This window comes from Microbispora sp. H10830, from assembly GCF_014161375.1.
GTDB classification, from domain to species: Bacteria; Actinomycetota; Actinomycetes; order Streptosporangiales; family Streptosporangiaceae; genus Microbispora; species Microbispora catharanthi.
The window spans coordinates 1-230,686 of record NZ_JABBWX010000006.1 but is presented as its reverse complement, the minus strand read 5'-3'; the positions used below and the strand labels follow the sequence as shown (position 1 = coordinate 230,686).

Sequence of the window (230,686 nt, the reverse complement as noted above, 5' to 3'; positions counted from 1 at the left end):
CCGTCAGCCCGAACAGCAGGTCCACGTCCTTCTGGTCGACCCGGAGCGCGGGCCGCCAGGACCCCGGGCCGAGGCACTCGTCCCCGCCGATCCGGCTCACCGGCACCCGCGCGACGAGCTGCCCGGCCACCCGGCCGGGTATCCCCGGCTCGACCAGCGCGGGCACGACCATGCTGCGACCGCGCCCGTCCTGCTCACGCAGCACCAGCTCGGCCGGCGGCCCGCCGCTCGGCGGCACGTACGGCACGGGCACGACGACGAAGACGTGTCCCTCCTGCCTGGCCACGGTGGCCCGGGACGAGACCAGCGCGATCGACTCGGGGAACGACTTCGGCTCCACGCAGACGCCCAGCTCGCCACGCTCGGACCAGCACGGCACGACGAGCCGCCTGGGCTCGCCGGCGAGCGCGCCCGCGCAGCTCATCGGCAGGGCGGGGCGGGCCACCCGGGTGCGGCCCGCATGGATGCCTCGCATACGCACGTGGACCTCCCACAGCCCGGCGGGCAGCGGCCGTCCGATGGCGGCCGCGCCGGCGTCGAGGCGGGCCTGGCCGCTCACCCACACGCGCACCTGGCCGCCGCGTGCCTGGTCCCCGAGGCCCGCGCGGCCCACCGAGCAGGTGACCGGCAGGGAGTGGACCACGCCGGTCTCCACGTGGCGGACGCAGACCTCCACACGGGCCCTGCGCACCGCGTCGGTCACGTCGGCGCCCTCGTCGTCGAGCAGGCCGTCGAGCAGGCCCTCGACCCCGGGGGGCGGAGTCCACAGCAGCCGGTCGCCCCGCTGCCGCAGCCACAGCGGAGCGCCCCCGGCCCGCAGGATCTCCACGCTCAGGTCGAGCAGCAGCACGCCCTGGTCCCAGCGCAGCTCCCGCAGCTCCGCGCTGAGCCTGGTGCCCCGGGACGCCTCGGCGAGCGCGACCAGCGCGTCGAGGCGGTCCAGGCGCAGCAGCGCCGTACGGGCGCGCAGGTGCGCGGGAAGGTGGACGTCGAGCGAGGCGGGAAAGCGGTCGAGGGTGAAGCGGCGCAGGAAGGAGAACAGGACCATCCGCTCGTCCGGCTCGGCGGCGAGGAACCGCGCGCCCGCGAGACGGCGCAGCCCGAGCGTCCGATACCAGTGGGCCTGGATGCGCTCCCGCTGCGAGCCCGGCTCGGTGTAGGCGTCCACCACATCGAAGATCGCGTTGAGGCCGTCGAAGAGCGCCTCGGCGTCCGGCGCCTCCTCCTCCGCCGTCCCGGAGGAAGCCGGGCCCAGGTGGCAGCAGATCTCGTCGGCCAGCACGGCGATCACCTTCGCGGCGAGGTACGCCCTGGTCACGAACGCCTGCTCGGACAGCGGCCGGTCGGCGAAGCGGAGCTGGCAGGTCTCCAGGAAGTCGCGGCTGAACAGCTTGTGCGCCGTCGGCAGCGCGAGGAGGTGGTCGCGCAGCACGTCGGCCCGGTCCCGGTCGCGGGCGAATGTGGCCGGCGGCGGCCCCTGGTCGGCGAGCCTGCCGATCAGCACGTCGGCGTCGGTCTCCACGGCCCTGTCGTACATCCGCTCCAGTGCGTGCGGCTCAAGCCTGTCGTACTGGCCGAGCAGGTAGACGTACTCGCCGCGGGCCACCGACAGGCCGACGTTGCGCCCGCGCGCGGGCGAGCCGCTGTGGTCGAGGTGCAGGACCCGCACGTTGTCGCGCTGCTCGGCGATCGCGTCGAGCCGCCTGCGGGTCCCGTCCGTCGACCCGTCGTCCGCGAAGACGACCTCGTACTCGTCCGGCGGCAGCGACTGCTCCAGCACCGAGCGCACACACGCGCCGAAGGCGTCGTTCGACAGCCCGGGGTTGGACACGGGCATAACCACGCTGACCTTCACACCCATGAGGCCAAGGGTGCAGTGCGACCCCCGCCCTACGCGCGGGCTTGCCGAAAGGTCGAGAAACCCTGACCAGAGTTTCGCGGACCAGGGAGACCTGGGACTGGGAGAGACCTCAGTACCAGCCGGTGGACTGGGAGTGCCCCCAGGCGCCGCAGGGCGTCTTGTAGCGGCCGGCGATGTAGCCGAGACCCCACTTGATCTGGGTGGCTGGGTTGGTCTGCCAGTCGGAGCCCGCGCTCGCCATCTTGCTGCCGGGCAGCGCCTGGGGGATTCCGTAGGCGCCGCTGTAGCGGTTCATGGCCCGCTCGTTCCAGTGGCTCTCCCTGTCCCACAGCTTCTCCAGGCAGCCCCACTCGCCGCCCCAGCCGCGCGCCTCGGCCATCTGCTTGCCGAGCGCCTTGTTGCTGCCGGGGTCCGGGGTGGAGCCGGGCGGGAAGTCGGCCGGGGTGAAGCCGCCGCCGCCGGGGGCCTTCTGGGCGATCTCGACCGGGTCGAGACCCTTCTTCCGGTCGTCGCGGGTGCTCTGCAGCCTGTCCTTGCGCAGCGCCTGGACCGCCTGCTCCTTGAGGATGTCGGTCTCGGGGTCGGGCGCGTTCGGGTCGAGGGCGAGGAAGCTGTCCGGGCCCAGCACCTGCTTGGGCGCGTTGCCGTGCTCGATCGAGGTGCGGACCACGAAGGCCGTCCCGCCCGCGAGCACGGCCACACTGACGCCGAGGATCGCGATCCGCTTGGGAGTCAGCCGGCCCGACCCGGAGCGGCCGTCGGCTCCCCGCCGGGGCCGGGAGGCGCGGGGGCGATCCTTCAACTGCTGACCAGAGCTCACGGCTTATGAGCTTGCCCTGTGGTGGGGGGTGCTCCGCAACCGAATCGTGGTACCTGTTTGGTGACGTCTTGACCCGACCGCCGATCACATGGACTTTCCCCCATAATGTGATTTTGGTCACACTTTGCGCCACAGGGAGAGGCATGGGTGCCCGGCACCAGCCTGCTCCCGCTTCTTGATGATGGCGTGCGGGCGAGGTCACAGGACTGTGACAAATAGGGGAATTGGTGAGGTCCGCACCATAATGACCGGGTGGCAGGCATCCTCCTGGTCGAAGACGACCCCTCGGTCCGTGCCGGACTCGAGCTCGCGCTCACCCGGCAGGGCCACTCGGTGACCGCGTACGCCACCGGCGAGGAGGCCCTCGACCACGTGCGCTCCCGCCGTCCCGAGATCGCCATCCTCGATGTCATGCTGCCCGGCATCGACGGGGTCGAGGTGTGCCGCCGCATCCGCAGGCTCGATCCGCTGCCGATCATCCTGCTCACGGCCAGGGGCGACGACCTCGACGTGGTGGTGGGGCTGGAGGCGGGCGCCGACGACTACGTCGTCAAGCCGGTCGAGCCTCGGGTCCTGGACGCCCGCATCCGTGCCATTCTGCGCCGCCTCGAGTCGGCCTCGCCCGACCGCCTCACCTTCGGCGACCTCGTGATCGACCGCGGAGCCCTCAAGGTGAGCCTCGCGGGCAAGGAGATCCACCTCACCCCGACCGAGCTGCGCCTGCTGCTCGAACTGGTCCGCCATCCCGGTCAGGTGCTCAACCGCCGCTACCTCCTGCGCGCCGTCTGGGACCACACGCACGTGGCGGACTCGCGGCTGGTCGACGCGTGCGTGCAGCGCATCAGGGCCAAGATCGAGCCGGTGCCCGCCGACCCCGTCTACATCCACACCGTGCGCGGCTTCGGGTACCGCTTCAGCCCGCCATGACCCCGCCATGACCTGGGTGCCCACCGGGCTGCGGGCCCGGCTGGTGATCACCTTCCTGCTGGTGGCGGTCACCGCGTCCGCCATGGTGGCGGGCCTGGGATACCAGATCGTCCGCCGGGGGCTCCTGGAGCGCGCGGAGCGGGGTGCCGTCGCCGACGTGCGCGAGACGCTGTCCAGGATCACGCTGCCGATCGGCGCGAGCGACGTGGTCTGGCCGAGCGACACCACCGTCACCGACGAGGACCTCGGCGGGGTGGTGCAGGCACTCGAGGCCCCGGACCGGACCGTCATCGTGACCTACGGCGACCACCGGCGCTCCAACACCGGCGCCAGGTTCACGATGACCGACGTGCCCGACCAGCTCCGCTGGCAGGCGGCCCGGCGGCTGGTCTACCAGAGGGTGCTGTTCGGGGACCATCCGTGGCTGATCGTCGCCACGCAGATCCAGCGGGCCACCCGCGACGGCGTGCTGCGCCCGACGGGCCTGACGGCCTACGTCTTCGTGCCGCTGTCGGAGGAGGAGGCCGTGCTGTCCCGCCTCAGGGCCGCCCTCGCGCAGGCCGGAGGCATCACGCTCGTCCTGGCGCTGACCCTGGCCCTGCTGTCGGCCCGGCGGGTGCTGCTGCCCGTACGGCGGCTGGGCGCGGCCGCCCGCGCCCTCGGCGCCGGTGAGCTGCAGGTCCGCCTCCCCGTACGGGGCAGGGACGAGCTGGCGGAGCTGACCGCGACGTTCAACGAGACGGCGGCGGCGCTGGAGGACACCGTCTCAGAGCTGCGGACGCTGGAGTCGATGTCGCGGCGGTTCGTCGCGGACGTCTCGCACGAGCTGCGCACGCCGCTGACCGCGATGACCGCGGTGACGGACATGCTGTCGGAGGACGCCGAGGACCTGCCGGACGACGCCGGGGAGGCCGTGCGGATCGTCGTCCGCGAGATCGACAGGCTGCGGGTGCTGGTCGAGCACCTCATCGAGATCAGCCGGTTCGACGCGGGCGCCGCCACGCTCCGCCGGGAGACCGTCGACGTGGGCGACACGCTGGCCGACTGCCTGGAGGTGCGGGGCTGGGCCGACCGGGTGAAGCTCACCGTGCCCGTCGGGCTCACGTTCTCCCTGGACGCCCGGAGGTTCGACGTGATCGTGGCCAACCTCGTCGGCAACGCGCTCAACCACGGTGCGCCCCCTGTGGTGGTGAGCGCGCGGGTGGCGGTCGGCGGCGAGAATCACGGAGCGCTCGAGGTGACCGTGCGCGACCACGGGAGCGGCATCCCCGAGCAGGTCCTCCCCCACGTCTTCGACCGCTTCTACAAGGCGGGCACCGACCGGGCCAGAAGCGTGGGCAGCGGTCTCGGCCTGGCCATCGCCAAGGCCAACGCCGAGCTGCACGGCGGCTCGATCACGGCCGAGCGCTGCGACCCCGGCACCCTCTTCCGCGTCTGGATCCCGAAACCATGAGCAGGAGACGGATCAGACGCGCGGCCGCGGCCCTGCTCGCGGGGCTGCTCATGGCGCCGGCGGCCTGCGGGGTCGCGCCGACCGGGGTGGTCGACGCCGGTCCGGCGCCGGTCATCAGCGGCACCCCCACCCTCGTCACGATCTACCTGCTGCGGGACGGCCGGCTGTGGCCCACCCGGGTCGCGGCGCGCTCGCCGCACGTCAACGACGTGCTGGACGCGCTGTTCGCGGCCAGCGGGCGGACGTCGAACCGGCTGTCCACCGCGCTGACCGGGCTCACGCTGGCCCAGGTGCAGCTCGTTAGGTACGCCCCGGACGCGGGCAGCCGCAACGACCCCGACAACACCCTCAGCCTGCGCGTACGGCTGTTCGTGAGCGGCTGGAAGATCACCAGGACCGCCATGGCCCAGATCACCTGTACGGCGCGGCTGCGCCCGGAGATCTGGGCCGTGGAGATCGCTCACGCGACTCCCGACAGGAACGGCCCCCTGAAGGTCCACACCTGCCGGGAGTTCTGGGATCTGGCCCCCAAGGACGGCCATCTCCCCCCGTGACGTGATCTGATCAGAGCGTGATGTTCTCCAGCATCTCGGTCACCAGGGCGGCGATCGGCGACCGCTCGGACCTGGTCAGCGTGATGTGGGCGAACAGCGGGTGGCCCTTGAGCTTCTCCACCACGGCGACGACGCCGTCGTGCCGGCCCACCCGCAGGTTGTCACGCTGGGCGATGTCGTGGGTGAGCACGACCCGCGAGTTGGCCCCGATGCGGGACAGCACGGTCAGCAGCACGCCGCGCTCCAGCGACTGCGCCTCGTCCACGATCACGAAGGCGTCGTGGAGGGAACGGCCGCGGATGTGGGTCAGCGGCAGGACCTCCAGCATGCCCCGGTCGATGACCTCCTCGATCACCTCGGGGGACGTCACCGCGCCCAGCGTGTCGTAGACCGCCTGGGCCCACGGGCCCATCTTGTCGTTCTCCGAGCCGGGCAGGTAGCCGAGCTCCTGGCCGCCCACGGCGTACAGCGGGCGGAAGACAATGATCTTGCGGTGCTGGCGGCGCTCCAGCACCGCCTCCAGGCCCGCGCACAGCGCCAGCGCGGACTTGCCGGTGCCGGCACGGCCGCCCATCGAGACGATGCCGACGTCGGGGTCCATCAGCAGGTCGAGCGCGATCCGCTGCTCCGCCGACCGGCCGTGCAGCCCGAAGACCTCACGGTCGCCCCTCACCAGACGTACCGACTTGTCCGGCAGGACGCGGCCGAGCGCGGAGCCGCGGCTCGACAGCAGCCGCAGGCCCGTGTGGCACGGCAGCTCGCGCGCCTCGTCGATGTCGGCCGTGCCGACCTCGAAGAGGGCGTCCATCTCCTCCGTGGTGACCTGGAGCTCCGCCATGCCGGTCCAGCCGGACTCGACCACCATGCCGGCGCGGTACTCCTCCGCGCTGAGGCCGATGGACGCCGCCTTGACCCGCATCGGAAGGTCCTTCGACACCAGCACCACGTCCTTGCCCTCCGCCGCGAGGTTCTGTGCGACGGTGAGGATGCGGGTGTCGTTGTCGCCCAGGCGGAAGCCCGCCGGGAGGCAGGACGGATCACTATGGTTCAGCTCGACCCGGATGTTCCCGTCGCCGATCGGCATGGGCTCATCCAGCCGTCCGTACCGCACTCTGAGGTCATCGAGGAAGCGCAGCGCCTCCCGGGCGAAGTAGCCGAGCTCGGGGTGGTGGCGCTTGGCCTCCAGTTCCGTGATGACGACGATCGGGACGACGACCTCGTGCTCGGCGAAGCGGCTCATCGCCGCCGGGTCGGCGAGCAGGACGGACGTGTCCAGAACGTAGGTGCGGGATGTGGACGGGTTGCTCGAGGACACTGCCACGCGTTCTCCCCCGGGCGCCTGAGGTGGGCGCCCTGCCTTGACTGGTGGTGAACGGACCGGGCCCGTGACCTGCGAAGGCAGGCCGGGGCTCCGGCCCTCCTCGCATGGTGGTCGCGCAAGGACGGGCCCTCTCCCGAGGTGGTGGCCGCCGATCCCCTCGACGGCCGCTCAGCTACCACGTTACGTAACGAATCTCCCCAGCCCAATAGGTTTACGCAGGCTAAAAGATGCTGGTCACGTACCGTCTCAGGAGCCGTACCGACGGTGCCGTGCGGCGTACGAGCGGAGCGCCCGCAGGAAGTCGACTCTGCGGAAGTCGGGCCAGTAGGCCTCGCAGAAGTAGAACTCGGAGTGGGCGCTCTGCCAGAGCAGGAATCCAGAGAGTCGCTGCTCTCCCGAGGTCCGGATGACGAGATCCGGATCGGGCAGGCCGCGCGTGTAGAGATGCTCCGCGATGTGCTCGACGTCGAGGACCTCGACGAGGTCCTCGATACTCGCGCCCTTGCTGGCATGCTCCTGGAGGAGGGAGCGCACCGCATCAGCGATCTCACGCCTTCCTCCATACCCAACGGCAACGTTCACAATCAGGCCGGGACGATGCGATGTGGTTTCTTTTGCGTGTTTGAGGACACGAGCCGTGTGATCGGGCAGAAGGTCGAGCGAGCCCATGGGGTTGAGGTGCCATCCCTGGTCCACGAGATCCTGCACGAGGTTCTCGATCACCTGGAGCAGCGGCTCGAGCTCGGCCTTGTCCCTGGCGAGGTTGTCGGTGGAGAGCAGCCACAGCGTCACGTACTCGACCCCGGCCTCGCGGCACCACACCAGCAGCTCGGAGATCTTGTCGGCGCCCTTCTGGTGGCCCCGGCTGACGTCCCGCAGGCCCATGGCCCGCGCCCACCTGCGGTTGCCGTCCACGATGACGCCGACGTGGCGGGGAATCTGGTCGGAGGACAGCGTCCGTTCGAGCCTGCGCTCGTACAGCTTGTACACGAGATCGCGCATGCGACCCTCTTCCTCGCGACGGTGGGGCTCGATCACCAATTATCGCGGGCGAACCGGCATGCCCTGCCCTCCTCAGGCTTTCCTGGGCACGGCCGGAGTAACCCGCTTCGCGGTCAGAGACGCCGGCGTGCCCGCAGCCAGGAGGCGAAGTCGCGTGCGTCCGCCCTCGACCCGCCCTCGGGCTTCACGTGTTCCGCGGCGTACGCGGCGAACAGACCGGCGAACTCGGCCCCGAGAGCCTCGGCCAGGTCCGGGGCGGCGCGGGCGACCGAGCCGCGCCGCTTGGCCAGCAGCCCGTGGGCCTGGACGGCCAGCCGGCGGGGGTCGAAGCCGTCCGGCACGCGGCCGCCCGCCACCAGGGCCGCCAGCAGCTCCGCCTGGGCGGCCGCCAGCGCGGCCCGCGCCTCTGCCGGGGCCTCAGGCGACGCCGGAGACGCAGCCGACGCCGGGGACGCAGGCCACGCCGCCGGCTCAGGCACGGGACACCGCCTCCCGGATGCGGCCCAGCTCGCCCGCCAGGGCGCTGTCGCCGGGATAGGCGTCGTCCCACTCCAGCAGCACCCCGGGCGGCGTCACCCGGCCGCACAGCTCGGTCAGCAGGTCGAGCACCTCGGCGGGAGGCGACGCGGTGTGCGTGTCGTGCCAGAGCCCGTCGTGGGCGTGCCCGCCCGCCACGTGCACGTACGCGACGGCCTCCAGCGGCAGCTCGTCGAGCGCCCGCCGCGCGTCCAGGCCGAGGTTGACCTGGTTCGTGTAAAGGTTCGCCACGTCGACCAGCAGTTTCACGCCTGTCCGCTCGACCAGCTCGCCGAGGAACTGCGCCTCGGTCAGCTCGTCGTCCGGCCAGCCGAACAGGGCCGCCACGTTTTCGAGCGCGAGCGGCACCGGGAGCGCGTCCTGCGCCTCCCGCACGTTCTCCACGACCACCGACAGTGCCTCCCGGGTGCGCGGGACCGGCAGCAGGTGACCGGCTTCCACGCTCCCGGCCCGCACGAAGGCCACGTGCTCGCTCACCAGAGGGGCGTCCAACGCCTCGGCGCACGCCGCGAGGCGCGCCAGCCGGGCCGGATCGGGTCGGTGCGCCCCGCCGACGCCCAGGCCCACGCCGTGGGGCACGACGGGCATCCCGGCGGCGCGGAGCACGGCCAGGGACTCGGGCAGCCGGGCCGGATCGACGTTCTCGACGATCACTTCGACGAACCCGACGCCGGGCAGCCGCTCCACCGTGAGATCGATCTCCGGCCGCCAGCCGATCCCGACACCGAGACCGGCCCCCTGGCCGCCGCCCTGGCCGGCACCGGCGGCGTCCCCCTTGTGCTTCCCGGCACGCCTGCCGGACGGCAGCCACCTGCCGAACCGGCGCTCAGCCACCGCCGCACCCGCCGCCCCCGCAGCCACCCCCGCAACCACTGCTTCCGCAGCCGCTCGAGCCGCCGGAGCCGCACCCGCTCGAACCGCAGCTCGCGTGACCCGCGCCGCCGTCGCTCGGGGCGTAGTCTCCGCCCGAGGACCCGCCGCCCCCGTCGAAGGATCGGCGGGCGAGGGCGTCCTCTGCCGCGATCTGGCCCGCGAGGTGCGGGTCGCCGAGCTCGCCCAGGCCCCATAGAGCGATGGTTGTGACCGCGGCGACACCCGCCGCACCGCCCACACCGAGCGCCCCGGCGGTTCCGTGCGCGAGAACTCCCCTCGGGTGCCTTTCGCGCGCCTGCCGCAGCGCCTCCTCGCCCGCATGGCTCAGCGGGTCCCGCAAGGACGCGGCGTACGTGACGGATGCGATCAGGGCGTATCCGTCGGAGATCGCGGCGATCGCGAACGCGGCCCAGCTCGCCGTGTCGGAGGCGACGGTCCCGGTGAAGACGATCAGCACGAACGTGACGGCCGCGGCGGCGAAGGCGAGCACCGCGAGACCGCGCAGGCGCGCGTTGAGGCGGCGCGCTCCCTCCAGAGAGCCGTCGGGAAGCAGGTAGCCCTGCGCGATCAGGCGTCCCTTCAGCGCCGCCATCGCGGAGCCGTCGCCCGCGCGGCGTCTGATCTCGGCCGCGCTCGCCCCGCCGGGCCGCGTGGCCAGGTCGAGCACGGCCTGCTCGACGGGATCGGCGGAGGTGGCGGGAGCATCCGCCACGGCGGTGACCCTGCCGCCGCGGGCGACGCGCACATACTCGCGGACCGCCAGCGAGGCGAGCGCCGTGTTGACCGCCCGGGCCGGCCCGCCCGCCAGGAAGGCCAGCTCGTAGGCGTCCAGGTCGAGCCCGGACGCCGCGGGCACCGATGTGGCTCTTCGCCGCTCCCTGCCGACGGCGAGAGCGGTCGTGACGACGAGTGCCGCGATTATCGCCGCGGCGACGACGAGCACCAGTTCCACGTACGCCCTCCTCTGGGGAGAAGGAGGGGCCCCCGAACCGGGCCGGACGGCCCGCGCCCCGTCTATCCCGTAGACGAAGCCTTCACGGGGAAAGTTCCGTCCGAAGGGAGCGGGTGCGCGGGCCGTACGCGTGGATCAGCGAGCCGCTGGACTCAGCCGAGCCGCTGGAGCAGGGCGCGGTACTCGTCCCACAGCTCCTTCGGCATGTGATCGCCGAAGGTCTCGAAGTAGGGCGGGATCAGCGCGGCCTCCTCGCGCCACACCTCGGGGTCGACGCCGAGCAGGAGCTCCATGTCCTCGGGCGCGATATCGAGGCCGTCGGTGTCGAGCGAGGCCGGCAGGTTGCCGATCGGCGTGGGCACGGCGTCGGCCACGCCGTTCAGCCGGTCGACGATCCACTTGAGCACCCGGCTGTTCTCGCCGAAGCCCGGCCACAGGAAGCGGCCGTTCGCGTCCTTGCGGAACCAGTTCACGTAGTAGATCCTGGGCAGCTTCTCCGGGTCGGTCATCCTGCCGATCTCGAGCCAGTGCCCGAAGTAGTCGCCCATGTTGTAGCCGCAGAACGGCAGCATCGCGAACGGGTCGCGGCGCAGCTCGCCGACCTTGCCCTCGGCCGCCGCGGTCTTCTCCGAGGCCACGTTGGCACCCAGGAAGACGCCGTGCCGCCAGCTCAGCGACTCGGTCACCAGCGGCACCGCGGTCGCCCTGCGGCCGCCGAACAGGATGGCCGAGATCGGCACCCCGGCCGGGTCCTGCCACTCGCGGGCGATCGTCGGGCACTGCTCGGCCGGAGTGGTGAACCGGGCGTTCGGGTGGGCGGCGGGCTCGCCGGACTCCGGCGTCCAGTCACGGCCCTTCCAGTCGGTGAGGTGCGCGGGCGGTTCGTCCGTGAGGCCCTCCCACCAGACGTCCCCGTCGTCGGTCAGCGCGACGTTCGTGAAGATGCTGTTGCCCCACAGCGTCTTGATCGCGTTGGCGTTCGTCGACTGGCCGGTCCCGGGCGCGACGCCGAAGAAGCCGGCCTCCGGGTTGATGGCGTACAGCCGGCCGTCGGGGCCGAAGCGCATCCAGGCGATGTCGTCGCCGATCGTCTCGACCTTCCAGCCCGGGATCGTGGGCTGGAGCATGGCGAGGTTCGTCTTGCCGCACGCCGACGGGAAGGCCGCGGCGACGTACCGCGCCTCGCCCTGCGGCGGCGTGAGCTTGAGGATCAGCATGTGCTCGGCCAGCCAGCCCTCGTCGCGGGCCATCGTGCTGGCGATCCGCAGCGCGTAGCACTTCTTGCCCAGCAGCGCGTTGCCGCCGTAGCCCGAGCCGTACGACCAGATCTCGCGGGTCTCCGGGAAGTGGCTGATGTACTTGGTCTGGCTGCACGGCCACGGCACGTCGGCCTGGCCGGGCTCCAGCGGCGCGCCCACCGAGTGAACGGCCTTGACGAAGTCGCTGTGCTCTTGGTCGCGCTTGCCGCGGCCCTCGTCGGCTCGTGCCTCGCTCTCTCGGGCCTTTCGCGCCGCTCCGCGCTCCTCGATGAGGCGCAGCGCCTCGTCTCCCATCCTGGTCATGATCCGCATCGACACCACGACATACGGCGAGTCGGTGATCTCGACGCCGAGCTGCGAGATGGTCCCGCCCAGGGGGCCCATGCAGAACGGCACGACGTACATCGTCCGGCCCCGCATGCAGCCCTTGAACAGGGTGGCGAACGTGCGGCGCATCTCGTCGGGCGCGATCCAGTTGTTGGTCGGCCCGGCGTCCTCCTCACGCTCGGAGCAGATGAACGTGCGGTCCTCCACACGGGCGACGTCGCTCGGGTCCGAGGCCGCGTAGAAGCTGTTGGGACGCTTGACCAGCCGCTTGAGGGTGCCCTGCTCGACCAGAAGGTTGGTCAGGCGCGTCCATTCGGCCTCGGAGCCGTCGCACCATTCGATCCGGTCCGGCTGGGTCAGCTCCGCGATCCGCGTCACCCAGGCCGCCAGATCGCTGTGAGTGGTGGGCGTCGGTACCTCTACTGAAATGGACACGGGGGCGGCTCCTTAATCTCTCAGGGCCAGAGCATCATCAGCGAAAATGGCTTCCGAATCCAATTGGAGTAGACCATCGTGTTTCCACTCCGTTAAATCGGCGCCATTCTCCACTTCGCGACCTCGGACAGCATCGGCGCAGGCAGCAGCCGTGATGTTGTGGGACCTTACCCACTCTGGCCCTGTTGAAAAAACGTCCTTCTCCCCCTTACCCGCCTGGCCGGGCTTACACATTGGTATAGGCCAATTCGAATGGTCCAGACCTCTTCGGGAATTGGTTCAGTCCAATCCGCCGGGGCCTTCCGCCCTGATCCGGTCCACATGCTGGAGGGCATCGCGCAGGTCAGCGAGCCACGTGTCGGTGTGTCTGCCGACGAGCCTGACGCACCAGGCCAGCGCGTCGCTGCGGCTGCGCGCGACACCCGCGGCGACCAGGGTGTCGAGGACCTGCCGTTCCGGCTGGCGCAGCCGGGTCATGACGGGGACGGAAAGAGTGGTGAACATCACTGTCTCGTCACCGACGACGACGCCCCAGGAGACCTTGCGGCGGAAGCGGTGCTCGGCCTCCCTGGCGATGTCGATCCTGCGCTCGCGCGTCTCCTCACGGAACCGCTCGACGTACCCCTCCATCGCCGCCGCACGCTCCACGTCGGGGAGCCCTTCGGCCACCGACAGCGGCGGAAGCGTGCCCAGGACGCTGATCTCCTCGCGGTCCACCACGACCTTGGGGGACTCGGCGAACCAGTCTTCCGGCAACCGGCCGGCGAACCAGGCGCTCAACTGCTCTTCTGAATTCATGTAATCAACATTACATCGCTGCGCATCGATGGCCGAGATTGACAGTAGCCACTTTTTGAGAGTTACTTTCAAAATATGGCTACTCTCACTTCTCGGTGGTGGGCGCTCGGCGCCCTCGTGCTGAGCGCCCTGGTCATCGGCATGGACGCGACGGTGCTCAACGTGGCGCTGCCGACGCTCGCGGCCGATCTGCACGCCACGACCGGCGACCTGCAGTGGATCGTGGACGCGTACATGGTTCCGTTCGCCGCGCTGATGCTTCCGTCGGGCGCGATCGGAGACCGCTTCGGGCGCAGGCGCCTGCTGCTGGCCGGCCTGGCGGCCTTCGGGATCGCGTCGGTGTTCGCGACGTTCGCCACGAGCACGGGCACCCTGGTCACGGCCCGTGCGCTCATGGGCGCGGGCGGCGCGGTGATCATGCCGCTGGCGACCTCGATCCTGCCGGTGATCTTCCCTCCGGCCGAGCGCGGGCGCGCGATCGCCGTCTTCACCGCCGCCATGGCGCTCGGCCTGCCCCTCGGCCCCATCGTGGGCGGCTACCTGCTCGACCACTTCCGGTGGGGCTCGATCTTCCTCGTCAACATCCCCGTGATCGTCGTCGCGGTGGCGGCGGCGGCCGTGTTCATCCCCGAGTCACGTGATCCCGCCGCGCCCCGGATCGACGTCCCCGGCGCGCTGCTGTCGGTGACGGGCCTGGCGGCGCTGGTATACGGCGTCATCGAGGTCCCGGCGCGCGGCTGGGGCGACCCCCGCGTGCTGGCCGGTCTCGGCGCAGGGGTGGCGCTGCTGGCGGTGTTCGTCCGCGTCGAGGCCCGCGTCCGGCAGCCGATGACGGATCTCGGCCTGTTCCGCAACCGCGTCTTCGTGTGGGGCGCGGCCGGCGCGACGTTCGTGAGCCTCGGCATGTCGGGTGTGTTGTTCGTCGTCCCGCAGCACCTGCAGGCCGTGCTGGGACACGACGCCTTCGGCACCGGCGTACGGGTGATCCCGATGGTGGCCGGGCTCATGCTCGGCGGCCTGACCGGAGAGCGGCTCACGGCGCGCCTCGGCCTGCGCGTGGTGATGCCGGCGGGCCTGGTCGTGCTCGCCGCCGGTTTCGGTCTGGGCGCGACGACCTCGATGTCCTCCGGATACGGGTTCGTCGCGGCGTGGCTGGCCATCCTCGGCGCGGGCGTGGGCCTGGCCATGGTCCCCGCCATGGACGGCGTGCTCGCCACGCTGCCGGAGGAGCGGTCGGGCTCGGGATCGGCGACCCTGCAGACCGTACGTCAGGTCGGCGGCGCGCTGGGCGTGGCCGGCCTCGGCAGCGTGCTCTCGGCGGCGTACGCCTCCGGACTGCCGGAGGGCGTCCCGGAGGCGGCGGGCGACTCGATCACGGCGGCGGTGGCCCTGGCCGCGCGCACGGGGAACGCCGCGCTCCTGGACGCCGCCAGGGAGGCGTTCCTGAGCGGCATGGACTTGGTCCTGCTGGTGTGCGGCGCCGCGTCGGCGCTGGCCGCCGTCCTGGTGGCGGTCTTCCTACCGGGCAGTACGGCCGAGGACGGAAAGACGGCAGAATCGGGGCATGAGCTCACCACAGCGCGCTGACCGGACCCCGCACCCCTCCGATCGCGTTGTCACGAGCCTGCGCGAGCGCAAGAAGGCCAAGACCCGCAGGACCATCCAGGAGGAGGCCCTGCGGCTGTTCGCCGAGCAGGGGTACGAGGCCACGACGGTCGAGCAGATCGCGGAGGCGGCGGAGGTCTCCCCGAGCACGTTCTTCCGCTACTTCCCCACAAAGGAGGACGTGGTCACCCAGGACGACTACGACCCGATCCTCATGGAGGCGATCAAGGCCCAGCCGGCGGACCTGCCCCCGCTGGCCGCGCTGCGCGCCGCGTTCCGCACCGCCTTCGAGTCGATCGGTGCCGAGGAGCTCGATCAGGTCCTCGCCCGGACCAAGCTGTCCACCTCCGTGCCCGCGCTGCGGGCGCGGACCGTGGAGGGACTGTTCGCCACGATCGACGTGCTTGCGGGCGCGATGGCCGAGCGGGCGGGCCGCGACCCCCGCAGCCCCGCCGTACGGACGCTCGTCGGCGCGGTCATGGGGGTCATGCTCCCGGCACTGTTCACGTGGGTGGAGCAGGACGGCAGGACGCCGCTGCCCGTGCTGCTCGACGAGGCCCTCGGCTACCTGGAGGCCGGGCTGCCGATCTGATCGGGCGCCACCCGCAGGACGATCTTTCCCTGGATGTGCCCGCGCTCCGCCCGCTCGTGGGCCTTCGCGGCCTCCGCGAGCGGGAAGACCGAGTCGATGCCGACGCGCAGGCGGCCCTCTTCGAACAGGCGTCCCAGCTCGGCCATCTGCTCTCCGTCCGAGTGGACCTGGCCGGATCGGAACGTGATGCCCAGCTCGGCCGCGCGCTCCCGGTGGTAATCGCCGTGGAAGACCGGGCTGATCACGCCGCCGGGCCGCAGCACCGGCAGAAAACGGTGGGCGTCCGGGCCGCCCACGCAGTCGATGAGCACGTCCACGTCCCGCACCTCGTCCTCCACACGGGTGGTCGTGTAGTCGAGGAACTCGTCGACGCCCAGCTCGCGCAGGAACGTCTCGTGCCGCCCCGAGGCGACCCCGATGACGTACGCGCCCTGCGACTTGGCGAGCTGCACCGCGAAGTGCCCGACTCCGCCGGCCGCGCCGTTGACCAGCACCCTGCGGCCCTCGTCGAGCTTGATGTGATCGAAGACGTACTGGTAGGCGGTGAGCCCCGCCATCGGCACGGCGGCCGCCTCCACGTGGCTGAGACCGGCCGGCTTGCGGGCCAGCTGCGACGCGGGCGAGGTGGTGTACTCGGCGTATCCCCTTCCCCCGTTCTCCATCTCCAGGGAAGGGAAGCGTACGAGGCCGAACACCTCGTCGCCCTCCTGCCACGGGGTGACGCCGTGGCCGACGGCGGCGACCACGCCGGAGATGTCCGTACCCGGCGTGTACGGCAGAGGGAGCGTGGGCCGCAGGGCCTCCGGGATGTTCGAGAAGCCCTTGCGGGCATACCAGTCGGGCGGATTCAGCCCGGCCGCGTGCACGCGGACGAGCACGTCTCCCGTTCCCGGCTCGGGGCGGGGAACCTCCTCCACCGCCAGAACGCCGGGCTCGCCGGTCCTGTGCATGCGGACGGCCTTCATCGCGGGCATCGAACCTCCTGTTGATTCGGAGCAGTGCTCCAGATAATAATCGGAGCACCGCTCCGGATGTCAATGCCCCGGATGCCGAGGTGCGAGGATCGACGCATGACAGGCCGGCAGCAGCGCGCGGACGCGCAGCGCAACTACGAGCGCATCCTGGAGGTCGCCAGAACCGTGGTGGAGGAGCAGGGGACACAGGCGTCCCTGCGCGACATCGCGCGCCGCGCCGAGGTGGGCATGGGCACGCTCTATCGGCATTTCCCCACCAGAGAGGCGCTGCTGGAGGCGTTGCTCCGGCAGCGGTTCGACCGGCTGGCGGCCCGCGCCGGGGAACTGGAGGGCGCGGGCGACTCCCACGAGGCGCTACGGCAGTGGCTGCGGGAGTTCCTCGGGGGCGCGAGCACCTACCGCGGCCTGACCGCCTCGATGATGACGACGATCAGCGACGAGGGCTCTCCCCTCCACGCGTCGTGCTCCGCGATGCGGGAGGCCGCGGGACGCCTGGTCGAACGGGCCCAGGACGACGGCCGCATCCGGCCCGACGTCGACGGGATGGATGTGTTCGCGCTCGTCAGCGCCGTCGGCTGGATCGCCGAGCAGGGCCCGGTCGTCGCCGAGCGCAGCGAGCACCTGTTCTCGCTGGTGCTGGACGGACTGGCCGCCGGCGCGGTCAGCGGACGCGCGCGGAGATCTGCGGACTGACCCGGACGACCCCGGCGAGGTTCTTGGTGTAGACGTTCGCGATCTTCACGACGTCGCCGGTGTGTGGAGCGTGCAGCATCTTCCCGTTGCCCCAGTAGATGGCGACGTGCGAGATGTAGCCGGGGTTGGTCGGATCGTTGCGCCAGAACAGCAGGTCGCCCGGCTGCGCCTGCGACAGCGGCACCTGCGGGCCGGTGACCCACTGCTGGTACGTCACCCGCGGCATGCGCACGCCCGCCTGCGCGTACGCCCACTGCACGAGCCCGGAGCAGTCGAAGCTGTCGGGCCCCTCGGCGCCCCACACGTACGGCCGGCCGAGCTTGCCGACGGCCGCCGTGAGCGCGACCTTGAGCTGCTCCGCGGACATGAACGCGGTCTGCGGCCACACCGTGCGTCCCTTGGGCGTCACCACCACCGGGTTGATCGTGGCGACCTGACTGCCCTTGGGCAGGATCTTCAGCAGCCTGAGGCGGAGCTTGCGGGAGTCGACCTTCGGCGCGCTCACGACCAGGGCGTTGCCGTCCGGGATGCCGAGCGCCGCCGCCGTCCCCTTCGAGACGATCGCCGCGATCGAGCCCATGCCCACCGTGGCGTACGCGCCGATGCGCAGGCGCCTGGCGCCGCTGTGGACCTGCGAGCCCAGCTGCACGCCGCCGTCGTTGCCGAGTTCGAAGGAGACCGCCATGTCGCCGGCGGCGATGTTGCGCCACAGCTCGTCGGAGGAGGCCGTCACCTTCGGCGTGTACGACCGGAAGGTGGACGGGTCGACGCCCATCGTCGGCACCCGCTTGCCGTCCACGGCCACGTCGGCCGCGCCGGTCACCTCGGCGGCCGTCACGCCCTTCGCCTTGCGCACCTTCTCCACCACCTCGGGGGGAAGGGGCCGGTTGGCCACCACGAACAGGTGCGGGCGGATCAGCCGCTCCAGCGGAGCCACCGGCTGCTGCGTCACCGTCTGGGCGGCCGGGGCCTGGCGTTCCGGGGGCAGAGCCGACACGTCGCGGGCCTGCCGGGCCGCCGCCACGTAGCCGTGGCCCGTGCGCCGCTCGGACAGGGCCGTGACCACGCCCGAGTTCGTGGATTCCGACCCGAGCTCGCCGAGCACGAGCACGTCGACCGTGAGCACGGTGACGAGCGCCACGGCGATGAGGGGAACCGTCTTGCGCAGGCGCCCCGGGCGGGGCAGGCGGGGGCGATAGGCCAGATCCTGACGAGCCTCGGACACGGCTCTCGCGAACTTCCTGCCTAAACGGGCGGACGGACGCGCTCGGCGGTCGAGCACGCTCTCACCCCTCCCGCGGCGAATGGTCCGGTCCACGACGAGACTGCCGCACGGCCGGGAATACCGCAAACCATTCCGGAATTCCCGGCCGGGGCGAAAAGGGTGGAGCCTAGTTGCCGATGTACGGAACGGCCTCGAGGATCTCGACGGTGTTCTGCCTGCCGTTGGGCAGCGTGTACGTCGCCTTCTCCCCGATCTTCTTGCCGTTGATCGCGGACCCGAGGGGGGAGTTCGGCGAGTAGACGTCGATGGGCGCGCCGCTCTCCTCACGGGAGGCCAGCAGGAAGGTGACCTCCTCGTCGTCGCCGTCGAAGCGGACCGTCACGGTCATGCCGGGACCCACGATGCCCTCGGCGCGAGGGGCCTCACCGACCCTGGCGCTGTCCAGGATCTGCCGGAGGTGGAAGATGCGGGCCTCCATCTTGCCCTGCTCGTCCTTGGCGGCGTGGTAGCCACCGTTCTCCCTGAGGTCACCCTCTTCCCGGGCGGCTTCGATCTTCTTGGCGATGTCCGTGCGACCCGGGCCCGAAAGGTACTCGTACTCCTCCTTGAGGCGGTCGTACGCCTCTTGCGTCAGCCAGGTGACGTTGTCGTTCTGGGAGACGGCCACGGGCTCTCCTTGTTTCCGTAAGTGACTCGAAAGGCTGTCAAGTTAACGCCTTCGAACGCTTCCCCAAAGATTCCACTATACGAGATCGCAGTAGTCGACATGTACCGCTGTGGCCTGGGAACTCGTCCTCAACCGTTCGGTGAACTCGAGGTCCGACCGGCCCTCGGGAATGTCGATCTCACGGCTGCCGACCTCCAGGTGCTGGGTGTCGAGTGCCTGGATCCGGCACATCGCCGCCCGGTCGGCGGGCTTGTGCACGGTGAAGGTGATGACGGCGGAGTCCGCTGCGCTCGCGTCGAAGGTGATCACGTCGGCGCTCACCGAGGGGTTCCCGTTCGCGCGGAGCATGACATAGCCCCAGCCGCCCGCCATCACCGCCACGATCAGCGCGATCACGATGTACGGCACCAGCCTGGCGGGCCGCGCCGGGCGGGGCGCGAAGTCGTCCGGCGTGCCGAGCACCGGGCGTGTCCCCCGGCCGCCGGCCTCATCGGTGGGCATCGCGGAATCTCCCTGAGGATTGTCGGTGTTGTGCGAGACGATCGTCCGCACAAGTCGACCGTGTCGGCGACGCGGGCCATACCGGGTCCGGAACGCACGGTCCCTTAGAAGCTAACCTCTTTTCGTAGCCATAGAACACCTGAGGAGAGACGTGAGTGCACCGTTGAGGCTGATGGCCGTGCACGCGCACCCAGACGACGAGTCGAGCAAGGGCGCCGCCACGATGGCCCGCTACGTCGCGGAGGGCGCGGAGGTGCTCGTCGTCACATGTACGGGTGGTGAACGCGGCTCGATCCTCAACCCGAAGATGGACCGGCCGGACATTCTGGAGAACATGGGCGAGGTGCGCCGCCAGGAGATGGAGAAGGCGCGCGAGATCCTCGGCGTCCAGCAGCGTTTCCTCGGCTTCGTCGACTCCGGGCTGCCGGAGGACGAGAACGAGCCGCTGCCCGAGGGGTGCTTCGCGCTGCAGCCGCTCGAGGTGGCGTCGGCGCCGCTCGTGGCCGCCGTCCGGGAGTTCCGGCCGCACGTGATCCTCACGTACGACGACAACGGCGGCTACCCGCACCCGGACCACATCATGACCAACCGGGTGTCGGTCGAGGCGTTCGAGGCGGCCGGCGACCCCGACCGCTACCCCGGCACGGGTGAGCCGTGGCAGCCGCTGAAGCTCTACTACCACATGGGCTTCACCCGGGAGCGGTTCGAGGCGCTGCACAACGTCATGACCGAGCGCGGCATGGGCTCGCCGTACGCCGACTGGATCGCGCGGTGGGAGGACCGGCCGCAGAAGTGGGAGGTCACCACGAAGGTCCCGTGCGGGGAGTACTTCGAGATCCGCGATCTCGCCCTGCTCGCGCACGCCACGCAGGTGGACCCGGACGGGTTCTGGTTCGTCTGCCCGCGTGAGCTGCAGGAGGAGATCTGGCCGACCGAGGACTACCACCTCGCGCGGTCGCTCGTGGACACCACGTTGCCGGAGGACGACCTGTTCGCGGGGATCGCCGCCGAGGTCACCCCTGCCTGCTCGTAAGCTGAAGGCGTGGATGCAACCAGCTACGGGCCGGGTCTCCTGGGCTTCATCGTCGTCGCCGCGATCGGTCTGGCCCTGTTCTTCCTGTTGAAGAACATGAACAAGCAGATGAGGAAGATCCAGGTGCCGCACGACCACCACGAGGACGAACGGCGCGGGAACGGGCCCGAGGCGTGAGCGCGGGCGCCCGGGTCGTCGACAACCCCGCCGCGTCGCGTTACGAGATCATCGTCGACGGCGTGGTCGCCGGGTTCGCGCAGTACCGGTTGCGGGACGGCTCGATGGTCCTCCCGCACACCGAGGTGCGCGACGAGTTCGAGGGCCGCGGGCTGGGCGGCAGGCTGGTGGGCGGGGCTCTCGACGGAGCGCGGGCGGCCGGCCTGCGGGTCGTGCCGTTGTGCTCGTTCGTGGCCTACTACATCCAGCGGCATCCGGAATACCGCGATCTGGTGGACGACGACTACCGGGACCTGGTCGACACGCCCGGCTGATCCCTCAGCCGGGCGGTGTGGCCTTCAGCCCGGAGCTCAGTCGGGCAGCGCGGGGCCCGAGGACCAGGCGCGCTCCAGCGCCTTGGGCAGGCCCCACCAGCCCAGCGGGGTCAGCACCTCGGCCCGGTCCACGATGCCGAGGTGCGCCCACAGCGGCGTCACCGCCGTGAACAGCATCTCCGTCGCCTCCAGGTCCTCCGGCTCGTCGGGGTCCATGTCGACGTCCTCGGAGTCGGCGATGAACCGGGCGATCCGCTCGGGCGAGGCGAGCACCCCCGGGCCGTACCGGACCAGGGTGATCACCGACGCGAGCCAGTCGGCGTGGTGGATGGCGCACAACGAGGCCAGTATCGAGTCCTCGTGGCTGAGCTCGCCCTCCATGTCGAAGAACCGGGCGGCGTCCTCCTCGTCCGGAAGGTCGGAGATCGGCGCGGCGATCCCGGCGGCGACGGTGAGCCACAGGTCCTCGTCCCGTTCGGGCAGCTCGCCGTCCTCCAATCCGGCGCAGGCGCGCAGCACGTTGCCCGGATAGCCGGGCCGGGTCAACGTCACCCGCAGCCGCCGCGCGGCCGAGCGGAGATCGTCCGCCGGAAAGGGCGGCTCCGGAAGGTCGTCGAGCACCCGCCGCAGCTCGCTCAGCGCGAACGCCTCCTCCTCGTCCCAGGCGGCGTACAGCTCCTGGTCCTGCTCGTCGTTGACCACGACGTTGGGCACCCGGCCGTCCGGCAGCGCAGTGCCGAGCCAGCGCTCCTGGAGCTCCTCGTAGGCGTGCCTGGCGCCGGGATCCCCCGCGGCCAGCGCGTCCGCGTCGATCTCCCCGGCCGCCAGCCGCTCCTCCAGGAACTCGACCAGCCGCTCGTACATCTCGGTGGCCACCGGACCGCGCTCGCTCTCCTCGGGCCACAGGAAGTAGCTGCGGGTGAGCATGATCGGCTCGGTTCCGCTGGACTCCAGCCAGCGCTGCACGTCGCCGACCGTCGCCACACCGGACTCGATGCTCATCAGCACGGCTTTGGCCGACTCCCAGAACCGGGGCGACAGCGGGTTGCCCGCCGCGAGCAACTGGCGCCGCAGGTCGGGAAGGGCGACCAGGGCCTGTCCGGACGGCACGGCCAGCAGCACCCGCGCGACGTCGCGCCGCGTCATGGCGGCCGCGGGACGTCCCGAGTGCCTGATAGCGAAGTCCAGATCCAAGCCCACGTCCTGTGAGCCTACGCCGGGACGGGCCGGAACACATCCCCGCGGTCCCCCACGAGTTCCCCCGGACGTGGCGGCTCGCCCGGGCCGGGGCGTGTCCGCGAGCGAAAGTTGCGGCGGTAGGTGTCCGGAGGCACGCCGACCGTGCGGTTGAAGTGCCGGCGCAGCGTCGTGGCGGTGCCCATGCCGGTGGCCTCCGCGATGGCGTCGATGCCGTCGTCGGTGGTCTCCAGCAACTCCTGGGCGTGGCGGATCCGCTGGGTCAGCAGCCATTGCAGCGGGGTGGTGCCGGTGACCGACCTGAAGTGGCGGCTCAGATTGCGCGAGCTCATCCGCGCCTGTCGGGCCAGGTCCTCCACGGTCAGCGGATGGTCCAGCCGTTCGATCACCCAGGGGAACAGTTCGGCGAGCGGATGGTTGTCGGGCGCGGGCACCGGGGTGGTGACGAACTGGGCCTGGCCGCCGTCCCGGTGCGGCGGCACGACCAGGCGGCGGGCCACCGTGTTGGCGACCGAGGAGCCGTGGTCGAGGCGGACGAGGTGCAGGCACAGGTCCATGGCCGCGGCCTTGCCGGCGGAGGTGAGCACGCTGCCGTTGTCCACGTACAGGACGTCCGGGTCCACGTGCACGTGGGGGTAGCGGGCGGCCAGATCCCGGGTGTGCGCCCAGTGCGTGGTCGCGCGCTTCCCGTCCAGCAGGCCGGCGGCGGCCAGCACGAAAGCGCCCGTGCAGAGGGAGGCCACCCGTGCGCCCGCCTCGTGGGCCGCGCGCACCGCGTCGACAAGAGCGGCGGGTGGATCGACGTCGACGTCGGCCCAGCCCGGGACGATCACTGTGTCGGCGTGCCGGAGCCGGTCGAGACCGTGGTCGGGCTCCAGCCGGAACCGGCCGGCCCGCACGGCGCCCGGCCCGCAGACGACGAGGCTGTACCAGGGATCGGCCACGTGGGTCAGGTCGGTCCCGAAGACCTCGTACGCCAGCGACAGCTCGAAATGCAGCATCCCGTCGGTGACGGCCAGCGCGACAGTGCTCATGTCCGGAATTGTATGGGTAATGGCGTTCCAGACACTCGTGGGAGACACCCGTCCTCGTCAGGATGTCCACGACAGATCGCAGCGGATCGTTTGAGAAGTTTGACGAGGAGGAGAACCGATGGGATCGGGTCTCACGGTGGCGGTGTTCGGCGCGTACGGGCACACCGGGCGCTTTGTGGTGGCACAGCTGCGGGATCGCGGGTTCGTTCCGGTTCTGTCCGGGCGCGACGCCGGCAAGCTGAAGATGCTGGCGTCCGAATCCGGGCTGGAGGCCCGCACGGCGTCGGTCGACGACCCGGCCTCGCTCGACCGCACACTGGCGGGTGCGGCGGCCGTGATCAACTGTGCCGGGCCCTTCGCCGCGACGGCCGCTCCCGTGATCGAGGCGGCACTGCGCGCCGGGATCCCGTACGTGGATGTGGCGGCGGAGATCGAGGCCAACGTCGACACGTTCGCGAACTTCGCGGACCGCGCCCGCGCCGCGGGAGCCGTGATCGTCCCCGCTATGGCCTTCTACGGCGGTTTCGGCGACCTGCTGGCCACCGCCGCGATGGGCGACTGGACGGCGGCCGACGAGGCGCACGTCGCGTACGGGCTGAGCAGCTGGCACCCGACCGCCGGGACACGTGCCGCGGGCGTGGTCTCCGGGCAGCGGCGGGGCGGCCGGCGCGTCCGTTACACGAACGGCCGGCTGGAGTATCGCGACGACAAGGCGCCGACCCTGGAGTGGCCCTTCCCCGACCCGATGGGGCCTCGGGCCGTCATCGGGGAGTTCACGATGGCCGACGTCGTCACCATTCCCAGCCACCTGCCCATCCCCGATGTGCGCACCTACATGACGGTCGAGGCCGCCAGGGACCTGTCGGACCCGGACACGCCGGCGCCGGCCCCGGTCGACGAGCGTGGGCGGTCCGCCCAGACCTTCCTCGTCGACGTCGTCGTGCGCTCCGGCGGCAGCGAACGGCGCGCCGTGGCGAGAGGCCGGGACATCTACGCCGTCACCGCGCCGCTCGCGGTGGAAGCGGTCGACCGCGTACTCACCGGACGGACCAGGACCGTCGGCGTCGCCTCCGCCGGCGAGATCTTCGACGCCCTCGACTTCCTCCGCGCGCTGTCCCCGTACGTCTCCCTGGAACTGCGTCCGTAGCGGGTGGACCGCCACGTCGTCCTCACTCGATCGTCCTTTTCCGGCGGTGTGAGAGGCTGACCCTATGAACCGGCTGGGTGGCGAGACCTCTCCCTACCTCCTGCAACACGCGGACAACCCGGTGGACTGGTTCCCCTGGGGCGAGGAGGCGTTCGCGGAGGCGCGCGGGCGTGACGTCCCCCTGCTGATCAGCGTGGGCTATTCGGCGTGCCACTGGTGCCACGTGATGGCGCACGAGTCGTTCGAGGACGAGGCCACCGCGCGGCTGATGAACGAGTTGTTCGTCAACGTCAAGGTGGACCGCGAGGAGCGGCCCGACGTGGACGCCGTCTACATGGGCGCGGTCCAGGCGATGACCGGGCAGGGCGGCTGGCCGATGACGGTCTTCGCCACCCCCGACGGGCACCCGTTCTACGCCGGCACCTACTTTCCCCGGCCGCACTTCCAGCGGCTGCTGCACGCCGTCTCGCAGGCGTGGGGGCAGGACCGGGAGGGCGTCCTGGCCCAGGGGGAGAAGGTGGTGGAGGCGCTCGCCGAACGCACCGGGGCGCCCTCGGGCCCGCTGCCCACCGCCGAGACCCTCGACCTCGCCGTACGCAACCTCGCGGAGACCTTCGACGAGCGGCGGGGCGGATTCGGCGGGGCGCCCAAGTTCCCGCCGTCCATGGTCCTGGAGTTCCTGCTGCGGCACGGCACCCGGGAGGCCGCGGCCATGGCGGAGACGACCATGGAGGCGATGGCCAGGGGCGGCATGTACGACCAGCTCGGCGGGGGCTTCGCCCGCTACTCGGTCGACGCCGGCTGGGTGGTGCCGCACTTCGAGAAGATGCTCTACGATAACGCCCTGCTGCTGCGGGTCTACGCCCACTGGTGGCGCGCGACCGGTTCGGTCCTGGCCAAGCGGGTGGTCCTGGAGACCGCCGAATGGCTGCTGCGGGAGATGCGCACGCCCGAGGGCGCGTTCGCCTCGGCCCTCGACGCCGACAGCGAGGGACCGGACGGCGCCCACGGCGAGGGGGTGTTCTACGTCTGGACTCCCGATCAGCTCCGCGAGGTCCTCGGGGAGGACGATGCCGTCTGGGCCGCATCGGTGTTCGAGGTGACCGGCACGTTCGAGCACGGCATGTCGGTGCTCCAGCTCCTCGCCGACCCCGACGACCCGGCCCGGTTCGACCGGGTCCGTACGGCCCTGCGCGCCGCGCGGGAGCGGCGGCCACGGCCCGGCCGGGACGACAAGGTCGTGGCCTCCTGGAACGGGCTCGCGATCGCCGCCCTGGCCGAGGCGGGCGCGCTCTTCGACCGGCCGGACCTGCTCCAGGCCGCACGCGAGGCGGCCGTACTGCTCGACGACCTGCACACGGTGAGCCGCGACCCGGCCCGGCTGCTGCGGACCTCCCGCGACGGCCGGGCGGGGGCCAACGCCGGCATGCTGGAGGACTACGCCAACACGGCCGAGGGCTTCCTCGCCCTCTATGGCGTCACCGGCGAGAGCCGGTGGTTCCACCGCGCCGGAGACCTGCTGGAGACCGTGCTGACGCGGTTCCCCAACGGATCGGGGGGGTTCTACGACGCCCCCGACGACGGTGAGCGGCTGTTCCAGCGGCCCCAGGACCCGACGGACAACGCGACGCCCTCGGGTCAGTTCGCGGCGGCGGGGGCGCTGCTGTCGTACGCCGCGCTCACCGGTTCGGCCCGGCACCGGGAGGCGGCCGAGGCGGCGCTGGGCACGGTCTCCGCGCTGGCGGAGCGGTACGCCCGGTTCGCCGGGTGGGGTCTCGCGGTGGCGGAGGCCGCGCTGCGCGGCCCCGCCGAGGTGGCGATCGTCGGCCCGGCCGACGACGCCCGCACCCGCGCGCTGCACAGGGCGGCCCTCATGTCCGGCACGCCGGGGCTGGTCGTCGCGCTGGGCACGGGACAAGTCAGCACAGGAGAAGTCAGCACTGGAGAAGCCGGCACAGGAGAAGCCGACACGGGACACGCGGGCAGCGTGCCGGTGGACGTGCCGCTGCTCGAGGGGCGGGGCATGGTCGACGGCTCTCCCGCGGCCTACGTGTGCCGGCGGTTCACCTGCCGGGCGCCGGTCACCACGCCCGCCGAGCTGCGCGCCGAACTGGCCCAATAGAGGCGACACCGCGCAAGCGGCAGGGCGGCAGGTCCTCAGGCGTGGCCGCCGACCAGATCGCCGGCCGCCTGGACGAAGGCGCGGACGCGTGCCGTGGAGTTGTCGGTTCTCCACAACAGACCCCATCGCAGCGGTGGGGCGTCGCTGAACGGGATGTAGGCGACGTCGGGCCGGACGTAGTAGCGCCTGGCCTGCGCGCCGACCGGAAGGACACCGTGGCCGGCGCCGATGAGGGTGAGCATCTCGTTGAACGTGGCGGCCGAGGGGCCCGGTTCGATCACCCGTCCGGAGGGCGTGGTGCGCGGGGTGCGGTCTTCGCGCAGGGAGTCGGGAAGCGTGCCGGGGAGCTGGAGCAGGGGAACCCTGGCCAGGTCCTCCAGGGAGACCGACTCCCGGCGGGCGAACGGGTGCCCGGACGGCACCGCGAGCATGCGCGCCTCTGACACCAGGACCGGCCCGGTGGCGATGCCGGGCTCCTCAACAGGGAAGGTGCCCAACGCGACGTCGACCTCGCCGTCGCGCAGCCAGGGCATGAGATCGACCATCTGCGCCTCCCGGAGCTGAACGTCGCAACCGGGCTCGCGCCGCCGCAGGAGTTCGGCCGCCCCGACGAGCAGTTGCCCGCCGGCGGCGCCGACGAAGGCGACCCGCAGCGTGCCGGTGAGGCCACGGCCTGCGGCGACGGCCTGCTCGAACGCGGAGATGATCTGCAGCCAGGCGGGCCGCACCTCCTCGTGCAGCCGGCGTCCCAGCGGGGTCAACTCCACCCGGCGGCTGGTGCGGTCGAACAGCGGGACGCCGACACGGCGTTCGAGCTTGGCGATCGTCTGGCTGATCCTGGAGGTGGACACGCGCAGGCGTTCGGCTGTGCGGCCGAAGTGCAACTCCTCGGCGAGGGTGAGGAACGCCTCCAGCTCGTGCCGCTCCAGCATGATCCCCCCATCGTTAACTCAGACTTCACGATCATTGCACAGGACCGCGTTGATCGGCTTCCTGCTCCGGTCGAGAGTGGACCCGTTCAGAAACCCCTCTGACCTGCGGCGGGAGTAGCCGATGTTCGTCACCCGTGAATCCGCGCTGTCCACTCAGTCTGCCCACATGACCGCGGTCGTCCGGGAACTGCGGGACCATGCCGAGATCCTGGACGCCTTGTACCGGTTCGGCCTGGGCCAGGACCTGAAGGACGAGGAACTGTTCGCCTCGGCCTTCGCCGCCGAGGCGGAGCTGGACTTCCGTCCCGCGGCCGCCAGATGGGGCGGCCGGCCACCCCTGATGTCCGGGCGGGAAGTGATCGTCAGCACGATCCTGGCCATGTTCACCGGCCGGGTGGACACCACCCACCAGATCACCAATCCCCGGATCTCGGTCGACGGCGACACCGCGCGCCTGACCGCCCTGGTGGAGGCCCAGCACCTGCTCACCGCCGACCACGCCACCTTCGCCCTGCTCAAGAATCCGTACGACGTGGAGCTGGTCCGCGACGGCGAGCGCTGGGTCATCCGCCGCATGCGCATCCACAACGCCTGGTACACCGGCGACCCCACGGCCTTCTTCGGCCGCGCGGAAGCCGTCTGACCTGCCATCACGGAAAGAGAATGATCGTGAACGCTCTGAACACCCTGCGCGCCGCCGTCCGCGGCCGGGTCTGGTTGACCGGCGACCCCGGCTTCGACGCCTCCCGCCGTCCGTGGAACCTGGCCGTCGAACAACCGGTGGCGGCCGTCGTCGAGGCCGCCGACGCCGACGACGTCGCCGCGCTGGTGCGGCACGCACGCGCCGCCGGGTTGACCGTCGCCGCCCAGCCGAACGGGCACGGCGCCACCGGCCGCACCGACGGCGCCGTCCTGCTGCGCACCCGGCCACTGGACGCCGTGGAGATCGATGCGGCCGGCCGGCGGGCCCGCGTCGGGGCAGGCGTGTCCTCGGGCCGGCTGCAGGCAGCCGCCGCGCCGTACGGACTGACCGGCCTGCCGGGCAGCTCTCCGGTCGTCAGCGTCACCGGCGTCGCCCTCGGCGGCGGGCTCAGCTGGTTCGGCCGCACCTACGGCTGGGTCGCCGACAGCGTCACGGCCTTCGACATCGTCGACGCCGAGGGACGACAGCGGCGCGTCACGGCCGACGCCGACCCCGACCTGTTCTGGGCCCTGCGCGGCGGGGGCGGTGACTTCGCGATCGTCACCGCCCTGGAGCTGTCCCTCCACCCCGCGCCACGACTGTATGGAGGGCGGGTGCTGTGGCCGGCCGAGCACGGGCCGGACGTGATGGACGCCTACCGGCGGATCACCGCCGCCGCACCGGACGAGCTGACCGTCTGGCTGGACCTGCTGCATTTCCCCGGCTCCGCGCCCATGGTGGCCGTGGACGCCGCATATCTCGGTGAGGCGTCCGAGGCTCGCGACCTGCTGGCGCCACTGGACCGCCTTCCCCGGCCGCTGTCGGACAGCCGGCGGACCATGCCGGTCTCCGAACTCGGGTCCATCACCGCCGAACCCACCGACCCCGGCGCCGGCTCCTCTCGCGGAGAGCTGCTGACCCGGCTGGACGACACGACGGCCAAGACGCTGCTCGCCGGCCCCGTCGCCCCACTGCTGAGCGTGCAGATCCGTCATCTGGGCGGCGCGTTCGCCCGCCCGTCCGACAGCCCGCACGGACCGCTGGCCGAGCCGTACGCGCTCTACCTGTTCGGGGTCCCGGCCGACCCGGCGACGGCCGAGGCGATCACGGCCAAGCAGCGCGCGATCGCCGAAGCCCTCCCCGTCAGCGGGCGCAAGCCCTTCACCTTCCTCAACCCGCAGGAGAGCGTGGCCGACGCCTTCACCCCCGCCGTGCTTGACCGCCTCCGTGACGTCAAGCGCCGCCACGACCCCCATGGCGTCTTCCGCGGCAACTTCCCTGTCCTCGCCTGAACGTCACAGTCGCCCGCCACTGGAGTGCCCGGCTGGAGCCGTCAACGGGCGGGAACCTGGGCGACCGGGAGCTGCGGTCCGGGGATCTGCGCGACCGGGCCGCTCTGACCACCGTGGCCCGTCTGGCCACTCTGGCCATCCTCGCCGTTCTGACTGTTCTGGCCGGTCTGGCCGGTCTGGCCGGTCCGCCTGGTGCCCACGTCGGTCTGGCCGGTCCGCCTGGCACCCGTGTCGGATCTGGTTGTCCCCGTCTCGGGAGCGGCGCGGGTGGCGGCGTCCGGGGCACCCGTATCGCGGCTGCGGCCGGTGCCGGTCGGGCCGGTCGCACCGCCGATGCCGTTCGCGCCGCCTCTCGGGCCGGCCTCGCCGTCCTGGCCGGTCGCGCCCTGCTGCTCCTCGTCCGCTCCTGTGGGCGGACCGGGCACGCCGGGCGCGTCGGGGCCGGGCACCGTCACCCCGTCACCCGGCCCGTACGGCATGGGCGACCCGGCGGGCCCCGACGGATATGCCGTGGGAGCCCCGCTCTGCTGGGGCATGGCCATGCCGTAGGTGTCCCAGTAGTAGGGGTTCCACGTGACCGGGTCGGGGAACTCCCGGACCGGCTTGTCCTCCATGGCGGTGCTCATGAAGGTCTTCCAGATCTCGGCGGGCAGCGTGCCGCCGTACAACTCGCCGTAGCCGGGGACGGTCACCGGCTTGTTGTCGTCGCGGAACATGTCGACCGCGACGGCCAGCTGGGGGACGTAGCCGGAGAACCAGACGGCCGCCGACTCGTCGGTGGTGCCGGTCTTGCCCGCCACGGGGCGGTCCCACAGTCGCGCGGCCGTGCCGGTGCCGCTGCGCACCACCTGCTCCAGCGCGTACGTCGTGTCGGCGGCGGTGTTCTCGCTGAAGGCCCGGGTGCCGGATGGGGCGAACTTCCGGGTGAGTCCGGTGCTGTCGGTGACCGCACGGATCACATGAGGCTCATGGTGGATGCCCCCGGCGGCGAAGGTGGCGAAGCCGGAGGCCTGCTGCACGGCGCTCACCGACGCCACGCCGAGGGGCAAGGTGGCGGCGCTCTGGTGGGGGGCGAGCTGCCCTGCGGGGATCCCGGCGGCCCGCGCCGCGGCGACGACCTTGTCGAGGCCGATCCGCTGCCCCAGGTCCACGAAGGCGGTGTTCACCGAGAACTGCGTCGCCTGGAGCAGTGTGATCGCCTGCCCGTACGACCTGCCGCCGGAGTTCGGGATGTCGGCGGAGCCGATGCGAATGGGGGAGTTGCCGTAGACCAGCGTGTCGAGGCCGTATCCGGCTTCGAGCGCGGCGGCCAGCGTGTAGGGCTTGAAGGTCGAGCCGGCCTGGACCTTGGCGGAGAAGGCGTTGTCGTACTGGTTTGTCTCATAACGACCGCCGTAGAAGGCGACGACCTCGCCGGTCGCGGGATCGACGGCCGCCAGGCCGGTGCGGACCTTTTTGGGGGTGTCGTCCGGCAGGACCGACTTGACCGCCTGCTGGGCCTGCGCCATGAGCTTCTTGTCGAACGTGGTGGTGACCTTCAGGCCGCCGTGGTTGATGTCCTCGTCGGTGTAGCCGAGCCGGTTCAGCTCCGCGCGCACCTGCGCCAGCATGTAGCCGTTCTGGCCGCCGAGGGACAACGGCGCCCGCTGCCTGGCGAGTGTGGGGAACACCTGGGCGTCGGCATCTTCACGGGTGATCGCGCCGATCTCGCGCATGCCCCGGATCACCGACGTCCACCTGGCCTTCACCGCGTCGAGCGCGGCCCCGGTCGGGTTGGCGAAACGGGTGGGCTGCTGGATCACGGCGGCGAGGTAGGCGCCCTCGGCCGCCGTCAGGTTCTGCACGTCCTTGTCGAAGTAGGCCCGCGCGGCGGCCTGGATGCCGTAAGCCCCCCGGCCGAAGTAGATGGTGTTGAGGTAGCGCTCCAGCACCCAGTCCTTCTGCTTGGAACGATCCACCTTCAGCGCGATCATGATCTCCTTGAGCTTGCGCCCGATGGAGCGTTCCTGACCGAGACCGCTGTAGTAGTTGCGGACCATCTGCTGAGTGATCGTCGAGCCGCCCTGGAGCTGGCGGCCGGTGACCGTCGACCACACGGCGCGGGCCGTACCGGACAGGGAGACGCCCTGGTCCTGGTAGAACGTCCGGTTCTCCGCCGCGATGACGGCGCTTCTGACGACCTGGGGGACCTGTGTGAGCGGCACGTTCTTGCGGTTGACGCCCTCGGTGGCGAGAACCGTTCTGCCGTCCCGGTAGTAGATCACCGAACCCTGGGCCGTCGCCAGTTCCTGGGTGCTGTCCGGGATGGGGGTCAGCGCCCACACCACGGCGAGGAACACGACGAGCCCGACGATCCCGGTGGCCAGGCTCACGAGGAGGACACGCGGCAGCCGTCTTCGCCGGCGAGGCTTCGGCGCGCCGCCGTCCCCGCCGCCTCCTCCCCCGTTCGGGCCGCCGAGTGACGCCCGCGGTTCCGCGGCGCCCTCCTCGATCGGGCCCTCCTCGGCGCTGTCCACGCTGTGACCCCCGATAAGTCCGATACCCCCGCTACGCCCTTTTGTGCCCTCTGAGCTGGGCGGATGGAACCACGGTAAACGATGGCCATCGATGGTCCGGCACTTCCCGCGACGTCTGTGGAAAAGCCTGCCCCGGGCAAAGGACACCGTGGAAAACCGCGTCAGCCCCCGGCCGCGCGGACGAGCGGAAGGGTCCGGTACGGCACCGGCGTGTCGAGCGCGATCACCGATTCGGTCCTGACGACGCCCTGCACGTCCACGATCAGGTCGATGACGCGCTGGAGGTCGGCGTTGCTGCGGGCGACCACGCGGCAGAGCATGTCTCCCCCTCCGGTGATCGTGTGGACCTCCAGGACCTCGGGGATGAGCGCGAGCTGGTCGGCCACCGGCACGTGTCCCGCGACCTGCCTGATGTGCAACGTCACGAACGCCGTCACGTCGAAGCCGAGCGCGGCCGGATCGATGTCCGGGCCGTAGCCGGTGATGACTCCCTTCTCGGCCATCCGGTCGAGCCGGGCCTGCACCGTCCCCCGGGCGACGTTCAGCCTGCGGGAGCACTCGAGCACGCCGATCCTGGGCTCGGCGGCCAGCAGTGCGACGAGCCGGGCGTCGAGATGGTCAATCGTCATAACGATTTCCCCTTGCATGAAGCGAAGACTGAGCATATTGTCCACCGAATCAACTCACTGTTGCGCAAATTGGCCACGCCAACGGACAGTTGACGCATGAACGATGTCTTTCCGGTTCACGGCATGGACGCGGTGGTCTTCGCGGTCGGCAACGCGAAGCAGGCCGCCCACTACTACTCGACCGCCTTCGGGATGCGCCTGGTGGCCTACCGGGGGCCGGAGACGGGCAGCCGCGACGAGGTGGCGTACGTCCTCATGTCGGGCTCGGCCCGGTTCGAGCTGCGCGGAGCCGTACGCCCTGGCACGCCGCTCGCGCGTCACGTGGCCGAGCACGGCGACGGCGTCATCGACCTCGCGCTGGACGTGCCGGACGTGGAGGCGGCCTACCGCCACGCGCTGGAGCAGGGGGCCCGGGGGCTGGAGGAGCCCCACGTGGTCGAGGACGACCACGGCAAGGTCGTGGTCGCGGCCATCGCGACCTACGGCGAGACCCGGCACACGCTGATCGACCGCGCCAACTACACCGGGCCCTACCTGCCGGGATACGTCGCGGCCGAGCCCATCGTCGCGCCGCCCGCGGTGAAGAACGGCCGGCTCTTCCAGGCGATCGACCACTGCGTCGGCAACGTCGAGCGCATGGAGGAATGGGTGGAGTTCTATGAGAAGGTCATGGGCTTCACCAAGATGGCGGAGTTCATCGGCGACGACATCGCCACCGAATACTCGGCGCTGATGTCCAAGGTCGTCGCGGACGGCACCCGCAAGGTCAAGTTCCCGCTGAACGAGCCCGCCGAGGGCAAGAAGAAGTCCCAGATCGAGGAGTTCCTGGAGTTCTACGGCGGCCCTGGCGTGCAGCACATCGCGCTGGCCACCAACGACATCGTCACGACGGTCGACGCCATGCGCGAGGCGGGCGTCGAGTTCCTCGACACGCCCGACTCCTATTACGACGACCCGGAGCTGCGCTCCCGCATCGGCGAGGTCCGCGTGCCGGTCGAGGAGCTGAAGAAGCGCCGCATCCTCGTGGACCGCGACGAGGACGGCTACCTTCTGCAGATCTTCACCAAGCCCGTGGTGGACCGTCCGACCGTCTTCTTCGAGCTCATCGAGCGTCACGGCTCCCTCGGGTTCGGCAAGGGCAACTTCAAGGCGCTCTTCGAGGCCATCGAGCGTGAGCAGGAACGCCGCGGCACCCTCTGACACGGCCTCTGACGCACCCTTTGCGCGCGCCCGGCTTTGACCGAAGGGCGGCGGGGTGACCATTCAGCCATGGGAACACCGCCGCCTCCGGGAAGCCCGCACGAGGAACCGAGGATTCCCTGGACGCCCCCGCCCTTCGGGCAGACGGCGCCGCAGCTCGCCGGCCGCTGGCGCCGCCTGTTCGCCGGGATCGTGGACGCCGTGCTCGTCGGGCTCGTCACCTCGCCGCTCACCTGGGACAACTGGAGGGTCGTGTACGACAGCACGACGGGGGCGGTGGCGCGGGTCCCGGTCGGCAACGGCCTTCTCCTCGGAGTGATCGGGTTCCTCTACTACTGGCTGCTCCAGTCGTTCTGGAACGGCCAGACAGTGGGCAAGAGGCTGTTCGGCATGCGCGTCGTGCGGGAGACCGGGGAGGCGGCCGGTCCCGGGCCGATCGCGGTGCGGCAGGCGGTGGAGATCGTGCTGGGCTGGCTGTGCTGCCTCGGGCTGGTGAACCTCGCGTGGATCCTGTTCGACCGCAGGAAGCAGGCCCTGCACGACAAGGCGGCCCGGACGGTCGTCGTGGACGCCTGAGACCCGCCCGCCCGCGGACCCGGCGACCCCCGCGAGCAGGGAAAACGTCCGGAGTCACTACCCGGACCACACCGCGGCCTCGCGTAGAGTTGCCAGACATATGTCCACGCATCGTCTTCCTCCGTTCCCTGGGCCGACCACGACGCCGACCACCACGCCGACCGGCGTGCGGGCCGGCAGGTCGGTCTCCGCCCTGATCTGTGCCCTGGCCGTGGGGGCCGCCACGGCCTGCGCGCCGTCCGAGGGCGCGGTCGCGCCGTCCCAGGCGGCGGCGGTCGCCCCGGCGTCACCGGGTGCGGGCGCGTCGAGGAGCACCACGGGCGCCCCGGGGATCGGCGACCCGGACTTCCCCAGCGACGGCAACGGCGGCTACGACGTCCAGCACTACGACCTGCGCCTGTCGTACGACCCGTCGTCGAGAAAGCTCGCGGGCAGCGCCACGATCGAGGCCAAGGCCGCACAGGACCTGACGTCGTTCGACCTCGACCTGCACGGGCTCACGGTGAGCCGGGTGACGGTGGACGGCGGGGCCGCCTCGTTCAGCCGCGGCAAGGACGAGCTCGTGATCGAGCCGGGCAAGCGGATCTCGAACGGCGACCGGTTCGCGGTCACGGTCGACTACTCGGGCGTGCCAGAACCGATGCGCGACTCCGCCAACCTCGGCCAGTACGGCTTCATCTCCACCGCCGACGGTGCGTTCGTCACGTGTGAGCCGAACGGCGCGAAGACCTGGTTCCCGTCGAACGACCACCCCTCGGACAAGGCGACCTACGACTTCCAGATCACCGTTCCCGAGGGGCTGACCGCGATCGCCAACGGCGAGATGGCCGGGACGCCGCAGACCAGGGCGGGCAAGACGACCTTCGTCTGGCAGGAGAAGCACCCGATGGCGAGCTACCTCGCCACGATGACGACCGGGAAGTTCCAGATCCGCACCGGCACGAGCGACAAGGGCCTGCCGATCTACGTCGCCGTCGCCGACTCCTTCCGCGGCTCGCTCGGCCAGCTCCTCACGCAGACGGGGAAGATCACCGACTACTGGTCGACCGTGTTCGGGCCGTACCCCTTCTCCTCCACCGGCGGCGTGATCGACGACTACGCGGCGGGGTACGCGCTGGAGAACCAGACCAAGCCCATCTACGGCGGCTTCTCCCCCGAGCCCGCGATCATCGCGCACGAGCTCGCGCACCAGTGGTTCGGCGACAGCCTGAGCATCGCGCGCTGGCGGGACCTGTGGCTGAACGAGGGCTTCGCGACGTACGCCGAATGGCTGTGGGCGGAGCACACCGGTCAGTACACGGCCGATTCGGCCTTCAAGCGCTACTACGCGAACGCGACGGACTCGATGTGGGCCTACCCTCCGGGCGCGGCCCGCGCCGACGACCTGTTCAGCGCGGCCGTCTACAACCGCGGCGCGATGACGCTGCACGCCCTGCGCAGGGAGATCGGCGACGACAAGTTCTTCCCGCTGATCAGGGCGTGGACCGACGCCCACAGGTACGGCAACGTCACGACGCAGGACTTCATCGCGCTGGCCGAGCGCGTGTCGGGCAAGGACCTCAAGGGGCTGTTCGACGCCTGGCTGTTCCAGCCGAAGCGTCCCGCCCCGATCACCTGACCGTCCACACCGGGGGACGACCCCCGGACCCCCGCAAAGGCCGGGCCCAGAGAAGCTAGGAGAACAGCAGCTTGTAGCCGTCCCGCCGCAGCGCGCTCAGCACCTCGTCGCAGTGTGCCGGGCCCCGGGTCTCCAGTTGCAGCAGGACCTCGGCCTCCTCCAGATGCAGGCGGGAGCCGAACCGCTCGTGCACCACGTCGAGCACGTTGGCGCCGAGATCGGCCAACCGGGCAAGCAGCGCGGCCAGGGCCCCGGGACGGTCGGTCAGCCGGATGCGGAAGGCGAGGTAGCGGCCCGCCGCCGCCAGGCCGTGCCGCAGCACCCTGGCCAGCAGCAGCGGGTCGATGTTGCCGCCCGACAGCACGACCACCACCGGCGGCTCGAACGCGTGCGGCTGGTCGAGCAGCGCCGCGACCCCCGCCACCCCGGCCGGCTCCACCAGCAGCTTCGAGCGTTCGAGGCACAGCAGCAGGGCCCGCGACAGCGACTCCTCCGAAACCGTCACGACGCTGTCCACCAGGTAGTGGATCAGCTCGAACGGCAGCTCGCCCGGCCGCCCGACCGCGATGCCGTCCGCCATCGTCGACGTGGGCTCGACCATGACAGGACGGCCCGCGGCCAGCGAGTCGGGGTAGGACGCGGCCCGCTCGGCCTGCACGCCCACCACCTTGATCCCCGGGCGCTGGGACTTCACCGCGAGCGCGACCCCCGCCGCGAGACCGCCGCCGCCGATGGGCAGCACGATCGTGGCCGTGCCGGGAAGCTGCTCAAGGATCTCCAGGCCGACCGTGCCCTGCCCGGCGACCACGTCGGGGTGGTCGAACGGGTGGATGAACACGGCGCCGGTCCGGTCGGCGTGCTCCCTGGCCGCCTGCAGGGCCTGGTCGACCGTGTGCCCCGCGAAGACCACGTCCGCGCCGTACGCCCGGGTGGCCTCCACCTTCGGCAGCGGCGCGCCCTCGGGCATGTAGACGGTCGACTTGGCCCCGACCAGCGACGAGCCCAGCGCCACGCCCTGCGCGTGGTTGCCCGCGCTGGCCGCCACCACGCCCCTGGCCCGCTCCTCCTCGCTCAGGCGCGCGATCCGCACGTACGCCCCGCGGATCTTGAACGACCCGGCCCGCTGGAGGTTCTCGCATTTGAGGTGCACCGAGCCGCCGACGATCTCGGACAGCACCCGTGAGTGCAGGACGGGCGTCAGCGCCGCCACTTCCGACAGCAACTCGCGCGCGGCGACGACGTCGTCGTACGTCACCTGTGGGACAGCCATGTGCCAATCATCACAGGTTCCGGGGGGCGACACGCCTTCAGATGCCGGGCGACCAGTATCTGTCTCCGGCGATCACGAGGGCGGCGGCGCCGACGAGACCGGCGTCCTGGCCGAGCGCGGCGGGCACGACCCGCACCCGCCCGGCGAACCCCATCCGGGTGTGCTCCCGCAAGGCCTCCTCCAGGGGCCGGAAAAGCAGGTCGCCCGCCTGGCTGAGCCCTCCGCCGACGGTCACGAGGTCGAGGTCGCACAGGTTGACGGCCGAGGCGATCGCGACGCCCAGGGCGCGCCCGGCCCGGGCCATCGCGGCCAGCGCGATCGGGTCGCCCGCCGCGGCGTCGGCGGCCAGCCTGCGCGCGGTGGCCGCCCCCTCCTCCCGGTAGAGGTCCCCTTCGGTGACGGCAGCGCCCGGAGACCAGCCCTGGGCGAGCGCCCAGGCGGCGAGGCCGGGGCCGCGGGCGATCGCCTCCAGGCAGCCGTTGCCGCCGCAGCCGCACGGCGGGCCCTCGGGGTCGACCACGACATGGCCGATGTGACCGGCGTTGCCCGTCCCGCCGTCGATGAGCCTGCCGCCGAGGATGAGCCCGCCGCCGACCCCGGTCGACACGACCATCCCCAGCATGGCCGCGCTCCCCCGCCCGGCACCGCACCAGTGCTCGGCGACGGCCAGGCAGATCGCGTCGTTGTGGATGCGGACCGGGACGCCGGGAAAGCGCGCGGCCAGCCTCCCGCGCAGCGGGAAGCCGCGCCAGCCGCCCATGTTGAGCGGCGAGACCTCCCCCTCGGGCCAGGTCATCGGGCCGCCGCAGCCGATGCCCACGCCGGCGAGGGCTGTGGGCACGTCCAGCCGGTCGAGCAGGGCGGTCAGCGTGCGCCACAGCGTCTCATCGTCGGCGCCCTGCGGGGTGGCGACCCGCTCGGCGGCCACGACCCGCCCGTCCGGCTCCACCAGCCCCGCCGCGAACTTCGTGCCGCCGATGTCGACGGCCAGAGTGAGGTCGCTCACGCGCCCGCTCCCGTACCGGTGGACAGTCCCGTGCCGCTGGAAAATCCGGTGCCGCTGGAGAAGACGAGCAGCGACGCGGTGAAGCCGTGGACGTGGTTGTGCCCGCTGACCGGCCCGACCTCACCCGCGGCGAAGAACCCCGCCACCCCGATCGGCCCCAGCGTCTCGCGTACGGCGAGCGCGTCGTGGTCGGCCGAGCCGAACATGCCCGAGCCCCGGCCGTTGCAGGAGAACAGCAGGGCCCCCTCGACCCGGCCGGAGTGCTGCTGCAGGTGGGCGTCGAGCAGTTCGTAGAGGTCCTCGTCGGCGGCCTCGGCATCCCTGACCTGGAACCGCACCGTCCTGCCGATCTCGATCACGTCGCCGACGGCCACCGCCTCGCGTTCGGGATCGATGCCGATGACCCCGCGGATCAGGAAGTCGCCGCGCTCGTGGCGCTCGGCGTACTCGTCCATGGCGATGCCGATCTGTAAACCGGCGGCCACCAGTTCGCGGTCCTCCTCGTCGAGGGCGCTGACGATGTCCTCCAGGCGGGCCAGGGCGGGCTGGCCGGCGAGCTCCAGCAGCACGTTGTCCTCGGCCCGTGTGACGGCCATGGACGGCCCGATGGGCCGGCAGCCCTGGCTCACCACCGTGCCGATGTTCACCTCGCCGCCGATGATCACTCCGATCGCCCCGGAGTCGTGGACCTCTCCGTTGGCGAACAGCCGCACGGAACCACGGCCCTGGAGTCCGTTGGCCAGGCCGCCGACGATCGGCAGGCTGCCCAGCACCTCGTGCGAGTGCTCGATGAACGCGTCGGTGGGGAAGCTGTAGGGGTCGGCGAGCAGGATCGCCGCCCGGTCGTCGGGGACGCGCTCTGGCAGCCCCACGACCACGAACCTGTCCTCCGTCCTGAGCGTCTCCAGGGCGAAGGTGTCGATCCTGGCGCCGCCGAGGGAGGCCGCCCACGCGCTGACGGCCGGGGTCAGCTCCACACCCTGGCCGTGCCCGATGACGCCGGTCGCGCTGCAGCCGATCACGGCGGCACCGGACGCGACGGACATCGCCCGCCGGCCCGCCCTGTCCACGTCGTCGGGATCGTCCCCGCAGATGAAGAAGCACACCAGGTCTGGCGGACCCGACAGGCCGGCCAACGCCTGGCGTACGGCCGTCTCGGCCGCTTCCACCAGGTTCGCGCCCACGGCGAGACCGTCGGCGAAGCGGCTCGTCAATACCGCCATGTCTCGCCCTCTCTTCCTCCGCGACTGTTTCCTTGGGCCGATTCTCCCCACTGAAAGGAGGTCAACGCACGGGCCGCCCGGCCAATTGGGCCAGGCGTCCGGCAGCCGTGTCTCCCAAACCCGGCTGCAGGATCGTCTGACGGGGACGTAGGCTCGACTCCGTGCACAAATCGCCCACGCCTGCCCCCAGCACTCTGCGTGAACTGCGCGAGAGTGGACACCGATACCGCACGGTCAAGGCCGAGATCAGGGAGAACCTCCTGGCCCGGCTGCGGGCCGGCGAGAACCGGTTCCCCGGCATCGTCGGCTTCGACGACACCGTCCTGCCCCACCTCGAGAGGGCGCTGATCGCCGGTCACGACCTCGTGCTCCTCGGCGAGCGCGGCCAGGGCAAGACCCGCCTGATCCGCACCGTCACCGGCCTGCTCGACGAGTGGTCGCCCGTGGTCGAGGGCTGTGAGATCAACGACCACCCGTACGCGCCGGTCTGCGTCCGGTGCCGGCGGCTGGCCGCCGCCCACGGCGACGACCTGCCGGTCGCGTGGAAGCACCGCGAGGACCGGTACGGCGAGAAGCTGGCCACCCCGGACACCTCGGTCGGCGACCTGATCGGCGACGTCGACCCCATCAAGATCGCCGAGGGCCGCACGCTCGGCGACCCCGAGACGGTCCACTACGGCCTGGTCCCCCGGACCAACCGGGGCGTCTTCTCCGTCAACGAGCTGCCCGACCTGGCCGAGCGCATCCAGGTGGCGCTGCTCAACGTGCTGGAGGAGCGCGACATCCAGGTCCGCGGCTACAACCTGCGCCTCCCCCTCGACATCCTGCTGATCGCCAGCGCGAACCCCGAGGACTACACCAACCGCGGCCGGATCATCACCCCGCTGAAGGACCGCTTCGGCGCGGAGATCCGCACGCACTACCCCCGGACGGTCGAGGACGAGCTGGTCCTGATCCGCCAGGAGGCCGACCTCGGCGCCCTCGGCGCGGACCTGCCCGACCACCTGGTGGAGGTGATCGCCCGGTTCACCCGTCTGGTCCGCGAGTCCACCGCCGTCGACTCCCGCTCGGGCGTGTCGGCCCGCTTCTCGATCGCGGCCGCCGAGACCGCCGCCGCCTCCGCCGTACGGCGGGCCGCGCTGACCGGGGAGGAACGGCCCGTCACGCGGGTGTGCGACCTGCCCGGCGTGGTCCACACGCTGCGCGGCAAGGTCGAGTTCGAGGTCAGCGAGGAGGGGCGGGAGATCGACGTGCTCGCCCACCTGCTGCGCCGCGCGACGGCCGAGACCTTCCGCGGCTCGCTCGGCGGCGCCGACCTCGCGCCGCTGCTCGACAGGTTCGGCGAGGGCGCGCAGGTCGAGTCGGGCGAGCTGGTGGCGGCCCACGAGCTGCTGCGCAGGATCGGCCGCGTCGAGGGCCTGTCGAAGATCATGGCGCGGCTCGGCATGGGCGAGGGCGACGAGTCGCCCGGCCACGCCGCCGCGGCGCTGGAGTTCACGCTGGAGGGGCTCTACCTGATGCGCAGGCTGTCCAAGGACGAGACCGACGGCGGAACCGTGTACCGGACGTGACGCGGCCATGAGCTACTTCTACCGGGAGTATCACGACGGGCCTGATCCACTGGCTCCGCCCTACGACGTACGTTCGGCGCTGGACGAGATGGGCGACGCCATCCTGTCCGGCTCGACACCGCTCGACGCGCTGCGCGACCTGCTCAGGCGAGGGCTCCCCGGCGCTCCCGACCGCCGCGGCCTCGACGACCTGCTCCGCCAGGTGCGGCGGCGCCGCCGCGAGCTGCGGGAGAACACCCGGCTCGACGGCACGCTGGAACGCGCGCGCGCCCTGCTCGACAAGGCGATCGGCCAGGAGCGGGCCGAGCTGTTCCCTGATCCTTCCGACGACGCCCGCTTCCGGGAGTCGGCGCTCGACGCGCTGCCCTCCGACACGGCGCGGGCGGTTCAGGAGCTGGCCGACTACGACTGGCGGTCGGCCGCCGCGCGGCAGACGTTCGAGGAGCTGCGCGACCTGCTGCGTCGAGAGGTCCTCGACAGCCAGTTCCGCGGCATGCGCGACGCGCTGGCCAACCCCGACCCGGCCGCCATGGAGCGGGTCAGGCAGATGATGTCGGACCTCAACGACATGCTGGACCGCGACGCCCGGGGTGAGCACACCCAGGATGACTTCGACCGGTTCATCCAGCAATACGGGGACATGTTCCCCGAGAATCCGCGGAACCTCGACGAGCTGGTCGACCAGCTCGCCCGCCGCGCCGCCGCCGCGCAGCGGCTGCTCGCCTCGCTCACCCCGGAGCAACGCGAGGAGCTGGCCGGGCTGATCAACCACACGCTGGAGCAGGCGGGCCTGGCCGAGCAGATGCGCCGGCTCGGCGACGCCCTCTACGCCCGCCGCCCCGACCTCGCCTGGGGCGCCCCCGAACGGGTGTCCGGCGAGGAGCCGATGGACATGGGCGACGCCGTGACGGCCCTGCAGGAGCTGGCCGACCTCGGCGATCTGGAGACCGCGCTGCGCCAGGACTACCCCGGCGCCCGGCTCGACGACATCGACGAGGCCGCCATCAGGCGGGCACTCGGCCGCTCGGCCGTGGACGACCTGGAGGCCCTGCGGCAGGTCGAGCGCGAGCTGGAGGCCCAGGGCTACCTGCGGCGCAACCGCGGCAAGCTGGAGCTCACCCCCAAGGCCGTACGCCGGCTCGGGGAGACCGCCCTGCGCCGGGTCTTCGCCTCGCTCGACTCGGGCCGCCGCGGCGACCACGACCAGCGCGACGCGGGCACGGCCGGGGAGCCGACCGGATCGACCCGTTCGTGGCGCTTCGGCGACGAGCAGCCCATCGACGTCGTGCGTACGGTCGTCAACGGCGTACGGCGGGGCGGCGGCGCGCCGGTGAGCCTGTCGGTGGACGACTTCGAGGTCGTGGAAACCGAGCGGCGCTCGGCGGCGGCCGTGTGCCTGCTGGTCGACCTGTCCTACTCGATGGCCCTGCGCGGCACCTGGGCGGCGGCCAAGCAGACCGCCCTCGCCCTCCAGGCGCTGGTGGCCTCGAAGTTCCCGCAGGACGCGGTGCAGATCATCGGGTTCTCGAACTACGCGCGGGTGCTGCGGCCCGACGAGCTGGCCGGGCTGGAATGGGACATGGTCCAGGGCACCAACCTGCACCACGCCCTGCTGATCGCGGGCCGTCACCTCGACCGGCACCCGGACTTCGAGCCGGTGGTCCTGGTGGTGACCGACGGCGAGCCGACGGCGCACCTGATGCGCAACGGCGTGCCGCGTTTCGAGTGGCCGCCGTCGCAGGAGACGCTGACGCTGACACTCGCCGAGGTCGACAAGATGACCCGGCGGCGCGCGACGATCAACGTCTTCATGCTGGCCGCCGACGACCGGCTGCGCGAGTTCGTGGACGAGGTCGCCCGGCGTAACGGCGGCCGCGTCTTCTCCGCCAGCGCCGACCGCCTCGGCGAGTACGTCGTCAGCGACTTCCTGCGCGCCCGCCGCACCCGCTGACGACGGCCGGGCCGCACGCAGCCCGTGGTCGCGGCCCGGTCCTGGCCCGGTCGCGGCCTCAAGGGACGTCGCGAAGCGGTTCGTCGCCTGTCATACGGGCATGGCTAAGCGCATCGGCGTGATACGGGGGCGCGTCAAGCACCGACACTCGGAAAGCACGGGCAGCGGGCGCGAGCGGGGAGACGGCGGCCGTGACCCCGGGAGACGGCACCGGCGGATCGATAATCGATTGCCGACCGGGCTGCAATCGGCGGACGATAGACAGGCATCCCCTGTTCGCGCTGGTCGTTCCACATGCCGGTGGAAGGAGCGCTCCCATGTTCGCAGCGGTCGGCCTTGTCGTTCTCATGGTCCTCACCGGAGTGCTGTACGAGATGGCGGTCCACAACCGCCCCCGTCGCCGGAAGTAGTTCCTCGACGCCCCGGTGTCCGACGCGCCCGCGACGAGGGCGTCCGGGCGACTGCGGGCCGATAAGCCCAGGCGATAGCCTCTGCCCATGTCGCCTCTCGACCATTTCCTGCTGTGGCTGCACATAGGGTTCGCGATCTTCGCGCTCGGTCCGCTCACGGCGGTCACGAGCGTCACACCGCGCTACATCCGGGCCAGGGAAGTCGCGGTGCTGCGGTATCTGCACCGCGCGACCCGGCTGTTCGGCCTGCTCACGATCGGGGTCTTCCTGTTCGGCCTGCTGCTTGGCCGCAGCGCCCTCGGGGCGCCCTACCTGTCGGTGTCGATGACGCTGTTCGTCGTCGCGGCCGTCCTGCTGGTGATCGTCGAGCGTGACCAGCGCACGGCCATCGCGGCGCTGTCCAGCGAGTCGCCGGAGGACGACGCCAAGGTGCAGACCGGTCGGATCGCCGCACTGGGCGGCATCAGCGCCCTGATCTGGCTCGTCATCCTGTTCCTGATGGTCTTCTTCAACCCCTGAGAGAAAGATTCCCGCTTTCCCCCGTATGTCCGGTAGAACGTCTTTGGCCGGAAACGGGGGAAAGAGGAGCGGGTGCACCTTACGACGCAACGCCGCGCGGCGTGGGCGCTGGTCGCCCTCGCCGTCGGAGCCTTCACCTACGTCACCGCCGAGGTACTCCCCATCGGGCTGCTCACGGTCATGGCGGCCGACCTGGACCGGTCGCCGTCCGAGACGGGCCTGCTGGTCACGGGGTACGCCGCGGTCGTGGTGCTGGCGTCGCTGCCGCTCACCCGGCTGACCCAGCGGGTGCCGCGGCGCAGGTTGCTCACCGTCACGCTCGGCGTGTTCGTCGCGGGGATGCTGCTGACCGCCGTGGCGCCGAACTACCCGGTGCTGCTGGGCGGGCGGCTGCTGGTCGCGGCCACCCAGGCGCTGTTCTGGTCGGTCGCGACCCCGGCCGCGGCGGCGATGTTCCCCCCGGAGATCCGGGGGCGCGCGATCGCCCGGATGTCGATCGGCAGTTCCCTGGGGCCCGTCCTCGGCGTCCCCGCAGGCACCTGGCTCGGCCAGCAGGTCGGCTGGCGGACCGCGTTCGCCCTGGCCGCCGCCGTCGGCCTCGTCACGTGCGTCACCGTGGCGACGCTGATGCCGCGCGTGGGCTCCGACGGCCACGAACCGGGCCGCGGCGCGACCCCGGACGCCCGCCGCTACGCGCTGCTCATCGTCGCCACCGTCATCGGCGTGGGCGGCTACCTCACCGCGTACACCTACATCACGCCGTTCCTGCTGGACTTCGGCGGCTTCGCCCCGGCCGCGCTCAGCCCGCTGCTCCTCGCGTCCGGAATCGCCGGGGTCGCGGGGACCGTCGTGGTCGGCCGGCTGCTCGACAACCGGCCCAGGACCGCCCTCGTCGGGCCGCTGGCCCTCATCACGTGCGCGCTGCTCGCCATGTACGTCTTCGGCGCCCTGCACCCGGTGGCGGTGGTGGCCCTCTGCGTGACGGGCATGTCGTTCAGCGCGCTGGCGGCGGCCATCGCGAGCCGCGCGCTGCAGGTGGCCCCGGGCAGCACCGACATCGCCTCGGCCGGCAGCGGCTCGGCCTTCAACGTCGGCATCGCGGGCGGGTCGCTGCTCGGCGGCGCGCTCATCGACCACGCGGGGGTCCGCAGCGTGACCGTGGCGGGCGCCCTCCTGACCGCCGCGGCGCTCGCCGCCCTGTTGTGCGAACGGTGGGTGGCTCCCGCCCGCGCCTCCGCGCCGGAGCGTACGGCCCCGGCGCGGAGTGCCCATTAGACAGAGCGCGGAGCGCCCATTAGACAGAGCGCGGAGCGGCCATCAGACAGGGCGCGGAGCGGGCGTTGGACGGTCGTCAGCCGAGGGCCTTGGAGAGGTCGGCCAGGAGGTCGTCGACGGTCTCGATGCCGACCGACAGGCGGACCAGGTCGGCCGGGACCTCCAGCGGCGACCCGGCGGCCGACGCGTGGGTCATCCGGCCGGGGTGCTCGATCAGGGACTCGACGCCGCCGAGCGACTCCCCGAGCGTGAACAGCTTGGCGCGGTTGCAGATCTCGACGGCCGCCTCCTCGCCGCCCTCGACGCGGAACGACACCATCCCGCCGAAGCGCCGCATCTGCTTGGCCGCGACCTCGTGGCCGGGATGCTCGGGCAGGCCCGGGTAGAGGACCTGGACGACCTTCGGGTGCGACAGCAGCAGGTCGACCACGCGCTCGGCGTTGTCGCAGTGCCGGTCCATGCGCACGCCCAGCGTCTTGAGGCCGCGCAGGGTGAGCCAGGAGTCGAACGGCCCTGCCACCGCGCCCATCGCGTTCTGGTGGTAGGCAAGCCGCTCGCCGAGGTCCGCCGACCGCGTCACCAGCGCGCCGCCGACCACGTCGGAGTGGCCGCCGACGTACTTGGTCGTCGAGTGGACCACGGCGTCCGCGCCCAGGCTGAGCGGCTGCTGCAGGTAGGGCGAGGCGAAGGTGTTGTCCACCACGAGCACCGCGCCGCCGTCGTGGGCGACGTCCGCCAGCGCGGCGATGTCCGCGACGTTCAGCAGCGGGTTCGTGGGCGTCTCCACCCAGATCGCCTTCGTTTCCGGCCGTACGGCGGCGCGCACCGCGTCCAGGTCGCCGAGCGGCACCGGGTCGAAGGAGACCCCCCACTCCTGGAGCACCCGGGAGAACAGCCGGTAGGTGCCGCCGTACGCGTCGTCGGGGATCACCACGTGGTCGCCGGGCTTGCAGACGGTCCGCAGCAGCGTGTCCTCGGCGGCGAGGCCCGACGCGAAGGCCAGCCCGCGCACGCCGCCCTCGACGGCGGCCAGCGCCTCCTCAAGGGCGGTCCTGGTCGGGTTGGCCGACCGGCTGTACTCGTATCCCGCCCGCAGGCCGCCCACGCCGTCCTGCTTGTAGGTGGACACGGCGTATATAGGAGGAACGACGGCGCCCGTGTGCGGGTCCGCCTCCTGGCCCGCGTGGATGGCCAGCGTCTCGAAACCTTGGTTCATGGGGTCGAGCGTAGCCGCCCGGCCCGCCTGGTCCCGGCGGGCGCGTCAGCCGTCGGCCCAGTGACCGGCCCAGTGACCGGCCCAGTCGCCGGATCAGTGGTTGGCGAGGAAGGCCAGCAGGTCCTGACGGGTGACCATGCCCACCGGCTTGCCGTCGTCGAGGACCACGGCGGCGTCGGCCTTCTCCAGCGCCTCGACCGCCCGGGCCACCGGCTCACCTGACCCGATCATGGGCAGCGGGGCGGACATGTGGCCGCCGATCTCGTCCTCGGACCGCACCCGGCCGCGGTAGAGGCCCTCCAGCAGGTCGCGCTCCACGATCGAGCCGATGACCTCGGCCGCCATGACCGGCGGCTCCTCCTTCATGACCGGAAGCTGGGAGACGTTGTACTCCCGCATGATCGATATCGCGGTGCCGACGGACTCGTGCGGGTGGACGTGGACGAACTCGGGCAGCCCCGGCGTCTTGCGCCCCAGCACGTCGCCGACCAGGCCCTCCTCGCTCGACGTGGTGAGGAAGCCGTAGTCGGCCATCCACTCGTCGTTGAAGATCTTCGACAGGTAGCCGCGGCCGCCGTCGGGCAGCAGCACGACCACGACGTCGTCCGGCCCGGCCGCCTGGGCAACCCGTACGGCCGCCACCACCGCCATGCCGCACGAGCCGCCGACGAGCAGCGCCTCCTCGCGGGCGAGCCTGCGGGTCATGCCGAACGAGTCCTTGTCGGAGACCGCGATGATCTCGTCGCAGATCGTGGTGTCGTACGTCGCGGGCCAGATGTCCTCGCCCACGCCCTCCACCAGGTAGGGACGGCCGGTGCCGCCGGAGTAGACGGAACCGACGGGGTCGGCGCCGACGACCTTCACCCGGCCGCCGGAGACCTCCTTGAGGTACTTGCCGGTGCCGCTGATCGTCCCGCCGGTGCCGATGCCGGCGACGAAGTGCGTGATCCTGCCCTCGGTCTGCTCCCAGATCTCCGGGCCGGTGGAGTGGTAGTGGCTCGCCGGGTTCTCGGGGTTGGAGTACTGGTCGGGCTTCCATGCGTTCGGGATCTCGCGGGCCAGCCGGTCGGACACCGAGTAGTACGAGTCGGGGTGGTCGGGCGAGACGGCGGTCGGGCAGACGACGACCTCCGCGCCGTACGCCCGGAGCACGTTGATCTTGTCCTGGGCGACCTTGTCCGGGCAGACGAACAGGCAGCGGTAGCCCTTCTCCTGCGCCACGATGGCCAGGCCCACACCGGTGTTGCCGGAGGTCGGCTCGACGATCGTGCCGCCGGGCTTGAGCTCGCCGCTCCGCTCGGCCGCCTCGATCATCCGCACCGCGATGCGGTCCTTCACCGAGCCGCCGGGGTTGAAGTACTCCACCTTGGCCAGGACCTGGGCGGGCGCGCCCGCCGTGACCTTGCGCAGCCGGACGAGCGGGGTGTTGCCCATCAGCTCCACCAGCGAGTCGTGTACGCGCACCGCGATGACCACCTTGTTTGCCGAAGCTTGTCAGCCTGCCGTCAGCCGGGGTTCCGATAGGGGTGGCCGGAACTCGGCTAGTTTCTTAACTTCAAACCGTACCGTGAGCGTGAGGAGGGCGGGTGGTCTGGACGTCCGGCGCGGTGCGCGCCGCGCGGCGCATCGCCACCGCCGCCGCCGTGGGCGGAGGCGGGCTCACGGCCCTGGGAGCGGTCACGTACGGCCTGCTGATGGCCGAGGCCATGGTGGCCAGGCGCCTCGTGGGGCAGCCGCACGGCCTCGACGGCCCCCAGGCCGACGGCGTGTACGGCGCATTCCCCGGGGAGCCGATCCGCATGGCCGTCCTCGGCGACTCCCTCTCCGTCGGCCTCGGCATGACCCGCCCCGAGGACACCCCGGCCGTCCGCGTCGCGTACGGGCTCGCGGCGGTGGCCGAGCGCCCGGTGCGCCTCACCGTGGTCGGCCAGTCGGGCGCGGCGTCGGTGGACCTCGGCGTCCAGGTGGACCGCGCGCTGGAGGCCCGCCCGGAGATCGCGGTCGTCTTCGTGGGGGCCAACGACGTGACCACGGCCACCCTGCCGGCCCGGGCCGTGCGGCACCTGCAGAAGGCCGTGCGCCGGCTGGGCGAGGCCGGCGCGGAGGTGGTCGTGGGCACCTGCCCCGACCTCGGCACCGTACGCCCGATCGCGCAACCGCTCCGATGGGTCACCCGGCGCTGGTCGCGGCAGCTCGCCGCGGCCCAGACGGTCGCCGTCGTCGAGGCGGGCGGCCGCACGGTGGCGTTCGCCGACCTGCTCGGACCCGAGTTCGACGCGAACCCGGCCGAGATGTTCGGACCTGATCGTTTTCATCCATCTGCCCGAGGTTACCTACAGGCCGCGTACGCAGTGCTACCGTCTGTATGCGCCGCGTTGGGGTTGTGGCCCGAGCCGGAACCCGTGCGCGTCGAAGGATCGCAATACCTCTTGGCCGCAATGGCCGTGGAGGAACCCGGCACCGAGGTCACCGCGACCCGTGTCGCCGGCCGGGCGGTCGGCCCCCATGGACGGTGGGCGGCGCTGCTCCGCCGGAGACCCGGGCCGCTTCCGAACGCCTAGAGCCGGTTACCTCCTGCGGCCGGGCCATCACCCCCTGTAGGAGCGAAATGATCCGGCCCCAGCTGAACCACGTGAAACCCGCTCTGGCGCTCGCCGCGACCGCCCTGCTGACCGGGGGCGCCCTCACCGGCTGCTCCGGCGGCGACGAAGCCGCCAAGGACTCCCCGGCCTGGCAGAACACGCAGGTGAACGCGGTCAGCCGGGCCACCACGGGAGGCGGCGTCGCGGCGACCACCTCCATGCGGCCCGACGGCTCCCTGGAGACCGTCGCCCTCGACCTCGCCACCGGCCGCCGGCTGTGGGCGCACCCCGCGACGATGGCGGGCCGGCTCCCCGGCATGGGGGTGCAGGCTCCGGCGACCGTGGAGACCGGCGGCGGGCAGGCCGTGGTGATCGCGCTCGACCCCGCCGCGGCCGGCCACAAGGGCGCCACGCTGGTCGCCAGGGACGCCCGCACCGGGCAGCAGAAGTGGACCAGGCCCGTGCGGTCCACGTTCGGGCCGCAGCGCTGCGGGCCGTATGTCTGCGTCTCCGAGGACACCGCGCTCTCGTCCGCCCGCGTCGTGGTCCTCGACCCCCGCACCGGCGCCGTGAAGTGGCGCCTGGCCGGCATCGCGGAGGTCGAGTGGTCCGACGCGTCCAAGGTCGTCCTGCTCAGGCTCGCCTCCCACCCGGTGCTGGAGGCCCGCGCGCTCAAGGACGGCAAGACCGTCTGGCAGCTGCCGATCGAGCAGGCCCTCGGCCCCGACGTCGACCTGAGCGGAGGCTGGGCCTTCGGCGCGACAGGCGACAAGATCATCGGGTACGTCGCCCCGTACACCAACCCCCAGACCAAGGAGACCTCGACGTTCGGCCTGTTCTCCGCACGTCTCGCCGACGGCACCGTCGACTGGATGCGGCCGTCCGTCGTCCGCGTCTACCCCAGCGGCAACCCCGCGTACGCGCCGGTGGTCCGGCCGGTCGACGAGCAGGGCCAGTACGGCGGGTTCGCCCGGCTCGACGCCGAGACCGGACGGGTCCTGGGGCAGATCACGCCCACCCAGGTCCCCGGGTCGGGCTGGTGGCTGGCCTTCCCTCCCGAGATGAACAAGCTCGGCTTCCTCAAGCGCGACGCGCCCGGTTCGGTCTTCGATCTCAGCACCGGTGAGCCGACCCCGGTGAGCGGCGCGACCGGCTGGTCGTTCTGCGTCACCGATCCCAAGCCGCTGCCGCTGCGCGGCATGATCTCCGGGTTCTACTCGATCGCGGCGCTGTGCGAGTTCGACCTGGCCACGGGCAAGCGCAAGGACTCCTCCTCCGCGCCGCCCTCCTGGTTCACCGGCAGCCAGAACGGCTGGCGCCTGTGGCGCGACGAGAAGGGCGGCCTCCACGCCGTCAACGACGGCACCGCCACCACCCCCGGCATGTACGGCTGACCGATTGGAAACCCGCGCCGGAAGCGAGCGCCACGACGAGCGACGCGGGAAACACTGTGCAGTAGTACAAAATTCTGGTGAGTGGGGCCCAGGGCGTGGCGGGCGGCGTACCGAGGGGTAACCTCCGGGAAGGAGGCCCCCCGAACCCTGAGTGGAGGGGCACGAGATCAGGCAGGAGAGTCACATGCCCGAGGCAGTCATCGTGGCGACCGCGCGGTCGCCGATCGGCCGCGCCTTCAAGGGGTCACTCAAGGACATCCGCCCGGACGACCTGACCGTGCAAATGGTCCGCGCCGCGCTGGCGAAGGTGCCGCAGCTCGACCCGAACGACGTTGACGACCTCATGCTGGGCTGCGGGCTCCCCGGCGGCGAGCAGGGCCACAACCTGGGACGTGTGGTCGCGGTGATGCTCGGGCTCGACAACGTGCCGGGCACCACGGTGACCCGCTACTGCTCCTCTTCTCTGCAGACGACCCGGATGGCGTTCCACGCCATCAAGGCGGGCGAGGGCGACGTGTTCATCTCGGCGGGTGTCGAGACCGTCTCCCGCTTCATGAACGGCAGCTCCGACATGCCCCAGGCGCAGAACCCGCTGTTCGACGAGGCGAAGACGCGGACGGAGGAGACCGCGAAGGGTGGCGCGCCGGTGTGGCACGACCCGCGCGAGGACGGCGCGCTGCCCGACGTCTACATCGCCATGGGTCAGACGGCCGAGAACGTCGCGGCCCTGAGCGGCGTCTCGCGGCACGAGCAGGACGAGTTCGGCGTGCGCTCGCAGAACCTCGCCGAGAAGGCCATCGCCAACGGCTTCTGGGAGAGCGACATCACCCCGGTGACGCTCCCCGACGGCACCGTGGCGAGCAAGGACGACGGCCCCAGGGCCGGCACGACGTACGAGGCGGTCTCGCAGCTCAAGCCGGTCTTCCGGCCGGACGGCACGGTGACGGCGGGCAACTGCTGCCCGCTGAACGACGGCGCCGCCGCGGTGGTCGTCATGAGCGACACCAAGGCCGCCGAGCTGGGCATCACGCCGCTCGCCCGGATCGTGTCGACCGGCGTCACCGGCCTGTCCCCCGAGATCATGGGGCTGGGCCCGATCGAGGCGTCGCGGCAGGCCCTCGCCCGCGCGGGCATGTCGATCGGCGACGTCGACCTGGTCGAGATCAACGAGGCGTTCGCGGCCCAGGTGATCCCCTCCTACCAGGAGCTGGGCATCGACATCGAGCGGCTCAACGTGAACGGAGGCGCGATCGCGGTGGGCCACCCCTTCGGCATGACCGGCGCCCGCATCACCTCCACGCTGGTCAACAGCCTCCGGTTCCACGACAAGTCGATCGGGCTGGAGACGATGTGCGTCGGCGGCGGCCAGGGCATGGCGATGGTCCTGGAGCGGCTGTCCTGAGCGACGGGAGTCACGCCGGTCCCGGCCAGGGCCGGGACCGGCGCGAACTCAGCCGTGGTAGTTGGGGCCCGCGCGCGTGGGCTCGACCCGGATGATCACTCGCTTGTCCTTGATCATCACGGCGCGGTAGTCGTCCCAGTCCGGGTGCTCGCCGCTGATGTCGCGGTAGTACTGCACCAGGTGCTCCATCGCGTCCGGCAGCGAGACGACGTGGGCGATGCCCTCGATCTGCATCCACTCGCCGTAGAAGGCGTCGGTCATCACAGTGAGCACGACCTGGGGGTTCTCCCGCAGGTTGCGGGTCTTGACGGCCGTCTCGCGGCTGCTGATCACGATGTAACCGTCCTTGTCGCAGCCGACGGTCACCGGGGAGGTCTGCGGCCTCCCGTCCGGATAGCGGGTCAGCATGACCGCTCGGTGGTTGCTCCTGACGAACTCACGCGCCTTGTCGAGATCCATAGAACAATGATGCGCCCGCACCGGGCCGGTGCGGGCGCGTCAGTGCTGCCTCAGGACGGAAGCCTCCGTACAGAACGTGGTACGGCTGCTGCTGGTGTGCGCGGGATGTCACTGCCCCTCCCGCGCCCCGGTCTAGAAGCGACGGCGCCGTTCGTGCTCGAGGACGATCGCGGCGGCGTAGCCGTGGCTCAGCCCGTGCTCGTCGGCGAGCCAGTTGGCCCGCTCTTCGCAGCGTAGGAACGACGGGCCGTTGTCGATGGCTTCGAACCACTCTGGGAGGTCGCGCCCGGTTATGGACGGGACGCGGGCGATCAGCTTGTTCTGGGTCTCCGGTGAGTGGTTCAACGACATGGGCACCTCCACGGAAAAGGCTGCTTTGTGTCACAGTGCATCACCGGTCCGCGCTTGACAAGCCCTCAGCGGCATTGATTTGTTACAGGATGTTGATCGAAAGTTGCAGCGCCGATCACCGGATCCTGATATAGCGCAACAAAGGGGTGCCGCTCCCGGAGGAACGGCACCCCTTCCGCTCGTACGGCTAGTCGTTGTTCGTGAAGTAGCTGATGAAGCGGAGGATCTCCAGGTAGAGCCAGACGAGGCTCAGGGTCAGGCCGAACGCCATCAGCCACGAGTAGCGCTCCGGCACGCCGGCCCGCACCCCCTGCTCGATCTCGCTGAAGTCGAGCAGCAGGAAGAAGCAGCCGAGCAGGATCATGCCGATGCTGAAGACCCAGCCGATGGGGCTGTCGGTGCGCAGGCCCAGGCCACCGCTGACGAAGATGCTCGCGATCCAGTTGATCAGCATCAGGCCGACCGCGCCGAACGCGGCGGCGATCACGAACTTGGCGAACTTCGGAGTCGGCCGGAAGATCTTCAGCGCGTACACGGCCAGCGTGCCGCCGAAGGCCACCATCGTGCCGAGCACGGCCTGCAGGACGATGCCGTTGTAGACATTGTCGTACATGTGGCTCAGCACGCCGATGGCGACGCCGTAGCACACGGAGTAGCCGAGGATCAGCGCCGGATTCGTGCTCTGCCGGAACGACACGATGAGCCCGAGGATCAGGCCCACGATCATCGCCGGCGCCGCCAGCCCCCAGCCGACGTTGAAGTACCAGGCCAGGGCCGCCGACACGACGAGCGTGCCGAGGGTCATGAAGCCGCGCACCACGACGTCGTCGATCGTCATGGTCCGCGCCGCCGGGGGAGCGTACGAGGGGGTGGCGTACATCTGGTTCAGCTGCTGCACGCTGGGCGTCGGACCGGCCCACGCCTGCTGACCAGCCGCCCCGCGCCGACTGAATATGGGGTTCTTGCTCTCCATTCGCTTCCTCCAGGACGCGACTCACTGATCAGCCGCTGCGCGGCCTAGTGGGGATGGTGCCCGAGGAGCGGTGCCCCTACAAGTGGGAGCGCCACTCCACCACAGTGGCAACGATCAGGCTTCCGGGCGAGTTCCCGCCGTCGCTCACCGAAAACGACGGCTGACGCCGACCGTAGAACAAACTTGAACGACTCCTTTACTTGAACTCTTCAAGTCTAGTGCTAGCGTTGGTGCGGAGCCGAGAAGTAGCGGCCTGACCAGGCAGAACGCCTCAGCGACCACTCCGCCTGCCGTTGCGAGCCTCTCATTCCGAATCAGATCGGCACAGCAGACCGTCCGGACGGCCACGTCGACGCCGGAGAGCCGCCCGTCCGCCGCCAGTGCCGCAGGGGAATGCCATCGCGAGGAGGACGGAGATGAACGTCAGCGGCCCACCGTTATTGCGAAGGTTCCAGCCTCATTCCATCCGAGGGCGCATCACCGTCCTCATCACGGCGCTCGCCACCCTGCTGCTGATCCCCACCGGGATCCTGGGCAGCATGCTGGCCCGGCAGGCGTTCTCCACGGCGGTCTGGCTCGACGCCCGCCAGGAGGCGGCGCTCACCGCCGCCGCGTGGCGTGCGGGCCATTTCCGCCACATCATCGATCCACAGGTGGCCGGGATCGACCTGGTCCAAGTGGTGGCTCCGAATCGGCGGGTGCTCGCCGCGTCGCCCGCCGCCCGGGGGATGCCCCCGCTGACTTCCTTCTGGCCGTCCCAGCAGGACCCGATGCAGGACCTGCAGGCCTGCACGCACGACGGGTTCGGCTGCCTGCGTCTGGCCGCGCTGCGGGTGACGCCGGGGCCCGACTCCCCCGTCGTGTACGCGGGGCGCCCCATCGAGGGCTTCACTCCCGTCACGATGTTCGATCTACTCTTCACCGCGGAGGTCTCCGTGCTCGTGCTGCTCACCGCCTGGGCCACCTGGAAAGTGGCCGGACGCACCCTGCGCCCCGTCGAGGCCATCCGCAGCGACCTGGCCACCGTCAACGTGAACGACCTGGACACCCGGGTGCCCGTACCGGCCGGGGACGACGAGATCGCGCGGCTCGCCCGCACCGTGAACAGCACGCTCGCCCGCATCGAGCAGGCGAAGCTCACCACCGAGCGGGCGCTGCGGCGGCAGCGCGAGTTCGCCGCGGACGCCTCCCACGAGCTGCGCACTCCGCTCGCCGGCCTGCGCACACAACTGGAGGAGGCGCAGCTTCACCCCGACGAGACCGATCTGCGGTCGCTGCTCAGGGACGCGCTGCTCGACGTGGAGCGACTGGAAGCGATCATCGACGACCTGCTCCTGCTGGCGAAGGTGGGGGCGACGGCCCCGGGCCGCAAGCCCGTGGACGTGTCGGAGCTGGTCAGGGATGAGGTCGCCCGCCGGACCGACCGGATATCGGTGCGCCTTCGGCTGGAGGACGGTGTCAGGATGCACGCCGCGCCGCGCCACCTCGCCCGGCTGCTGACCAACCTGCTCGACAACGCGCAGCGGCACGCCCGGAGCGTGGTCGAGGTCGGGCTCCGGCGCGACGACGGCTTCGTCGAGTTGTGGGTCGGCGACGACGGTCCCGGCGTCCCGGTGCGCGAACGGGAGCGGATCTTCGAGCGGTTCGCCAGGTCGGACACGGCACGCAGCAGGGGCCACGGGGGCACCGGCCTCGGCCTGGCCATCGCCCGCGACATCGCCCGCGCCCACTGCGGCACCCTGGTGGCGGCCGAGTCGCCGTACGGCGGTGCCATGTTCGTGCTGTGCCTGCCGGTCTCCGGCTGCCCGCAGAACGCCGACGCCGCGCCCTCGCAGGCCGCGATCCGCCGCGCCGCGGGCCCGTACACCGAGCCGCCGCAGGTGGAGAACGTCCCGGCGCCACTGAACGAGGGACATGCCTGACGGCGGTCAGAGGCGGGCGAACCAGTCGCGGACGGCGCGCCGCCCGCCCCCGCCGAGCGCCACCATCAGGGCGTATCGGGCCTTCACCGCTGCCAGCCCGCGTGCCCCGATGGCGCCGACCTTCGCGGCCAGCCCCAGGGCCGGCGGCAGGTCCTCCAGCGCGACCGGCCGGGTGCGGCACCGCGAGGCGACCACCACGGGGATGTCCCACTCCGCCAGCTCACTGAGGGTCGCGTACAGGGTGATCGGGATGTTCCCGGCGCCGGTGCCCTCCAGCACCACGCCCCTGGCTCCGGCGTCCACGACGGACGTGACGAGCACGGGGTCCATCTCCGGGTACGTCTTGATCAGCGCGACGTTCGTCTCCGGCTCTCCCCGCGCGGCCGGGGGCCGCGGCGGCGGCGTCGCCGTCATCTCGACCCGGCCGTCCGCCACCCGGCCGAGGATCGGCGCGGGCGCGGACGAGAAGGCCGCCACGCCCGTCGCGTCGGCCATCGTGACCCAGCGGGCCGCCTGCAGTTCGTCGTTCACGCAGACCACCGCGCCGACGCCGCGAAGAGCGGGATCGGCGGCGGCGACCAGGGACGACGCGAGGTTGCGCGGGCCGTCGCTCGACAGCTCGTCCAGCCCACGCACGGCGCCGGTCAGCACGATGCCGCCGCGTAGAGCGGCGGGGCCTGCGAGCAGGTCCGTGAGGAAGGCCGTCTCCTCGATCGTGTCCAGGCCGTGGGTGACGACCACGCCGTCGAACCCCTCGTCGAGCAGGGCCGAGCGGGCACGCCGGGCCAGCCGCAGCATCGTGGAGGACGAGGTGTCCCAGCTCGGCTCGGCCTGCACGTCCTCGGTCACGACCTCCACACCGAGATCCCCGGGTACGGCCGCCAGCAGGTCGGCGGCCGTCGCGAGCCCCGGGCGGCCGGTGTGACGGGCGTACGCCATGACGTCGCCCGTCGCCACCAGCAGCACGCGTCCGGTCACGAGGCCTCGCCCTCGGCGGGCGCGGCGACTCCGGCGTGCTGCTCGAGCCGCTCGATGCGCCGCAGGAGCGGAGCGATCTCCTGACGGACGACCGCCGCCACGGCCTGCGCGGCGGTCTGGGAGGTGGTCTGGGATGCGGAGGCGTCCTGTGCCTGGGCCCGGAGGTGGACGTAGCCGGCGAGCGCCGCGACGACCGCGCGCCGCGTGAGGCGCGGCTCGGCGCCCCGATCCCGCAGCACCTGCCCGCCGATCCCGTCGGGCTCGGCGACCAGGCCGAGCAGCAGGTGCTCGCACCCGATGTAGTTGTGCCCCAGCGCATGGGCCTCGGTGACCGCCAGTTCGAGGGCGTTGGCCGCGTGCGCGCCGAACCGGCTCGGACCGTCCTTCGGCGTTCCCTCGTCCCCGGACTGCTCAGGGCCGGCCGCCGCGGCGGGTACGGACGGGCGGCGGCTCGCGAGGTCGCGCTCGACCAGGGTGGGCTCGACCTCCATGGCTCGCAGGACGTGCAGGGCGAGGTTCTGCCCCTCGGCCAGCATCGCGGCGAGCAGGTGCTCGGTGCCGATGCCGGCGGCGTTCTCGGCCCGGGCCCGTTCCAGCGCCAGCCGGAAGACGGCGCGGGTCCTGGGCGTGAAGTGCGACAGCCGGGGGTCGTCGATCTCGAAATCGCCGAGGATGCTCTCGCGGATGGCGCTCACCCGGCGGACCGCCTGCTCCAGCGCCCGCTGGCAGATCGCGGACACCGGAAGTGCCGCTTCCTTGACCGCCTCCGCCAGATCATCCGGCAGGTACACGTTGATCTTAGGCATGTATCATTCATACCCCCATTGGGGGTATACGTCTACCCCCAATATTGAGTACGGCGTCAGGGGAGCGTGACGTACTTGCCGAGGAACTCCCGGACCTCGGGGATGTCCAGGCGGTAGTCGACGTTGGTCGTCCGGCAGGCGTCGTCCACTCCGCTGATCGTCGTGGCCACGAGCAGGTTCGAGTCGGGACCTCCGAGGTAGTTGGGGCCGCCCGAGTCGCCGTAGCAGGTTCCGCCCTCCCCGCGCGAGGAGTCCGGCGCCAGGTCGAGCCACCTGCTGCCGAGGCGCTTGAAGGAGATGGAGGTCTGGCTGCGCGTGTCGGTGTAGTGGTACCGCCATCCGTGCCGCTTCTTCGTGGGGTCCACCGAGCCGTACCCGACCGGGGTGAAGCGCGCGGTCTTCAGACTGTCGTCGGCCTTGAGCTGATCGAGCAGGCCCAGAGTGGGCAGCTTGGCCGGCGTGATGCCGGTGACGGGCTCGGAGAAGACCACGACCGCCAGGTCATAGGCCTCGCCCTTGTATCTCGAGTCGGGCACGTAGCGACCGGTGTAGAGCTTCGCCCCGGACTGGTAGTGGCTGGCGAAGGAGACCCGGGCGGTCTTCTGGCCCTTGCTCCCGCAGTGGGCGGCCGTGAGGAAGACGGTCGGCGAGATGAGGGTGCCGGTGCAGTACGACCACGTGCCGTCGCTTTCCGGCTTCTCACCGATGAGGGCCCCCACTTCCGGGTGATCGGTCGTATCGACCGAGCCGTGGGTGATCGCCGACGCCGGCGAGGCGGTACCTGCCACCAAACCGGCAAGAATCATGACAAAAGGGACGAAACGCATGCACGAATGTATCCGAGTATGGGCTCCGCATGGCAAATGGAACGAAAAGATCTACCGATCGGTCGCCAAGCCCGCGCTTCGCGCGTCAGCGTCCGCCCTGTGCGGTTGAACCGGACACAGGGGCCCACCTCGCCGGACAACGGAAGACCGCCCCTCCGACTCGAGGAGGAGCGGCCATGGCGATGCGGTCCGAGCCCCGCTAGTGGTGCACGCCCTTGTGGTGCACGCCCTTGTGGTGCACGCCCTTGTGGTGCACGCCCTTGTGGTGCACGCCCTTGTGGTGCACGCCCTTGTGGTGCTTCTTCTTGTGGTGCTCACCCTTGTGGTGCTTCTTCTTGTGGTGCTCACCCTTGTGATGCTTCTTCTTGTGGTGCTCACCCTTGTGATGCTTCTTCTTGTGGTGCTCACCCTTGTGCTTGTGGCCGTGGCCGTGGCCGTCATCCTGCGGGGATGTCGCCGTTACCGCGGCAGCAAGACCGGAGGATGGCGGGGGCGAGGCCAGGGCCCCCTGAGTCGGCCACAGCACGAGCGCGCCGAAAAGGGCCGCGCCTAAGATGCCGGTTCGTTTCCCGTACATGTGATTCCTTCCGGCCGGGGCCTCTGTAGCGCCGCACGATTGCGGCTGGAAGCCTCCAGAATCGGACATACGGAACCATTCCCCCCTTTGTGGGGTCATCGATGTACCAGCAGTCAAGTTGGCACCTCGAGTTGCAATGGCAACTCCAAAGACACTTTGGTAACAACGTTGATCTCGCCCGCGGTTCGCTCTGACAGCCCATGGCCTCGGGACGCCACCGGGGGTCCAGGTCGCGGTCAGCCCACCGGAACGGAAGGACGCGCCGATCGGTCACTGATCGACGATTTTTGCCGACCGATGAACTACAGTCGTCCGCCGTGGCCGAATCCTCCCCCTATCTGACCGCGACGGCGGACGCCTACGACGCCGTCGCCGATCTCTACGCCGACCTCGCCCGAGACTCGCTCGACCGCCTGCCACTGGATCGCGCGATGGTTGCCGTGTTCGCCGAACTCGTACGGGCCGCCGGACCCCGGCCCGTCGTCGAGGCCGGCTGTGGTCCCGGGTACATGACGGCGCACCTGCGTGACCTCGGACTGGACGCCTTCGGCGTCGACCTGTCTCCCGCGATGATCGACATTGCCCGCAAAGACCACCCTGACCTGCGTTTCGAGCTGGGTTCGATGGGCGCCTTCGACGTGGCCGACGGCGAGCTGGGCGGCCTGATCTCCTGGTACTCCGTCATCCACATCCCACCGCCGGAGCTGCCGCCGTACTTCGCCGAGTTCCGCCGGGTGCTGGCCCCGGGTGGTTACCTCCTGCTCGGATTCTTCGAATCCGAGGGCGGTCCCGTGCAGCAGTTCGACCACAAGGTCACGCCGGCCTACCGGTGGCCGATCGACGACCTGGCCGCTCTGGCCCGCGAGGAGGAGTTCGTCGAGGTGGGGCGGATGCTGCGCGAGCCTTTGGAGGATGAACGATTCCGCCGCGGCCACTTGCTGATGCGCAGACAACCGGCCGCCGTGTCCTGATGCGCGCACTATGGGCTGCGGCACCGCGCATACCGCCCGGCACGGGCGGCGGATTGATTCCGTAAGGGAACCTGTCACCATGCCCGAAAGCCGGTGACGCCGATCTTCTCGGACTAGCCAGATCAGCCGGTGGCCTGGATCACGCAGGTCACCGGCTTCTTGTTGCTGGGAGGCGCCAGTGCCCCCGGTGGGACTCGAACCCACACCACAGCCCTTTTAAGGGGCTTGCCTCTGCCATTGGGCTACGGGGGCGCCGCGATCATATGTCACGGATCACTCCTCTGTAAGCAAGTTACGTCTTACGCGGCTTGTCCCCCTTTCCACAGCGCGTGAACGGCACCCCTGGGAGCCACCCGGTCAAGGTCCGGGAGACCGTCCGCACCTTCTCCACCGTCCACCACACCAGCATGGCAGAGCACAGGAACACGCACACGGCCCGGCGGTGTGCGCCGCCGGGCCGTGTGCGTGTCCTGAGGTCGTCCTTCGATCCGTCCGCGCCGAGCGGGTCAGCGCTTGAGGCCGCTCTTCGCGGCCGCCCTGAACTCGTCGCGCGGGTGCTCGATCTCGCCGAGGGAGATCGTCTCCCGCTTGAAGAACAGCGACAGCGTCCAGTCCATCACCACGCGGACCTTCCGGTTGACCGTGGGGACCCGCGACAGGTGGTAGGTGCGGTGCATGAACCAGGCCGGGAAGCCGCGCAGCTTCATGCCGTAGACGTTCGCGACGCCCCGGTAGAGGCCGAGCCCGGCGACCGACCCGGCGTACTTGTGCCGGTAGTCCTGCAGCTTCTCCCCGCGCAGGTACGCGGTGATGTTGTCGCCGAGGACCTTCGCCTGCCGTACGGCGTGCTGGGCGTTGGGCGCGCAGTACTGACCGGGGTTCGTCACGTCGGGGACACCGGCGATGTCGCCGGCGGCGAAGGCGCCCTTGACGCCCGCGACGGTCAGGCGCGTCGTGGTCTTGATCCGGCCGCGCTCGTCGAGCGGCAGGTCGGTGGAGTTGACGATCGGGCTCGCCTTGACGCCGGCGGTCCAGACGATCGTGGCCGACTCGAACTCGTCGCCGTCCGAGGTCTTGACCAGGCCGCCCTCGCACGACTGGAGGAACGTCTCCATCTTGAGCTCGATGCCGCGCTCGCGCAGCTGCTCGGCGGTCCACTCGCCCATCTCGGGGCCGACCTCGGGCAGGATGCGGTCGGACGCCTCGATCAGGACCCAGCGCAGGTCCTTCTTGTCGATGCTCGGGTAGTACGTGACCGCGTCCTCGGTCATGTCCTCGAGCTCGGCGAGGGCCTCGATGCCCGCGAAGCCGCCGCCGACCACGACGAAGGTCAGCGCGCGGCGGCGCACGTCCTCGTCATCGCTCGACTCGGCGCGGTCGAGGAGGGCCAGGACCCGGTTGCGCAGCGCGATGGCCTCGCCGACGGTCTTGAAGCCGATGGCCGCGTCCTCCAGGCCGGGGATCGGCAGCGTACGCGAGATCGAGCCGGCCGCCATGACGACGACGTCGTATTCGACCTCACGGGACTGGCCGGCGGCGGGCTCGAAGGTCAGTGTGCGCGCCTCGTGGTGCACCTTGGAGACCTTGCCGTTGAGGATGCGCACCTTGGGCAGCACCCGGCGCAACGGGGCCACGACGTGGCGCGGCGAGATGTTGCCTGCCGCCGCCTCGGGGAGGAACGGCTGGTAGGTCATGTACGACTGCGGGTCGATGAGCGTGATCCGCACGCTGCCGTCGCGCAGCTCACGGCGGAGCGTGCGCTGGAGACGAAGAGCCGTGTAAAGGCCCACGTACCCACCGCCGACGATGACGACGTGCTTCCAGTTGCGGTCTGCCACGATGCCCTCCGAAGCTTGTGAAAGCATTCACAAGCCTACGTCACGAGTTGGCAACCGCACCAACCCACTAGGGCCAAAGGTCCAGTGATTTTCCCCACTTCGTCATCTCTTGACGTCATTTCTCAGGAAAATTCCTGCAATCTTCTCTCCGTGATCGACTTCACACTTGTGAAATGGTTCACAAGGTCGCGGTTCCCAGTGCGACTGCGCGGGCGAAGACCCCGTCGAGCATGTCCGCGGTGACCCGGCCGGTGAAGGTGTTCTGCTGACTCGGGTGGTAGCAGCCGATGAGCGTGACCGGAGCCGCGCCGTGGGAGAGGGGCACCTCCACCGCGTGGCCGAACGGCGGCCTGCGGGGCGGCAGCGTGAACCCGGCCTCGCGCAGCGCGGGCCACACCGCCTGCCAGGCGAAACCGCCGAGCGCCACGATCACCCGGGTCGTACCGGCCACGAGCGCGAGTTCCCTCGCGAGCCAGGAGAAGCAGGTGTCGCGCTCCTCCGGGGTCGGCTTGTTGGCGGGCGGGGCGCACCGCACCGCCGCCATCATCCGGGCGCCGATCAACCGCTGGCCGTCGCCCGCGTGAACGCTGGTCTCCTGCGCGGCGAGGCCGGTGCGGTACAGCGACGCGAACAGCCAGTCGCCGCTGCGGTCGCCGGTGAAGATCCGGCCGGTCCGGTTGCCGCCGTGCGCGGCGGGGGCCAGCCCCACGATGAGCGTGTGCGGCGCCTCGTCGCCCCATCCCGCGATCGGCCGGCCCCAGTAGGTCTCGTCCGCGAACGCCCGCCGTTTGACGTCGGCGACCTCCTCCCGCCACTCGACGAGGCGCGGACAGGCGCGGCACACCGACTGCCTGGCGGTCAGTTCGGTCAGAGTGCGGCTCTCGGCGGCCAGTTTGGCGACCTCGTGGGCGTCGTGGGCGACGGGGGTGTCCGGGCGCGCGGGGTCGCCCGGCCAGCCGGAACCGGGAGGAACGGAGCTCATGACACCGATCGTGCCAGGCCACAAGGTATGCGTCGGCCGGAAGCCGGTTCTCGCGACGCCGCCGCCCGCCGATCGGGCCGCCCGGACTCGGCACGCCCGTGCCGCACCGTCTCGCGGTTCCCACGCAGTGTCCGCGGGGCATCGGCGCGCGTGTCACGAAGAGGTCATGCCGAGAAAGATTCCAATCTTTTCCGTCGCGCCGCGGATGGGTACGTACGGCCCGTGTCCACCGACTCATTCCCCCCGCTGTTCGGCCCGGCGTTCGACGCCGACCCCTACCCCGCCTATGACTGGCTGCGCCGGAACGCCCCGGTGACCCGCGTGCCGCTGCCCGGCTGCGAGGCGTGGCTGGTCACGCGGTACGAGGACGCCGTGACCGCGCTGACCCATCCCGCCCTCGCCAAGGACCCGGCGGCCGGCTCGCCCGAGTGGCGGGCCGCCTCTCTCGGCCTGCCCCTGGACCATCGGCCCGGGCTCGCCCGCCACATGATCAACGCCGACGGGGCCGACCACGCGCGGCTGCGGCGGCTCGTGAGCGCGGCCTTCACGCCCCGGCGGATGGCGGGGCTGCGGACGCGGGCGCTGGAGGTGACCGACGCGCTGCTCGACCGCCTCGACGGCCCCGAGGCGGATCTGATCGCCGACCTCGCCTATCCGCTGCCGATCACGATCATCTGCGACCTGCTCGGCGTGCCCGAGGAGGACCGGGCCACCTTCCACCACCACGCCTCCGTCATCGACTCTGCGGCGGCGTCCGAGGTGGCGGAGATCACCCGCGCGACGGACGCCCTGGAGACCTTCCTGGCCGACCTGGTCGAGCTGAAGCGCTCCCGGCCGGGCAACGACCTGCTCACCGACCTCGTACGGCGGTCCAACCAGGGCGAGATCGACAAGGACGAGCTGACCTCGACCGCGTTCCTGCTGCTGATCGCCGGCCACGAGACGACCGTGGCGCTGATCGGCAACGGTCTGCTCGCGCTGCTGCGGCATCCCGGCCAGGCGGCGGCCCTGCGCGCCGACCTCTCCCTGCTGCCGGACTTCATCGACGAGATGCTGCGTTACGACGGTCCCGTACGGAACGCCACCTGGCGTTTTCCCACCGAGCCCGTGGTCGTCGGCGGCCAGGAGATGCTGCCCGGGGAGCCCATCCTCGTCTCGCTGCTGGCGGCCAACCGGGACCCGGCGGCGTTCGCCGACCCGGACGCGTTCTCCCCCGGCCGGGTCGGCGAACCGCACCTCGCCTTCGGCCGGGGGCCCCACTACTGCGTCGGTGCGGCCCTGGCCAGGGTGGAGGGAGAGGCCGCTATCGGCCGGGTGCTCGAACGATTCCCCGATCTGGCCCTCGCCGCCGACCCCGCCGAGCTGAGGTGGTGGCCCAGCGCCATCATGCGCGGTCTGTTCTCCCTGCCCGTCCGGCTGCGCGGCTGACGTCCGGCCCGGCTCCGTCCGTACACGGAGCCGGCCTGTGCGCCTGACCGAGATCGAGCCGGGCACGTGGTTCACCGACGAGATGGACGCCGGGTCGGACCGCGGCTCGGCCCGGCCATCACCGCCGACTTCCCCGACGTGCTGGCCGCGCTGGTGCGGCTGGCAGAGGAGGGCTAGACCATGCCGCCGCTGGACCCCGAGGAGAGCCGGGGGTTCCTGCTGTGCCACGCCACGCTCCGCTGGCAGCGCGACATCGCCGCGGCCCTCGCGCCGCTGGATCTCACCCACGTGCAGTTCGTCCTGCTGGCCGGCACGTGGTGGCTGAACTCCCACGGCGACGGTCCCAACCAGCTCACACTGGCCCGGCAGGCCGGCACGGACGTGAAGATGACCTTGCAGGTCATCCGCAAGCTGGAGGCCAAGGGCCTGGTCTCGCGCGAGGTCGACCCCGCCGACACCCGAGCCAGGAGGCTGCGGGTGACCGAGCGCGGCGCCGCCCTCGTGCGGGAGGCCATCACCGTGGTCGAGGGGGTGGACCGGGCCTTCTTCCGGCCCGTCTCCGACCGCACGACGCTCCTGACCATGCTGCGCGCGCTCGGGTCCGGCTGACCCCGCGGTTCCCCTACCGCCGGGACGGCGTGGCGGAGGGCGACGGCGACGGCGACGGCGACGGCGAGGGCGACGCGGACGGCGACGCGGAGGCCGTGGCGTCGGTGGCATCCGTCGGCGTCGGCGTGGCGGGCGCGCAGGTCGCCCCGGCGCGGTACTCCACGGGTCGCAACGGCAGCGGGTAGGCGTTGCGCATGGGCGGCTCGCCGTCACAGGGGACGACGACGGTCTGGCCGGAGCCCTCGGGATCCACCGTGATCGGGTTGCCGTCCTGATCGTAGAGCCGGACGTTGTGCAACGGTGTCCCGTCCTCCGCGTACGGGAAGATGTTGGAGACGTCCCCGCCCAGCGAGGACACCCTCTCCACCCGCATGCCCGGCGCGTACACGTCCGGCCGGGGGCCGTATTCGAAGGCCACGCCTCGCGACGACGTGCTCGGAACGTCGGCCATCGCCGCGACCACGAGGACCGCGGCCAGCAGGTTGGCTCCGAGCAGCAGCGCCCGGCCCCAACGCGACCCCCGCGTGCGGCCCCGCCGGCCCAGCCACACCGACCCCCAGATGACCGCGAGCGTGAACACCCAGGCGGGGAGGTCGCCGGGGACGAGCCCGGGGGCGCTGATCGGCGCGAGCACGGCCAGCGCGATCGCGTAACCCCGCAGCACCCACCACGCGGGGCGCAACTCGGGGGCGAAGACGGCGGCCTGACGGTAGGGCGGGAGCACGAGCAGCCGCGTGTGAACGCGCCGGACGGCTCCGCTCGTGCGCTCGCGCAGCCGCCCGCCCAGTGAGGAGCCGCCGCCCGACGGCCGCCCGCCGTAGGCGGCCCGCAGCTCGGCCGCGTACGCCTCGGGGCTGCCGAGGCGTTCCTCCAGCGACATGCCCGGCTCGGCGGCGACCTCGGCGAGATGCTCGTCCAGGTCCTCCAGCAGCGCGTCCCTGTCGCGGGCGGGGAGATCGGCGAGCGCCTCGCGTACGGCGGCGGCGTACTTCTGGGGCGTCATTGGGGGGTTCATCCCGGATCGACCTCCTTGAGCAGGTCGTTCATGGTGGCGGCGAAGGACGTCCAGGTCTTCGCCGAGGTCTGGAGGAGCGAGCGGCCCACGTCGTTCAGGCCGTAGTACTTGCGGTGCGGTCCCTCGTCGGAGGCGACCACGTAGGACGTGAGCGCTCCGGCCTTGAAGAGCCGCCGCAGCGTCCCGTACACCGAGGCGTCGCCGACGTCCTCGAGCCCCACCTCACGCAGGCGGCGTACGACGTCGTATCCGTAACTGTCGCGCTCGGCGAGCACCGCGAGGACCGCCAGGTCGAGAACTCCTTTGAGGAGCTGGCTACTGTCCACGCATCGCACAGTACTACGCATTGCGGAATAGCAGCAAGATCTTCAGGTGCTCAACGCGGCGTTCACGCGATCCGGACGACGTACTTTCCGCTGCCGCGGCCTTCGGCGAGCAGTTGGTGCACCTCGGGCACCCCGGGCAGAGCGCCGATCTCGGTCACCGGAACATCCAGCCGGCCCTCCGCGACCAGGTCGAGGACGCGACGCAGGCCCCGGGCGAGCCGGTGGGGCGCGCCGACGGTGAGAGCGCTGGCGCTGAAGCCGACGATCCCCACGTTGCCCCGCATCAGGCGGGGGTGCGGCGGAAGCGGCGGGACCTCCCCACCCCCCGCGTTGCCGAACAGCACGATCCGGCCGCCGGGGCCGGTGACCTCCAGGTCAAGTTCGAGCAGCTCGACACCGAGGGGGTCGAGGACGACGTCCACGCCATCGGGCGCCGCGTCCCGGATAGCGGCGCCGGTCCCCTCACCACGGACGACGACCGTGTCGTAGCCGGCGGAACGTGCCGCGCCGACCTTGTCCAGCCGTCCCACGGTGCCGATGAGCCGTCCTCCGCCGAGTGCGGGGACCAGGCGTGCCACGGCCGACCCGACACCGCCGCTCGCGGAGTGGACGAGCACGCTCTCACCCGCGCCGAGCCTCGCCGCGTCGGTGAGCAGCAGCAACGCGCTCGTCAGCATCAGCGGGGCGGCCGCGCCGAGGTGGGACGGCACGTCGTCCGGCAGCGGCACGACCAGGGCGGCGGGTGCCACGGCCACCTCGGCCAGACCGCCTGACGGGGTGAAGGCGGCCACTCGTTGTCCCGGTGCCAGGCCGGAGACTCCCGGGCCCACCTGGCGCACCGTTCCCGCCACCTCCTTGCCCGGCACGTACGGCCAGGCGGTGACGTAGCCCGGGTCTCCCCTGCGCGCCATCACGTCGATGAAGTTGACGCCCGCGTGGGAGACGTCGATGGACACCTCCCCCTCACCGGGCACCGGCACCGGCATGTCCCTGATCTCGGTCAGGTCCGACCCGCGCGACGGTCCCGTCATCACCAGCGCCTGCATGTCCCGCTCCTTTTTCGACGTTCGTCGTACGACGAAAGTCGTACCACAGTTGTACGATGGTTGTCGAAAGAGAGGTGGAAGATGCCCCGATCCCAACGCCGCCGGTCGGCATTGACGCATCCGGACGCCGCCGAGATCGACCTGCTCGACGTCCTGCACGCGCTGGCGGATCCCACGCGCATGACGATCGTGCGGACGCTGCGCGCCGAGCCGGAACGGGCCTGCGGCACGTTCCCTGTGGACGTGGCGCCGTCGACGCTCACGCACCACTTCCGGGTGCTCAGGGAGGCCGGCGTCATCCACCAGCGGGAGGACGGCAACCGCCGGTGGACCGCGCTACGCCTGGCCGACCTCGACGACCGGTTCCCGGGCCTCCTCGACTCGATCCTCGATGCCTACGAGACGAGCGCCGAGCCGGTCGCCCCCTGACGCCCCGGTTCTTGTCAGGCGAGGGACCAGGCGATGCCGTCGAGGATGTCGTGCTCGCTGACCACGACCTCCGGGAAGCCGTAGCGGCGGACGATGCGGTCGAGGATGAGCGCGCCCGCGCCGATGACGTCCACCCGGCCCGGGTGCATGACCGGGATGGCCGCCCGCTCGTCGTGCGTCATACGCAGCAGCCGCGCGGACACCTCGTGGACCCGCTCGGCGGGGATACGCGAGTGATGGATGCGCGCGGGGTCGTAGGCGGGCAGATCGAGCGCGATGCCGGCGACCGTGGTGACCGAGCCCGCCAGGCCGACCAGCGTCCGCGCCGTACGCACGGGGACGCTCTCCTCGACCCGGTCCATGGCCGCCTCGATGTCGGCGACGGCCGCCTCCACCGTCCCGGCGCTCGGCGGGTCGTCGCGCAGGTGACGCTCGGTCAGCCGTACGCAGCCGATGTCCACCGACAGCGCGCCCTCGACCGACCGGGAGCCGACGACGAACTCGGTCGAACCGCCCCCGATGTCCACCACGAGATAAGGCGTCTCGGCCTCGGCGCCAGAGCGGGCCAGGCCCCGGGTCGCGCCGGTGAAGGACAGCCGCGCCTCCTCGTCACCGGTCACCACCTCGGGCTCCACGCCGAAGATGTCCCGTACGCCGGAGACGAAGTCGGCCCGGTTGGCGGCGTCGCGGGTCGCCGAGGTGGCGACCACGCGGACCGGCACGGACCCGTCCGGGGCGTGCTCCCTGATCAGCTTGGCGTACCCGCGCATGGCCGTGAACGTCCGCTCCAGGGCCTCCGGCGCGAGCCGTCCCGTACGGTCGACGTCCTGGCCGAGCCTGACGATCTCCATTCGCCGTTCGACGTCGGTGAGGTCGTCGCCAGAGATGTCCGCGATGAGAAGGCGGACCGAGTTGGTCCCGCAATCGATGGCCGCGACCCGCTTCGTCTTCACGCTCATCCTCTCCGGCCTCCGGTCGGCTCCCCGCGCCACGACGGCGCTCCCGATTCTGTCCCGCGCCCGGCCTATGGCCGCTCTTCGGAATTCTCCACGACCACGCAGGGGCCGCCGGCCCACCAGTCGGGCAGCGCGTCGAGGGCCTCCCGGCCGAACGGGTTGACCCCCGGCGCGGCCAGCTCGTGGGCGACCAGCGCGTGCAGGCACTTGACCCGGCCAGGCATGCCGCCGGCGGTCTGCATGTCGCGCGGCAGCGGCTCCACGCCCTCCTCGTCGGCCGCGCGGTCGCGGCGGGCGACGTAGTCCTCGTGGGCCGCCAGGTAGGCCTCGGCCAGCTCGGGGTCCTCGGAGAGCCGGGCCTGCATGCTCTTCATCAGACCGGACGACTCCAGCGTGCCGATCGCCGAGGCGGCTTTCGGGCAGGTCAGGTAGAACAGCGTGGGGAACGGCGCGCCGTCGGGCAGCCGGGGCGCGGTCTCCAGCACGTCGGGCAGGCCGCAGGGGCACCGGTGGGCGACGGCCCGCACCCCGCGCGGCTGCCGCCCGAGCTGCGCCCGCGCCGCCGCCAGGTCAGCGGGGTCCACACGGCCCGTGTGGCCCACGTGGTCCGCCTGGTCGTCCGCCACGTCGATCTCCTCGCCCTTCACGATGCCCTCTCGCGGCCGTCCGCGGTCCTCATCCCGCCGGCGCCGGCGCGGACGCCGATGCGGACGCCGTCGGTGCGGGGCTCCGCCCTGCCGCGGGTGCGGCGGGCCGCCCCTTGTCGGCTGCCTCGAACGACCGCCAGAGAGTGACGTACCAGGCGGGCCGCTCCGGCGGCTTCGTCCCCGCCTTGGCGGCGGCGGACCCGGCCGTCTCCTCGTCGATCACCTGGTAGCAGTCCGCGCCCGGCTCGCAGTAGAACAGCCGCTCCTTGGCCAGGCGCTTGATGTAGTCCGGATCCTCCAGCCGCCGGCGCCGCTGCTCCAGGTTCTGGAGCTTGCGCAGCGCGTTCGCCTGCTGCGCCTCCAGCTGGGCGATCTGCCGGCGCTGGGCGACGTACTCTCGCACGGGGTAGGCCAGGCTCATGGCGATGGCGCACACGACGACCGCGAGGATCGCCGCGCGCCCGGTGAGCTGCGGCCGCTTCGCCGCCACGAAACCACCCCTCCCGGCCGGTCAGTGCAAGGCCCGATCAACGGCCACACTAACCGCCCGTCCCGGCCGTACACGCCCGGACGGGTACGGCGTCGCCGCACCCATCGCCACATCGGGCGTCCGGAACGTGTCCAGCCGGGCTACCGCCGTGTGCCGCCGATCAGCCCTGGAAGCGCGGGAAGGCGGCGCGACCGGCGTACCGCGCCGCGTCGTCGAGCAGCTCCTCGATGCGCAGGAGCTGGTTGTACTTGGCCACCCGGTCCGAACGGGCCGGGGCGCCGGTCTTGATCTGGCCGCAGTTGGTGGCCACGGCGAGGTCGGCGATCGTGGTGTCCTCGGTCTCGCCGGAGCGGTGGCTCATCATGCAGCGGTAGCCGCTGCGGTGGGCCAGGTCGACCGCGTCGAGGGTCTCCGACAGCGTGCCGATCTGGTTCACCTTCACCAGCAGCGCGTTGGCGGCGCCCTCGGCGATGCCGCGGCCGAGCCGCTCGGGGTTGGTGACGAACAGGTCGTCACCCACGAGCTGGACCTTGGCGCCGAGCGACGTGGTGATGGCCTTCCAGCCGTCCCAGTCCTCCTCGTTCAGCGGGTCCTCGATGGAGACCAGCGGGTAGGAGCGGACCAGGTCCTCGTAGAAGGAGATCAGCTCGGCGGCCGACACGCCCTTGCCGTCGATCGTGTAGACGCCGTCCTTGTGGAACTCGCTGGCCGCGACGTCGAGCGCGAGCGCGATGTCCTGGCCCGGCGTGTAACCGGCCTTCTCGATCGCGACCATGATCAGGTCGAGCGCGTCGCGGTTCGACGGCAGGTTCGGCGCGAAGCCGCCCTCGTCGCCCAGGCCGGTGGCGTAACCCTTCTCCTTCAGCACGCCCTTGAGCGTGTGGTAGGTCTCCGCGCCCATGCGCAGCGCCTCGGAGAACGTCTCGGCGCCGATCGGCGCGATCATGAACTCCTGGATGTCCACGTTGGTGTCGGCGTGCGCGCCGCCGTTCAGGATGTTCATCATCGGCACGGGCAGGATGTGCGCGTTCGGCCCGCCGACGTAGCGGAACAGGGGCAGGTCGGCGCTGTCGGCGGCGGCCTTGGCGACGGCCAGCGAGATGCCGAGGAGCGCGTTGGCCCCGAGGCGGGCCTTGTTGGGCGTGCCGTCCAGGTCGATCATCGTCTGGTCGATGAGACGCTGCTCCTCGGCGTCGAACCCGATGAGCTCGTCGGCGATCTCGTCGGTCACGCCGAGGACGGCCTTCTCGACACCCTTGCCGAGATAGCGCTTCTTGTCGCCGTCGCGCAGCTCGACGGCCTCGAACTGACCGGTGGAGGCGCCACTCGGAACGGCGGCACGGCCGGTGCTGTAGTCGTCCAGCAGTACCTCGACCTCGACCGTGGGGTTCCCACGGGAGTCGAGGATCTCGCGGGCGGTGATGGCCTCGATGGCAGCCACGAACGCTCCTAGCAAAATGGCGGGCGGTTTGCCACCCGAGCCTATCGGTCCCTACTACCCGGTACGGCGCAGGGCCGCCCGTTCACGGCGTGTCCGCGGTGTTCTCCCACTCCTCCACGCGCCGCCGGTACTCCCTGGCCGCCGCCCTCAGCTCGGCCTCGGGGTCGAGCCCCGCGTCCTGGGTCTCCCGTACGAGCGCGAACAGGCGGGCGCCGGCGGGCGGGGCGAGGTCGCCGGCGAGAGAGGCGGGCGCCCCGGCCCGGCCGGCCCGGCGCAGGAGCTGGGCGGCCAGGGAGATCGCCGGCTGGCCCATGGGCACGCCGCTGAGCGCCGAGGCGGTCTCCCCCTTGGCGGCCCGCTCGGCCGCCTTGATCGTCTCCCAGTTGTCGGCGACGTCACCCGCGCCGGAGACCTCGACGTCCGCGAAGACGTGCGGATGGCGGCGGACCAGCTTCTCCACGATCCCGGCGGCGACGTCGTCGATGTCGAAGCCGTCCCCGGCCGCCTCCTCCGGGCCCATCCGTTCCTGGGCGAGCCGGGCGTGGAACACCACCTGGAGCAGCAGGTCGCCGAGCTCCTCGCGCAGCGGCGGGCCGTAGGCGCCCTCGTGGATGGTCTCCAGCACCTCGTATGCCTCTTCGACCAAGTAGGGCACGAGCGATTCGTGGGTCTGCTTGCGGTCCCACGGGCACTCGCGGCGCAGCCGGTCCATCACCTGGACGAGGTCGAGCAGCCGGGCTCCTGGCAGGTCGTAGGAGCCGGGGACGACCTCGATCTCCGGCGGCTCGTCCAGGGAGATCGCGGCGTGGCCGACCGCGCGCATGAAGTCCTCGTCGCCGTCCTGCGCGGCCAGCCACACCACCGTCCCCGTACGGCTCTCGCGGGCGACCGCGCCGGGGTCGGGGGTCACCACCTCGACCCGTACGCCGGCCTCGTCGAGATAGGGCAGGTAGGGGTGGTCCGGGGTGCCGGTGAGCACCCGCCCTCGGGTGAGGGCCTTCCACGCCGCGGGCGCGAGCAGGCCCGGAGCGACCCGGGGCGAGGTGGTCACCACGATCAACGCCATGGCCTCAGCCTAATGAGCCCGCCCACCCGGCGTCGCCGGGCCGCCGGCCATACCGCAAGGCGTGCGATCAGCCGGCCTGGGCGGCGCCGGCCGCACCCGCGGCGGCCTCGCCCGCCGTGGCCCCGCCCACCGAGCCGAAGCGGTCGTCGGCGACGAAGCCCTGCTGGGGGTCGAACTTGCCGTAGCGCGGGCTGTACTTCACCGGCACGGCCGAGTCGGCCTCCTGGACGATCTTCTGGAGGGCGGCCTGCTGGCTCGCCTGGTCCTGACCGGCGCCGGACTGCTGCGCCAGCTTGTTGCGGATGACGACGGCGCGGATGAAGTCGCGGCCCTCGTCCAGCGGGATGCCGTTGGCCAGCAGCACCTTGTTGAACTGGTCCCAGCCGCCCTGCGCCGTGGCGACGTCGTCGACCTCCCGGTCGGTGACCGCGACGCCCTTGCTCCGGCCGAGCTCCCGGAACTGCCTGCTCGTGGTCATGTTGAGCAGGACCGTCTGCGGCAGCGAGAAGGACAGCTGGAGCTGGTCCTCGGGGATCTTGTTGGCGGCAAGGTCGGCGCGCAGCGCGCGGACCTCGTCGTTCAGCTCGCTGGAGGTGATGCGCTCCTTGCCCACGATGGCCGCGGAACCCGCCTGCACGGGGCCGCCGCAGGCGGTCACGGCGACCCCGGCCGCCGCCAGCGCCACGGCGACGCGCACTCGATACGACTTCACGGACGATCCTCCCGAACGACACCGGCCACGCGTATGTTGACAATTTCGCGGGTCACTGTACCCGCATCGGCTCCAGGAACAGGGCCTCGACCAGGTCCCCACACCATTTCAGCAGGTCGAGGTCGCGCAGTGGCTGACCGCCGATCGGTTTGGTCTTGGGCACCGGCACGAGCAGGATGCCCGTCGCCTGCTTCCAGATGGAGCGGGGGTAGAGCCGCTGCAGCCGCACCTGCTGGGAGTCCCTCAGCTCCACGGGCGCGAACCTGATCTGCTGGCCCTGCAACGTCACGTCGGTCAGCCCGGCCTTGCGGGCCTTGATCCGGAAGCGCGCCACCTCCAGCAGGTTGTCCACCTCCTGGGGCGGCCTGCCGTACCGGTCGGTGAGCTCGTCGCGGACGGCCGCGATGTCGTCCTCAGAGCCGATGGCCGCGATCCGCTTGTACGCCTCCAGGCGCAGCCGCTCGGAGGTGACGTAGTCGTGCGGCACGTGGGCGTTGATCGGCAGCTCGACCTTGACCTCGGGCCGCTCCTCCACCTTCGCCTCGCCCGCGAGCTTGGACTTCTGCTCCTGGACGGCCTCGGCCATCATGCGGACGTACAGGTCGAAGCCGACACCGGCGATGTGGCCCGACTGCTCGGCCCCGAGGATGTTGCCGGCGCCGCGGATCTCCAGGTCCTTCATGGCGACGTACATGCCGGCGCCCATCTCGGTGTGCTGGGCGATCGTGGCGAGCCGCTCGTGCGCGGTCTCGGTCAGCGGCGACTCGGGCGGGTAGAGGAAGTAGGCGTAACCGCGCTCGCGGCCCCGGCCGACCCGGCCGCGCAGCTGGTGGAGCTGCGACAGGCCGTAGTTGTCCGCACGGTCCACGATGAGCGTGTTGGCGTTGGGCACGTCCAGGCCGGACTCGACGATCGTGGTGGAGACGAGCACGTCGAAGTTGCGCTCCCAGAAGTCCACCATGATCTTCTCGAGCTGGCTCTCGTTCATCTGTCCGTGGGCGACCGCGATCCGCGCCTCCGGCACCAGCTCGTGCAGCCGCGAGGCCACCTTGTCGATCGTGCGGACCCGGTTGTGGACGAAGAACACCTGCCCGTCGCGCATCAGCTCGCGCCGGATCGCCGCCGCGATCTGCTTCTCGTCGTACGGCCCGACGAACGTGAGGATCGGGTGCCGCTCCTCCGGCGGCGTGAGGATCGTCGACATCTCCCGGATGCCGGTGAGGCCCATCTCCAGCGTCCGCGGGATCGGCGTCGCCGACATGGCGAGCACGTCCACCTGCGTGCGCATGTGCTTCATGGCCTCCTTGTGCTCGACGCCGAACCGCTGCTCCTCGTCCACGATGATCAGGCCGAGGTCCTTGAACTTGACCTCGGGCGACAGCAGCCGGTGCGTGCCGATCACCACGTCGACCTCGCCCGTACGCAGGCCGTCGAGGGTCGCCTTGACCTCGCCGTCGGTCTGGAACCGGGAGACCGGCTTCACCGTGACCGGGAAGGCGGCGAACCGCTCGCCGAACGTCGACAGGTGCTGCTGCACGAGCAGCGTCGTCGGCACCAGCACGGCGACCTGCTTGCCGTCCTGCACCGCCTTGAAGGCCGCCCGCACCGCGATCTCGGTCTTGCCGTAGCCGACGTCGCCGCAGATCAGGCGGTCCATCGGGACGGGCCGCTCCATGTCGCGCTTGACCTCGTCGATCGCTTCGAGCTGGTCGCCCGTCTCGGCGTACGGGAAGGCGTCCTCCATCTCCCGCTGCCAGGGGCTGTCGGAGGCGAACGCGTAGCCGGGCGAGGCCATCCGGGCCGAGTAGAGCCGGATCAGCTCACCCGCGATCTCCCTGACCGCCTTCTTCGCCCTGGTCTTGGCCTTGGCCCAGTCGGCCCCGCCCATGCGGTTGAGCGTGGGCGCCTCGCCGCCGACGTAGCGCGTGACCTCGTCGAGCTGGTCGGTCGGCACGTAGAGCCGGTCGCCCCTGGCGTACTCGATCACGAGGTATTCGCGGGTCGCGCCCTGGATCGTGCGCTGCACCATCTCGACGTAGCGGCCCACGCCGTGCTGCTCGTGCACCACGTGGTCGCCGACCTTGAGCTGGAGGGGGTCGACCATGTTGCGGCGGCGCGACGGCAGCCGCCGCATGTCCTTGGTGGACGCCTTCTGGCCGACGAGGTCGAGGTGGGTCACCACGGCGACGTCCGGCGCGACGAAGCCGTGGTCGATGCGGCCCGTCGTGACCTGCACGACGTCCTTCGGCGGCGCACCGTCGAGGGACGGCACCAGCCGCGCCGCCACGTCCACGCCCTTGAGCAGCTCGACCATGCGCTCGGCGGGGCCGTGCCCCTCGCTCAGCAGCACGACGGCCTTGCCCGCGCCCATCCAGCCCTTGATGTCGGCGAGCGCCCGCTGCGTGTCACCCCGGTAGGCCTCGACGTCCTGCGCGTCCAGCTCCACGCCCTCACCGAAGGGGGCGATGCTCCACCACTGCTGGCCCAGCTCGCCGGCGTGGTCGCGCACCTCCTCGAGCGTGCGGAAGGCGGCCGCCTCCAGGTCGATCGGAGCCTCGCCGCCCGCCGCCGCGGCGATCCAGGACGCCTCCATGAACTCCTGGCTGGTGTGGACCAGCTCGACGGCCCGGCCGCGGATCCGCTCGGGATCGCAGACGAACACGGCCGACCGGATCGGCAGGTGGTCGAGCAGCAGGTCCATCTCCCCGGCGAGCACGGGCGCGAACGCCTCCATGCCCTCCACCGGCACACCCTCGGCGAGCTGGTCGAGCACGTCCTTCAGCGCCGGGTGCTCCTCCCCCAGCTCGCGGGCGCGCCGCCGTACGTCGTCGGTGAGCAGCAGCTCGCGGCAGGGCGCGGCGAACAGCCCGTCCTGGGCCACCTCCAGCGAGCGCTGGTCGGCCACCTTGAACCAGCGGATCTCCTCGATCGTGTCGCCCCAGAACTCCAGCCGCAGCGGGTGCTCCTCGGTGGGCGGGAACACGTCGAGCAGGCCGCCGCGCACGGCCACCTCACCGCGCTTCTCCACCATGTCCACCCGGTGGTAGCCGTTCTGGACCAGCCGGGCCACCACGTCGTCCAGGTCGGCGTCGTCGCCCGCGCGCAGCCGTACGGGCGCCAGGTCGCCGAGCCCGGCCACGATGGGCTGGAGCAGCGAGCGGATCGGGGCCACCACGATCCGCAGCGGGCCTGCCGCGGGGTCGCCCTCGATCGGGTGCGCCAGCCGCCGCAGCACGGCCAGGCGCTGGCCGACCGTGTCGCTGCGCGGCGACAGGCGCTCGTGCGGCAGCGTCTCCCAGGCGGGGAAGACGGCCACGGAGCTCTCGTCCACCAGGCTCGTGAGCGCGGCGGCGAGATCCTCCGCCTCGCGCCCGGTCGCCGTGACGGCGAGCACCGGCCGTACGCGGGACAGCGCGGCCACGGCGAACGGCCGCAGCGCGGGTGGCGCCACCAGCTCGGCGCCGGGGTGGGCGGCCTGCCCGGCGGCGTCGAGCGCGGCGGCGAGCCTGGGTTCGGCGGATACGAGGTCGAGCAGTCCGGAAAGAGACATCGATGCCTTCAAAAGCCCCGTGACAAAGACAGCCGGCGTGCGGACGCGACCCCGTTCATCCGGCCGATCCCCCTTACGGAGGAGATCCGCGAGACGCTCCCAACCGGGCCGCGGCTACCAAGGCTACGCCCTGTCCCCTCGCCTCGCTCCGCTCGCTCCTCGGTCCGGACATGATGGGTGACGGCAAATGCGCAACTCCGCGTCGTCAAATGATTACTCTCAGTGGTATGACAGAGGTTCGTTTGTCGTCCGCCGATCAGGACGACGTGTTCAGCCAGCGGATTCGCGAGCAGTGGACCGACCAGCTCGGACGGCGGCTCGACATCCTCATCGCCGGATGCGGCCGGGGCGGCGCCCTCGACGTGGGGCGCTACGAGCCGAGACTGACGGGGGTGGACGAGGATCTGCCGCCCCTGCGGGCCCACACCGCCAACCGCGGCGACCTGGAGGCGTCCTACCTGGGCGATCTGCGTCTCGTGCCGATCCCGCCCCGCTCCTTCGACGTCGTCTACGTGTCGTTCCTCCTCGAGCGCATCCGTCACGCCGAGCTCGTGCTCGACCGGCTCGTGGCCGGGCTGCGCCCCGGCGGGCTGCTGCTGCTGAAGATGCGCGACCGCAAGTCGGCGTACGGCTTCTGCGACCGGGTGACCCCCCGCTGGCTGCGGCGGGCGCTGTGGCGCACGCTCGCCCCGGCCGGGTCCGTGGGGCCGCTTCCGGCGATGTACGAGCCGCTGGCCTCCCGCGAGGGCATCCAGGCGTACTGCCTCATGCGCGGGCTCATGATCGCCGAGGACTACTCGGCGGTGAGCGGCCCGGCCCGGCGGGGTCCGCACGGCGGTCTGGTCGCCGTGGTCTGCCGGGTCGTGGCCGCGCTCTCGCGAGGCGGGCTCAACGGGACCGAGGACGAGATCACCATGGTGATCCGCCGTCCGCAGAACCACTTCGCCCGCCTCATCTGAGTCGCTACATCTGGGCCGCTACCTGAGGGTCAACACCGGCTCCCACGCCTCGGGCTCCTGGGTGTTCTTCCGGTATTCCGACAGCGGGACCGCGTTCTCGCCGTCGACGCCCACCAGCACCAGGCCGTTGTGGAACTCGTTCCCGCACGTGCCCGCGCAGCCCAGCGCGACCAGGCGGTGGTCGTCGGCCCAGGCGAGAAGCTGGAGCACCTGCTGACGGCCCACGATCTCGCCCGTCGACAGCTCGGTGACCCTGGTGGGCATGCCGTCGGGGCCGGCGAGCAGCGTGCCGTCGGGTGACAGGCCCGCCTTCGACTCCGTGGCGACGTAGCCGGAAGGTGCGTCGTGCGGCCTGCCCTCCAGGTCGTAGAAGGCGTCCGGCCGCTTCCAGACGTTGCTGGTCTCGCGGACCAGCGCGCCGTCGTCGCTCCAGCCGAAGTCGCGCCTGACGTTGCTGTTGTCGGTCCAGCAGGGATCGACGGCGTGGAAGTCCCCCGCGGTCGCGGTGGCCACGTCGACGACATAGAAACCCGTCCGGCTGGTGGAGATCGTCTGGAACGGCGGCTGCCGGGGGTCCTCCGGCGTCGCCGCGACCCGCGCCGGGCACTGTCGCTCGTCGACGGACGTCCTGTCCAGATCGGGGGACTCGTCGTAGGCGGTGGCGAGCAGGCGCGTGCCGTCCGGGGACCAGGCGACGCCGCCCACGGGGTGGTCCACCGGCACCCACGCCCGCACCTGCCGGGTCTCCATGTCGAAGATGCCGATCCTCCGCACGGGCAGGTCCTTCTCCAGGACCGCCGCCCAGCGCAGGCCGGGTGCGACCTCGGTCCAGCCCCACTCCGTCTTCTCGTAGCTCTTCGTCGCCGGATCGAGGAGATACCACGTGCGATCCAGCACCTTGCGCCCGGCGGCCGTACGCGACCGCCACGTGTAGTAGGCGGAGACGGCCACTCTGCCCGCCGCGATCATCGTCTTCGGCGGGGAGTTCCCGGTGTCGGCCAGCACGTCCTCCGCGGGGGTCGTCTGCCGGTAGGGCTGGACGGGCACCACCACCGGCGGGCCGCCGACCTGCGAGATCGGCTCCGCGGTGAAGAGGGGGACCACGACCAGCGGCACCACCAGGGCCACGGCCGCCACGACGGCCGCGCACGAGACCGCCCCCGCGAATCTCGTCAGGCGCAGCCGCGACCGGCGGCGCAGCGCGCGGTCGGCGAGGTCGCCGGGCACGTGGACCTCTCGCGACCACTCCTCCAGCGTCCGCTTCAGCATCCGGGGCGTCATGAGATCACCTCACTCAGGCGCAGATCGGCGAGTTCCGGCGCGGTCGTCCGCAGCCGGGCGAGGGACCGATGCGCGGTGCTGCGCACGGTCCCGACGGAGCAGCCGAGGACCTGGGCCACCTGGTCCTCGGGCAGGTCTTCGAGATAGCGCAGCACGAGCACGGCGCGCTGGCGGGGCGTCAGCCGGGCGAGCGCCCTGCGCAGGATCATCCGCAGCTCGGCCTCGTCGGTGCCCGCGCGGCCGGCCGGATGCTCCGGCACGTCGGCCACGCTGGTCTCCCGCTGCCGCCAGGCGAGCCGCCACCAGCTGATCTGCTGCCGGTACATCACCTGGCGCACGTACGCCTCGGGCTCGTCGAGCCGCCCCCATCTCGTGATGACCTTGGCCAGAGCGGTCTGCAGCAGGTCCTCTGCGGAGTGCTGGTCTCCTCCGGTCAGCAGATAGGCCAGCCGCATGAGCGCCGGCGCGCGGGCCGAAACGAATTCGCGGAATCGTCGCTCTTCTGCGGCGTCCACGAGCACCTCCTCGGATTAATGTCTGCCTGTAGACGCCCCGAGCACCGGCACGCTATGCGTGCGGTTGCCAGTAGGGTGCGTATCCGACCCACCGAGCTGCGAACAATCGAGCGGAAACGGAAGCCATGACCGAGTGGACGCCCGACGCACGTGAGCTGGCGGACCTGGAGCTGCTGCTGTCCGGGGCGTACGCGCCGCTGACCGGTTTCCTCACCTCGGCCGAGGTGGAGAGCGTGGCCGAGCGGGGCCGGCTGCCCGGAGGGGCGTCCTGGCCCGACCCGATCACGATCGCGCTCCCGGACGAGTTCGGGCCCGGCGACCGGGTGACGCTCAGGGACCCCGAGGGCGCGGCGGTCGCGGTGCTGACCGTCGTGGAGCGGGACGGCCACCACGCCGCCGGGCCGGTCGAGGCGCTCGACGCCCCCGCGTACGGGCCGTTCTCCCGGCTGCGCCGCACGCCGGAGGAGGTGCGCAAGGACCTGCCGGACGGCGAGGTCCTCGCGGTGACGATGCGCGGGCCGCTCGACGGCGCCGCGCTCGACGACGTGGCGGCGACCGCCGAGGAACTGGACGCCACCGTGCTCCTCATGCCCCTCGTCTTCGGCGAGGGCGGGCCTGCCGTGGTGCGCGCCGCGCTCAAGGCGGCCGAGCGGCTCCCGGGGGCGACGGTGGTCGCGGTGCCGCTCGCGCCGCGCGAGGACGCCGAGATCGACCTCGAACTCCGCGAGCACGTGGCCCGCAACTACGGCGCCACCGAGCACTACGCCGGTCCCGCGCCGGTCACCATCCCCGGGCCGCCGCACAAGCGGGGGCTCGTGGTGTTCTTCACCGGCCTGTCCGGCTCGGGCAAGTCGACGATCGCCCGGGGTTTGCGCGACGCGCTGCTCGAACGGGGCGGCCGCACGGTCACCTACCTGGACGGCGACGTCGTGCGGCGGATGCTGTCGGCGGGGCTCACGTTCTCGCGCGAGGACCGCGACCGCAACATCCGCAGGATCGGCTTCGTGGCCGCCGAGGTCGCCCGCCACGGCGGCCTGGCGATCTGTGCGCCCATCGCGCCGTACGCCGCGACCCGAGACGAGGTGCGGGCGATGGTCGAGGAGGTCGGCGGCGACTTCCTGCTCGTCCACGTGGCCACGCCGCTGGAGGAGTGCGAGCGCCGCGACCGCAAGGGCCTGTACGCCAAGGCGCGGGCCGGGCTGATCCCGGAGTTCACCGGGATCTCCGACCCGTACGAGGAGCCGGAGGACGCCGACCTCGTCCTCGACACCACGGACATGACGATCGAACGCGCGGCCGGCGCCGTACTGAACCTCGTCACCTCGGGCGGCTGGGTCCGCTGAGGCGTCCGCCGAATGCTCAGGAGGGCGGCACCGGCGTCGACGTGAAGCGGGGCAACCGCCCGAGCTGCGCGAACGCCCGGGTGGCGCCCGGCGTGGTGTCGAACCTGGTGTCGCCCCGGGGCGCCAGCGGCGAGTCGAAGTAGACCAGCGCCTTGATCTGGGGGTAGTCCCCGATCTGGCGCCGGACCGACTCGAAGAAGTCGCGCTTGAACGCGGGTGCCCCGCGCCGCTCGAAGGCGCCCCACTCGGCGACCATGATCGGCTTGGCCGGGAACCTGGCCTGCATCCACCGGTAGAACCCGGGCCAGCCCGGCGCGTCGGGCCGGGTCTTGTCGACCAGCCCGGCGAAGTCGCTCACCCGGTCGTCCGCGTACGGGTCGAAGGCCACCCAGTCGACCACGTCGTCGCCGGGGTAGAGCCTGCCGAACCACGGCTTGGCCGCCCAGTTGGGCGCGCCCATGTAGGTCATCACGGTCACCGCGTTGCGCACCCCCTGTTGCCGCAGGCGGGTCACCACGTGGCGGTACATCGCGACGTAGTCGGCGGGGGAATAGCCCCCGCCCTCGCGCACGTCGTTTTCCGGCTCGTGGTGGATCGTGAGGAAGAACCGGCCGGGGAAGGTGCGCCGGATGTGCTCGGCGAGCCTGTCGACGCGCCCGTCGACCTCGCCGCGCGCGACCTCGGCCCACGTGTGGTCGAGCGCCGGCTTCCAGTTCACCAGCAGCAGGCGGGGCCCCTTGGCGATCTCCCGCTCCTCGGCGGTCGGGAAGAGCTCTCCGCCCCGGTGGTAGACGTGCACGATGTCGGCCCGGCGGCCCATGCGCCGTTCGGCCATGTCCACCGCGCGGATCGGGCCGCGTCCGGAGAAGACGTCGGGCGCGATCCCCCACCACGCCCCGCACGTCGGGATGAGCTTGTTCGTCACCGCGCAGGCGACCGGCGTCGTCCCGGCGCCGCCGCCCGGCACCCGCCCGCTCGTGGCGGTGCCCGCGCAGGCCGTCGCGCACACCCCCGCCACCAGTACGGCCAAGCCGGCGATGAGTCTCATCGCGCCCCCTTCCTCGGCAGACCACGCAATGAACGGATGGGCAAACACCATCCCATCAATGCCCGTGGCTTCGGGGGCCGTTTCCCCATCTCACGAGTACGGATATTTCCGTTTTCATCGGCTAATTGAGCGGCCATCGCCTGACGCTAATTCGGCAATAGCCGGGGACGAAACTCCGTGGCGGCTTATAGTTCGAGACCGGATCCCGCCGGACCGCCGCCGGGACCACGAACGCGCCCGGCTGCCCCTCCCTCATCCGGGGGGCACCGGTGGCCCCACCGCCGGCCGCGGCCGCGTGACGAACGAGGGCACGGGGAGTTCGATGAGCCTGCCGCCGCACAGCCGCGACCTTTCTGAATACGGCTCTGTGCTCCGGCGCAGGCGCCTGGTCGCCGTCGTCTGCCTGCTCGCCGGAGTGGGCGGCGGCGCCGCGGCGCTCGCGATGACCCCGGAGCGTTACACCGCGGTCGCCCAGGTGCAGGTATTGCCGACCGGCGCGCAGGAACAGTTGAACGTGCCGAGCTCCCGGCAACGGGAACCCCTCAACCTCGACACCGAATCACAAATCGCCCGATCGGCGGTCGTCTCCACCCTGGCCGCCGCGATTCTGAAATATCCGGATCCGGAGGAATTGCGGGAGCACGTGACCGTGGACGTTCCGCCCAATTCCGCCATTCTTTCCATTTCTTACTCGGCGTCGGATCCCCGGGCCGCGGCCGCGGGGGCCCAGGCGTACGCGGAGGCGTATCTGCGCAACCGCGCCCGCGCCGCCGAGGACGCGATCGGCGGCCAGCTGAAGCTGATCGCCGCGCGGCTGCGCGAGGTCGAGGACGATCTCGACAAGGCCGTGACGACCCAGGCGGCGACCGCTCAGGCCACCCAAGCCACTCAGACCACGACCACCCGGACCGCGACCGGGCAGACCGCGGCGGGACCGGGACCGGCCAGGCGGCAGGCCGTGCTCGCCCGGCAGGTGTCGGACCTCACGCTGCGCTACGACGCGCTCAAGACCGTCGCGGTGACGCCGGGCACGGTGATCAGCCCCGCCAGGCCGCCCGCGCGGCCGGCCCATCCGAGCCCGCCGCTCTTCCTCGGCAGCGGCCTGTTCCTCGGCGTACTCGCCGGAGCGGGGGCCGCGTTCGGCCGCGACCGGCTCGACACCCGCATCCGCACCTGCGCGGACGTCGAACGGCTGTGCGGCCTGCCGCTGCTCGCCGAGCTTCCGGCCAGGCCGGACGCGGCGGTCCTCGACGAGATGGCCGCCGCCGTCGCCACGTCGCTGGGCGGCGGGCCTCACCGGCTGCTCCTCGAAGGCGTGGGAACAGGAAGCCTCGAAGGCGTGCGGACAGGGAGCCTGGAAGGCGTGCGAGCACAGGGCACGGCCAGGCAGCTCGCCAAGGGCCTGGGCTCCGCGCTGGCGCATCTGGTGCCGGTGACGGTCGTGACCGGCCGGTCCGCCCATCCCGACGCCGCCCTGCTGCTGATCACCCTGCGCCGGACGACCTCCCCGGAGGTCACCCGGGCCGTACGGCAGCTCGGCCGGCAGGGCGCCCGCGTGCTCGGCGCCGTCGCCGTGCCGCCGGGGTTCGTCGCGCCCGTCCCCGAGACGGCGGAGTGGGGCGCGTGACCATCCCCGCCCCCCGCATCGCTCTGCCTCCGGCGGCCCGCCCCCGGCACCGGCGCCGTCCCGCACGGGCGGCGTGGCCGATCGCGGCGTTCCTGCTCGGCTATCCGCTCTGGTGGGCGCTCGGCCTGGGCGGGCTGTCGGTGGTGGTGCTGGCCGTGCCGATGGCGGTGGCGCTGTCGCACAGGCGGCCGATCCGCGTGCCGAAGGGCTTCGGCCTGTGGGCGCTGCTGCTGACGGGCTACCTGGTCAGCGCGCTCGCGCTCGCCGAGACGCCGGACGACACATACGGCGAGCTCGCCGCCGGCCGGGTCGTCGGCTACCTGGTGCGGCTGGCCGTCTACGTCTCACTCCTGATCATGGTGCTCTACCTGGGCAATCTCACTCTTGACGAGCTGCCGCAGCGCACCTTGGTCAGGTGGCTCGGCGTGCTGTTCCTGACGGCCGTCGCGGGCGGGCTGCTCGGCGTGCTCGCGCCGGGCTTCGCGTTCACCTCGCCGCTGGAGATGGCGCTGCCGTCGTCGATCGGCGGCAACCCGTTCGTCGCCAACCTGATCCACCCGACGGCGGCCCAGATGCAGCACGTGCTCGGGCACGCCGCGCCGCGCCCGGAGGCGCCGTTCGAGTGGGCCAACGCCTGGGGCAGCGACGTCTCGGTGCTCGTGATCTGGTTCGTGGTCGGCTGGTGGACCTACGGCGGGCCGTACCGCCGGGCGGCGGCCGTGCTCGCGCTCGCCGCAGCCGCCGTCCCGGTCGTCTACTCGCTCAACCGCGGCCTGTGGATCGGGCTCGGGATCTCGGCGGCGTACCTGATGGTCCGGGGCGCACGCCCCCTCCTGGCCGGAGCGGTCGCGGCCGTCGCCGCGGCGGCGTTCCTGCTGTCGCCGCTCAGCACGATCGTCGCGCAACGGCTGGACAACCCGCAGAGCAACGGCATCCGCGCGTTCACGGTCGCGGCCACCGTCCGGGTCGCGGCCACCTCGCCGGTCATCGGCTACGGCAACACCCGCAACGCGTACGGCAGCCACCGCACGGTCACGACGGGCCGCAGCTCGTGGTGCGTGGAGTGCGGCCATCCCCCGCTCGGCAGCGACGGGCAGCTGTGGCTGCTGCTGATCAGCCAGGGCTTCGCGGGGGCCCTGCTCTACGTCGCCTTCTTCGCCGGCGCGGTGCGGCGCTACTGGGCCGACCGGACGCCGATCGGCAAGGCGGGGACGCTCGTGATGATCCTCGTGCTGCTCTACATGGTCGTCTACGACGGGCTGATCAGCGCCCTGACCCTGTATCTGATCTCCTTCGCCCTGCTCTGGCGCAACGCCGCCAGGACATCCGACCCCGGGGAGGCGCGATGAGGGACGCGGCCGATCGTCTTCACTACCTGGACGAGGTGATGGACCTGCTGTTCCCCCCTTCCCGGCCCGGCGCCCGGCCGCGCGTCCGCAGCGTGCTGCCGCACCGCCTCGTCCCCAGGCGGGTCGTCCCGCGCGCGTGGTGGCACACCGCGCTGGGGCGCGGGCTGCCCGTCGGCGGCGGGACCGACACGATCGAGACGCACCTGAGCGACGTCCTCGGCCGCCGGATGCGGGTCGTCGTCCACGTCAGGCCCGCCCGCCGCGCCAACCGCAAACCGATCCTGGAGGCGTACGACGAGTCGGGGCTCGCGGGGTTCGTGAAGATCGGCGACTCGCCGCGGGCCAGGCGGCTGGTGCGATACGAGAGCGAGGTGCTGCGCATGCTCGCCGGGCGGCCGTTGAAGGTCGTCGTGCCGCCCGACGTGCTGTATCACGGCGCGTGGCGGGGTCTTGAGGTGCTGATGCTGTCGCCGCTGCCCGTGACCTCCCGCCGCGTGGGTTCCCGCCGCGTGCCCGCCCGCCTGCTCATCTCGGCCGCGCGGGAGATCGCCGCCATCCGCCCGTACGACGACGAGGCGGGCTCCGAGGAGCGGACCGGGGAGGCCGCGGCCTGGCACGGCGACTTCACCCCCTGGAACGTCGCCGCGGGTGCGGACGGGCGGCTGCTCGTGTGGGACTGGGAGCGGTTCGCCGTGGGCGTGCCGCTCGGCTTCGACGCCCTGCACCACTTCTTCCACCGGGCGCTGCGGCGGATGCCGCCTCCGGTCGCCGCCCGATCCTGTCTCGCCCAGGCGGGCGGGCTCCTGGAACCGTTCGGCGTCGACGTCGCCCAGGCGCGCCGTACGGCGGTCCGCTATCTGGTCGCCCTGGCCGAGCGGCACCGCCGCGACGGCCGGGAGCCGCTCGGGCCGCCCGCCGTCTGGCTGAACCCTCTGGTCGATCACCTGGAGTGCCTGCTGTGAGGTCAACGCTGAAACACTCGGCGCACGCCGTCTCGCTCGCCGCCGGGAGGGCGACCAGCGCGGGCAGGGTGCTGCCGTCGTTCCTGATCATCGGGGCGCAGCGGTGCGGCACGACCTCGCTGTACCGCGCCCTGTCCCGGCACCCGCTGGTCATGAAGCCGGTGCTGCGCAAGGGCGTCCACTACTTCGACATGGCCTACGAGCGGGGCCTGCCCTGGTATCGCGCCCACTTCCCGCTGACGTCCGGGGCGCAGGCGCTCCGATTCCGGTGGGGCCACGCCCCCCAGGCGTTCGAGTCGGCCCCTTACTACCTGTTCCATCCCCTGGCGGGGGCCCGGATCGCGGGGGACCTCCCCGGGGTCAAGCTGATCGCCTTGGTCCGGGACCCGGTCGAGCGGGCCTGTTCCGCCCACGCGCACGAGCTGGCGCGGGGGTTCGAGACCGAGCCGTGCTTCGAGCACGCCCTCGCTCTGGAGCCGGAGCGCCTCGCCGGCGAGGCCGAACGGCTGCGGACCGTCCCCGGATACGCGAGCCACGCGCACCGGCACCAGGCGTACCTGGCCCGGGGACGGTACGCCGAACAGCTGGCCCGGCTGGAACCGCTCGTGGGGCGCGACCGGATCCTGGTCCTCGACAGCGGACTGCTGTTCCGCGACCCCGGCGCCGCGTACGACCGGGTGCTGGGGTTCCTGGGACTGCCCCGGCTCGGCGGCGTGGAGTTCGAGCGGCACAACGCCCGGCCGCGGGAGGCCATGCCCGCGTCGGTCCACCGGCGGCTTCGCGAGCACTTCGAGCCGTGGGACGCGCTGCTCGTCCCGTGGCTGGGAGCGGTGCCCTCGTGGCGGCGCTGACCGATCTTCCACGGCCGGGCGGCCTTCTCCGGCATGGAGTAGCCGGCCTGGCCACGGCGGGCGCCACGGCGGGCGGGCAGTTCGCGCTCGTGCTGGTGGTGACGCGGTCGCTCGAACCGGCGGCAGCCGGGGCGTTCTTCACGGCCACCGCGCTGTGCCTGATGCTCGCGGGCGTCGTCCGCCTGGACACCGGCAACGGCCTCGTCCACGCCCTGGCCCGCAACCGGTCCGTCGACGGCGCCGGCCGGGATGGAGGGCGGCGGCTGGTCCGCGGGATCCTCGCGCCGGTGGCCGCGCTCGCGTCCGTGACGGGCGCCGGGGTCGCCGTGGCGGCCGGGCCGCTGGCCGGGCTCACCGGCGTGCCGGGCGGCGTCTGGGTCGTGCTGGCCGCCGCCCTGCCGTTCGTCGCCGTCTCGGATGTGCTGATCTGCGCCACCCGCGGCCTCGGCACCATGCGGCCGACGCTGCTGCTCGCCGGGGCCGTCCAGCCGCTCGGGCAGCTCGCCCTCGTCACCGCGGCCGTGCTCGCCGGGGCCCCGCCGCCGGTGCTGGCCGCCGCCTGGGCGCTTCCCTCCGTGGCCGGCGCGGTGCTGGCCGCCGTGCGGCTGCGCGGGCTCGGGCCGTACGACGTGGGGGAGGTGGGCGCCTTCTGGCGGCACACCGCCCCGCGGTCGGCCGCGGCGGCCGTGCAGTCGGTGTTCCAGCGGCTCGACGTGGTGATCGTCGCACTGCTCGCGGGTCCCGCCGCCGCGGCCGTCTACACGGCGGCGACCCGGTTCAAGGTGCTGGGGCAACTCGCCGGGCAAGGGCTCGCCCAGGCCGCGCAGGCACGGCTGGTGAGGGCCCTGGCCGAGGGCGACCTGGACGGCGCCCGCGCGCTGTATCGGACCACCACCAGGTGGCTGGTCGTGCTCACCTGGCCGCTCTGGCTGGGCTACGCGGCGCTCGCGCCGTGGCTGCTCCCGATGTTCGGGCCCGCCTACGCCGGCGGCGGCGCGATCGCGCTCGTCCTTTCCGCCACGATGATGGTCGCGACCGCCTGCGGCATGGTCGACGTCGTGCTCGTCGCGGGCGGGCGCACGGCGGCCAGCCTGGCCAACGTGACGACGGCCGTCGCCGTGACGATCGCCCTCGACGTGCTGCTGGTCCCCGCGTACGGCGCGCTGGGGGCGGTGCTCGGCTGGTCGGGCGGCGTGCTCGTGAAGAACCTGCTGCCCGCCGTACAGGTCCACCGCCGCTACGGCCTGCGCCCCTTCGGTGGAGGCCGCTCGGTCGAGGCCGCGAGGGTGGCCGGCGGTGCGGGGGCGGCTGGGGCTGCGAGGGCGGCCTCGTGACCGCGGAACCGCCCGTGCTGGTCACCGGCCTGCCGCGCAGCGGCACGAGCTGGGTGGGCCGGATGCTCACGGCGAGCGGGCGGCTGGTCTACGTCAACGAGCCGCTGAACCCGCAGCGCCCGCCGGGCCGCTCCCCCGGCGTGCTCGACGCGTCGGTGACCCATCGCTTCCAGTACATCTGCCCCGACAACGAGACGCCCTGGCTGGCGGCGTTCTCCCGTACGGTCGCGCTGCGCTACAACTGGCGGGCCGAGATCCGCCGCAACCACGGGCCCGGCGACCTCGCGCGGATGGCCAAGTACGGCACGGCGTTCGCCACGGGCCGCCTGCTGGCCAGGCGGGCGCTGCTCGACGATCCCTTCGCGCTCCTGTCCGCCGAGTGGTTCGCCCGCCGCCTCGGGTGCCGGGTGGTTGTCGTGGTCCGCGACCCCGTGTCGTTCGCCGGGAGCTGGCGGCGGCTCGGCTGGAGGGTGGACGTGCGCGAACTGCTCGACCAGCCCCTCCTGCTGCGCGACCACCCGTACGTGGCCGAGCTCGGAGCGCTCGCCGGGAACCGGGACGTGGCCACAGGAGCGGCGGTGTTGTGGAAGGTCGCACGACGGGTCACCGACACGGTTGCCCGGCGCGCCGCCGGCATCAGGGTCGTGCGGTATGAGGATCTGTGTGCCGCGCCCCTCGACGGCTTCCGCGACCTGTACGACTGGTGCGGCCTGCCCTGGACCCACCGCGCCGCCCGCCGGATAACCGCCGCCTGCACGTCCTCCCGCTTCGAGACCCGCCCCGCCTTCGCCTGGACCGGCCTGTCCCGTACGGCCTACCGGCCGATGGACTCCCGGCGGGCGCTCGCCGTGGTCTCCCTCCCCCACGAGGACGCCGCCCGCATACGGGCCCTGGCATACGACTGATGTGGTGTCGCCGGAGGAGGTGTTCGGGAAATACCATCACTCCGCCGACGGCGGAGGTACGCTATTTTCCGAACGATGTGGAGGACTGGAGAGCAGATGGACTCGAGGGCGCAGCCTCAGAACGAGACTGAAGTCCTGACGGCCGGGATCGCGGTGCTGAAAGACCGGTTGCCGACCGGGTGGGACGTCCGGGCGCGCAGCCACGGCAGCGTTCCCGATGCCGGCTTCGACGCGCTCTGGGAGGTGACAGCACCAGATGGAAGCACGGTCGTGCTGGTGGTGGAGGCCAAACGCCTGGTGGAAAGGCGCGACACCGCCGCACTGCTTCAGCAACTGAGCATCTCTACAGGAGCTATCCCAGGCAGCCGTGGGGTTGTCGTGTCCAGATATCTGTCACCGCCGGTACGTGAGCGGCTCTCCAGTGCCGGCCTGTCCTACATCGACGCGACAGGCAACATACATGTGAGTGCGCCGCGGCCTGGACTTTACATAGCGGACCGAGGGGCTGACCGCGACCCGTGGCGCGGTCCTGGCAGACCGCGCGGAACGCTGAAGGGCGCTCCCGCCGCCAAGGTCGTACGTGCACTGCTGGACCATGACAAATCGTGGGCGATCCGCGAATTGGTCGAGGTCGCGGGCGTTTCCACGGGGTCGACCTACCGGGTGATCGAGTTCCTCGAGGCAGAGGACCTCGCAAGGCGAAACGATTCGGGCGCTGTCATCGTGCCCGACTGGGTTGCACTTCTGAGGCGATGGAGCGAGGACTACGGGTTTGTGCGGAACAGCCGCGTCACCCGCTGGATAGCACCGAGAGGTCTGTCGAACCTCCTGCAGCGGGCGGCGGGAAGCCCTGTTCGCTACGCCGTAACCGGAACCTTGGCCGCCGCTACATGGGCCCCCTACGCCCCCGCCCGCTCGGCGATGATCTACACATCGGACGCCGAGCGATCCGCACAGCTTTGGGATCTCCGTCCTGCCGATGCCGGGGCGAATGTCATGGTGGGCGAGCCCGAGATCGACGTCGTCTTCGCTCGCGGCCTTGCCGACGCCTCCGGGCTGATGATCGCAGCGCCATCCCAGGTGGCCGTTGATCTCATGACAGGTCCTGGGCGCAGTCCTGCCGAAGCCGAAGAACTCATCGAATGGATGACGCGCAATGAATCCTCCTGGCGTAGATAGAGGCGACCTCCTCGTTCGATCTCGCTCCGCGCTTCTCGATGCTCTGTCCGCTCTGGACGCACATCGCGACGCCGTGATCGTGATCGGCGCGCAGGCCATCTATCTGCACACCGCGCGAAGTCCCGTTGCGCTGGCCGAGACGACGAAAGACAGCGATCTCGCGCTCGATCCGAGGGTGCTGGAGGACGAGCCCCTTCTGGAGCAGTCCATGAGCCGTGCGGGGTTCTACCGCGACCCCATCGATGGACAGCCTGGCGCATGGCTGAACTCTGAGGGCATTCCTGTCGATCTGATGGTGCCCGAAGCTCTCGCAGGGCCCGGCGCGAAGAACACACGAGGAGCACGCATCCCCCCGCATGATCGGCGTGCTACCCGGCGTGCTCGAGGTCTCGAAGCCGCCGTCATCGACAACATGGTCATGGACGTCACCGCGCTCGCCCCGGACGATCACCGGACGTATCGGGTCAGGGTCGCTGGGCCTGCGGCCTTACTCGTGGCCAAGCTTCACAAGATTTCCGAACGCGTGTCCGTGCCTCACCGGCTCAACGATAAGGACGCACATGACATATACCGCGTCTTAATCGACACCGACACCTCCCGACTGGCTGCCGCCTTCAACGTCCTACTCAGCGACCCCATCAGCAGCGAGATCACTGACCAAGCCGTCGAATACCTGGCTGCGCTGTTCGCACCGGGGCCCGACGCACTCGGCGCGAGGATGGCGGGACGCGCAGAAGAGGGCATCGGTGAACCTGAAACTGTTGCCTTGGCGACGTCCCTCCTCGCCGCCGATCTCGCGCAGGCCCTGCAGCCCGGCTGAAGCACACCGACCGCGTCTCCCCGAGGAGCCGACCTACATCCGGGCCGGGTTTCTATCTCGGTGACACTGGTTCTGCTCTCTGAGAAGCGGCACCTCAGGCAGCGTATTGGCCTCCACCAGCAAGTCTTGTATGCGGTGCAGGTACAGACGTATGCCCCGATCGGGCAACCACCGATCGTGAAGCGGCATCGAGCTAGCCGAGGGTGGTGTCGCCGAGGGAGGCGAGGAGGGTGCGCAGGGCGGCGGCGAGGTGGTCGCGCTCCCGGGGGTCCAGCGACGCCAGCAGGCGCGCCTCGTTCGCGACGTGCGGCTCCAGCACCTCGTCCACGAGCGCGAGACCGCGGTCGGTGAGCCTCACCCGGATCGACCGCCGGTCGCCGGAGTCGGGGATCCGTTCGACCAGTCCTCTGGCCGCCATGCGGTCGATGCGGTTGGTGATCGCGCCGGAGGTCACCATCGCCGCCCTGTTCAACGCTCCCGCCGTCAGCTCGTACGGTGGGCCGGACCGACGCAGTGTGGCCAGGACGTCGAACTCCCAGCGCTCCAGGCCGTACGCGGCGAAGAACTCCTTCAGCTCCCGGTCGAGCAGCCGCGACAGCCGACTGATCCGGCCCATGATCCCCATCGGCCATACGTCCAGGTCGGGCCGTTCCCGCGCCCACTGCGTCATCAGCAGATCGACGGCATCGTCCACGGCGACCCCTCAAGGCTAAGTATCTCAACGTTGACTAGTTTGACGTCTATGTGAGTCTCATGCTGTTATTTCAACGTTGAGATTATCAACGAGGAGCAATCTTCATGAGCAAGTTCGCCGCATCCCGGTCCGGTTCTGCCGGAACGCTGGCCCTCACCGCGCTCACGCCGCTCGCCTGGGGCTCGACGTACGCCGTGACCACGGAGTTCCTGCCGCCCGACCGCCCGATGTTCACCGCGGTGATGAGAGCGCTGCCCGCCGGGCTGGCATTGCTGGTCATCGGCCGCGTGCTCCCGCGCGGCGTGTGGATCTGGCGGGCCGCGGTGCTCGGCGTGTTGAACATCGGGGCGTTCTTCCCGTTGCTGTTCCTGGCGGCGTACCGGCTGCCCGGTGGCGTCGCGGCGGTGCTCGGCGCGGTCGGGCCGCTGTTCGCGCTCGTCTTCGCCGCCCTGTTGCTCGCCGAGCGTCCGACCCTGCGCAAGGTGCTCGCCGGACTTCTCGGACTGCTCGGGGTCGGGTTGGTCGTCCTGCGCGCCGAGGCACGGCTCGACATGGTCGGCGTGCTCGCCGGGCTCGCCGGGGCCGCGTCCATGTCCGCCGGGACCGTGCTGACCAAGCGCTGGGGCCGCCCCGAGGGGGTCGGAGCCCTCGCCCTCACCGGATGGCAACTCACCGCAGGCGGGCTGCTGCTCGTCCCGGTCGCCCTGCTCGTCGAGGGCGCGCCGCCGGCGCTCAGCGGCGAGAACCTGCTCGGCTACGTCTACCTGGGTATCGTCGGCACCGCACTGGGCTACTGGATCTGGTTCCGCGGGATCTCCCGGCTCCCCGCGACGTCCGTCGCCTTCCTCGCGCTGCTGAGCCCGGTCTCCGCGGCCGTCATCGGCTGGGCGGCGCTCGGTCAGGCACTCAGCGCGGTTCAGCTGCTCGGCATGGTCCTCGCCCTCGGCGGCACCCTCCTCGGTCAGGCCCCGGCCGGGCCCTCCCGGCGCGCCACGGCCCCGCCCGAGCCCGTACGGCCCGCAGCCCGGACGGCCTGCCCGTCCCGCTGACACGGACGAGCCCCATACGCGGAGCGACGAGCGTGACGTGGGAGGATTTTCCCGGCCGTGCCATGCGCGAACCGTGCCATGCGCGAACCGTGCCATGCGCGAACCAGGACGACCGGAGGACGAGCGCGATGCGCGACGAGAAGATCAGCGATTTCCTGTCCCGCCTCGCCGATCGGGTGCCCGCGCCGGGCGGAGGCGCCACCGCGGCCCTGCACGCCGCGCAGGCCGCGGCCCTGCTGGGCATGGTCGCGCGCTACACCACCGGCGAGAAGTACGCCGAGCACGCGGCCGTGATCGAACGGATCACCGGCGAGACCGACGAACTGCGGTCGAGCGCCCTGCGCCTGGCCGAGGACGACGCGGCGGCGTTCACGACGGTGACCGAGGCGTACAAGCTGCCCAAGGACACCGACGAGGCGAAGGCGGCCCGCTCGGCCGCCATCGCCGAGGCGCTGGTAGGGGCGGGCAAAGTCCCTGCCGAGGTGGTCGCCGTCGCGAGGAAGGTCGTCGGCATCGCCGAGGAACTGCTGCCCATCGGCAACCGCAACGTCGTCTCCGACATCGCCGCCGCCACCGAGGCCGCGCGGGCCGCGGCGACCACCGCCCGGGTGAACATCGAGATCAACCTCGGGGGGATCAAGGACGAGCGGGCCCGCGCCGAACTGGCCGCCGAGGCGGCCGGGGTGGACGAGGTCGCCGCGCGGGCCGAACGGGTCACCGCCGCCGTCCGTGAGGAGATCGCGAAGTGAGCGCCCGGGTTCTGTCCGGCAAGGAGCTCGCGGCGTCGATCCGGGCCGAGGCCGCCGAGCGGGCCGCCGCGCTCACCGCGGCCGGCACGCCGCCGAAGCTCGCGGTCGTCGTCGCCACGGCGGACGAGTCCAGCGCCTGGTACGTCCGCTCGATCGCCCGCGCCGCCGAGAAGGCCGGCATCACCTGCGACATCGTCGATCTCGGCGCGGACGCCGCCCCCAGCCTGATCCGCGACAGGCTGACGGCGCTGAGCGACGACGACACCGTGCACGGGATCATCCTCCAGACCCCGCTGCCGCAGGGAGCGAAGCTGGAGGACCTGGCCGGCGCGATCGCGTTCGAGAAGGACGTCGACGGCGCCAACCCGCTGTCGCTGGGCCGCCTGGCCGCGGGCCTGCCCGCCTTCGCTCCGGCGACCGCCGAGGCCGTCGTGGCGATCCTCGACCACCACGAAGTCGACCTGGTCGGCAGCCACGTCGCCGTGGTCGGCCGGTCCACCGTGGTCGGCAAGCCCGCCGCCCATCTCCTGCTGGACAGGAACGCCACCGTGACGGTCTGCCACTCCCGTACGCGGGAGCTGGCCGCCGTCACCTCCGCGGCCGACGTGGTCGTGGCCGCGGTCGGCCGCGCCGGGCTGATCACGGCCGAGCACGTGCGGGCCGGGGCGGTGGTCGTGGACGTCGGCACCAACCCCACCGAGGACGGCGGCCTGGTCGGCGACGTCGACGCGCTCGCGGTCGCGGACAAGGCCGGGGCGCTCACGCCCGTGCCCGGCGGGGTCGGCCCGGTCACCACCGCGCTGCTGCTGCGGCACACCGTGAACGCCGCCGTGCAGGCCGCCGGCCGCGGCTGAGCGCGCGCCCTGCCCCGGCCCCCGCGCCGTCAGAGCGCCTCGTCCGGCACACCGGCCGGAACAACGGGTGGGGCTGAGCTCGACGGGGTGCGCGCCACCACCGCAGCCTTCCAGGCCACGGTCACCAGCAGCGGCACCAGCAGCGCCAGCGTCCAGGTCAGCCCGAGCGCCTGTGCGACGCGGCCGACGAGCGCCGGAGCGAGCAGCATGGCGGAGTACGTCATGGTGGTGAGCCGGGCGACCGCGGCGGTCGCTCCCGTGCCGCCCTCCTCCGTGCCCGCGTGCCCGGCCGCACTGAAGATCAGCGGCAGCGGTGTCGCCAGCCCGAGACCGGCGAGGGCGAACCCGGCGACCGCGAGGATCGGCGTGGGAGCCACGACCACCGCCGTCAGGCCGGCGGCCGCCAGCGCGGTGCCGCTCCGCACCAGGACGCGTGCCGGGTGCCGGGCGGACAGCCGGTCGCCTACCAGCCGTCCGGCCGTCTGGCAGGCGGTGAAGGCGACGAGGCCCAGCGAGGCCACGCCCAGCGAGGCGCCACGGTCCTCGTGCAGGAACACCCCGCTCCAGGTGATGACGGCCCCCTCGCAGGCCAGCACCGCCGCGCCCATCGCGCCGAGGAGCAGGACGCGGCGTGTCCAGCCGGCCCGCCATCCTCGCCGTCCGGCGCCGTCGTCCGTACGCGCGGGCGAGGGCCCCGCGGAAGGCTCCTCGGCCGGCAGCCCCCTGCCCACCACCAGGACGACGGCCATGACGACCGCTCCCAGGATCAGGTAGTGCGTGGTGAGGGACATGCCCGCCTGCGCCGCGGCCCCACCGGTGAGCGACCCGGCCACGGAGCCGATGCTCCACGCCGCGTGGCAGCCGTTCATGATGGGACGGTGCGCCGCCCGTTCGACCATCACCGCCTGCGCGTTCATCGCCGTGTCGAGCAGCCCGTTCGCGGCGCCGACGAGGAGCATGGCCGCGGCCAGGTGGACCGGCCCGCCGGCGAGGCCCACCCCGAGCAGGGCGAGGGGAAGCGCGACCGCGGCGATCCGCACGACCCACGCGCCGCCGATCCGCGCCGCGAGGCGCCCGGCGACCTGCGTGGCGGCGAGCGCGGCCACGCCGACCAGGGCGGTCAGGAGCCCGAGCAGTCCAGCCGTCAGATGGTGATCCATCTTCAGCGAAGGCGTGCGGACCGCGAACGCGGCGATCAGGGCGCCGTTCACGGCGAACACCACCGTCAGCGCCGCGCGTGCCCGTCGCACAACTCTCGCCTCCCGGCCCTCTCGTCGTCGCTCCTGACCGGCTTCCCGGGCCACCTCGGACATGCGTCCCGCCTTCCCCGTGCGGCGCCTCCCGACGGGCGCCTCCCGGAAGGACGACGGCGCCGCGGCGGATTTTCGACATCCGCCCGGGACCGGATGTCGATTTCGGAGACGCACCGCGTCGTAGAGGAGAGCGGCCGCGCAGGGCGGCCGCCGCGTCCCGGAGGAGAGGACCGATGAAATACCTGCTGTTGATCTGTGCCGAGGAGTCGGTCGAAGTCAGCCCCGAGCAGGCCGACCCCGAGCCGTGGATCGAGGAGACGGAGCGCCGCGGAGTGCGCCTCGACGGGCATCGCCTGTGCCCCGTCAGCGACGCCACGACGGTGCGAGCCGGGCTGGTGACCCAAGGGCCGTTCGCCGAGACCAAGGAGCAGATCGCCGGATTCGACATCATCGAGTGCGCCGACCTGGACGAGGCCATCGAGATCGCCTTGAAGCATCCCGTGGCGTCGTTCGGCTCGATCGAGGTGAGGCCGTTCTGGCCGGAATGAGCGGCGCCGACGTCACCCGGGTCGTCGAGGAGGCGTTCCGAGAGGAGTGGGGCCGCGTCGTCGCCACGCTCATCCGGCTGACCGGCGACTGGGACCTGGCAGAGGAGTGCGCCCAGGACGCCTTCGCCCAGGCACTCGCCCGCTGGCCCCGGGACGGCGTTCCGCGCCGTCCCGGGGCGTGGCTCACCACCGCGGCCCGCAACCGGGCGCTCGACCGGCTCCGTCGCGGCACGACCGAGGCGGCGCGGCTCCGCTCGGTCGCGGCCATGCCGGCCGGCCCCGATCCGGAGCCGGTGGAGGAGGATCACGTGCCCGACGACCGGTTGCGCCTGATGTTCACCTGCTGTCACCCGGCCCTGCCGCTGGAGGCGCAGGTCGCCCTCACCCTCCGTACGCTCGCGGGGCTGACCACGGCCGAGATCGCCGCGGCGTTCATGGTGCCGGAGACGACCATGGCGCAGCGGCTGGTCAGGGCCAAGCGGAAGATCCGCAACGCCGGCATCCCCTACCGGGTGCCGCCCGCGCGCCTGCTGGCGGAGCGGACGGCAGGGGTGCTCGGCGTGCTGTACGTCCTGTTCACCGAGGGATACTCGGCCAGCGGCGGGCCGAGCCCCGCCCGGCCGGAACTGACCGCCGAGGCCATCCGGCTGGCCCGGGTGCTCGCCGGGCTCATGCCGGGCGAGCCCGAGGCGCAGGGCCTTCTCGCGCTGATGCTGCTGCAGGACTCGCGGCGCGCGGCCCGGTTCGACGCGGCGGGCGACATCGTCACCCTGGAGTTCCAGGACCGCGCGAAGTGGGACCACGACGAGATCGAGGAAGGACTGCGGCTGCTGGACGACGCGCTGGCGTGCCGCCGCCCCGGGCCCTACCAGGTGCAGGCGGCCATCGCCGCCTGTCACGCCACCGCCCTCGACCCGGACGACACCGACTGGCCGCAGATCGCCGGGCTGTACGCACGGCTCGCACAGCTGGCGCCGTCTCCGGTGGTCGAGCTGAACCGGGCGGTGGCCGTGGCGATGGCCGACGGCCCCCTCGCCGGTCTGCGGCTGGTCGACGAACTGCGGGCCGGCGGCGCGCTGGCCGGGCACCACCTGCTCGCCGCGACCCGTGCCGACCTGCTGCGCCGGCTGGGCCGTACGGCGGACGCGGCGCAGGCCTACGAGGAGGCCCTGGCACTCGCACCCACCGACGCGGAACGCCGCTACCTCGCCCGCAGGCGTGACGAGACCGACGGAACCTGATCGGTTGAGCGGTCGAGCGGCCCCTGCCGGCCAGGAGTGGTCGGCCGGCGGCGATTACAAGGCAGGCGCCGGAAGGTCCAGTCATCGTAAAGTGAAGGTGCCTCGTCGAGTTGCTCCAGAGACAGGGACGATAACCAATCGGTCCACCGGAAGGCGATTCATGTCGATGCCGCACCGAAACCGCAAGTGGATCTGGGTGGGACGGCTGATTTTCGGCCTCATCGTCATCGGGCTCGTGGCGTACTTCTCCGCGGCCGGGCTCGACAAGGCCGACAAACTCGCCAGCGTCCTCGGTTTCCTTCTGGCGCTTGCCGCTCTGGTCGTGCCACACCTGTTGTCCGTCTCCTCCGGCGATGGCGGACGAGGCTCGACGTCATCCGCGGGGAATGCCTCGCACGGTCAGATCGACGCGCGTCACGCCCAAGGAGTGCAGATCAACCAGTCCGGCGGCAACACGCAGCACAACAACTTCGCGTCGTGATGCGTGAGCAGCACGAGGGGGACATCGGCGAGACCGCGTCCGGAACCCCTCCGGAGGGCGGCCCCGGAGTGGACGCCCGTGACGCCCGCGGCCTGCAGGTCAACCAGGGCTCGGGAAACTCGCAGGTCAACAACTTCGGGCAGCCGTCGCTGAAGGACGACCTTCGCAATCTGAGCGTGCGCGATATCGAGAGCGCGTTCGACGAGTTCTGCAAGCGGGATCGCGGCAGACAGCTCTGGCTGTTGTCGGAGTATCCGAGATCGGACGAGCTCCTCAACCTCATCTGCACGCGAGCCGGCTATGAGGAGTGCGCCGACCTCCTCTACGGCATGGCGGCCGATCGCCTGATGCAACGACTCGAGCAACTCGAGCAGGAGCACAGGACCGAGGTTCTGAAACAGCTGGCCACGCGCTTGGCGGCCGACACCAGGGGAGCCCCCGCCCGTGTCAGGGAGTACGCCGCGGCCAGTCGCGGCCCGACCGCCAAGATGTTGCTCTACATGACGCGGTTGCACCCCGGCCCCGAGCGAGGCCGCACCACGACCGCCGTCAGGTTGCTTCCCGGCCCGGACTTCATCCTGGAGCTACGGGACGACGCCGCCGCGGCCCTCCTGGAGTCGCTTCTGTTCCGTTACGGGCCCGCGGATCCGCGTGGAGAAAGACATCTCATCGCGAGCCTGACCCAAGAGGCCCCCCGATTGCTCGAGCGGTTGGTGGCACTGGACGCGGAACGAGCGACGGCGAGACTGATCCCGCTCGACGCCGCCATGATCGCGGCATGCCTCAGGCACATTCGGATGACGTTCGCCCGGCGGATACTGCACACGGTGTCGGTCGACTACGCGGACAAATACGGGGAGATACTCGAAAAGCTACCTCGGCCGATGGCGTCGGCCCTGCTCCGCGAGATGTCGGCGACGGCGAAATCCCGGGCGAGAGCGGTCGACGGCTGGACGACGGGCTGGCCGTGGCTCGACGGGTTCCTGACTCTGCTCACGTATGCGGCTCCGATTGTGACCCGGCTCGCGGACAGGGGCGGCCGGCGTCTTCCCGCTACGGAAATCCGGCACGAGGTCCACGAGATCTGGCGAGCGGCTACCTCGCACGCCGTGAAGGATGGTGACTACTACCGCAAGCAGCGCAACCAGCTCGCCCTGTCGACGGTCGTACTCCTGCTGTCCCTGGTGGTCGCGATCGCTCTCCACTGAGCCCCGCACGGCCGTCTGTCGTTCCCACGCGACGGACGCGGCCGCCGGGGCAGGGAAGATCTGCCGTTCACGGGGTGGCCATGGCGGCGTCATGCCGTGGACGGAAGATCGGTTTCGGGATTGTCTACCTTCAGGCCCGTTATTGCTTGGAGGTACAAAATGCGCAAATTTGCGCACATTGTCGCCGTGGCAGCGGTCGTCGCCGCGGGCTCGGTGGCCGTCCGCGGGACGGCATGGGCCGAGGCGCCCCCCGGTGACAGGCCGGCCGAACCGCCCGGCTACCAGACCACCGTCCCCGGCGATTCGGTCGAGGCGGCCCGCACCGACCGTGTGATCGCCCCCGGCATCGTGCTGACGTCGTTCGACACCTTCGGCCGTACGGGCTGGACCCGCACGCACGTGCTCAACGCCGACCTGGCGGACGACCGGGTGGACGTGGGCATGGTCGGCGGCGCGCTGACCGAGACGCGGGCGCTGTCGAAGTCGGCGGACGCCGCGGGAGCCGTGGCCGCGGTCAACGGGGACTACTACGACATCAACCAGACCAACGCGGTCATCGGCCCCGAAGTCAGGGACGGCCAGGTGCGCAAGGCGACCACCCAGCCAGCCACGGTCGCCTCGGTGGGCGAGGACAAGATCGCCCGGCTCGCGAGCGCACTGCTGGAGAGCACGGTGGCGGTGGGCGGCGCGGACCATCCGGTCGCCTCGCTCAACTCGGCGTCCCTGCCCGCGAACGCCGTCTCGGTCTTCACCGACCAGTGGGGGCCGGGCCTGCGCACGCTGATCGGCCACGGCACGCCCGTCACCGAGCTCGTCGTCTCCGGCGGCGTCGTCACGGCGGTGAACGACACGGTCAGCACGACCCCGGTGCCCGCTGGTGGCCTGGTGGTCGTGGGCGTGGGGAGCGCGGCGGCCCCGCTCGCCACCGCCAAGGCCGGCGACCCGGTGACGCTCACCACCGGCCTGCGCACCGACTCCCCCGCGAAGCTGCGCACCGCGCTGGGCAGCGGAGCGGTCCTCGTGCGGGACGGCCAGGCCGTCGACTTCCCGCCCTCGACGGGCAACGACGCGCCGAAGCCGCGTACGGCAATCGGCTGGCGCGACGGCGGCAGGCGGCTCCTGCTCGTGACGATCGACGGCTCGGCCAACTTCTCGGCCGGTCTGAGCTTCGACGAGACGGCCAAGCTCCTCGTGCGGCTCGGCGCCGACGAGGCGTTCATGCTCGACGGCGGCGGCTCGTCCGACCTCGTCGCCCGCACGCCCGGCGACGCCGGGGTGAGCGTGGTCAACACCCCGTCGGACGGCGGTGAACGGCCCATCCCGAGCGGAGTCGGGCTGTTCGCCGCGAAGGGATCGGGAGCACTCAAGGGCATCGCGGTGCGGACCAGCGCGCCGCGCGTCTTCCCCGGGCTCACCCTCGGCGTCTCCGCCGCCGGGTACGACGAGTCCTACGCCCCGGTCGCCCTCGACGGCGGCAAGAACGACAAGGGCGGCAAAGACGGCGCGGTCCGCTGGGACGCCGGGAAGCTCGGCACGGTGCGCGACGGCGTCCTGCACGCCGAGCGTTCCGGGGAGGGCGAGATCGAGGCCCGCTCGGGGCGGGCGCACGGCGCGGCGGACGTCCGCGTGCTCGGTTCCCTGTCCACCGTCGCGTTCACCGCCACGAGCCTGACCCTGGACACCGGCGGCTCGGCCGTCGTGGGGGTCACCGGCACCGACGCCGACGGGTTCGACGCGCCGATCGCCGCCCGCGACGTCGACCTGGACTACGACACGGCCGTGGTGAAGGTGGAGCCGCGCGACGACGGATCGTTCGCGGTCACCGGGCTGGAGGCGGCCGACGGCCGCGGTGCCGTGATCACCGCGACCGTCCAGGGCAAGGTCGCGCACCTGCCCGTCGCCGTCGGGCTGAAGCGCGGCTCGCTGGCCGAGTTCGACGGCGGCGAGCCCTGGGGCGTCTCGACCGCCAAGGCCACCGCGTCGGTGGCGGCCGTCGACGCCGCGGACCGCCCCGGCGCGGCGGCCGGCAACCAGGCCCTCGCGCTCACCTACGACTTCACCGGCACCTCCGGCACCTCGGCGGCGTACGCGGTGGCCAAGCCCGGGCCGCTGACCCTGCCGACCGGCACCAGGCGGCTCGGCCTGTGGGTGTACGGCGACGGCCGCGGGCACTGGCTGCGGGCCACGCTGCGGTCGCAGGGCACGACGAACGTCCCCTTCACCTTCGCCACCGTCGTCGACTGGACCGGGTGGAAGTGGGTCGAAGGCGCCCTGCCCACCGGCTTCACCGAGCCGATCACGCTGCTCAACGTGTACGTGGTGGAGACCTCCAACCTCGCCAAGGACGCGGGACAGCTCAGGTTCGACGGGCTCACCGCGCTGGTCGGGCAGGATCTCGCCACCGGCGACACCCGGACCCCCGATCCGTTCGTCCTGGAGCAGGCCGACATCGACCGTTCGCGCTGGCGGTTCGCGATCATGTCCGATCTGCACGTGGGCGCGGCCGGGGGCACGACGTCGTTCGCGGCGCAGCAGGCGGCCGCCGCGCTGAAGCAGGCCGTCGCGGCGAAGCCCGACTTCATCGTGATCAACGGCGACTTCGTGGACAACAACACGCCGGCCGACTTCGCGCTCGCCGAGGAGATCCTCAAGGCCAACGTGCCGGCGGACCTGCCGGTCTACTGGACGCCGGGCAACCACGAGTCCGGGGCCACGGCGACGGGGACCCTGGACGGCTTCCTCGCCACCGGGCGGCCGGCCCACCAGGTGTTCGACCACAAGGGCACCCGATTCGTCCTGCTCAACACCACGCTGGGCGGGCTGCGGACGTCCGACTGGTCGCAGGTGCCTGAGCTGCGGCAGGACCTGGAGGCCGCGGCGAAGGACAGGTCCGTGAAGTCCGTCGCGGTCGCCTTCCACCACCCCCTCCGCGACCCCTCGGGGGCGGGCGCGTCCCAGTTCTCCGACCAGCGGGAGGCGGACCTCGTCGAGAAGTGGCTCGCCGACTGGCGGGAGTCGTCGGGCAAGCCGGTCGCGTTGTTCACCGGCCACGCCCACACCGCCGCCGCCACCAGGTCAGACGGCGTGCTGGAGGTCACCACGCCGCCGGTGGGCAAGACGCCCTACAGCTCCCCGGACAAGGGCGGGTTCTTCGGGTGGGACCTCGTCGGCGTCGATCCCCGGCCCGGCGAGGTCGAGGCGGGCCGTCCCAGCCCGCAGACCCGCGACTGGGTCGTGGCGCGGACGAACCCGCTGATCGACAAGATCTCCCTGTCGGCACCCGGCACGCTCACCCCGGGCGCCTCGGCGGAGGTCTCGGCGACGGGCACCACCAGCGGCGCGAACCTGACGTTCCCGCTGGCGTATCCGGCCAGCGTGACGTGGAGCGGCGACCGCGCCCTCGCGGTGGCCGAGTCGGCCGCGGACGCGAAGAAGGCGGCACACCGCCACGGCGTCGTCGCGGTGCTCGACCTGTCCACGCACACGCTGACCGGCGTACGGCCCGGCCAGGCCACCCTCACGGTCACGTCGGGAGGGCAGACCGCCTCGGCCACGATCACCGTGGCCCAGTAGACCCATGTTCAGTAGGCCAATGGTTCAGTAGGGCCACGGTTCAGTAGGCCAATGGTTCAGTAGGGCCACGGTTCAGTAGGCCAATGGTTCAGTAGGCCAATGGTTCAGCAGGCCAATGGTTCAGCAGGCCCGATGAGAGCGGCGGGCCGGTCTCCCTCACCGAGGGCGGCCGGCCCGCCGTTCCGTATCCGCGTCGCGGCCGCGACAGCCGTACCGGCGATCCGCGGCGACGGCCACGGCTCGCCCATCCGCTACATTTCGCTCTGCTGCCGCAAGAACGGACTCCCCATGAACATCGTCCTGTGGGTCATCGCCGGCCTGCTCACCCTCGCCTTCCTCGTCGCCGGGGTGATGAAACTCGCCCAGCCGAAGGACAGGCTGGCCGTGTCCGGCATGGCCTGGACCGAGGACTTCTCCGCGGGCGCGGTCAAGGGCCTCGGCGCTCTCGAGGTGCTGATCGCCTTCGGCCTCGTCCTGCCCGCCGTCACGGGCATCGCCCCGGTGCTGACGCCGCTCGCCGCGCTCGGCATCGCCCTGCTCATGGCCGGAGCGGCCGTCGTCCACGCCCGCCGCGCGGAATCCCCGGTCATCGTCGTCAACCTGGTGCTCCTGGTGCTGGCCGCCGTGGTCGCCTGGGGCCGCTTCGGCCCGTACGCCTTCTGACCCCTGCTTCCCCACCCCTGCTTCGCGACCGGAAAGCCCTGCGCAGCAGGGCACCCGACAGGAGGCGGAGGGCGAAGGGGAGGTCGTCGACCAGGTAGCGGCGGGCGAGCCGCTGGGGCTCGCTGATCAGGCGGAACAGCCATTCGAGCCCGTGGTCGCCCATCCAGCCCGGGGCCCGGCGCACCGAACCGGCGGCGAACGCGATGGCCGCGCCGCACCCCACGAACCAGGCGCCCGGCAGGTCGGCCCGCAGCTCCGCGACGAGCCGGTCCTGCCGGGGGAACCCGAGACCCACGAAGACCAGGGACGGCCGCGCGGCGACGAGCCGCCCCCGCACCTCCGCCAGCGCCGCCGCGCTGGTCTCGAACCCGTACGGCGGAGCGTGGACGCCCGCCACGACCAGACCCGGATGCCGCCCGCACAGCGCGTCCCGCGCCGCCTCGGCGACGCCTGGCGGTCCCCCGATCAGGTAGACGGGCAGGCCGCGGGCCGCGGCGGCCCCGGTCAGCGACCAGATCAGGTCGGCTCCCGTCACCCGTTCCGGCAGCGGACGCCCGAGCAGGCGCGACGCCCAGACCAGCGGCATACCGTCGGCCACGGCGAGTTCGGCCGCGTCGATCAGCGCGCGCAGAGCGGGGTCGCGGGCGGCGGCACGGCAGATGTCCACGTTCGGCGTGACGACGTGGCCACCCGTGCCGCGCTCGAGCGCGCTCATCACCCGCGCGACCACCTGTGCCTCGGTGAGCGGGTCGAGCAGCACTCCGCCCACGCGAACCCTGTCCCTCTGAACCCTGTCCCCATGAACCCTGTCCCCATGAACCCTGTCCACACGGACCCCGGCGCCCCATGCCCGGACGGCCTCGGACCACTGCCGCACCGGCGTCGCCGGGTCCACGGCCGCCGTACGCGCCGGCGCGGGCTCGGCCATCAGATGCCGTGGCCGCGACGGTGGAGGGCGTGCAGCACGGCGCGCGGGCTGACCAGCCCTCCGGCGACCGCCAGCGCCACCGCCGCCCTCGGCTCACCCGGCCGGGCGGAGAAGGCGCGCAGCGACCAGCGGGCGGCCTCGCGCCGCCGGCCGAGGGCCGCGTGGCAGAAGGCGAGCTGCCCGTAGACGCGGGCCGCGCCCCGCGGTTCCGCCGCCAGCCCGGGATGCCGGGCGAGCATCCACTCCAGCCCCGCGATCCGGTCGGCCCAGCGCCCCATGTAGTGCGAAGAGCCCCAGCGCACCCGCACGAGCGGCCGATCGACGTGGACGATCGGATGCCGCCAGGCGGCCCGCAGCGCGAGGTCCCAGTCCTCGTTCTGACCGGACGGCGCGCTCTCGTCCACCCATGTCCAGCCCCGGCGGAACAGGAAGGTCGAGGAGTGCACCATCATCATGCGCGAGCGGGTGAGGTGCCGATGGGTCACCCGGCCGGTGCCGGCCAGCCGCGGCACCCTGCGGTCGCCGTACTCGACCTCGACGGCGCAACTCGCGAAGCCGGCGTCGGGCTCCTCCACCAGCGCGGCGACTTGGGCGGCCAGCTTGCCGGGCAGCCAGAGGTCGTCGTCGTCGCAGAAGGCGACGAAGTCCGTGCCGAGCACCGAGATCCCGGTGTTGCGCGCGCCCGGCAGGCCGGCCGCCCGCCGGTTGCCCAGCACGCGGACGCTCCGGACCGCTCCCCCCGCCTCCGATCCGGCCCTGGGACAGGTCGCGGAGCCGGAGACGCCGGACACCTGCTGGGCGACGAGGGAGGCGGACACACCGTCGGCCACGACCACCACCTCGACAGGGCCGGCGTACTCCTGAGCGAGCACCCCGGTCAGCGCGGCCCGCAGCGGGCCGGGCCGGTCGCCCCGGGTGGGGACGACCACGCCGACGGACGGCCTCATCGCCGCGCTCCCGGGCGGTAGACGAGGCGATAGCCGTAGAAGAGAAGAAGGGGGAGGGTGATCGCGGTGACCAGCCACCGCTGGGACCGGGGCAGGGGCGCCGGACGGTGGCGTATCTCGATCGGTCCCACCGAGAAACGCATCGGGTTGCCGGAGACGGTGTGCGCGACGCCGAGCAGCGCTTCGCGGTCGTCCAGGAAGGCGAGCCCGCCGGTGGGAAGTCCGAGCCGCGCGGCCAGACGTCCCAGCGTCGCGCGCGGATCCCGCACCAGGTCCTCGTGACGCACCCGGACGACCTCCACGCCCTTGCGGCGCAGCACCTCGAAGGCCAGGTTCTGGGCCAGCCAGTGGACGGCGGTGCGCGCGGGCGTCCAGCGGGTCATCGGCCGCCCGTCCTCGGGCCTGCGCACCCTGCGCCGCCACGACGCGGCCACCGCCCGCGGGTCGCGCACCACCTGCACGACCCGCATATCCATGATCGCCGCTAGGCAGTACGCCAGGGAGGCGTGCTTGCTGGAGTCGACGACGACCCGGGCGTCGGCCACCTCCGCCGCCGCCGCGTAGATGCGCGCGTACGACCGGACGTATTCGGCCAGTTCGGCCTCACGGGTCGTCAGCCCGAGAGCGAGAACGGGCACGCGGCGGGTCCGGTCGACGCGGGCGCGCAGGCCGGGCAGCCACCCCGCCTGGCTCTGCCGCCACTGTCCGAACGCGCGGGCGCCCACCTTGACCCAGAACGGGCACTGGGAGAACCGCTGCCCGCAGCCGCAGGGCTCGTCGGCGCGTACGCCGCGGTCCCACAGGTGGACGACCTCGCCGAGCGGCGCCACGCCGGGCACCTCGCCGAGGAGGCGTTCGAGCAGAGTGCTACCGCTGCGTCCGAGGCCGCCCACGAAGATCACCGGCTGAGCGTCGGCCACGTGTCCTCCACGGATGGATGCGAAACGTGACGACCCTAGCGCGGAGGGTAATCGGGCGACCCCTGATCGCCAAAGGATCTACGAGGCCGCCGCCTGCGGCGGAACGGGATCACCGGGGGCGGGGGAAGCCTCAGGAGGAGCGCAGTTCGACACAGCACTCCCCCGGGCGCGGCACCAGGACGGCCCGCACCTTGGAGGCTTCCAGGCCGGTGAGCATGCCGTCGAGGAAGGCGTGGTTGACCCCGCAGACCAGTTCGGGGGCTCGCGCCGCCAATGGATGGAACGGGCAGTTGCGCAGCCGCACACAGGTGGGAGACTCGCGGCCGGGCTCGAAGCCGTGCCGCGCGAGCAGATTTTCGAGCAGCGTGAGGGCGCGTTCCGCGCCGAGCCGGCCGGGCTTGGCCCGGGCGCGTTCCGCGGCGCCGATCTCTTCGCCGTGCCGACCGGCCACCCGGACCGCCGCCTGGCGGGCGCTTTCGCCTTCGCTCTCCGCGAGGACGGCGTCCATGAGGATGTCGGCCAGCACCTCGTGCCGGCGTTCGGGGATCGTGACGCGGATGTCGGTCTCGGTCGGTTCGTACACCTTCGGGGTGCGGCCGACCTTGCGGATGCCGCCGACCGCCTCATAGCGGGCGCGCAGCAGGCCGGCGTCGACCAGTTTGTCCAGATGGAAGGCGGCCAGCTTGCGGGAGATTCCGACCGAGGCGGCGGCCTCGTCCCGGTTCACCGGGCGGCGCGCCCTGCGGATGTAGGCGTACATCCCCTGCCGCAGCACGTCGTCCAGTGCGGCCACCGCACTGATCGCGGGATCTGTCGTCACCCTGCCACGATAACGCCCGCCAGCGCGGTCGAAAACATCATCCCCTCCCATGTACGCGTACTCCTTGACTGCCAGGCCGAATAAGACCAACATTCTTTAGCGTAAATACGTCGCACGCGGAGGTCCGGATGACCGGTGAGCTGCACGAGGCGAAACGACCGGTGAGCGCGGTGCTGGCCGGGCCGTACGGCCATCCGTTCCACCCGATGCTGGTCGCGGTGCCCATCGGAGCGTGGGTGGCGAGCATGGTCTTCGACCTGGCGTCCCGGTTCGCGCCCAATCCGGGATTCCTCGCCGAGGGCTCGAAGTGGCTGATCGCCATCGGCGTGCTCGGCGCGCTGGCCGCGGCGATGGCCGGGTTCCTCGACCTGTTCGCCATCCCGGCGGGCACCCCGGCGTTCCGCACGGGTCTGCTCCACATGGCGGTGAACCTCGTGATCACCGCCGCGTACGCCGCCGGCTTCCTGTGGCGTCAGGCAGGCACGGCGGCGGGCACGGCGGCGGGCACGGCGACAGGCGCGGTCGCGCTCGGCCCGCTGCTGCTCTCGGCGGGCAGCCTGGCGCTGCTCGTGGTCTCCGGCTACCTGGGCGGCAAGCTCGCCTACCGCTACGGCGTGCGGGTGGCCGACGAGGCCACGCAGGCCGACGGTTTCCGGCGCTGACCCTCATCCCACCATCGCAGAAGGAGAATTCATCATGGGTATCGCGGCACTTGTCACGTGGTTGCTCACCGCGGTGGGCGGCTTCGTGATGCTGGGCGTCTGGATCGCCAGAGGCGGCCGGCGCACCAGTCGCTTCTCACCAGGGCTGATCTTCGGTCACTTCGCGCTGGCCGCCGCCGGGCTGGTCGTGTGGATCGCGTACCTGTTCGCCGGCGTCGCCGCCCTGGCGTGGGTCGCGCTGGTCCTGCTGGTCCCGGTCGCGCTGCTGGGCTTCGCGATGTTCGCCCGGTGGATCCCCGCCTACCGCGCCCGTACGGCGGTGGCCGGCGGGCCCGGCGCCACCGGCACGGCGGGGCCGCCCGAGCGGCACTTCCCGGTCGCGGTCGTGGCCGGACACGGTCTGCTGGCGGTGGCCACCGTGGTGCTGGTGCTGCTGACCGCGCTCGGCATGAGCGGCGGCTGAGATGCGTTCCGCCAACGCCCTGCGGGTGATCGACGAGCCGCGCGACGGTGTGGACCTGGCCGCCGCCGAGCGCGCGGCCGGCGAGTTCCTGGAGGCGCTGGGCATCTCGACGGATTCCGAGAGCCTGCGGGAGACTCCGGCGCGGATGGCCAAGGCGTATGCCGAGCTGTTCACGCCACGCCCGTTCGACCTCACCACCTTCCCCAACGAGGAGGGCTACGACGAGCTCGTGCTGGCCCGGGCGATCCCGGTCCGCTCGGTCTGCGAGCATCACCTGCTGCCCTTCGCCGGGGTCGCGCATGTCGGCTACCTTCCCGGCGACCGCATCCTCGGGCTGTCCAAGCTGGCCCGCGTCGTCGAGCACTTCGCCCGCCGGCCGCAGGTCCAGGAACGGCTCACGAAACAGGTGGCCGACTGGCTCGCCGACCGGTTGCGACCCGCGGGGGTCGGCGTCGTGATCGAGGCCGAGCACACCTGCATGACTCTGCGGGGCGTACGGGCCGTCGGCTCGACCACCGTCACCTCGACGCTGCTGGGCATACTCCGGGAGGACGCCCGATCCCGTCAGGAGTTCTTCGCCCTCACCGGCACCCGCACCTGAGCAAGGAGACCATCGCCGTGACACAGCAGAGGTTCGTGATCGTGGGAGCCGGCCTGGCCGGCGCCAAAGCCGCCGAAGCCCTGCGCGAGCAGGGATTCGACGGGCGGATCACGCTGATCGGCGCCGAGCCGCACCGCCCCTATGAGCGGCCCCCGCTGTCCAAGGGCTACCTGACGGGCAAGACCGACCGGGCCGGCGTCTTCGTCCACCAGGAAGGCTGGTACGCCGACCACGACGTCGAGCTGCGGCTCGGCGTCGCCGCGGCGGGCCTCGACCGCGGCGCCCACCGCGTCGAACTGGCCGACGGCAGCGCGATCGAATACGACAGATTGCTGCTGGCCACCGGGGCCCGCCCGCGAAGGCCGCCGATCCCCGGCGCAGCAGCACCCCACGTGCGCTACCTGCGCCGGATCGAGGACTGCGAGGCGCTCAAGGGCGTCCTCGGGAGCGTGTCCCGGCTGGCGGTGATCGGGGCCGGCTGGATCGGGCTGGAGGTCACCGCCGCCGCCCGGCAGGCCGGCGTCGCGGTCACCGTGCTGGAGACGGCGCCGCTGCCCCTGCTGCGCGTGCTCGGGCCCGAGGCGGCCCAGGTCTTCGCCGACCTGCACCGCGACCACGGCGTCGACCTCCGGCTCGGGGTCACCGTCAGCGAGATCACCCCCTCGGGCGTACGTCTGGGCGACGGCGGCGAGATCGACGTCGACGCCGTCCTCGTCGGTGTCGGCGCCGAACCCGACGTACGGCTCGCCCTGAGCGCCGGGTTGCACGTGGACAACGGCATCGTGGTGGACGCGACCCTGCGGACCGGCGACCCGGACATCGTCGCCGCCGGGGACGTCGCCAATGCCTACCACCCTCTGCTGGGCAGGCACGTACGGGTCGAACACTGGGCCAACGCGCTCAAACAGCCCGCGGTCGCCGCCGCCACCATGCTGGGCCGGGAGGCGGTCTACGAGGAGCTGCCCTACTTCTACACGGACCAGTACGACCTCGGCATGGAGTACGTCGGCCACGTCGAGCCCGGCGGCTACGACCAGGTCGTCTTCCGGGGTGACGTCGCGGCCCGGGAGTTCGTCGCCTTCTGGCTCAGCGGCGATCGCGTCCTGGCCGGCATGAACGTCAACGTCTGGGACGTCGTCGAGCCGATCAAGACGTTGATACGCACCGGAACACCCGTCACGCCCCAAGCGCTGGCCGACACCGGCCGGCCACTGGAGACCCTCGCCGCTCCTCAGAGCGGGGAAGCCTGACCCTTGATCAGACACCCCGCCGACGGTCTCCACAGGACCTGAACACGGGGCCTGAAGGGCGGGCACGGGCAGCGCCGCCGAATGAGCTGTAGCGCTGCCCTGTGCTTCCCTTGCGCTGCGCTGCGCTGTGCCGCCCTGTGCCTCGCCCTCGCAGGCCGTCCCCGAGCGGGACCTCCCAGAGGTCCTTCGGGAAGCGCCGGTCAGCGCGCGTCGACGATCATCCCGGCGCCGACGGTGCCGTTGGTGGCCTCGTCGATCAGGATGAAGCCGCCGGTGAGGCGGTTGCGGGCGTAGTCGTCCACGAACAACGGCTGGGTCGTCCGCAGCGACACCCGGCCGATCTCGTTGAGGCCGAGTGCGGTGGCCGACTCGTCCCGGTGCAGGGTGTTGACGTCGAGCCGGTAGTGCAGGTCCCGCACGAGAGCCCGGGCCGTACGGGTGGTGTGCTTGATGATCAGCTTGGAACGCGGCTGGAGCTTCAGGCCGTCGGCCATCCAGCAGATCATCGCGTCGATCTCCTGGGCGGCCTGCGGCTGGTTGTTCGGCCGGCAGATCATGTCGCCCCGGGAGATGTCGATGTCGTCGCCCAGGCGCAGGGTGACCGACATCGGCGCGAACGCCTCCTCCACCGGGCCGTCGAAGGTGTCGATCCCGGTGATCGTCGTGGTCAGGCCGGAGGGCAGGTGCAGCACCTCGTCGCCCGGCTTGAGCACGCCGCCCGCGACCTGCCCCGCGTATCCCCGGTAGTCGTGCAACTCCTGGCTGGTCGCGCTGTGCGGGCGGATGACGTACTGCACGGGGAAGCGCACGTCGACCAGGTTGCGGTCGGAGGCGATGTGCACGTTCTCCAGGTGGTGCAGCAGCGAGGAGCCCTCGTACCACGGCATGTTCTCCGAGCGGGAGACCACGTTGTCGCCGTGCAGCGCCGAGATCGGGATGAACGTGAGGTCGGACGCGTTCAACTTGCTGGCGAACGCGGTGAACTCCTCGCGGATCTCCTCGAACCGGGCCTCGGAGTAGTCGACGAGGTCCATCTTGTTGACCGCGAGCACGAGGTGCGGCACCCGCAGCAGCGTCGTGAGGAAGGCGTGCCGCCGCGACTGCTCCAGCACGCCCTTGCGCGCGTCGATCAGGATGATCGCCAGGTCGGCGGTGGAGGCGCCGGTGACCATGTTCCGGGTGTACTGGATGTGCCCGGGGGTGTCGGCGATGATGAACTTCCGCTTGGGCGTGGCGAAGTAGCGGTAGGCCACGTCGATCGTGATGCCCTGCTCGCGCTCGGCCCGCAGACCGTCGGTGAGCAGCGACAGGTCGGTGTACTCCGTGCCCCGATCGCGGGAGGTGCGCTCGACCGCTTCGAGCTGGTCCTCGAAGATCGCCTTGGAGTCGAACAGCAGCCGCCCGATCAGCGTCGACTTGCCGTCGTCGACGCTGCCCGCCGTCGCGAAACGAAGGATGTCCATCAGAAGTAGCCTTCCTTCTTGCGATCTTCCATGGCGGCCTCGGAGGCCCGGTCGTCGGCGCGGGTGGCGCCGCGCTCGGTGATCCGGGTGGCGGCGATCTCGTCGATGATCTGGTCGATCGTGGTGGCGGTCGAGGCGACCGCGCCGGTGCAGGTCATGTCGCCGACGGTGCGGTAGCGGACGACGGCCTCGAACGTGGGCTCGTCGTCGCCCCGCTGGACCACCTCGGAGTCGGCCAGCAGCATGGCATCGCGCTCGAAGACCGTGCGGGTGTGGGAGAAGTAGATCGACGGGATCTCGATGCCCTCACGCCGGATGTAGTGCCACACGTCCAGCTCGGTCCAGTTCGACAGCGGGAACACGCGGATGTGCTCGCCCCTGCTGATCTTGGTGTTGTAGAGGTTCCAGAGTTCGGGGCGCTGGTTCTTCGGGTCCCACTGGCCGAACTCGTCGCGGAAGGAGAACACCCGCTCCTTGGCCCGGGCCTTCTCCTCGTCGCGCCGGGCCCCGCCGAACACCGCGTCGAACTCGTGCTCCTCGATGGCGTCCAGCAGCGTCGTGGTCTGCAGCCGGTTACGGGAGGCCCGCCGCCCGGTCTGCTCGACCACCCGCCCGGCGTCGATCGACGCCTGGACCGACGCGACCACCAGCCGCGCGCCCAGCTCGGCGACCCGCCGGTCGCGGAACTCGATGACCTCGGGGAAGTTGTGCCCGGTGTCGACGTGCATCAGGGGGAAGGGGATCGGCGCCGGCCAGAAGGCCTTCTCGGCGACCCGCAGCATGACGATGGAGTCCTTGCCGCCGGAGAAGAGCAGACACGGGCGCTCGAACTCGGCCGCGACCTCACGCATGATGTGGATCGCCTCGGCCTCGAGCACGTCGAGCTGTGACGTGGTGTAGTCACGCTGAAGCATGGGGACTTCCTTCACGGAGTCTGGCGATGCAGGTCACGGATTCCGGCGAGCAACGTTGGCGCCAGATCCGGTAGGGAGACCAGGATATCCGGCAGCCAGGGGTCCCCCTGGTTGTAGGTCAGGGGTGAGCCGTCGATCCTGCTCGCGTGGGCCCCCGCCGCGACCGCCACCGCGACCGGCGCGGCCGAGTCCCACTCGTACTGGCCCCCGGCGTGCACGTACGCCTCGACCTCTCCGGTGAGGACCGCGGCGATCTTGGCACCGGCCGAGCCGATGGGGACGAGTTCCCCGCCGTGGCGGGCGGCCAGCTCACGGACGAACTCGGGCGGCCGGGTGCGGCTGACCGCGATGCGGAACGGCTCGCGCACCTTCTCCGGCAGCTCGGGCGGCGCCGCCGTCGTCAGCGTACGACCCTGGGCCGGCAGGGCGACCGCTCCGGCGGTGAGGGCGCCGCGTTCCCACAGGGCCACGTGGACGGCCCAGTCGGCGCGGCCCTGCTCGGAGAACTCACGGGTGCCGTCGAGAGGATCGACGATCCAGACGCGCTCGGCCGACAGCCGCCGGGGGTCCATCCGCTCCTCGCGGGTCGCCTCCTCCGACAGCACGGCGTCGTCCGGCCGCAGCCGCCTCAGGGCGTCCATGAGGAACTCGTGGGACGCGCGGTCCCCGGCGTCCTTCAGCGCCCGGCCGTCCTCGAACCCGAGACGGGCGCGCAGCTCCAGGAGCCGCTCCCCCGCCTCCGTCGCCAGCTCACCGGCGAGGGAATGGTCGTCCCGCATCGTCATTTCTCAGTACGCTCCCGCCCCGCCTGCGACCGCAGACCACGTCTTCCATAAGATCTGCAGATCCAGCATGAGAGACCAGTTCTCGACATAACGTAGGTCCAACCGTACCGATTCCTCCCAGGACAGGTCGGATCGGCCGTTTACCTGCCAGAGCCCGGTCATCCCGGGCCGCACCACGAGCCTGCGGCGCACGTCGTCGCCATACCGCGCGACCTCCTCGGGCAGCGGCGGGCGCGGTCCGACGAGCGACATGTCGCCCCGTATGACGTTGAACAGCTGCGGCAGCTCGTCGAGCGAGTAACGCCGCAGCGCGGCGCCGAGCCGGGTCACCCGCGGGTCTCTCCGCACCTTGAACAGCACGCCGTCGGCGTCGCTGACCAGCTCGACCTTGCGGGCCTCCGCGTCCCGGCGCATCGTGCGGAACTTCAGGATCGTGAACTCCACGCCGTCCCTGCCGACCCGCCGCTGGCGGAACAGGACGGGCCCAGGGCCGGTCGCCCGCACGGCCACGGCGACGGCGGCCAGCAGCGGGGCGAGCACGACCAGCGCGGCGGCGGCGACCAGCCGGTCGAACACGCCCTTGACCAGCCGCCGCCCTCCCGCCAGCTCGGGATGCTCCACGTGCAGCAGCGGGAGCCCGGCGATGGGGCGGATCGCGATCCGCGGGCCGGCCACCTCCATCAGCGCGGGCGCCACCACGAGGTCGGTGCGCGTCCGCTCCAGCCGCCAGGCCAGCCTGCGCAGCGCCGTGCCGTCCAGCTCGGGGCAGGCGAGCACCGCCACCGTGTCCGCCCGGACCTGCTCGACCACCAGCGGCACGTCGGTGAAGTCGCCGAGCACCGGCACGTCCGCGACCCGGCCGGCGGCGCCGGTGGGCACGCAGGCGGCCACCACCTCCATCCCGTGGTAGCGCTCCCTGCGGAAGGTGCCGACCAGCTCGGCGATCGCCGCCCGGTGGCCCACCACCACGACCCTGCGCATGCAGCCCTCACCCCTGGCCCGCCTGCGGTGCAGCCGCTGCCGCAGGCCGTACCTCGCCCCGAGGGTGAGCACGGTGGCGAGCGGCAGCGCGATCAGCACGTAGCCGCGGGCGATCTCGGTCTTCGACGCGTACGCCGCGATCGCGACACCCGCGATCAACGTGAAGCCGCCCCGTGCGACCCGGCGGAACTCCTCCGCCCCCACGCCGATCAGGCGCGGCTCGTACGCCCGGCTCAGCACCAGGATCACCGCCCAGACGGCGGGCAGCGCGGCGCTCGCCATCACATAGGGCATCACGTACGGAGTAACCTCGCCGAACCGGATCACCACGGCGGTGACCCCCGCGAGAAGGGCGCCCACGATGTCGCAGACGGCCGCGGTGAGCCGATACCGGACGGCCCACTCGGGAGGCCGCGGCATCGGATGGGCGGGCGAGTCCCGGGACGTGCCGACGGCGACCGAGGACGTGTCACCGTCCAGCACCATCGCCCCCCGTAATCCTGTCAATACCGACGGTGATGGAATGCTAGCGGCCTCACCCCGGCGTCTCAGGGAGATTCGTTGAAAGCCGAAACGTACATATCGGTTGATGTCGAGGCGGACGGCCCGATTCCCGGGCCGTACTCGATGGTCAGCTTCGGCATGACCGTGGCCGGCCGGATGACCGGGCGGCGGTTCGAGCGGACCGACCCGGAGTCCCTGACGTTCTACGCGGAGTTACGGCCGATCAGCGACGACTGGGTGGCGGAGGCGCTGGCGGTGAGCGGCCTCGACCGGGCGACGCTGCTGCGTGAGGGACGCGACCCGGCCGAGGCGATGACGGAGGCGGCGGCCTGGGTGCGCGAGGTCTGCGGCGACGATCTGCCGGTGCTCGCGGCCTTCCCACTGTCTTATGACTGGATGTGGATGTACTGGTACTTCCTCCGCTTCACCGGGCAGTCGCCCTTCGGCCACTCCCGGTGCATCGACATCAAGACGCTGTACGCCGCCAAGGCCGTGGTGCCGGTGGCCTGGGCGACCAAGCGCCAGATGCCGCGCGAGGTGCGGGCGCGGCGCCCGCACACCCACAACGCGCTCGACGACGCCATCGAGCAGGCGGAACTGCTGCAGAACCTCATGCTGTGGCCGGGTGCCGCCCGCGGGCGCGACGCGAGCGGCGTGGCGCCCGCGGGCGGCGTCGGCGGGGCGGCCTCGCCGGATCTCAGCGGGGAGGCTTCGCCGGATTGAGGTCGGCGGCGTGGAAGCGGTTCTGCGTCGCCTCCAGACCGGCGGTCATCAGCGACTCCACCATGTCGGCCGCCCGGTCCACGAGGAAGGGCAGGTCCTTGCGCTCGGCGGTGGCGAAGTCGCGCAGCACGAACGTCGCCGCGTCCATGCGGCCCGGCGGGCGGCCGATGCCGAACCTGATCCGCGGGTAGTCGCGTGTGCCGAGCGTCTTCGTGATCGACTTCAGGCCGTTGTGGCCGTTGTCCCCGCCGCCGGTCTTCGCGCGCAGCGCCCCGTACGGGATGTCCAGCTCGTCGTGGACCACGATCACCCGGTCGGGGGTCACCTTGTAGAAGTCGGCCAGCGCCTTCACCGGGCCGCCCGACAGGTTCATGAACGACAGCGGCTTGGCCAGCACGACCGGGAGCGCGGCCAGGCGGCCCTCGACCACCTCGGCCCGCGACCTGTGCGCCTTGAACCGCCTGCCCACCCGGGCCGCCAGCTCGTCGAGCACCATGAAGCCCGCGTTGTGCCGGTTCCCGGCGTACTCCGGCCCGGGGTTGCCCAAGCCCGCCACCAGCCACCGCTGCGCGGACGTGTCGGACATCGCTGTCTCCTCCGCTGTCTTTCCCCACATGGAAGAGTCCTCCACAGGACACCCTGTGGAGGACTCTCTCACGAACAGGTCCTACTCGGCGGCCTCGGCGCTCTCGCCCTCGGCGGCCTCGCCCTCCCCGGGCAGCTCGGCGGTCGGGGCGCCGATCACCTGCAGCACCAGGGCCTCGGGGTCGCCCGCCAGCGTGGTGCCGTCCGGCAGCTTCAGGTCGCTCGCGTGCACCGCGAAGCCGGCGTCCTTGCCGTCCACGTCGACCTCGACGCCGGTCGGGATGTGGGTCGCCTCGGTCTCGACCGAGATCGTGACGAGCTGCTGCTCGACGATGGCGCTGCCGATCGTGTCGCCGGTGACGGTGACCGGGATCTCGACGGTGACCTTCTCGCCGCGCTTGACCAGCAGCAGGTCGACGTGCTCCAGGAAGCCCTTGATCGGGTCGCGCTGGACGCCCTTGGGCAGCGCGATCTCGTCCACGCCCTCGCCCTGCAGGCGGATGAGCACGTTGGGCGTGCGCAGCGCGAGCAGCAGCTCGTGGCCGGGGAGCGTCAGGTGCTTGGGCTCGGTGCCGTGGCCGTAGAGGACGGCGGGGACCTTGTTCCCCCGGCGGATCTTGCGGGCGGCGCCCTTGCCGAACTCGTTGCGAAGCTCGGCGGCGATACGTACTTCGGACACGGCACATCTCCTAGGGATGCTCGTCGGCGGATTGACGCGCTCCCCCTCACCCGCCCTAGCGGAAGGCGTTACGAGCGCAACCCCACCACTCTACCGTCTTGCCGGCAGTCCCTCGGTGGCCGTTACACTGGCCGCGTGATTCGTACGTTGTGTCAGGGCTGGTGGCGCTCCACGTAGGAGCGGCCATCTCACACGCGTACGACCGGGCCGTTCGGATGGACGGCCCTTTTTCGTGCTCCCTGGACGAGGGGTCGCCGTCGGAACGGCGGACCACCTGCCAAGGGAGAACACATGACCACCATCCTCGACACCACTCCGGACGACGACGAGCTCGGCGTACCGGCCGCGCGGCGCCGCAGCGCCGAGCTGGAGAGACAGATCCATGAGCGGCCCGGACGGTTCCGCGCGCTGACCGGGGACCGGCCGACCGGGCGGCTGCACCTGGGGCACTATTTCGGCACCCTGCACAACCGCGTCCGCCTCCAGAACCTGGGCGTGGACATGATGGTGCTCGTCGCGGACTACCAGGTCCTGACCGACCGCGACGTCGCCGACCGGCTCGCGGAGCACGTGGAGGACCTGGTGCTCGACTACCTGGCCGTGGGCATCGACCCGGACCGGGCCACCGTTTTCACGCACAGCGCGGTCCCCGCGCTGAACCAGCTGCTGCTGCCGTTCCTCAGCCTGGTCTCCGTCGCGGAGCTGGGCCGCAACCCCACGGTCAAGGACGAGATCGCCCACTCGAGTCAGTCGGCGGTCAGCGGGCTGATGTTCACCTATCCGGTCCACCAGGCCGCCGACATCCTGTTCTGCAAGGCCGGCCTCGTGCCTGTCGGTCAGGATCAGCTGCCTCATCTGGAGGTGGCACGCACCGTCGCACGCCGCTTCAACAGCCGCTACGGTCCGGTGTTCCCCGAGCCGGAGGCTCTGCTGTCCGCGGCCCCGCTGTTGCTCGGCACCGACGGAGGCAAGATGAGCAAGAGCCGGGGCAACGCCATCGCCCTGGCCGCGACCGCCGACGAGACCGCCCGGATGATCCGCGGCGCCAAGACCGACGCGGACCGCCACATCACGTACGACCCGGTGGCCCGGCCCGAGGTCGCCAGCCTGGTCCTTCTGGCCGCGCTGTGCCTGGACCGCGACCCGCACGAGGTGGCCGAGGAGATCGGCGGCCGGGGAGCGGCCGCGCTGAAGGCCGTCGTCACCGACGCGGTCAACGATCACTTCGCGCCCATCCGGGCACGGCGCGCCGAGCTGGCCCTGGACCGCGCCCACATCCGCCGGGTGCTTCGCGACGGCAACGAGTGGGCCAACGCCATCGCCGACGACACCCTCAAGGAGGTGCGGGAGGCGATGAAGGCCCTCTACTGAAGGACGCGCGCGGGCCCCCGGACGGCCGTCCGACCAGACCGGGGGCCCGCACCGCTCAGCTGTCGCCCTCGAAGAGGCTGGTGACGGAGCCGTCGGTGAAGACCTCGGTGATCGCCCGGGCGATCAGCGGGGCGATCGACAGAACCGTGAGGCTGTCGAACCTCTTCTCCTCCGGGATGGGCAGCGTGTTGGTCACGACCACCTCGGAGATGCGGGAGTTCTTGAGCCGGTCCACGGCCGGGTCGGAGAAGATGGCGTGCGTGGCGGCCACGATGACGTCGGTCGCGCCGTGCTCGTACAGCGCGTCGGCCGCCTTGCAGATCGAGCCGCCCGTGTCGATCATGTCGTCGATCAGCACGCAGGTCCTGCCGCGCACCTTGCCGACCACCTCGTGCACCTTCACCTGGTTGGCCACGTCGAGGTCGCGCCGCTTGTGGATGAACGCCACCGGTGTGCCCAGGCTGTCGGACCAGCGCTCGGCCAGCCGTACGCGGCCGGTGTCGGGAGAGACGATCGTGGTGGTCTCCGGGTCGAGCTTGCCGCGCAGGTAGTTGATCAGGACCGGCAGGGCGAACAGGTGGTCCACCGGACCGTCGAAGAAGCCCTGGATCTGGGAGGTGTGCAGGTCGATGGACATCATCCGGTCGGCGCCCGCCTGCTTGAACAGGTCGGCCATCAGCCTGGCGGTGATGGGCTCGCGGCCGCGGCCCTTCTTGTCCTGCCGGCTGTAGCCGTAGAAGGGCATGATCACGGTGACCCGCTTGGCGGAGGCCCGCTTGAGGGCGTCCACCATGATCAGCTGCTCCATGATCCACTGGTTGATCGGCGCGGTGTGGCTCTGCATGACGAAGGCGTCGCAGCCGCGCACGGACTCCAGGTATCGCACGTAGATCTCGCCGTTGGCGAAGTCACGCAGCGCCGTCGGTGTGATCTCGACGCCGAGGGCGTTCGCGACCTCGTCGGCCAGTTCGGGGTGGGACCGGCCGGAGAAGAACATCAGGTTCCGCTCACCGGTCGTCTTCTTGCCGCTCATGCCGCGCTCCTCGCGTGTCGAGCCTGTTCGCCGTACCGGGCCTGGTTCTGGGGCCGGGCCGGCCGTAACGCCGTTCCCTCGCCTCGCCCGGGGCTCGAAAACCCCTTCGCCCGGTCGATGTGGTCGGTCACGGTGTCCTCCTGGCCTGGCCCTTCGGCGCTACGCGGTCAGACCGCGCCTCGTACTCTTACCTGTCCCCGTACGGCCCGCGGGGAGGCGGGCCGCAGGTGGTCCTGATCGCCGGCCCTGATCACCGGCCCTGATCACCGGCGGGGTCTCCGCCGTTCGCCGCGGCCGCGTCGCGGGCTTCGATCGCCCGCCGGGCCGCCTCCGCCGACTTGGTGCCGGCGCGGCGGCGCGTCACCCAGCCCTCGACGTTGCGCTGTTTGCCGCGGGCGACCGCCATCGCCCCGGGCGGCACGTCGGATGTGATCACGGATCCGGCGGCCGTGTACGCTCCGTCGCCGATCGTGACCGGGGCGACGAGCATGTTGTCGCTGCCCACGCGCACGTGGTCGCCCACGACCGTGTGGTGCTTGGAGACGCCGTCGTAGTTGACGAAGACGCAGGCGGCACCGATGTTCGAGCCGACCCCGATGGTCGCGTCGCCGACGTACGTCAGGTGCGGGACCTTGGAGCCCTCGCCGATCCGCGCGTTCTTGGTCTCGACGAACGCGCCGATCTTGCCCTTGGCACCGAGCACGGTGCCGGGGCGCAGGTAGGCGAAGGGGCCCACGGCGGCGCCGGGACCGATCTCCGCGCCGTCGGCGACGGTGTTGCGCACGATCGCGTCCTCGCCGACGACCGTGTCGGTCAGCGTGCTGCCCGGCCCGACCTCGGCTCCCGCCCCGATCCTGGTGGCGCCCTTGAGCTGGGTGCCGGGGTGGATCACGGCGTCGGGCTCCATCTCGACCCCGGCGTCGACCCATGTGCTGGGCGGGTCGACGACGGTCACCCCGGCGCGCATGTGCGCCTGCAGGATGCGGTCGTTGAGCACGCGCCGGACGAAGGCGAGCTGGACGCGGTCGTTGACGCCCTCGACCTCGGCGTGGTCGGCGGCCACGTGCGCGCCCACCCGGTGGCCGTCCTCGCGGAGGATGGCCAGCACGTCGGTCAGATACTCCTCGCCCTGGGCGTTGGCGGCGCCGATCCGCTTCAGGCCGTCGGCCAGGAGCGCGCCGTCGAAGGCGTACACACCCGAGTTCATCTCGGCGATCGCACGCTGCTCGGGGGTCGCGTCCTTCTCCTCGACGATCTCCAGCACCGCGCCGTCCTCGGCACGCACGATCCGGCCGTAGCCGGTCGGGTCGGGGACGACGGCGGTCAGCACCGTGACGGCGTTGCCGTCGGCGGCGTGCCGCTCGAGCAGGGCCGCCAGGGTCTCGGTGCGCAGCAGCGGCGTGTCGCCGTACGTCACCAGGACGGTGCCGTCGATCGGGCCCTCGGCTTCGAGCGCGGTGCGCACGGCGTGGCCGGTGCCGTTCTGCTTGTCCTGGACGACCGTGCGGGCGTCCACGGAGGTCGTCGCGAGATGAGCGCCGACCTGCTCGCGCGCGTGCCCGATGACCACGATCAGCCGCTCGGGCGACAGGCCGCGTGCGGCGGCGAGCATGTGGTCGACGAGCGTTCGGCCGCAGACCTCGTGCAGGACTTTGGGGGTTTTCGATTTCATCCGGGTGCCCTCGCCGGCGGCGAGGACGATCACGGCTGCCGGGCGCGGCACACTCACGGACTGAGGCTCCCTCGGCGTCGCGGCTTACTACACGGATCGTGACTGTACAAATCGGGTGCGGCTTCCCACGCGTCCAGTACCCAGGAACCGCACGGTCACCCGCTCGACAAGGTGAGCTTACCTGCCGTACCCCAGAAGGGAACCAGCCCCCCTGGGGCTCGGACGGCCGAATGAACAGGCTCCCGGGGGAGGATTCGAACCTCCGTTGACAGAACCAAAATCTGTAGTCTTGCCCCTAGACGACCCGGGAAGGGCGCGAAGTGCCGTTTTGCCGGGTTCCGGCAGCCGCCGGAACCCGCACTCAGGATACAGAGCCGTCCCCCTGGCGCGCGCCCCCAAAATTCAGCGCATCGTCGGCCCGGCCCGCTCCGTACGACCGCTCCGGCAGGCCCGCGCCGGAGCCGGGCGGCCCGGCATCACCCGCCCGCCTGACCCGCCCACGTATGGCCTGAAGTACGGCGAATCCGGATGTTACCGAGACACCATTCCGGGCAGGTCGGCGTGGACGCCGCGGCATCGGCGACGCGGCCGGAAGTGAGTACGAGGCACTACCAGATGGCCGACCGTTGGTGCAAGGCGTGGATTCGCCACCAGATGTGGCCCGGAGCGTCACCTTCCACACATTCGCTCTTAGGGATTCCTAACTTACGATGGCGTAGGTTACGGTTCCGTAGCCAGACAATCTTCCCCATCTCGTGAGGTAGCCCATGACCGTCCTGACCGAACGTCCCTCACCACAGCCGAAGCCGGAGTTCGAGCCGGAAGGCAAGAGCAAAGCCGATCTGGTCGTCTTCGCACTCGTCGTCGGTCTCCCGATCCTCGCGGTGATCGCCGCGGTGCCGTTCGCCTGGGGATGGGGCCTGGGCTGGACGGACATCGCGATCGCCGCCGTGTTCTACGTCGTCTCCGGCTTGGGGGTCACGGTCGGGTTCCACCGCTATTTCACACACGGCTCGTTCAAGGCCAACCGGCCTCTGAAGATCGCCCTCGGGATCGCCGGCAGCCTCTCGCTGGAGATGTCGGTGCTGGACTGGGTCGCCGCCCACCGCAAGCACCACAAGTTCTCCGACAAGGAGGGCGACCCGCACTCGCCATGGCGGTTCGGGCCCGGCTTCAAGTCGATGTGCAAGGGCCTGCTGTACGCGCACGTGGGCTGGCTCTTCGAGGTCGAGCGCGTCAACCGCGCCAAGTACGCCCCGGACCTGCTCAAGGACCCGGACATCATGAAGCTGCACCGGTGGTTCCCCCCGTTGGCGATCACCTCCCTGCTGCTCCCGCCGGTCCTCGGCGGTCTGATCACCTGGTCGTGGCAGGGCGCGCTGACCGCGTTCTTCTGGGGCACGCTGATGCGGATCGGGCTGCTGCACCACGTCACCTGGTCGATCAACTCCATCTGCCACGTGTTCGGCGAGGAGGTGTTCGAGTCGCGCGACAAGTCCCGCAACGTCTGGTGGCTGGCCATCCCGTCGTTCGGCGAGTCGTGGCACAACCTGCACCACTCCGACCCCACCTGCGCCCGGCACGGCGCACTCAAGGGCCAGATCGACCTCAGCGCGGGCATGATCCGCTGGTTCGAGAAGGCCGGATGGGCCCACGACGTGCGCTGGCCGACCCCGGAGCGGCTGGCGGCGAAGCGAATTGCCTGACGACTCAGTCAGCGCTGACGGCAGGGTCGCTCTCCGGAACGCGGCGGCCCTGTCCCTCACACCGACACCCCCCGCGTCGGCACCCTCTTCTTCAGCGGTGCCCGCCACATCCGCCCTCCCGGCGCCCGCCGGCACCGGCACTCGTACGGCCCCCGCCTCCGCGGTGGCCGTACCGGCGCGTCGGGCGACTTCTCCCCGGAAGACGGCAACCGGCCCGAGCCGGGTCCGGGTTGCCGCACCCGCCATGATGGAACCCGTGAGCGAGTCCTCTCGATCCCGAAGACGCATGACCGGCGCGGAACGGCGCGAGCAGCTGATCCAGGTCGGCCGTGCCCTGTTCGCGGACAAGGGCTTCGACGGCACCTCGGTCGAGGAGATCGCGGCCAGCGCCAAGGTGTCCAAGCCCGTGGTGTACGAGCACTTCGGCGGCAAGGAGGGCATCTACGCCGTCGTCATCGACCGGGAGATGCAGCGCCTGCTCAGCCTGGTCACCCAGGCCCTGTCGGCCTCGCACGCCCGCGTCAAGCTGGAGCGGGCCGCGCTCGCCCTCCTTCAGTACATCGAGGAGAGCAGCGAGGGCTTCCGCATCCTGGTCCGCGACTCCCACGCCGCCTCGGGTACGGGCACCTTCGCCAGCCTGATCAGCGACATCGCCAGCCAGGTGGAGGACGTCCTGGCGGACGAGTTCGTGGAGCGCGGCTACGACCCCAAGCTCGCGCCGATGTACGCCCAGATGCTCGTGGGGATGACCGCTCTCACCGGGCAGTGGTGGCTCGAGGTGCGCAAGCCGCGCCGCGAGGAGGTCGCCGCCCACCTGGTGAACCTGTCCTGGAACGGCCTGACCGGCCTCGATCCCAATCCCGCGCTCACCGCCGCGACACGCGGCCTGGTCCTGTCCCCCGCCGCGGAGACCCGTACGGCGAGACCCGCCGAGCGCGATTCGAAGGAGCAGGAGAAGCTCCGCCGCGAGCAGGAGAAGGCACGCGAGCGAGAGCAGCGCGAACGCGCCAAGCAGCTCGAACGCCAGCAGCGCGAGCTGGAGAAGACCAAGGAACGCGATCAGCGCGAACGCGCCAAGGAGCTCGAACGGCAGACGAAGGAGCAGGAGAAGCTCCGCCGCGAGCAGGAGAAGGCGCAGGAGCGAGAGCAGCGAGAACGCGCCAAGGAGCTCGAACGCCGCCAGCGCGAGCGGGCCAAGGAACTGGAACGCCTGCAGCGCGAGCGGGCGAAGGGATTCGACCGGCAGCAGCACGGGGAGATCTGACCGTCCCGCCTGCGACTCGGGGGAGCTCGCCGGGACACCGCGGAAAGCCGCTCACGGCGGCGGTGAACAACGCGCGGGAAGCGGCTCGCGGGAGGCGGCCGGCGACGCGCGGGAAGCGGCTTGCGGGAGGCGGCCGGCGACGCGTGGGAGGCGGTTCGTGGCGGCGGTCGCCGATGCGCGGGAGGCGCGGCGATCAGGGAGAACGCGGCCCGCCGAAACCGGCCTGACGCTTTCGTTGCGGTGAAGTTAACGTTCCGTTCAACGACTTAGGGCATATTTCGTTATATGTCCGCCCAAAGCTCCCCCGCACATGAGCCGGAAGAGGCCGACCTCCCCGCGCGCGCCCCGCTGCCCAACGAGCGATTCCTCAACCGGGAGGAGAGCTGGCTCCAGTTCAACGAGCGCGTCCTGGAGCTGGCGGAGGACTCCTCGGTGCCGCTGCTCGAACGCGTGAGGTTCCTCGCCATCTTCGCGAGCAACCTGGACGAGTTCTTCCGCGTACGGGTGGCCGGGCTCAAACGGCGGATGGCGACCGGCCTGCTGCTGCGGACGACGGGCGGGCTGAAGCCGAGCGAGGCGCTGTCGCGGATCGCGACGGTCGCCGACGAGCTCGCGCGCAGGCACGCCGCGGTCTTCCACGACCGCATCTGCCCGGAGCTCGCGGAGGAGGGCATCGCGATCGTCCGCTGGGACGACCTCGCCAGGGACGAGCGGACGGCGCTGCGCAAGCTCTTCCGTGAGCGGATCCGGCCGGTCCTGACACCGCTGGCCGTCGATCCCGCCCACCCGTTCCCGTACATCTCGGGTCTTTCGCTGAATCTGGCCGTGACCGTGCGGAACCCGGAGGACGGCCACACGGTGTTCGCGCGGGTGAAGGTCCCCTCGCAGCTCCCGCGGTTCGTGACGGCCTCGCCGAACCGGTTCGTCCCGCTGGAGGACGTGATCGCGGCCCATCTGGGCGAGCTGTTCAAGGGCATGCAGGTCGTGCAGCACCACGTCTTCCGGGTGACCAGGAACGAGGACCTCGAGGTCGACGAGGACGTCACGGAGAACCTCATGAAGGCGCTGGAACGCGAGCTGCTGCGCCGCCGGTTCGGGCCGCCGGTGCGGCTGGAGGTCGAGGACACCATCACCCCCCAGGTGCTGGAACTGCTCGTGGACGAGCTTGGCGTGTCCGACAACGAGATCTACCGCCTGCCCGGGCCGCTCGACTTGACCGGGCTGCACGCCATCGCCGATCTCGACCGCCCGGAGCTGCACTATCGGCCGTTCGTCCCGGCGGAGGCGATCAGCGCCGAGGACGACCTGTTCGCCGTCCTGCGCGAGCGCGACATCCTCATCCACCACCCGTACGACTCGTTCGCGACGAGCGTGCAGCGGTTCGTGGAGGAGGCGGCGGCCGACCCGGACGTACTGGCGATCAAGCAGACGCTCTACCGCACCAGCGGCGACTCGCCGATCGTGGACGCGCTGATCGACGCGGCCGAGGCGGGCAAGCAGGTCGTGGTCGTGGTGGAGATCAAGGCGAGGTTCGACGAGCACGCGAACATCTCCTGGGCGCGCAAGCTGGAGACGGCGGGGTGCCATGTGGTCTACGGCGTGCTCGGTCTCAAGACGCACTGCAAGCTGTCGATGGTGGTCCGCCAGGAGGCGGGCGGCGAGTTGCGGCGCTACTGCCACATCGGCACCGGCAACTACAACCCGAAGACGGCCCGGCAGTACGAGGACTTCGGCCTGCTCACCGCCGACCCGCAGGTGGGCGAGGACGTCACCGACCTGTTCATCCACCTGACCGGCTACTCCCACCAGTCCGAGTATCGCCGGCTGCTGGTCGCGCCCGACTCGCTGCGCCGGGGCCTGCTCGCCCGGATCGAGCAGGAGATCGCCCACCGGGGGGCGGGCCGCGCGGCCCGGATCCGGATCAAGACCAACTCGATGGTGGACGAGCCGATCATCGACGCGCTGTATCGCGCCTCGCAGGCGGGAGTGCCGGTGGACCTGTGGGTGCGCGGCATCTGCACGCTCCGCCCGGGCGTGCCCGGCCTGTCGGAGAACATCCGCGTACGCAGCGTGCTCGGCCGTTTCCTCGAACACTCCCGGGTGTACGAGTTCGGCGGAGGGCGGCGGCCGGAGATCTGGATCGGCAGCGCCGACCTGATGCGCCGCAACCTGGACCGGCGGGTCGAGGCGCTGGTCAAGGTCACCAGCCCGCAGCAGCGCAGGTATCTGTCCGATCTGCTCGATTTGGCATTCCTGGACACCACCACCGCCTGGACGCTGCACTCCGACGGCAAGTGGCTGCGTCACCGGGGCGAGGTCGATCTGCAGCACCACCTGATCGCCGGGAGGCGCTGGCGAACCGTGGACGACGTGACGGAGTGACGGCCGAGGGCATGGTCAGGGGTATGGCCACGGGCATGATCAGGGCGGCCGGGGCGGTCGTCTGGCGGGGGAACGAGGACGACCCGGAGGTCGCCCTCGTGCACCGCCCGGCGTACGACGACTGGAGCCTGCCCAAGGGGAAGCTCAAGCACGGCGAGCACGTGATCGCGGGGGCCCTGCGCGAGGTGCGGGAGGAGATCGGCCTGCGGGTCGTGCTCGGCCGCGCGCTCCCGCCCGTGCACTACCTGCACGACGGCCGGCTCAAGCGGGTGGACTACTGGCTCGCCCGCGCTCTCGACGACCAGGTCGCGGCCGATGGCGACGAGGTCGACGAGGTGGCGTGGCTGCCGATCGAGGAGGCACGGCGGCGCCTCACCTACGCCTGGGACCGCAGCCTGCTGCGCGCCGTCGGCGCCGCTCCCCTCGTCACCACGCCGCTGATCCTGCTGCGGCACGCGCTGGCGGGCTCCCGGCAGGAGTGGAAGGGCGACGACGACCGGCGCCCGCTGGACGAGCGCGGCCGCGCCCAGGCCGAGGTCCTGGCCACGGTGCTGGGGGCCTATCGCCCGGCCGTCCTGGTCAGCTCGCACAGCAGGCGCTGCATGCAGACGCTCAAGCCGTACGCCGAGCGGCACGGGCTGGAGATGCGCGAACAGACGGCGCTGTCGGAGAGCGGCTACGACCCGCGCGAAGCGGAACGAACCGTGCGCGGTCTGCTGGCCGCGCCCGTGCCCGCGGTGCTGTGCAGCCACGGCAAGGTCCTGCCCGAGCTGCTGGGCATGGCCGGCGAGGCGCTGCGCGGGGTGCGGACCGCCGACCACACCCTCGCCAAGGGCGGCTTCGCCGTGCTCCACCGCGCCGCCGGCAGAGACCGCGCCGCCGATCCGGGCCACGGCACCGCCGGCGCGGGCGACCACGTCGTGAGCCTGGAGCGGTACGCGACCTGAGACCGGCAGCGCGGTACGCGACCTGAGACGAGCAGCGCGGTACGCGACCTGAGACCGGCAGCGCGGTCAGGCGGGGTGTCAGGCGAGGCGGGACCAGACTGCGGGGAACTCCTCCTGCGCCCGGGCCGCCTCGGCGCTCTCGATGCCCGCCAGCACACCGTAGGTGAAGGTGTCCTCCCCGGCCTGCCGCGCCCTTCCGGCCTCCTCAAGCAGCACGCCCTGGGTGACGACGCCGTCCTGGTGCCGTCCGAGCACCTCCTGCACCTGCTTGGCGCGCTCGGCCGCGCCGGACATGCCGGCGGCCTCGGCCGTGTATCGGGCGCGCTTGGCGGCCTTGCGCACGTCGTGCATTGCCGTCTCCCGTTCCTCGCCCTCCTCCATGCGCCGCGCCGCTTCGTAGGCGTCGGTCACCCGCCGCCAGTTCCTGTCCACGATCTTCGGCAGGGCCTTGTCCGCGTTCTTGGCCGCCGTGGCCGTCAGCGGCGGATCGGCGGCCAGCGCGTCGAGGGCGTCGAGCAGCGCGAAGTAACGGTCCTCGCTGAGCGCGCGCCGGATGCGCTCGTACGCGTCGTGCTCCCTGGCCAGCAGGTCGTCGCCCAGCCTGCGGCGCGCGTCGGCGGTGACGAAGCGGGGATCGAGACCGTCGAGACGGGTGGCGAAGCGGGCCCGGATGACCTCCAGGTCACGGGCCTCGCCCAGCACCTCGCCGAGCCACTTGAGCTCCTCCTGGAGGTCATCGGTGCCGGCGACGATCCGCTTGAACGCCTTGAGCGCGCTGCGCAGGCGGCGGCAGGCGACCCTGGCCTTGTGGACGGCGTCTTCCTCGCCCAGCCGTACGTGCGGGTCATGCGCGATCAGCGCGTCGGCGTGAGCGCGGAGGTAGGCGACGACGACCTCTCCTGCCGAACCGGGCTCGGGCCGGGTCCTCGGCGGCGGCGCGGGTATGCGGTCTCCCAGGACGCGCGCGAGTTTGCTCGCGCTGTCCGCGGAAGCGGCGCCCGCCTTGCGCAGCCGCTTGGCCACCTTCTTGAGGAGGTCGCGCTCGCCCTCCTTGAGCTCGGCCTCGACCTCGCGCCAGCGCCGCACCACCGGCTCGTCACCGAGCACCGTGCCCTTCACGCGGTCGTCGGCGATCTCCACGAGCACCGTGCCGGCCGGACCGAGCAGCCGGATGATCCCCCGGAGGGTCTCCAGCTGGGCCACCGGCGCGAGCGGGGCGCCCCGCGTGTACGCGAGGACGAGGCTCGCCAGCTCGGCGGGCACCACCTTTGCGCTGCGGGTGAGCGGCCGGGTGATCTCCTGACGGGCGCCCTTGGCCTTGGGCAGCTTGAGGTGCCAGCCCTCGTCGTCTCCGCCGCGCCGCCGGCGCAGGGTGACGCCCCGGGCCGCCAGCCGCAGGTCGGGGGTGTCGAAGTAGACCGCGGTCAGCCGGTGGGAGAGCGGCTCGGACACCCCCTCACATCCCGGCACGCCGCCGAGGTCAGGCAGGGCGAAGCCTTCCGGAACGTCGAACTTGTCCTCGATCTCCAGTGCCACCGTTCCCCCTGGATGTCCCGGTTGGCGGTCATACTGCCACGCGAAGGTGAACAAACCTCACAGATGCGCGACCACGAAGATCCGCCGGAACGGGAACGGCGTGCCGTACGGCCTGGGCGGGTAGGCGGCCCGCAGGGCCCGGGCGCAGTCGGCGAGGAAGTCGGCGTGGCGCTCGGGCGGCAGCCGGTCGAGCATGGGCCGCAGGGCCGTGCCCTTGATCCAGCCGAGCACCGGGTCCTCGCCGGGCAGGACATGCACATAGGTCGTCTCCCACGCGTCCACGGTGAAGCCCAGACCGGCGAGCAGGTCCACGTAGTCGGCGGGATCCCCGACCGGCACGCCCCGCGGCACGTCGCCCAGCTCCTCCCGCCAGGCCGTACGGCACAGCTCGCGCACGACGGCGTGACTCGGCGCGTTGAAGTTGCCGGGCACCTGGAAGGCGAGCCAGCCGCCCTCGGTCAGGTGGCTCCTCCACCGGCGCAGCAGGTCGGGGTGCTCCGGAATCCACTGCAGGAGCGCGTTCGAGACGATCACGTCGACCGGGCGCGGCGGGCGCCAGTCGCGGACGTCGGCCACTTCGAACGTCGGCCCGGGCGGCGTCTTGGCGATCATCGCGGGCGAGGAGTCGACGCCGTGCACCCGGGCACCGGGCCAGCGATCACACAGGGTCGCCGTGAGTTCTCCTGTGCCGCAGCCGAGATCGACGACATACTCGGGCGACCTGGCGCCCACCCGGGCCACGAGCTCGTGGAAGGGACGGCCACGCTCGGCCGCGTACCGCTCGTAGACCTCCGGATCCCAGATGTCCGCGCCCATGCGGCCTCCTCCATTATCTTGACGTCGAGATAAATCGATATCGCGCGAGATATCTCGATGTCAAGAGAAGCTAGACTCGGCCCATGACCTTCTCTAGGCCCGTCGAGGACGAGGTGGACCGGCTGGTCGCGGCCTGGAAGCAGGAGCGCCCGGACCTGGACGTGACGCCTCTCGAGGTGCTGAGCCGAGTCTCCCGGTTGAGCCGGCACCTGGAGCGCGAGCGCCGCGCGGCCTTCGCGTCGCACGACATGGAGTCGTGGGAGTTCGACGTGCTGACGGCCCTGCGCCGCGCGGGCGAGCCGTACGAGCTGAGCCCGGGGGCGCTGCTGCGCGCCACTCTGGTGACCTCGGGCACGATGACGAACCGCATCGACAGGCTGGCCGCCGCCGGGCTGGTCACCCGACGCCCCGACCCGGAGGACCGGCGCGGTGTGCTGGTGCGACTGACCCCCGCCGGGATGCACCGCGTGGACGCCGCCTTCGCCGACCTGCTGCGACGCGAACGCGAACTGCTCGCAGGTCTCGAACAGCACGAGCAGCAGGCCCTCGCCGCCCTGCTGCGCACACTTCTGGTTCCCTTCGACACCTCCGACGCGGCCACCCACTGATCCGGCAGACTTCCTGCGCCCCGGTTCGGCCGCCAGGGCAGTCAAGACTCGAATGGCCGTCGCCATGGCGGCGGAAACCGGCCGGACCCTGGCGGGATCTGAGGCTGACAAACGCCCTCATCAGGGCCAAGACCTGCCCATCTCTGCCATTTGTCGCTTTTGACGCTTTCGACGGCCCATTGGACGCCGCGTCAACCCGCCACTGACTCATTCACAACCGGCATGGATATGCTCATTTAGATGTGATTTTCGTCACACTTATTCTTGGATCGGTCCATGCGTACCCAAAGCCGGAGACGCGCGGATGCTGCTTGATCAGCGGAGACGAGGCGGACGATGCGCACCGGCACCGCCGTCGGCGGAGTGTGGAGACCCTGTGGGCACGAAGAGGAAATTCTGAAATATCTGTTTTCAGAGGGTTTCTTCGTTATAACTTCCCTAGTTCCTTCACTGACGCATGGGGCGCAAGTGGCGCCTCACGACAGACCAGGGAGATCCACCTTGAAGCGCACTCTCGCCCTCGGCGGTGTGTCGGCTGGCCTCCTGGCCTCCGCCATCGTCGCCTCACCGGCCCACGCCGCCGACCAAATCCCCGCCATCAACCTCGCGAACACCAACTTCGCGGCTCAGCAGGTGGCGGCGTTCTGGTTCGGCGAGGCCCGGGCCAACCTGATCAACGCCACTCCGTACAACGTCGAGACCAAGCTCCCCGCGAAGCACGTCTCGACCGGTGGGACGTCCGCCAGCAGCAAGCCCGGCGTCGTCGGGTCGAGCGGCGACCAGAAGGCCGCCACCGGCAACCTGAAGAACGTCAACCTCCCCCGCACCGTGGGCAAGGTGTTCTTCATCGGCGCCGACCACAGGCCGCACTGGTGCTCGGCCACCTCGGTGCAGAACGGCTACAAGAACCTGGTCGCGACCGCCGGTCACTGTGTCTACGACACCGACAGCAACCGGGCCACGCTGGACAAGTGGGTCTTCATCCCGGGTTACTACCAGGGCAAGACCCCGTGGGGCATCTACGTGGGTAAGACCGCGTACACCCACTACGACTACGACGTGTACGAGGACGGCGACCGCGACTACGCGTTCGTCACCGTGTACAACGGCGTCCAGGTCACCGGCGTCAGCTACGACAGGTACGGCCGTGACGACCACCATGGGCGCTACGACCACGGCCGCGACGACCGCTACGGCCGCGACGACCACCACGGGCGCGACGACCGCTACGGGCGTGACGACCACCACGGTCGTGACGACCACCGCACCGAGCGCCTGTCCGTGCGCGAGTTCCAGGCCCTGAACAGGGGCAGGGACCTCACCGGCAACGGCCCCTGGGCCAGGGGCACGGGTGTCCAGACCCGCGAGATCAGCGAGCGGCAGTACAACAGCCGCTTCGACTCGTACGTCAGCGGTGACGGCAAGACCCTGTACTTCCGCAAGAAGGTCTGGGACAACGACGACCACGGCCACGGTGGCCCGGGTCACGACCACGGCAGGCCCGCCGCGGACGACGTGGTCCTCTTCAAGGGCGGCCCCGGCGACGGTGGCCCCGGCGGCCCCAAGCACAGCCCGTCCCCGTCGCCGTCGGCCAGCCCGTCGGCCTCCCCCAGCCCGAGCCCGTCGGCCTCCCCGTCCCCGTCGCCGAGCGCCACCCCCACGGGCAAGCCGACCGGCAAGCCCGACTGGTGCGACGACGACCGTGGCCCCCGCGGTTTCTCGAACGACGACGACCGTCGGGGCGGCGGCAGGGACCACTGCGACGACAACGACCACCGGACGAAGTACAAGTACTACGCCCGGACGTTCTGGGCGATGTACGGCCGTCACGACCACAGGCCGCACGGCACTCTGAAGATCGCCCTGAAGGACGTGGGTCGTCTCGGCGACAACGTGGGCGGTCAGGGCCTGGCCTACAACCAGAAGATCGGGACGAACATCTTCATGTTCGGCTACCCGAGCGGGTCGGAGCCGGACGGCAACTACCAGTTCACCGGCAAGACCATGAAGTGGGCCTACGGCAAGACCTTCAAGGCGAGCGCCGCGGCCATCAAGGGCGAGGAGCTCGTGGGCGTCAAGTCCTCCTTCACCGGTGAGGGCTCGATCGGTTCGCCGTGGCTCTACCGCTACAGCAACGCCAAGCGGCTCGGCTACCTCAACGGTGTGACCATCGGTCTCGCCGACGTGGACGGCAACGACCGCATCGACACCAGCCTCTCCCCGTACTTCGACGGTGAGACGCTGGCCGTCTACCAGTACGCCGCGAAGTTCGCTTCCGGCCGCATCGTCTGAGTCTTCTGACTCCTGACGGCTCCAGGAAGGGCCCGGATGGCTTGTCCATCCGGGCCCTTTCGTTTCTTCCGGAACGCCGCGTTGGGCGAGGAACATCGCCCCCGCCGTACGGACGCAGGCGTCGTCGGCCCCTGCGCCTCAGCCCCATGGAGGGCGCGGGAGCGACCCCACTCGACCGGCGATAGCCGGATGCCGCGTGTGAGAGCCCCCTATGCCCGGTCCCGCCGCTGCGGCGCCGGCGTAGGAAGGCCGGACGCCGCCCCTGCCCGCCTGCCCGCGGCGTGGCACTGGTGAGTCGAGGCCCTTCCGCATCGCGCAACCGCTCGGTCCGAGCTGAAGCGCACGTGAGTGATCTTCCCAGTGCAAGCGCTCGCGTCATTCCTCAGGATGACCGAGAAGGGTCCCGCTCCTCCCTGTCCGCCTTGACAAGGTGCCGACAAATGCCGGGCGGAGAATGAGATCCAAGCCCCCTGATTGGACCGATTCAATTCCCGCCATTGCTTGAACGGATCGTTCCAAATGCCGTCGCCCGCCGACAGCGTGCGCCACATCCACGCCGGCCGCAGCGGCGGAGACGAGGGTCATGCGTGACGGCGGGACCGCGAACGCGGTAGCCATGCGTAGTCCGCGCCGCCTCTCCGGGGGGCGGGATGCCCGCCTCCACCCTTCATCCAAGCCCCGAAGACGGAAGAAGTGGACGTTCCCGGGCATGCGGGGAGCGAGCCGACCCGGCAGCCGCCCAGCGCCCGGAGAAGCCGATTTTTGACGGGAACGGGGCCCCCACGGTTTCACCGTAACCTGTGATCTGCGTCACATTTGAAGCTGTTCCGGTCGGTCAAGAAGTTTGCGGTACCCCGTAAATGATCAGCGGAAACGCGCCGGAAGGCTTGAACGACGGGTTGACGCGGGGTCGGCATCGAGCGAACAGAAGCCACGAATGCCCTTACACCACCCTTAACTCTCCTATACCTTTCTCCTCGTCTCTTACTGACGGATGGGGCGCAAGTGACGTCCCACGACAGACCAGGGAGAAATCCATGAAGCGCACTCTCGCTCTCGGCGGGATCGCAGCGGGTCTGCTGGCCGCTGCCGCCGTCGCCGCGCCGGCCCACGCCGACACCGACGTCGCCCCGCCCGTGAACCTGGCCAACACGAACTACGCGGCCAAGCAGGTCGCGGCGTTCTGGTACGGCCAGAACAAGGCGAACCTGATCAACGCCACGCCGTACAACGTCGAGACGACCATCCCCACGCGTCACGTCTCGACCGGTGGTGCTTCGGCCGACAGCAAGGCCGGCGTCGTCGGCTCCAGCGGCGACCAGAAGGCCTCCACGGCGACCCTGAAGAACGTCAACCTGCCGAAGACCACCGGCAAGGTGTTCTTCATCGGCGGCGACAACAAGCCGCACTGGTGCTCGGCCACCGCCGTGCAGAGCCAGTGGAAGAACCTGGTCGCGACCGCCGGTCACTGCGTCTACGACACGGTGAGCAACAAGGACACCCTCGGCAACTGGGTGTTCATCCCCGGCTACTACCAGGGCAAGACCCCGTGGGGCATCTACGTCGGTAAGACCGCCTACACCCACTACGACTACGACGTCTACGAGGACGGCGACCGCGACTACGCGTTCGTGACCGTCTACAACGGCGTCCAGGTCACCGACGTGGCCGTCGACAAGGTCAAGAACTGGGTCTCGGGCGACCGGACCTACGAGACCCTGGCCGACGCGGAGAAGGCCCAGAAGGAGCTGGAGCTCAAGAGCACCGGCTTCTCCGGCAAGATCGTGCCCGTGGTGGACTACACCAAGCGGGTCCGCCTCCACACGCCGGACTCGGCGAAGGCGCCCGCCACGCGCGACCAGCTCGGCGGCGCTGTCCCGGCGAACCGGACCACCCTGGAGAACCAGGCCAAGGACCACGGCACCTCCACCTACGACGACAGGACGTGGGGCACCGAGGTCACCCGGGTTTCCCAGCAGGAGTTCGGCAACGGTGGCTGGACCCCCGATGGCAAGGCCTTCTACTTCGCCAAGGACAACGGCTGGTACAAGGCGACCTACTGGGGCAACTTCGACGTCGACTACAAGCTCAAGGGTCACCTCGTCGACATCGCCCTGAAGGACGTCGGCACCCTGGGCGCCAACGTCGGTGGTCAGGGCCTGGCCTACAACCAGAAGATCGGCACCGGGATCTTCGTCTTCGGTTACCCGAGCGGGTCGCACCCGGACGGCAACTACGCCTTCACCGGCAAGACCCTCAAGTGGGCCTACGGCAAGACCTTCAAGGCCGCCGCTCCGGCGATGAAGGCCGAGGAGCTGGTGGGCATCAAGTCCTCCTTCACCGGTGAGGGCTCGATCGGCTCGTCCTGGCTGTACCGCTACAGCAGCACCAAGCGTCTCGGTTACCTGAACGGTGTGACCATCGCGGTCTCCGACACCGACGGCAACAAGCGCATCGACACCAGCGTCTCCCCGTACTTCGACGGTGAGACCCTGGCCGTCTACCAGTACGCCGCGAAGTTCGCTTCCGGCAAGATCGTCTGAGACTAGCTCTCTGACAGTCTGACTGGACCACAGGAAAGGGCCCGGCCTCCAGCCGGGCCCTTTTCGTATGTCCGGAAATCGCCTCCTCCTGGGGGCGACTGTCAGCCCGCCGAGAGGCCCGAGAGGCCCGCTTTGACGGAAGCGAGCCTCATCCGGTTTCACTCAGAAGTGTGATTTGCGTCACATACAGCACTCATGGCCCGTATAGGGAAGACCGGAACTCACCCTTGGTGATCAGCCAAAACGTCGCCGGACGAGGGATCGGCGCAGCGGAGGCGGCTGCGAGCGCAAGCCGCCGATCGCTTACGCCTCAGAAAACTCTCCTATAGCTTTCTCCTCGATCCTTCACTGACGAATGGGGCGCAAGCGGCGTCCCACGACAGACCTGGGAGAAACCCATGAAGCGCACCCTCGCTCTCGGCGGGATCGCGGCGGGCCTGCTGGCCTCTGCCGTCGTCGCCGCGCCGGCTCACGCCGCCGACGAGATCCCGGCCGTCAACCTGGCCAACACGAACTTCGCCGCCAAGCAGGTGGCGGCGTTCTGGTACGGCCAGAACAAGGCCAACCTGATCAACGCGACGCCGTACAACGTCGAGACCACGATCCCGACCAAGCACGTCTCCACGGGCGGTGCCTCGGCCGACAGCAAGGCCGGCGTCGTGGGCTCCAGCGGCGACCAGAAGGCCTCCACTGCGACCCTGAAGAACGTCAACCTGCCGAAGACCACCGGCAAGGTGTTCTTCATCGGCGGCGACAACAAGCCGCACTGGTGCTCGGCGACCGCCGTGCAGAGCCAGTACAAGAACCTGGTCGCGACCGCCGGTCACTGTGTCTACGACACGGCGACCAACAAGGCCACGCTGGACAAGTGGGTCTTCATCCCGGGTTACTACCAGGGCAAGACCCCGTGGGGCATCTACGTGGGTAAGACCGCCTACACCCACTACGACTACGACGTCTACGAGGACGGCGACCGCGACTACGCGTTCGTCACCGTCTACAACGGCGTCCTGCCCACCAGCGTGTCCGTCGACAAGGTCAAGAACTGGGTGGACAACCGCACGTTCGAGACCAAGGCCGAGGCGGAGAAGGCCCGCAAGGACCTCGAGCTCAAGAGCACCGGCTGGGCCGGCGACATCGTGGCCGTTCCCGACCGCTGGCACCTGGCCCAGAAGGGCGAGGAGTCGGTCAAGGGCTACGTCAGCTGGGACGACTTCTGCAGGCTGACCGGCTGGGCGAAGGAGAACACCGAGGCGCTCGTCCGCGGCGAGAGCACCGACGTCAAGCTGGGCAGGCGGGCCGGCTTCACCATCACCCGTGTCAGCAAGCAGGAGTACGGCGACGGCGGCTTCTCGTCGGACGGCAAGTCCTTCTACTACACGAAGGACAACGGCTACTACAAGGCCCAGTTCTGGGTCCTGTTCGACGTCGACTACAAGCTGCGTGGCCACATCGTGGACATCGCGCTGAAGGACGTCGGCACCCTGGGCGCCAACGTCGGTGGTCAGGGCCTGGCCTACAACCAGAAGATCGGCACCGGGATCTTCGTCTTCGGTTACCCGAGCGGGTCGCACCCGGACGGCAACTACGCCTTCACCGGCAAGACCCTCAAGTGGAGCTACGGCAAGACCTTCAAGGCGGCCGCGCCGTCCATGAAGGCCGAGGAGCTCGTCGGGATCAAGTCCTCCTTCACCGGTGAGGGCTCGATCGGCTCGTCCTGGCTGTACCGCTACAGCAGCACCAAGCGTCTCGGTTACCTGAACGGTGTGACCATCGCGGTCTCCGACACCGACGGCAACGACCGCATCGACACCAGCGTCTCCCCGTACTTCGACGGTGAGACCCTGGCCGTCTACCAGTACGCCGCGAAGTTCGCTTCCGGCAAGATCGTCTGAGACTAGCTCTCTGACAGTCTGACTGGACCACAGGAAAGGGCCCGGCCTCCCGCCGGGCCCTTTTCCGTATGCCCGGAGGTCACATGGCCGTCAAGGCCGGCTGGCTGATCAAACGGCGGGTCGGTGACCAGATCGATCTCGATGGTCAGAACGCCGAGGGCCTAGCTGATCCGGTCCGCGGGCGGCATCCGCGGTGCAGAAGCGGCATGCGGTTCGGAAGTGCGGCGCGCTCGCCCAGGGGGGCGGCTCGAGCGGCTCCAGCGACCCCTTGGCGATGTGACCGTTTTGACGGCATTAGGACCTTTCCTGGTTTCACCGCAAACTGTGATTTGCGTCACATCGCTCCTGAACCGTTCCATTACGCATGGTAAGGACGGTCGGACCGGTCCATAGATGATCAGCCAAAACGTCGCGCGAGCCACCCGACGCGCCCGTCGCGCGGGGTTGGCGGCTGGAGGACGAACCCCGCGAGACCACTTACACCACCCTTATTCCTCCTATACCTTTCTCCTCGTTCCTTCACTGACGCATGGGGCGCAAGTGACGTCCCACGACAGACCAGGGAGAAATCCATGAAGCGCACTCTCGCCCTCGGCGGGATCGCGGCGGGCCTGCTGGCCTCCGCCGCCATCGCCGCGCCGGCTCACGCCGCCGACGAGATCCCGGCCATCAACCTCGCGAACACGAACTTCGCCGCCAAGCAGGTGGCGGCGTTCTGGTTCGGCGAGGCCCGGGCAAACCTGATCAACGCGACGCCGTACAACGTCGAGACCACGCTGCCCACCAAGCACGTCTCGACCGGTGGCGCTTCGGCCGACAGCAAGCCCGGCGTTGTCGGGTCCAGCGGCGACCAGAAGCCCTCCACGGCGACTCTGAAGAACGTCAACCTGCCGAAGACCACCGGCAAGGTGTTCTTCATCGGCGGCGACGGCAAGCCTCACTGGTGCTCGGCCACCTCGGTGCAGAGCGGCTACAAGAACCTGGTGGCGACCGCCGGTCACTGTGTCTACGACACGGTGAGCAACCGCGAGACCCTCGACAAGTGGGTCTTCGTCCCCGGTTACTACCAGGGCAAGACCCCGTGGGGCATCTACGTCGGTAAGACCGCCTACACCCACTACGACTACGACGTGTACGAGGACGGCGACCGCGACTACGCGTTCGTCACCGTGTACAACGGCGTCCAGGTCACCGACGTGGCCGTGGACAAGGTCAAGAACTGGGTCAAGGACCGCGTCTTCGACACCCGCGCCGACGCCGAGAAGGCCAAGAAGGACCTCGAGCTCAAGACCACTGGCTGGTCCGGCGAGATCGTCCCCTTCGTGCCGGAGAACTGGGAGGTCGCCAAGTACGGCCAGGAGTCCCAGAAGATCGCGATCGCGTGGAACCGCTGGTGCGGCGACGTGTGCGACTTCAAGGCGATCGAGTCGCTGGTCCGCGGCGAGTCGTCGTCGTACAAGACGAGCTGGCACCACGGCTTCGAGGCCACCCGCATCTCCAAGGACGAGTACGTCGCGGCGGTGGGGAACCCCGACAAGGCGTTCGACATCGTCAACGGTGTCGTCTACTTCACCAAGGACCACGGCTGGTACAAGGCCACCTGCTGGGTCAAGGCCGCGGTGAAGTTCAAGCTGCGTGGCCACCTCGTGGACATCGCGCTGAAGGACGTCGGCACCCTCGGCAGCAACGTCGGTGGTCAGGGCCTGGCCTACAACCAGAAGATCGGCACCGGGGTCTTCGTCTTCGGTTACCCGAGCGGGTCGCACCCGGACGGCAACTACGCCTTCACCGGCAAGACCCTCAAGTGGGCCTACGGCAAGACCTTCAAGGCCGCCGCTCCGGCGATGAAGGCCGAGGAGCTGGTGGGCATCAAGTCCTCCTTCACCGGTGAGGGCTCGATCGGTTCCTCGTGGCTGTACCGCTACAGCAACACCAAGCGTCTTGGCTACCTGAACGGTGTGACCATCGCGGTCTCCGACACCGACGGCAACAAGCGCATCGACACCAGCGTCTCCCCGTACTTCGACGGTGAGACCCTGGCCGTCTACCAGTACGCCGCGAAGTTCGCTTCCGGCAAGATCGTCTGAGACTAGCTCTCTGACGCTCTGACTGGACCGTAAAGGGAAGGGCCCGGCCTCCAGCCGGGCCCTTTTCCTATTCCTCGCCCGCTTTCGCTGAATGCCAAATGGGCGCGGCGACCGGTGCGGCCGCATGAACGTCATAAAGAACCCGCCGCGCCCGCGAAACAGCGGAGAGCCGAGGCTCCGCCGCCTTGTAGCGAAGGGGCCATTCGGCTCAGGCGTCGCAGGCACGTCGGCTCGCCGTCCCATCCGACGGCGAAACGACGGCGGGTGCCGCCAGGTCGCGCTCGTCCCACCACCAGGGTCGCGACATCTCACTGCGTGCATCAGACGAACGGGAGACATCTCTGCCGTCCACGTCGACAGCACGCTCCATGCCCGCCACGCCGACGCACGAGCCTTCCGTCTCCGGCGCCGGCATCTCGAGTGCCGAGCCGGCGCAGACTCCGCCCAGAACCGTCGCGCGAATCCGGCTCAGGCCCGCTACGGCGTATCCGCGACGGCGACGGTGACAGGGATCGCCTCCCCAGCAGGACGCGCGACACCTTGGTCCTGGGCCTCGTCGGCGAGATCTTCGCCGACGGCCGCCGGATGATTCTCAGACACACGCCACGGCGCCGGCCGACCACCGCTTGAGGGGCAGTCGCCGCCTGCTCCAGCGCCGCTTCTCAGGAGGATCGGCACGGACGCGGTGTCATTCCCGCATGCCCTCCGGGTGCGCTCTCAGCGTCCTCCACAACGGCACGGAGCGTCTCCTCCGGCACGCACCCCGGTAGCCAGATCGGCTTTGACGAGGCTCGGCCGCCCATCGGTTTCATCCAGCGAATGTGATTTGCGTCACATGTCGTCCTAAACCGTTCCATGACTCGAAGTGAGGAGGATCGGAGAATGCGTATGGTGATCAGCGAAAACACTGTCAACCAGGACAGATCGAGCATCGACGCGTCATTAGTGCCTTGCGAATAGACCGCACGAATCGTCTTACGTACCCCTTCTTCCTCCTATAGCTTTCTCCTCGATCCTTCACTGACGCATGGGGCGCAAGTGGCGTCCCACGACAGACCTGGGAGAAATCCATGAAGCGCACCCTCGCTCTCGGCGGGATCGCGGCGGGCCTGCTGGCCTCTGCCGTCGTCGCCGCGCCGGCTCACGCCGCCGACGAGATCCCGGCCATCAACCTCGCGAACACGAACTTCGCCGCCAAGCAGGTGGCGGCGTTCTGGTACGGCCAGAACAAGGCCAACCTGATCAACGCGACGCCGTACAACGTCGAGACGACGCTGCCCACCAAGCACGTCTCCACGGGTGGCGCTTCGGCCGACAGCAAGGCCGGCGTCGTGGGCTCCAGCGGCGACCAGAAGCCCTCCACGGCGACCCTGAAGAACGTCAACCTGCCGAAGACCACCGGCAAGGTGTTCTTCATCGGCGGCGACGGCAAGCCTCACTGGTGCTCGGCCACCTCGGTGCAGAGCGGCTACAAGAACCTGGTCGCGACCGCCGGTCACTGCGTCTACGACACGGCGACCAACAAGGAGACCCTCGACAAGTGGGTCTTCATCCCGGGTTACTACCAGGGAAAGACCCCGTGGGGCATCTACGTCGGTAAGACCGCGTACACGCACTACGACTACGACGTGTACGAGGACGGCGACCGCGACTACGCGTTCGTCACCGTCTACAACGGCGTTACCGTGACCGGCGCCTCCGTGGACAAGGTCAAGAACTGGGTCTCCGGAAACCGGACCTTCGAGACCCGCGCCGACGCGGAGAAGGCCCGCAATGACCTCGAGCTCAAGACCACCGGCTGGGCCGGCGACATCGTCCCCGTCGTGGACTACGGCACCGTGGTTCGCAACCGGCACGACGAGTCGAAGAGGGAGTACGTCAACCTCTTCGCGTTCGCTTGGGCGCAGGGCTGGGGCGAGCAGTACCGGACCCTCAACAACCCCTCCCAGCAGGACGTCGAGGCGCTGGCGGCCAAGCTCGACCAGACTCGCGGTGGCACGACGGACTTCAAGGTGTCCCCCGGCACCGGCGTCACCGTCACTCGTATCAGCCACGACGAGTTCAACAGCGCCAAGTGGCACGACGACAAGGTCGGCGTCTCGGAGGACTGGAAGACCTTCTACTTCGCCTACAACAACGGCTGGTACAAGGTCACCCTCTGGGTGAACTACGACATCGACTACAAGCTGCGTGGCCACATCGTGGACATCGCCCTCAAGGACGTCGGCACCCTCGGCAGCAACGTCGGTGGGCAGGGCCTGGCCTACAACCAGAAGATCGGCACCGGGATCTTCGTCTTCGGTTACCCGAGCGGGTCGCACCCGGACGGCAACTACGCCTTCACCGGCAAGACCCTCAAGTGGGCCTACGGCAAGACCTTCAAGGCCGCCGCTCCGGCGATGAAGGCCGAGGAGCTCGTCGGGATCAAGTCCTCCTTCACCGGTGAGGGCTCGATCGGCTCGTCCTGGCTGTACCGCTACAGCAACACCAAGCGTCTCGGTTACCTGAACGGTGTGACCATCGCGGTCTCCGACACCGACGGCAACAAGCGCATCGACACCAGCGTCTCCCCGTACTTCGACGGTGAGACCCTGGCCGTCTACCAGTACGCCGCGAAGTTCGCTTCCGGCAAGATCGTCTGAGACTGACTCCGACGCTCTGACTGGATCGTAAAGGGAAGGGCCCGGCCTCAAGCCGGGCCCTTTTCCTATATCGCGGGTGGCTGTCACGCATCGCTCCAGTAACAGCCCTTACGCCCCAATGATCTCCTCCGATAACTTTATTCCCATCCTTTACTGACGCATGGGGCAATAGTCACGCCCCACGCCAGACCTGGGAGAAAAAGTGAAGCGCACCCTCGCTCTTGGCGGCGTGGCGGCCGGCCTGCTGGCTTCCGCCGTCGTCGCCTCCCCCGCCCAGGCGGAGAAGGTTCCGGCCAAGCCCCTGGCCGATACCAACTTCGCCGCCAAGCAGGTGGCCGCGTTCTGGTACGGCCAGAAGATGGCCAACCTGATCAACGCCACGCCGTACAACGTCGAGACCAAGGTCTCGTCCAAGGTCGTCGCCCACCTGCCGAAGGAGCCCACCTCCGTCAAGCCGGGCGTCGTCGGGTCCAGCGGCGACCAGAAGCCCACCGGCACCTCGAAGAACGTCAACCTGCCCCGGTCCTCCGGCAAGGTCTTCTTCGTCGGCGCCGACAACAAGCCGCACTGGTGCACCGCCACCGCCATTCAGAGCGGGCACAAGAACCTCGTGGCCACCGCCGGTCACTGTGTCTTCAGCACAGTGAAGGAGAGGGACACGATGAGCAAGTGGGTCTTCGTCCCCGGTTACTACCAGGGCAAGACCCCGTGGGGCATCTACGTCGGCAAGACGGCCTTCACCCACTTCGACTACGAGGTCTACGGGGACGGCGACTTCGACTACGCGTTCGTGGCCGTCTACAACGGCGTCCAGGTCACCGACGTGAAGACCGACAGCGTCAAGAACTGGGTCGACAAGCGGGTCTTCAAGACCCTGGCCGAGGCCGAGAAGGCGCAGAAGGACGTCGAGATCAAGGAGACGGGCTGGGCCGGCAAGATCGTGCCGTTCGTGTCCAAGCCCGAGACCGTCGTCAGGGACAAGAAGAACAAGGAATACCAGGCGACGTGGATCGACGTCTGCACCTGGGCGCACTGGCAGAACCTCCAGGCGGCGGCTCTGACGGCGGAGAACAAGGCCCCCGCGACCAAGGACGCGGTGGACATCCTGAACAAGGGCCGCGGGGAGACGACCGACTTCAAGACCGCACCCGGCACCGGGATCAAGGTCACCCGCGTCTCGCTCACCGAGTACGACTCGGCCAAGGACGAGGAGAAGCTCGGCGACCTCGTGTTCCGCGTCTCCGAGGACGGGAAGAGCGTCTACTTCATCTACGACCACGGCTACTACAAGGTCAACTTCTGGGCCAAGTACGACCTGGACTACAAGCTGGTCGGCAAGATCGTGGACATCACGCTGAAGGACGTCGGCCCCCTCGGCGACAACGTCCCCGGCCAGGGCCTCGCGTACAACCAGAAGGTCGGCCAGCCGACCTACGTGTTCGGCTACCCGAGCGGGTCGCACCCGGACGGCAACTACGCCTTCACCGGCAAGACCCTCAAGTACAGCTACGGCAAGACCTTCCCCGCCGTGGCGCCGTCCATCAAGGGCGAGGCGCTCCAGGGCATCAAGTCCTCCTTCACCGGTGAGGGCGCGCTCGGCTCCGGCTGGCTGTACAGGTACGACAACAAGAAGCGGTTCGGCTACCTCAACGGCGTGACCATCGGCGTCTCGGACACCGACGGCAACGACCGGTACGACACCAGCATCTCGCCGTACTTCGACGGCGAGACCCTGGGCGTCTACAAGGTCGCCGCGACCGCCGCGTCCGGCAAGATCGTCTAAGCGTTCGACCCCCGCGCGAAGGGCCCGGCAGTCTGCCGGGCCCTTCTTCCGTTTCCCGGCTCTCCGGCGCCCTCCGGGCCGCCCCGCGCGCTCTCCCCTCTCTGCGCCCCGTCGGGATCGCCGCCGGGGCCCCGGGCCTACGCGCGCGCGGGTGAATCAGACGTGATCACATCGCCTCGCGGTTCCATCCGACAAATGTGATTTACATCACATTATCGCCTTCGACGATCAGTCACGCAACGTGATCGCTATCTCTCGAAATCAGCATCTCATCAGCGGAAACACAGGAACCTTTCAGGTTCGGATCCGACCTCGATCATCTCTGGTGCGCCGACGGAGCGGTTTTCAGCGCTACTTTCCGCCTGACTCCTCCGATAGCTTGCTTACCGTCCCTTTACTGACGTGTGGGCGAACTTTGTGCCCCCGACAGACCGAGGAGAACACCCCTTGAAGCGCACCCTCGCATTCGGCGGCGTAGCCGCAGGCCTGCTGGCCTCCGCGGTCGTCGCCGCCCCCGCACACGCGGACTCCGTACCGCACGACACCCTGGCCAGCTCCAACTTCGCCGCCAAGCAGGTCGCCGCCTTCTGGTTCGGCGAGCGTATGGCCAACCTCCGCAACGCCAAGCCGTACAACGTGGAGACGCGAGTCTCGGCCAAGCACGTGTCGACCGGCGGGGCGTCCGCGGACAGCAAGCCCGGCGTCGTCGGGTCCAGCGGCGACAAGAAGGCGACCACCAGCACGAAGAACGTCAACCTGCCCCGCACCACGGGCAAGGTGTTCTTCATCGGCGCCGACCACAGACCGCACTGGTGCACTGCGACCGCGGTCCAGTCGCACTACAAGAACCTGGTGGCGACCGCCGGCCATTGCGTGTACGACACCAAGAGCAACAAGGCGACCCTCGACAAGTGGGTCTTCGTCCCCGGCTACTACCAGGGCAAGACTCCGTGGGGCATCTACGTCGGCAAGACGGCGTACACCCACTACGACTACGACGTCTACGAGGACGGCGACCGCGACTACGCGTTCGTCACCGTCTACAACGGCGTCCTGCCCACCGGCGGTTCCAGCAAGCACTACGCCCGCACCTTCGAGACCTACCGTCAGGCCCGGTGGGCCAAGGCCAGGCTCGACAGGGACAACGCCTACTCCCACCTGCGTATCCGGCCCGTCCTCGACACCGACCACGTGGTCAAGGAAGGCACCCGCGAGTCGAAGAAGGTCTACGTCAAGCGGGACGAGTGGAAGAAGCTCAACCCCGAGGGCACTCCGGCGAACGGACCCTTCAAGGAGGGCACCGGCGTCACGGACAAGGAGTACACCTCCAAGCCCGACGGCTGGGACGAGGGCAAGGCGTCGGCCGACGGCAAGGCCTTCTACCTCAAGAAGGGCGACAAGTACGTCGTCCGCACCTACTGGATCAACTACGACGTCGACTACCGCCTGACCGGCCGGACCCTGTCGATCGGTCTCAAGGACGTCGGCACCCTCGGCTCCAACGTCGGTGGCCAGGGCCTGGCCTACAACCAGAAGATCGGCAGCGGCACCTTCGTCTTCGGTTACCCGAGCGGGTCGCACCCGGACGGCAACCACGCCTTCTCCGGCAACACCCTCAAGTGGTCGTACGGCAAGACCTTCAAGGCCAGCTCCCCCACCATCAACGCCCAGGAGCTCGTGGGGATCAAGTCGTCGTTCACCGGTGAGGGCGCGCTCGGCTCGGCGTGGCTGTACCGCTACAGCAACACCAAGCGGCTCGGCTACCTCAACGGCGTGACCATCGGCGTCGCCGACCGCGACGGCAACCAGCGCTACGACACCAGCGTCTCCCCGTACTTCGACGGCGAGACCTACGGCGTGTACAAGGTCGCCGCGAACAACTGGTCCGGCAAGATCGTCTGATCTGCCACCGCGCACGCGAAGGGGCCCGGCACCGCGCCGGGCCCCTTTTGCGTTCCTCATCGCACCGGCGGCGTCGGGGCCGCGGCCGGTCGACGGCCCCTACTGCCCTTCGAGGCGCTCGGCCACCGTCATCCACTCGAGTTCGGCCGACTCCTTCTGCGCGGCGATCTCCCGCAGCTCGGCGTCGAGCTTGGCCAGACGTTCGAAGTCGCTCGCGGCCTCGGCCATCTCGGCGTGCAGCTTCGCCTCACGCTCGCCGAACTTGTCGATCTGCCGTTCCAGCCGGTTGAGCTCCTTCTGCAGCTCCCGCAGCTCCTTGGCGGACAGCCCGCCCGCGGGCGCCTGCTGGTCGTCCTGGCCGGCCCGCTCGGGAACGCTCGCGGCGGAGGCCGCCCGGGCCGACAGGGCCGCGCCCGCCGCACGGCGTTCCAGGTATTCGTCCACGCCGCCCGGCAGCATCGAGAGCCTGCCGTCCCCCAGGAGCGCGACGCAGCGGTCGGCCACCCTCTCGAGGAAGTACCTGTCGTGGCTGACCACCACGAGCGTGCCGGGCCAGGCGTCGAGGAGGTCCTCCAGCTCGGTGAGCGTCTCGATGTCGAGGTCGTTGGTCGGCTCGTCGAGCAGCAGGACGTTCGGCTCGTCCATGATCAGCCTGAGAAGCTGAAGTCGCCGCCGCTCGCCGCCCGACAGGTCGCCGACGACCTTCCACTGCGCCTCGCCCCGGAAGCCGAGGCGTTCGAGCAGCTGGGAGGCCGACCACTCCTTCTTGCCCACCTGGACGTACTTGCGGATCTCCTCGACCGTCTCCAGCACCCGCCGTGTGGGGTCCAGCTCGACCAGCTCCTGCGACAGGTGCGCGAGCCGCACCGTCTTGCCGCGCACCATGCGGCCGGAGTCGGGCTCGACCGTGCCGGACAGCAGGCGCAGCACCGACGACTTGCCCGAGCCGTTCACCCCGATCAGGCCGATCCGGTCCCCCGGGCCGAACTGGTAGGTGCAGTGGTCGAGCACCAGCGGACCCGATCCCGGGCCGCCCGCGTGGAGCGTCACGTCCTCCAGGTCCGCGACGGTCTTGCCGAGCCGCGCCGAGGCGAAGTTCAGCAGCTCGACGGTCTCCCGCGGCGGCGGCTCGTTCGCGATCAGCGCCTCGGCCGCGTTGATCCGGAACTTGGGCTTGGAGGTCCGGGCCGGCGGTCCGCGCCGCAGCCAGGCGATCTCCTTGCGCATGAGGTTCTGCCGGCGCTCCTCCGCGGCCTGCGCGATCCGCGCACGCTCGGCCTTGGCCAGCACGTACGCCGCGTAGCCGCCCTCGTATCGCTCGACGGAGCCGTCCACGACCTCCCACGTGCGGGTGGAGACCGCGTCGAGGAACCACCGGTCGTGGGTGACGACGAGCAGCGCGGACTTGCGCTGCACGAGATGCCCGGCGAGCCAGGCGATGGCCTCGATGTCGAGGTGGTTGGTGGGCTCGTCGAGGATCAGCAGGTCGTGCTTCTCGATCAGCAGCCGCGCCAGGGCCGTACGGCGACGCTCACCGCCCGACAGCGCGCCCGCGGGAGCCGCGAGGTCGATGTCGGCGAGCAGGTTGGCGAGGATCTCCCTGATCGCGGCGTCGCCGGCCCACTCGTGCTCGGCCCGCCCGGCCAGGACGATGTCCTTCACCGCGGTGTCCGGGTCGAACTGGTCACGCTGGGAGAGCGTGCCGACGCGCAGGCCGCGGGTATGCGTGACCCGGCCGCTGTCGGGCTTCAGCGCCCCGGCGATGATCGAGATGAGCGTGGTCTTGCCGCCGCCGTTGCGGCCGACGACGCCGATCCGGTCGCCTTCCTCCAGCCCGAGAGAGACGTCGGCGAGCAGGGGCTTGGGCCCGAAGGCGTGGGAGACGGACTCCAGATTGACCAGATTCATCGCCCGTCAAGCTTATCCGGCCACGGTGGCCCCGGGGACGGGCCCGTGGGCGGTGACGACGGCGCGGCAGCCGTCCACGTCCTTGATCAGGGCGGCCAGCTCGTGCGCCCGCTCGGCCGACTCGGCCAGGAAGGCGCAGGTGGGACCGGACCCGGAGACGATCGCGCCGAGCGCCCCGTGCTCACGCCCCCGGGCGAGCGTGCCCGCGAGCGAGGGACGCAGCGCCAGGGCGGCGGGCTGGAGGTCGTTGGACAGCGCCTGCCCGAGCGACTTCGCGTCGCCCTCGCGCAGGGCGGCGAGCAGGGCCTCGCTCACCGCCGGCGTGGGCGCGGCCACCCCGGCCTCCTCGCGCAGCCGGTCGCACTCGCCGTACACCCTCGGGGTGGACAGACCGCCGTCGGCGAGCGCGAAGACCCAGTGGAAGACCCCGGCGGTCTCCAGCGGAGCGAGCCGCTCGCCGCGTCCGGTGCCCACGGCGGTGCCGCCGAGCAGCGCGAACGGCACGTCGCTGCCGATGTCGGCGGCGATCTCCATCAGGTCCTCGACGGGCAGGCCGAGGCCCCACAGCTCGTTGCAGGCCACCAACGCCGCGGCGGCGTCGGCGCTCCCCCCGGCCATGCCGCCCGCCACCGGGATCGACTTGCGGATCAGCAGATCGGCCCGGTAGGAACGGCCCGCCCGGTCGGCCAGCGCCCTGGCGGCCCGGACGGCGAGGTTGTCGTCGCTCACCGGAACCTCTCCGGTGAGGTCCCCCTCGACCCTGACCCCGAGCGGGGCGGCGGAGGGGTTCCCGTCGAGCGGCTCGGCGGCGGTGACCTCGTCGAACAGCGAGACCGCGTGGAAGACGTTCACCAGGTCGTGGTAGCCGTCGTCGCGCAGCGGGCCGACCGCGAGCTGGAGGTTGACCTTCGCCGGCACGCGCACGGTGATCGCGCTCATCGCCCGTTCACCGACTCGTGCCGTCCTCGCGCGTGTCGTCCTCGCGCGTGTCGTCCTCGCGCGTGTCGTCCTGGTGCGTGTCGTCCTGGTTGTGGGCGACGGGCGGGGCCACGTCGTCTGTGCCTGACCATGAGATCCGAGCTTAGCGTCACACGCCCCTCGGGACATCTCGCGAGTTTCCGCTGATCAGCCGTGTCCGGGCATACGGAAAAGGGCCCGGCTGGAGGCCGGGCCCTTTCCTGTGGTCCAGTCAGAGCGTCAGAGAGCTAGTCTCAGACGATCTTGCCGGAAGCGAACTTCGCGGCGTACTGGTAGACGGCCAGGGTCTCACCGTCGAAGTACGGGGAGACGCTGGTGTCGATGCGCTTGTTGCCGTCGGTGTCGGAGACCGCGATGGTCACACCGTTCAGGTAACCAAGACGCTTGGTGCTGCTGTAGCGGTACAGCCACGACGAGCCGATCGAGCCCTCACCGGTGAAGGAGGACTTGATGCCCACCAGTTCCTCGGCCTTCATGGACGGCGCGGCCGCCTTGAAGGTCTTGCCGTAGCTCCACTTGAGGGTCTTGCCGGTGAAGGCGTAGTTGCCGTCCGGGTGCGACCCGCTCGGGTAACCGAACACGAAGACGGACGTGCCGATCTTCTGGTTGTAGGCCAGGCCCTGACCACCGACGTTGCTGCCGAGGGTGCCGACGTCCTTGAGGGCGATGTCGACCAGCTTGCCGCGCAGCCTGTAGTCGACGTCGAAGTTGCCCCAGTAGGTCGCCTTGTACCAGCCGTTGTCCTTGGCGAAGTAGAAGGCCTTGCCGTCGGACGACCAGCCGCCCTCGCCGAACTCACGCTTGGAGACCCGGCTGACGACCGTGCCCCACGTCTTGTCGGTGTAGGTGGAGGTGCCGTTCTCCTTGGCCCAGTTCGCCATCGTGGTCTTCGCCGACTCGACGGTGCTGGGGTCGACCGCGATCTGAGCGGCGGACGCGGCGACCTTCGTCGAGTCCGGGGTGCGCAGCGGCACCTTGTGGGCCCAGTCGATCCGCTTGACGATCTGACCCGCGAAGCCGGTGCTCTTCAGCTCCAGCTCCTTGCGGGCCTTCTCCGCGTCGGCGCGGGTCTCGAAGTTGCGGTTGTCCACCCAGTTCTTGACCTTGTCGGTCGAGACGCTGGTGGGCAGGACGCCGTTGTACACGGTGACGAACGCGTAGTCGCGGTCGCCGTCCTCGTACACGTCGAAGTCGTAGTGGGTGTACGCGGTCTTACCCACGTAGATGCCCCACGGGGTCTTGCCCTGGTAGTAACCCGGGATGAACACCCACTTGTCGAGGGTGTCCTTGTTGCTCACCGTGTCGTAGACACAGTGACCCGCGGTCGCGACCAGGTTCTTGTACTGGCTCTGCACGGCGGTGGCCGAGCACCAGTGCGGCTTGTGGTCGGCGCCGATGAAGAACACCTTGCCGGTGGTCTTCGGCAGGTTGACGTTCTTCGACGTGCCGCTGGTGGCCTTCTTGTCACCGCTGGAGCCGACGACGCCGGCCTTGCTGTCCGCGGAGGCGCCACCGGTCGAGACGTGCTTGGTGGGCAGCGTCGTCTCGACGTTGTACGGGGTGGCGTTGACGAGGTTGGCCTTGTTCTGGCCGTACCAGAACGCCGCCACCTGCTTGGCCGCGAAGTTCGTGTTGGCCAGGTTGATGGGCGGGGCGACGTCGGTGTCGGCCTGTGCAGCGGGGGTGGCGACAGCGGCGGCGGCCAGCATGCCGACCGCGATGCCGCCGAGGGTGAGGGTGCGCTTCAACTTACTACTCCCTGGTCTGATCGTCGGGCGCCACTTGCGCCCCATCCGTCAGTAAAGGACGAGTAAGAAGCTATCTGAGGATTTGTGGCTTGTGACCGCCTTAAGTCGTTTCAGTCTGGTCGGCCGGTCAAGATCGCGACTTCCGTCGCCGCCCGAATCCCTCACAGCGCCGTCACGTTTTCGCTGATCACAGATGCCGCCGTCGCAGACCCGTCACTGATCGTCACTGATCCAGCCAGGGTTCCAGTGTGATGTAAATCACACTGATCCGACGGAACGGGAAGGCTAGTTGATCACGTCAAAGTCGTTCCGTCGGCGCACCCCCACCCCCCGTCGGAAGCGCCCCGGTGCGTGCCCCGCCCGAAATGCCCGACCTCGGGCGGGGCACGGCGCTCAGAGGATGCCGCGGTCGGCGAACGCACCGGTGACGGCGCTCGCCGCGCTCGCGCCGTACAGACGCCGAGCAGCGGCGACGGTCGCCTCGGCGGCCGCCTTGAACGTGGTGCCGGGGGCGAAGTCGAACTGCGCCTCGATGATCAGGGTGCTCGCCTTCCGGTCGCCGAGCGCCCGGCGGATGTCCCACAGGGCGCGGGACCAGATCTCGCCGTCGGCGTGGACCTCGCCCCTGACGTCCTCGGGGTAGTGCTTGGTTCCGTCCAGGCGGCGCAGGCAGTGCGGGGCACTCGAGTAGCTCACCGAGTCCCAATCGGCCACGCAGGCCTCGTCCGTCCTGGTCGGAACACCGGTCGCCCAGCTGCTCACGGCCACGGCCAGATAGTCGCCGAAGGCCTCGCCGATCGCGCCGGACTCCAGCGTGGTGCCGAAACCGGGCACCTGGCCGTCCTGGACACTGTGGCCGTACTCGTGGACGATCACCTCGGCGTCCTCGCCGTCGTCGATGCCGCCCTTGCCGAGGGTGATGTTGGCCTTGTCCTCACGGAAGAAGGAGTTGTCGCCGCCGTACTGGTTGATGCGCAACTCGATCTGCCGCTGGTTCACCGGCCGCAGCGTGCTGCCGAATCCGAGCGACTGGATGTAGTGCTGCGCGGTGGTCACCCAGTGGTAGCCCATGACCTGCTCGAACTGGTCCACGTCACGGTGATACGCCGGGAAGGCGCCGCCTGCGGCCTTGGCCGCGCCGCCGGTCGAGCTCTTCACGACGACGTACCTGCCGGTGAGCGTGCCGGAGCCGTCGAGGTCGGTCAGCGTGACCTTTGTGTACGCCGGCCCCAGCTCGGGCAGGTCGGCGTCCTTGGCGTCGGTGAGGTCCTGCAGGCCGAGCTGCTGCACGGGGTTGGGGGCGAAAACGGTCGCCGTCGCGGTCGCCGTGTACGCACCGGTCCGTGCGGCGGCGGGCGTGACGGCCGCGCTCACGACGGCGGTGGCGAGGACGGCGGCCAGGGCGGCGGAACGTTTGGGGAGCATGAGTCCTCCGGAGAAAAGTGCACAAGTACCGGAGATCGTCGTCTCACCCCAGATCGGCCGCAAGAGCCGATACATGTCCGCAATGATCAATTTCGGTCAGATCCGCCTAACCCGACCGCCGCCATCGCCAGTTCAGCTCGCCCGGCTGCGGAGCCGGGCCGGGGAGAGCCGCCGCGTCGTCCCCGGCCACATCGGCTCCGGTGACACCGTCGAGCACCATCGACAGGAAGCGCCGCCGCAGCTCCCGCGTACGCTCCGGGTCGGGCAGGCGGACGGCGGCGCACCCCTCCAGCACGAGTCCGAAGTCGTCGGCGACGACGTCACGGCGCAACCGTCCGGTCGCGTGGGCCCGCTCCACCAGCCGGCCCATCATCTCCCCGGCCCGCCGCGCGTCGCGTCCCATCTCCTCGGTCGGCGTGAAGGTGCCGGCGAGGTGGACCGTGAGCGAGTGCACGTCGGCGTCGACGATCCGTTCGAGGAAGACGACGAGGGCCTTCCAGGCGTCCGGCTCGGTCTCGACGGCCTCCGCCTCCTCGATCCAGCGGCGCAGACCGTCGTGGCACAACCTGCGCAGCAGGTCCTCCTTGGCGGGGTATCTCCGGTAGAGCGCACTCATTCCGACCCCGGCCCGCTCCGCTACGGCCGCGACGGGCGCCTTCGGATCGGCGAGGAAGACCTCCCTGGCGGCGTCGAGGATGGCGGCGTCGTTGCGCGCCGCCTGGCCCCGCCGTCCGGCGAGGCCGCTGGAACCGTGGTCGTCCATCTGCTTCGACATACGCTCACAGTAGCAGTGGAACAGAACATTCCGTTCTGCTATAGTTCTCAGTAGCGGAACGGAATATTCCGGTCTGAACGAGGAGAGGAACACCGATGAACGAGACCACGACGGCGAGCTGGCGGACCCTGCTGACCCAGGCGCACGACGCGTTGCGCGACGCCGTCGCGGGCGTCGGCGACGAGGCGTGGGACTCCGCCACTCCGTGCGAGAAGTGGTCGGTCACCCAGGTGCTGCAGCACGCGACCGGGGACCAGATCGCCTTCGCCGCCGCGATCACCGGTGGGGCGTGGCCCTCCGAGGACCCGTTCTCGCCCTCCGGCCGCATCGAGGGCGATCCCCGAGCGCACCTGGCCGCGGGGCTGGACGCTTCGGCCCGCGCCTGGGCGACGGTGGACGACGACGCCGAGCAGGTGCCGGTGCCGCTCCCCCAGGGCCCCATGCCCGCATGGCTCGCGGCCGGCGCGTGCGCGCTCGACGCGGCGGTGCACGCCTGGGACATCGCCGTGGCCACGGGGCAGCCCTCGCCGCTCACCCCGGAGATGGCCCTGCCGCTGATGGAGGTCGCCACCCGGATCGTCGAACCGCTGCGGGCCTACGGCGCGTACGCTCCCGCGTTGGAAGCCGACGACGACGCCGGCGAAGTGGCCGTGCTGCTGGCCTACCTCGGCCGCCGGCCGATCTGACCCGGCTGGTGCGCCGCCGCCGCGACCCGCTGTTCGGCGATGCGGGCGAAGTCCTCGACCCTCAGCTGCTCCCCGCGCGCCGAGGGGTCGATCCCGGCCCCGAGCAGGGCCTTCTCCGCGGCGGCCGCCGTGCCGGCCCAGGAGGCGAGCGCGGCGCGCAGCGTCTTGCGGCGCTGGGCGAACGCCGCGTCGACGGCGGCGAACACCTCCTCGCGGGTCGCCGTCGTCGCCGGCGGCTCCCGCCGTACGAGCGAGACCAGGCCGGAGTCGACGTTCGGCGCGGGCCAGAAGACGTTGCGCCCGACCGGACCGGCCCGGCGCACGTCGGCATACCAGGCGGCCTTCACCGAGGGAACGCCGTAGATCCGCGACCCCGGCGCCGCGGCGAGCCGGTCGGCGACCTCCGACTGCACCATCACCAGCCCGCGCCGCAGCGACGGCAGCACCTCCAGCAGGTGCAGCACGACCGGCACGGACACGTTGTACGGCAGGTTGGCGACCAGCGCGGTCGGCTCGGCCCCGAGCTCGGCAGGCCCGACCTTGAGCGCGTCGGCGTGCACCACGGTCAGCCGGCCGGCCACCTCGGGGGCCCGCTCGGCGACCGTCAGCGGCAGCTGCCCCGCCAGCACCGGATCGATCTCCACGGCGACGACCTCGGCGACCTCCGGGAGCAGGGCGAGGGTGAGCGAGCCGAGCCCCGGCCCGACCTCGATCGCCACGTCGTGCGGTGTCACCTCGGCGAGCCGGACGATCCGGCGGACGGTGCCGCCGTCGATCACGAAGTTCTGCCCCAGCTTCTTCGTCGGCCGGATGTTCAGCTTCTCCGCGAGTGCACGCACTTCGACCGGCCCGAGCAGACTCATGCCTCCAGTGTCCCCCGCGCTACCAGGCGCCGAAGACGGTCTCGCCGTTGGCCGTGATCCGGGCGGCGAGGTCGGCGAGGTCCATGCCCTTGACCTCCGCGAGGCAGCGGAGCGTGAGCGGGATCAGGTAGGGCGCGTTGGGCTTGCCCCGGTGCGGCGTCGGCGGCAGGTAGGGCGCGTCGGTCTCGACCAGCATCAGCTCGGGCGGGGCCACCGCCGCCGCCTCGCGCAGATATCCGGCGTTCTTGTACGTCACCGGGCCGGAGAACGACATGAAGTAACCGGCGTCCACACACCGCTTGGCCATCTCGGCGTCGCCGGAGAAGCTGTGGAAGACCACCACGTCGGGGGCGCCCTGGTCGGCGAGCACGGCGAGCACGTCGTCGTGCGCGTCACGGTCGTGGATGACCAGGGCCCTGCCGGTCCGCTTGGCGATCTCGATGTGCGCGCGGAAGCTGGCGTGCTGGTCGTCCTTCGACGCCCAGTCGCGGAAGTAGTCGAGTCCGGTCTCCCCCACCGCCCGCACGTGCGGCCGCCGCGCGAGGTCCTCGATCTCGGCGAGGACCTCGGGCGTGGAGGCGTGCGCCTCGTTCGGGTGGATGGCCACGGCCGCGTAGACGTCCCGGTGCTCGCCCGCCACTTCGGCGTTCCACCGCGAGGAGGGCAGGTCGTATCCCACCGTCACCAGGCGCGTCACGCCGACCGACTTCGCCTCGGCGAGGATCGACGCGACGCTCGCCCCGGCCGCCTGGGCCGCCAGCGCGACGGGATCGCCCGAGGACGCCTGCCGGTTGCCGACCATGATGTCCAGGTGGCAGTGGCTGTCGAACACCTCCGCCGGAAGCGCCTCGGGCGGCGCGGGACGCTCACGCGACATGGTCAGGCGTTCTCCAGCCGCGGGAAGAGGATCTCGCCCTTGACGACCTGCGCCCCGGCGGGCAGCTTGCCCCAGGTGGCGACGTCGGCGATCCGCTGGTCGGCGAGCGCGCCCAGGTGCGGCTCCGCCCCGAGGGACGCCCACAGCTTGGCGCTCGTGGCCGGCATGATCGGGTGGAGCAGGACCGCGATCGCGCGCAGCGACTCGGCCGCCGTGTAGAGGATCGCGGCGAGCCGCGCCTGCCCCTCGGGCGAGTCGTCCTTGGCCACCTTCCACGGCGCCTGGTCGCTCAGGTAGCCGTTGACCTGCTTGACGAAGTCGAAGATCGCGCCGATGCCACCCGCGAAGTCGAGGTTGTCACCGATCATGGTGTCCGCCTGGGCCGCCGCCGCGGCCAGGCCGTCCGCGATCGCCTGCTCGGCGGGACCCGCGTCCTTCGCCTCGGGAAGGGTTCCGTCGAAGTACTTGCCGATCATCGCCGCGACCCGGGACGCCAGGTTGCCGAAGTCGTTGGCGAGTTCGGAGGTGTAGCGGGCGGAGAAGTCCTCCCAGGAGAACGAGCCGTCCTGGCCGAACGGGATCGCCCGCAGGAAGTAGTAGCGGTAGGCGTCCACGCCGAAGTGGCTCGTCAGGTCACGCGGCGAGATGCCGGTGAGGTTGGACTTGCTCATCTTCTCGCCGCCGACCATGAGCCAGCCGTTGGCGAACACGCGCCCCGGCAGCGGCAGGCCGTTCGCCATGAGCATGGCGGGCCAGATGATCGCGTGGAACCGGAGGATGTCCTTGCCGACCAGGTGCACGTTCGCCGGCCAGGTGGCGTCGAACTTCGCCTGGTCGGAGCCGTATCCGACGGCCGTGGCGTAGTTGAGCAGCGCGTCGATCCACACGTAGATGACGTGCTTGGGGTCCCAGGGGATCGGGACGCCCCAGTCGAAGGTCGACCGCGAGATCGACAGGTCCTGCAGGCCCTGCTTCACGAACTGCACGACCTCGTTGCGCGCCGAGGCGGGCTGGACGAAGTCGGGGTTCTGCTCGTAGAACTCCAGCAGGCGCGGGCCGTACGCCGAGAGCCTGAAGAAGTAGTTCTCCTCCTTCAGCCACTCCACCGGGCGCTTGTGGATCGGGCACAGGTCGCCCTCCAGCAGGTCGCCGGGGGACTTGTACTCCTCGCAGCCGACGCAGTAGGGCCCCTCGTAGCCGCCCTTGTAGATCTCGCCCTTGTCGTACAGGTCCTGCACGAACTCCTGGACGCGGTCGGTGTGACGCGGCTCGGTGGTGCGGATGAAGTCGTCGTTGGCGATCTGGAGGTGCTCCCAGAGCGGCTTCCAGGCGTCCTCGACGAGCTTGTCGCACCATTCCTGGGGCGACACGCCGTTCGCCTCGGCCGTGCGCATGATCTTCTGACCGTGCTCGTCCGTGCCCGTGAGGTACCACACCTTCTCGCCGCGCTGGCGGTGCCAGCGGGTGAGCACGTCGCCCGCGACGGTCGTGTAGGCGTGGCCCAGGTGCGGGGCGTCGTTGACGTAGTAGATCGGCGTCGTCACGTAGAACGCCGACTCCCCGGATGCAGTCGTTCCTGTAGCCGCCATGTGCGAATCCTATCGGCCCCGGGGAGATGACTCCCCGGGTTAAAACGCCGGTGGCGTCGTCGGGGACGCGGCCTAGGCCACGGACTCGCGACCGGCGGTCTCGGACTCGCGGCTGACGGCCTCGGCGGCCTCCTCGGCGGCGGACGCCGCGATGTCGACCGGGTTCTCCCGCGTACGGCGGATGCCGAGGATGCTGATGAACAGCGACGCGAAGATCGTCTGGAAGCTCATGACGAACGCGGTCGCCGAGGGCACGACGAGGCGCAGCGACTCGGCCGGGATCAGCTCGCCGAAGCCGCGGCCGCCCCAGTGGGCGAGCGAGGCCACCAGGCCGACGAGACCGGCCACGGCCAGGGCGCCACCCGCGAGCAGGCCCTTCTCCAGCGTGACGACGTCCACCAGCCTGCGGATGCGCCGGTCTTCGGGGAGGAAGCCCTCCTCGGCCGCGTACACCTTGGTGAACAACGCGAACAGCACGGCCTGGAAACCGCTGACCACCATCGCGGACGCGCCGACCAGCGTGTCGACGTCGAAGGCGAGCTTGCCGATGTAGACCGGGCCGAACGTCAGCGCGGCCCCGGCGACGAGACCGAGGCTCATGAGCACCAGGCCCGGGATGAAGAACAGCCAGCGCGGGCTGTAGAGCAGCAGGAAGCGCAGGTGGCGCCAGCCGTCCCGCCAGGAGCGCAGGTGCGGCGGGCGGGAGCGGCCGTCGGGCGACAGCGTGGTGGGCACCTCGCGGACGTCGAGCCCCTGCAGGGTCGCCTTCACGACCATCTCGGAGGCGAACTCCATGCCACCGGTCTGGAGTCCCAGCCGCAGGATCGAGTCGCGGCGGAAACCGCGCAGTCCGCAGTGGAAGTCGCCGATCGCGCTGGGGAAGAACAGCCGGCCGATGAACGACAGGACCGGGTTGCCCAGGTAGCGGTGGAGCGGGGGCATGGCGCCCGGGGCGATGCCGCCGCGGAACCGGTTGCCCATGACCAGCTCGGCGCCGTCCCGGAGCTGCTCGACGAAGGGCATCAGGCTGGTGAAGTCGTAGGAGTCGTCGGCGTCGCCCATGATGACGTACTTGCCCCGGGCGGCGCGGATGCCGCCGATCAGGGCGTTGCCGTAGCCCTTCTCGTCAATATGGACAACCCGAGCGCCCGCGTCACGGGCCAGCTGTTGCGAGCCGTCGGTGCTGCCGTTGTCGGCGATGACCACCTCGCCGTCGATTCCGTTCTCGCGCATGCAGGTGAGAGCCTTGCGAACACAGATCTCAACGGTCTCGGCCTCATTGAGGCATGGCATGACAACGGTAAGTTCCACGTCGCAACTCCTCGCATATGACGGCAGGACACCAATGATGCCCGCTTCCCAGTAGCGTCCGAGTCAAGTCCGCGAAACGGCTGGCATTCTGTAACCGTGACTCCACCCACCGCTGGAGCGGCGGGCTCCCCGCGTCGCCGGCCAAGCGGCGTCGCAGAGGACGAGCCCGGCCCGGAGAATTCTCAGCGCGCCGGCCACGTCGGCGTGCGCGGTATGCCCGCAGGTGAAGTGCCGGAACTCCGGCCGGGTGGCGCGGTTTTCCGCCACATGCCCGCGGGTGTCCATTCGAAGGAACCGGCGAGATTCGAGGGGAGGAAGCGCGGACGCACCCGCCGGCTGAAGCAGGCGGTCGGCTCCGCGCGACTTTGATGGTCGCGATCGCGGATCCTCCGTCGGTGAACGCCTCCCCTGTCGGCGGCTGGGGCCGTCCGCTCGCCCTGCTGCGCCGCCACCGGGTCTTCGCGGTCACGCTCGGCGTCGCCTTCGTGCTGCGGATCGTCACGATGCTGGGCTTCGGCCCGGCCATGTGGTTCAACGACTCCTACGACTACGTGTCCGTGGCGCTGCGCCCGCGTCCGCACCCGATCCGCCCGGACGGGTACGGCTTCTGGCTGCTGCTGCTCAAGCCGTTCCACAGTTTCTCGCTCGTGGTGTTGACCCAGCACCTCATGGGCCTGGCGGCGGCGTTCCTTATCTATGCGCTGCTGACCAGAAGATTTGGGATGCCAGGCTGGGGGGCGACGCTGGCCGCCGCCCCCGTGATGTTCGACGCCTACCAGATCCAGCTCGAACAGCTGATCATGTCGGACACCATGTTCATCCTGCTCGTCGTGGGCGTGGTGACGCTCGTGCTGTGGCGGGAGCGAATGACCTGGCGGGGCGGGACCGTGGTCGGCCTGCTGCTCGCGCTGACGGCGCTGACCCGGAGCATCGGCCTGCCCATCCTCGCCCTGGTCGTGGCCTATCTGGTGATCAAGCGGGCGGGCTGGAAGCCGATCGCCGCCATGATCGCCGCGTGCGCGCTGCCCGTGCTCGCCTACATGGGCTGGTTCAAGGCGGTGAACGGCCAGTTCGCGATGACCAACAGCGACGGGGTGATCCTCTACATGAGGACGTCGCTGTTCGCCGACTGCCACAAGATGAACATCGACGAGCGCCGCGAGCTCGAGCTGGCGCTGCTGTGCATCAACGTCGCGCCCAAGGACCGCGGCCTGTCCGCGCAGGCGTACCTGTGGTGGGACGACCAGAACCAGCTCCACGTCTTCGGCTCGGGCATGAAGTTCACCCCGGAGATCAACGCGAACGCCAGCGCGTTCGCGAAGAAGGCGATCCTGTCCCAGCCGGGCGACTACCTGGCCGCGGTGGCCAAGGACTTCTTCCGCGCCTTCCAGTGGGGCCGCCCGCGGTTCCCCGACGCCAAGACCTTCCTGCAGTACGAGTTCGACAACGAGTACACCCGCAAGCTGCCCAAGTGGAGCTCCTACCACAGCACCACGGACAAGGACGCCGAGGCGTACGAGAACGGCCCGGCCGCGACGCACGTGGTCTCGCCGTGGTCGGACATCATGATCGGCTACCAGAAGGTCGTACGGCTGCCGGGCATCGTGCTGGGCCTGCTGCTGCTGTTCGGCCTGTACGGCGTGGCGCGACGCTGGCGCGACCTCGGCGGGCCCGAGCTGCTGCCCTGGCTGGGGGCGGTGGGACTGATCCTGGCCCCGGCGGCGACCGCCGAGTTCGACTACCGCTACCTGCTGCCCGCGGTGCCGCTCGCCTGCCTCGCCGCCGGCATCACCGCCGCCGGTCTGCTGGGCCGCCCCTCGCCGCGGCTGTCCTCCCTGCGCCTGTCGCCACTGCGCCCGTCGTCGCTGCGCCCGTCCTCGCGGCGCCGCCCCTCGCTCCGCTGACCCGGCACGCGGCGCCCGGTCCCCGCCCGGGGGTCGGGCGCCGCGGATCGCGTTTCCCGGGGCCGGGCGTTTTCCCGGGGTCAGACGCCGTGGACGGCGTTGTAGAGGTCGCGCTTGGGGACGCCGGCCGACTTGGCCACCTCGACGATGGCCTGCTTGCGCGGCACGCCCGCGCCCTCGCGCCTGGCCACCTCCTCGACCAGTTCCTCGATGCCCGGCGCGGCCTCCTCGGCGGTCCGTCCCGCCACCACCAGCGTGATCTCGCCCCTGACCTCGCCCGCGGCCCATTCGGCCAGCTCGCCGAGGCCGCCGCGCCGCACCTCCTCGTAGGTCTTGGTGAGCTCCCGGCAGACGGCGGCGGGCCGCTGCGCGCCGAAGGCCTCCGCCATCGCCTCCAAGGTCGCGTGCAGGCGGTGCGGCGCCTCGAAGAACACCATCGTGCGCTCCTCGGCCGCCAGCGCAGCCAGCCGCCTGGCCCGCTCCCCCGGCTTTCGCGGAGGGAACCCCTCGAAACAGAACCGGTCGCTCGGCAGGCCGGAGACGGCGAGGGCGGTCGTCACCGCCGACGGGCCGGGCAGCGCCGTCACGGGCAGACCGGCCTCGACCGCGAGGCGGGTGAGCCGATAGCCGGGGTCGGAGACGCCCGGCATCCCCGCGTCGGTGATCACGACGACGGTCCGTCCCTCGCGCAGCGCCTCCAGCAACTCGGCGGCCCTGGCACTCTCGTTGGCGTCGTAGTAGGACACCACGCGGCCCCCGATGGCGATCTCCAGGTCGGCCGCGAGCCGCCGCAGCCGGCGGGTGTCCTCCGCGGCGATCACGTCGGCCGCGGCGAGCACCTCGCGCAGCCGTGGGGACGCGTCTTTGGGCTGGCCGATCGGGGCTGCGGCGAGAACGAGCACGCGTCCACCCTATGGCGGGCGTGAAACATTCATCGACGAGCGGCCGGTTGGCCCAATCCACGCGCGACCCGTGTCCTTGGCGGGGACTCACCAGTAATCTGTCGGCGTGGCCGTGACCGACTATTCTCACAAGGCGTTCGAGCAGCCGGAAGAGGGACCACAGGACAACGCTCCCGCGGTTTCCCTGCGCGACCGGCTCGTGCCGCCCATGCCCGGCAGCGCCATGTGGGGCTGGCTCGGCCCCATCCTGGTCGCCCTCTTCGGCGGGTTCCTCCGGTTCTACCGGCTGGGCACACCGCATTCGGTCGTCTTCGACGAGACGTATTACGCCAAGGACGCCTTCGCCACCGTCAAGTACGGCGTCGAACGGCAGTTCGTGGACGGGGCGGACAAGCTCCTGCTCGCCGGCAACGAGCACATCTTCAAGCAGTGCGGCTCGGTGAGCGAGTGCGCCTCCTACGTGGTGCACCCGCCGGTCGGCAAGTGGCTGATCGGCTTCGGCGAGATGATCTTCGGAGCGAACCCGTTCGGCTGGCGCTTCACCGCCGCGCTGCTCGGCACGCTGTCCATCCTGATCCTCGCCCGCACGGCCCGCAGGATGACCCGCTCGACGCTGCTCGGCTGCGCGGCCGGTCTGCTGCTGTCCCTCGACGCCCTCCACTTCGTGCTGTCCCGTACGGCGCTGCTGGACATCTTCCTGATGTTCTGGGTGCTCGCCGGCTTCGCCTGCCTCGTGGCCGACCGGGACTGGTCCCGCGGCCGGCTCGCGGACTGGCACGAGGCGGGGTCGCCCGCGGACGGTCCGCGGCTGGGCCTGCGGCCCTGGCGCCTGGCCGCCGGGGTGTGCCTCGGCCTGGCCATGGCCACCAAGTGGACCGGCGGCTTCTACATCGCCGCCTTCGCGATCATGTCGCTGCTGTGGGACGCGGGCGCCCGGCGGGCCGTCGGAACGCCCCGGCCGTACGGCGTGGTCGTCCGCCGCGACCTGCCGCTCGCCGCGGCGTGGATGGCGGTCGTCCCGATCGTCACCTACGTCCTGTCGTTCACGGGGTGGTTCGTCACCGACAAGGGATACGGCCGCAACTGGGACCAGGCCACCTCGAGCGGCCCGGTCTACTTCGTCATCGACTCGCTCCGCTCGTGGTTCGACTACCAGAAGCAGGTGCTCACCTTCCACACCGGTCTGGAAACGAGCCACCCGTACCAGTCCGAGCCGTGGCAGTGGCCGCTGCTGCTGCGCCCGGTGGCGTTCTTCTATGAGTCGCCGAAGAACTGCGGCGCCGCCTCCTGCTCCTGGGCGGTCCTCGGCACCGGAACGCCGGTCATCTGGTTCGCCGGTGTGCTCGCGCTGATCGGCATGATCGCCTGGTACGTCGCGACCCGCGACTGGCGGGCGGGCGCGGTGCTGCTCGGCTACGCCGCCGGATGGCTGCCGTGGTTCTACTTCGCCATCGCGGACAACCGGACGATGTTCATGTTCTACGCGATGCCGATGGTGCCGTTCATGATCCTGGCACTCGTGCTGGCCTGCGGACTGATCATCGGCAGCGAGAATCCGGCCCGGCCCAACCGGCGTGTGACCGGCACGGCCGTGGTCGGCGCGTTCGTGCTCCTGGCTCTGGTGAACTTCGGGTGGCTCTATCCCGTGATCGCCGCCGAGTCCATCCCGTACGACTCCTGGCACGCGAGGATGCTGTTCGACTCGTGGATCTGACACCCCCGTATGGTTGGGCGCGTACGTCGCGCCCTAAGGTGCACCCAGAGGGGGGGTGGTCGCGAGTGATGCCCGGTCGTCGTCAACGATGGGGTCGATACGGCAGACTGCGGGTCATGCCCGCACCTGACGTCGCCGCGCTCCTCGCCCAACTGGAGCGCTCCGAGCCGGACATCGCCGAGCCCGCCCGCGTCGCGGTCGAGTGGCTCGCCGGCGGCGAGGCGCTGGAGACCATCAGCCAGTTCGACGTGTGCGAGTTCCTCTGGTACACGCTGCCGCTCAAGGTGCCGGGCGACCAGGCGACCATCGCCAGGGCCCTCGGCCGGCTGCTCAGGCTCGCGGGCATGGAGCGTTACGCCGCCCTGTGCGACTCCCCGGCCACCGCCCGGATCCTGCTGACGTACGCCAGGGAGGGCGAGGAGGCCGGGGCCGCCGCCTACCACCGTGAGCTCGAGGCCACCGGGGTGCTGCCCCCGGACATCGCCGAGCTGTCGTGGAGCTCGATCATGGGGCCGGAGGAGCTCGGGGCGCACGTCGCGTGCGCGGCCGCCCTGGAGCTGGCCATCGTCACCGGCGACCCGGTGGACCGTGAGGAGCTGACCCGCCGCTGGCTCACCGCGCCCCGCGCCGAGCTGGGCGGCGACTGCTGGCTGCACCGGGTCCACGGCGAGCGGCTGAACCGCTGGGTGCTCGGACGCGGCACCGCCCGCCGCGAGCTCGCCCAGCCCTTCGAGGTGCGGCTGCACGCCCCCATCACGGCTCCGGACGAGCCGCACCTCGAACCGCTGCGCTGGCTGCTCGGCCTGGCCCGCACCGGGGTACGCCTGACCGAGCGGCTCAACGTCGGGCGCGCCGTGGCCGCCGAGGCGGCCGACCGGTTCGGCTGGGGCAATCGGACCAGGTCCGGGGTGGTGCGCGGCGAGGCCGACGTGCCCGCTCTCACCGAGCTGCGGCAGATCGCCGTACACGATCTCGGGGCGCTGCGGCGCAGCGGCCGGAGGCTGGTGCTCACGACCACGGGCAGGAACCTGCTGGACGACCGCGCCGCGATGTGGGAGGCGGCCGCGCCCACGCTGCTCGTCCCCGCCCCCGGGGAGCACGACTTCGAGGTCTCCATCCGCGAGTCGGCGCTGATGATCCTGGTGGACCGCGACGTGGTGCGGGACGGCGAGCTGCGCGACCGGGTCGCCGAGGTGGTCAACGGCGAGGGCTGGCGCGCCACGGACGGCGGCCGGGTCGGCGGCGCCGACCTCACCGGCCCGCTCGCCCGGCTCCGGCACCGCCTCGACGCCCTCGGGCTGGAGACCGCGGCCCACACACCGGAGGCGACGGGCCCAGCGCCGGAGACGGCGGCGGGCCGAGCGTCCGAGAGCGCGAGGCGTGCGGCGGACGCCGTGCCGTGGCGGCTCACGGATGCCGGGCGGCGCGCCGCGCTCGCCGCGCTGCGCGCGCAGGCCCTGCGCCCCCGCCAGTACGCCGGCCTCGGCTGAACCCGGCGGGCACCCGCGTGCACTCCGCATGCACCTCGCGGGCTCCCCGCGCGCTCGCCGCGCGCTCGCCGCGGGCTCGCCGCGGGCTCGCCGCGGGCTCCACGGGGTGCCCGCGAAGCGGGTCAGGGCGACCTCAGGCGGGGGTGCAGGGCGCGCCGTTGAGACGCCACTGCACGGGGTTGGAGTTGACCCCGGAGTAGTACCCGTTGAAGCCGATGTACACCGTCTGACCGGGAGCGATGTCGCTGCCCCAGGACGGGGCCGCCGCCGTCACCTCGGAGCCGGTCTGGGACCAGGTGGCCGACCACCCCGACAACACCATCTGCCCCGAGTCGGTGAAGAGGAACGTGAGCCGCCAGTCGTGTACGGGTGCGGCGCCGGTGTTGGTGATCGAGATGTTCGAGCTCATGGTGCCGTTGAAGCCGAACGATCGGTAGGTCACCCGGCAGGTGATCGGCCGTGGGGACGGCGACGGCGTGGTGATGACGTCGTTGTAGATCCTCACGGTCACGGACCCCGACGCGGGCGAGACGGCTCCCTCTGTGTCCACGGCCACGACGTGCAGCTCGTGGTCCTCGAAAGCGACACCGCTGGGCGGCCAGCGCAGGGTGAGCTCGCCACCGGTGGCGTTGGGCCCGAAGGTCGCCTTGACGGACGTGACGCCGTCGCGCGTCTCCTGCACCCGGTAACAGGCGATGCCGTCCTCGTCGGTGGCGGGCGCCCAGCGCAGGCTGACCGCGTTCAGGAGCACATGGACGATCTCCGGCGTCCCCGGAGCGGTCGGCGGCGTGCCCGCCGACGGCGTGCCCGACTCGCAGGGGATGGGCGTGGGCGGCGGCGGCGCCGTCGTGAGGGCGTAGGCCGTGGCCCCCGCCTCGGTCTCCACCGCCGCCGGTGCGACGAGCGCGGCGGCCGCCAGGAGCACCGCCGTCACCCAGGCGCCCATCCCCGTCTTCGATCTCATCGTCCGCACTCCTCGTGTGGTCAACGGCTCGGTGACGGCGATCGTGAGCGCCGGGCGGCGGCCGGTCAACGGGCGGCGGCTCGCACGGCCGTACGCGCCTGGTGGGCGGCGCACGGTGCTGCAACTTTCAGGCGCGGCCGTCGAGGACCTCCAGGTAGTGGGCGTTGTACATGATCCCCACGATGTTGCCGAACGGGTCGGCGACCGAGGCGGTGACGAACCCCGGGCCGCGCTCCGTCGGCGCCTCGTGCTCGGCGGCGCCCATCGACAGCAGCCTGGCCAGGCTCGCCGTCACGTCGTCGACGTGCCAGTAGACGACGGCCCCGCCCGGCCCGCCCGCGTCGTGCGGCGCGTAGCGGCGGTCGATCAGTCCCAGTTCGTGCTGGTAATCACCGAGGCGGAACTCGGCGTAGGCGAGCCGCCCGTCCGGTCCCCGGCGCTCGAAGTACGCCTCCACGCCGAGCAGCTCCGCGTACCACCTCTTCGCCTGCTCGACGTCGTCCGCCCAGAAACTCACGGTCGTCATTCCGCGCAACATTCGTGCTCCCTTCGTTGGAGATGAACGCTAGGAGGCCTTGAGGAACGTGCGGTTCCGCAATGCGCGGGAGACTGTGGCCATGCTGGAAACCTCCGTACGGCTGCTGCGGTTGCTGGCGCTGCTCCAGGCGCGGCCCGGCTGGTCCGGCGCCGAGCTGGCGGACCGGCTCGCGGTGACCACCAGGACCGTGCGCAACGACGTCGAGCGGCTGCGCGTCATGGGCTACGAGATCCAGTCGACGACCGGCACGGCCGGCGGTTACCGGCTGGGCGCGGGGTCCGCCCTGCCCCCGCTGCTGCTGGACGACGAGGAGGTCGTCGCCGTGGTCGTCAGCCTGCAGGCCGCCGCGGGCAGCACCGTGACCGGCATCGAGGAGACCTCGCTGCGCGCGCTCACCAAGCTCCAGCGCATGCTGCCGTCGCGGCTGCGGCACCGGATCGAGGCCGTTCGCGCCGCCACGGTCGCGGTGCCGGGCCACGGCCCCACCGTGGATCCCGAGACGCTGACATCGATCGCGGCGGCCGTCCGCGACCGCGAGACCCTGCGCTTCGACTACCTCGACCACCGGGGCAACGAGGGGCGCCGCACGGCCGAGCCGCACCGGCTCGTGTTCACCGGGCGGCGCTGGTATCTGCTGGCCTGGGACGTCGACCGGCGCGACTGGCGGACCTTCCGCGCCGACCGCGTGCGGCTCCGCACCCCCAACGGCCCCCGCTTCACCCCGCGCGAACCACCCGAGGGCGACGCCGCCGCCCACGTCGTACGCGGGGCGGGCTCGGCCGCCTGGAGGCACCCGGCCGTCGTGAGGCTGCACGCGCCTGTCGAGGTCATGGGCGCGAGGCTCACCGCCGCGGCCGGCCTGCTGCGCGCCGACGGCGCGGACGCCTGCGTGCTGGAGACCGGCGGCGACTCACTCCACAATCTGACGGCCTTCCTCACCGCGCTCGACGTGCCCTTCACCGTGCTCGACCCGCCCGAGCTGCGCGCCCACCTGCGCGCGCTCGCCGAGCGCTACCGGGCGGCGGGGGGCGGGTAGCGTGTGAGGTCATGCCGGACGAGACACTTGCCGCGGACGACGACATCCGACACGTGAACGCGTTCTGGCGGACGCTGGGCCTGCCCGGCCTGATCGACGTCCACACCCATTTCATGCCGGAACGCGTCCTGGCCAAGGTGTGGGCGTACTTCGACTCCGCCGGGCCGCTCGTCGGCAGGACCTGGCCGATCACCTACCGGCTGCCCGAGGACGACCGCCTCGGACGGCTCAGGGCCTTCGGCGTGCGGGCGTTCACCTCCATGCTCTACCCCCACAAGCCCGGCATGGCGGAGTGGCTGAACGACTGGGCCGCCGGCTTCGCCGCCCGAGTGCCCGGCTGCCTGCACACGGCGACGTTCTTCCCCGAACCCGGCGCCGCGCGGTATGTCGCGCGGGCGGTCGAGGCGGGTGCCCGGGTGTTCAAGGCGCACCTCCAGGTCGGCGGGTACGACCCGAACGACCCGCTGCTCGACGAGGTCTGGGGGCTGCTGGAGGATCACGGCATCCCGGTGGTGACCCACTGCGGATCAGGCCCGGCCCCCGGCCCGCACACCGGGCCGGAGCCGATCGCGGCCCTGCTCGCCCGGCATCCCCGGCTGCCGCTCGTGATCGCCCACATGGGCACTCCCGAGTACGCCGAGTTCCTCGCCCTGGCCCTGCGTCATCCGGCGGTCTGCCTGGACACGACGATGGCCTTCACCGGCTTCACCGAGGAGACCGCGCCCTTCCCCCGGGATGCCGTCCCGCTGCTGCTGGAGCTTCAGGACCGCGTCCTGCTCGGCACCGACTTCCCCAACATCCCCTACCCGTACGCGGAGGCGCTGTCGGCCCTGGCCGGCCTGGACCTCGGGGACGGGTGGCTGCGCGCGGTCTGTCACGACAACGCCGCCAGGATCTTCGGTCTGTACGAGGCGAACCGCCGAAGGTGATCCTCGCGGAGCGGGGGGTTCAGGAAGACAGGCTGTCGTCGGCCGGTGCCGTCGTCACCTCGGCGGGAGCGAACGGGAGGCACAGGACGAAGCGGGCGCCGACGGGGCTGTCCTCGATCGTCAGGCTGCCGCCGTGGGTCTGCGCGATCTGCCTGGCGATCGGCAGCCCCAGCCCCGCGCCTCCGGCGTCCCTGCTTCGAGCCGCGTCCAACCGGGTGAACCGGTCGAACACCATCTCGCGCTTGTCCCGTTCGATCCCCGGCCCGTCGTCGACGACTTCCAGCACCGCCGCACCCTGCGGAAAGCGCCGATCGCCGCAGTCGCCGCCGGGCTCGTGCCGTACGGACACGGTGATCGTCGAGGAGGCGTGCCGTTCGGCGTTGTCGAGGAGGTTGGTCAGCAGGCGGGCCAGACCCACCCTGTCGCCGAGCACGAGCGCCCCGGGCTGGAGGGCGGAATCGATCCGCTTGGCCGGGTGACGGCGGTTGCGCAGCTCGGCGGCCACGACCTCGGCCAGATCGAGCCGGTGCTGCTCGCCGCGCATGCCGTGGTCGAGTCGTTCGAGGGTGAGCAGGTCGTGCACGATCGCCTGTAGCCGGTCGAGGCTGGGCAGGAGGACCGAACCCAGCTCCGGCACGCTGGTCTCCTGCGGCGCGAGAAGCCCGTCCTCCACCTCCGCGCGCATGGCCGCTATCGGAGTGCGCAGGTCGTGGGAGGCGTTGGAGACGAACTCACGCTGTTGCCGCAGCGCGCTCTGCACCTGCCGCAGCGCGGTGTCCAACCGGCCGAGCGTGTGGTTCACGCTCTCGGCCATCCCCTGGATCTCGTCGTCCGTGGCCGGCACCGGCACACGGCGACCGGGACAGTCCCCGTTGATCTCGTCGAGCTCCGCCCGGATGGCGTTCACCGGCCTGAGCGATGCCCGTACGTTCCGGTAGCCGAGGTAGGTGATGGCCGCGGCCAGCGCCGCCGCGCCCACTCCCACCAGCGCGGCCAGGCGGGGGTCGACCCACGGGGGCACCTCAGGGGAAGCGCTGTAGACCATCCACCTCTCGCCCGCGCGGTGCGCCCACTGCGCCACGACGATGTCGCAGTCGGCAGCCGGGAAGATGCCGCCGCACACGACGCAGGTCGCGCTGTTCCTGCTGTCCCGCGGGACGAAGCGCGCCATCCTCGGCATGCCCCGCACATCGGGGGTCGAGGCGACCACGCGGCCGGATGGGTCGACCACCTGAAGGTGGCGGAACTCGCGCCCGGCAAGGGGATAGGCCAGCTGTCCCCGCTCCATCTGGACGGCCACGCGGCCGCCCGCCGCCGCGACCTCCCTGGTGACGGTGTCGCTGGCGTAGTGGTGCACGGCCGTCATGAGGAGCAGGGCCAGCAGCGCGCACAGCAGGGTGGCCACCACCCCGGTGAACAGGGTGATGCGGCTGGTGATGGAGAAACGGCCCTGCAGGTTCATCCTGTCCCCTCCGGCCAGTGGACCACACGGGGCGGAAAGGGCCGGGAAAGAGGCGATCCCGCAATCTCCACGGAGCGTCAAGACCCTGCCCGCATCTCCTGTGGAACGCCAGGGGTTCTTCCACGTCTCCTCCACGTGACCCCACGGGAGACAGCCGCCGACCGCGGGTCCTGCCCTCCTCGGCTTCCATCAGGCCGCCAAAAGGACCTGTAACGGCCGGCGCGGGCCGACCAAGGCGCGGGAAACCGAGGCTTCCCACTCACCTTCAGGGGCCTTGACGTGGCGGTAGGCGTGCCGCAGGTGGCACCCGGCTCCGAGCAGCGAAAAGGCCCGCCAGGTGGATCACCTGACGGGCCTTCGTCGTGGTGGAGCTATGGGGATTTGAACCCCAGACCCCTTCGATGCGAACGAAGTGCGCTACCGGACTGCGCTATAGCCCCAACGACCTCGACTAGATTAGCAAACTCTCCGGGGTGTTCGCGCCACCGACTCAGTCTCCGGCCGCGCGGCGCCCGTCGGCGTACTGGTCGAAGACCTGGACGCGCTTGCGCGCCTCGAACTTGATGATCTCCGCCTCGCGGGCCGCCGCCGCCAGGGCGCGGCGGCGTTCCCGCCGGCGGCGCAGGTGCTCGGCCCGCGCCCGGGCGGCCTTCTCCCGCTGCTCCCTGTCCGCGCGTACGGCCACGCGCAGCACGGCGAAATAGCCGACGAGGAGCACGCCCGAGGGCGCGACGGCCCACCAGGGCATCACGCGGACGGCCGCGGTGACCACGGAGGCCAGCACGAGCAGGATGCTCCACAGAAGCCGCCGCCGGCGCCGGGCGAGGATCCGGGCGCGCCGGTGGGCGGCGACACGACGGGCCCGTGCGTGCCGCTCCGCCGCGATCTGGTCCGGGGTGACGGTCTCGGCGCCCGGCGCCGCAGCGGAGGACGCGGCGGGATCGGCGGAGCCCGCGGACACGGCCGGCGGGGTGACGACCGTGTCGGCGTCGCCGCCGTCCGCGTCACCGGTGCCGTCGGAGTCGCCGGAGGCCTCGTCGGAAGCGTCGTTGGAACCGGCGGCCTCCGAGGAGTCGTCGGCGGGCAACTCGGACAGCGTGAAGGCCTCCGGCTGCTCCTCGAACAGCTCGTCGTCGGTGTGCCGGTCCCGGCGCAGCCACATGGGCAGCAGGACGCTGAGCCACATGACGACGATGGCGAGGTAGAGCAGGGCGCTACCCATGCGCCCACCCCCACGCCCTCCGGCTATGGGCATGGTGAACACGTCCGTGGCCCTGTGTCGGCGGAGAGGTGTTCACGTCACGCACCGTAGGACTGTGTGTCACTGAATGACGAGCATTCAGTCCGGTGTGTCGCGAGATCGTCAAAGCTCTTCATGTAATTCGATCCCGTGCGAGCGCGTGGTTCCCACAGGCCACGCCCGTCGCTCGCGATGAAGACCTGCTACCGGTGGGCCAGCGGCGGCCGGGGTGCGATGGACGGAGTCCGCTTCCTCATGTGGGTGCCTCCCGTGACGCGGTTTCGGTTACCGCCACGGAGCATCACAGCGCCCGCTAGTGATCGGTTTGCCCTTCGATTGCAGCCGGCCGGGCGCCGTCTCCTAACCGGGGCTGGACTCGCTGCGGCGGGCGGCCGAGTTCATGGTGCGGCGCCACTGGACGAGCAGTCCGCGCGGCACGTCCTCGACGGTCAGCGCGTAGCAGATGTGGTCACGCCAGGCACCGTCGATGTGCAGTTGACGCCGGCGGATGCCCTCCTCGCGGAACCCGAGCTTCTCCACGACTCTGCGGCTGGCGTGGTTCTCCGGCCGGATGTTGGCCTCAAGTCGGTGTAAACCGGTCGTGAAAAAGCAGTGGTCCACCGCCATGGCGAGCGCGGTCGGGATGATGCCCCGCCCGGCGAGCGCGCCGTCGACCCAGTAGCCCACCTGCGCGGAGCGGGCCGACCCCCACACGATCGCCCCCACGGTGAGCTGCCCCGCGAAGCGTCCCTCGTACGTCACGACCCAGGGCATGGCGAGCCCTTGGCGGGCCTCGCGGCGCAGCGTGCCGACCATGGAGACGTACGGCCCGAGACCGGTGCGGAACAGCGGGGTCTCCGGGTTGCTCGGCTCCCAGGGCCGGAGCCATTCGGCGTTGCGCAACCGGGTGTCGCGCCAGTCCCGCACGTCACGCAGGCGCAGCGGCCGCAGCCCGACGGGCCCCTCGGCCATGGACGCCGGCCAGCCGCGAAGTCGATCCATTCGTCAATCATCCACCGGAACACGGTCAACGCGCCACGCGGGACGCGCCCCGGTCTCGGCGGGCTCCTCAGCGGGCATGGTCGCCGCCGTGGATCTGGTCGACCACGTGACCCAGGATCGGGGTCAGCACGGCCATGCCGTCCCGTACGCCGCCGGAGGACCCGGGCAGGTTGACCACCAGCGTCCTGCCGGCCTGCCCGGCGAGACCACGGGACAGGATCGACGTCGGCACCTTCTCCCGGTTGACCTGGCGTATGGCCTCGGCGATGCCGGGGATCTCCCGGTCCAGCACCCGGCGGGTCATCTCCGGGGTGAGGTCGAGGGGCGTCACCCCGGTGCCGCCCGTGGTGACGATCACGTCGTAGCCTTCGGCGACGCCCTCGCGCAGCGCGGCCTCGACCGCGTCCCCGTCGGGGACCACGCGGGGCCCGTCCACCCGGTCGCAGCCCGCCTCCTTGAGGAGGGAGGCCAGCAGCGGCCCGGAGCGGTCCTCGTAGACGCCCGCGGACGCCCTGTTGGACACCGTCACCACCAACGCGCGCACGCCCTCACTCCTGTCCGGACCGGGTCCAGTGGCCCGTCTTGCCGCCCGTCTTCTCCTCGACCCGGACATCGGTGATCACCGCCGCCGGGTCCACCGCCTTGACCATGTCCACCAGCGCGAGCGCCGCGACGGTGACGGCGGTGAGCGCCTCCATCTCGACGCCCGTCCTGTCGGTCGTACGGACCCGGGCGGTGATCTCCACCCCCTCGTCCACGACGGCCAGGTCGACCTTCACGCCGGTCAGGGCGATCGGGTGGCACAGCGGCACGAGGTCGGGGGTGCGCTTGGCGCCCATGATCCCGGCGATGCGCGCGACGCCGAGCGCGTCGCCCTTGGGCACGTCTCCCGCGCGGAGCACGGCCACCGCCTCCGGCGACAGCAGCACCCGGCCCGTCGCGACGGAGGTACGCGCGCTGACGTCCTTCTCGGAGACGTCCACCATCCGGGCGGCGCCCGACTCGTCCACGTGCGTCAGCTTCATAGCGGTATCACCTCCACCTCGGCGCCCTCGGGCAGCGAGGTCACGTCCTCCGGCACCACGATCAGCGCGTTCGCCCCGGCCAGCGCCGCGAGCTGGTGCGAGCCCTGCCGGGTCACCGGCGCCACGGTCTCCCCCGTCTCCCCGGTATCTCTGCTCAGCACGGCCCGCAGGTATGACCGCTTCCCCTCGGGAGACCGCAGCGGCGCGGTCACCGTTGCCCGTACGGTCGGGGGCGGCCCTGCCGGGAGACCCTGCATCGCCCGCAGAGCGGGCTTGACGAAGAGCACGAACGACACGAACGACGAGACCGGGTTGCCCGGCAGCGTGAAGATCGGCACGCGGTCGGGCCCCACGACGCCGAAGCCCTGCGGCATGCCCGGCTGCATGGCGACCTTCTCGAAGGTCACCGTGCCCAGCGGTGACAGGGCCTCCTTGACCGGTTCGTACGCCCCCATCGAGACGCCGCCGCTGGTGATCACGGCGTCGGCCCGCAGGAGCTGGGCGTCCAGCGTGTCCATGAACTCCTTGGGGTCGTCGGTCACCGAACCGGCCCGGAACCCCTCCGCCCCGGCCTCGCGTACGGCCGCGGCGAGCATGAAGCTGTTGGACTCCCAGATGCGCCCCGCGCCCAGCGGGGTGCCGGGCTCGGCGAGCTCGGCACCCGTGGACAGCACGACGACCCTCGGCCGGGGCCGCACCCGCACCCGGCGGCGGCCGACCCCGGCGAGGATGCCGATCTGGGCGGGCCCGATCCTGGCGCCCTCGCGGAGCACCACGTCGCCCGCCCGCACGTCCTCACCCGCCCGCCGGATCGCGTTGCCGACCGGCGCCGGCCTGTCGATCCGTACGCGGGCGGTGCCCCCGTCGGTCCACTCCACCGGCACGACGGCGTCGGCGCCTGCGGGCATCGGCGCCCCGGTCATGATGCGGGTGACCAGGCCGGGGCCGAGGGCGTTCAGCCCGCCGTCCCCCGCCGCCACGTCCCCGATCACGGGCAGTGTGACGGGCGTGGCGGCCACGTCCTCGGCCCGTACGGCGTAGCCGTCCATCGCCGAGTTGTCGAACGGCGGCAGCGCGACGGGCGAGGCGACGTCCTCGGCCAGCACGGCGCCGAGGGCGGCCTCGATCTCGACCTCGAGCGGTGCGAGCGGGCGCACCGTCGCGAGGATGCCGGCGAGATGGCGGTCGACGGACTTCATCGGCTCACTGTCCGGACTTGTTCAGGAACTCCCGCAGCCACGGCAGGAACTCGGGGGCGAGGTCGTCCCGGTTCGCGGCGAACTGCACCACGGTCTGCAGATACTCCAGCTTGTTGCCGGTGTCGTAGCGACGGCCGCGGAACAGCACGCCGTGCACCGGGCCGCCCTCCTCCGGGCCCATCGAGGCCAGGGTGCGCAGGGCGTCGGTGAGCTGGATCTCGCCGCCGCGCCCGGGCGGGGTGCGCTCCAGCACGTCGAACACGGCGGGATCGATCACATACCGCCCGATGATGGCCCAGTTCGAGGGCGCCTCGTCGGCCGGGGGCTTCTCCACGAGGTCGGTGACGCGGACGACGTCGTCCTCGTCGGTCGGCAGAATGGCGGCGGCGCCGTACAGGGAGACATGCTCGCGTGGCACCTCCATCAGCGCGACGACGCTGCCGCCGTAGGTCGCGCGCACCTCGATCATGCGCTTGAGCAGCGGGTCGCGGGGGTCGATGATGTCGTCGCCGAGCAGGCAGGCGAACGGCTCGTGGCCGACGTGCTGCTTGGCGCACAGGACGGCGTGGCCGAGGCCCTTGGGCTCACCCTGCCGCACGTAGTGCATGGTGGCGAGGTCGACAGGCTCCTTCACCTGGTTGAGCCGCTCCTCGTCGCCCTTGGCGCGAAGAGCGTCCTCCAACTCGTACGCTACGTCGAAGTGGTCCTCGATCGAGCGCTTGTTGCGGCCGGTCACCATGAGGACGTCGAGCAGCCCGGCGGAGACGGCCTCCTCCACCACGTACTGGATGGCCGGCTTGTCGACGATGGGCAGCATCTCCTTGGGAGTCGCCTTCGTCGCGGGAAGGAAGCGGGTGCCGAGACCCGCGGCGGGCACGACGGCTTTGGTCACGGGATCGAAGTCAGCCATGAGTAGACACTAACGGAGCAGTCTTTGGACAAGATGAACCTGCGTCGGCGTATCCTGCGCGGCCGGTCGGAACTCGATCCCGGGACGCTGCGCGAGTCGTCGGCGGCCATCAGGGAGTTACTCCTCGACCAGCCGTGGGTGCAGATGGCGGGGCTGGTGGCCTGCTACTGGTCGACCGGCGCCGAGCCGTCCACCCAGGGGCTGATCCTGGCCCTGTGGAAACACGGCGCCACGGTGATGCTGCCGGTGCAGCGCGCGGACGGCGACCTCGACTGGGCGGTGTACGACGGTCCCGACTCGCTGGCGCCCGGCCCGAACGGGATCATGGAGCCGGTGGACGTCCGGCGCGGCGTCGACGCGATCCGCACCGCCGCGCTGGTCATCGTGCCGGCCCTGGCCGTGGACCGGGTCACCGGCGTACGGCTCGGCCGCGGCGGCGGCTTCTACGACCGGGCGCTCGCCCGCGTGGGGCCGAACGTGCCGACGGTGGCGCTCCTGCACGAGGGCGAGCTGATCGAAGGGGTTCCCACCGAGCCCCACGACCAGCGCGTACGCTTCGCCGCCCTCCCGAGCGGAATCGCCCGATTGGTACAGATGTGACAAGATTGACCTAAGGGACGGCGAAGGGAGCGGGTGGGTCTGAACGTCTGGCTGCTGCTGTCCGCCGCCGTCGTCATCGCGGCCATCGCGTCCGTACGGATCGCGCACCGCACCGGCCTTCCCACGCTGCTCATCTTCCTCGGCATCGGCCTGCTGCTCGGTGAGGGCGGCATCGTCGGCATCAACTTCGACAACGCCCAGACGGCCCAGCAGCTCGGCATGATCGCCCTCGCCGTGATCCTCGCCGAGGGCGGTCTCACCACCAACTGGAACCACGTACGCGACGCCGTGCCGACCGCGCTCGTGCTCGCCACGGTCGGGATCGCGGTCAGCGTCGTCGTGCTCGCGGTGACCGTCGCCGCCCTGCTCGGCATGGAGTGGCGGATGGCGCTGCTGCTCGGCGCGTTCCTGGCGTCGACCGACGCGGCGGCCGTGTTCTCCGTGCTGAGACGGCTGCCGCTGCCGCCCCGGCTCGCCGGGATCCTGGAGGCGGAGTCGGGCTTCAACGACGCCCCGACCGTCATCCTCGTGATAATGCTGAGCGCGGGCTCGTCACTGACCCTCTCGCTGCCGCACGTCCTGCTGGACACCGCCGTCGAACTGGTCATCGGCGCGGCCGTCGGCCTCGCCGTGGGCCCGGCGGGGGTGTACGCGCTGCGCCGGGTCGCGCTTCCCGCCTCCGGCCTCTACCCGATCGCGGTGCTGGCGCTGGCGTTCGTGACCTACAGCGGGGCGACGCTGCTGCACGGCAGCGGGTTCCTCGCGGTGTACCTGACGACGCTGATCCTGGGCAACGCCCGGCTCCCCCACCGCGCCGCCACGCGCGGCTTCGCGGAGGGCGCCGCCTGGCTCGCCCAGATCGGGCTGTTCGTCATGCTCGGCATGCTGGCCGATCCGCGCGAACTGCCCGGCGTGATCGTCCCGGCCCTGGTGTCGGGCCTGCTGCTCGTCCTGCTCGCCCGCCCGGCGTCGGTCCTGGTGTCCGGCGCGGTGGTGCGGCTCCTGCGGCTCGGCTCGCTGTCGTGGCGCGAGCAGGTGTTCCTGTCGTGGGCCGGGCTGCGCGGCGCGGTGCCCATCGTGCTGGCGGCGATCCCCTGGGCCGCCGGCCTGCCGGGGGCGAAGGGCCTGTTCAACGACGTCTTCATCATCGTCATCGTGTTCACGGTCGTGCAGGGGCCCACTTTGCCGTACCTCGCCCGGCTGCTCGGCCTGGCCGCCGAGGGCGAGGCCCGCGACCTCGACGTGGAGGCCGCGCCGCTGGGGGAGTTGAACGCCGACCTGCTGCAGGTCCGCATTCCGCCCGGCTCGCTCATGCACGGCGTGGAGATCTTCGAGCTCCGGCTGCCCGCGAACACCATGGTCACGCTCGTCGTGCGGAAGGGGCAGTCGTTCGTCCCCACGCAGACGACCCGGCTGCTGGCGGGCGACCAGCTTCTCGTGGTCACCACGGCCGCCCAGCGGGAGACCGTCGAACGCCGCCTGCGCGCCGTCAGCCGCCGCGGCAAGCTCGCCGGCTGGTACGGCGAACGCGGCGGCTGACCGCCGTCGCCCGGGGTTGTCCGGAGGTTTCGCGGGGAATCACGGGCGCTTCGCGGGCGAATCACGGGCGGTTCGCGAGCGGATCACGGGCGGTTCGCGAGCGGATCACGGGCGGTTCGCGAGCGGATCGCGGGCGGTTCGCGGGCGGATCGCGGGGTGAGCGAATGGGACGGCGCGGGGCAATAAACCGGGCTGGAGTGGCGTTTGGGCTTGTTGACTGCTTACCATTAGCAATCGACCCGGTCGAGTGCCAGTCTCAGGAGGAGCGAGTGCCTACCTACCAGTACGCCTGTACCGCTTGCGGTGAGCAGCTGGAGGCCGTCCAGAAGTTCTCTGACGACCCGCTCACGGAGTGCCCGGTCTGCCAGGGCAAGCTGCGCAAGGTCTTCTCCGCCGTTGGCATCGTGTTCAAGGGCTCCGGCTTCTACCGGACCGACAGCCGTTCGTCGAGCTCGTCGACGACCACGTCCACCACGACGACGTCGTCCTCGAAGTCGTCCGGCGACTCGGGCAAGAAGGAGCCCGCGACCTCCACGAGCTCGTCGAGCACCTCCTCGTCGAGCACGTCGTCGAGCACGTCGTCGTCCGGCTCCACCGCCGCCGCCTGAGGTTATCCACAGGGGCCGACGGGACACGGCGGGTGTGCGGCGCCGTTCGCTAGTGTCGGCCCATGGTCAATCGCGCAGATATCGGGGTCATCGGCGGCTCGGGGTTCTACTCGCTGCTGGAGGACGCCGAAGAGATCGACGTGACGACGCCGTACGGCCCGCCGAGTGACTCGATCACCGTGGGCCGCATCGGCGAGCGGACCGTCGCGTTCGTCCCACGGCACGGCCGCGGCCACACCTTTCCTCCCCACCGCATCCCCTACCGGGCGAACATGTGGGCCCTGCGGTCCCTCGGCGTCCGTCAGGTGCTCGCGCCCAGTGCGGTCGGGTCCCTGCGCCCGGAGATCGGGCCTGGCGCCCTCGTGATCCCCGACCAGCTCGTGGACCGCACACAGAGCCGCGAGCAGACCTACTACGACACGGGCGGGGCTGTTCACGTGTCGTTCTCCGACCCCTACTGCCCCTCCGGCCGGGCGGCCTCCGTGGCCACGGCGCGCGAGACGGGCTGGGACACGGTCGACGGCGGCACTCTGGTCGTGGTCGAAGGGCCCCGCTTCTCCACCCGGGCCGAGTCGAAGTGGTTCGCGGACGCGGGCTGGTCGATCATCGGCATGACCGGGCACCCCGAGGCCGTGCTCGCCCGCGAACTCGCCCTCTGCTACACGACGCTCGCCCTCGTGACCGACCACGACGCCGGCGTGGAGGCCGGTGAGGGGGTCACCCACGAAGAGGTCCTGGCATTCTTCGCCGCCAACGTGGAGCGGATGCGCACTTTGGTCGCACAGGTCGTCGAGGCCCTTCCGGAAGAGCGCTCCTGCCCCTGCGGCAACGCCCTCGACGGGATCAAGCTGCCGATCGAGCTCCCCTGACACGAGATGGTCATGCGTGATCTGAGACGGCTGACGGCGCGCCGTCGCCGTCCGATCGCCGCCGTCCTCGCCGGTCTGGCGGTGGCCTGCGTGCTGCTTGCCGTCCGTTCCCCTGACGGGGTGGAGGTCCTCGCCGCCGCCCACGACCTCGCCGGAGGCCGGCTGGCCGCCTCCGACGTGGTGGTCGTACGGCTTCCGCCCGACACGGTGCCCGCCGGGGCGTACGCGCCCGGCGCCCCGGTCTCGGGCCGCGTGCTCGCCGGTCCGTTGCGCCGAGGCGAACTCCTCACCGACGCACGGCTGCTCGGTCCGGGCCTGTTCCGCCAGTCCCTGGCCGGGCAGGCGTCCGGCTGGCATGAGCCGAGTGGGGAGGGCTCCGACGGTCAGGTGCCCGACGGGTCGGCCGGCGGTGGTCCGGCAGCGGCGCCAGGGGCTTCGACCGCGCAAGCGGGGGCTTCGGCCGCGGAGCCGGGGATGGTCGCGACGCCGGTCAGGATCGCCGACCCCGACGCCGCCCGTCTGCTGTCGCCGGGAGACGTGATCGACATCCTGGCGGCCTTCGAGGACGGCCCGTTCCAGGCCCGGACCGTCGCCCAGGAGGTGCGGGTGATCGCCCGGCCACCGGGCCGTACGGACGGCGGCGCGCTGCTCGTGCTGGCCACGACCCTCGGGCAGGCGGCCCAGCTCGCCCAGGCCCAGGCACAGGGCAGGCTCTCGGTGACCATTCACCCTCACTGATCGGCCTTGTCCGGCGGCGGATGACGCCGATCAGGCGGTGCTCGCCCCGGCCTGCCGCCAGGCCCGCTGGTCACGCGTGACCTGCCGGCGCATCTCCGTGAACCCGGCGGAGCGCACCTGTCAGAGCTGTGCGCCGAGCTTGGGGTCGTACTCCCAGTGCCAGGGTTCGAAGGGGCTGTGATACGACCAGTCGGGGTGGATCCAGCCATACCGCTTGCTGTTGGCCTCCAGCCAGTTGAACTGCACAGAACGGAAGCTCTGCACTCCGCCGCACAGATCGACGGCGAGCCCCAGACCGTGGTTGCTCTTGCCCGGAGTGGCCGCGAAACCGGGCCGCCGATAGTAGATCGACTGCTGCTCACCCAGGTTGCGATAGCTGTCGGAGATGCACATCGAGGCGCCGAAGCGCTTCTTGTAGGCGATGTTGAGATCGGCGAAGGCGATCGCCGCGTCCGCCCGCAGCTCCTCTCCGGCCTGCGGCAGGGGGCACAGGATGCTCTTGGGCAGCAGGCCGTTCGGGTACTGCTCCGCCTGACCGATCCTGGTCGGGTCACAGCCGCCCGCCCTTCCATCGCCGATCTTCACGCCGAGCTTGATCAGCGCCTTGGTCAGCGACCGGACCAGCGTGGTGGAGCGTTTGCGCAGCGCGGTGACCTGCGCGCTCAGCTGCGCCTCCTGCAGGAGACTGGCCGCCCGGAGCTCCTGCGCCTCCTGCGCGAGCTGCTGCTGCCGTTCCAGCAGCTTCACCGCGTCGCCGAGCACGTTGTTCCGCCCGGCGACAAGGTGATCGAGGTCGGCGATCCTCCTGAGCGTCTCCGTGCCGTTTCCCGCCCTGAAGAACGGGCTGAGTCCGTCGAGCGAGGGGTCCTGGTACAGCGACGAGGCGAGGTCGGAGAGCGGCTTGCGCAGTTTGTTGAGCTCCGCCGTGGCCTGCTGGAGACCCTGCAGCTTGGTCGCCAGCTCCTTCTCGACGGCGCCGAACTTCTTCTGGCGCGCCACCAGCACCCTGTTCGCGTCCTCGATGGACTTGTACGCCTTCTGGGCCTCTCGCCGCAGCTCGGTCAGCGTGGTGGGCTCCTTGTCGAGCACGCCGGCCCGGGCGCTTCCCCCGGCGGCCTCCGTGCGAGCGTTCGCGGAGCCCTCCGCGCTCGTGGTGTCGGCCAAGGCCGCCGCGGCCGTGCCGTACGGCGCGGAGACGGCCAGCGAAGTCATCACCGTGACGACCGCGATCAGCCTGGCTGATCGAGGAGATGGCACGATCGACTCCCCCGTTTGCGAACTCGTGACCTGGGTCAGGGACGCACGTTACTACAGCGCCCTCTGTGCCCGAGCCCCGGTTCGCATAAGTGCTATCGACCGGTCACGTCGCATTTGCGCGCTTCCAGCTCATCTCCCGCCTTCGGGTTGGCCCTCACGCTCGCGGCAGAGCTCCCACAGCCACGTGTCCCGCCACTCCGGCGCGCACGTGAAGGTCGTCTTCTCGCGAGGTTCCGGCCTCTCCACCGGCCGGCTCACCTTAGGTGCGTCCCCGTGGACGACCTCATGGACGGGTTGGGCGATCGGCAGGATCCGTACGAGCCCCTCGTAGAGACGCGCGGGACCGGACGGCTCGGGCACCGGGGTCGGGTTCAGCAGGGGCTTCCGCGCCGTCCCCGCCATCGGAACCACGTCGGCCCTCCGGGCCTCCTGGCCATCCGCGAGATTCGGCAGCACGGCCGGCCGCGTACCGGACGTTCCGGCGGGAGCCCTGTCTCCCGCGGTCCTGCCGGCTGCTCCGGCGCCTTTCTCGTCCGCCGTCCCCGCCGGTGTCGCACGTACGGCCGCAGTGCGTGAGAAGTCGCTCCGCACCCGTTCCCCATAGCCGGCGAAGTGGGCCATGAGCATGCCCGAGGCAAGGATCGCCGGCACGAGCAGCGCCGCGACGAGCACCACCGATCGCAGCCCGCGCGCGGATCCACGTCGCGTTACGGTCACGGCCAGCGACGGTAACCACCCTCCCGTGGTCGGCGTACAACCACTTGCCATGCCTTTACCGCAGGTCAGCCCGCTGATGACCGGCGACCTCGAAACGACACCCCCAGGGGAGGCGCGAGCGGGCCCAACCTTTCGCTAGGCTTACTGGTGCACATCGTGCGCCTCCGTAGCTCAGGGGATAGAGCACCGCTCTCCTAAAGCGGGTGCCGCAGGTTCGAATCCTGCCGGGGGCACCCAGAACAAGGGAAACTTCTCTGGACGCCGGTCCTCCTTCGGGAGGGTCGGCGATCTCTTTTGCGGCGGCGTTGATCGCGGGCAAGTTGTCCTCCTTGACGGTGATCCTGATCAGCACTTCGTGGGTGGCGGGGCGGTAGCGCAGCTCAAGGTTGAAGGCATCGAAGAGCTTGCGCTGGAGATCTTCCGGGACCGCGGCGAGATTCGTGGCCAGGGTGGGGAGTTCGCCGAGAATGCTGTGATCCTCGCGGGCCTGTGGCTTCTGCTCGGTCAGCGCCTTGAGCTCCTCGGCCTTGGCCTTGCGGGCACGCGCCAGGTCTGCGTACCGCCGCTGAAGCCGTTCACGGAAGTCGCGGTCAATGTCGTCGTCACCCGTCGGCACCTGGTCCTCGATCTGGGCGAGCACATTGTTCTGCCGCTTGTCGAGGTCGAGGATTTCCTTCTTCAGACGCTTAAGCGCCGTGTCGTCCCTCGGGATGTTCTCTGCCAGCCTGGCGCCTGTAGCGGCCAGGCGGTGTGGGCCGAAAACGCGCTCGGCGAAGAACTCGTGGACGAGATCCAACAGGTCGTCCTCCCGAATCCACAGGCTCTTCGGGTGGCCCGCATACCACTCGCGGCGATCCTTGTGGTGCCGCATGTCCGGCTCGCACGCGTAGTACGGCACATCCTTCTTGGTTTTGCCATACATCCGGCGATCGCAGATCTCACAGGACACGTATGAGCGAAGCGGGTAACTCCTGTGAGTCTGAGGGTGTGAGCTGGCCCCGGGCGTGGTCCGAGACCCCTGCCGGACCTTCCCGATGGGGGTGACCGACTGGAACAGCTCCTTGGTCACCAACGGTTCGTGAGTGGGGCGAGGCGACCAGATCCACTCGCTCGGCGGATTGTTCTTGCCGCCCTTCTTCGTGGCCCGACGATTCCACACCATGTAGCCCGTGTATTTCGGATTGCACAGGATCTCCCGCACTGCCGAGCCGCTCCACCGGCCCAGCGCACGACGAGGGTCCACAGGTATCGGCGGCGGATACTTTTCGGGTTCGAGGTTGAGCTTGTCGGCAATGGCGTCGTACCCGAGCCGGTACACCGACCGCAGCGTGAAGATGTGAGTGACAGTTGAGCCCTCAACCGGGTGGGGTACGAGCCTGGTCTTGCTCCTGCCTTCGGCGCGCTTGGCCGCGACCGGATGTGGAATCTTCTTGGCGCGATAGCCGTAACAGGGCTTGCCGACATTCCAGCCCTGCTCGGTGTGCTCGCAGAAGGCGTCCCACGACAGCTCCAGCATCTGCAGCACGTACCACTCGGCCACGGCTTGCTTAACTCGACGTGTGAGCACGGGCGTCGCCCGCTTGCGTGCGCGTCCGCCGCGCGGGCGGTCGAGCTGCGGCAAGGGCTCGTCGGCCGCGAGCAGCATCACCCCGGCCTGCTCCAGCTCGTACTCGATCTTCGTGCCGAAGTACGTACGCCGGGCGACCCGCTCAACGGACTCGCAGATGACGGCGGCGAAGCGGCGATCAGGCCGCTTCGCCTCAGCCAGCAGATCCTGAATCCCGCCGTCGCGCGCGATCGGAATATCGAAGGCCTCGTGCGCTCGCCCACGACCCCGGGCGGCAAGATCCATCCGCCCGGACTCGACGTCATAGAAGTGAGCGACGATAAGGCACCCGTCCGGTAGCGCGTCCCGGCAGCTACGCAACTGACGCGGCAATGACAGAGTGGGATCTTGCTGATCGTCGGTGGAGGTGCGCCCGAGCCATGCCACCGCCAGCGGAATCCCGCTGGCTTCGATGGCGGCCTCGGCATCGGGCGCATCCCATGGGTACTTCACAGGTCCTGCCGTTCGAACAGACATCGAAGGATCTCCCAGATGACGGTGTGCTGGCGCGCGTCGAGTTCGTCCCCTTCGCATCCGCCAACGGTGACGATCTCGACCTGCACCCCCGGCCTGCACTTCCTGCCATGACCAGGCCCTGCAGGGTACGCCGGTGAGGCCGATTCGGGAGGCCCTGAGCAGGCCCTTTGTGGCTCTTCAGTCACCCCGGCCTCCGGCGGCGAGGAGGCGGCTTCGAGCGAGTTCGCAGTAGTCCGCGTTGAGCTCGATGCCGGCGAACTTCCGGCCGAGTTGCCGGGCGGCGATGCCGGCGGTGCCGCTGCCGGTGAACGGGTCCAGAACGGTGCCGCCGGGGCGGCAGCCGGCGGCAATGGCCCTGAGCGGGATGTCGATCGGGAATGCCGCGAAGTGCGCCGCCCGCAGTGGCCGGGTGGGGATCGACCAGACGTCCCCGGGGTTCCTGCCGTCGGGGTGCGCGGCGGCATGCCGCGCACCCGTGGGCCGCATCGCCGTCCCATGCCGCGGCCCGGCCGAGTCCTCCCTGTACTTGCCGCTCGGGGGCCAGGCCGTCGTGATGCTGTTCGCCTTGTTGCCCCCAGAGCGTGCCCGTCTGCTGATGGGACGGTCACCGGTGTAGGGCTGACGGACCGGGTCGAGGTCGAACCAGTACCGCTGCTGTTTGACGAGCAGGAAGATCAGCTCGTACCGGTTGGACATCCGGTCGCGGACGGACTGCGGCATCGCATTGGGCTTGCTCCACACGATGGCGTTGCGGAGGATCCAGCCGTCCTCCTGCAGAGCGAAGGCGACCCGCCACGGCATGCCGAGCAGATTCTTCGGCGGCACGGCCAGCCGGGCCTTGGGCCGCACCTCCGGCTGGCGCGGGTTGTAGTCCCTGCCCCGCGCCCAGCCGTCGGAGTTGGCCGCATAGCAGTCCCCGAGGTTCAGCCAGCAGGTGCCGTCGTCGGCGAGAACCCTCCGGGCCTCGGCGAAGGTGACCCGCAGGTTCTCCACGTACGCCTCCGGCGTGGCCTCCTGCCCGTACTGGCCCTCGCAGTAGTGCCGGAGCCCCCAGTACGGGGGGCTGGTGACGATGCAGTCCACCGAGCCCTCGTCCATCTCGGCCAGCACCTCGCGCGCGTCCCCGTGGTAGAGCGCCGCGTGCCCGTCGCTCCAGTACGGCTCACGTAGCCCGCTCATCGGCGTCCCCCGACGACCCGGATCGCCCACAGGACGCGGGCGACGTCACCAGCTCGACCGGCGGTGTCCCACCACCCGAAGGGCCTGGGAACGACGCGGAACCCGGCGTCCCACAGGTCGGTGCCGGACTCCTCGATACGGGTGTAGGCGATCAGGCGCCGGTAACCCATCTCGCGGACCAGAGGCCAGACGGCACCGAGCAGCGCTCGACTGGCATCGGATGTGCCGTCGGTGGCCAGGGCGAGGACCTCGGCGGTGTCGCCGTCGTCGAAGGCCCACGCGGTGGGCCAGCCGATGAGCACGACACCAACGAGCGTGCCGTCACCGCTCTGGGCACCGAGAACGAACGCGGCACCGGACGGCGAAGCGAGATGGGGCTGGGTCCAGGTGATGAATGCCCGCGCGGTCTGAATCGGCACCGGCGAAATCATGAGCCGACGATTCTCCAGACGCTCCGGGCTGTTCAGGCCCTCGCGCTCGTTTGCGATTGTCTTCTTGTCATTCCTGCTCTCCATCGTGTAGTCGGGACACGTTTCTCCGGATGTGTGCGCCCTCGGCCCGCCGGGCGGCCCGAGGCGCATGACCAGGGATAACCAGTGGCTCAGAGAGCCCTCAGAGAGCGAGCCCTCAGAGCCGGATCTGAGCCGGGAGACGCCGACTCTGAACAACTCAGAGGTCCCGGGCTGCGGATTATGCGAAAACTCTGCGGCGAAACTCTGAATCAGCTGTGAGCAGATTCTGAGGCGGTGCGTAGACCAGTTTCCGAGACCAACGGTTCCTCTCGAACTGGAGCAAGACATGAGCACCGATCCCGCCACCGGTTCCCCGCTGGACACCGCGGAGACCTCGTTCCGGCTGCTGACCACAGGACCGGGCGCGCTGTCCCTGAACTGCACCACGCTCGCCCCCGCACTCCCCAGAGGCGAAGTGAACCTCGCGGAGCTGCGGATGCTGCTCACCAGCCGGCATGTCAGCGACGAGACGCGTGACGCCGTCTGGCGGGAGCTGGTCACGCGGGCACGGGTGCGTAAGGGAGCGTGGACGGTCGCCGCCGTCGGCATGGCGATGCCCGCCCTGCGCACGATCGCCGCGACGCTCACCCGGGACCTTCCCTACGGGGACCCGGCCGACGTCGACTCCGAGATCCTGGGCGGCTACCTGCGTGCCCTGCGCCGCCTAGACCTGGACACCACGGACGTACACGCCCGCCTGTGCCAGGCGGCCCGGTGCGCGGGAGAGCGCGCCGTACGGCACATCGTCTCGACGGCCGAGCGGCGGCAACTACCGGAGGAGTCGCCTCCCCGCCAACGTCCCCTGCCCTGCCCTGAGCTGGTGCTGGCCGACTCGGTGGCCCTCGGCGTGCTCAGCGAGCACGACGCCGAACTGATCCTCCTGACCCGGCTGGGCGGCATGCCACTGCGGCAACCGTCCCCCGCGACTCCCCCTCCCCCTGCTTCCTCAGCCGATGAGGAAGCACCAACGGCTTCCGCGCGGAGCCAGGGAACTCCGGATGCAGCAACCGCAACCGACCCGAAGGGAGGCAGGGACACTACCCCTGGCTCCGCGCGGATTTCCTCCTGTCCCCAGCCTTCTGCCACTCGCGGCACCGCCCCGGCCACTCGCCGCTGGAATGTGCTGCCGTTCGGCAGGCTGCGGCAGCGGACGGCACGAGTGATCGGTTTGCGCGTCCTGCCGATGCTGGCCGGCGCGGTGCCGTTCGTTGCCGCCACGGCGACCAGCGCCCTGGCCTCGTCGGTCATCGCCGCTCCGTCGGACCTGAACACGGTCTTCACCAACCTGCGGAACTGGCTGATCGGCCTGCTGGCGACGCTGGCCACGCTGATGCTGACCCTCGGCGGGCTCCGCTACCTGGTAGCGGGCGGCGACCCCGGCGAGGTCCAGAAGGCCAAGGCGGCGTTGAAGGCCGCCGCCTTCGGCTACGCGCTGGCCGTCCTGGCCCCGCTGTTCGTGAGCATCCTCAAGCGCATCGTGGGGTGAACCGCATGACCCCGAGTCACGAACAGCTCGCCGTAGCTGACGGAGACCGAACGCACACGGCAGCCGCGCCTGCGCGGAACGCCGCCTCGGCCGACAGCGCGGTAAGACGACCGGTTGGGACTCATTCCCGGGTGGCAATGTGTGTCATTGCCGCTGCCAGCGTGGTCGTCGGCGTATGCGCCGTCGTGATCGTTACCGCGGCCTCGGCTCAGGCGACGCCGACGCCTCTGCCCTCCCCCGTTCCTGGGACGTCCCCATCCGCTCCCGGTGATCTCCCGGTGCCGGAGGGGACGGGGATCAGCTTCGGCATCGGGGACTGGATCACCGGTCAGATCAACTCCTGGTTCGCCGGCCTGGTGTACCTGGCGATCAAGCCGCTGCTGGACCTGCTGGCGGTGACGCTGCTGGCCACCCCGGACGTGTCCGGCAGCGGCCGGGTCTTCGACCTGTGGAAGGCGACCGCTGCGATCGCCAACACCGGGTTCGTCCTGCTGGCCACCATCGGCGCGATCAGCGCCATGGGCCACCAGACCATGCAGACCCGCTACGCGGTCAAGGAGGTCCTGCCCCGGCTGTTCATCGCCATCCTGGCCGCCAACACCAGCTTCCTGTCGTGCGGCAAAGTCATCGAGATCGCCAATGCCCTGTCCAAGGCCCTACTCGGGCAGGACTTCGACGGCCAGCGCGCCGCCACCACCCTCCAGACGCTGATCATCGCTCCGGGCGCCTCACAGCAAATCTTCTACGTCCTGCTCGCCCTGGTCGCGGTCGTCTTGCTGCTGCTGTTGCTGATCACGTTCGTCATGCGGGCGGCGCTGGTGCTGCTGCTGACGGTCGCCTCGCCGCTCGCGCTGGCCTGCCTGGCCCTGCCGTACACCGAGGGGTTGGCCCGGTTCTGGTGGCGGGCCTTCACCGGGCTCCTGCTCATCCAGGTCACCCAGTCGCTCACGCTCGTCCTGGCGGTGCGGATCTTCTTCAACCAGGACGGCCGGCTGCTGCTCGGCATCGTCCCGACTGGTCAGCTCGTCAACCTGGTGCTCGCCCTGTGCCTGCTGATCATCTTGATCCGCATTCCTGGCTGGATCTCCCGTCGGATCTTCGCCGGGGTCGGCGGCCACTCGACGATCGGCCGGATGGTCAAGTACGCCTTGGCCTACAAGCTCACCTCGCCCGTCCTGGCCGCCCTGCACCTCCGCCCGGGTGGACGCCGGAGCAGCACGCCTCGGGTCGCCGGGCACGTGGCCGCCGCCCACGCCATGGCCGGGAGAACGATGGCCAGCCGAGCGCTTCCGGCGCTCGCCGCCGGTCCTGCTGGTACGGCTGCCGCTACCGGCGCGACTGCCCTGACCGGGACCGCCGCCTCCGCGGCCCGAGGTGGGCCCGGCCCTGCCAAGCACGCGCCCGTGGCCGCCCGCCGCCCGGTGAACCCGGCGGATTGGGAGGCCGCCCCGGTCAAGCACGCTCCGTCCGCTCCTGCCGTCCAGGGCAAGTACCGGAGGCCGCCGCGGCCGTCCGGTCCGGTTCCCCCGACGACGCCGGTGTACGGCCACCCGCGCGAAACCTACTACGCCAACGGCCCGGCCGGGCTGGCCCAGATGTACCGGCTCCGTACCCAGAACAGCCCTTCACGGCCTGCCCGCCCACCGGTCCCGCCGGTCATGTTCCGGCCTCCCGTCTACCCCTCGCAGGGCGTCGCCGGAGGCGCGCACGACGCAGCGAATCGCCGTACTCCGCCCCCCAACCCCACAGGAGGTGAGGGCCGATGAGCTGGGTGCAGCCGGTTCGCATCCCCGCCGATGTGGACCAGGAAGACAAGATCGTCGCGGGATTCACCGCCCGCCAGGTGGTCATCCTCGTCGGCACCGGCGCTCTGCTCTACGCCGCGTACGTGCTCGTCGGTGACCGGGTGCCGCTCGTGGTCTGCGCCGCGGTGGCGCTGCCGATCGCGGTGGCCGGGATCCTGCTCGCGACCGCCCGGCACGACGGTTTGTCGCTCGACCGCTACCTGCTCGCCGTCGTCCGCCACCTGCGCGCACCCAAACGCCTCGTCTCTGCTTCCCAGGAGGTGCCACCGCTTCCCACCTGGATCGGCGCCAGGCCCGGCCCCGCTCCCGCGCAGCTACGCCTTCCCGTTCAGGGGATGGCTGGGGACGGGCTACTCGACCTCGGCCCGGACGGCATGGCGGCCATCGCGGAGGTGTCCACGGTCAGCTTCGCCCTGCGAGCCCCCGAAGAGCAGGACGCGCTGGTCGCGGTGTTCGGGCGCTGGCTCAACTCGCTGTCGGGCCCAGTCCAGATCCTCGTACGCGCCGAACGGGTCGACCTCGCCGAGACGATCACCTCCCTCGAGCACAACGCCCGCCAACTCTCACACCCGGCACTGTCGGCTGCCGCGCTCCAGCACGCCTACTTCCTCGCCGGCCTCGCCGAGCGGCATGACCTGCTGCGCCGCCAGGTCCTCCTGATCGTGCGCGAGTCCGCGGCAGGTAAGGCGCGGGAGGCCGCGGCGGCCCGTGCCCTGCGGCGACTGGAAGAGGCATCCCGGCTGCTGTCCGCATGCGGGCTGACCGTACGGCTCCTGGACGAGGCGGCAGCCTCCCGCCTGCTGACCGCCTGCTTCGACCCTGCGGCGCCGCCGCTGCCCGCCGCCCAGATGGCGGCCCGGGATCAGGTCATCACGAGGGGAGAAAATTGGTGAAACTCAGTTCGCGCCGTAACTCACGACTTGGGCATGGATTCGGCCCCGACGCGGTCGAAGTCCGGCCCCGGCAACTGCAGGTCGGCGACAACCACTGCGCGACGCTCGCCGTCACCGGCTACCCGCGCGAGGTCACACCCGGCTGGCTGGAACCCCTGCTCACCTACCCCGGGCGGCTGGATGTGTCCTTCCACGTCGACCCGGTGCCGTCCCTGGTCGCCTCCGACCGCCTCCGCAAGCAGCTCGCCCGCCTGGAATCCGGGCTGCGCAGCGACCAGCAGCACGGCCGGCTCATCGACCCCAGCGCGGAGGTCGCCGCCGAGGACGCCCAGGAGCTGGCCTCCCGCATCGCTCGCGGCCAGGCCAAGCTGTTCCGCACCTCGATCTACCTCACCGTTCACGCCACGACAGCCGAGGAGTTGGAGGACGCCTGCGCCCAGGTCCGGGCCCTGGCCGGGTCGCTCCTGCTGGACGCGCGTGTGGTGACCTTCCGGCAACTCCAGGGCTGGGTGTCGGCGCTGCCTATGGCGTACGACAACCTGCAGATGCGGCGCACCTTCGACACCCCGGCGCTCGCGGCGGCCTTCCCTTTCACCTCTCCTGACCTGACCGCCGACCTCGGCCCAACTACGGTTCTGTACGGCGCGAACGCGGCCAGCTCCTCTCTCGTGGCCTGGGACCGGTTCGCCCAGCCCAACCACAACTCGACAATCCTGGGCTGTTCCGGCGGCGGGAAGTCCTACCTGGCCAAGCTTGAGGCACTGCGCTCGCTCTACACCGGGGTTGAGGTCGCCGTTATCGACCCCGAAGACGAATACGCCCGCCTGTGCGCGGCCGTTGGCGGCGCGTACCTGCAGCTCGGTGCGGCGAAGGTCCGGCTCAACCCCTTCGACCTGCCGCCTCCGGATCAGCGGGAGGGCGACGCGCTCACCCGGCGCTCGCTGTTCCTGCACACCCTGGTCGCGGTCATGCTCGGCGAGCCGCTCGACAAGGCCAGCAAGGCGGCGCTCGACCGGGCCATCATCGCCGCCTACAAGAGTGCGGGGATCACCTTCGACCGGCGTACCTGGAAACGCCAGCCGCCGCTGATGCGTGACCTCGCCGACGCGCTGGCCATCGACGACGACCCCAAGGCCAGGGATCTGGCCGCCGGGCTCGCACCGTACGTCAGCGGAAGCCACCGCCGGCTCTTCGACGGCCACACCACCACGCGGCCCGACTCCCACCTCATCGTGTTCTCCTTGCGAGATCTGCCGGACGAGCTCAAGGCGGTCGGCACGCTGCTGACCCTGGATGCGGTGTGGCGGCGCGTCTCCGACCCGGGCAATCGCCGCCCTCGTCTCGTTGTGGTCGATGAGGCGTGGCTGCTCATGCGTGACCCGGAGGGTGCGAAGTTCCTGCTGCGGATGGCCAAGAGCGCCCGCAAGCATTGGGCCGGGCTGTCGGTGGTCACCCAGGACGCCGCCGACCTGCTCGGCTCCGACATCGGGCAGGCGATCATCGCCAACTCCGCCACCCAGATCCTGCTCCGCCAGGCACCCCAGGCGATCGACCGAGTCGCCGACGCCTTCCGCCTGTCCGATGGCGAACGCCAGCTCCTGCTGTCGGCCGAGCGCGGTTTCGGACTCCTGGCCGCCGACTCGGGCGCCTCCCGAGTCGCCTTCCAGGTGTTGGCCAGTGAGCAGGAACACCGCCTGGCCACGTCATCACCCTCCGAGCTGGCCGCCTATGGAGACCGCATGGCAGACGAGGAGGACGAGTTCTGATGCTCCAGAACCTTCCCTATGGCCCCGATGCCTTCATCCAGATGCTCCTGACCTGGGTGAGCACCCATGTCTGGTGGCTCACCTTCGGGGTTTCCGCCACTGCGATCGTGCTTGAACTGCTCAGCGCCCTGGTCGTACGGCTGCGTCACCGCGCCGCGACGAAGGGGGCGCGGTGCGTGGAGATCCTCGCGCCTCCGGTGGCGGACATGGCGGGGTCGGAGGCGCTGTGGACCAACCTGATGGGGCTGCTTCGCCCGGCCTGGAAGCGCGCCCTGTTCGGTCAGCCGCACCTGGCCTTCGAGTACGTCTTCGGCGTCGGCGGCGTACGGATCCGGCTGTGGGTTCCGGGCACCGTCCCGCAGCACCTGGTGGAGCACGCGATCGAGTCGGCCTGGCCGTCGGCGCGCACGGCGGTCGTGGAGGCGGCCCCGCCGGTCCCGCTGACCGGGCAGGCGACCGGCGGGCACCTGGTGATCGCCCGAAGCGAGCTGCTGCCGATCCGCCACTCCCATGACCACGACCCGCTCCGCGCCCTGCTCGGAGCCGCCGTGGGCATGCCCGCCTGGCAGCACGCAGCGGTGCAGATCCTCGCCCGCTCCGCGACCGGCCGCCGCCTCGCCCAGCTGATCAGCGGAGGCCCCACCGGAGCGACCACCAGGGGCGGGCTGGCCGTACCGCTCGGGCTGGTGCGCGCCTTTCTGGACTTCGTCACCCCCGGCCCGATGCACCCCCGGCTCCATCCAGCGCATCTCAACCCCACCAATCGTGCCGCCCGGCTGGAGGAATCGGCCGAAGCACGGGCCATCCGCGACAAGGCTCAGCGTCCCCGGTACGAGGTCGCGATCCGCTACGCCGTACAGGCAGACGACCCCACATCGGGGGACGAGCGCGACCGCAAGCAGGCCCGCGATGCCCGGCGCAGCGCCATCCGAGGCCGGGCGCACGCGATCGCCTCGTCGTTCGCCCTGTTCGCCGGACACAACCGGTTGGAACGGCACCGGCTCGCTTTGCCCGCCGAGCGACTGGCGTCGCGGATGCTCCGGCGCGGGTTCCTGCTGTCGGTGCCCGAAATCGCCGCCCTGGCGCACCTTCCCTTGGACGCCGCCGTACCGGGTCTGAGCCGTGCCGGGGCCAGGTCGGTGCCGCCCGCGCCGCAGGTCGCCGCGAAGGGCAAGGTGCTCGGCTTCTGCGACGCCGGGCACGTGCGGCCGGTCGCGCTGCGCGTGGCCGACTCCTTCCACCACGTGCACGTCCTCGGCCCGAACGGCACCGGCAAAAGCACGCTGCTGGCCCAGATGATCCTCTCCGACATCGAGGCCGGCCACGGCGTCGCCGTCGTCGACGCCAAGGGAGACCTGGTCACCGACCTGCTCGGCCTCATTCCCGAAGAAGCGGGCGAGCGCCTGGCTCTGATCGACCCGGACGACCGCCATCCCCGGCCGGCGCTCAACGTGCTGAGCGGCCCAGATCGGGAAACCCTCGCGGACAACATCGTCGGCATTTTTCACAAGATCTACGCCGACTCCTGGGGCCCGCGCAGCGACGACATCCTGCGCGGTTGCGCCCTCACCCTGTCCCGCAACGGCGGAACCCTGGCCGACATCCCGGCCCTGCTCAGCGATCCCCTCTACCGAAAAGACCTCATCGAACGGCTCGACGACCCCTTCCTGCTCGGGTTCTGGAACTGGTACGAGCACCTGTCCGAGCAGGCCCAGGCACACGTCACCGCGCCCATCATGAACAAGCTGCGGGCGTTCCTGCTTCGCCCGTTCGTCCGGGACATCCTCGGCTCGGCCCGGTCCACCTTCGACGTCGGCGACGTCCTGGACGGCAAGATCCTGCTCGCCCGGCTGCCCAAAGGCGTCCTCGGCGACGACACCGCCCGCCTGCTCGGCTCGCTTCTGTTGGCCCAGGTCTGGCAGGCCGCCTCCCACCGCGCCCGGCTCGGACACGCGCGCTCGCCCTCCGCCTTGTACGTGGACGAGACGCAGAACTTCCTGAACCTCCCGCACGCGCTGGCGGACATGCTCGCCGAGGCCCGCGCGTACCGGCTATCGATGGTGCTCGCCCACCAGCACCTGGCCCAACTCCCCCGCGACCTGTGCCAGGCCATCAGCTCCGACGCCCGCAACAAGGTCTACTTCTCGCTCTCACCCGAGGACGCCCGCGAGGTCGAGCACCACTTCAGCCCCTACCTGACCCGGCACGACCTCGCCAATCTCGGCGCCTTCCAGGCCGCAGCCCGGCTCGTGGTGCGCTCCGCGGAGACCCCGCCCTTCACCCTGCGCACCCGGCCGCTGCCCGAGCCCGATTCCGACCTCGCCGCACGCGTACGGCTCGCTGCCGCCCGAGCCCACGGCCGGCACCCCGCAGCGAGTGACCCCCTTCCGGAGGGAGACCCCCGCACCCAACCAAAAGGAGACGAATGAACCAGCACTACACGCCTCGCGTCCTCGACTCGCTCGTCATGCGGCTCACGAGCCACGACCGGCGTCTGCTCCGCATGGTCTGGACCCACGAGGTCCTGACCACCCACCAGCTCCTCCGGGCTGCGTTCGACAACGACCACACCGGCCGCCACCGCCTGGTCAAGCTGAACCGCCTCGGCGCGCTCGACCGCTTCCGCCCCCGGCCCCCTCTCGGCTCCGCCCCCTGGCACTACGTCCTGGGAGAGGCCGGCGCCGCCGTACTGGCCCTGGAAGACGGCGTCACCCTGTCGGAGTTCGGATACCGGCGCGGCCAGGCCCTGTCCATCGCGTACGGCCAGCGCCTCGCGCACACCATCGGCGTGAACGGCGTCTTCGCCGCCCTGTCCGGTCACGCCCGCCGCACCGGCGGCTGCCGCCTGGATACCTGGTGGACCGAGGCCCAGTGCAAGGCCATGTGGGGCAAGCACGTACGGCCCGACGCCTACGGCCGCTGGACCGACAACGGCCTCACCCTGGACTTCTTCCTCGAATACGACACCGGCACCGAAACACTCGACCGGGTCGCCGCGAAACTCGGCGGGTACGCCTCGCTGGCCGCCGCCAGCGGGATCGACACCCCCGTACTGTTCCTGACCAGCACCTCGCGGCGCGATGCCAACCTGCATGACCGGCTACGCCTCCGAGGCGCTCTCGTGTCGGTACCCGTCGCGACCGCCATCGAGGGCCAGGAACCGCACGAGGCGATATGGCTACCGGGCAACCGGACGGAAGGACGGCTCCGCCTCGCCGAACTCGCGCGCCACTTCGGCCAGGAGGCGCGCCCTTGATCGTAGAGCTCGGGGTCGGCAAGTTCATCGCGGCCGGCGGTTGCCTGGTATGCGGCGTCGTCGTCATCGCCGGAATCGGCGGCGGAGCCAAGTACGCCTTCACCGCCCGCGACACGGCCAAGCTCCGAACTGCGATCTGCGCCTACGCCGCCCCACCTGACGCGATACGGCCGCTGGCCGCTACCCGCTTCGGGCTCTCCTCCCAGCAGATCGCGAACGCCCGGCAGATCGTGAACGTCGCCGCCAAGCTGGGGCTGCCCAGGCGAGCCGCCGAGATCGCCCTCGGTACCGCGATTCAGGAAAGCAGTCTCACCAATTTAAGGACCGGCACGGGGTCGTACGGGCTGTTCCAGCAGCAACCGTCGCAAGGCTGGGGGACCAAGCAGCAGGTCACCGACCCGTCCCACGCGGCTCGTTCCTTCTACACGCGTCTGGTCGAGATCCCCGGCTGGGAGCACATGCCGCTCACCCAGGCCGCAGCGCTCGTCCAGCGCCCCCGCGAGGATCTGCGCGACGCCTACGCCAAACACGAACCACGCGCCAAGGCACTGGTCGCCCTGCTATGGAAGGGCGGATCGCCCAAGCGAGCGGCCGTGGACACGGCCACGACCGACGACATGCGGGTCAGCATTCAAGCCGCCGCCGGGCTCGGCGTACCGCGTGACGCACTAGTGGCCGACATCGCGGCGGACCTGGCCAGCGAGAACTCAGGCGAGCAATTCGACCCTAACGAGATTAGGAAGCGCGCCGACGACATCGTGACCACGGTCGCGGGCCAGCTCTGCAAGGAACTGAAACTCAGGGCGAACAACCCTGCCGACGAGACGACCTCTGACGGAAACGCGCTGATCGAGGGCCCCGTTGGGCGAGGTGCGATCGCTGTCGGAGCCGCGCTACGCATGATCGGCGTGCCCTACTCCTGGGGTGGCGGCGGGCCGGGCGGGCCGAGCTTCGGCACCGGCCGCGGGGCCGGGACCAAGGGCTTCGACTGCAGCGGCCTCACCGAGTACGCATGGAGCAAGGCAGGAGTCAGCATCGGCTCTTCCACCGGCCCCCAGTGGTACTCGGGCAAGCACGTCGACCGCTCCCAGCTCCAACCAGGAGACCTGGTCTTCTTCGCGACCAACCCCCGAAATCCCGACACGATCCACCATGTGGGCCTCTACATCGGCAAGGGAAAGATGGTCCACGCCCCGCACACAGGCAGCCACGTGCAGGTCGCCCCAATGTCGCGAAGCGACTACGCCGGAGCCGTACGGCCGTCTTAAGAGCCTGCTGACAAAGCTTAAGGACTCGCGGGACAGGAGCCCCTTGCCGCCCCGCCTCAGCCGCAGCTCGCGTGACCGACGCCGCAGACATTCAGGGTGTTATCCGTGGGGAGACTTCAAGGCCGCTCCCGCCCCGGCGACCCGTCAGATCGGCAGCGCAGCGCGCAACATGCTCAGCATCGCGCGCTCGGCCGCCTCCTCCTCGTCTTGGTCCACGATGACGCTGTCACAGCCCTCGGCGTGCCGCAGCAGCTTGGACAGCGTCTCGTGGTCGGCGGCGCCGTGCAGGCCCTCGAAGGGCGAGCGCAGGATCGGCGACAGTGCCCGCCGCACCCAGCGGGCGACGGTGGGCTTGTCCCCCTCGGGCATCCACTGGTAGTAGGGTTCCCGCCCGAGTTCGCCCAGCGCCTCCGTCAGGGCTTCGAACTCCATGCCGGGGCGCGGGCCTGCCGCGCGGTCGAGTGCGTCGGCGAACGCGGCGAGTAGCGCGAGGTCCGATTCAGCCACCTCAATGGCGGTCAAATGCACCACCGCCCCACCGTCGGAACTCAGCAACAGCAGCATGTTGGGCGGGTACTCCTCCGTCCCGTCCACCAGCTCCTCCGTTCCTTCGGGCAGTGCGTCGAGCACCCGCCAGTACGCCTCGGAGACGTCCTCGATGGGCGCGCTGGGGATCCGCACCCCCTCAGCGTCCGGAACCAGGATCGGCCCCTCCTCATGGTCCAGGACCAGAACGTTTCGGAGCCTCAGGAGCAGCGTGTCCAGTTGGTACAGGCCGGCCAGGGCGTCCTGCACGAGGGGCAGCAGCAGGGTGCGGGTCGGGGACATCGGGCTCCCTCTCGGGTCAGGGGGACGGTGACACGACGTCGCCCCAGCCTCCCATTCATCAACCGCCGCTGTTCACCTTTCACCAGCTGACCGCTCTCACTACTGGTCGTTCCGATCCTCCCCTCAGCGGGCAGGTCGTGTAGTTCCTCGCGGCCGGCACAGGCGCAACAGCTTGAACATGGTCGATCACTCACGGCTATTATTTGCTCTCGCTGCGGTTCATACGAGAGCACCTGTTGAGCGGGGGACATCGTGTCGACGATCGGCGTTGCCCTGGGAACTGCCACCTTCGGCCTCCCTATCGGGCGGGTCACCCGGAGCATCGCCAACCACTTCGCTCCGCGAAAGGGCATACCGTACTCAACCGAGGTCATCACTGCGACGGTCTTCGGGCTGCTCGGCTGGCGGATCGGTCTTGCTCCGCTTCTCCCCGCATACCTCTATATGGCCGCTGCTGCACTGGCGCTCAGCCTGATTGATTCGCGGACGCGACGACTGCCGGACGCGCTGACGCTGCCCTCGTACGTCGTCCTCCTGGCGCTCGTGGCCGTCGGCGGGATGGTGAGCAGGGACGGAACACTCGCCGTGGGCCTGATCCTCGGTGCGCTGGGCGCCTTCTCGCTCTACTGGTGCTTCCGTCGGATGAACGCCGCCCTTGGGCCGGGAGACGTCAAGGCGTCCGGTCTTGTCGGCGGGATCCTCGGGACCATCGGCGTACACGCCTGGGTCGTCGGCATCGGCGCGGGGCTCATACTGGCGGCGCTATACGCGGTGACCATGCTGATCAGTCGGAAGGGCTCCGCATCCACCCTCATACCGTATGGACCGTTCATGTTCGCCGGCTTCCTTGTGGCTGTCCTCGCGACGTGACCGCCGAATGCTCTCCACCGCCGACACTGGGGCCGTAGGCTGGACATGGCCGATCTCACCTTCTCTTTTGGCGAAGGAAGTGAAACCGGTCAGGGGCCGTTCCCTTTCGGGGGCGGCCCCGCTACTCGTTGAGGAGTTCCCGCAGCAGCGTGAACCCCGGCATGATCTCCCTCGGCCGTACGCCGACCTCGAACATCTCCGGCTCTTCGAAGACCGGATCCCCGCTGGGGCGGCGCACATAGGCCACGCGGCCGTAGTCGACGCCGTCATCACGGTCGAAACTCATCCAGGTGATCGCCTCTTGCTCGCCTTCGCGTAGTGCATGGTTCGAGACCGCGCGCGTGGCCACGGTGCTCGGTGGCTCGAAGATCCACACCTGCGGCACCGCGAGGACCCAGCGCCTCACGCCGATCTCACCGGCCTTCGCGGCGGCTCTACGCTCAAAGGCAACGGCGGTCTCTCGATCGCGCAGGTAGTCGTAGTCACTGAGGACGAGACGGCGCTCTCCATCCAGCACGACGACTGCGGGGCAGTCACGAGCGACGATGCTCTTCTCCAGGCGCTCAACCACGTCGAAGAGCAGGTTCGCCGTCTCCTCATTCATACAGCCCTCACCTTCGCCAGCCTGCCCCGCCGCGATTGTCGCAGCCAGCACCTCGGCCCATAATCTCCCCCTAGCGAGGTCCTTCTGCCCTGATCGCCCGCAGGTAGAGGGACAAGCATCCCCGCTTGCGGCCCGTTGCTGCGATTCCATCTGTGGAACGGTGAAACCTGGCACACTTCCGTCGTAGGCAGTTACACTGGCGTCATCCAAGTTAGCGAGGCACCGGCTCAACAAGGCCACCTGGCCCGGTGTCCGCACTGCTGAATCCGTGCCGAACGGGGTGCACGGAGTCGGGGATAACACGGATCTCGGTTACCGAGATCAGGGATGAATCGGCGCATGCCGTAGGGCGACTTCCCCGCCCGAATCCGTCAGCTAATCTAACCCGATAAGCGCACGTCCTTAAGTGGATTGCGACTTAGCTGATGTTGTGGATTCGGTTGCAGAGGGTCGCCCTGGTTGCCCTCTACGCAGTGATCTTGCTGGTTATCGTGGTGCTCAGCTTCCCAGTATGGCTCATTTTGCCGTTCACCCGCGACGGCCGGGCGTTCATTCTCGAGCTGATAGACAAGTTCACCAAATGGTCAAAGACGGTCCTCGAAGGAAGCGCCGTTTCGGCGTTGCCAGAGAGGCGACGTGACAGTCAACAGTGACGGCATCCAGACAGTCGGCACGAGGGACGAGCGGCAGCGCCTGGACCAACCGTCGCCGATGTAGCTTGGTAGGCTCACCCGCACCCATTCAGTTACAGGGAGGTATGGGTGCCCACAACGTTGGTCGGCGTCATCCTGTTTGTCGTGCTAATGCTGCCAGGCTTCGCCTACCTGGTAGGGAAAGAGCGCGTCGGGACAGAGAGGCGGACATCCCCTTTTCGCGAGACTGTGGCGATCGCGGCTGCCAGCGTCACATCTGAACTCGCGGTCTTCGGATTGTTCGCAGTCGTGCGGGCTGTCCGCCCCGACCTCACACCTAATGTCGGGCAGTTGATCCAGCACCCGGAGACATACGCGCCTGTACATTACGAGGAACTGATTGGCTGGGGAGTTGGCCTGCTCCTGGCCGCCGTGGCGCTTGCAAGAGCCGCAACATGGCCCCGACTACGTAACAGTGTCGTCGTCAGGCGACTCTTTGGCGCCTACCCTCACGAGTCCACCGTCTCCGCGTGGTGGATCCTCTTCCGTCAGTGGGCACCCGGAACGAAGGTCTCTGTAGGCTGCCATCTCGATGACGGCTCTTACGTCTCCGGCAAGCTGGAGACTTTCAACACTCTCGCAGACGATTCACAGGACCGCGATTTGATCATTCGCGGGCCGGTCCAGTTCCGACCTGACAACAAGTCAGAGCTAGAAGAGCTCGACTGTGGAGCAGTCTCCATTCCAGGCCGTCGGATTGTTCTCATGACGGTTCGGCACTATCGGGTGAAGCGCCCGCCCTCTCTACGCGTTCGCTCTCAAGAGCGATGGAAGAACATCAAACTGCTCCGTCGAGCTTCGGCAGCGCGCCCTTCAGCCCTTCAATCGTCCAACTCCACAGAGGTGTCGGTAGACGAACCGGCGGGGGGTGGGATGAACCCTGGCTCCCCATCGTAGATACGCGGCCCCTCCTTGTCTGTGGACCAAGCGTGCCCCTTCTCCTCCAAATCGCCAGGCTGAACGATCTTGATCTCGCGGTCGTGTTGTGTCATCGCTTGCTCCTTAGATCTAGTTGCCGGTTCAGGAGTCACGATAGCGGTCGCACACGACGCCCTGCCTTCCTTAAGGCCGTAAATACCTCGAATACCTCTGCGATTGATCGGCCTCGAGGTCACCCTGCCACGAATTCCGTCGCCCGGCCAAGCACCTTGGACAGGGTGAGCAGGGTTCCCTGGTCGAGTTCGTCGATGCCGCTGGTCACCGCGCGGAGCATGTTGCGTTCGGCTCGCTCGGCGCCGCGTACGTTCTGCTCGTGGTGGGTGAAGGTGTTCACCGCCTGGAGCACGCCCCAGGCCGTGCCACGCCAGGGGGCTACTCGTAGGTCGTGGTTCCAGAGCTTGGCCAGGATGTCTCGCTTGTTTTCCGCCATCGTGCGGCTGCGGCCTCGCTCGCCGGGCATCGGTGCGTGGGCGTCCAGGAACGCCTGCCACTGCCGCTCGGTGACCTCGATTCGGCACAGTTCCCGTACCGCCGTCGAGAACTCGTCAGCCAGCGCGTAGACGATGCGCAGCGCTTCGCGGGCCTCGGCGAGCCGGAACTTCGAGTGCCGCGAGTGCTTGATTTTGACCTGCTGCCCGCGCTCGGCAAGGCCGGCGGCCATCGTGTTGTCGCAGACGATGTTGGTCACTGCTCTCTTGAATGTTGTGGCCAGCGAGCCGTCAAAGGACGTCGCCCCGAACAGGTGGGGCCGGAACTCGACGCCTTCCGGCGTGATGACGTTCTCGGGCACCTCGACCGACACCCAGGCGACCGCTCCCCCCTTGAGCAGCCCGGCGGAGCCGATCGACAGGTCGGCGTCCAGAAGCCGGGAGACGGTGTTGATCAGCCACTCCACGTAGGGATGTGGCTCGTACCCGTCGGAGAAGATGCCCATGACATGGCCGTTGTCACTACGGACGATGGCCTGTCGTCCGGGCACCTGGGCCAGCCCGCCCCGGGGGTCTTCCACGTAGACCGGGCTGCTCAGCGCCTCCCAGCCGAACAGCCGCCGCTTGACGTCGTCCACAGGGATCGGGCCGGGATAGTGGTTCGGCTCCTCGGCCTGCATGCTCGCGCGGTAGTGCCAGGCCGTACCGCGCTTCTCGGTGAAGCCGATCAAGGTGTTGGCGTTCAGCCACTCCAGAGACTCCCTGGACATGTTCCTTCTCCCCCTCGATGGAAATGAGAAAGGCACCGGCCGTGGCCGGTGCCGTCGATGTCGTGCGTGATGTTGGTAAGGAGACTTACCGGATCTGCCGCATCCTCCAGCGAGAGTGCCGGAGTTCGGGCGAGCTCATGTGGAGCGTTGCTGTACGGCGTAGGCCACGCGTTCGGTCAGTTCACGGTCGGCTACGCGAATTTCGATCGTGCTCGTGCTGTCGCCGTGGACGGTGAACGAGCCGGACGCGGCCTCCAGTTGCCACCGGACGACGGTCTCTCGCTCTTTCTCGGTGAGCGAGGCCTCCGGCAGCAGTTCCACCAGGGTTTCGACGATCTCGGCCCGTGTGCCGTTCTCGGTCGCCCTCTTCGCCAAGCGCTCGAAGCAGGTGATCAGGTCCCGTCGATAGTCGGGCAGTAGGCGGCGCTCGATCCTCTTCGCGACGAACTTCGCCCCTCGCGCCGCTGTCACCGTGATCTCATGCCGTCGCAGGTCAGGGTATGCGCCCCTGCTGCCGTCGGGGTAGACACCGAGCACCCTGATCCGTCCCCGCTGGTTCCAGATCGGATGCACGACGAGCCGGGCACTGGCGGGTCCCATAAGGTAGGCCGGATGGCCCGGCCGCACCAGAGGGCTGTAGCCCTCCAGATGCTCGGCGACCTCGATCACCAATTCCTCGACTTCCCATTCGTTCACCCCGGACTCCTTTCAAATAATTGATTGACGAGTTGAAAGCGGGCAATCTGGCACTGCAGGAAGCATTTGAGATTGCCGACCGAGCTTTATCGCTTCGATCGAAGCTCACATCTAAATACGGGCGACGGTACGGCCCGAACGTCCGCCCACCGAGACCGTCACCTGCGCTGGTCTGCAGCGACGGTACGGATGTAACGGATTCGGCGGGCGCTTTGAAACGGGACAGCGCCCGCCGGTCCGGAGTTGGCTTTATGGCTGCTCTTCGTTGCGCAAACGTTCTTGCTCAGCGCGGAATCGGTAGATGTCTCGGCCTGGCTTGGCGCATTCCTGGCAGCGACAGCCGTACCTGTGGATGTCACTGATGTGAAAAACCTGGACGCGGGCCTGCCACGGTGTGGGATAGAGCGACTCGTCCAATTCCACGTGAACGCGTCCGCGCTGCTCGTTGACCTTGGTCACCCTGCCCGGGTAGTAGAACGGAGACTGATAAGACTCCGTCCACCACGGCCGCACCGGGATGTGGAAGGAGGGCCGGACCAGGACGCGGTCACCTGGCTCCATCGCCGTTCGCCCCCTTCCACAGCTCCAGGGCACCCGCCGCATCGTCGAGCTGCGGGCGGTCGACACCACGCAGGTCCGCCAGTGTCCAGGCCACCCGCAGTAGCCGGGGCATTCCGTCGGCGGTGAGGAGCCCGGTGTTGACCGCGGATCGGAGCAGCTCGGTGGCCTCCGGTGCGACGGGAAAGCGCGTGCGCAGGTCTGGCGCGGGTATCTCGGCGTTAGTCCGCCATGGTGTGTCGGCCAGCCGGTGAGCCGCCCGCACTCTCGCTGCGAGCACCCGCGCGGCCACCGTGGCACTCGGTTCTCCCGTCCCGACCGCGCGGTCCTCCTGCTTGACAGGCGCGCGTACGGCGACGCGGGACAGGAGCAGGGCCAGGCGCGCCCGGTAGCGGCGCCTGACCTCCGGTGTGCAGGCACACTCCCGCTGTTCGAGGCATGGGCAGGGGCAGGCGTCGAGAATCAGGGTGAACCGCGCCGGGTAGTGGACACTCCGGCCCAGGCCTGCGAGGTGGATCTGTCCGCTGTCCATTGGCCGGCACAGGCCGTCGAGGACCGGGCGGGCGAACTCCGGCGCGTCGGCCAGATGCAGCACGCCGTGATGGGCGAGCGAGATCGCACCGGGGCGATTGCCCGCCACACTGCCGAAGAGCGCCGCGGGAGTCTCCGAATGGTGCGGCGCGGACAGCGGAGGCATGAGCCCCGGCGCCCTGTGGGAGCGTCCGGCCAGCGAGTAGATTTCGGCGACCTCCCGGGCGGCCTCATCCGTCAGCGGTGGCAGGATGCTGGGAAGGCGTTCGGCGAGCATCGTGGCCGGGCCGTCGCCGGACAGGAACAGGTGGTGCCCGCCCGCCGCGCAGACCTCGAGGGCGCGGCGGGCAGCCTGGTTGCCGGGCACGTCGGCCAGGTCGACGGCGAGTGACGATGACGGCGCAGGCTCCGACTGCTGGTCGTGGTGATCGCGGAGGGCCCCGTGGCGGAGTTGATCGACCACGTCGGCGAGCCGGGTGACGGGCATCACCACGGCGCCGGGCACCTGCGCCGCCTCCCGCGCGCATTCGGCGGGGACGACGACTCTGCTGATTCCGGCCCGGACAGCGGCAGCCACGATTGGCAGGACGCCTCTGATGGGACGTATCTGGCCGTCCAGAGCCAGTTCGCCGAGGAACACCCGCCCGTTGATCCGTTCGGGCGGGATGACACCGGCGGCGGCCAGCAGCGCTATGGCCAGCGCGAGATCGGCCGCCGCGTCGTAGACCGGCGGGATCATCGGTGTCACGCTCACCGTGATCCTCGCGTCCGGCCAGGCTGTTCCGCTGTTGAGGATCGCGGCCCGGATCCGTGCCCGGGCAGGCCAGACCGACAACTCCGGCAGGCCGACCAGATGCAACTCCGAGTCCCCTGGTGCCGCATCGGCCTCGATGTCAACGATGTGGGCGGACAGGCCGATCAGGGCGAGCGACCGGGTGGAGGCGTAGCCCATGCCTCACCACCCCACCGGCAGCACCGGGCGGGCCCCGTCCGGGCACTGCGCAGCCTTATCCGCGATCTCGTCGGCCATTCCCGCGAAGTCCATGCCGCAGACGGTCTCTGGCGGTAGACCGCAGTCCAGGGCGGTGCGGATCAGGTGCGCCAGGCTGTAGCGGGGATCGACCGACAGCGCCCGCTCCACGGCGACGCGCGCCAGCGGCCCGTCTCCGGTACGCAGCGCAAGGAACGCCAGCAGCGCGGCCGGAGGGGCGGCAAAGTCCGGTTCCACCCTGCGGGTGAGTTGGGTCCACAGCCTGATGTGCGTGTCGTCGTCGTATCGGCCGATCAAAGTCATGGCCGCGTCACGGACGAAGATCGCACTGAGCCGCACACTGAGCCAGGCGACCTCATCGGCGGAAAGCTCCTGCCCCGCCTGGGTGCGGTCCAGCGCGGTGGTCACGTGGTCGAGGCCCTCGTGATACCAGTCGTGATCGCCCCCAGCGGCCAGAAGGGCGCGTGCCTGACCGCAGGCTTCCCGGGTGGCGGCGCGCACCTGTTCCCGGTCCTGCCCGCCGGCCGGGGCGAGCATGGCCGTGAGCGCCGCGCGGTCGGGCCGGGCGACGTACCCGGCGAACACCGCCGCAGCAGCGGCCGGATTGGTTCCCGCGTCGTACGGGACGCCGTCGGGTGAGCAGCAGTCGGGATCGGGGCACATGTACGACCAGTAGCGGCCGTCCTCAACCCGTAGCGCGTCGATCGTGTCGATGCCCGCCTCGGACAGTGCGCCGCGTACCGCATCGATGACGGGGGTGACGTGCCACCCCGGCCCGTAACCGATCAGCATCGCCCGCTCGGTCCCGTTACGAGTGAGCAGATCGGCGAAGTGCCGGGCCAGGTCGGGCGTGTCCTCCGAACGGTCCGGCAGGTCGAACCGCACGCTGAACCGCAACCCCCGCGCCGTGCTGTCAGGGGCGGCGGGTTCGAACGCCATCGCGACGATGCTTCGATCCGGATAGAACCCCAGCATGTAGGGCACGATCGCGAGGAAGTCCGCAGGACGGCTCAGCCGTACCGTGTGATCCAGACCAGAGGTCATGAGCATCCTCCTGAACATGAAGAAACCCCCGGCGCGATCAGCCGAGGGCGATGGAATGAGAAAGGGGCGCAGTCAGCAGCGCTCGATGCGCACGCCGCCCCGCGGTCCAAGGAAGATCCGCCGATCGGGGTAGTCGAGCCCGTCAGCGGAGCTGTACAGCGTGATCTCGCAGTCGTCCCCCACGCACGGGGTGAGCACGTCGGCGGCCTCGCGGCGGGTGAAGGCGAAGCGCGAGCGCTGCCAGTAGCCGTACCGGTGCCGAGCGGCCAGCTTGCGACAGGCATCGACCAGAGAAGAGAACTCCTCCAGGTCATCCGGCTGCGGCGGGCCGTACCCGTTGCCGCCGTGCCAGAGCCCGAACCACCGTCCCATGATCGTGCCCCCCTTTCAGTTGCGGGACGGGCAGCCGGGCGAGGCGTGGTCACCGCCGCAGTAGCCGCACCACTCGTCCATCGCGTAGATCGACAGTTCCTCGGCGTACCGGTCGCGCCACTCCACCTGACCCCTGGTGTAGGAGTCGAAATAGTCGGCGTCGGTATCGCCCGGTCGCAGTGTCAGGTAGTGCAGGACCGTCCGCGCCGCGCTGATCAGCTCACCGGGCGTCAGAACCGCGCCGACACCCGAGCAGATGTCGGACCCGGCGAAGATCGTGCGGCGGCGCCGAGACAGCCGGTATCGCCAGCGGATCCGGCCTTCATCGGTCCGCCCGGCGGCCTCCACTTCCAACAGGTGATCGGTGTCGATCTGCCATGCGGGCACCAGCCGGGAGCTGATGATCCATCCGGGTGGCAGGGTCAGGGCATGAGTCATCGCCATGGCGACTCCAAAGGTTCAGAAAGGTGGAATGGCGGCCGTCAGTACCGGCGACGGCGGGCCAGGTGATGCGGTCGTGCGGCCGCGCTGACCGCGTGGATCTCGCAGTCCCGGAAATCCAGGGCATCGGCGAAGCAGCGTGAGCACCGGATCAACCGCACACGCACCCCGGAAGTCCGGTTGGTGTGCGTGGCGTCGATCCACAGATGGGTCTTGGCCAGGCAGCCCAGACAGGTGATCACCTCGGCAGCCTTGGGCATCGGCGTGAGCGCCACCGTCACCACGTACTCACGCGCGCCGCCGGGATCAGCGGCGGGCACCAAAGTCGCGGTGTCCGGGCGAACCTCACCCAACGCGGCCACGCGCATCACGCGGCCCCCGCCGCAGACCGTCAGGTCTCCCACGGACCAGCCGGCCCGGACGGCAGAATTCACCTCCATACGGTTGCCTCCCTTTTCGCGGCGCCTGTCCGGCGGCCTTCGTACGGTCCGGCGGATGCGGGAATCAGGACGCGCTTTCGCGTATGGCGGATTCCGCCGTGTCCGGCGCTCTCGCGGCGCGAATTGCTCTCACTTAAATACGGTGGCCGGAACGGCCCGACCGTCCGCACGCGGCAACATATCCGCAGCATTGCCGCGCGCGCCGCACCGACGGCCGACCGTTCCGGCCCCCTTGCCGTCCTGTGACACGGCTACGTGAGCCACAGAACGATTTTGCGAGAACGAACATCGCACCGAACGCGTCAGAGACGCACCGGCGGATTTCGCTCTCACCTAAATACGGCGACCGGAACGGCCCGACCGTCCGCGCCCGGCGACGTTTTATCAACGTCACCGCGTACTGTGCGGACAGTCAGCAGGCTCCGGCCCGCAACCGTTCTGGGATGTGACAGCGCACAACGCAGAACAGAGGTGAGAGCGAACATCACACCGAACGCGTCAGAGACGCACCGGCGGATTCCGTTCTCACTTAAATACGGGGCGCACATCGGTCCAGGCGTCCACTCCTCTCAAGATTTTTGTCGTCTCAGGTGTGCGATGACGTGTTCTCACGGCAATAAGAAAGGGCCCCAGAACACCCTCTGGGGCCCTCTCGCGAGCTTTCCTTAGTCCTCTTCGCTGCATATGCCGCTGTGGACCATCGTGCTCCTGACGTCGTCAAGACGCTCCGACAGTTCCCGCCACTCCGCGCGTGCCGCCTCACGCACCCGGATCACGGCCCGGCGCGACCCGTACGCACCCCCGTAACGTGCCTGAGCAAGGCTGCTGAAGATGCCCGCCCGCCCGAGGTCCTGAGCATTGGACGCGACATCGATCATGCGCCCGATGGTCGGGAAGTCCCGACCGTCCCCGAACGCCTGACGGAACATCTCCGCGCTGTGCTGAGACACACAGAACGCGACGGCGGCCCCCGTGACCGTCTCCGTACGCGGGACACCGCGCATGAGCTGAGCCCCCGGCGTGGCGTCGATCTCATCGGCCGGAACATCGATCCGGTAGCCGTTGCGTGCGGCGGCATCGCGAACCGCCCACCGCTGCAGGGTCGTCCGCGTGATGGTCAACTCTCCGCCGTCCCTGCGGACGTATACCCACGCCTGAGTGTCCCGGGTAGGGCCACTGTCAGGGGTAGGAGCACAGGACGCGAGGACATCGCGCAGACGCTGAGCGAACAGAAGTACCGCGTCCTGCGTGACGTCGTCCGACACGTCGTCCGTCCCGTACGGCGCGTGCCCCTGCTTAACGATGGTCGCGCTTCCGTCCATGCGCTTACGGGAACGGGTGGCGTCGACCGTACGGCAGTAGCCGCGTGCGAGCCGCTGAATCTCCGCCCAATCGTCCGGCGTCACGCGCGCCATGTCTTCCGGCGTGAGCTTCTCCCCCGGAACGTTGGAAGGGACGCACTTACCGGGAACTCCGTTCGACATGTTTCCTCCGACCTCCGCGACGCATCATTTGCGCCGCCCTTCTCTTTTGGCAATTCAATTGAAACATGAGACGGAGACCGGCGCAATGAAATCCCGCGCGCCTTTACCATGTTTTCCCTGGCCAAGAGGAGGGAGTGGGTCTTTGAGAAAGCACAAAGAGGAACGAGCGAGCGAGCGAGCGACAAGGAGAATACTAAAAGGAGACAATCACTCACACCGAAGCGACAAGGGGCGATAAAGCCAATCAGAGAAATGACGCCCAGCAAATGCGGAAAGATATCGCCATGTCAAATCAACCAGCACGGCGCCCCTCCCAACCCTTCGATCATAGGGATCGTCTATACAGTCGGGTCGGCAAGAGGCCGCACCACAAGCCGCCGACCAGGGGAAACGCCATGGGGATCATGACCAATCATAAGTGGCGAACCATTGGCCGAGCATTGGCCATTCGATTGGCCGCCCTATGAGCACGCTTATGGCTACGGCGTGAACGGAAAATACCCATCGGTACGCGGGCAGGCACCCCCCACGCTCGACCCGTCCAGCAGGCCATTTAGGTCCTGCACTGGCCGCAGATGGGACCCGCGTGCGGCAACTCGCCACCGACAACGCCATCGGCCACAGCACTGCCTACGACCTGCACGATGGCATCGATGTCCTGACAGTCGAAGCGCCCGACCTGGCCACCACCCTGGACGAGGCGAGGGCATCAGGGAGCGGGCACCTCAACCTGGGCGGATCGGCGCCATCGTCAAAGTCACCCACGTCCTCCTACGACTGGAGCCACGGCCGCCCCCACCGCACGCATCACACTGCGTCGTGATCGCTCACGCGGAAAGGCTCAATGTGGACCTGACCCATGTATCCCACAATAAATACGTTCCGCTTTCCAGTCATGACTGACTGCATTCGCCACGCCAGGATCGGGATCTAACCAGACTTCAACACATTTGTAAAGATATTTCTTGATCAGTAGTTCCATGAGAAGATCAACTGACGTTATCGATCCGCGTAATGCTTGGAGTTGGCAAGCCAGGTGGAGAATCGAGGCATTTTATGCCGCCCCTACCGTCGTTCCTCTCTGTTAATGGTGAGCGGGTTAGTCGCATCGCTGATGGTCGGCGTTCCCGCCGCTACCGCAGCCCCGACCCCCGCCACCTCACAAGCGAAGTTCACGCCACCGACTCCCGCCGCGGACGATCCCATGCAGATCGCCAGGCAACAGGCGGCACAGCGGAAGACCCAGGTAGAAATCCCCTCTCTCCGCACCGAGTCGTCGACCACGTACGCCAACAGCGACGGCAAGACGCTGCAGACGGTGATGTACGGCGCGCCTGTCCGCACCAAGCGGAACGGCGAGTGGCATGACATCGACACTACTTTGGTGTCGGAGGGCGGTTCTATCCGGCCACGCATGACCAAAGCCGAAATGCGCCTCTCCAGCGGAGGCGACACAGAATTGCTCTCCGTTGATGGAGAGTTACCCAAGGCTGGAAAAGGCACGGTCAAGGTATACGCGCCGGGCAAGCTGCCGGCTCCCCGGTTATCGGGGAACCGGGCCGAATACAAGTCGGTCTACGGACCCGGTATCGACCTGGTGGTCACCGCTACCCCCACCGGCTTCCGGCAGGACATCGTCATCCGGCAGCGACCGCAGCAGGATCTACAGTTTCGTGTGCCGGTCAGCCTTCCCGCCAGTGTCCGGTACGGAAAGAACCTCTCCGGAAACCTGTCCATGCTCACGACCTCAGGCACGAAGGCCGAGAAGATCGCGGACGTCTCCACGACCCTCATGCTCGACGCCGCCACCGACACCGATCCGGAGCAGGGGCGCGTAGGTCGGGCCGTCACCACTGTCGAGGGCGACTCCACACTGGTAATCAAGCCGGACACCGCCTTCCTCGCCGACCCGGGGGTGACCTACCCGGTGACCTTGTCCGTGAACGCCACGGACTGGACGAGCAGTGCGGTGGGCAACGACACCTTCGTCAACAACGCCGACTACCCGGACGGCTACGCCAACAGTGGGCTTGACCGCATACTCGTCGGCAAGTCGAACAGCGGATCAGTCCGATGGCGCGGCTACATCCGTTTCGAGGACATTCCGGAGGACTCTCCGCTGCGAGGCGGCCGGGTGACCAACGCCGACCTCATCCTGTGGAACTATCTGTCCAATGACTGCGGCGAGCACGTCGGCTCCGGTATCACCGCCCGCCGGGTCACCCAACGCTGGGATGTCACCACCCTGACCTGGTCGAACCAGCCGGCAGTTACCACAACGGGTCAGGACACCGAGTACGGCGCTTACAGCCCCGACTGCGGCCGGGGGTACATGGACTACCCATGGGACCTCGTCCACAGCGTGAACCCGATCGTGCAGAACTGGGCCGACGGCGGCGCCAACTATGGGTTCCAGCTCACCGCGGGCAACGAGTCCGATCTCACGAACTGGCGCCGCTACCGAAGCAAGGAGACGACCGACCCCGACCCCGCCCACGGCCCGCGCCTGGTTATCGGATACGAGCCCGCGGTCGCCGAGGAGATCGCCGCCGTCTTCCCTGACGAGGTCACGGGAGACCCCTCGTACGAGGAAATGCTGGCGCACCAGGTGAGCTCGCCGGAACTGGAGTCGGACGCCCCTCTCACGACCAGCGAGCAGTCAACGGCCATCGCGGTGCAGTCCCGGCAGGGGTTCACACCGAGCGAGGAGGACGCCAAACCGTTGCCGGACGAGGACTGGTCGGAAACGATTCCCGAGTGCGGGGAGTCGGCTCAAGATTGCTTCCCGGGCCCCACACCAGACACGACGCCTCCGCAGGTCTACGAGACCAGCCCCGACGCGGAGACGGGGACCGCTCCTCCCCAAACGCAAGTGCGGGTGGTCTTCGACGAACCTGTGACCGGCGCTGTGCTCTCACTGACCGACCAGGCGGGTACGGCGATCCAGGGCGCCGCCGCCATGGACCAGGAAGGCATGGTTCTCACCTTCGCACCGTCCGCCGCATTGCTGGCGTCGGTCTATACCGGCAAGGTGACCGGTGCCCGTGACGAGGCGGGGAACGTCATGGCCGAGCCGTACAGCTGGTCGTTCACGGTGGGGGGCACGACGCCCAGCCCGACACCGACACCGACCGTGCCACCGGGCGGGGAGCAGACGATCACACTGCCATTGGAGACAGACCTGTGGCTGGACAGCGACGACTACACTGACCGGTTCGGCGACACGTTGTGGGCCGGTCTTTACGGCGCTCCGGGCACCGCGGAGCGCACGTACCTCAAATTCGATACGACCGCATTGGCCGGCAAGACGATTACCGATGCACGGCTGAAACTATGGAACGTCGACTCCTACGGATGCGGCGACAGCACGTCGGGTATCAAAGCCCTCCGGATCACCGGCTCTTGGGATGCCGACACGCTCGGCTGGAGCAACCAGCCCTCCGCCGCCAGCGGCGACGAGGCGGTTGCCCGCGACCCGGGCGGCTGTTCCGGATCGCCGCCGAGCGACGTGGAGTGGTCGTGGACGGTGACCGGCATCGTGCAGGCGTGGGCGTCCGGGCAGGCTGACCACGGGCTGGTGCTGCGGGGGGCGACCGAGTCCGGCAGCGCACCGCTCTACGACCGCGGATTCGCCTCTTCTCGGGACACCGGTTACCACCCGCCGACGCTGACCGTGACCTACACCGGCGGCGGCACGCCCCCGCCTGGCCAGGACACCACGGCGCCTGAGGTGGTCGCGGTGAACCCGACCGACGGAGCTGAGGATGTGCCCTCCAACGCACGGGTCATGGTCACCTTCAGCGAGCCAGTGACGAACGCCCGGCTGACGCTGTGGGACATCTTCACCGAGGAGGAGGTCACGGGAGCCACCTCCATGGGCTCCAATGGCACCGTGCTGACCTTCACCCCATCGCAGCCACTGGACGGCGTCTACTACGCCGAGGTGGATGGGGCCCGGGACACGGCCGGCAACACGATGGCGGGCGTCTACTCCTGGTACTTCCTCACCACGGGTTGGGCGGCCTCCTCCGCAGTGTCGCAGATACGGCCGGTAGCCGACGATCTGCGGGTCCGTGGTTCCGGCAGGACCGAGGGAGGGGGCAGCGCCACCGCTGAACCGTACCTGCTGGTCGACGTGAAGGATCGGCTTAACCGCCGCTCGAGTGTCGAGGTCGAGGTCGCCCACACCGCCGGGTCGTCCCAGGGCAAGGGGGTGATCTGGAGCGGGACCGTTCACGACGCCCCAGCCAAGACGATCACAAGCGTTCAGGTGCCGCCGGGCAAGCTGAAGCCAGGGTGGACTGTGCGCTGGCGAGCGCGTGCGGTGGCGGGCGACGTCAGCGGCCCGTGGTCACCATGGTCGTCCCTGCGCATCGCTGAAGCGACGCCGCCCGCGGCGAAGACCGCGGAGGAACCGTCGAAGACGTCGGCCGCCGCTGCGCCCGGCACACTGCCCAACCGGAGTTTCTACAAGCACGCGACCTTCCAGGAGTGTGACAAGGACGAGAACCACGCGGTGTGGAGCGCCGCCTTCTACGAGGGGTGGACCAAGAACTCCTTTGGATGGTGCACCAAGTACACCCACAAGATCTACTACTACAAGACGATCTGGCGGGGCGTGACCGACGGCTGGATCCGTCAGGAGATCGACGATGCGACCTGGGTGTTCACCGCTCTGATCAACACCTACGTCGGCAAAGGCATCAAGAAACCGAAATCGGATGACGGCTCGCCGATTGTGTGGCCGCCCTCCGTCTACGAGGCCCGGCAGATCAGCGCGTGGATTCGGCTGAACAACTTCTGGCCGTTCAGCAAAACGATGAGCCACAAGAACGCCACAGTCTACTTGCGGCCGAGTTGGAGCGTGAGCGGCGGCTGCGTGCAGACCAGCGGCAACGAGATAAACAACAAGTCCATCACTCAGTGGAACGCGGACACCACGCCGACGGAGGAGTTCACCTTCCATTCGGACGAGAGCCAGGCGAACAACGAACACCGGCTAGCGACCTGCACGCTGCGACCGTACGTCGGCATCCTCGGCTTCCATGACACCAGGCCGACACGGATACGGGGAGCCGAGCGGCTCTATCCCCCCGTCATCGACTGCGACACCTCCCCCACCAATGTGATGTACTACGGCGGCTGCGTGCTGGTCAGGGCGATGCCCACGATGGTGGTAAGCACCACGGCCCAGGTGAACGGCGAGCCGAACAAGGCCCAGGAATTCGCAAAGCACATCGGATACGTATTCAGGTATCCGAACAATACCAAGCCTCCAGGCACCAACAAGAAGTTCCCAGGCAATGGCGAGATCAGTCAGTATGGCGGTTGGGAACCCCCGCTCACCCGTGCAATGGACCCTGCGGTTGAAACGGCGAACAGAGATGTCATGGGCGCCGCCTGCGCACAATACTGGACAGAGGAGCAACGCGAAGGAAAGGAGTGTGACGAGTACCCGTTCGCCAAAAGTCATGAAGGGGCAGCCAGCCCACAGTGGGACTTCTCGGTCCGGCCGATAACAAAGAGCGCGAACACCTCGGGCGGTGCCCGGCAGAACATCCTATGGCGCCGATATCGCGTTCTGGAGAAGGATCCGTTCAAAGTGAGAGTCGTGCATTCGAGGACCGTCCCCGACGAATGGTATTCCGGCACCGATCCAAGCGACTGACCTGACGATTCCTTGCGCCGGCCACGGACCGCACCAGCGGCCACGGGCCGGCGCACCCTTCTTGACGACCAAATCCAATCGTGCCAGGGTGACCGGATGTCAGACGAGGATCTTTCCCATTACAGCGCGCTGGTCAGCAACTGGATGAGCGACCCTGCCTGCGTCACTTGGTGTCAGGGAATGGATGTTCCTGAGGTGGCCCGCAGTTTCGGCGCGGATCCCGCGAGCGGCATTCCCATGACCTTCATGGACACCGAGATGGAGCACTATGACGAAGCCCTACAGACCGTCCTCATCGGCTCGCTCGGCGACTGGTCCCTGGCCATCGAGCCGAACGGCGGCGAGGGACGCTCCCCCGGCACCATCGCCGCTCTTTCCAAGGGCGGCGAGGCACTCAGCCTCTATTGGGACGGCCCCGTCAAAGTCGAGTTGAACTACGCGGCCCACGGGCGACTGATCGCCACCATCCCGAAATCCCCGGTCGCCGAGTGGCCCGCCGCCGCCCGCGACCGCCTGCTGCCTTACGCCTGGGACCTGCCATTCACCATGCTCCCTGACGAACAGTGGAAGGTCGCCGCCTTCACCCTCGCCTCCCGCCTGAGCCACGTCCGTCTGACCGACCAGTGGCTTGACAGGGAGCACACGCGCTTCGTCCTGTCCAGCGTGGTGTAAGTCATCACACGTAGGAGTTCTTTCTGGAGGGCTGCTGAACGACCACAGTCTAGTTTTGCTAGGGACCGACGGTGGTAGTCAACACGTGTGGCATGACGAGAAGGTGCCGTGGAGCCTTTGCCGTCGGCCCACTCAGGATCTACGGCGGGTGTGGAGTTGCCGGACGACGGCCTGGGTCTCCGGGGTTGGCTCGAGGTCGAGGCTGGCGAGGTGGGCGTTGAGGTGCTGGGCGCGTAGGCGTGCCTCGTCTCGGCGGCCGAGTCCGATAAGCAGGCGGATAACGGTCGCCGCCGCGGCCTCGTTGATGGGGTCGAGCGTCAGCGCCTGTTCCATGACTTCCAGAGCCCGCTTGGGTCTGCCGGCCTTCTCGTGGATGCCTCCAAGCTGGAGGAGCGCCCGTACGGAGGCGAGGGTGAGCGGGTCTCTGTGGTCGAGGTCGATCCAGAGATACGGCGCCCCGTTGGCGAGGTGACCTCGGCAGACCTCGGCGGCTCTGTCCAGAGCGGCGGCCTTGCCTTCAGAATCTGTAGCTTTCCGCGCCTCGGCGAGAGCACGGTGGAGCTCCCAGAGGTCGATCCAGACATGCTCGCGGTCGATCCGGTACGTTCCGCTTTCCGCTTCGATGAAGTTCATCTCCTTGCGGGTCGTGCCCGTGGCTGCCCAGAGCCGCTTGCGCAGATCACTAAGTGCGGCGTGGAAGCGGTACCCGGCCTGGGGTTCGCCGACATCGGGCCATAGTTCCGCGCAGATCTCCTCCCGGGTCCGGCCGTTGGGATGAACCGCGAGGGGCACGAGCATCTCCATGCCTTTGGCGGTTGGGATGTCGACCGGTTCTCCGTCGATCTCCACGCGTACCTCTCCCAGCACGAGCAGGCGGACGCGGGTCGTAGCCGGGGCGTTCTCCACGACGGGAATCTCGGCCGCGGGCTCGTCTTCGGCAGGCTCCTCGTAACCGTGCTGCATAGCGATTCGCCGTAGGAAGACGATCGCCTCCTGCTGCGAGAGGTGAAACAGGTCCGCGCCGTCCAGGTCGCCGCTAACGGCTCGGAAGTCGGTCCCGACCTCGCATCCGTCCTCCCCGAGCCGGGCTTCGAGCAGGATGGCGCCGATTCCGAGGCGCGGGGCGTATTCCATGAACGACTCGAGGTACGACGAGTCCCGCCCCGCCAGCCGGCCGACCAACACCAGCTCCGGGACCAGCTCATCCGGCCTGCTGGCTCGCAACATGGCGAGGTCGCTGACCTCAGCGTCCTGCAGCAGTTCTGTGCGGTGGATGTGCTCGCTGGCGACGTGCGTCACGGCGTCGTCGAAGGTGGGTGTGAGTGTGAGGCCCGGCAGATGCATGGCGAGGGCGTCCCAGTCGTCGCCGAACAGCTCGGCCGCGTCGTCCGAGGGCATGACGAGTTCGACGCGATGCGCTTCGGCCTGGGCGATGAGCGCCGTGAACAGCGCCCGCACGACGTCTCCCGCTCCGTCGCCGCTCAGGCAGAGGTTCAGGCCCGGCAGGTTCACCGCGACGACCTGGTCATCGCGTATGCCGACATCCAGCATGGCAGGGGGCTTGGTAGTGAAGGAATCCCTGACCAGGTCGTAATCGTCCGGAACCGGGTCGGTGGCCTGCCGGAACTCTTCGTCAACCGCCTGGACCGCTGGCTCCGGCTTCGGCAGGGCCACGACCTGAACGGCTTCCGACGCCCCCGGGATCGGTCGCCGGACGCGTTGCCGTACGCGTACGGCGGCCAGGGCGACGGCGATGCCCGCTGCGAACGACAGGCCGACCATGCCGCCCTCAGGTAGGGCGATACTCACCCGCGGTGCGGCGTGTGCCGGCAGTGCCGCCGGGGTTTCGACGGCATGCGGTGTCACCGTCTCCTGAGGTGCAGGAGCGGGCTCTCGGACAATGGTCCGCTCGGCAGCCCTGTCCGCTGGGGCCTGCTCCGGCAGCCGCAGCCGCCAGCCAGTCTCGATCTCCCCTGGATGGGTGAGCTGCCCGCCGTCATGCTGGGGTCGGCCCTTGTTGAGCTTGAAGATCTCCTTGTAGCGCTTGCCGTCCCCCAGATGTCGTTCGGCGATATCCCACAGGCTTTCGCCTTCCCGTACGACATGGACCCGAGCGTGCCGCGGCTCCGGCTCCTTGACGTCCGACGGCATCCGGATGACCCAGCCGGGGCGGATCCAGCCGTCGGAGGTGAAGGTGGCTCCGTCCGTCATCTGCCGGCCTTCGTTCAGCTTCACGATTTCCTGGTATCGCATGGGGTCGCCCAGATGTGTCTTGGCGATCTCCCACAGAGTGTCGTGCGGCTTGACTCGGTACGTCGTGTGCTGAACCGCCTCAGAGGCAACGCCCTCCTGCGCGGCCGTCGGAGCGTCCACGGGAGTGGCGGTGACGGTGACCGTGGCGGCGACCGCCTGGGGTGCCGGGGCGACAGCCGAGATCGCGATCGTCGTGATGAGATGCGCGGCGAGCCGCTGGAACGGCGTCCGGAGCACGGCACGCTCATGCACGTTCCGCAGGCGGCGCACCAGCTCGGCGAGCACCGACCAGGTGAACATCAGCCAGCACAGCCACGCCGTGGCCAGCAGCGCGTTCACCAGGAATGCCGGATCGCCCGGCGTGGCCAGCTCCGCCCGCGTAGGGATGTGCGGTGGATCGAGGAAGCCGAGCAGGACGACGGGCGGCCCGGCGATCAGCACCACCAGAGCCAGTGCCGAGTAGATGGCGGCAGCGGTCGGGCGGTGGCTGTGCATCTACTCTCCCTGCTCGATTCCCTGCAGCATCCGGGCGGAGGCGCTCGCGGTGGCCGTCACGTCGGCGACGCCGATCAGTGACAGCAGCACGGTCGGCCGGGACACGTTCACCGTGACCCGCAGCGTCCGTCCGCCCGCCATCGCGACGCTCCCCCGGTGCCCCGACGAGGCGAGGTACGCGCGGGCCGCGGCCAGCGCGTTGGCGGTGTCCAGCTCAAACCGGCCGCCCTGGGCGTACGCGCGGTCGACGTCGACGACGCCGGCCCCCGCACGTGCGGCCTCCTCCGCGACCGCGTACGCCTCCCGAAAGGCGCGGATTTTCTGCCCGCCATCCACAACCAGGCCCAGGCATACGAGGGCGGCCAGCATGACGACCACGACGAACCCCGAGATCGACCCTCTGTCCCCGTCGAGCATCACCGGTCTCCCCTGGCGCGGAACGGATCAAGGCTGCTGGTAAACCGGCTGGTCAGGACCTTGGAACCGGGGATGCCGGGCAGGGCGAGGTCGCTGAACCGCACGTCGCAGGTCACCGTCGCGGACACCGTGGCTTGCCGTCCCAAAGGAGCGGAGAACCCTCCCGTGTCCACCGAGACCGTCGGCGCGCATTCAAGCCCTTCACGAGCGAGTGCCGCTCGCGCGCTCGTCAGCGCCGCGGTGCGCGCCGAGGAGGGGTCACGCGAGATGGACGCCTGCCGGGCGGCATCGCGGGCCGCCGCCTCCACCGAGCCATGCGCGATGACGATCCGCCCAGCAGCGACCATCGCCACGAGCACCAGGACCAGCGCGGGCGCGAGAACAGCCAGCTCTACTGTCATCGACCCGCGCTCGGCGGTGACTCGGGGGCCCAGGCGTGCGCCTTGCAGCTCGGCGCGATGGACACGGCGCCGGGCTGGTCTCATTCGCGATCTATCTCTAACGCGCATCAGGTGGGAGTCGACCATCGTTCGATCGGGGCGTGGGCTACCTGGGTCACCGTTAGCTTGAGCAGCGGCACCAACGCGAGTGCCTCTCCCTGCACGGTCACCGATACCGTGCCGCCCGTACGGCCGGCGCTGGCGTGCGGCGCGATCAGGAAGGACCCGCCGACCCTCTGAGCGAATCTCTCGGCGACAACAGTGCTGGCCGAGAGGTTGGAGCCGTACGCCCGGGCGACCCGTACGCCCTCCTGGGCGGCGGCGAGTGCGATGTTGCGGGCGTGGAACCACAGCGCCGTGTTGACCAGGAGCAGGGTCAGGGTGAGGACCACCGGGTAGAGGATGGCCGCCTCCAACGGCGCCGACCCGCGATCACTTGATTTTCCCCATGTAGTCGTTGACAACCTGCGTGATCTTGGCTGCGACCGCGACGGCGAGCAGGAATATCGCCGCGGCGAGGACGATGAAGCCCAGCGGGCCCTCGCCGGCGTCCGCCCCGGCCTTGGGGCGAAGCCTCCGAAGGAGCGGGACCTTGGTGTTGATCCAAGCGCCGACCGCCAACATGCGACCGTAGATGTGCAGCATGCGAAGGACCCTTCTCTCATACGGTCATCCACCACCGGTCATCCGGGCCAGGGCCGGGTAGCCCAGCAAGATCATGAAGCCGACGACGGTCAGGGACATGGGGACGGTCATGGTCTCGGTGCGGCTCTTCGCCCTCGCCAGCAGCGCGGCCATCTCGCTCTCGCGCAGGCTGGCCGCCTTGGCCTTGAGGGTGTCGAGGATGCTGGCGCCCTCGGTGCCGGCCATCTTGGCGATCGCGGCGACCTCGCCCAGCTCGGGCACGGCCAGCTCCCGTGACAGGCGGGTGAGCTCGTCCCAGGCGGAGCCGGTGCCGCGGAAGGCCGGATCGAGCGCGGACGACAGCCGCTTGAACGTCTGCCCTTTCCCGACGCGGGCGGCGGAGTCCAGCGCGTCGGCCGGCCCGCGCCCGGCCAGCCGACACAGGGCGACGAGGTCCAGGTAACAGACCAGCGCCCGGCGGAAGCGCCGCCGCGCGGTGGCGGCCTCCACCCGCAGCGACAGCTCGGGCGCGGTGAACATCACGGCGCCGAAGACGACCGACGCCGCCCACAAGATGATCGCGGGGAAGGTGACGCCGAGCAGCCAGCCATACGTCCACAGGAGGGCCGGCCCGCACAGGCCAGTGGCCATGAGCAGCGCCTTACGGCCAAGGTGAGTCTCCCGGCTCCTGCCGACGATCGCCAGGTCGGAATTCTTCGCGCGGTTCCCCAGCCAGGACGAGCCGAGCACACCGATGGTCGTACGACGGACGCGCTCCGGCACGCTGTGCGCCTCAACCGGTCCACCGCCGGGCTGGAGGCGCGCCAGCGAGGCGGCCAGCTCGGGCGGGCCGGGCCGTACGGCGAGCAGGATCAGGAACAGGCCGAGGCCCATCGTGCCTCCGGCGGCGAGCACCGCCCAGGTCATCCCGTGGCCTCCTCGTTCAGGAAACGGTCCGTCTCCGGGGCGCTGCCGAGGCGGTGGATCCACCAGAACGTCACGGCGTACAGCCCGGCGACCCCGGCGAGGACGAGCTGTCCGAGGAAGCTGCCGAACGGCGCCACGTACTCCTGGTTCAGCAGGGCGAAACCGGTGTAGCCGAGCAGCGCGCCGATGACCCAGCGGGCGGTGGTGCGGTGCCGCGACCGCTCGGCCTCGACCTCACGCTGAGCGGACACATCCATGCCGATGGTCCGGGCGAGTCCAAGGAGCACCTCCCGCAGACCGCGCCCCCGGGACTCCGCGGCGAGGATCAGGGAGGCGGCGGCCATGTCGCCGACCAAGTCGTCCAGCTCGTCGGCGAAGGCGCGCAGGGCGCTGTCGGCCGGCACACGAAGGGCCAGTCGGCGGGCGAGCGCCGTGACCTCGGCGGCGATCGGCTCGGGTGCGTTGCGGGCGCTGATGGCCAGGGCCTCTTCGATGCCCGCGCTCCCGGACAGGGCGTCGGCGAGCTGGCGGATCCAGGTCTCGATCGCCTCCAGCCGGGCGATCCGGCGCGCCACCTCCCGGCCGGACAGAACCCGAGGCAGGAGCAGCACGGCGGCCCCGGCGGAGAAGGCGGCAACTGGCCATCCCGTCAGCCAGAACACGATGACCGCGGCTCCAAGAGCCAGCGCGAGCGGAATGGTGGCGACCTTGGGCACGCGTGGCCGGGCGCGACGGGTCTGCCGTACCGGGACCCGGCGCAGGCCCACGACCACCAGGATGATCCCAGCGGCGAACACGCCTCCGGCGAGGGCTGCGATCAGTTCCACAGCCCACCCGCTCCCGGGGTGAACATGGTGGCGTCGAAGCCCGCCTTGACCAGCTTGTCCATGCACTGGGGAGTGACGTTCGGTACGGCCCGCCCGTCCGGCCCTGGTACGAAGACCCGGTTGACTGCCGGGACGACCGAGTCGGCCGGCGGCAGGACCTCGAATATCTCCGAGATGTACCGGACGTTCATCGGCGCGTCGGGATCGTGGCTCACCTCGTGCCGGAGGTAGACGATGAAGTCGACGGCCTTGCCGACCAGCCGGAACAGCGCGTCAGCGGGCATGGTCCCGGCGAGGATCTCCATGCGGGGGAAGATCTCCTCCGCGGAGTCGGCGTGCATGGTGCAGATCGACCCACGACCGCCGGAGTTCATCGCGACCAGCATGGGGACCAGCTCGTCACTGCGGACCTCGCCGACCAGGATGCGGCGGCCGTTGAAGCGGAACGCGTCGTCGATCAGCTGGCGCATGGTGACCGCGCCCTCGCCTTCGGAGTTGGCGGCGCGCGCCTCGAAGCTGAGCACGTCGTGGTGCCGCTCAGGCATCAAGTGCAGGAACAGCTCGCGCTCGTTCTCGACGGTGATGAGCCGCTCGAACGGGTCGATATCGCCAGCAAGAGCGCGGACTAGGGTGGACTTGCCCGAGTTCATCGCCCCCGCGACGATCACGTTCATCGGGACGTTCATCACTCCGTGCAGGAAGTGCCGGACGGGCCAGGACATGGTTCCCCGGGCGGCCAGGTCCGACATCGTGGCGTCGAGCATGCCGTGCTTACGGATGGAGAACGCCGTGTGCGGGGTGATGCCGGTCGCCGCGGCCAGCCGTACGGTGTTGGACAGCGCCTTATGCAAGATCGGCCTGGCGGTGGAGAAGTCCCTGGCGTTCTGCCCCTGGTAGATGCCCCAGCGGCGGACGTTCTCGATCAGCTCGTCCTCGCTGTCGGCCGCCGGCGGCCCGGGCACCTTGCGTCCGTCGGTGTAGGTCACCCAGACCTGGTCGTACCGGTTGACGTCGATGTTTTCGACCTCGCGATCGTCCACCAGCGGCTGCAGGTCACCCAGATAGAAGATCCGGTTCTCGACGGCCTTCTTGAGCTTCTCCTCCTCGTCCAAAGTCGGGGCGGGCCGGCCGAGCAGGGCGAGGTTGTCCGCGTAGGTGCGGACGACGTTCGTAATGACGGCCTTGCCGTACTGGAGAGTCGCCTCCGCCCCCGTGATGCCCGACTCATCCAGCGCCTTGTTGACCTGCTGCTGCAGTTCGCGTACGGCACGGCGGAAGTCCTGGTCGTCCATCAGGCCATCACCTGATCGCTCTGCTCCACGAGAGCGGCGGCGAACGCCCGTGCGCTGCGCATCAGGGGCGACATCGGCCGGATGCGACCAACGCCGTACGCGAGCGCCGGCGCGGACCACTTGTCGGACGGCAACCATGCCGCGACCTTGGCACCCAGCGTCTTGCCGATTTCCTTGAGCTGGTACTGGCCGTCCCCCACCACGATCAGCTCCGGCTCCGGCAGATGCCCGCGCAGCTCCTTCACATCGCGGATGGCGGAGGTTGTGGCGTGCAGATGGACCAGCGTGGGCCTGGTGACGACGAACACCCGGTCGGCCCGGGCCAGCAGGTCATTCGGCGTGTCCGGCCGCCCCATCTGGCCCAGGTCGACGATCACATCCTCATCCAGGGCGGCCAGGCAACCCGCGATCTCCGGCCAGAGTGGTTGGAGGGCCATAGCCTGCTTGGGCTCGGCAAGGCCGGGGAGAATGAGCCTGCCGTCCTGAGTGGCGTAGAGCTGGTCCCACAGCGCCTCGGCCGCGGCGACTCCCCTGCGAATCTTCACACCCCACTCGGCCAGGCCGCGATCGCGCGGCGTGCCTGCCAGGTAGCCGGACAGGATGGTGCCGCCTCCGGGATCCGCCTCGGCCAGCAGCGCAGGGCGCGGCCACTCAAGGAAGAGCGCGAGCGCGCTGGTGGTCGTACCGGCGGCATGCCCGCCCGAGCACATCACGGTCAGCACGGTGCCCCCGCCTGACAGGCGGGCGTGCGAGTTTGAGCGGCTCTCGACGCGAGCACCATCGCGATCTTCCCCTCCGCCGCCAGGCGGGCCAGAGCCGTACCGGTCGTGGCCGGCACCAGGAAGTCCACGACCACGGTCCCATCGGCGTCAGGCTGCCCGACCTTGTCGACCAGCGCACGGTACTCGACGCCTTGCCGCCCTTCCTCTGGAACGGCTGCCGCGACGACCCGGTCGCCGGGTTTGAGCCCGCGTGCGGGGAGCTGAGTCGCCTTGAGGGCGATCGGCACGATCTGCTGGCCGTCATCGGGGGTGAGGGCCGTGCCCAACTGGGAGGGCGCGAGAAGCGTCCCAGCCTTGAGGTCGGCTGTGGCTCGCTTGCCGATGACGCCGTCCCGGTCCCGCGTGCGGATCCACTGCATCCCCGGCACCACGCCCACCCCGAGGCTCGTCAGGTCCTGAGCCTCGATGACCTGGCCGATCGGCACGTCACGGGCCATGACCAGGACCTGTGTGCGATGCGCGGCCAGTTGATACACCTGCAGCACCGTGACCGCGCTCAACACGACCGCGAGAACGCCGACGACGGCCATCGCGGGGCGGCGCTTACCTGGCACGGGCCGCGCGGTGGGTGGGCTGTTCGTGGCCGCTAAAGATCGCTGGAGCATGCGTCAGTCCTTGGTGATGAGTGCCTGGGCTTCCGCGACGCGGAGCGGGAACGAGGTCGACCGTGTGATCGGCGGCAACGTGCCACCGGTCCCGCCCGAGCCGGTCCACGTGCCGCTCCACGTGACCGTTACCGTGACCCGATAGGCGTTCCCCTGCCCCTGACGGAGCGACGGCTGGAGGTACCTCACCGCGCAGGTCGGCTTCTGGCGACTCGCGGGGAGCTCCGGGTTGTAGGGCGTGCCGGGCCCCTGGCAGGTAACGGGTTTGCCACCGTCACCCGGGTCAACGGTCATCTTCTGGGGGCGTGCTGCCGCCTCTGCCCAGACGCCGGCCGTCTCCACCCGCTTGTGCTTCGGGCTCCACTCCCCCTTGGCCAGATAGACCCACTCGTCCAGGCCGACCAGGCCGGTGGAGCCGCGCGGCGGAGCGGTGAGGACCTTCGGCTCGCGCACCGGGATCATCGCCCACGCCTTCCGAGCCAGTTGAGCGGGCGTCACGCGAGGAGCTCCGGGCGCGCGATCGGGAACCCAGCGGACGTCGCGGAAGCCGTCGGAACACTCGACCAGGTAATAGGCGCCCTTGCCCTTCGGTACGCCTCCGGGGCTCGACGCCGGGTCGACCCATTCCAGGCCGCCGTTCTTCATGCCATCGGCGTGCCAGGGTGTGTAGGAACAGGTGACACCGGACCCACGATGAGCCGCACTCGCGCTTGTGACCTGCTGTCCTGAGTGCGGATCTTTGTCGGCCGTCAGGACATAGCCCAAAGGCGACGTCTGAACCCCGTTGTTGTCCAGTGGTGGCGAGGGCGTGAGCATCGACACAGCGGGCAGCACGCCCGCAATCAGGATCCGGCTGAGCACGCTTCCCTCACATGCTCAAGAGTCGAGACCTTCCACGCCCCCTCAACCAAGAGCAGCGTCGCGACGAGATGGGTGTTCTCACTCCCGTGAAGGACCCGCTTCGAGGTCTTCTCGTCCATCTGTCCGCTATTGCGGTTGTCCTGGCAGTCGTGCAGTGTGGCCTTCTGCCCCTCGATCTTGATGTCGAAGGGGTGGAATACCGGCATCCCCCATGTGAATCTTCCGCCGACCCGAAGGGCGACGATGCCGCGGAGCATTCTGCTCAGCAGGGGTTCGGTCGCGAACGGGGCGATGATCGGTTTGCGCTGCCCGTCAGGGGTATGTTCGGCACGCCGACCCGCGGAGTAAATGCCCTTGTAGGCGGCAAGCACCGCCTCCTCCGCCTTTCCGGTAGGCGTAGCACCCGGCTGCGGTGAGACGGTCGTCGAAACCGTGGGTGACGGCTGCGGCACTGCCCCCTCATCTGCCGCACAAGCCGAAGCCGACAGCGCGAGAACAACCAGCGCAAGCCGTTTCGAATATCGACAGACTGTCGCCACCACCAGCGCCCTTTACTCAGAGCAATCAGATCATTGCGGAGAGCTACAGGCTAGATGGCGAATTTCAGCGAGGCCAGAGGAGACAACTAACCAGTAGGACACATTGAGGTAGCCGCAGCGAGCGACCTCTACCAGGGAAAATGTCCTTATCGGCCGATGCCGTCAACTATCGTGCATCTGCCTCTCTGCCCGAGAAACAATGGGTTCGAGGTCACCCTCGGCGCTCAGGTCCTGTGCGCTGATGGCGTGGGGCCGTGGCGTGAACGGCAGGGTCGGCAAGCCTGCCGTTCTTGTCCAGCAGTGCTACTGCCCGTGCCGTCCATGACAGCCAACCGCGCGGCGACGCCATCGGGGAGCGCTCACTTGGTCTGCATCTGTGCAAACCGCTGTGCATTTCGCCTGCTCACCGTCATGGCCTTACTGCAAAGACCTCGCCCAACTACGCTGCGCTATATGGAGCGTCAGCCCAACACCCGGCTCGCGGACGTCATCGACCAGGCCGGTGTCTCCCACCTCGGCCTGGCCAGCCGTATCGGCCACGTCGCAAAGGAATGGCGCGTGCCTGTGCGGCCTTCCCATACGCAGATCGCACGATGGATCGAAGGCCAGAAGCCACGAGGCGTCACCGCTGCTCTGATCGCTGAAGCACTCAGCCGCAAGCTGGGTCGCCGGGTCACCCTGGCGGACATCGGGCTGGAGGGCAGCACCACCTCACCGGAGATCGGACTTAACTTCTCTGACGTCCCCGCCGACCTCGTCAACACGTTGGCTCAGCTAGCTACCGCTGACGCACAGCGGCGAGAATTCCTGCGAAGCACGGTGAATGTGGGGGCCCTCACCCAGGCGGCCTTCGGATGGCTCCTGTCCACCCCGGCCCAGCCTCCGAGTGGATCGGCGGGTCGCAGGGTGGGGATGAGCGACGTCGAAGCGATCCGCTCCGCCACGACCATGTTCGCCGATCTGGACAACCGTTTCGGCGGTGCGCACGCTCGCTCGGCCGCCCTTCAATACCTGCTCGACCAGATCGTCCCGCTGCTGAACGGCACGTACACCTCCGCCGTCGGGCGGTCGCTGTTCAGCGCGGTTGCCGAGTTCTGCCTGTCCGTGGCGTGGATGGCCTACGACAGCGGCTGGCACGGCCTCGCCCGCCGCTACTTCCTACAGGCGCTTTCTCTGGCCCATCACGCCGACGACCGGATGCTCGGTGCCAGCATCCTGTCCGCGATGTCCCATCAGGCGACTTACCTCGGCGAATACCGGGAGGCCCTCCATCTTGCTCGCGCTGCGCAGCACGATGTGAAAGGCCGAGCTCCCGCACTGCTCAGAGCACAGTTCGCCGCGATGGAAGCCCGCGCCGCCGCCAATCTCCCCGACGGGGCCGGGGAGTGCCTCACGGCTCTCGATACTGCCGCCAGGGCGTTCAACGAGCACAAGCCCGGCGAGGAGCCTGAGTGGATCGCGTACTTCGACGAGTCCGAGCTGGCCGACGAGTTCGCGCACTGCTTCCGGGACATGGGGGACGCCAGGGAGTCATACCGTCATGCCACCCACTGCCTGTCCGTCTCCGAAACCAGTCCAGCCGCCGGAGGATACGCACGTAGCCGGATCTTCTCGCGGATCGTGCTCGCCACGAGCCTCGTCGATCAGGGCGACGTGGAGCAGGCATGCCACGTTGCCGTACGAGTCCTGCCCCGGATCCAGGAGACCGCGTCGATCCGCTGTACTACTTACCTTCGTGACCTGCATAACCGCATGAGTGTTCGCAGCGATCATCCAGCGGTCATCGAATTCACCGAGCAGGCTCGGCCTGTGCTGCGAGGTCGCCAGCTCCGCGCAGCTTCTTGAGCAATTTCTATCCGGATGACGCGGGTCAGGATGATGTGGAAGAGCAGGGTTGACCATGGGGTGAGACTCCCGGTAGGACACAGCCGACCAAGGCCCGATGCCCCTATCGGGAGTCTCGTTGCAGAAGCCGTACTACTCGAGGAAGCACAAGCGCTGCGGAGTAGACGTTCAGGTCCTCGCCGACCCCACCGGCCGCCTGGTCTCGCCTCTCCTGCTCCGCCTCGGGCGGTGCACGACCTGATCGCAGCCCGGACCGCCCATCTGATCGATGCTCGAGTGAGAGCCGACGTTCGTCCTGCGGTCTTCGGAGACAACCACCACTCAGGACGACAAGGGCTCAGAGGTTGTTTCTTCCTGGTCCGCTTTTTCGATACTTCTCAGTAGCGCCTGGACAAGGCCACGTGCTCCTCGGCGTGCCGGCGCCTGAGCCAACTCTTTTTCAAGAACCTCACGAACCTTTTCTGCTTCAGTGAGCGTGTAATAGCCACCTCCCAGCCTATTTCGCAGCAACGCCTCGACCCGCTGGTCTTTCGCAGCTTTCAGTAGCTCAAGCACCCCATCGGGTCGGTCTGCGATCAGACGATAAGCAACTTCCAGGGCGGCATCACGAACAGCTGAATCAAGGTGCTGCATGATCCAAGCCGCCCGGTGGATTGGCCGGACTTGCTGCCCGGCGGGCGGGATGATGATGAGATCAAGCAGTGCCTCGGCAGCTGCTCCGCTGGCTGGGCAGAGAAGTATCAGCTTGGTATAGAGCTCTCGCTTGCCGTGCTTGATGGCTGAATAGAGGCAGTAGGCGACGTCCTCGCTACTGAGGTCACCTGCACACGCTGCCTGGTATGCCGTGATGAGGTCGTCAGCGTCCAGGGCAAGTTCTGGATCGCGATACCCAGGGTCCGAAGATCCAGGGCTGTCCCATGTCAGCCTGGCTTCGCGAACTCGGAGAGCAATATCGGCGAACTTCTTCCGAGTGTAGAGGTCAGCGGCGCCTCCGGGCTTCTCACCACGTCGGACATCATCAACCTGACGGCCAAGTTCGACAGCGTCGTCGTGAGGGACTCCGGCTGCTTCGAGGCACCGAGCGACAGTCCTGCCCGCAGTCTTCAGCCTGAAGGCGCTGTAGAAGCTTTGCCTAGCGGGCAGGATCGACCCGACTCCACTGTTCTCCAACGCCGAGTAGGCAGCGTGACAGGACATCGTCCCGTTTCCAACTGCCATGTGCTCCTCGAATGTACGCCGCAGTCTCCGGACAAGCTGCGACCGAATGTCATCACCTGCGAAGGGATCGGGGCCCTCGGCGTCGTCGTGCCACTTGATCGTTCTCATGGTGCTCCTTCCATCCCGGCCAGCTCGACATTATCCCCGACGTTTGGACGTCTAAGGGTCCATGCGTAGACCTTGGATGCGACTGCCCGCGATTTAAGGTCCAGGTCTTTCGACGGACGGATTAGACACCCGGAATACACCAATCTGGTCAGCAACAGCCCGTCAGCAACTTGCCGTCGTGGCCGACACAATGACCAGGAGGTCGCTATTTTTAGTTTCAGGCCCTCTCCACCAGCAGAACAGCCCGACTCTGCCGCTCTTAAGAAGTTGCGTGAAGAAATTGACAGTCGTCTCAGATGTATCTGGATCGCTGTCGCGAGCGTTACCGCACTGGTCATCGGCACTGATGCGGGAGTCCTTTCCTGGATCAGCGGCCAGGATCCTGCAGCAGCGGCCCTTGCTGGTTGTGGAGTATCCTTCGCGGCTTTGACGCTTGGCCTTCTGATCGTGAACACACTGCGGCGACCGTTCTGATATTTGAAGACTAAGCCCCGTCCGGCAAGCCGGACGGGGCTTCCGATTTGGTTGGCAGGACGGGACGGAGAATCGCGCCGGGCAAGAGAACAACGAGATGTCGCGGGCCTCGTATGTTGGTCGTCTGCTGTATTACCGGGGCCTCCCCTAACTCCTAGACTCATCCCGGCCAGGGTGATCAGTAAGGGTGCCAGTGCCGGGGCCTGTCCGGCTCCTTCAGGTCGGCGATCCTGCGGCGTACCTCAGCAGCGATCTCTTCGCTGTCGCCGGCCTTCTGCGCCAGCCAGCATGTCATCCGCAGTTCTCGGACAGCGCGCAGCACCTGGTACCGAGGCAGTCGCGTCACGTCGAATCCATACACCTCACAAAACCGCTCGTACTCGGCGTCGGTGTGCCACCCCAGGTCCCGGTAAACGGCCGTGATCGCCAGGTCCCACTCAGGCGGTCCCCAGCACAGCCCTTCCAGGTCGAACAGCACCACCTCGCCGGAGGATGTCTTCAGCACGTTGCCGATGTTGGCGTCGCCGTGGATCACCGCTCGCGGCAGCACGTACGGCACATCGGCGAGATCCTCGCGCAGAGTTCGGGTCAGCGTCCGCAAGGTCAGACGATCGGCTGCCGTGAGAGCAGGTGCGGACTCTATACGCTCATCCAGTCGCTCGAGCGGTTCCAACTCGGGCAACGCGAGATCGGGCGGAGGCCGAAGGGCGTGTAAGCGTCGCAACACCGCGGCGAGGTCAGCCGGGACAGTCCAGTCGCCCTCCACCGCGTGCCACAGAGACACCACCGTTCCGGCTGCAATGTACGGTTGCTCACCCTCCAGGGGCCGAGTGACCGTGAGCCCCTCAGCCGTCAGCCACCGAGCGACCTCAACCTCACGGCGAGACGAATCCAGGCGATCGAGGCTCCTGGCAACGCGGGCGATGATGTGCCCGTCGGCCAGCCGCAACACGGCGCGATCCCCGATACGTACAACCTCTGGTTTTTGATTTTGATCATCAAAACCGGCGCGCCGGGCAGCCTCACGCGCGGCCTCGACAGCGATATCAGCGAACAACAGGGCGACCACCCATCAGATGCTTTCCTTCGTTCCGCTCACCGCACGCACTGCTCGCGGCGACTGGCCAGGCCGAGGTGGGGACGCCAGCCATTTCGATGACGTCGGCGAGCCCGAGTGTCGGGCTGACGATCCATAGGCCGCAGCGTAGTTGGGGCTCCGTCCCTGCAGTAAGGCCCTGGTGGCGGGCAGCTCGAATGCACAGCGGTTTGCACAGATGCAGAGCCGCTGAGCGCTCCCGGGCGCCGTTCCCGCGCGGTTGGCTGTGGGTCATGGACAACACGCACAGCAGCTCGCTGCTGAACGAGAACGGCGGGGCACCGCCCCTGCCGTTCACGCGGCGGGCTCAGCCGGCCCGTCGCCATCCGCACCCCTCGGCCTGGTGAAAGCAGAGCCTCCCCCGGTGTCTGACACGTCCATCGGAGATCGTCTATGTCAACATCCCACCCCGCGGCGGAGCCCTTGGAGGCGCTGGCTGAGGAGTTGCGAAGCCGGAACTTCTCCGCCCGAATCGTCGTCCCGCTCAATCGCATCCCCCGGCTTCAGGTGATAAACCCCGCCGCTCCGGCGCTTACGGAGCAGGTTCTCGCCAAGCCCGATTCGGACGGAGCCTGGCACTACTGGTTCCCGTGGCCGGCTCTCATCGCTGCTGTCGACGACATCCCCGCCGCGGCCGATCGCATCGAACACGTCCTCGCCGAGGTCGGCCGAAACACCGGCGGCAGGCCAGGAGCCGACGCCCCGGAAGGCCTCGCCTCGTCCGCCCGTACCCGTTCAGGAGAACTACATGGCATACCTGACTGCCTCGAGACCACCGGGGCGTGAAGAGTCCGCCGCTCGGCAGGTGGACACCCACCTCGCAGCCACGCACAACATCCGTGGCGGGCAGATCCACACGTACCGAGGGGTCGCGCTCCTCCGCCTCGGCGACCTGTCCGTCTGGTTCCGTGCGGGGAAGATCTCCTGGAGCACCGGAGAGCTCGGTGCGGACGGCAAGCCTAAGGCGACCGCCTTCCTCCTGCACGAGACCGCACAGGCGGCCAGCAAGATCGCCCAGCGCTACCGGGAACTTCGCGGGCACGTGGGCCTTCATGCGGTACGGATCGGGTGAACGTGTCGCTGCTCTGGCTTGTGCTGTGCCTCAAGGGCATCTGGCCACCTCGGGCGGGTGCCACCACGACGCTGCGGTTCCGACGGGTGGGCGCCGACGGCCAGCCGCAGGAGTACCGGCTGAGTGTCGCCGATACCGGCGCACGCGAACGCTGGACACAGGGCGACGACGTACTGCATGACGGAGCCGCCCTCATGGACGACCTCCCGATGCAGTGGTGTGACATGCGCGTGCAGGAGCTCATCAACACTGGCTGGGAGTTCGCCGGCGTGAACGTCGACATCGCGTCGATATCCAGCCGAGCCCCGACGAGCGGAATCGCCACCCCATAGCCCTCGGCGGCGCGGTCGAGTGCCCCTCGCCCACAGGGGCAGGCCCCGTCTCCCGCACCGTCGAGCATCCGGCCCGGCCCAGAACGTACCCGCATGCAACGCCTGGGCCGGGCCGTGGACGACGCGGCGCCAGCTCGTACCGGCGCCCCCGCAAGACCGGCCGCGTACGGCCTCAAGGTTTGGTGAGAAGGCCACATGGCCTGTGCCGAGGGACCACGATCACCGGGGCGGCGAGCCCGCCGCCCCGTCAACCTGTGAAGGAAGCGCTGATGACTACACCGCCCATGGACGCGGCCGATATCGCAGCCTCGCTGCGGGCCGACATGGTGCGCGAGCTGCGCGAGATGGACGCGGTCACATCCGAGTCCGTAGCCGCGGCCCTCGCCACCGTGCCCAGGCACCTGTTCGCCCTGGGCGAGCCGCTGGAGGCGGCGTACGCCGCGAACAGTGCCCTGGTGGTCAAGCGGGACGCGAGCGGCCTGGCGCTGAGCTCTCTGTCGGCCGCCCACATCCAGGCGGTGATGTTGGAGCAGGCCGAGATCGAACGCGGCATGCGGGTTCTGGAGATCGGCTCGGGTGGTTACAACGCCGCTCTGATTCAGGAACTCGTTGGAGCCGAGGGAAAAGTCGTTTCGGTCGACATCGACCCCGACATCGTCGAGCGCGCCCGCACCTGCCTCAAGACAGCCGGCTACGACCATGTCGAGGTGGTGCTGGCCGACGCTGAGAACGGCGTGCCGGAGCAAGCGCCGTACGACCGGATCATCGTCACCGCGGGGGCCTGGGACATTCCCCCGGCATGGGTGGACCAACTCTCCAAAGTCGGCAGGATCGTTGTCCCGCTGCGGGTGAGAGGGCGGACCCGCACCATCGCCTTCGACCGCAGCGACGACATCCTGGTGAGCCGCAGCTACTGCCTGTCGGACTTCGTACCGATGCAGGGGTCCGGTTCGTTCAGCGAGCACATCGTGCAGCTCGCCGAAGGGGTCGTGCTGCAGGTCGATGAAGAGCCACAGCGGTTCGACGTCGAGGCGCTGCGGCAGGCACTCGACTCCCCGAGGCTGGAACGCTGGTCAGGGGCGGCCTTCGACCTGCCCGACGAGCTGGAGCTGTTCCTCCTCACCAACGCGCCGCAGGTCGCCATTCTGCACGCCAGCGAGGAATTCGTCGCACAGGGGCGTTTCGCCCCCTCGGTGACCAGAGGCGTTCCTGCCCTCATCAGCGGCGGCAGCTTCGCCTACCGGACGAAACGGCCGAACGAGGAGACCGGCGGCTTCGAAAGCGGGGTCTTCGCTCACGGCCCCGAAGCCGAAGCCGTCGCTGCGGAGTACGTGGAACTGCTACGGCGCTGGGCGAGCGACCACCGCCGCCGCGGTGCCGCGCGCATCCAGTACATCCCGAAGACCGCCCGAACGAGCCTCCCCTACCGAGGGCTCATCAGCAAGCGGCACGGAGCCGTCGTCGTCTCCTGGCCCTGAAGCGCCCGGCTCCAACAGGGAGAACCGGGAACCCTGCACCACCACGAAGGAGGTTCTCATGTCCATCCAGATCGAGAACGCACCGGCTACGCAGGCCGGAGAGGAGGACTTCGGGGAGTGGGACCTGGACGTCTCGATCGTCGAGTCCGGCCCGGCCGCGGACAAGCTCATCCGGATGACCGACGACGGCTGCGGGACGACCTGCCAGTCCGCCTGCTCGACCACCTGCCCGTAGGCGCTGACGCCCCGACCCTCTGAAACCCCGGGCGCCCGGTCGCCGCACCGACCGGGCGCTTCCGTCTCCGGGAGCGGCACATGTACGAGTATCTCGACGCTGTCGTGGCGCGAGCCGCCGTCTGGCCGGCGCACCGCACGCCCGGCTCATGGCCAGACATGAACGGAACAGCAGCCGGACCAGACTCCTGGCGGCAGTGGCTACGAGAGACCATGCGGATACCCGGTTTCCTGTCCGCGTTGGAGCAGGCCAGCCCCGTTCTGACGCACCGAGTGACCGAGATCTGTGAGGGGCGGGACGTCTCTGAGCCTGCCATGCGCCGGGCGGTGCTCTCGGTTATGCGCTACCTGCTTCGTGCCTCAGGACGCGCGACGCCGTTCGGCCTGTTCGCCGGTATCGCCCCGGCTCACATCGCCGCCTTACCCATGGCCCACGTCGGTGGCGCCCATCGCGCCGTAGCCAAGGTCGACGCCGGGTGGCTTGCGGGAGTGATCGAGCGTCTGGAGGCCGAACCGGCGCTGCGACCACGTCTGAAGGTCATGGCCAACAACCTCGTGTTCGAGCGTGACGGCCATTTGGTGTTGGAGCACCGCCCCGCCGGGGCGACTCGCGACCAGCCGACGCATGTGAGCGTGCGAGCCACCGCGCCGATCCGGACGGCTATGAGCCTGTCACAGAGCCCGATCCGGCTGGGGGAGCTGGCGGAGAAGCTCGCGGCCGATTTTTCTGGCGTCCCTGCCGCTGTCGTGGACCGACTGCTTGTGGACCTGGTGGCACAACGCCTGCTCGTCACCAGCTTGCGTCCCCCGATGACCGCAGCCGATCCCCTCGGCCATCTCCTGTCTGAACTCGAGGAGACGGCAGCCGGAGAGCTCGCTGAGGTGGCCGAGACTGTCGGGCGTCTACGCCGGATCGCTCAGGAATTGGCCAAGCACGACGACGCTCCCACCTCAGCGATAGCGCGTAGCCGTCGCACGCGCCTTGCCTCCGGCATGGCCGCCGTCGCGCCCGTAACGGGGTCCGCGCTCGCAGTCGATCTGCGGATGGACTTGGACCTTGCGGTGCCGCAGTCGGTGGCCGCCGAGGCGGCGAAGGCCGCCGGCGTACTCGTACGACTCGCCCCTCGCTCGGACCTCGGCCCCGGCTGGGTCGCCTGGCATGGCCGCTTCCTGGAGCGCTACGGGCCGCGGGCCCTGGTTCCCGTCCTCGACGCCGTCGATCCCGATATCGGACTCGGATATCCGGCCGGCTACCTCGGCGCACCGTCGCCGCCTTCGGCCGCGCTGTCTGAGCGGGACGTGAAGCTGGGTGACGTCCCCTCGAGTGGTGTAACTCCAAGCTGTTGATGCAAGCCCCGGACATGGGGCGAGCCATCGTGTGACGGTCAGCGAGTTCCCGACCAAAGGTTCTCGCGGAGGACACCACACGATGGCT

The 230,686-nt window shown here is 70.1% G+C and carries 204 protein-coding genes, 4 tRNA genes, 2 pseudogenes and 1 riboswitch (1 of these 211 cut by a window edge); of the genes and pseudogenes, 98 read left to right on the top strand and 112 right to left on the bottom strand.

Going from position 1 to position 230,686, the window contains the following annotated elements; genetic code table 11:
* Both HHX35_RS17840 and HHX35_RS17835 read right to left on the bottom strand, forming a co-directional pair.
* A protein-coding gene (locus HHX35_RS17840; RefSeq protein ID WP_182899914.1) for a glycosyltransferase family 2 protein crosses the window boundary here: on the bottom strand, nt 1-1,861 show its 5' portion. It extends 104 nt beyond the left edge of the window; the window shows 1,861 of its 1,965 coding nt (coding positions 1-1,861); the start codon lies at nt 1,859-1,861; its stop codon lies off the left edge, out of view.
* A gap of 109 nt (nt 1,862-1,970) precedes the next feature.
* Complete coding sequence (locus HHX35_RS17835) at nt 1,971-2,663, bottom strand: lytic transglycosylase domain-containing protein (protein WP_220505548.1); 693 nt, start codon at nt 2,661-2,663, stop codon at nt 1,971-1,973.
* Between the two features lie 270 nt (nt 2,664-2,933).
* On the opposite strand from HHX35_RS17835, the gene HHX35_RS17830 reads away from it, so the two are divergent.
* Genes HHX35_RS17830 through HHX35_RS17820 form a run of 3 tightly spaced genes read left to right on the top strand, consistent with a single transcriptional unit; the run spans nt 2,934 to nt 5,615 of the window.
* Entirely contained in the window at nt 2,934-3,608 is a 675-nt protein-coding gene (locus HHX35_RS17830) for a response regulator transcription factor (protein ID WP_079315655.1), read from the top strand.
* A gap of 7 nt (nt 3,609-3,615) precedes the next feature.
* Nucleotides 3,616-5,061, top strand: a complete 1,446-nt coding sequence (locus HHX35_RS17825; protein ID WP_182899913.1) for a cell wall metabolism sensor histidine kinase WalK — start codon at nt 3,616-3,618, stop codon at nt 5,059-5,061.
* Nucleotides 5,058-5,615: a hypothetical protein gene (locus tag HHX35_RS17820; protein ID WP_182899912.1), complete on the top strand. Its 558-nt coding sequence runs from the start codon at nt 5,058-5,060 to the stop codon at nt 5,613-5,615. The genes HHX35_RS17825 and HHX35_RS17820 overlap by 4 nt, the downstream gene beginning before the upstream one ends.
* A 10-nt stretch (nt 5,616-5,625) precedes the next feature.
* Here the strand turns inward: HHX35_RS17820 and HHX35_RS17815 are convergent, their stop codons facing one another.
* The 7 genes from HHX35_RS17815 to HHX35_RS17785 all read right to left on the bottom strand — a co-directional run bounded on the left by HHX35_RS17815 (nt 5,626) and on the right by HHX35_RS17785 (nt 13,119).
* Complete coding sequence (locus HHX35_RS17815) at nt 5,626-6,936, bottom strand: PhoH family protein (protein ID WP_182899911.1); 1,311 nt, start codon at nt 6,934-6,936, stop codon at nt 5,626-5,628.
* Nucleotides 6,937-7,182: 246 nt separating this feature from the next.
* Nucleotides 7,183-7,938, bottom strand: a complete 756-nt coding sequence (locus tag HHX35_RS17810) for an isoprenyl transferase (protein ID WP_182899910.1) — start codon at nt 7,936-7,938, stop codon at nt 7,183-7,185.
* Between the two features lie 113 nt (nt 7,939-8,051).
* Nucleotides 8,052-8,417, bottom strand: coding sequence for a hypothetical protein (locus HHX35_RS17805; RefSeq protein WP_182899909.1), 366 nt, complete (start codon nt 8,415-8,417; stop codon nt 8,052-8,054).
* Nucleotides 8,410-9,309 carry a DUF692 domain-containing protein gene (locus HHX35_RS17800; protein WP_310739152.1) on the bottom strand — a complete coding sequence of 300 codons (900 nt, stop codon included), beginning with the start codon at nt 9,307-9,309 and terminating at the stop codon, nt 8,410-8,412. Before HHX35_RS17800 ends, HHX35_RS17805 begins: the two co-directional genes overlap by 8 nt.
* Nucleotides 9,302-10,300, bottom strand: a complete 999-nt coding sequence (locus tag HHX35_RS17795; RefSeq protein ID WP_182899908.1) for a TIGR04222 domain-containing membrane protein — start codon at nt 10,298-10,300, stop codon at nt 9,302-9,304. Before HHX35_RS17795 ends, HHX35_RS17800 begins: the two co-directional genes overlap by 8 nt.
* A 152-nt stretch (nt 10,301-10,452) precedes the next feature.
* Nucleotides 10,453-12,321, bottom strand: coding sequence for a phosphoenolpyruvate carboxykinase (GTP) (locus HHX35_RS17790; RefSeq protein ID WP_182899907.1), 1,869 nt, complete (start codon nt 12,319-12,321; stop codon nt 10,453-10,455).
* 279 nt (nt 12,322-12,600) lie between these two features.
* A complete protein-coding gene (locus tag HHX35_RS17785; RefSeq protein ID WP_182899906.1) occupies nt 12,601-13,119 on the bottom strand; it encodes a hypothetical protein in 519 nt (172 codons plus the stop codon).
* Between the two features lie 75 nt (nt 13,120-13,194).
* Between HHX35_RS17785 and HHX35_RS17780 the strand changes: the two genes are divergently transcribed.
* Both HHX35_RS17780 and HHX35_RS17775 read left to right on the top strand, forming a co-directional pair.
* Complete coding sequence (locus HHX35_RS17780; RefSeq protein WP_182899905.1) at nt 13,195-14,706, top strand: DHA2 family efflux MFS transporter permease subunit; 1,512 nt, start codon at nt 13,195-13,197, stop codon at nt 14,704-14,706.
* Nucleotides 14,684-15,316: a TetR family transcriptional regulator gene (locus tag HHX35_RS17775; protein ID WP_182899904.1), complete on the top strand. Its 633-nt coding sequence runs from the start codon at nt 14,684-14,686 to the stop codon at nt 15,314-15,316. Before HHX35_RS17780 ends, HHX35_RS17775 begins: the two co-directional genes overlap by 23 nt.
* On the opposite strand, the gene HHX35_RS17770 is transcribed toward HHX35_RS17775, so the two are convergent.
* A complete protein-coding gene (locus tag HHX35_RS17770; RefSeq protein WP_259405149.1) occupies nt 15,289-16,290 on the bottom strand; it encodes an NADP-dependent oxidoreductase in 1,002 nt (333 codons plus the stop codon). The genes HHX35_RS17775 and HHX35_RS17770 overlap by 28 nt on opposite strands.
* Nucleotides 16,291-16,386: 96 nt before the next feature.
* Here HHX35_RS17770 and HHX35_RS17765 point away from each other — a divergent pair, with 96 nt between their 5' ends.
* On the top strand, nt 16,387-16,983 hold the full coding sequence (locus HHX35_RS17765) for a TetR/AcrR family transcriptional regulator (protein ID WP_139577343.1): 597 nt from the start codon (nt 16,387-16,389) through the stop codon (nt 16,981-16,983).
* Here the strand turns inward: HHX35_RS17765 and HHX35_RS17760 are convergent.
* The 3 genes from HHX35_RS17760 to HHX35_RS17750 form a co-directional block, all read right to left on the bottom strand.
* The gene (locus HHX35_RS17760) at nt 16,952-18,208 is read right to left on the bottom strand and encodes a C40 family peptidase (RefSeq protein ID WP_240809185.1); all 1,257 of its coding nucleotides are present in this window, start codon (nt 18,206-18,208) and stop codon (nt 16,952-16,954) included. The genes HHX35_RS17765 and HHX35_RS17760 overlap by 32 nt on opposite strands.
* A 166-nt stretch (nt 18,209-18,374) precedes the next feature.
* Entirely contained in the window at nt 18,375-18,875 is a 501-nt protein-coding gene (gene greA, locus HHX35_RS17755; protein WP_139577342.1) for a transcription elongation factor GreA, read from the bottom strand.
* Between the two features lie 75 nt (nt 18,876-18,950).
* Complete coding sequence (locus tag HHX35_RS17750) at nt 18,951-19,376, bottom strand: DUF4307 domain-containing protein (RefSeq protein ID WP_182899903.1); 426 nt, start codon at nt 19,374-19,376, stop codon at nt 18,951-18,953.
* A 151-nt stretch (nt 19,377-19,527) separates the two neighbouring features.
* On the opposite strand from HHX35_RS17750, the gene mca reads away from it, so the two are divergent.
* The 3 genes from mca to HHX35_RS17735 are packed head-to-tail and all read left to right on the top strand — an operon-like array spanning nt 19,528 to nt 20,900.
* Nucleotides 19,528-20,409 (top strand): mycothiol conjugate amidase Mca, encoded by an 882-nt coding sequence (mca, locus tag HHX35_RS17745; protein WP_139577340.1) that lies wholly within the window; start codon nt 19,528-19,530, stop codon nt 20,407-20,409.
* Between the two features lie 9 nt (nt 20,410-20,418).
* On the top strand, nt 20,419-20,586 hold the full coding sequence (locus HHX35_RS17740; protein ID WP_167538770.1) for a hypothetical protein: 168 nt from the start codon (nt 20,419-20,421) through the stop codon (nt 20,584-20,586).
* The gene (locus HHX35_RS17735) at nt 20,583-20,900 is read left to right on the top strand and encodes a GNAT family N-acetyltransferase (RefSeq protein WP_182899902.1); all 318 of its coding nucleotides are present in this window, start codon (nt 20,583-20,585) and stop codon (nt 20,898-20,900) included. Before HHX35_RS17740 ends, HHX35_RS17735 begins: the two co-directional genes overlap by 4 nt.
* 36 nt (nt 20,901-20,936) lie before the next feature.
* On the opposite strand, the gene HHX35_RS17730 is transcribed toward HHX35_RS17735, so the two are convergent.
* Entirely contained in the window at nt 20,937-22,100 is a 1,164-nt protein-coding gene (locus tag HHX35_RS17730) for a hypothetical protein (protein WP_310739151.1), read from the bottom strand.
* An 11-nt stretch (nt 22,101-22,111) separates the two neighbouring features.
* Nucleotides 22,112-23,131, bottom strand: a complete 1,020-nt coding sequence (locus tag HHX35_RS17725; RefSeq protein WP_182899901.1) for a helix-turn-helix domain-containing protein — start codon at nt 23,129-23,131, stop codon at nt 22,112-22,114.
* 118 nt (nt 23,132-23,249) lie between these two features.
* Between HHX35_RS17725 and HHX35_RS17720 the strand changes: the two genes are divergently transcribed.
* Both HHX35_RS17720 and HHX35_RS17715 read left to right on the top strand, forming a co-directional pair.
* Nucleotides 23,250-24,278 (top strand): trans-acting enoyl reductase family protein, encoded by a 1,029-nt coding sequence (locus HHX35_RS17720; RefSeq protein ID WP_182899900.1) that lies wholly within the window; start codon nt 23,250-23,252, stop codon nt 24,276-24,278.
* A gap of 64 nt (nt 24,279-24,342) precedes the next feature.
* A complete protein-coding gene (locus HHX35_RS17715; protein ID WP_182899899.1) occupies nt 24,343-26,400 on the top strand; it encodes a thioredoxin domain-containing protein in 2,058 nt (685 codons plus the stop codon).
* Between the two features lie 35 nt (nt 26,401-26,435).
* Here HHX35_RS17715 and HHX35_RS17710 read toward each other — a convergent pair whose 3' ends face one another.
* Nucleotides 26,436-27,332 (bottom strand): LysR family transcriptional regulator, encoded by an 897-nt coding sequence (locus tag HHX35_RS17710; RefSeq protein WP_182899898.1) that lies wholly within the window; start codon nt 27,330-27,332, stop codon nt 26,436-26,438.
* Nucleotides 27,333-27,498: 166 nt separating this feature from the next.
* On the opposite strand from HHX35_RS17710, the gene HHX35_RS17705 reads away from it, so the two are divergent.
* On the top strand, nt 27,499-27,975 hold the full coding sequence (locus HHX35_RS17705) for a nuclear transport factor 2 family protein (protein ID WP_220505546.1): 477 nt from the start codon (nt 27,499-27,501) through the stop codon (nt 27,973-27,975).
* A gap of 26 nt (nt 27,976-28,001) precedes the next feature.
* Nucleotides 28,002-29,306 (top strand): FAD-binding oxidoreductase, encoded by a 1,305-nt coding sequence (locus HHX35_RS17700; RefSeq protein WP_182899896.1) that lies wholly within the window; start codon nt 28,002-28,004, stop codon nt 29,304-29,306.
* Nucleotides 29,307-29,347: 41 nt separating this feature from the next.
* On the opposite strand, the gene HHX35_RS17695 is transcribed toward HHX35_RS17700, so the two are convergent.
* Both HHX35_RS17695 and HHX35_RS17690 read right to left on the bottom strand, forming a co-directional pair.
* Nucleotides 29,348-31,822, bottom strand: a complete 2,475-nt coding sequence (locus tag HHX35_RS17695; RefSeq protein ID WP_310739150.1) for a transglycosylase domain-containing protein — start codon at nt 31,820-31,822, stop codon at nt 29,348-29,350.
* Between the two features lie 161 nt (nt 31,823-31,983).
* Entirely contained in the window at nt 31,984-32,451 is a 468-nt protein-coding gene (locus HHX35_RS17690) for an Lrp/AsnC family transcriptional regulator (RefSeq protein WP_139577332.1), read from the bottom strand.
* A gap of 96 nt (nt 32,452-32,547) precedes the next feature.
* On the opposite strand from HHX35_RS17690, the gene hppD reads away from it, so the two are divergent.
* The 3 genes from hppD (at nt 32,548) to HHX35_RS17675 (ending at nt 35,845) form a co-directional block, all read left to right on the top strand.
* A complete protein-coding gene (gene hppD / locus HHX35_RS17685) occupies nt 32,548-33,651 on the top strand; it encodes a 4-hydroxyphenylpyruvate dioxygenase (protein ID WP_182899895.1) in 1,104 nt (367 codons plus the stop codon).
* 69 nt (nt 33,652-33,720) lie between these two features.
* Nucleotides 33,721-34,227, top strand: coding sequence for an RDD family protein (locus HHX35_RS17680; protein WP_182899894.1), 507 nt, complete (start codon nt 33,721-33,723; stop codon nt 34,225-34,227).
* A 100-nt stretch (nt 34,228-34,327) separates the two neighbouring features.
* Complete coding sequence (locus HHX35_RS17675) at nt 34,328-35,845, top strand: M1 family metallopeptidase (RefSeq protein WP_182899893.1); 1,518 nt, start codon at nt 34,328-34,330, stop codon at nt 35,843-35,845.
* A 55-nt stretch (nt 35,846-35,900) separates the two neighbouring features.
* Here the strand turns inward: HHX35_RS17675 and ilvA are convergent, their stop codons facing one another.
* Genes ilvA through HHX35_RS17660 form a run of 3 tightly spaced genes read right to left on the bottom strand, consistent with a single transcriptional unit; the run spans nt 35,901 to nt 39,344 of the window.
* Entirely contained in the window at nt 35,901-37,115 is a 1,215-nt protein-coding gene (gene ilvA, locus HHX35_RS17670; protein WP_182899892.1) for a threonine ammonia-lyase, read from the bottom strand.
* Between the two features lie 37 nt (nt 37,116-37,152).
* Nucleotides 37,153-38,121, bottom strand: a complete 969-nt coding sequence (locus HHX35_RS17665) for an ROK family protein (protein ID WP_182899891.1) — start codon at nt 38,119-38,121, stop codon at nt 37,153-37,155.
* The gene (locus HHX35_RS17660; RefSeq protein WP_182899890.1) at nt 38,118-39,344 is read right to left on the bottom strand and encodes an FIST N-terminal domain-containing protein; all 1,227 of its coding nucleotides are present in this window, start codon (nt 39,342-39,344) and stop codon (nt 38,118-38,120) included. Before HHX35_RS17660 ends, HHX35_RS17665 begins: the two co-directional genes overlap by 4 nt.
* A gap of 161 nt (nt 39,345-39,505) precedes the next feature.
* On the opposite strand from HHX35_RS17660, the gene HHX35_RS17655 reads away from it, so the two are divergent.
* The 4 genes from HHX35_RS17655 to HHX35_RS17640 all read left to right on the top strand — a co-directional run bounded on the left by HHX35_RS17655 (nt 39,506) and on the right by HHX35_RS17640 (nt 45,070).
* Nucleotides 39,506-40,915, top strand: a complete 1,410-nt coding sequence (locus HHX35_RS17655; RefSeq protein ID WP_182899889.1) for a sigma 54-interacting transcriptional regulator — start codon at nt 39,506-39,508, stop codon at nt 40,913-40,915.
* 7 nt (nt 40,916-40,922) lie between these two features.
* A complete protein-coding gene (locus HHX35_RS17650; RefSeq protein ID WP_182899888.1) occupies nt 40,923-42,866 on the top strand; it encodes a VWA domain-containing protein in 1,944 nt (647 codons plus the stop codon).
* A gap of 497 nt (nt 42,867-43,363) precedes the next feature.
* Nucleotides 43,364-43,795, top strand: coding sequence for a hypothetical protein (locus tag HHX35_RS17645; protein WP_139577323.1), 432 nt, complete (start codon nt 43,364-43,366; stop codon nt 43,793-43,795).
* 72 nt (nt 43,796-43,867) lie between these two features.
* Nucleotides 43,868-45,070 (top strand): MFS transporter, encoded by a 1,203-nt coding sequence (locus HHX35_RS17640; protein ID WP_182899887.1) that lies wholly within the window; start codon nt 43,868-43,870, stop codon nt 45,068-45,070.
* A gap of 76 nt (nt 45,071-45,146) precedes the next feature.
* Here the strand turns inward: HHX35_RS17640 and HHX35_RS17635 are convergent, their stop codons facing one another.
* Both HHX35_RS17635 and HHX35_RS17630 read right to left on the bottom strand, forming a co-directional pair.
* A complete protein-coding gene (locus HHX35_RS17635) occupies nt 45,147-46,286 on the bottom strand; it encodes a cystathionine gamma-synthase (protein WP_182899886.1) in 1,140 nt (379 codons plus the stop codon).
* Nucleotides 46,287-46,379: 93 nt separating this feature from the next.
* A complete protein-coding gene (locus HHX35_RS17630; RefSeq protein ID WP_182899885.1) occupies nt 46,380-47,750 on the bottom strand; it encodes a cystathionine beta-synthase in 1,371 nt (456 codons plus the stop codon).
* A gap of 122 nt (nt 47,751-47,872) precedes the next feature.
* Here HHX35_RS17630 and HHX35_RS17625 point away from each other — a divergent pair, with 122 nt between their 5' ends.
* From HHX35_RS17625 to HHX35_RS17615, 3 genes are all read left to right on the top strand, one after another.
* Nucleotides 47,873-48,847, top strand: coding sequence for an SGNH/GDSL hydrolase family protein (locus HHX35_RS17625; RefSeq protein ID WP_182899884.1), 975 nt, complete (start codon nt 47,873-47,875; stop codon nt 48,845-48,847).
* A 47-nt stretch (nt 48,848-48,894) separates the two neighbouring features.
* Nucleotides 48,895-50,262 (top strand): PQQ-binding-like beta-propeller repeat protein, encoded by a 1,368-nt coding sequence (locus HHX35_RS17620; protein ID WP_182899883.1) that lies wholly within the window; start codon nt 48,895-48,897, stop codon nt 50,260-50,262.
* Nucleotides 50,263-50,446: 184 nt separating this feature from the next.
* Entirely contained in the window at nt 50,447-51,664 is a 1,218-nt protein-coding gene (locus tag HHX35_RS17615; protein ID WP_182899882.1) for an acetyl-CoA C-acetyltransferase, read from the top strand.
* Between the two features lie 48 nt (nt 51,665-51,712).
* On the opposite strand, the gene HHX35_RS17610 is transcribed toward HHX35_RS17615, so the two are convergent.
* The 3 genes from HHX35_RS17610 to HHX35_RS17600 all read right to left on the bottom strand — a co-directional run bounded on the left by HHX35_RS17610 (nt 51,713) and on the right by HHX35_RS17600 (nt 53,447).
* On the bottom strand, nt 51,713-52,123 hold the full coding sequence (locus HHX35_RS17610; RefSeq protein WP_182899881.1) for a PPOX class F420-dependent oxidoreductase: 411 nt from the start codon (nt 52,121-52,123) through the stop codon (nt 51,713-51,715).
* Between the two features lie 132 nt (nt 52,124-52,255).
* Nucleotides 52,256-52,474, bottom strand: coding sequence for a DUF4287 domain-containing protein (locus HHX35_RS17605; protein WP_079315686.1), 219 nt, complete (start codon nt 52,472-52,474; stop codon nt 52,256-52,258).
* A 187-nt stretch (nt 52,475-52,661) separates the two neighbouring features.
* Nucleotides 52,662-53,447, bottom strand: a complete 786-nt coding sequence (locus HHX35_RS17600) for a Bax inhibitor-1/YccA family protein (RefSeq protein WP_182899880.1) — start codon at nt 53,445-53,447, stop codon at nt 52,662-52,664.
* Between the two features lie 416 nt (nt 53,448-53,863).
* Between HHX35_RS17600 and HHX35_RS17595 the strand changes: the two genes are divergently transcribed.
* Nucleotides 53,864-55,369: a cell wall metabolism sensor histidine kinase WalK gene (locus HHX35_RS17595; RefSeq protein WP_182899879.1), complete on the top strand. Its 1,506-nt coding sequence runs from the start codon at nt 53,864-53,866 to the stop codon at nt 55,367-55,369.
* 6 nt (nt 55,370-55,375) lie between these two features.
* Here HHX35_RS17595 and HHX35_RS17590 read toward each other — a convergent pair whose 3' ends face one another.
* From HHX35_RS17590 to HHX35_RS17575, 4 genes are all read right to left on the bottom strand, one after another.
* A complete protein-coding gene (locus HHX35_RS17590; RefSeq protein WP_182899878.1) occupies nt 55,376-56,347 on the bottom strand; it encodes an asparaginase in 972 nt (323 codons plus the stop codon).
* Nucleotides 56,344-57,153 (bottom strand): ATP-dependent Clp protease ATP-binding subunit, encoded by an 810-nt coding sequence (locus HHX35_RS17585; protein ID WP_182899877.1) that lies wholly within the window; start codon nt 57,151-57,153, stop codon nt 56,344-56,346. The genes HHX35_RS17590 and HHX35_RS17585 overlap by 4 nt, the downstream gene beginning before the upstream one ends.
* Before the next feature lie 56 nt (nt 57,154-57,209).
* Nucleotides 57,210-57,941: a trypsin-like serine protease gene (locus tag HHX35_RS17580; protein ID WP_310739166.1), complete on the bottom strand. Its 732-nt coding sequence runs from the start codon at nt 57,939-57,941 to the stop codon at nt 57,210-57,212.
* 238 nt (nt 57,942-58,179) lie between these two features.
* On the bottom strand, nt 58,180-58,557 hold the full coding sequence (locus HHX35_RS17575; protein WP_182899875.1) for a hypothetical protein: 378 nt from the start codon (nt 58,555-58,557) through the stop codon (nt 58,180-58,182).
* A gap of 317 nt (nt 58,558-58,874) precedes the next feature.
* On the opposite strand from HHX35_RS17575, the gene HHX35_RS17570 reads away from it, so the two are divergent.
* Nucleotides 58,875-59,528 (top strand): class I SAM-dependent methyltransferase, encoded by a 654-nt coding sequence (locus HHX35_RS17570; RefSeq protein ID WP_310739149.1) that lies wholly within the window; start codon nt 58,875-58,877, stop codon nt 59,526-59,528.
* 179 nt (nt 59,529-59,707) lie between these two features.
* Here HHX35_RS17570 and HHX35_RS17565 read toward each other — a convergent pair.
* The 3 genes from HHX35_RS17565 to HHX35_RS17555 form a co-directional block, all read right to left on the bottom strand.
* Nucleotides 59,708-59,780 (bottom strand) — tRNA-Leu (locus HHX35_RS17565).
* 254 nt (nt 59,781-60,034) lie between these two features.
* Entirely contained in the window at nt 60,035-61,393 is a 1,359-nt protein-coding gene (locus HHX35_RS17560; protein ID WP_182899873.1) for an NAD(P)/FAD-dependent oxidoreductase, read from the bottom strand.
* A gap of 151 nt (nt 61,394-61,544) precedes the next feature.
* Nucleotides 61,545-62,348: a uracil-DNA glycosylase gene (locus HHX35_RS17555; protein WP_182899872.1), complete on the bottom strand. Its 804-nt coding sequence runs from the start codon at nt 62,346-62,348 to the stop codon at nt 61,545-61,547.
* 222 nt (nt 62,349-62,570) lie between these two features.
* Here HHX35_RS17555 and HHX35_RS17550 point away from each other — a divergent pair, with 222 nt between their 5' ends.
* Together HHX35_RS17550 and HHX35_RS17545 are read left to right on the top strand one after the other, a co-directional pair.
* Nucleotides 62,571-63,776, top strand: coding sequence for a cytochrome P450 (locus tag HHX35_RS17550; RefSeq protein ID WP_310739148.1), 1,206 nt, complete (start codon nt 62,571-62,573; stop codon nt 63,774-63,776).
* A gap of 180 nt (nt 63,777-63,956) precedes the next feature.
* A complete protein-coding gene (locus HHX35_RS17545; protein WP_182899870.1) occupies nt 63,957-64,385 on the top strand; it encodes a MarR family winged helix-turn-helix transcriptional regulator in 429 nt (142 codons plus the stop codon).
* A 13-nt stretch (nt 64,386-64,398) separates the two neighbouring features.
* On the opposite strand, the gene HHX35_RS17540 is transcribed toward HHX35_RS17545, so the two are convergent.
* From HHX35_RS17540 to HHX35_RS17530, 3 genes are all read right to left on the bottom strand, one after another.
* Nucleotides 64,399-65,400 (bottom strand): DUF1700 domain-containing protein, encoded by a 1,002-nt coding sequence (locus HHX35_RS17540; protein WP_182899869.1) that lies wholly within the window; start codon nt 65,398-65,400, stop codon nt 64,399-64,401.
* Nucleotides 65,397-65,726, bottom strand: coding sequence for a PadR family transcriptional regulator (locus HHX35_RS17535; protein WP_030507598.1), 330 nt, complete (start codon nt 65,724-65,726; stop codon nt 65,397-65,399). The genes HHX35_RS17540 and HHX35_RS17535 overlap by 4 nt, the downstream gene beginning before the upstream one ends.
* A 62-nt stretch (nt 65,727-65,788) precedes the next feature.
* A complete protein-coding gene (locus tag HHX35_RS17530) occupies nt 65,789-66,772 on the bottom strand; it encodes an alcohol dehydrogenase catalytic domain-containing protein (RefSeq protein WP_182899868.1) in 984 nt (327 codons plus the stop codon).
* An 81-nt stretch (nt 66,773-66,853) separates the two neighbouring features.
* Between HHX35_RS17530 and HHX35_RS17525 the strand changes: the two genes are divergently transcribed.
* The gene (locus tag HHX35_RS17525) at nt 66,854-67,201 is read left to right on the top strand and encodes a helix-turn-helix transcriptional regulator (protein ID WP_182899867.1); all 348 of its coding nucleotides are present in this window, start codon (nt 66,854-66,856) and stop codon (nt 67,199-67,201) included.
* A 14-nt stretch (nt 67,202-67,215) separates the two neighbouring features.
* Here HHX35_RS17525 and HHX35_RS17520 read toward each other — a convergent pair whose 3' ends face one another.
* The 7 genes from HHX35_RS17520 to mfd form a co-directional block, all read right to left on the bottom strand.
* Nucleotides 67,216-68,154 carry a Ppx/GppA phosphatase family protein gene (locus HHX35_RS17520; protein ID WP_182899866.1) on the bottom strand — a complete coding sequence of 313 codons (939 nt, stop codon included), beginning with the start codon at nt 68,152-68,154 and terminating at the stop codon, nt 67,216-67,218.
* A 71-nt stretch (nt 68,155-68,225) separates the two neighbouring features.
* A complete protein-coding gene (locus HHX35_RS17515) occupies nt 68,226-68,759 on the bottom strand; it encodes a DUF501 domain-containing protein (RefSeq protein WP_396780369.1) in 534 nt (177 codons plus the stop codon).
* Nucleotides 68,760-68,832: 73 nt separating this feature from the next.
* Entirely contained in the window at nt 68,833-69,294 is a 462-nt protein-coding gene (locus HHX35_RS17510; RefSeq protein WP_240809180.1) for a septum formation initiator family protein, read from the bottom strand.
* Between the two features lie 160 nt (nt 69,295-69,454).
* Nucleotides 69,455-70,735, bottom strand: coding sequence for a phosphopyruvate hydratase (eno, locus tag HHX35_RS17505; RefSeq protein ID WP_182899865.1), 1,281 nt, complete (start codon nt 70,733-70,735; stop codon nt 69,455-69,457).
* Between the two features lie 82 nt (nt 70,736-70,817).
* On the bottom strand, nt 70,818-71,801 hold the full coding sequence (locus HHX35_RS17500; protein ID WP_182899864.1) for a MazG family protein: 984 nt from the start codon (nt 71,799-71,801) through the stop codon (nt 70,818-70,820).
* A 67-nt stretch (nt 71,802-71,868) separates the two neighbouring features.
* Nucleotides 71,869-72,513, bottom strand: a complete 645-nt coding sequence (locus tag HHX35_RS17495; protein ID WP_182899863.1) for a SurA N-terminal domain-containing protein — start codon at nt 72,511-72,513, stop codon at nt 71,869-71,871.
* A gap of 52 nt (nt 72,514-72,565) precedes the next feature.
* On the bottom strand, nt 72,566-76,063 hold the full coding sequence (gene mfd, locus HHX35_RS17490; RefSeq protein ID WP_182899862.1) for a transcription-repair coupling factor: 3,498 nt from the start codon (nt 76,061-76,063) through the stop codon (nt 72,566-72,568).
* Nucleotides 76,064-76,290: 227 nt separating this feature from the next.
* Here mfd and HHX35_RS17485 point away from each other — a divergent pair, with 227 nt between their 5' ends.
* Nucleotides 76,291-77,022 carry a methyltransferase domain-containing protein gene (locus HHX35_RS17485; protein WP_182899861.1) on the top strand — a complete coding sequence of 244 codons (732 nt, stop codon included), beginning with the start codon at nt 76,291-76,293 and terminating at the stop codon, nt 77,020-77,022.
* Between the two features lie 18 nt (nt 77,023-77,040).
* Here HHX35_RS17485 and HHX35_RS17480 read toward each other — a convergent pair whose 3' ends face one another.
* Both HHX35_RS17480 and HHX35_RS17475 read right to left on the bottom strand, forming a co-directional pair.
* Nucleotides 77,041-78,303 (bottom strand): hypothetical protein, encoded by a 1,263-nt coding sequence (locus HHX35_RS17480; protein ID WP_182899860.1) that lies wholly within the window; start codon nt 78,301-78,303, stop codon nt 77,041-77,043.
* Nucleotides 78,300-78,818 carry a SigE family RNA polymerase sigma factor gene (locus HHX35_RS17475; RefSeq protein WP_139577298.1) on the bottom strand — a complete coding sequence of 173 codons (519 nt, stop codon included), beginning with the start codon at nt 78,816-78,818 and terminating at the stop codon, nt 78,300-78,302. The genes HHX35_RS17480 and HHX35_RS17475 overlap by 4 nt, the downstream gene beginning before the upstream one ends.
* Nucleotides 78,819-78,922: 104 nt before the next feature.
* Between HHX35_RS17475 and cysC the strand changes: the two are divergent.
* Nucleotides 78,923-80,161: pseudogene (gene cysC / locus HHX35_RS17470) on the top strand (adenylyl-sulfate kinase); the annotation flags it as partial.
* 16 nt (nt 80,162-80,177) lie between these two features.
* Here cysC and HHX35_RS17465 read toward each other — a convergent pair.
* A complete protein-coding gene (locus tag HHX35_RS17465) occupies nt 80,178-81,209 on the bottom strand; it encodes a glycoside hydrolase family 26 protein (protein ID WP_182899858.1) in 1,032 nt (343 codons plus the stop codon).
* Between the two features lie 322 nt (nt 81,210-81,531).
* Here HHX35_RS17465 and HHX35_RS17460 point away from each other — a divergent pair, with 322 nt between their 5' ends.
* From HHX35_RS17460 to HHX35_RS17425, 8 genes are all read left to right on the top strand, one after another.
* Complete coding sequence (locus tag HHX35_RS17460; protein ID WP_182899857.1) at nt 81,532-82,836, top strand: YveK family protein; 1,305 nt, start codon at nt 81,532-81,534, stop codon at nt 82,834-82,836.
* Nucleotides 82,833-84,185 (top strand): hypothetical protein, encoded by a 1,353-nt coding sequence (locus tag HHX35_RS17455; RefSeq protein ID WP_310739147.1) that lies wholly within the window; start codon nt 82,833-82,835, stop codon nt 84,183-84,185. Before HHX35_RS17460 ends, HHX35_RS17455 begins: the two co-directional genes overlap by 4 nt.
* Complete coding sequence (locus HHX35_RS17450; protein ID WP_182899856.1) at nt 84,182-85,147, top strand: hypothetical protein; 966 nt, start codon at nt 84,182-84,184, stop codon at nt 85,145-85,147. The genes HHX35_RS17455 and HHX35_RS17450 overlap by 4 nt, the downstream gene beginning before the upstream one ends.
* Nucleotides 85,144-85,998 (top strand): sulfotransferase domain-containing protein, encoded by an 855-nt coding sequence (locus HHX35_RS17445; RefSeq protein ID WP_182899855.1) that lies wholly within the window; start codon nt 85,144-85,146, stop codon nt 85,996-85,998. Before HHX35_RS17450 ends, HHX35_RS17445 begins: the two co-directional genes overlap by 4 nt.
* Nucleotides 85,965-87,332 (top strand): polysaccharide biosynthesis C-terminal domain-containing protein, encoded by a 1,368-nt coding sequence (locus HHX35_RS17440; protein WP_310739146.1) that lies wholly within the window; start codon nt 85,965-85,967, stop codon nt 87,330-87,332. Before HHX35_RS17445 ends, HHX35_RS17440 begins: the two co-directional genes overlap by 34 nt.
* A complete protein-coding gene (locus HHX35_RS17435) occupies nt 87,329-88,237 on the top strand; it encodes a sulfotransferase (protein WP_182899854.1) in 909 nt (302 codons plus the stop codon). The genes HHX35_RS17440 and HHX35_RS17435 overlap by 4 nt, the downstream gene beginning before the upstream one ends.
* Before the next feature lie 96 nt (nt 88,238-88,333).
* Nucleotides 88,334-89,416 (top strand): hypothetical protein, encoded by a 1,083-nt coding sequence (locus HHX35_RS17430; RefSeq protein WP_182899853.1) that lies wholly within the window; start codon nt 88,334-88,336, stop codon nt 89,414-89,416.
* A 73-nt stretch (nt 89,417-89,489) separates the two neighbouring features.
* A complete protein-coding gene (locus HHX35_RS17425) occupies nt 89,490-90,236 on the top strand; it encodes a hypothetical protein (protein WP_310739145.1) in 747 nt (248 codons plus the stop codon).
* Between the two features lie 193 nt (nt 90,237-90,429).
* Here HHX35_RS17425 and HHX35_RS17420 read toward each other — a convergent pair whose 3' ends face one another.
* A complete protein-coding gene (locus tag HHX35_RS17420; protein WP_182899851.1) occupies nt 90,430-90,930 on the bottom strand; it encodes a MarR family winged helix-turn-helix transcriptional regulator in 501 nt (166 codons plus the stop codon).
* A gap of 104 nt (nt 90,931-91,034) precedes the next feature.
* Here HHX35_RS17420 and HHX35_RS17415 point away from each other — a divergent pair, with 104 nt between their 5' ends.
* From HHX35_RS17415 to HHX35_RS17405, 3 genes are all read left to right on the top strand, one after another.
* Nucleotides 91,035-91,979, top strand: coding sequence for an EamA family transporter (locus HHX35_RS17415; RefSeq protein WP_182899850.1), 945 nt, complete (start codon nt 91,035-91,037; stop codon nt 91,977-91,979).
* 128 nt (nt 91,980-92,107) lie between these two features.
* The gene (locus HHX35_RS17410; RefSeq protein ID WP_139577288.1) at nt 92,108-92,728 is read left to right on the top strand and encodes a cyclodeaminase/cyclohydrolase family protein; all 621 of its coding nucleotides are present in this window, start codon (nt 92,108-92,110) and stop codon (nt 92,726-92,728) included.
* A complete protein-coding gene (locus tag HHX35_RS17405) occupies nt 92,725-93,582 on the top strand; it encodes a bifunctional 5,10-methylenetetrahydrofolate dehydrogenase/5,10-methenyltetrahydrofolate cyclohydrolase (protein WP_182899849.1) in 858 nt (285 codons plus the stop codon). Before HHX35_RS17410 ends, HHX35_RS17405 begins: the two co-directional genes overlap by 4 nt.
* A gap of 29 nt (nt 93,583-93,611) precedes the next feature.
* Here the strand turns inward: HHX35_RS17405 and HHX35_RS17400 are convergent, their stop codons facing one another.
* Nucleotides 93,612-94,832, bottom strand: coding sequence for an MFS transporter (locus HHX35_RS17400; protein ID WP_182899848.1), 1,221 nt, complete (start codon nt 94,830-94,832; stop codon nt 93,612-93,614).
* A 236-nt stretch (nt 94,833-95,068) separates the two neighbouring features.
* Between HHX35_RS17400 and HHX35_RS17395 the strand changes: the two genes are divergently transcribed.
* The 6 genes from HHX35_RS17395 (at nt 95,069) to HHX35_RS17370 (ending at nt 102,549) form a co-directional block, all read left to right on the top strand.
* Entirely contained in the window at nt 95,069-95,383 is a 315-nt protein-coding gene (locus tag HHX35_RS17395; RefSeq protein ID WP_182899847.1) for a YciI family protein, read from the top strand.
* Nucleotides 95,380-96,624, top strand: coding sequence for an RNA polymerase sigma factor (locus HHX35_RS17390; protein ID WP_182899846.1), 1,245 nt, complete (start codon nt 95,380-95,382; stop codon nt 96,622-96,624). Before HHX35_RS17395 ends, HHX35_RS17390 begins: the two co-directional genes overlap by 4 nt.
* Before the next feature lie 160 nt (nt 96,625-96,784).
* Complete coding sequence (locus tag HHX35_RS17385; protein WP_182899845.1) at nt 96,785-97,105, top strand: hypothetical protein; 321 nt, start codon at nt 96,785-96,787, stop codon at nt 97,103-97,105.
* 68 nt (nt 97,106-97,173) lie between these two features.
* Nucleotides 97,174-98,313: a hypothetical protein gene (locus HHX35_RS17380; protein ID WP_182899844.1), complete on the top strand. Its 1,140-nt coding sequence runs from the start codon at nt 97,174-97,176 to the stop codon at nt 98,311-98,313.
* A gap of 186 nt (nt 98,314-98,499) precedes the next feature.
* Nucleotides 98,500-101,886, top strand: a complete 3,387-nt coding sequence (locus tag HHX35_RS17375) for a phosphodiester glycosidase family protein (RefSeq protein WP_182899843.1) — start codon at nt 98,500-98,502, stop codon at nt 101,884-101,886.
* Between the two features lie 288 nt (nt 101,887-102,174).
* Entirely contained in the window at nt 102,175-102,549 is a 375-nt protein-coding gene (locus tag HHX35_RS17370; protein ID WP_182899842.1) for a DoxX family protein, read from the top strand.
* Here the strand turns inward: HHX35_RS17370 and HHX35_RS17365 are convergent.
* The 4 genes from HHX35_RS17365 to HHX35_RS17350 form a co-directional block, all read right to left on the bottom strand.
* The gene (locus tag HHX35_RS17365) at nt 102,482-103,318 is read right to left on the bottom strand and encodes a WecB/TagA/CpsF family glycosyltransferase (RefSeq protein ID WP_310739144.1); all 837 of its coding nucleotides are present in this window, start codon (nt 103,316-103,318) and stop codon (nt 102,482-102,484) included. The genes HHX35_RS17370 and HHX35_RS17365 overlap by 68 nt on opposite strands.
* A gap of 158 nt (nt 103,319-103,476) precedes the next feature.
* Nucleotides 103,477-104,424, bottom strand: coding sequence for a glycosyltransferase family 2 protein (locus HHX35_RS17360; RefSeq protein WP_182899840.1), 948 nt, complete (start codon nt 104,422-104,424; stop codon nt 103,477-103,479).
* Complete coding sequence (locus HHX35_RS17355) at nt 104,421-105,344, bottom strand: sulfotransferase (RefSeq protein WP_310739143.1); 924 nt, start codon at nt 105,342-105,344, stop codon at nt 104,421-104,423. Before HHX35_RS17355 ends, HHX35_RS17360 begins: the two co-directional genes overlap by 4 nt.
* A 130-nt stretch (nt 105,345-105,474) precedes the next feature.
* On the bottom strand, nt 105,475-106,164 hold the full coding sequence (locus tag HHX35_RS17350; protein ID WP_182899839.1) for a metalloregulator ArsR/SmtB family transcription factor: 690 nt from the start codon (nt 106,162-106,164) through the stop codon (nt 105,475-105,477).
* 128 nt (nt 106,165-106,292) lie between these two features.
* Here HHX35_RS17350 and HHX35_RS17345 point away from each other — a divergent pair, with 128 nt between their 5' ends.
* From HHX35_RS17345 to HHX35_RS17330, 4 genes are read left to right on the top strand one after another with little or no spacing between them, the layout of a single operon-like run.
* Nucleotides 106,293-106,826 carry a DUF2231 domain-containing protein gene (locus HHX35_RS17345; protein WP_182899838.1) on the top strand — a complete coding sequence of 178 codons (534 nt, stop codon included), beginning with the start codon at nt 106,293-106,295 and terminating at the stop codon, nt 106,824-106,826.
* A 34-nt stretch (nt 106,827-106,860) separates the two neighbouring features.
* A complete protein-coding gene (locus HHX35_RS17340; RefSeq protein WP_182899837.1) occupies nt 106,861-107,289 on the top strand; it encodes a hypothetical protein in 429 nt (142 codons plus the stop codon).
* A gap of 1 nt (nt 107,290) precedes the next feature.
* A complete protein-coding gene (gene folE, locus HHX35_RS17335; protein ID WP_182899836.1) occupies nt 107,291-107,890 on the top strand; it encodes a GTP cyclohydrolase I FolE in 600 nt (199 codons plus the stop codon).
* A gap of 17 nt (nt 107,891-107,907) precedes the next feature.
* Nucleotides 107,908-109,140, top strand: a complete 1,233-nt coding sequence (locus HHX35_RS17330) for an FAD-dependent oxidoreductase (protein WP_182899835.1) — start codon at nt 107,908-107,910, stop codon at nt 109,138-109,140.
* A gap of 200 nt (nt 109,141-109,340) precedes the next feature.
* Here the strand turns inward: HHX35_RS17330 and cysN are convergent, their stop codons facing one another.
* The 4 genes from cysN to HHX35_RS17310 are packed head-to-tail and all read right to left on the bottom strand — an operon-like array spanning nt 109,341 to nt 113,769.
* On the bottom strand, nt 109,341-110,603 hold the full coding sequence (gene cysN, locus HHX35_RS17325) for a sulfate adenylyltransferase subunit CysN (protein ID WP_139577274.1): 1,263 nt from the start codon (nt 110,601-110,603) through the stop codon (nt 109,341-109,343).
* Nucleotides 110,603-111,517: a sulfate adenylyltransferase subunit CysD gene (cysD, locus tag HHX35_RS17320; protein ID WP_139577273.1), complete on the bottom strand. Its 915-nt coding sequence runs from the start codon at nt 111,515-111,517 to the stop codon at nt 110,603-110,605. The genes cysN and cysD overlap by 1 nt, the downstream gene beginning before the upstream one ends.
* An 11-nt stretch (nt 111,518-111,528) precedes the next feature.
* Nucleotides 111,529-112,302: a 3'(2'),5'-bisphosphate nucleotidase CysQ gene (locus tag HHX35_RS17315; RefSeq protein WP_182899834.1), complete on the bottom strand. Its 774-nt coding sequence runs from the start codon at nt 112,300-112,302 to the stop codon at nt 111,529-111,531.
* A 3-nt stretch (nt 112,303-112,305) separates the two neighbouring features.
* Nucleotides 112,306-113,769 (bottom strand): sugar transferase, encoded by a 1,464-nt coding sequence (locus HHX35_RS17310; RefSeq protein ID WP_396780279.1) that lies wholly within the window; start codon nt 113,767-113,769, stop codon nt 112,306-112,308.
* A gap of 75 nt (nt 113,770-113,844) precedes the next feature.
* Here HHX35_RS17310 and HHX35_RS17305 point away from each other — a divergent pair, with 75 nt between their 5' ends.
* Entirely contained in the window at nt 113,845-114,510 is a 666-nt protein-coding gene (locus tag HHX35_RS17305) for an exonuclease (protein ID WP_220505541.1), read from the top strand.
* Here the strand turns inward: HHX35_RS17305 and pth are convergent.
* Both pth and HHX35_RS17295 read right to left on the bottom strand, forming a co-directional pair.
* Nucleotides 114,485-115,096: an aminoacyl-tRNA hydrolase gene (pth, locus tag HHX35_RS17300; RefSeq protein ID WP_182899833.1), complete on the bottom strand. Its 612-nt coding sequence runs from the start codon at nt 115,094-115,096 to the stop codon at nt 114,485-114,487. The two genes, HHX35_RS17305 and pth, sit on opposite strands and share 26 nt — an antisense overlap.
* 81 nt (nt 115,097-115,177) lie before the next feature.
* Entirely contained in the window at nt 115,178-115,774 is a 597-nt protein-coding gene (locus tag HHX35_RS17295; RefSeq protein WP_182899832.1) for a 50S ribosomal protein L25/general stress protein Ctc, read from the bottom strand.
* A 291-nt stretch (nt 115,775-116,065) separates the two neighbouring features.
* Between HHX35_RS17295 and trpS the strand changes: the two genes are divergently transcribed.
* The gene (trpS, locus tag HHX35_RS17290) at nt 116,066-117,145 is read left to right on the top strand and encodes a tryptophan--tRNA ligase (protein ID WP_182899831.1); all 1,080 of its coding nucleotides are present in this window, start codon (nt 116,066-116,068) and stop codon (nt 117,143-117,145) included.
* A gap of 55 nt (nt 117,146-117,200) precedes the next feature.
* Here trpS and HHX35_RS17285 read toward each other — a convergent pair whose 3' ends face one another.
* From HHX35_RS17285 to HHX35_RS17275, 3 genes are all read right to left on the bottom strand, one after another.
* On the bottom strand, nt 117,201-118,178 hold the full coding sequence (locus HHX35_RS17285) for a ribose-phosphate diphosphokinase (protein WP_142565047.1): 978 nt from the start codon (nt 118,176-118,178) through the stop codon (nt 117,201-117,203).
* Nucleotides 118,179-118,428: 250 nt separating this feature from the next.
* Nucleotides 118,429-119,907 carry a bifunctional UDP-N-acetylglucosamine diphosphorylase/glucosamine-1-phosphate N-acetyltransferase GlmU gene (gene glmU, locus HHX35_RS17280; protein ID WP_182899830.1) on the bottom strand — a complete coding sequence of 493 codons (1,479 nt, stop codon included), beginning with the start codon at nt 119,905-119,907 and terminating at the stop codon, nt 118,429-118,431.
* A 182-nt stretch (nt 119,908-120,089) separates the two neighbouring features.
* A tRNA-Gln gene (locus HHX35_RS17275) sits at nt 120,090-120,160 on the bottom strand.
* 457 nt (nt 120,161-120,617) lie between these two features.
* On the opposite strand from HHX35_RS17275, the gene HHX35_RS17270 reads away from it, so the two are divergent.
* The 4 genes from HHX35_RS17270 (at nt 120,618) to HHX35_RS17255 (ending at nt 126,149) form a co-directional block, all read left to right on the top strand.
* The gene (locus tag HHX35_RS17270; protein WP_182899829.1) at nt 120,618-121,556 is read left to right on the top strand and encodes an acyl-CoA desaturase; all 939 of its coding nucleotides are present in this window, start codon (nt 120,618-120,620) and stop codon (nt 121,554-121,556) included.
* Nucleotides 121,557-121,812: 256 nt separating this feature from the next.
* The gene (locus tag HHX35_RS17265) at nt 121,813-122,820 is read left to right on the top strand and encodes a TetR family transcriptional regulator (RefSeq protein WP_310739142.1); all 1,008 of its coding nucleotides are present in this window, start codon (nt 121,813-121,815) and stop codon (nt 122,818-122,820) included.
* Between the two features lie 285 nt (nt 122,821-123,105).
* Entirely contained in the window at nt 123,106-125,202 is a 2,097-nt protein-coding gene (locus HHX35_RS17260) for an RNA degradosome polyphosphate kinase (protein ID WP_139577265.1), read from the top strand.
* 23 nt (nt 125,203-125,225) lie between these two features.
* Nucleotides 125,226-126,149, top strand: a complete 924-nt coding sequence (locus tag HHX35_RS17255; protein ID WP_259405147.1) for an NUDIX hydrolase — start codon at nt 125,226-125,228, stop codon at nt 126,147-126,149.
* A 78-nt stretch (nt 126,150-126,227) separates the two neighbouring features.
* On the opposite strand, the gene HHX35_RS17250 is transcribed toward HHX35_RS17255, so the two are convergent.
* Nucleotides 126,228-127,685, bottom strand: coding sequence for a CYTH and CHAD domain-containing protein (locus HHX35_RS17250; protein WP_182899828.1), 1,458 nt, complete (start codon nt 127,683-127,685; stop codon nt 126,228-126,230).
* A 57-nt stretch (nt 127,686-127,742) separates the two neighbouring features.
* Nucleotides 127,743-128,501 (bottom strand): trans-aconitate 2-methyltransferase, encoded by a 759-nt coding sequence (locus HHX35_RS17245; RefSeq protein WP_182899827.1) that lies wholly within the window; start codon nt 128,499-128,501, stop codon nt 127,743-127,745.
* An 83-nt stretch (nt 128,502-128,584) separates the two neighbouring features.
* Between HHX35_RS17245 and HHX35_RS17240 the strand changes: the two genes are divergently transcribed.
* From HHX35_RS17240 to HHX35_RS17205, 8 genes are all read left to right on the top strand, one after another.
* Nucleotides 128,585-129,109: a MarR family winged helix-turn-helix transcriptional regulator gene (locus HHX35_RS17240; RefSeq protein WP_139577263.1), complete on the top strand. Its 525-nt coding sequence runs from the start codon at nt 128,585-128,587 to the stop codon at nt 129,107-129,109.
* A gap of 501 nt (nt 129,110-129,610) precedes the next feature.
* Nucleotides 129,611-131,401: a serine protease gene (locus tag HHX35_RS17235; RefSeq protein WP_182899826.1), complete on the top strand. Its 1,791-nt coding sequence runs from the start codon at nt 129,611-129,613 to the stop codon at nt 131,399-131,401.
* A gap of 1,037 nt (nt 131,402-132,438) precedes the next feature.
* Complete coding sequence (locus HHX35_RS43490) at nt 132,439-133,944, top strand: serine protease (RefSeq protein WP_259405146.1); 1,506 nt, start codon at nt 132,439-132,441, stop codon at nt 133,942-133,944.
* Between the two features lie 398 nt (nt 133,945-134,342).
* Nucleotides 134,343-135,839 carry a serine protease gene (locus HHX35_RS17225; protein WP_182899825.1) on the top strand — a complete coding sequence of 499 codons (1,497 nt, stop codon included), beginning with the start codon at nt 134,343-134,345 and terminating at the stop codon, nt 135,837-135,839.
* Nucleotides 135,840-136,411: 572 nt separating this feature from the next.
* Nucleotides 136,412-137,926, top strand: a complete 1,515-nt coding sequence (locus HHX35_RS17220) for a serine protease (protein WP_182899824.1) — start codon at nt 136,412-136,414, stop codon at nt 137,924-137,926.
* Nucleotides 137,927-138,996: 1,070 nt separating this feature from the next.
* A complete protein-coding gene (locus HHX35_RS43485) occupies nt 138,997-140,568 on the top strand; it encodes a serine protease (RefSeq protein ID WP_259405145.1) in 1,572 nt (523 codons plus the stop codon).
* A 202-nt stretch (nt 140,569-140,770) separates the two neighbouring features.
* Nucleotides 140,771-142,351 (top strand): serine protease, encoded by a 1,581-nt coding sequence (locus HHX35_RS43480; protein WP_259405144.1) that lies wholly within the window; start codon nt 140,771-140,773, stop codon nt 142,349-142,351.
* 447 nt (nt 142,352-142,798) lie between these two features.
* On the top strand, nt 142,799-144,253 hold the full coding sequence (locus HHX35_RS17205) for a serine protease (protein WP_182899823.1): 1,455 nt from the start codon (nt 142,799-142,801) through the stop codon (nt 144,251-144,253).
* Nucleotides 144,254-144,352: 99 nt separating this feature from the next.
* On the opposite strand, the gene HHX35_RS17200 is transcribed toward HHX35_RS17205, so the two are convergent.
* The 5 genes from HHX35_RS17200 to HHX35_RS17180 form a co-directional block, all read right to left on the bottom strand.
* On the bottom strand, nt 144,353-146,161 hold the full coding sequence (locus HHX35_RS17200) for an ABC-F family ATP-binding cassette domain-containing protein (RefSeq protein WP_182899822.1): 1,809 nt from the start codon (nt 146,159-146,161) through the stop codon (nt 144,353-144,355).
* A 12-nt stretch (nt 146,162-146,173) separates the two neighbouring features.
* Complete coding sequence (locus tag HHX35_RS17195; RefSeq protein ID WP_182899821.1) at nt 146,174-147,100, bottom strand: 4-(cytidine 5'-diphospho)-2-C-methyl-D-erythritol kinase; 927 nt, start codon at nt 147,098-147,100, stop codon at nt 146,174-146,176.
* A 272-nt stretch (nt 147,101-147,372) separates the two neighbouring features.
* Complete coding sequence (locus HHX35_RS43475) at nt 147,373-148,887, bottom strand: serine protease (protein WP_259405143.1); 1,515 nt, start codon at nt 148,885-148,887, stop codon at nt 147,373-147,375.
* Nucleotides 148,888-149,280: 393 nt separating this feature from the next.
* The gene (locus HHX35_RS17185) at nt 149,281-150,312 is read right to left on the bottom strand and encodes a M4 family metallopeptidase (RefSeq protein WP_182899820.1); all 1,032 of its coding nucleotides are present in this window, start codon (nt 150,310-150,312) and stop codon (nt 149,281-149,283) included.
* Between the two features lie 106 nt (nt 150,313-150,418).
* On the bottom strand, nt 150,419-151,087 hold the full coding sequence (locus HHX35_RS17180; protein ID WP_220505539.1) for a TetR/AcrR family transcriptional regulator: 669 nt from the start codon (nt 151,085-151,087) through the stop codon (nt 150,419-150,421).
* Between the two features lie 95 nt (nt 151,088-151,182).
* Between HHX35_RS17180 and HHX35_RS17175 the strand changes: the two genes are divergently transcribed.
* A complete protein-coding gene (locus HHX35_RS17175; RefSeq protein ID WP_182899819.1) occupies nt 151,183-151,773 on the top strand; it encodes a TIGR03086 family metal-binding protein in 591 nt (196 codons plus the stop codon).
* On the opposite strand, the gene rsmA is transcribed toward HHX35_RS17175, so the two are convergent.
* The 4 genes from rsmA to HHX35_RS17155 all read right to left on the bottom strand — a co-directional run bounded on the left by rsmA (nt 151,749) and on the right by HHX35_RS17155 (nt 156,413).
* Nucleotides 151,749-152,636, bottom strand: a complete 888-nt coding sequence (gene rsmA, locus HHX35_RS17170; protein WP_182899818.1) for a 16S rRNA (adenine(1518)-N(6)/adenine(1519)-N(6))-dimethyltransferase RsmA — start codon at nt 152,634-152,636, stop codon at nt 151,749-151,751. The two genes, HHX35_RS17175 and rsmA, sit on opposite strands and share 25 nt — an antisense overlap.
* Nucleotides 152,637-152,655: 19 nt before the next feature.
* Entirely contained in the window at nt 152,656-153,513 is an 858-nt protein-coding gene (locus tag HHX35_RS17165) for a TatD family hydrolase (RefSeq protein ID WP_182899817.1), read from the bottom strand.
* A 2-nt stretch (nt 153,514-153,515) separates the two neighbouring features.
* Nucleotides 153,516-155,102, bottom strand: a complete 1,587-nt coding sequence (gene metG / locus HHX35_RS17160) for a methionine--tRNA ligase (protein WP_182899816.1) — start codon at nt 155,100-155,102, stop codon at nt 153,516-153,518.
* A gap of 72 nt (nt 155,103-155,174) precedes the next feature.
* On the bottom strand, nt 155,175-156,413 hold the full coding sequence (locus HHX35_RS17155; protein ID WP_205826036.1) for a glycosyltransferase family 2 protein: 1,239 nt from the start codon (nt 156,411-156,413) through the stop codon (nt 155,175-155,177).
* Between the two features lie 395 nt (nt 156,414-156,808).
* Here HHX35_RS17155 and HHX35_RS17150 point away from each other — a divergent pair, with 395 nt between their 5' ends.
* The gene (locus HHX35_RS17150) at nt 156,809-158,317 is read left to right on the top strand and encodes a hypothetical protein (RefSeq protein WP_310739141.1); all 1,509 of its coding nucleotides are present in this window, start codon (nt 156,809-156,811) and stop codon (nt 158,315-158,317) included.
* 80 nt (nt 158,318-158,397) lie between these two features.
* Here the strand turns inward: HHX35_RS17150 and rsmI are convergent, their stop codons facing one another.
* The gene (rsmI, locus tag HHX35_RS17145) at nt 158,398-159,219 is read right to left on the bottom strand and encodes a 16S rRNA (cytidine(1402)-2'-O)-methyltransferase (RefSeq protein ID WP_139577252.1); all 822 of its coding nucleotides are present in this window, start codon (nt 159,217-159,219) and stop codon (nt 158,398-158,400) included.
* 208 nt (nt 159,220-159,427) lie between these two features.
* Between rsmI and HHX35_RS17140 the strand changes: the two genes are divergently transcribed.
* Both HHX35_RS17140 and HHX35_RS17135 read left to right on the top strand, forming a co-directional pair.
* Nucleotides 159,428-160,933 carry a dolichyl-phosphate-mannose--protein mannosyltransferase gene (locus HHX35_RS17140; protein ID WP_182900067.1) on the top strand — a complete coding sequence of 502 codons (1,506 nt, stop codon included), beginning with the start codon at nt 159,428-159,430 and terminating at the stop codon, nt 160,931-160,933.
* Between the two features lie 116 nt (nt 160,934-161,049).
* Nucleotides 161,050-162,423, top strand: a complete 1,374-nt coding sequence (locus tag HHX35_RS17135; RefSeq protein WP_182899814.1) for a hypothetical protein — start codon at nt 161,050-161,052, stop codon at nt 162,421-162,423.
* A gap of 133 nt (nt 162,424-162,556) precedes the next feature.
* On the opposite strand, the gene HHX35_RS17130 is transcribed toward HHX35_RS17135, so the two are convergent.
* Complete coding sequence (locus HHX35_RS17130; RefSeq protein WP_182899813.1) at nt 162,557-163,387, bottom strand: cellulose binding domain-containing protein; 831 nt, start codon at nt 163,385-163,387, stop codon at nt 162,557-162,559.
* A 127-nt stretch (nt 163,388-163,514) separates the two neighbouring features.
* Nucleotides 163,515-163,913 carry a VOC family protein gene (locus HHX35_RS17125; protein WP_396780266.1) on the bottom strand — a complete coding sequence of 133 codons (399 nt, stop codon included), beginning with the start codon at nt 163,911-163,913 and terminating at the stop codon, nt 163,515-163,517.
* A gap of 91 nt (nt 163,914-164,004) precedes the next feature.
* Here HHX35_RS17125 and HHX35_RS17120 point away from each other — a divergent pair, with 91 nt between their 5' ends.
* Both HHX35_RS17120 and HHX35_RS17115 read left to right on the top strand, forming a co-directional pair.
* On the top strand, nt 164,005-164,961 hold the full coding sequence (locus HHX35_RS17120) for a YafY family protein (RefSeq protein WP_182899811.1): 957 nt from the start codon (nt 164,005-164,007) through the stop codon (nt 164,959-164,961).
* Between the two features lie 11 nt (nt 164,962-164,972).
* Nucleotides 164,973-165,890: an amidohydrolase family protein gene (locus tag HHX35_RS17115; protein ID WP_182899810.1), complete on the top strand. Its 918-nt coding sequence runs from the start codon at nt 164,973-164,975 to the stop codon at nt 165,888-165,890.
* 19 nt (nt 165,891-165,909) lie between these two features.
* Here HHX35_RS17115 and HHX35_RS17110 read toward each other — a convergent pair whose 3' ends face one another.
* The 8 genes from HHX35_RS17110 to galU all read right to left on the bottom strand — a co-directional run bounded on the left by HHX35_RS17110 (nt 165,910) and on the right by galU (nt 172,728).
* The gene (locus HHX35_RS17110; RefSeq protein WP_220505538.1) at nt 165,910-167,352 is read right to left on the bottom strand and encodes a cell wall metabolism sensor histidine kinase WalK; all 1,443 of its coding nucleotides are present in this window, start codon (nt 167,350-167,352) and stop codon (nt 165,910-165,912) included.
* A 363-nt stretch (nt 167,353-167,715) separates the two neighbouring features.
* Nucleotides 167,716-167,792, bottom strand: a tRNA-Ala gene (locus tag HHX35_RS17105).
* Between the two features lie 50 nt (nt 167,793-167,842).
* Complete coding sequence (locus HHX35_RS17100) at nt 167,843-168,574, bottom strand: hypothetical protein (RefSeq protein ID WP_182899809.1); 732 nt, start codon at nt 168,572-168,574, stop codon at nt 167,843-167,845.
* 378 nt (nt 168,575-168,952) lie between these two features.
* The gene (locus tag HHX35_RS17095; RefSeq protein ID WP_139577242.1) at nt 168,953-169,594 is read right to left on the bottom strand and encodes a GNAT family N-acetyltransferase; all 642 of its coding nucleotides are present in this window, start codon (nt 169,592-169,594) and stop codon (nt 168,953-168,955) included.
* A gap of 67 nt (nt 169,595-169,661) precedes the next feature.
* Complete coding sequence (locus tag HHX35_RS17090) at nt 169,662-170,138, bottom strand: molybdenum cofactor biosynthesis protein B (RefSeq protein ID WP_285786235.1); 477 nt, start codon at nt 170,136-170,138, stop codon at nt 169,662-169,664.
* Nucleotides 170,139-170,142: 4 nt separating this feature from the next.
* The gene (gene moaC / locus HHX35_RS17085) at nt 170,143-170,619 is read right to left on the bottom strand and encodes a cyclic pyranopterin monophosphate synthase MoaC (protein ID WP_182899807.1); all 477 of its coding nucleotides are present in this window, start codon (nt 170,617-170,619) and stop codon (nt 170,143-170,145) included.
* On the bottom strand, nt 170,616-171,818 hold the full coding sequence (gene glp / locus HHX35_RS17080) for a gephyrin-like molybdotransferase Glp (protein ID WP_182899806.1): 1,203 nt from the start codon (nt 171,816-171,818) through the stop codon (nt 170,616-170,618). The genes moaC and glp overlap by 4 nt, the downstream gene beginning before the upstream one ends.
* Nucleotides 171,819-171,822: 4 nt before the next feature.
* Nucleotides 171,823-172,728 carry a UTP--glucose-1-phosphate uridylyltransferase GalU gene (gene galU / locus HHX35_RS17075; RefSeq protein ID WP_139577238.1) on the bottom strand — a complete coding sequence of 302 codons (906 nt, stop codon included), beginning with the start codon at nt 172,726-172,728 and terminating at the stop codon, nt 171,823-171,825.
* A gap of 24 nt (nt 172,729-172,752) precedes the next feature.
* On the opposite strand from galU, the gene HHX35_RS17070 reads away from it, so the two are divergent.
* The 5 genes from HHX35_RS17070 to HHX35_RS17050 all read left to right on the top strand — a co-directional run bounded on the left by HHX35_RS17070 (nt 172,753) and on the right by HHX35_RS17050 (nt 177,082).
* Complete coding sequence (locus HHX35_RS17070) at nt 172,753-173,328, top strand: 5-formyltetrahydrofolate cyclo-ligase (RefSeq protein ID WP_396780261.1); 576 nt, start codon at nt 172,753-172,755, stop codon at nt 173,326-173,328.
* Nucleotides 173,329-173,361: 33 nt separating this feature from the next.
* Nucleotides 173,362-174,867 carry a potassium/proton antiporter gene (locus HHX35_RS17065; RefSeq protein WP_182899805.1) on the top strand — a complete coding sequence of 502 codons (1,506 nt, stop codon included), beginning with the start codon at nt 173,362-173,364 and terminating at the stop codon, nt 174,865-174,867.
* A gap of 269 nt (nt 174,868-175,136) precedes the next feature.
* Nucleotides 175,137-175,475, top strand: coding sequence for an FmdB family zinc ribbon protein (locus tag HHX35_RS17060; protein ID WP_182899804.1), 339 nt, complete (start codon nt 175,137-175,139; stop codon nt 175,473-175,475).
* 62 nt (nt 175,476-175,537) lie between these two features.
* On the top strand, nt 175,538-176,344 hold the full coding sequence (locus tag HHX35_RS17055) for an S-methyl-5'-thioadenosine phosphorylase (RefSeq protein ID WP_182899803.1): 807 nt from the start codon (nt 175,538-175,540) through the stop codon (nt 176,342-176,344).
* Nucleotides 176,345-176,356: 12 nt separating this feature from the next.
* Complete coding sequence (locus HHX35_RS17050; protein ID WP_182899802.1) at nt 176,357-177,082, top strand: SAF domain-containing protein; 726 nt, start codon at nt 176,357-176,359, stop codon at nt 177,080-177,082.
* A gap of 120 nt (nt 177,083-177,202) precedes the next feature.
* On the opposite strand, the gene HHX35_RS17045 is transcribed toward HHX35_RS17050, so the two are convergent.
* Both HHX35_RS17045 and HHX35_RS17040 read right to left on the bottom strand, forming a co-directional pair.
* Nucleotides 177,203-178,339: a D-alanyl-D-alanine carboxypeptidase family protein gene (locus HHX35_RS17045; RefSeq protein WP_310739140.1), complete on the bottom strand. Its 1,137-nt coding sequence runs from the start codon at nt 178,337-178,339 to the stop codon at nt 177,203-177,205.
* Nucleotides 178,340-178,468: 129 nt separating this feature from the next.
* Nucleotides 178,469-179,056: a hypothetical protein gene (locus tag HHX35_RS17040; protein WP_182899801.1), complete on the bottom strand. Its 588-nt coding sequence runs from the start codon at nt 179,054-179,056 to the stop codon at nt 178,469-178,471.
* Nucleotides 179,057-179,216: 160 nt separating this feature from the next.
* Between HHX35_RS17040 and HHX35_RS17035 the strand changes: the two genes are divergently transcribed.
* Together HHX35_RS17035 and HHX35_RS42640 are read left to right on the top strand one after the other, a co-directional pair.
* A tRNA-Arg gene (locus HHX35_RS17035) sits at nt 179,217-179,289 on the top strand.
* Between the two features lie 122 nt (nt 179,290-179,411).
* Entirely contained in the window at nt 179,412-180,011 is a 600-nt protein-coding gene (locus HHX35_RS42640) for a hypothetical protein (protein ID WP_220505536.1), read from the top strand.
* Between the two features lie 99 nt (nt 180,012-180,110).
* On the opposite strand, the pseudogene HHX35_RS45135 reads toward HHX35_RS42640, so the two are convergent.
* Nucleotides 180,111-180,482 (bottom strand): annotated as a pseudogene (locus tag HHX35_RS45135) (recombinase family protein); the annotation flags it as partial.
* Here HHX35_RS45135 and HHX35_RS43470 point away from each other — a divergent pair.
* Complete coding sequence (locus HHX35_RS43470) at nt 180,420-180,962, top strand: hypothetical protein (protein ID WP_259405142.1); 543 nt, start codon at nt 180,420-180,422, stop codon at nt 180,960-180,962. The pseudogene HHX35_RS45135 and the gene HHX35_RS43470 sit on opposite strands and share 63 nt — an antisense overlap.
* 354 nt (nt 180,963-181,316) lie before the next feature.
* Here the strand turns inward: HHX35_RS43470 and HHX35_RS17025 are convergent, their stop codons facing one another.
* Together HHX35_RS17025 and HHX35_RS17020 are read right to left on the bottom strand one after the other, a co-directional pair.
* Nucleotides 181,317-182,318, bottom strand: a complete 1,002-nt coding sequence (locus HHX35_RS17025) for a site-specific DNA-methyltransferase (protein ID WP_182899800.1) — start codon at nt 182,316-182,318, stop codon at nt 181,317-181,319.
* Nucleotides 182,315-182,737 (bottom strand): XF1762 family protein, encoded by a 423-nt coding sequence (locus tag HHX35_RS17020; RefSeq protein ID WP_182899799.1) that lies wholly within the window; start codon nt 182,735-182,737, stop codon nt 182,315-182,317. The genes HHX35_RS17025 and HHX35_RS17020 overlap by 4 nt, the downstream gene beginning before the upstream one ends.
* A 379-nt stretch (nt 182,738-183,116) precedes the next feature.
* Between HHX35_RS17020 and HHX35_RS43465 the strand changes: the two genes are divergently transcribed.
* From HHX35_RS43465 to HHX35_RS16985, 7 genes are all read left to right on the top strand, one after another.
* Nucleotides 183,117-184,316 carry a hypothetical protein gene (locus HHX35_RS43465; protein ID WP_259405141.1) on the top strand — a complete coding sequence of 400 codons (1,200 nt, stop codon included), beginning with the start codon at nt 183,117-183,119 and terminating at the stop codon, nt 184,314-184,316.
* A gap of 278 nt (nt 184,317-184,594) precedes the next feature.
* A complete protein-coding gene (locus HHX35_RS17010) occupies nt 184,595-186,082 on the top strand; it encodes a conjugal transfer protein TrbL family protein (RefSeq protein WP_182899798.1) in 1,488 nt (495 codons plus the stop codon).
* Nucleotides 186,079-187,014 carry a PrgI family protein gene (locus HHX35_RS43460; protein WP_182899797.1) on the top strand — a complete coding sequence of 312 codons (936 nt, stop codon included), beginning with the start codon at nt 186,079-186,081 and terminating at the stop codon, nt 187,012-187,014. The genes HHX35_RS17010 and HHX35_RS43460 overlap by 4 nt, the downstream gene beginning before the upstream one ends.
* Complete coding sequence (locus tag HHX35_RS17000) at nt 187,011-188,780, top strand: ATP-binding protein (RefSeq protein ID WP_310739139.1); 1,770 nt, start codon at nt 187,011-187,013, stop codon at nt 188,778-188,780. Before HHX35_RS43460 ends, HHX35_RS17000 begins: the two co-directional genes overlap by 4 nt.
* Entirely contained in the window at nt 188,780-191,209 is a 2,430-nt protein-coding gene (locus HHX35_RS16995) for a type IV secretory system conjugative DNA transfer family protein (RefSeq protein ID WP_182899795.1), read from the top strand. Before HHX35_RS17000 ends, HHX35_RS16995 begins: the two co-directional genes overlap by 1 nt.
* On the top strand, nt 191,206-192,036 hold the full coding sequence (locus HHX35_RS16990) for a replication-relaxation family protein (protein ID WP_182899794.1): 831 nt from the start codon (nt 191,206-191,208) through the stop codon (nt 192,034-192,036). Before HHX35_RS16995 ends, HHX35_RS16990 begins: the two co-directional genes overlap by 4 nt.
* Nucleotides 192,033-193,304 carry a C40 family peptidase gene (locus HHX35_RS16985; RefSeq protein WP_182899793.1) on the top strand — a complete coding sequence of 424 codons (1,272 nt, stop codon included), beginning with the start codon at nt 192,033-192,035 and terminating at the stop codon, nt 193,302-193,304. Before HHX35_RS16990 ends, HHX35_RS16985 begins: the two co-directional genes overlap by 4 nt.
* Before the next feature lie 144 nt (nt 193,305-193,448).
* On the opposite strand, the gene HHX35_RS42635 is transcribed toward HHX35_RS16985, so the two are convergent.
* A complete protein-coding gene (locus HHX35_RS42635; RefSeq protein WP_220505534.1) occupies nt 193,449-194,132 on the bottom strand; it encodes a hypothetical protein in 684 nt (227 codons plus the stop codon).
* Between the two features lie 252 nt (nt 194,133-194,384).
* Here HHX35_RS42635 and HHX35_RS16975 point away from each other — a divergent pair, with 252 nt between their 5' ends.
* Nucleotides 194,385-195,002 (top strand): A24 family peptidase, encoded by a 618-nt coding sequence (locus tag HHX35_RS16975; protein ID WP_182899792.1) that lies wholly within the window; start codon nt 194,385-194,387, stop codon nt 195,000-195,002.
* A gap of 121 nt (nt 195,003-195,123) precedes the next feature.
* Here HHX35_RS16975 and HHX35_RS16970 read toward each other — a convergent pair whose 3' ends face one another.
* Complete coding sequence (locus tag HHX35_RS16970) at nt 195,124-195,606, bottom strand: hypothetical protein (protein WP_182899791.1); 483 nt, start codon at nt 195,604-195,606, stop codon at nt 195,124-195,126.
* A gap of 248 nt (nt 195,607-195,854) precedes the next feature.
* Nucleotides 195,855-196,020, top strand: a riboswitch (cyclic di-AMP (ydaO/yuaA leader).
* 59 nt (nt 196,021-196,079) lie between these two features.
* Here HHX35_RS16970 and HHX35_RS16965 point away from each other — a divergent pair.
* On the top strand, nt 196,080-196,259 hold the full coding sequence (locus HHX35_RS16965; RefSeq protein ID WP_182899790.1) for a hypothetical protein: 180 nt from the start codon (nt 196,080-196,082) through the stop codon (nt 196,257-196,259).
* Nucleotides 196,260-196,367: 108 nt separating this feature from the next.
* Nucleotides 196,368-197,195: a DUF6338 family protein gene (locus HHX35_RS45130; RefSeq protein ID WP_220505533.1), complete on the top strand. Its 828-nt coding sequence runs from the start codon at nt 196,368-196,370 to the stop codon at nt 197,193-197,195.
* A 214-nt stretch (nt 197,196-197,409) separates the two neighbouring features.
* Here HHX35_RS45130 and HHX35_RS16960 read toward each other — a convergent pair whose 3' ends face one another.
* The 8 genes from HHX35_RS16960 to HHX35_RS16925 all read right to left on the bottom strand — a co-directional run bounded on the left by HHX35_RS16960 (nt 197,410) and on the right by HHX35_RS16925 (nt 204,992).
* Complete coding sequence (locus HHX35_RS16960) at nt 197,410-198,435, bottom strand: DUF932 domain-containing protein (RefSeq protein ID WP_182899789.1); 1,026 nt, start codon at nt 198,433-198,435, stop codon at nt 197,410-197,412.
* Nucleotides 198,436-198,570: 135 nt separating this feature from the next.
* Nucleotides 198,571-199,131 (bottom strand): hypothetical protein, encoded by a 561-nt coding sequence (locus HHX35_RS16955; RefSeq protein ID WP_182899788.1) that lies wholly within the window; start codon nt 199,129-199,131, stop codon nt 198,571-198,573.
* A 547-nt stretch (nt 199,132-199,678) separates the two neighbouring features.
* The gene (locus HHX35_RS16950) at nt 199,679-201,172 is read right to left on the bottom strand and encodes a YifB family Mg chelatase-like AAA ATPase (protein ID WP_182899787.1); all 1,494 of its coding nucleotides are present in this window, start codon (nt 201,170-201,172) and stop codon (nt 199,679-199,681) included.
* A 3-nt stretch (nt 201,173-201,175) separates the two neighbouring features.
* Nucleotides 201,176-202,255: a DUF4192 domain-containing protein gene (locus HHX35_RS16945; protein WP_259405140.1), complete on the bottom strand. Its 1,080-nt coding sequence runs from the start codon at nt 202,253-202,255 to the stop codon at nt 201,176-201,178.
* Between the two features lie 72 nt (nt 202,256-202,327).
* Nucleotides 202,328-202,627 carry a hypothetical protein gene (locus HHX35_RS16940; RefSeq protein ID WP_182899785.1) on the bottom strand — a complete coding sequence of 100 codons (300 nt, stop codon included), beginning with the start codon at nt 202,625-202,627 and terminating at the stop codon, nt 202,328-202,330.
* A gap of 15 nt (nt 202,628-202,642) precedes the next feature.
* A complete protein-coding gene (locus HHX35_RS16935) occupies nt 202,643-203,071 on the bottom strand; it encodes a hypothetical protein (protein ID WP_182899784.1) in 429 nt (142 codons plus the stop codon).
* A 38-nt stretch (nt 203,072-203,109) separates the two neighbouring features.
* A complete protein-coding gene (locus HHX35_RS16930; RefSeq protein WP_182899783.1) occupies nt 203,110-203,472 on the bottom strand; it encodes a hypothetical protein in 363 nt (120 codons plus the stop codon).
* 701 nt (nt 203,473-204,173) lie between these two features.
* Nucleotides 204,174-204,992: a hypothetical protein gene (locus HHX35_RS16925; protein WP_182899782.1), complete on the bottom strand. Its 819-nt coding sequence runs from the start codon at nt 204,990-204,992 to the stop codon at nt 204,174-204,176.
* A 1,204-nt stretch (nt 204,993-206,196) separates the two neighbouring features.
* Between HHX35_RS16925 and HHX35_RS16920 the strand changes: the two genes are divergently transcribed.
* Nucleotides 206,197-210,660, top strand: coding sequence for a DNRLRE domain-containing protein (locus HHX35_RS16920; protein ID WP_182899781.1), 4,464 nt, complete (start codon nt 206,197-206,199; stop codon nt 210,658-210,660).
* A 96-nt stretch (nt 210,661-210,756) separates the two neighbouring features.
* Nucleotides 210,757-211,332, top strand: a complete 576-nt coding sequence (locus HHX35_RS16915; RefSeq protein ID WP_182899780.1) for a DUF6461 domain-containing protein — start codon at nt 210,757-210,759, stop codon at nt 211,330-211,332.
* A gap of 132 nt (nt 211,333-211,464) precedes the next feature.
* On the opposite strand, the gene HHX35_RS16910 is transcribed toward HHX35_RS16915, so the two are convergent.
* The 12 genes from HHX35_RS16910 to HHX35_RS16855 form a co-directional block, all read right to left on the bottom strand.
* Nucleotides 211,465-214,080 (bottom strand): LysM peptidoglycan-binding domain-containing protein, encoded by a 2,616-nt coding sequence (locus HHX35_RS16910; protein WP_182899779.1) that lies wholly within the window; start codon nt 214,078-214,080, stop codon nt 211,465-211,467.
* Nucleotides 214,081-214,497, bottom strand: a complete 417-nt coding sequence (locus tag HHX35_RS16905; protein WP_182899778.1) for a pilus assembly protein TadG-related protein — start codon at nt 214,495-214,497, stop codon at nt 214,081-214,083.
* The gene (locus tag HHX35_RS16900) at nt 214,497-214,898 is read right to left on the bottom strand and encodes a TadE/TadG family type IV pilus assembly protein (protein ID WP_220505532.1); all 402 of its coding nucleotides are present in this window, start codon (nt 214,896-214,898) and stop codon (nt 214,497-214,499) included. The genes HHX35_RS16905 and HHX35_RS16900 overlap by 1 nt, the downstream gene beginning before the upstream one ends.
* Nucleotides 214,899-215,005: 107 nt before the next feature.
* On the bottom strand, nt 215,006-215,353 hold the full coding sequence (locus HHX35_RS16895; RefSeq protein WP_259405139.1) for a TadE/TadG family type IV pilus assembly protein: 348 nt from the start codon (nt 215,351-215,353) through the stop codon (nt 215,006-215,008).
* A 16-nt stretch (nt 215,354-215,369) separates the two neighbouring features.
* A complete protein-coding gene (locus HHX35_RS16890) occupies nt 215,370-215,582 on the bottom strand; it encodes a hypothetical protein (protein ID WP_182899775.1) in 213 nt (70 codons plus the stop codon).
* Nucleotides 215,583-215,606: 24 nt separating this feature from the next.
* On the bottom strand, nt 215,607-216,488 hold the full coding sequence (locus HHX35_RS16885; RefSeq protein WP_182899774.1) for a type II secretion system F family protein: 882 nt from the start codon (nt 216,486-216,488) through the stop codon (nt 215,607-215,609).
* Complete coding sequence (locus HHX35_RS16880) at nt 216,485-217,315, bottom strand: type II secretion system F family protein (protein WP_182899773.1); 831 nt, start codon at nt 217,313-217,315, stop codon at nt 216,485-216,487. Before HHX35_RS16880 ends, HHX35_RS16885 begins: the two co-directional genes overlap by 4 nt.
* The gene (locus tag HHX35_RS16875) at nt 217,306-218,607 is read right to left on the bottom strand and encodes a CpaF family protein (RefSeq protein WP_182899772.1); all 1,302 of its coding nucleotides are present in this window, start codon (nt 218,605-218,607) and stop codon (nt 217,306-217,308) included. The genes HHX35_RS16880 and HHX35_RS16875 overlap by 10 nt, the downstream gene beginning before the upstream one ends.
* Complete coding sequence (locus tag HHX35_RS16870; RefSeq protein ID WP_182899771.1) at nt 218,607-219,329, bottom strand: ParA family protein; 723 nt, start codon at nt 219,327-219,329, stop codon at nt 218,607-218,609. The genes HHX35_RS16875 and HHX35_RS16870 overlap by 1 nt, the downstream gene beginning before the upstream one ends.
* Entirely contained in the window at nt 219,323-219,943 is a 621-nt protein-coding gene (locus HHX35_RS16865) for an SAF domain-containing protein (RefSeq protein WP_182899770.1), read from the bottom strand. Before HHX35_RS16865 ends, HHX35_RS16870 begins: the two co-directional genes overlap by 7 nt.
* A gap of 54 nt (nt 219,944-219,997) precedes the next feature.
* Nucleotides 219,998-220,855, bottom strand: a complete 858-nt coding sequence (locus tag HHX35_RS16860) for a hypothetical protein (RefSeq protein ID WP_182899769.1) — start codon at nt 220,853-220,855, stop codon at nt 219,998-220,000.
* Entirely contained in the window at nt 220,837-221,226 is a 390-nt protein-coding gene (locus tag HHX35_RS16855; protein ID WP_182899768.1) for a hypothetical protein, read from the bottom strand. Before HHX35_RS16855 ends, HHX35_RS16860 begins: the two co-directional genes overlap by 19 nt.
* A 621-nt stretch (nt 221,227-221,847) precedes the next feature.
* Between HHX35_RS16855 and HHX35_RS16850 the strand changes: the two genes are divergently transcribed.
* Nucleotides 221,848-223,239 carry a hypothetical protein gene (locus tag HHX35_RS16850; protein WP_182899767.1) on the top strand — a complete coding sequence of 464 codons (1,392 nt, stop codon included), beginning with the start codon at nt 221,848-221,850 and terminating at the stop codon, nt 223,237-223,239.
* Between the two features lie 321 nt (nt 223,240-223,560).
* Here HHX35_RS16850 and HHX35_RS16845 read toward each other — a convergent pair whose 3' ends face one another.
* Nucleotides 223,561-224,565: a hypothetical protein gene (locus HHX35_RS16845; protein ID WP_182899766.1), complete on the bottom strand. Its 1,005-nt coding sequence runs from the start codon at nt 224,563-224,565 to the stop codon at nt 223,561-223,563.
* Between the two features lie 652 nt (nt 224,566-225,217).
* Entirely contained in the window at nt 225,218-226,108 is an 891-nt protein-coding gene (locus HHX35_RS16840; RefSeq protein WP_310739138.1) for an aminoglycoside phosphotransferase family protein, read from the bottom strand.
* 450 nt (nt 226,109-226,558) lie between these two features.
* Between HHX35_RS16840 and HHX35_RS16835 the strand changes: the two genes are divergently transcribed.
* The 6 genes from HHX35_RS16835 to HHX35_RS16810 all read left to right on the top strand — a co-directional run bounded on the left by HHX35_RS16835 (nt 226,559) and on the right by HHX35_RS16810 (nt 230,598).
* On the top strand, nt 226,559-226,921 hold the full coding sequence (locus HHX35_RS16835) for a hypothetical protein (RefSeq protein WP_182899765.1): 363 nt from the start codon (nt 226,559-226,561) through the stop codon (nt 226,919-226,921).
* 19 nt (nt 226,922-226,940) lie between these two features.
* A complete protein-coding gene (locus HHX35_RS16830) occupies nt 226,941-227,207 on the top strand; it encodes a hypothetical protein (RefSeq protein ID WP_182899764.1) in 267 nt (88 codons plus the stop codon).
* Nucleotides 227,204-227,539, top strand: coding sequence for a hypothetical protein (locus HHX35_RS16825; protein ID WP_182899763.1), 336 nt, complete (start codon nt 227,204-227,206; stop codon nt 227,537-227,539). Before HHX35_RS16830 ends, HHX35_RS16825 begins: the two co-directional genes overlap by 4 nt.
* A 254-nt stretch (nt 227,540-227,793) precedes the next feature.
* Nucleotides 227,794-229,017, top strand: coding sequence for a methyltransferase, FxLD system (fxlM, locus tag HHX35_RS16820; RefSeq protein WP_220505531.1), 1,224 nt, complete (start codon nt 227,794-227,796; stop codon nt 229,015-229,017).
* Nucleotides 229,018-229,075: 58 nt separating this feature from the next.
* Complete coding sequence (locus HHX35_RS16815; RefSeq protein ID WP_142567707.1) at nt 229,076-229,252, top strand: FxLD family lanthipeptide; 177 nt, start codon at nt 229,076-229,078, stop codon at nt 229,250-229,252.
* Between the two features lie 80 nt (nt 229,253-229,332).
* Complete coding sequence (locus HHX35_RS16810) at nt 229,333-230,598, top strand: lantibiotic dehydratase family protein (protein WP_182899762.1); 1,266 nt, start codon at nt 229,333-229,335, stop codon at nt 230,596-230,598.
* The last annotated feature ends 88 nt before the right edge of the window (nt 230,599-230,686 follow it).

Coding starts and splice junctions, on each gene's coding strand:
- HHX35_RS17140 (WP_182900067.1), top strand. CDS start 159,428: ATGCCCGGCAGCGCCATGTGGGGCTGGCTCGGCCCCATCCTGGTCGCC.
- HHX35_RS17785 (WP_182899906.1), bottom strand. CDS start 13,119: ATGAATTCAGAAGAGCAGTTGAGCGCCTGGTTCGCCGGCCGGTTGCCG.
- HHX35_RS17200 (WP_182899822.1), bottom strand. CDS start 146,161: ATGAATCTGGTCAATCTGGAGTCCGTCTCCCACGCCTTCGGGCCCAAG.
- HHX35_RS17725 (WP_182899901.1), bottom strand. CDS start 23,131: ATGAGCACTGTCGCGCTGGCCGTCACCGACGGGATGCTGCATTTCGAG.
- HHX35_RS17100 (WP_182899809.1), bottom strand. CDS start 168,574: ATGGGTAGCGCCCTGCTCTACCTCGCCATCGTCGTCATGTGGCTCAGC.
- HHX35_RS17270 (WP_182899829.1), top strand. CDS start 120,618: ATGACCGTCCTGACCGAACGTCCCTCACCACAGCCGAAGCCGGAGTTC.
- HHX35_RS17050 (WP_182899802.1), top strand. CDS start 176,357: ATGCGTGATCTGAGACGGCTGACGGCGCGCCGTCGCCGTCCGATCGCC.
- HHX35_RS17635 (WP_182899886.1), bottom strand. CDS start 46,286: ATGAACCAAGGTTTCGAGACGCTGGCCATCCACGCGGGCCAGGAGGCG.
- HHX35_RS17540 (WP_182899869.1), bottom strand. CDS start 65,400: ATGAACCCCCCAATGACGCCCCAGAAGTACGCCGCCGCCGTACGCGAG.
- HHX35_RS17615 (WP_182899882.1), top strand. CDS start 50,447: ATGCCCGAGGCAGTCATCGTGGCGACCGCGCGGTCGCCGATCGGCCGC.
- HHX35_RS17395 (WP_182899847.1), top strand. CDS start 95,069: ATGAAATACCTGCTGTTGATCTGTGCCGAGGAGTCGGTCGAAGTCAGC.
- HHX35_RS16950 (WP_182899787.1), bottom strand. CDS start 201,172: ATGGGCTACGCCTCCACCCGGTCGCTCGCCCTGATCGGCCTGTCCGCC.
- HHX35_RS17385 (WP_182899845.1), top strand. CDS start 96,785: ATGTCGATGCCGCACCGAAACCGCAAGTGGATCTGGGTGGGACGGCTG.
- glp (WP_182899806.1), bottom strand. CDS start 171,818: ATGAAGTCCGTCGACCGCCATCTCGCCGGCATCCTCGCGACGGTGCGC.
- HHX35_RS16885 (WP_182899774.1), bottom strand. CDS start 216,488: ATGACCTGGGCGGTGCTCGCCGCCGGAGGCACGATGGGCCTCGGCCTG.
- HHX35_RS17345 (WP_182899838.1), top strand. CDS start 106,293: ATGACCGGTGAGCTGCACGAGGCGAAACGACCGGTGAGCGCGGTGCTG.
- HHX35_RS17460 (WP_182899857.1), top strand. CDS start 81,532: ATGAGCCTGCCGCCGCACAGCCGCGACCTTTCTGAATACGGCTCTGTG.
- HHX35_RS17120 (WP_182899811.1), top strand. CDS start 164,005: ATGCTGGAAACCTCCGTACGGCTGCTGCGGTTGCTGGCGCTGCTCCAG.
- HHX35_RS17610 (WP_182899881.1), bottom strand. CDS start 52,123: ATGGATCTCGACAAGGCGCGTGAGTTCGTCAGGAGCAACCACCGAGCG.
- HHX35_RS17595 (WP_182899879.1), top strand. CDS start 53,864: ATGAACGTCAGCGGCCCACCGTTATTGCGAAGGTTCCAGCCTCATTCC.
- HHX35_RS17095 (WP_139577242.1), bottom strand. CDS start 169,594: ATGGATCGACTTCGCGGCTGGCCGGCGTCCATGGCCGAGGGGCCCGTC.
- HHX35_RS17285 (WP_142565047.1), bottom strand. CDS start 118,178: ATGAGCGGCAAGAAGACGACCGGTGAGCGGAACCTGATGTTCTTCTCC.
- HHX35_RS17165 (WP_182899817.1), bottom strand. CDS start 153,513: ATGTCGCGTGAGCGTCCCGCGCCGCCCGAGGCGCTTCCGGCGGAGGTG.
- HHX35_RS17175 (WP_182899819.1), top strand. CDS start 151,183: ATGAACGAGACCACGACGGCGAGCTGGCGGACCCTGCTGACCCAGGCG.
- HHX35_RS17705 (WP_220505546.1), top strand. CDS start 27,499: ATGACCGCGGTCGTCCGGGAACTGCGGGACCATGCCGAGATCCTGGAC.
- HHX35_RS17675 (WP_182899893.1), top strand. CDS start 34,328: ATGTCCACGCATCGTCTTCCTCCGTTCCCTGGGCCGACCACGACGCCG.
- HHX35_RS17780 (WP_182899905.1), top strand. CDS start 13,195: ATGGCTACTCTCACTTCTCGGTGGTGGGCGCTCGGCGCCCTCGTGCTG.
- HHX35_RS17240 (WP_139577263.1), top strand. CDS start 128,585: ATGACCTTCTCTAGGCCCGTCGAGGACGAGGTGGACCGGCTGGTCGCG.
- HHX35_RS17775 (WP_182899904.1), top strand. CDS start 14,684: ATGAGCTCACCACAGCGCGCTGACCGGACCCCGCACCCCTCCGATCGC.
- HHX35_RS16970 (WP_182899791.1), bottom strand. CDS start 195,606: ATGAATGAGGAGACGGCGAACCTGCTCTTCGACGTGGTTGAGCGCCTG.
- HHX35_RS16810 (WP_182899762.1), top strand. CDS start 229,333: ATGTACGAGTATCTCGACGCTGTCGTGGCGCGAGCCGCCGTCTGGCCG.
- HHX35_RS17245 (WP_182899827.1), bottom strand. CDS start 128,501: ATGGGCGCGGACATCTGGGATCCGGAGGTCTACGAGCGGTACGCGGCC.
- HHX35_RS17340 (WP_182899837.1), top strand. CDS start 106,861: ATGGGTATCGCGGCACTTGTCACGTGGTTGCTCACCGCGGTGGGCGGC.
- HHX35_RS17750 (WP_182899903.1), bottom strand. CDS start 19,376: ATGCCCACCGATGAGGCCGGCGGCCGGGGGACACGCCCGGTGCTCGGC.
- HHX35_RS17825 (WP_182899913.1), top strand. CDS start 3,616: ATGACCTGGGTGCCCACCGGGCTGCGGGCCCGGCTGGTGATCACCTTC.
- cysN (WP_139577274.1), bottom strand. CDS start 110,603: ATGGACATCCTTCGTTTCGCGACGGCGGGCAGCGTCGACGACGGCAAG.
- HHX35_RS17195 (WP_182899821.1), bottom strand. CDS start 147,100: ATGAGCGCGATCACCGTGCGCGTGCCGGCGAAGGTCAACCTCCAGCTC.
- HHX35_RS16900 (WP_220505532.1), bottom strand. CDS start 214,898: ATGACAGTAGAGCTGGCTGTTCTCGCGCCCGCGCTGGTCCTGGTGCTC.
- HHX35_RS16920 (WP_182899781.1), top strand. CDS start 206,197: ATGCAGATCGCCAGGCAACAGGCGGCACAGCGGAAGACCCAGGTAGAA.
- HHX35_RS17690 (WP_139577332.1), bottom strand. CDS start 32,451: ATGACGATTGACCATCTCGACGCCCGGCTCGTCGCACTGCTGGCCGCC.
- HHX35_RS17180 (WP_220505539.1), bottom strand. CDS start 151,087: ATGTCGAAGCAGATGGACGACCACGGTTCCAGCGGCCTCGCCGGACGG.
- HHX35_RS17410 (WP_139577288.1), top strand. CDS start 92,108: ATGCGCGACGAGAAGATCAGCGATTTCCTGTCCCGCCTCGCCGATCGG.
- HHX35_RS17820 (WP_182899912.1), top strand. CDS start 5,058: ATGAGCAGGAGACGGATCAGACGCGCGGCCGCGGCCCTGCTCGCGGGG.
- HHX35_RS16990 (WP_182899794.1), top strand. CDS start 191,206: ATGAACCAGCACTACACGCCTCGCGTCCTCGACTCGCTCGTCATGCGG.
- HHX35_RS17450 (WP_182899856.1), top strand. CDS start 84,182: ATGAGGGACGCGGCCGATCGTCTTCACTACCTGGACGAGGTGATGGAC.
- hppD (WP_182899895.1), top strand. CDS start 32,548: ATGAACGATGTCTTTCCGGTTCACGGCATGGACGCGGTGGTCTTCGCG.
- HHX35_RS17765 (WP_139577343.1), top strand. CDS start 16,387: ATGACAGGCCGGCAGCAGCGCGCGGACGCGCAGCGCAACTACGAGCGC.
- HHX35_RS16910 (WP_182899779.1), bottom strand. CDS start 214,080: ATGCACAGCCACCGCCCGACCGCTGCCGCCATCTACTCGGCACTGGCT.
- HHX35_RS17255 (WP_259405147.1), top strand. CDS start 125,226: ATGGCCACGGGCATGATCAGGGCGGCCGGGGCGGTCGTCTGGCGGGGG.
- pth (WP_182899833.1), bottom strand. CDS start 115,096: ATGTCCGACACGTCCGCGCAGCGGTGGCTGGTGGCGGGCTTGGGCAAC.
- ilvA (WP_182899892.1), bottom strand. CDS start 37,115: ATGGCTGTCCCACAGGTGACGTACGACGACGTCGTCGCCGCGCGCGAG.
- HHX35_RS16915 (WP_182899780.1), top strand. CDS start 210,757: ATGTCAGACGAGGATCTTTCCCATTACAGCGCGCTGGTCAGCAACTGG.
- HHX35_RS17025 (WP_182899800.1), bottom strand. CDS start 182,318: ATGAGCGGGCTACGTGAGCCGTACTGGAGCGACGGGCACGCGGCGCTC.
- HHX35_RS16935 (WP_182899784.1), bottom strand. CDS start 203,071: ATGGCGATGACTCATGCCCTGACCCTGCCACCCGGATGGATCATCAGC.
- HHX35_RS17660 (WP_182899890.1), bottom strand. CDS start 39,344: ATGGCGGTATTGACGAGCCGCTTCGCCGACGGTCTCGCCGTGGGCGCG.
- HHX35_RS16940 (WP_182899785.1), bottom strand. CDS start 202,627: ATGGGACGGTGGTTCGGGCTCTGGCACGGCGGCAACGGGTACGGCCCG.
- HHX35_RS17360 (WP_182899840.1), bottom strand. CDS start 104,424: ATGAGGCCGTCCGTCGGCGTGGTCGTCCCCACCCGGGGCGACCGGCCC.
- HHX35_RS17415 (WP_182899850.1), top strand. CDS start 91,035: ATGAGCAAGTTCGCCGCATCCCGGTCCGGTTCTGCCGGAACGCTGGCC.
- HHX35_RS17710 (WP_182899898.1), bottom strand. CDS start 27,332: ATGCTGGAGCGGCACGAGCTGGAGGCGTTCCTCACCCTCGCCGAGGAG.
- HHX35_RS17315 (WP_182899834.1), bottom strand. CDS start 112,302: ATGACGATGCGGGACGACCATTCCCTCGCCGGTGAGCTGGCGACGGAG.
- HHX35_RS17370 (WP_182899842.1), top strand. CDS start 102,175: ATGAACATCGTCCTGTGGGTCATCGCCGGCCTGCTCACCCTCGCCTTC.
- HHX35_RS43465 (WP_259405141.1), top strand. CDS start 183,117: ATGAGCACCGATCCCGCCACCGGTTCCCCGCTGGACACCGCGGAGACC.
- HHX35_RS17680 (WP_182899894.1), top strand. CDS start 33,721: ATGGGAACACCGCCGCCTCCGGGAAGCCCGCACGAGGAACCGAGGATT.
- HHX35_RS43460 (WP_182899797.1), top strand. CDS start 186,079: ATGAGCTGGGTGCAGCCGGTTCGCATCCCCGCCGATGTGGACCAGGAA.
- HHX35_RS17055 (WP_182899803.1), top strand. CDS start 175,538: ATGGTCAATCGCGCAGATATCGGGGTCATCGGCGGCTCGGGGTTCTAC.
- HHX35_RS17135 (WP_182899814.1), top strand. CDS start 161,050: ATGCCCGCACCTGACGTCGCCGCGCTCCTCGCCCAACTGGAGCGCTCC.
- HHX35_RS16960 (WP_182899789.1), bottom strand. CDS start 198,435: ATGTCCAGGGAGTCTCTGGAGTGGCTGAACGCCAACACCTTGATCGGC.
- HHX35_RS17720 (WP_182899900.1), top strand. CDS start 23,250: ATGGGATCGGGTCTCACGGTGGCGGTGTTCGGCGCGTACGGGCACACC.
- HHX35_RS17225 (WP_182899825.1), top strand. CDS start 134,343: ATGAAGCGCACCCTCGCTCTCGGCGGGATCGCGGCGGGCCTGCTGGCC.
- HHX35_RS16905 (WP_182899778.1), bottom strand. CDS start 214,497: ATGCTCGACGGGGACAGAGGGTCGATCTCGGGGTTCGTCGTGGTCGTC.
- trpS (WP_182899831.1), top strand. CDS start 116,066: ATGACCACCATCCTCGACACCACTCCGGACGACGACGAGCTCGGCGTA.
- moaC (WP_182899807.1), bottom strand. CDS start 170,619: ATGAAGCTGACGCACGTGGACGAGTCGGGCGCCGCCCGGATGGTGGAC.
- HHX35_RS17560 (WP_182899873.1), bottom strand. CDS start 61,393: ATGCTTTCACAAGCTTCGGAGGGCATCGTGGCAGACCGCAACTGGAAG.
- metG (WP_182899816.1), bottom strand. CDS start 155,102: ATGGCGGCTACAGGAACGACTGCATCCGGGGAGTCGGCGTTCTACGTG.
- HHX35_RS16925 (WP_182899782.1), bottom strand. CDS start 204,992: ATGTCGAACGGAGTTCCCGGTAAGTGCGTCCCTTCCAACGTTCCGGGG.
- HHX35_RS17500 (WP_182899864.1), bottom strand. CDS start 71,801: ATGGCGTTGATCGTGGTGACCACCTCGCCCCGGGTCGCTCCGGGCCTG.
- HHX35_RS16945 (WP_259405140.1), bottom strand. CDS start 202,255: ATGACCTCTGGTCTGGATCACACGGTACGGCTGAGCCGTCCTGCGGAC.
- HHX35_RS43485 (WP_259405145.1), top strand. CDS start 138,997: ATGAAGCGCACCCTCGCTCTCGGCGGGATCGCGGCGGGCCTGCTGGCC.
- HHX35_RS17530 (WP_182899868.1), bottom strand. CDS start 66,772: ATGCAGGCGCTGGTGATGACGGGACCGTCGCGCGGGTCGGACCTGACC.
- HHX35_RS17110 (WP_220505538.1), bottom strand. CDS start 167,352: ATGAACCTGCAGGGCCGTTTCTCCATCACCAGCCGCATCACCCTGTTC.
- galU (WP_139577238.1), bottom strand. CDS start 172,728: ATGGCTGACTTCGATCCCGTGACCAAAGCCGTCGTGCCCGCCGCGGGT.
- HHX35_RS16875 (WP_182899772.1), bottom strand. CDS start 218,607: ATGGACGACCAGGACTTCCGCCGTGCCGTACGCGAACTGCAGCAGCAG.
- HHX35_RS17810 (WP_182899910.1), bottom strand. CDS start 7,938: ATGCGCGATCTCGTGTACAAGCTGTACGAGCGCAGGCTCGAACGGACG.
- rsmA (WP_182899818.1), bottom strand. CDS start 152,636: ATGAGTCTGCTCGGGCCGGTCGAAGTGCGTGCACTCGCGGAGAAGCTG.
- folE (WP_182899836.1), top strand. CDS start 107,291: ATGCGTTCCGCCAACGCCCTGCGGGTGATCGACGAGCCGCGCGACGGT.
- HHX35_RS17650 (WP_182899888.1), top strand. CDS start 40,923: ATGAGCTACTTCTACCGGGAGTATCACGACGGGCCTGATCCACTGGCT.
- HHX35_RS17125 (WP_396780266.1), bottom strand. CDS start 163,913: ATGACGACCGTGAGTTTCTGGGCGGACGACGTCGAGCAGGCGAAGAGG.
- HHX35_RS17485 (WP_182899861.1), top strand. CDS start 76,291: ATGACAGAGGTTCGTTTGTCGTCCGCCGATCAGGACGACGTGTTCAGC.
- HHX35_RS16890 (WP_182899775.1), bottom strand. CDS start 215,582: ATGCTGCACATCTACGGTCGCATGTTGGCGGTCGGCGCTTGGATCAAC.
- HHX35_RS16850 (WP_182899767.1), top strand. CDS start 221,848: ATGGAGCGTCAGCCCAACACCCGGCTCGCGGACGTCATCGACCAGGCC.
- HHX35_RS17220 (WP_182899824.1), top strand. CDS start 136,412: ATGAAGCGCACTCTCGCCCTCGGCGGGATCGCGGCGGGCCTGCTGGCC.
- HHX35_RS17525 (WP_182899867.1), top strand. CDS start 66,854: ATGCCCCGATCCCAACGCCGCCGGTCGGCATTGACGCATCCGGACGCC.
- HHX35_RS17605 (WP_079315686.1), bottom strand. CDS start 52,474: ATGTCGTTGAACCACTCACCGGAGACCCAGAACAAGCTGATCGCCCGC.
- HHX35_RS17600 (WP_182899880.1), bottom strand. CDS start 53,447: ATGGAGAGCAAGAACCCCATATTCAGTCGGCGCGGGGCGGCTGGTCAG.
- HHX35_RS17390 (WP_182899846.1), top strand. CDS start 95,380: ATGAGCGGCGCCGACGTCACCCGGGTCGTCGAGGAGGCGTTCCGAGAG.
- HHX35_RS17130 (WP_182899813.1), bottom strand. CDS start 163,387: ATGAGATCGAAGACGGGGATGGGCGCCTGGGTGACGGCGGTGCTCCTG.
- HHX35_RS17555 (WP_182899872.1), bottom strand. CDS start 62,348: ATGAGCTCCGTTCCTCCCGGTTCCGGCTGGCCGGGCGACCCCGCGCGC.
- HHX35_RS17620 (WP_182899883.1), top strand. CDS start 48,895: ATGATCCGGCCCCAGCTGAACCACGTGAAACCCGCTCTGGCGCTCGCC.
- HHX35_RS16815 (WP_142567707.1), top strand. CDS start 229,076: ATGTCCATCCAGATCGAGAACGCACCGGCTACGCAGGCCGGAGAGGAG.
- HHX35_RS17185 (WP_182899820.1), bottom strand. CDS start 150,312: ATGCTCCCCAAACGTTCCGCCGCCCTGGCCGCCGTCCTCGCCACCGCC.
- HHX35_RS17310 (WP_396780279.1), bottom strand. CDS start 113,769: ATGGTGCTGGACGGTGACACGTCCTCGGTCGCCGTCGGCACGTCCCGG.
- HHX35_RS16845 (WP_182899766.1), bottom strand. CDS start 224,565: ATGAGAACGATCAAGTGGCACGACGACGCCGAGGGCCCCGATCCCTTC.
- HHX35_RS17575 (WP_182899875.1), bottom strand. CDS start 58,557: ATGTACGGGAAACGAACCGGCATCTTAGGCGCGGCCCTTTTCGGCGCG.
- HHX35_RS17715 (WP_182899899.1), top strand. CDS start 24,343: ATGAACCGGCTGGGTGGCGAGACCTCTCCCTACCTCCTGCAACACGCG.
- mfd (WP_182899862.1), bottom strand. CDS start 76,063: ATGTCTCTTTCCGGACTGCTCGACCTCGTATCCGCCGAACCCAGGCTC.
- HHX35_RS43490 (WP_259405146.1), top strand. CDS start 132,439: ATGAAGCGCACTCTCGCTCTCGGCGGGATCGCAGCGGGTCTGCTGGCC.
- HHX35_RS17545 (WP_182899870.1), top strand. CDS start 63,957: ATGCCGCCGCTGGACCCCGAGGAGAGCCGGGGGTTCCTGCTGTGCCAC.
- HHX35_RS42635 (WP_220505534.1), bottom strand. CDS start 194,132: ATGTCCCCGACCCGCACCCTGCTGCTGCCCCTCGTGCAGGACGCCCTG.
- HHX35_RS17115 (WP_182899810.1), top strand. CDS start 164,973: ATGCCGGACGAGACACTTGCCGCGGACGACGACATCCGACACGTGAAC.
- HHX35_RS17770 (WP_259405149.1), bottom strand. CDS start 16,290: ATGCCCGCGATGAAGGCCGTCCGCATGCACAGGACCGGCGAGCCCGGC.
- HHX35_RS17430 (WP_182899853.1), top strand. CDS start 88,334: ATGGACTCGAGGGCGCAGCCTCAGAACGAGACTGAAGTCCTGACGGCC.
- HHX35_RS17480 (WP_182899860.1), bottom strand. CDS start 78,303: ATGACGCCCCGGATGCTGAAGCGGACGCTGGAGGAGTGGTCGCGAGAG.
- HHX35_RS17645 (WP_139577323.1), top strand. CDS start 43,364: ATGTCGCCTCTCGACCATTTCCTGCTGTGGCTGCACATAGGGTTCGCG.
- HHX35_RS17260 (WP_139577265.1), top strand. CDS start 123,106: ATGTCCGCCCAAAGCTCCCCCGCACATGAGCCGGAAGAGGCCGACCTC.
- HHX35_RS17465 (WP_182899858.1), bottom strand. CDS start 81,209: ATGAGACTCATCGCCGGCTTGGCCGTACTGGTGGCGGGGGTGTGCGCG.
- HHX35_RS17585 (WP_182899877.1), bottom strand. CDS start 57,153: ATGCCTAAGATCAACGTGTACCTGCCGGATGATCTGGCGGAGGCGGTC.
- cysD (WP_139577273.1), bottom strand. CDS start 111,517: ATGCTTCAGCGTGACTACACCACGTCACAGCTCGACGTGCTCGAGGCC.
- HHX35_RS16995 (WP_182899795.1), top strand. CDS start 188,780: ATGCTCCAGAACCTTCCCTATGGCCCCGATGCCTTCATCCAGATGCTC.